205 protein-coding genes and 1 tRNA gene (2 of these 206 only partly in view) are annotated in these 222,090 nt (G+C 70.0%); 100 read left to right on the top strand and 106 right to left on the bottom strand.

The window, feature by feature from the left end:
* The 7 genes in view from AC07RV_RS04145 to AC07RV_RS04115 are tightly spaced (at most 49 nt apart) and all read left to right on the top strand, a layout consistent with a single transcriptional unit that may run on beyond the window.
* Positions 1 to 16, top strand: the final stretch of a protein-coding gene (locus AC07RV_RS04145) for a branched-chain amino acid ABC transporter permease (RefSeq protein ID WP_296784869.1). The gene continues 989 nt to the left of window position 1, outside the view; 16 of the gene's 1,005 nt are visible here — the last part of the coding sequence; its start codon lies off the left edge, out of view; it ends in the stop codon at positions 14 to 16.
* Positions 13 to 1,176, top strand: a complete 1,164-nt coding sequence (locus tag AC07RV_RS04140; protein ID WP_209539686.1) for an acyl-CoA dehydrogenase family protein — start codon at positions 13 to 15, stop codon at positions 1,174 to 1,176. Before AC07RV_RS04145 ends, AC07RV_RS04140 begins: the two co-directional genes overlap by 4 nt.
* Before the next feature lie 24 nt (positions 1,177 to 1,200).
* Entirely contained in the window at positions 1,201 to 1,884 is a 684-nt protein-coding gene (locus AC07RV_RS04135) for a TetR/AcrR family transcriptional regulator (RefSeq protein ID WP_093352379.1), read from the top strand.
* Positions 1,838 to 3,172: a phenylacetate--CoA ligase family protein gene (locus AC07RV_RS04130; RefSeq protein ID WP_296784863.1), complete on the top strand. Its 1,335-nt coding sequence runs from the start codon at positions 1,838 to 1,840 to the stop codon at positions 3,170 to 3,172. Before AC07RV_RS04135 ends, AC07RV_RS04130 begins: the two co-directional genes overlap by 47 nt.
* Positions 3,165 to 4,262 carry a CoA transferase gene (locus AC07RV_RS04125; protein ID WP_296784860.1) on the top strand — a complete coding sequence of 366 codons (1,098 nt, stop codon included), beginning with the start codon at positions 3,165 to 3,167 and terminating at the stop codon, positions 4,260 to 4,262. The genes AC07RV_RS04130 and AC07RV_RS04125 overlap by 8 nt, the downstream gene beginning before the upstream one ends.
* Before the next feature lie 49 nt (positions 4,263 to 4,311).
* Positions 4,312 to 5,130, top strand: a complete 819-nt coding sequence (locus AC07RV_RS04120; RefSeq protein WP_296784858.1) for an SDR family NAD(P)-dependent oxidoreductase — start codon at positions 4,312 to 4,314, stop codon at positions 5,128 to 5,130.
* Positions 5,131 to 5,134: 4 nt separating this feature from the next.
* On the top strand, positions 5,135 to 6,358 hold the full coding sequence (locus tag AC07RV_RS04115; protein WP_296784855.1) for a CaiB/BaiF CoA transferase family protein: 1,224 nt from the start codon (positions 5,135 to 5,137) through the stop codon (positions 6,356 to 6,358).
* 6 nt (positions 6,359 to 6,364) lie between these two features.
* Here the strand turns inward: AC07RV_RS04115 and AC07RV_RS04110 are convergent, their stop codons facing one another.
* Complete coding sequence (locus tag AC07RV_RS04110) at positions 6,365 to 7,300, bottom strand: LysR family transcriptional regulator (protein WP_296784853.1); 936 nt, start codon at positions 7,298 to 7,300, stop codon at positions 6,365 to 6,367.
* Between the two features lie 251 nt (positions 7,301 to 7,551).
* Here AC07RV_RS04110 and AC07RV_RS04105 point away from each other — a divergent pair, with 251 nt between their 5' ends.
* The 3 genes from AC07RV_RS04105 to AC07RV_RS04095 all read left to right on the top strand — a co-directional run bounded on the left by AC07RV_RS04105 (position 7,552) and on the right by AC07RV_RS04095 (position 10,971).
* Positions 7,552 to 9,012, top strand: a complete 1,461-nt coding sequence (locus tag AC07RV_RS04105; protein ID WP_296784850.1) for an aldehyde dehydrogenase — start codon at positions 7,552 to 7,554, stop codon at positions 9,010 to 9,012.
* A gap of 1 nt (position 9,013) precedes the next feature.
* A complete protein-coding gene (locus AC07RV_RS04100) occupies positions 9,014 to 9,919 on the top strand; it encodes an NAD(P)-dependent oxidoreductase (RefSeq protein WP_296784848.1) in 906 nt (301 codons plus the stop codon).
* A 62-nt stretch (positions 9,920 to 9,981) separates the two neighbouring features.
* Entirely contained in the window at positions 9,982 to 10,971 is a 990-nt protein-coding gene (locus AC07RV_RS04095; protein WP_208510040.1) for a Bug family tripartite tricarboxylate transporter substrate binding protein, read from the top strand.
* A gap of 33 nt (positions 10,972 to 11,004) precedes the next feature.
* On the opposite strand, the gene AC07RV_RS04090 is transcribed toward AC07RV_RS04095, so the two are convergent.
* From AC07RV_RS04090 to AC07RV_RS04075, 4 genes are read right to left on the bottom strand one after another with little or no spacing between them, the layout of a single operon-like run.
* Positions 11,005 to 11,391, bottom strand: coding sequence for a type II toxin-antitoxin system RelE/ParE family toxin (locus tag AC07RV_RS04090; protein ID WP_296784846.1), 387 nt, complete (start codon positions 11,389 to 11,391; stop codon positions 11,005 to 11,007).
* Positions 11,392 to 11,407: 16 nt separating this feature from the next.
* Positions 11,408 to 11,710, bottom strand: coding sequence for a type II toxin-antitoxin system Phd/YefM family antitoxin (locus tag AC07RV_RS04085; protein ID WP_296784843.1), 303 nt, complete (start codon positions 11,708 to 11,710; stop codon positions 11,408 to 11,410).
* A gap of 56 nt (positions 11,711 to 11,766) precedes the next feature.
* Positions 11,767 to 12,726, bottom strand: a complete 960-nt coding sequence (gene pip, locus AC07RV_RS04080) for a prolyl aminopeptidase (protein ID WP_296784841.1) — start codon at positions 12,724 to 12,726, stop codon at positions 11,767 to 11,769.
* Positions 12,727 to 12,745: 19 nt separating this feature from the next.
* A complete protein-coding gene (locus AC07RV_RS04075; protein WP_296784839.1) occupies positions 12,746 to 13,564 on the bottom strand; it encodes an IclR family transcriptional regulator in 819 nt (272 codons plus the stop codon).
* Positions 13,565 to 13,707: 143 nt separating this feature from the next.
* Here AC07RV_RS04075 and AC07RV_RS04070 point away from each other — a divergent pair, with 143 nt between their 5' ends.
* The 4 genes from AC07RV_RS04070 to AC07RV_RS04055 are packed head-to-tail and all read left to right on the top strand — an operon-like array spanning position 13,708 to position 18,120.
* Positions 13,708 to 14,703: a tripartite tricarboxylate transporter substrate binding protein gene (locus AC07RV_RS04070; RefSeq protein ID WP_444852437.1), complete on the top strand. Its 996-nt coding sequence runs from the start codon at positions 13,708 to 13,710 to the stop codon at positions 14,701 to 14,703.
* A gap of 35 nt (positions 14,704 to 14,738) precedes the next feature.
* A complete protein-coding gene (locus tag AC07RV_RS04065; RefSeq protein ID WP_296784836.1) occupies positions 14,739 to 15,548 on the top strand; it encodes an enoyl-CoA hydratase/isomerase family protein in 810 nt (269 codons plus the stop codon).
* The gene (locus tag AC07RV_RS04060; protein WP_296784833.1) at positions 15,545 to 17,647 is read left to right on the top strand and encodes an acetate--CoA ligase family protein; all 2,103 of its coding nucleotides are present in this window, start codon (positions 15,545 to 15,547) and stop codon (positions 17,645 to 17,647) included. Before AC07RV_RS04065 ends, AC07RV_RS04060 begins: the two co-directional genes overlap by 4 nt.
* Before the next feature lie 41 nt (positions 17,648 to 17,688).
* Positions 17,689 to 18,120 (top strand): GNAT family N-acetyltransferase, encoded by a 432-nt coding sequence (locus AC07RV_RS04055; protein WP_296784830.1) that lies wholly within the window; start codon positions 17,689 to 17,691, stop codon positions 18,118 to 18,120.
* A gap of 50 nt (positions 18,121 to 18,170) precedes the next feature.
* Here the strand turns inward: AC07RV_RS04055 and AC07RV_RS04050 are convergent, their stop codons facing one another.
* The 6 genes from AC07RV_RS04050 to AC07RV_RS04025 all read right to left on the bottom strand — a co-directional run bounded on the left by AC07RV_RS04050 (position 18,171) and on the right by AC07RV_RS04025 (position 21,866).
* Positions 18,171 to 18,695, bottom strand: coding sequence for a hypothetical protein (locus AC07RV_RS04050; protein WP_296784827.1), 525 nt, complete (start codon positions 18,693 to 18,695; stop codon positions 18,171 to 18,173).
* Positions 18,685 to 19,059: a hypothetical protein gene (locus AC07RV_RS04045; protein WP_296784824.1), complete on the bottom strand. Its 375-nt coding sequence runs from the start codon at positions 19,057 to 19,059 to the stop codon at positions 18,685 to 18,687. Before AC07RV_RS04045 ends, AC07RV_RS04050 begins: the two co-directional genes overlap by 11 nt.
* Before the next feature lie 241 nt (positions 19,060 to 19,300).
* Positions 19,301 to 20,191, bottom strand: a complete 891-nt coding sequence (locus AC07RV_RS04040; RefSeq protein WP_093352337.1) for an SDR family NAD(P)-dependent oxidoreductase — start codon at positions 20,189 to 20,191, stop codon at positions 19,301 to 19,303.
* A 246-nt stretch (positions 20,192 to 20,437) separates the two neighbouring features.
* Positions 20,438 to 20,623, bottom strand: coding sequence for a hypothetical protein (locus tag AC07RV_RS04035; protein ID WP_296784818.1), 186 nt, complete (start codon positions 20,621 to 20,623; stop codon positions 20,438 to 20,440).
* Positions 20,624 to 20,716: 93 nt separating this feature from the next.
* Positions 20,717 to 21,277 carry a peroxiredoxin family protein gene (locus AC07RV_RS04030; protein ID WP_296784816.1) on the bottom strand — a complete coding sequence of 187 codons (561 nt, stop codon included), beginning with the start codon at positions 21,275 to 21,277 and terminating at the stop codon, positions 20,717 to 20,719.
* Positions 21,278 to 21,320: 43 nt separating this feature from the next.
* The gene (locus AC07RV_RS04025) at positions 21,321 to 21,866 is read right to left on the bottom strand and encodes a carboxymuconolactone decarboxylase family protein (RefSeq protein WP_296784812.1); all 546 of its coding nucleotides are present in this window, start codon (positions 21,864 to 21,866) and stop codon (positions 21,321 to 21,323) included.
* Between the two features lie 98 nt (positions 21,867 to 21,964).
* Here AC07RV_RS04025 and AC07RV_RS04020 point away from each other — a divergent pair, with 98 nt between their 5' ends.
* Complete coding sequence (locus tag AC07RV_RS04020; RefSeq protein ID WP_296784808.1) at positions 21,965 to 22,828, top strand: AraC family transcriptional regulator; 864 nt, start codon at positions 21,965 to 21,967, stop codon at positions 22,826 to 22,828.
* Between the two features lie 10 nt (positions 22,829 to 22,838).
* On the opposite strand, the gene AC07RV_RS04015 is transcribed toward AC07RV_RS04020, so the two are convergent.
* Entirely contained in the window at positions 22,839 to 24,023 is a 1,185-nt protein-coding gene (locus tag AC07RV_RS04015; RefSeq protein WP_296784805.1) for an MFS transporter, read from the bottom strand.
* Complete coding sequence (locus AC07RV_RS04010; protein ID WP_296784802.1) at positions 24,020 to 24,703, bottom strand: class I SAM-dependent methyltransferase; 684 nt, start codon at positions 24,701 to 24,703, stop codon at positions 24,020 to 24,022. Before AC07RV_RS04010 ends, AC07RV_RS04015 begins: the two co-directional genes overlap by 4 nt.
* 95 nt (positions 24,704 to 24,798) lie before the next feature.
* Here AC07RV_RS04010 and AC07RV_RS04005 point away from each other — a divergent pair, with 95 nt between their 5' ends.
* Positions 24,799 to 25,422, top strand: coding sequence for a TetR/AcrR family transcriptional regulator (locus AC07RV_RS04005; RefSeq protein ID WP_296784799.1), 624 nt, complete (start codon positions 24,799 to 24,801; stop codon positions 25,420 to 25,422).
* On the opposite strand, the gene AC07RV_RS04000 is transcribed toward AC07RV_RS04005, so the two are convergent.
* The 7 genes from AC07RV_RS04000 to AC07RV_RS03970 form a co-directional block, all read right to left on the bottom strand.
* Complete coding sequence (locus tag AC07RV_RS04000; RefSeq protein ID WP_296784796.1) at positions 25,406 to 25,909, bottom strand: hypothetical protein; 504 nt, start codon at positions 25,907 to 25,909, stop codon at positions 25,406 to 25,408. The genes AC07RV_RS04005 and AC07RV_RS04000 overlap by 17 nt on opposite strands.
* A gap of 67 nt (positions 25,910 to 25,976) precedes the next feature.
* A complete protein-coding gene (locus AC07RV_RS03995; RefSeq protein WP_444852436.1) occupies positions 25,977 to 26,963 on the bottom strand; it encodes a Bug family tripartite tricarboxylate transporter substrate binding protein in 987 nt (328 codons plus the stop codon).
* Positions 26,964 to 26,996: 33 nt separating this feature from the next.
* Complete coding sequence (locus AC07RV_RS03990; protein ID WP_296784794.1) at positions 26,997 to 28,031, bottom strand: alpha/beta hydrolase; 1,035 nt, start codon at positions 28,029 to 28,031, stop codon at positions 26,997 to 26,999.
* A gap of 36 nt (positions 28,032 to 28,067) precedes the next feature.
* The gene (locus AC07RV_RS03985) at positions 28,068 to 28,934 is read right to left on the bottom strand and encodes an isocitrate lyase/PEP mutase family protein (RefSeq protein WP_296784791.1); all 867 of its coding nucleotides are present in this window, start codon (positions 28,932 to 28,934) and stop codon (positions 28,068 to 28,070) included.
* A gap of 2 nt (positions 28,935 to 28,936) precedes the next feature.
* A complete protein-coding gene (locus AC07RV_RS03980; RefSeq protein ID WP_296784788.1) occupies positions 28,937 to 29,929 on the bottom strand; it encodes a tripartite tricarboxylate transporter substrate binding protein in 993 nt (330 codons plus the stop codon).
* The gene (locus AC07RV_RS03975) at positions 29,926 to 30,870 is read right to left on the bottom strand and encodes a hydroxymethylglutaryl-CoA lyase (RefSeq protein ID WP_296784785.1); all 945 of its coding nucleotides are present in this window, start codon (positions 30,868 to 30,870) and stop codon (positions 29,926 to 29,928) included. The genes AC07RV_RS03980 and AC07RV_RS03975 overlap by 4 nt, the downstream gene beginning before the upstream one ends.
* Positions 30,871 to 30,878: 8 nt before the next feature.
* Positions 30,879 to 32,075: a CaiB/BaiF CoA transferase family protein gene (locus tag AC07RV_RS03970; protein ID WP_296784782.1), complete on the bottom strand. Its 1,197-nt coding sequence runs from the start codon at positions 32,073 to 32,075 to the stop codon at positions 30,879 to 30,881.
* 163 nt (positions 32,076 to 32,238) lie between these two features.
* Between AC07RV_RS03970 and prpR the strand changes: the two genes are divergently transcribed.
* Positions 32,239 to 34,203, top strand: coding sequence for a propionate catabolism operon regulatory protein PrpR (gene prpR, locus AC07RV_RS03965; RefSeq protein ID WP_444852435.1), 1,965 nt, complete (start codon positions 32,239 to 32,241; stop codon positions 34,201 to 34,203).
* An 18-nt stretch (positions 34,204 to 34,221) separates the two neighbouring features.
* Here the strand turns inward: prpR and AC07RV_RS03960 are convergent, their stop codons facing one another.
* Positions 34,222 to 34,962: a cobalt ABC transporter substrate-binding protein gene (locus AC07RV_RS03960; protein WP_296784776.1), complete on the bottom strand. Its 741-nt coding sequence runs from the start codon at positions 34,960 to 34,962 to the stop codon at positions 34,222 to 34,224.
* A 23-nt stretch (positions 34,963 to 34,985) separates the two neighbouring features.
* Positions 34,986 to 37,169 carry a TonB-dependent receptor gene (locus AC07RV_RS03955; protein WP_296784774.1) on the bottom strand — a complete coding sequence of 728 codons (2,184 nt, stop codon included), beginning with the start codon at positions 37,167 to 37,169 and terminating at the stop codon, positions 34,986 to 34,988.
* A 338-nt stretch (positions 37,170 to 37,507) separates the two neighbouring features.
* On the opposite strand from AC07RV_RS03955, the gene AC07RV_RS03950 reads away from it, so the two are divergent.
* Positions 37,508 to 38,440: a DUF4434 domain-containing protein gene (locus AC07RV_RS03950; RefSeq protein ID WP_296784771.1), complete on the top strand. Its 933-nt coding sequence runs from the start codon at positions 37,508 to 37,510 to the stop codon at positions 38,438 to 38,440.
* A 3-nt stretch (positions 38,441 to 38,443) separates the two neighbouring features.
* Here AC07RV_RS03950 and AC07RV_RS03945 read toward each other — a convergent pair whose 3' ends face one another.
* Complete coding sequence (locus tag AC07RV_RS03945) at positions 38,444 to 39,133, bottom strand: NBR1-Ig-like domain-containing protein (protein ID WP_296784767.1); 690 nt, start codon at positions 39,131 to 39,133, stop codon at positions 38,444 to 38,446.
* A 161-nt stretch (positions 39,134 to 39,294) separates the two neighbouring features.
* Between AC07RV_RS03945 and AC07RV_RS03940 the strand changes: the two genes are divergently transcribed.
* Positions 39,295 to 40,194, top strand: coding sequence for a DMT family transporter (locus tag AC07RV_RS03940; RefSeq protein WP_296784764.1), 900 nt, complete (start codon positions 39,295 to 39,297; stop codon positions 40,192 to 40,194).
* Positions 40,195 to 40,228: 34 nt separating this feature from the next.
* Here AC07RV_RS03940 and AC07RV_RS03935 read toward each other — a convergent pair whose 3' ends face one another.
* The 6 genes from AC07RV_RS03935 to AC07RV_RS03910 form a co-directional block, all read right to left on the bottom strand.
* Positions 40,229 to 43,012, bottom strand: coding sequence for an NfrA family protein (locus AC07RV_RS03935; protein WP_296784761.1), 2,784 nt, complete (start codon positions 43,010 to 43,012; stop codon positions 40,229 to 40,231).
* Positions 43,009 to 44,706, bottom strand: coding sequence for a glycosyl transferase family protein (locus AC07RV_RS03930; RefSeq protein ID WP_296784757.1), 1,698 nt, complete (start codon positions 44,704 to 44,706; stop codon positions 43,009 to 43,011). Before AC07RV_RS03930 ends, AC07RV_RS03935 begins: the two co-directional genes overlap by 4 nt.
* Before the next feature lie 18 nt (positions 44,707 to 44,724).
* Positions 44,725 to 46,944 carry a cellulose biosynthesis cyclic di-GMP-binding regulatory protein BcsB gene (locus AC07RV_RS03925; protein ID WP_296784754.1) on the bottom strand — a complete coding sequence of 740 codons (2,220 nt, stop codon included), beginning with the start codon at positions 46,942 to 46,944 and terminating at the stop codon, positions 44,725 to 44,727.
* A gap of 49 nt (positions 46,945 to 46,993) precedes the next feature.
* Positions 46,994 to 48,127, bottom strand: coding sequence for a non-hydrolyzing UDP-N-acetylglucosamine 2-epimerase (gene wecB, locus AC07RV_RS03920; RefSeq protein WP_296784751.1), 1,134 nt, complete (start codon positions 48,125 to 48,127; stop codon positions 46,994 to 46,996).
* A gap of 244 nt (positions 48,128 to 48,371) precedes the next feature.
* Positions 48,372 to 49,409 (bottom strand): alpha/beta fold hydrolase, encoded by a 1,038-nt coding sequence (locus AC07RV_RS03915; protein ID WP_296784747.1) that lies wholly within the window; start codon positions 49,407 to 49,409, stop codon positions 48,372 to 48,374.
* A gap of 186 nt (positions 49,410 to 49,595) precedes the next feature.
* Entirely contained in the window at positions 49,596 to 50,492 is an 897-nt protein-coding gene (locus AC07RV_RS03910) for a LysR family transcriptional regulator (protein ID WP_296784745.1), read from the bottom strand.
* A 93-nt stretch (positions 50,493 to 50,585) separates the two neighbouring features.
* On the opposite strand from AC07RV_RS03910, the gene AC07RV_RS03905 reads away from it, so the two are divergent.
* The 3 genes from AC07RV_RS03905 to AC07RV_RS03895 all read left to right on the top strand — a co-directional run bounded on the left by AC07RV_RS03905 (position 50,586) and on the right by AC07RV_RS03895 (position 54,244).
* Positions 50,586 to 51,374 (top strand): SDR family NAD(P)-dependent oxidoreductase, encoded by a 789-nt coding sequence (locus AC07RV_RS03905; protein WP_296784742.1) that lies wholly within the window; start codon positions 50,586 to 50,588, stop codon positions 51,372 to 51,374.
* 105 nt (positions 51,375 to 51,479) lie between these two features.
* Positions 51,480 to 52,103 carry a nitroreductase family protein gene (locus AC07RV_RS03900; RefSeq protein WP_296784739.1) on the top strand — a complete coding sequence of 208 codons (624 nt, stop codon included), beginning with the start codon at positions 51,480 to 51,482 and terminating at the stop codon, positions 52,101 to 52,103.
* Positions 52,104 to 52,219: 116 nt separating this feature from the next.
* On the top strand, positions 52,220 to 54,244 hold the full coding sequence (locus AC07RV_RS03895; RefSeq protein ID WP_296784735.1) for a putative bifunctional diguanylate cyclase/phosphodiesterase: 2,025 nt from the start codon (positions 52,220 to 52,222) through the stop codon (positions 54,242 to 54,244).
* On the opposite strand, the gene AC07RV_RS03890 is transcribed toward AC07RV_RS03895, so the two are convergent.
* A complete protein-coding gene (locus tag AC07RV_RS03890) occupies positions 54,222 to 55,184 on the bottom strand; it encodes a LysR substrate-binding domain-containing protein (protein WP_296784732.1) in 963 nt (320 codons plus the stop codon). The two genes, AC07RV_RS03895 and AC07RV_RS03890, sit on opposite strands and share 23 nt — an antisense overlap.
* Positions 55,185 to 55,334: 150 nt before the next feature.
* On the opposite strand from AC07RV_RS03890, the gene hutU reads away from it, so the two are divergent.
* The 8 genes from hutU (at position 55,335) to AC07RV_RS03850 (ending at position 66,410) form a co-directional block, all read left to right on the top strand.
* Entirely contained in the window at positions 55,335 to 57,071 is a 1,737-nt protein-coding gene (gene hutU / locus AC07RV_RS03885; RefSeq protein WP_444813546.1) for a urocanate hydratase, read from the top strand.
* Positions 57,072 to 57,088: 17 nt separating this feature from the next.
* Positions 57,089 to 58,045, top strand: coding sequence for an ABC transporter substrate-binding protein (locus tag AC07RV_RS03880; RefSeq protein ID WP_093352266.1), 957 nt, complete (start codon positions 57,089 to 57,091; stop codon positions 58,043 to 58,045).
* Positions 58,046 to 58,055: 10 nt separating this feature from the next.
* A complete protein-coding gene (locus tag AC07RV_RS03875) occupies positions 58,056 to 58,949 on the top strand; it encodes an ABC transporter permease (protein ID WP_093352263.1) in 894 nt (297 codons plus the stop codon).
* Positions 58,946 to 59,740 carry an ABC transporter ATP-binding protein gene (locus AC07RV_RS03870; protein ID WP_296784716.1) on the top strand — a complete coding sequence of 265 codons (795 nt, stop codon included), beginning with the start codon at positions 58,946 to 58,948 and terminating at the stop codon, positions 59,738 to 59,740. Before AC07RV_RS03875 ends, AC07RV_RS03870 begins: the two co-directional genes overlap by 4 nt.
* A gap of 7 nt (positions 59,741 to 59,747) precedes the next feature.
* A complete protein-coding gene (locus AC07RV_RS03865) occupies positions 59,748 to 60,935 on the top strand; it encodes a CaiB/BaiF CoA transferase family protein (protein WP_296784713.1) in 1,188 nt (395 codons plus the stop codon).
* 47 nt (positions 60,936 to 60,982) lie between these two features.
* Entirely contained in the window at positions 60,983 to 61,903 is a 921-nt protein-coding gene (locus AC07RV_RS03860) for an NADPH:quinone oxidoreductase family protein (protein ID WP_177239514.1), read from the top strand.
* Positions 61,904 to 62,142: 239 nt separating this feature from the next.
* Positions 62,143 to 63,744 (top strand): hypothetical protein, encoded by a 1,602-nt coding sequence (locus AC07RV_RS03855; protein ID WP_296784708.1) that lies wholly within the window; start codon positions 62,143 to 62,145, stop codon positions 63,742 to 63,744.
* 119 nt (positions 63,745 to 63,863) lie between these two features.
* Positions 63,864 to 66,410 carry a PAS domain S-box protein gene (locus AC07RV_RS03850; RefSeq protein WP_296784705.1) on the top strand — a complete coding sequence of 849 codons (2,547 nt, stop codon included), beginning with the start codon at positions 63,864 to 63,866 and terminating at the stop codon, positions 66,408 to 66,410.
* A gap of 10 nt (positions 66,411 to 66,420) precedes the next feature.
* On the opposite strand, the gene AC07RV_RS03845 is transcribed toward AC07RV_RS03850, so the two are convergent.
* Positions 66,421 to 67,290 carry a LysR family transcriptional regulator gene (locus AC07RV_RS03845; protein WP_093352247.1) on the bottom strand — a complete coding sequence of 290 codons (870 nt, stop codon included), beginning with the start codon at positions 67,288 to 67,290 and terminating at the stop codon, positions 66,421 to 66,423.
* A 112-nt stretch (positions 67,291 to 67,402) separates the two neighbouring features.
* Between AC07RV_RS03845 and AC07RV_RS03840 the strand changes: the two genes are divergently transcribed.
* The gene (locus AC07RV_RS03840) at positions 67,403 to 68,773 is read left to right on the top strand and encodes an MFS transporter (RefSeq protein ID WP_296784700.1); all 1,371 of its coding nucleotides are present in this window, start codon (positions 67,403 to 67,405) and stop codon (positions 68,771 to 68,773) included.
* A gap of 19 nt (positions 68,774 to 68,792) precedes the next feature.
* Here the strand turns inward: AC07RV_RS03840 and AC07RV_RS03835 are convergent, their stop codons facing one another.
* The 7 genes from AC07RV_RS03835 to AC07RV_RS03805 all read right to left on the bottom strand — a co-directional run bounded on the left by AC07RV_RS03835 (position 68,793) and on the right by AC07RV_RS03805 (position 75,474).
* Positions 68,793 to 70,916 (bottom strand): putative bifunctional diguanylate cyclase/phosphodiesterase, encoded by a 2,124-nt coding sequence (locus AC07RV_RS03835; protein ID WP_296784697.1) that lies wholly within the window; start codon positions 70,914 to 70,916, stop codon positions 68,793 to 68,795.
* Between the two features lie 91 nt (positions 70,917 to 71,007).
* Positions 71,008 to 71,421 carry a ferric uptake regulation protein gene (locus AC07RV_RS03830; protein ID WP_093352239.1) on the bottom strand — a complete coding sequence of 138 codons (414 nt, stop codon included), beginning with the start codon at positions 71,419 to 71,421 and terminating at the stop codon, positions 71,008 to 71,010.
* Positions 71,422 to 71,550: 129 nt separating this feature from the next.
* Entirely contained in the window at positions 71,551 to 71,703 is a 153-nt protein-coding gene (gene hemP, locus AC07RV_RS03825; RefSeq protein WP_444813562.1) for a hemin uptake protein HemP, read from the bottom strand.
* A gap of 271 nt (positions 71,704 to 71,974) precedes the next feature.
* The gene (locus AC07RV_RS03820; RefSeq protein ID WP_296784691.1) at positions 71,975 to 72,793 is read right to left on the bottom strand and encodes an isocitrate lyase/PEP mutase family protein; all 819 of its coding nucleotides are present in this window, start codon (positions 72,791 to 72,793) and stop codon (positions 71,975 to 71,977) included.
* Positions 72,794 to 72,878: 85 nt separating this feature from the next.
* Positions 72,879 to 73,631, bottom strand: a complete 753-nt coding sequence (locus tag AC07RV_RS03815; protein WP_444813547.1) for a hydroxypyruvate isomerase family protein — start codon at positions 73,629 to 73,631, stop codon at positions 72,879 to 72,881.
* 35 nt (positions 73,632 to 73,666) lie between these two features.
* Positions 73,667 to 74,470, bottom strand: a complete 804-nt coding sequence (locus AC07RV_RS03810) for an aldolase (protein ID WP_296784685.1) — start codon at positions 74,468 to 74,470, stop codon at positions 73,667 to 73,669.
* A gap of 32 nt (positions 74,471 to 74,502) precedes the next feature.
* A complete protein-coding gene (locus tag AC07RV_RS03805) occupies positions 74,503 to 75,474 on the bottom strand; it encodes a Bug family tripartite tricarboxylate transporter substrate binding protein (protein WP_296784682.1) in 972 nt (323 codons plus the stop codon).
* A gap of 196 nt (positions 75,475 to 75,670) precedes the next feature.
* On the opposite strand from AC07RV_RS03805, the gene AC07RV_RS03800 reads away from it, so the two are divergent.
* Positions 75,671 to 76,459: an SDR family oxidoreductase gene (locus AC07RV_RS03800; protein ID WP_296784679.1), complete on the top strand. Its 789-nt coding sequence runs from the start codon at positions 75,671 to 75,673 to the stop codon at positions 76,457 to 76,459.
* A 29-nt stretch (positions 76,460 to 76,488) separates the two neighbouring features.
* Here AC07RV_RS03800 and AC07RV_RS03795 read toward each other — a convergent pair whose 3' ends face one another.
* A complete protein-coding gene (locus AC07RV_RS03795; RefSeq protein WP_208513093.1) occupies positions 76,489 to 77,112 on the bottom strand; it encodes a helix-turn-helix domain-containing protein in 624 nt (207 codons plus the stop codon).
* 106 nt (positions 77,113 to 77,218) lie between these two features.
* Here AC07RV_RS03795 and AC07RV_RS03790 point away from each other — a divergent pair, with 106 nt between their 5' ends.
* The 5 genes from AC07RV_RS03790 to AC07RV_RS03770 all read left to right on the top strand — a co-directional run bounded on the left by AC07RV_RS03790 (position 77,219) and on the right by AC07RV_RS03770 (position 81,482).
* A complete protein-coding gene (locus AC07RV_RS03790) occupies positions 77,219 to 78,121 on the top strand; it encodes a LysR substrate-binding domain-containing protein (RefSeq protein ID WP_296784673.1) in 903 nt (300 codons plus the stop codon).
* A gap of 137 nt (positions 78,122 to 78,258) precedes the next feature.
* Complete coding sequence (locus AC07RV_RS03785; protein ID WP_296784670.1) at positions 78,259 to 79,341, top strand: ABC transporter substrate-binding protein; 1,083 nt, start codon at positions 78,259 to 78,261, stop codon at positions 79,339 to 79,341.
* A complete protein-coding gene (locus AC07RV_RS03780; protein ID WP_296784667.1) occupies positions 79,338 to 80,147 on the top strand; it encodes an ABC transporter ATP-binding protein in 810 nt (269 codons plus the stop codon). The genes AC07RV_RS03785 and AC07RV_RS03780 overlap by 4 nt, the downstream gene beginning before the upstream one ends.
* Positions 80,137 to 81,039 (top strand): ABC transporter permease, encoded by a 903-nt coding sequence (locus tag AC07RV_RS03775; protein WP_296784664.1) that lies wholly within the window; start codon positions 80,137 to 80,139, stop codon positions 81,037 to 81,039. The genes AC07RV_RS03780 and AC07RV_RS03775 overlap by 11 nt, the downstream gene beginning before the upstream one ends.
* A 44-nt stretch (positions 81,040 to 81,083) precedes the next feature.
* Positions 81,084 to 81,482, top strand: a complete 399-nt coding sequence (locus tag AC07RV_RS03770; protein WP_208513098.1) for a cupin domain-containing protein — start codon at positions 81,084 to 81,086, stop codon at positions 81,480 to 81,482.
* 27 nt (positions 81,483 to 81,509) lie between these two features.
* Here the strand turns inward: AC07RV_RS03770 and AC07RV_RS03765 are convergent, their stop codons facing one another.
* Entirely contained in the window at positions 81,510 to 82,463 is a 954-nt protein-coding gene (locus tag AC07RV_RS03765) for a LysR family transcriptional regulator (protein WP_296784659.1), read from the bottom strand.
* Positions 82,464 to 82,609: 146 nt separating this feature from the next.
* Between AC07RV_RS03765 and AC07RV_RS03760 the strand changes: the two genes are divergently transcribed.
* The 11 genes from AC07RV_RS03760 to AC07RV_RS03710 all read left to right on the top strand — a co-directional run bounded on the left by AC07RV_RS03760 (position 82,610) and on the right by AC07RV_RS03710 (position 93,989).
* On the top strand, positions 82,610 to 84,034 hold the full coding sequence (locus AC07RV_RS03760; RefSeq protein ID WP_296784925.1) for an aldehyde dehydrogenase family protein: 1,425 nt from the start codon (positions 82,610 to 82,612) through the stop codon (positions 84,032 to 84,034).
* Positions 84,030 to 84,974, top strand: a complete 945-nt coding sequence (locus AC07RV_RS03755; RefSeq protein ID WP_366929025.1) for an NAD(P)-dependent oxidoreductase — start codon at positions 84,030 to 84,032, stop codon at positions 84,972 to 84,974. The genes AC07RV_RS03760 and AC07RV_RS03755 overlap by 5 nt, the downstream gene beginning before the upstream one ends.
* A 107-nt stretch (positions 84,975 to 85,081) precedes the next feature.
* The gene (locus tag AC07RV_RS03750) at positions 85,082 to 86,287 is read left to right on the top strand and encodes an ABC transporter substrate-binding protein (protein ID WP_093352225.1); all 1,206 of its coding nucleotides are present in this window, start codon (positions 85,082 to 85,084) and stop codon (positions 86,285 to 86,287) included.
* 82 nt (positions 86,288 to 86,369) lie between these two features.
* Positions 86,370 to 87,149: an ABC transporter ATP-binding protein gene (locus AC07RV_RS03745; RefSeq protein WP_444813548.1), complete on the top strand. Its 780-nt coding sequence runs from the start codon at positions 86,370 to 86,372 to the stop codon at positions 87,147 to 87,149.
* Positions 87,149 to 87,856 (top strand): ABC transporter ATP-binding protein, encoded by a 708-nt coding sequence (locus AC07RV_RS03740; RefSeq protein ID WP_093349313.1) that lies wholly within the window; start codon positions 87,149 to 87,151, stop codon positions 87,854 to 87,856. Before AC07RV_RS03745 ends, AC07RV_RS03740 begins: the two co-directional genes overlap by 1 nt.
* A 4-nt stretch (positions 87,857 to 87,860) precedes the next feature.
* Positions 87,861 to 88,748: a branched-chain amino acid ABC transporter permease gene (locus AC07RV_RS03735; RefSeq protein ID WP_057595750.1), complete on the top strand. Its 888-nt coding sequence runs from the start codon at positions 87,861 to 87,863 to the stop codon at positions 88,746 to 88,748.
* A gap of 10 nt (positions 88,749 to 88,758) precedes the next feature.
* Entirely contained in the window at positions 88,759 to 89,736 is a 978-nt protein-coding gene (locus AC07RV_RS03730; protein WP_296782511.1) for a branched-chain amino acid ABC transporter permease, read from the top strand.
* A gap of 105 nt (positions 89,737 to 89,841) precedes the next feature.
* Complete coding sequence (locus AC07RV_RS03725; RefSeq protein ID WP_296782508.1) at positions 89,842 to 90,648, top strand: enoyl-CoA hydratase-related protein; 807 nt, start codon at positions 89,842 to 89,844, stop codon at positions 90,646 to 90,648.
* A gap of 46 nt (positions 90,649 to 90,694) precedes the next feature.
* A complete protein-coding gene (locus tag AC07RV_RS03720; protein WP_296782506.1) occupies positions 90,695 to 91,906 on the top strand; it encodes a CaiB/BaiF CoA transferase family protein in 1,212 nt (403 codons plus the stop codon).
* A gap of 66 nt (positions 91,907 to 91,972) precedes the next feature.
* Entirely contained in the window at positions 91,973 to 92,908 is a 936-nt protein-coding gene (locus tag AC07RV_RS03715; RefSeq protein ID WP_208513108.1) for a LysR substrate-binding domain-containing protein, read from the top strand.
* A 109-nt stretch (positions 92,909 to 93,017) separates the two neighbouring features.
* The gene (locus AC07RV_RS03710; protein WP_208513109.1) at positions 93,018 to 93,989 is read left to right on the top strand and encodes a tripartite tricarboxylate transporter substrate binding protein; all 972 of its coding nucleotides are present in this window, start codon (positions 93,018 to 93,020) and stop codon (positions 93,987 to 93,989) included.
* Between the two features lie 24 nt (positions 93,990 to 94,013).
* Here AC07RV_RS03710 and AC07RV_RS03705 read toward each other — a convergent pair whose 3' ends face one another.
* The 3 genes from AC07RV_RS03705 to AC07RV_RS03695 all read right to left on the bottom strand — a co-directional run bounded on the left by AC07RV_RS03705 (position 94,014) and on the right by AC07RV_RS03695 (position 95,775).
* Positions 94,014 to 94,454, bottom strand: a complete 441-nt coding sequence (locus AC07RV_RS03705; protein WP_296782503.1) for a hypothetical protein — start codon at positions 94,452 to 94,454, stop codon at positions 94,014 to 94,016.
* 4 nt (positions 94,455 to 94,458) lie between these two features.
* Positions 94,459 to 94,731 carry a hypothetical protein gene (locus AC07RV_RS03700; RefSeq protein ID WP_296782501.1) on the bottom strand — a complete coding sequence of 91 codons (273 nt, stop codon included), beginning with the start codon at positions 94,729 to 94,731 and terminating at the stop codon, positions 94,459 to 94,461.
* Between the two features lie 111 nt (positions 94,732 to 94,842).
* A complete protein-coding gene (locus tag AC07RV_RS03695; RefSeq protein ID WP_296782500.1) occupies positions 94,843 to 95,775 on the bottom strand; it encodes a LysR family transcriptional regulator in 933 nt (310 codons plus the stop codon).
* Positions 95,776 to 95,864: 89 nt separating this feature from the next.
* Here AC07RV_RS03695 and AC07RV_RS03690 point away from each other — a divergent pair, with 89 nt between their 5' ends.
* Genes AC07RV_RS03690 through AC07RV_RS03680 form a run of 3 tightly spaced genes read left to right on the top strand, consistent with a single transcriptional unit; the run spans position 95,865 to position 98,709 of the window.
* The gene (locus AC07RV_RS03690; RefSeq protein WP_296782499.1) at positions 95,865 to 97,175 is read left to right on the top strand and encodes an MFS transporter; all 1,311 of its coding nucleotides are present in this window, start codon (positions 95,865 to 95,867) and stop codon (positions 97,173 to 97,175) included.
* Complete coding sequence (locus tag AC07RV_RS03685; protein WP_296782498.1) at positions 97,172 to 98,077, top strand: polysaccharide deacetylase family protein; 906 nt, start codon at positions 97,172 to 97,174, stop codon at positions 98,075 to 98,077. Before AC07RV_RS03690 ends, AC07RV_RS03685 begins: the two co-directional genes overlap by 4 nt.
* The gene (locus AC07RV_RS03680) at positions 98,074 to 98,709 is read left to right on the top strand and encodes an aspartate/glutamate racemase family protein (RefSeq protein ID WP_296782497.1); all 636 of its coding nucleotides are present in this window, start codon (positions 98,074 to 98,076) and stop codon (positions 98,707 to 98,709) included. The genes AC07RV_RS03685 and AC07RV_RS03680 overlap by 4 nt, the downstream gene beginning before the upstream one ends.
* Before the next feature lie 16 nt (positions 98,710 to 98,725).
* Here AC07RV_RS03680 and AC07RV_RS03675 read toward each other — a convergent pair whose 3' ends face one another.
* From AC07RV_RS03675 to AC07RV_RS03635, 9 genes are read right to left on the bottom strand one after another with little or no spacing between them, the layout of a single operon-like run.
* Positions 98,726 to 99,835, bottom strand: coding sequence for a CaiB/BaiF CoA transferase family protein (locus AC07RV_RS03675; RefSeq protein ID WP_296782496.1), 1,110 nt, complete (start codon positions 99,833 to 99,835; stop codon positions 98,726 to 98,728).
* Complete coding sequence (locus AC07RV_RS03670) at positions 99,832 to 101,580, bottom strand: FAD-binding protein (protein ID WP_296782495.1); 1,749 nt, start codon at positions 101,578 to 101,580, stop codon at positions 99,832 to 99,834. Before AC07RV_RS03670 ends, AC07RV_RS03675 begins: the two co-directional genes overlap by 4 nt.
* Complete coding sequence (locus tag AC07RV_RS03665; protein WP_296782493.1) at positions 101,573 to 102,028, bottom strand: Zn-ribbon domain-containing OB-fold protein; 456 nt, start codon at positions 102,026 to 102,028, stop codon at positions 101,573 to 101,575. The genes AC07RV_RS03670 and AC07RV_RS03665 overlap by 8 nt, the downstream gene beginning before the upstream one ends.
* A complete protein-coding gene (locus AC07RV_RS03660) occupies positions 102,025 to 103,206 on the bottom strand; it encodes a thiolase C-terminal domain-containing protein (RefSeq protein WP_296782492.1) in 1,182 nt (393 codons plus the stop codon). The genes AC07RV_RS03665 and AC07RV_RS03660 overlap by 4 nt, the downstream gene beginning before the upstream one ends.
* Complete coding sequence (locus tag AC07RV_RS03655) at positions 103,203 to 104,495, bottom strand: CaiB/BaiF CoA transferase family protein (RefSeq protein ID WP_296782491.1); 1,293 nt, start codon at positions 104,493 to 104,495, stop codon at positions 103,203 to 103,205. The genes AC07RV_RS03660 and AC07RV_RS03655 overlap by 4 nt, the downstream gene beginning before the upstream one ends.
* An 11-nt stretch (positions 104,496 to 104,506) precedes the next feature.
* Positions 104,507 to 105,487 (bottom strand): Bug family tripartite tricarboxylate transporter substrate binding protein, encoded by a 981-nt coding sequence (locus AC07RV_RS03650; RefSeq protein WP_296782490.1) that lies wholly within the window; start codon positions 105,485 to 105,487, stop codon positions 104,507 to 104,509.
* A 31-nt stretch (positions 105,488 to 105,518) separates the two neighbouring features.
* A complete protein-coding gene (locus AC07RV_RS03645; RefSeq protein ID WP_296782488.1) occupies positions 105,519 to 106,268 on the bottom strand; it encodes a FadR/GntR family transcriptional regulator in 750 nt (249 codons plus the stop codon).
* Between the two features lie 15 nt (positions 106,269 to 106,283).
* On the bottom strand, positions 106,284 to 107,255 hold the full coding sequence (locus tag AC07RV_RS03640; RefSeq protein WP_296782486.1) for a PDR/VanB family oxidoreductase: 972 nt from the start codon (positions 107,253 to 107,255) through the stop codon (positions 106,284 to 106,286).
* On the bottom strand, positions 107,252 to 108,571 hold the full coding sequence (locus AC07RV_RS03635) for a Rieske 2Fe-2S domain-containing protein (RefSeq protein WP_296782484.1): 1,320 nt from the start codon (positions 108,569 to 108,571) through the stop codon (positions 107,252 to 107,254). Before AC07RV_RS03635 ends, AC07RV_RS03640 begins: the two co-directional genes overlap by 4 nt.
* A 252-nt stretch (positions 108,572 to 108,823) precedes the next feature.
* Here AC07RV_RS03635 and AC07RV_RS03630 point away from each other — a divergent pair, with 252 nt between their 5' ends.
* Entirely contained in the window at positions 108,824 to 109,525 is a 702-nt protein-coding gene (locus AC07RV_RS03630) for a nitroreductase (protein ID WP_296782482.1), read from the top strand.
* Between the two features lie 24 nt (positions 109,526 to 109,549).
* Here the strand turns inward: AC07RV_RS03630 and AC07RV_RS03625 are convergent, their stop codons facing one another.
* From AC07RV_RS03625 to AC07RV_RS03615, 3 genes are all read right to left on the bottom strand, one after another.
* A complete protein-coding gene (locus AC07RV_RS03625; protein ID WP_296782480.1) occupies positions 109,550 to 111,157 on the bottom strand; it encodes an MFS transporter in 1,608 nt (535 codons plus the stop codon).
* A gap of 159 nt (positions 111,158 to 111,316) precedes the next feature.
* Complete coding sequence (locus tag AC07RV_RS03620; protein ID WP_296782478.1) at positions 111,317 to 112,492, bottom strand: PDDEXK nuclease domain-containing protein; 1,176 nt, start codon at positions 112,490 to 112,492, stop codon at positions 111,317 to 111,319.
* Positions 112,493 to 112,537: 45 nt separating this feature from the next.
* Positions 112,538 to 113,521: a Bug family tripartite tricarboxylate transporter substrate binding protein gene (locus tag AC07RV_RS03615; RefSeq protein WP_296782476.1), complete on the bottom strand. Its 984-nt coding sequence runs from the start codon at positions 113,519 to 113,521 to the stop codon at positions 112,538 to 112,540.
* 160 nt (positions 113,522 to 113,681) lie between these two features.
* Here AC07RV_RS03615 and AC07RV_RS03610 point away from each other — a divergent pair, with 160 nt between their 5' ends.
* Positions 113,682 to 114,410, top strand: a complete 729-nt coding sequence (locus AC07RV_RS03610) for a FadR/GntR family transcriptional regulator (RefSeq protein WP_296782475.1) — start codon at positions 113,682 to 113,684, stop codon at positions 114,408 to 114,410.
* Positions 114,411 to 114,432: 22 nt separating this feature from the next.
* On the opposite strand, the gene AC07RV_RS03605 is transcribed toward AC07RV_RS03610, so the two are convergent.
* Positions 114,433 to 116,682 (bottom strand): acyl-CoA dehydrogenase family protein, encoded by a 2,250-nt coding sequence (locus AC07RV_RS03605; RefSeq protein ID WP_296782474.1) that lies wholly within the window; start codon positions 116,680 to 116,682, stop codon positions 114,433 to 114,435.
* A 167-nt stretch (positions 116,683 to 116,849) separates the two neighbouring features.
* Between AC07RV_RS03605 and AC07RV_RS03600 the strand changes: the two genes are divergently transcribed.
* The 5 genes from AC07RV_RS03600 (at position 116,850) to AC07RV_RS03580 (ending at position 121,864) form a co-directional block, all read left to right on the top strand.
* Positions 116,850 to 117,728, top strand: a complete 879-nt coding sequence (locus tag AC07RV_RS03600) for a FadR/GntR family transcriptional regulator (protein WP_296782473.1) — start codon at positions 116,850 to 116,852, stop codon at positions 117,726 to 117,728.
* A gap of 138 nt (positions 117,729 to 117,866) precedes the next feature.
* A complete protein-coding gene (locus AC07RV_RS03595; RefSeq protein WP_296782472.1) occupies positions 117,867 to 118,688 on the top strand; it encodes a CoA-transferase subunit beta in 822 nt (273 codons plus the stop codon).
* Between the two features lie 11 nt (positions 118,689 to 118,699).
* Positions 118,700 to 119,593: a CoA transferase subunit A gene (locus tag AC07RV_RS03590; protein ID WP_296782470.1), complete on the top strand. Its 894-nt coding sequence runs from the start codon at positions 118,700 to 118,702 to the stop codon at positions 119,591 to 119,593.
* On the top strand, positions 119,586 to 120,797 hold the full coding sequence (locus AC07RV_RS03585) for a CaiB/BaiF CoA transferase family protein (protein ID WP_296782469.1): 1,212 nt from the start codon (positions 119,586 to 119,588) through the stop codon (positions 120,795 to 120,797). Before AC07RV_RS03590 ends, AC07RV_RS03585 begins: the two co-directional genes overlap by 8 nt.
* Positions 120,798 to 120,820: 23 nt before the next feature.
* Complete coding sequence (locus tag AC07RV_RS03580) at positions 120,821 to 121,864, top strand: Bug family tripartite tricarboxylate transporter substrate binding protein (RefSeq protein WP_296782468.1); 1,044 nt, start codon at positions 120,821 to 120,823, stop codon at positions 121,862 to 121,864.
* A 42-nt stretch (positions 121,865 to 121,906) separates the two neighbouring features.
* On the opposite strand, the gene AC07RV_RS03575 is transcribed toward AC07RV_RS03580, so the two are convergent.
* Complete coding sequence (locus AC07RV_RS03575; RefSeq protein WP_296782466.1) at positions 121,907 to 122,305, bottom strand: Zn-ribbon domain-containing OB-fold protein; 399 nt, start codon at positions 122,303 to 122,305, stop codon at positions 121,907 to 121,909.
* 2 nt (positions 122,306 to 122,307) lie between these two features.
* Positions 122,308 to 123,477, bottom strand: coding sequence for a thiolase family protein (locus tag AC07RV_RS03570; protein ID WP_296782464.1), 1,170 nt, complete (start codon positions 123,475 to 123,477; stop codon positions 122,308 to 122,310).
* 191 nt (positions 123,478 to 123,668) lie between these two features.
* On the opposite strand from AC07RV_RS03570, the gene AC07RV_RS03565 reads away from it, so the two are divergent.
* From AC07RV_RS03565 to AC07RV_RS03535, 7 genes are read left to right on the top strand one after another with little or no spacing between them, the layout of a single operon-like run.
* Positions 123,669 to 125,336 carry a long-chain-fatty-acid--CoA ligase gene (locus AC07RV_RS03565; protein WP_296782462.1) on the top strand — a complete coding sequence of 556 codons (1,668 nt, stop codon included), beginning with the start codon at positions 123,669 to 123,671 and terminating at the stop codon, positions 125,334 to 125,336.
* 59 nt (positions 125,337 to 125,395) lie between these two features.
* On the top strand, positions 125,396 to 126,169 hold the full coding sequence (locus AC07RV_RS03560) for an SDR family NAD(P)-dependent oxidoreductase (protein WP_296782460.1): 774 nt from the start codon (positions 125,396 to 125,398) through the stop codon (positions 126,167 to 126,169).
* Positions 126,170 to 126,183: 14 nt separating this feature from the next.
* Complete coding sequence (locus tag AC07RV_RS03555; protein WP_296782458.1) at positions 126,184 to 127,221, top strand: DUF7064 domain-containing protein; 1,038 nt, start codon at positions 126,184 to 126,186, stop codon at positions 127,219 to 127,221.
* On the top strand, positions 127,218 to 128,012 hold the full coding sequence (locus AC07RV_RS03550; RefSeq protein ID WP_296782456.1) for an enoyl-CoA hydratase/isomerase family protein: 795 nt from the start codon (positions 127,218 to 127,220) through the stop codon (positions 128,010 to 128,012). The genes AC07RV_RS03555 and AC07RV_RS03550 overlap by 4 nt, the downstream gene beginning before the upstream one ends.
* A gap of 46 nt (positions 128,013 to 128,058) precedes the next feature.
* On the top strand, positions 128,059 to 128,925 hold the full coding sequence (locus tag AC07RV_RS03545; RefSeq protein WP_296782454.1) for a MaoC/PaaZ C-terminal domain-containing protein: 867 nt from the start codon (positions 128,059 to 128,061) through the stop codon (positions 128,923 to 128,925).
* Positions 128,922 to 129,920, top strand: coding sequence for an NADPH:quinone oxidoreductase family protein (locus AC07RV_RS03540; protein ID WP_296782452.1), 999 nt, complete (start codon positions 128,922 to 128,924; stop codon positions 129,918 to 129,920). The genes AC07RV_RS03545 and AC07RV_RS03540 overlap by 4 nt, the downstream gene beginning before the upstream one ends.
* Positions 129,921 to 129,948: 28 nt before the next feature.
* The gene (locus AC07RV_RS03535) at positions 129,949 to 131,085 is read left to right on the top strand and encodes an acyl-CoA dehydrogenase family protein (RefSeq protein WP_296782450.1); all 1,137 of its coding nucleotides are present in this window, start codon (positions 129,949 to 129,951) and stop codon (positions 131,083 to 131,085) included.
* 37 nt (positions 131,086 to 131,122) lie between these two features.
* Here AC07RV_RS03535 and AC07RV_RS03530 read toward each other — a convergent pair whose 3' ends face one another.
* The 10 genes from AC07RV_RS03530 to AC07RV_RS03485 form a co-directional block, all read right to left on the bottom strand.
* Positions 131,123 to 132,262, bottom strand: a complete 1,140-nt coding sequence (locus AC07RV_RS03530) for an acyl-CoA dehydrogenase family protein (protein WP_296782448.1) — start codon at positions 132,260 to 132,262, stop codon at positions 131,123 to 131,125.
* Complete coding sequence (locus AC07RV_RS03525; protein WP_296782446.1) at positions 132,259 to 132,627, bottom strand: DUF6285 domain-containing protein; 369 nt, start codon at positions 132,625 to 132,627, stop codon at positions 132,259 to 132,261. Before AC07RV_RS03525 ends, AC07RV_RS03530 begins: the two co-directional genes overlap by 4 nt.
* Before the next feature lie 17 nt (positions 132,628 to 132,644).
* Positions 132,645 to 133,649 (bottom strand): phosphotransferase family protein, encoded by a 1,005-nt coding sequence (locus AC07RV_RS03520; RefSeq protein WP_296782444.1) that lies wholly within the window; start codon positions 133,647 to 133,649, stop codon positions 132,645 to 132,647.
* Between the two features lies 1 nt (position 133,650).
* Positions 133,651 to 135,174, bottom strand: coding sequence for an acyl-CoA synthetase (locus AC07RV_RS03515; RefSeq protein WP_296782443.1), 1,524 nt, complete (start codon positions 135,172 to 135,174; stop codon positions 133,651 to 133,653).
* Positions 135,171 to 136,067 (bottom strand): enoyl-CoA hydratase-related protein, encoded by an 897-nt coding sequence (locus AC07RV_RS03510; RefSeq protein ID WP_296782442.1) that lies wholly within the window; start codon positions 136,065 to 136,067, stop codon positions 135,171 to 135,173. The genes AC07RV_RS03515 and AC07RV_RS03510 overlap by 4 nt, the downstream gene beginning before the upstream one ends.
* Positions 136,064 to 137,197, bottom strand: a complete 1,134-nt coding sequence (locus tag AC07RV_RS03505; RefSeq protein ID WP_296782441.1) for an acyl-CoA dehydrogenase family protein — start codon at positions 137,195 to 137,197, stop codon at positions 136,064 to 136,066. The genes AC07RV_RS03510 and AC07RV_RS03505 overlap by 4 nt, the downstream gene beginning before the upstream one ends.
* A gap of 6 nt (positions 137,198 to 137,203) precedes the next feature.
* Complete coding sequence (locus AC07RV_RS03500; protein ID WP_296782440.1) at positions 137,204 to 138,388, bottom strand: acyl-CoA dehydrogenase family protein; 1,185 nt, start codon at positions 138,386 to 138,388, stop codon at positions 137,204 to 137,206.
* Positions 138,389 to 138,572: 184 nt separating this feature from the next.
* On the bottom strand, positions 138,573 to 140,288 hold the full coding sequence (locus AC07RV_RS03495; RefSeq protein WP_296782438.1) for a site-specific integrase: 1,716 nt from the start codon (positions 140,286 to 140,288) through the stop codon (positions 138,573 to 138,575).
* A gap of 44 nt (positions 140,289 to 140,332) precedes the next feature.
* Complete coding sequence (locus AC07RV_RS03490; RefSeq protein ID WP_296782528.1) at positions 140,333 to 141,340, bottom strand: SDR family NAD(P)-dependent oxidoreductase; 1,008 nt, start codon at positions 141,338 to 141,340, stop codon at positions 140,333 to 140,335.
* Positions 141,341 to 141,394: 54 nt separating this feature from the next.
* The gene (locus AC07RV_RS03485) at positions 141,395 to 142,153 is read right to left on the bottom strand and encodes an SDR family NAD(P)-dependent oxidoreductase (RefSeq protein WP_296782437.1); all 759 of its coding nucleotides are present in this window, start codon (positions 142,151 to 142,153) and stop codon (positions 141,395 to 141,397) included.
* 149 nt (positions 142,154 to 142,302) lie between these two features.
* On the opposite strand from AC07RV_RS03485, the gene AC07RV_RS03480 reads away from it, so the two are divergent.
* A complete protein-coding gene (locus AC07RV_RS03480; protein ID WP_296782436.1) occupies positions 142,303 to 142,905 on the top strand; it encodes a TetR/AcrR family transcriptional regulator in 603 nt (200 codons plus the stop codon).
* Positions 142,906 to 143,029: 124 nt separating this feature from the next.
* Positions 143,030 to 143,106: transfer RNA gene (locus AC07RV_RS03475), tRNA-Arg, on the top strand.
* A gap of 74 nt (positions 143,107 to 143,180) precedes the next feature.
* On the opposite strand, the gene AC07RV_RS03470 is transcribed toward AC07RV_RS03475, so the two are convergent.
* A complete protein-coding gene (locus tag AC07RV_RS03470; RefSeq protein WP_296782435.1) occupies positions 143,181 to 143,624 on the bottom strand; it encodes a VOC family protein in 444 nt (147 codons plus the stop codon).
* A 154-nt stretch (positions 143,625 to 143,778) separates the two neighbouring features.
* On the opposite strand from AC07RV_RS03470, the gene AC07RV_RS03465 reads away from it, so the two are divergent.
* Positions 143,779 to 144,663 (top strand): LysR family transcriptional regulator, encoded by an 885-nt coding sequence (locus tag AC07RV_RS03465; protein ID WP_296782526.1) that lies wholly within the window; start codon positions 143,779 to 143,781, stop codon positions 144,661 to 144,663.
* A 39-nt stretch (positions 144,664 to 144,702) separates the two neighbouring features.
* Here the strand turns inward: AC07RV_RS03465 and AC07RV_RS03460 are convergent, their stop codons facing one another.
* Positions 144,703 to 145,101: a GlcG/HbpS family heme-binding protein gene (locus tag AC07RV_RS03460; RefSeq protein ID WP_296782434.1), complete on the bottom strand. Its 399-nt coding sequence runs from the start codon at positions 145,099 to 145,101 to the stop codon at positions 144,703 to 144,705.
* On the bottom strand, positions 145,094 to 145,870 hold the full coding sequence (locus AC07RV_RS03455) for an SDR family oxidoreductase (protein ID WP_093349521.1): 777 nt from the start codon (positions 145,868 to 145,870) through the stop codon (positions 145,094 to 145,096). Before AC07RV_RS03455 ends, AC07RV_RS03460 begins: the two co-directional genes overlap by 8 nt.
* Before the next feature lie 85 nt (positions 145,871 to 145,955).
* On the opposite strand from AC07RV_RS03455, the gene AC07RV_RS03450 reads away from it, so the two are divergent.
* Together AC07RV_RS03450 and AC07RV_RS03445 are read left to right on the top strand one after the other, a co-directional pair.
* The gene (locus AC07RV_RS03450; RefSeq protein ID WP_296782433.1) at positions 145,956 to 146,867 is read left to right on the top strand and encodes a LysR family transcriptional regulator; all 912 of its coding nucleotides are present in this window, start codon (positions 145,956 to 145,958) and stop codon (positions 146,865 to 146,867) included.
* Positions 146,868 to 147,022: 155 nt separating this feature from the next.
* Complete coding sequence (locus AC07RV_RS03445) at positions 147,023 to 151,396, top strand: DEAD/DEAH box helicase (protein WP_296782432.1); 4,374 nt, start codon at positions 147,023 to 147,025, stop codon at positions 151,394 to 151,396.
* A 15-nt stretch (positions 151,397 to 151,411) separates the two neighbouring features.
* Here the strand turns inward: AC07RV_RS03445 and AC07RV_RS03440 are convergent, their stop codons facing one another.
* A complete protein-coding gene (locus AC07RV_RS03440) occupies positions 151,412 to 152,134 on the bottom strand; it encodes an MgtC/SapB family protein (protein WP_371268843.1) in 723 nt (240 codons plus the stop codon).
* A gap of 14 nt (positions 152,135 to 152,148) precedes the next feature.
* Positions 152,149 to 153,867, bottom strand: a complete 1,719-nt coding sequence (locus AC07RV_RS03435) for a thiamine pyrophosphate-dependent enzyme (RefSeq protein ID WP_296782431.1) — start codon at positions 153,865 to 153,867, stop codon at positions 152,149 to 152,151.
* 171 nt (positions 153,868 to 154,038) lie between these two features.
* On the opposite strand from AC07RV_RS03435, the gene AC07RV_RS03430 reads away from it, so the two are divergent.
* The gene (locus tag AC07RV_RS03430; RefSeq protein WP_296782430.1) at positions 154,039 to 154,956 is read left to right on the top strand and encodes a DMT family transporter; all 918 of its coding nucleotides are present in this window, start codon (positions 154,039 to 154,041) and stop codon (positions 154,954 to 154,956) included.
* Here AC07RV_RS03430 and AC07RV_RS03425 read toward each other — a convergent pair.
* Both AC07RV_RS03425 and AC07RV_RS03420 read right to left on the bottom strand, forming a co-directional pair.
* A complete protein-coding gene (locus AC07RV_RS03425; protein ID WP_296782429.1) occupies positions 154,951 to 156,135 on the bottom strand; it encodes an MFS transporter in 1,185 nt (394 codons plus the stop codon). The two genes, AC07RV_RS03430 and AC07RV_RS03425, sit on opposite strands and share 6 nt — an antisense overlap.
* 10 nt (positions 156,136 to 156,145) lie before the next feature.
* Positions 156,146 to 156,979, bottom strand: a complete 834-nt coding sequence (locus AC07RV_RS03420; protein WP_296782428.1) for an isocitrate lyase/PEP mutase family protein — start codon at positions 156,977 to 156,979, stop codon at positions 156,146 to 156,148.
* Between the two features lie 136 nt (positions 156,980 to 157,115).
* Here AC07RV_RS03420 and AC07RV_RS03415 point away from each other — a divergent pair, with 136 nt between their 5' ends.
* A complete protein-coding gene (locus AC07RV_RS03415) occupies positions 157,116 to 158,063 on the top strand; it encodes a GlxA family transcriptional regulator (protein WP_208513440.1) in 948 nt (315 codons plus the stop codon).
* A 21-nt stretch (positions 158,064 to 158,084) separates the two neighbouring features.
* Here AC07RV_RS03415 and AC07RV_RS03410 read toward each other — a convergent pair whose 3' ends face one another.
* Positions 158,085 to 158,459 carry a nuclear transport factor 2 family protein gene (locus AC07RV_RS03410; RefSeq protein WP_093349545.1) on the bottom strand — a complete coding sequence of 125 codons (375 nt, stop codon included), beginning with the start codon at positions 158,457 to 158,459 and terminating at the stop codon, positions 158,085 to 158,087.
* 103 nt (positions 158,460 to 158,562) lie between these two features.
* On the opposite strand from AC07RV_RS03410, the gene AC07RV_RS03405 reads away from it, so the two are divergent.
* From AC07RV_RS03405 to AC07RV_RS03395, 3 genes are all read left to right on the top strand, one after another.
* Complete coding sequence (locus tag AC07RV_RS03405; protein ID WP_296782427.1) at positions 158,563 to 159,513, top strand: LysR family transcriptional regulator; 951 nt, start codon at positions 158,563 to 158,565, stop codon at positions 159,511 to 159,513.
* A gap of 131 nt (positions 159,514 to 159,644) precedes the next feature.
* Entirely contained in the window at positions 159,645 to 160,409 is a 765-nt protein-coding gene (gene budC, locus AC07RV_RS03400; RefSeq protein WP_093349551.1) for a meso-2,3-butanediol dehydrogenase, read from the top strand.
* 117 nt (positions 160,410 to 160,526) lie between these two features.
* Positions 160,527 to 161,015: a hemerythrin domain-containing protein gene (locus AC07RV_RS03395; protein ID WP_296782426.1), complete on the top strand. Its 489-nt coding sequence runs from the start codon at positions 160,527 to 160,529 to the stop codon at positions 161,013 to 161,015.
* 37 nt (positions 161,016 to 161,052) lie between these two features.
* Here AC07RV_RS03395 and AC07RV_RS03390 read toward each other — a convergent pair whose 3' ends face one another.
* Together AC07RV_RS03390 and AC07RV_RS03385 are read right to left on the bottom strand one after the other, a co-directional pair.
* Complete coding sequence (locus tag AC07RV_RS03390; protein WP_296782425.1) at positions 161,053 to 161,271, bottom strand: hypothetical protein; 219 nt, start codon at positions 161,269 to 161,271, stop codon at positions 161,053 to 161,055.
* 54 nt (positions 161,272 to 161,325) lie between these two features.
* Positions 161,326 to 161,703: a hypothetical protein gene (locus AC07RV_RS03385; RefSeq protein WP_296782424.1), complete on the bottom strand. Its 378-nt coding sequence runs from the start codon at positions 161,701 to 161,703 to the stop codon at positions 161,326 to 161,328.
* Positions 161,704 to 161,939: 236 nt separating this feature from the next.
* Between AC07RV_RS03385 and AC07RV_RS03380 the strand changes: the two genes are divergently transcribed.
* From AC07RV_RS03380 to AC07RV_RS03365, 4 genes are all read left to right on the top strand, one after another.
* A complete protein-coding gene (locus AC07RV_RS03380; RefSeq protein WP_093349562.1) occupies positions 161,940 to 162,407 on the top strand; it encodes a ferritin-like domain-containing protein in 468 nt (155 codons plus the stop codon).
* 2 nt (positions 162,408 to 162,409) lie between these two features.
* Entirely contained in the window at positions 162,410 to 162,616 is a 207-nt protein-coding gene (locus AC07RV_RS03375) for a hypothetical protein (protein ID WP_296782423.1), read from the top strand.
* A 52-nt stretch (positions 162,617 to 162,668) separates the two neighbouring features.
* Complete coding sequence (locus tag AC07RV_RS03370) at positions 162,669 to 162,851, top strand: DUF3606 domain-containing protein (RefSeq protein WP_093349567.1); 183 nt, start codon at positions 162,669 to 162,671, stop codon at positions 162,849 to 162,851.
* A gap of 67 nt (positions 162,852 to 162,918) precedes the next feature.
* The gene (locus AC07RV_RS03365; protein WP_296782422.1) at positions 162,919 to 165,213 is read left to right on the top strand and encodes an FdhF/YdeP family oxidoreductase; all 2,295 of its coding nucleotides are present in this window, start codon (positions 162,919 to 162,921) and stop codon (positions 165,211 to 165,213) included.
* 33 nt (positions 165,214 to 165,246) lie between these two features.
* Here the strand turns inward: AC07RV_RS03365 and AC07RV_RS03360 are convergent, their stop codons facing one another.
* Both AC07RV_RS03360 and AC07RV_RS03355 read right to left on the bottom strand, forming a co-directional pair.
* Positions 165,247 to 165,456 carry a DUF3606 domain-containing protein gene (locus AC07RV_RS03360; protein WP_296782420.1) on the bottom strand — a complete coding sequence of 70 codons (210 nt, stop codon included), beginning with the start codon at positions 165,454 to 165,456 and terminating at the stop codon, positions 165,247 to 165,249.
* A 90-nt stretch (positions 165,457 to 165,546) separates the two neighbouring features.
* The gene (locus AC07RV_RS03355) at positions 165,547 to 165,804 is read right to left on the bottom strand and encodes a DUF2934 domain-containing protein (protein WP_296782418.1); all 258 of its coding nucleotides are present in this window, start codon (positions 165,802 to 165,804) and stop codon (positions 165,547 to 165,549) included.
* Between the two features lie 307 nt (positions 165,805 to 166,111).
* On the opposite strand from AC07RV_RS03355, the gene AC07RV_RS03350 reads away from it, so the two are divergent.
* Together AC07RV_RS03350 and AC07RV_RS03345 are read left to right on the top strand one after the other, a co-directional pair.
* On the top strand, positions 166,112 to 166,606 hold the full coding sequence (locus tag AC07RV_RS03350; protein WP_296782416.1) for a low affinity iron permease family protein: 495 nt from the start codon (positions 166,112 to 166,114) through the stop codon (positions 166,604 to 166,606).
* 45 nt (positions 166,607 to 166,651) lie between these two features.
* Complete coding sequence (locus AC07RV_RS03345) at positions 166,652 to 167,524, top strand: SDR family oxidoreductase (RefSeq protein WP_296782415.1); 873 nt, start codon at positions 166,652 to 166,654, stop codon at positions 167,522 to 167,524.
* A gap of 3 nt (positions 167,525 to 167,527) precedes the next feature.
* Here AC07RV_RS03345 and AC07RV_RS03340 read toward each other — a convergent pair whose 3' ends face one another.
* From AC07RV_RS03340 to AC07RV_RS03320, 5 genes are all read right to left on the bottom strand, one after another.
* Positions 167,528 to 168,076, bottom strand: coding sequence for an RNA polymerase sigma factor (locus tag AC07RV_RS03340; protein WP_296782413.1), 549 nt, complete (start codon positions 168,074 to 168,076; stop codon positions 167,528 to 167,530).
* A 14-nt stretch (positions 168,077 to 168,090) separates the two neighbouring features.
* A complete protein-coding gene (locus AC07RV_RS03335; protein WP_296782410.1) occupies positions 168,091 to 180,672 on the bottom strand; it encodes a filamentous hemagglutinin family protein in 12,582 nt (4,193 codons plus the stop codon).
* Between the two features lie 139 nt (positions 180,673 to 180,811).
* The gene (locus AC07RV_RS03330) at positions 180,812 to 181,825 is read right to left on the bottom strand and encodes a FecR family protein (RefSeq protein WP_296782409.1); all 1,014 of its coding nucleotides are present in this window, start codon (positions 181,823 to 181,825) and stop codon (positions 180,812 to 180,814) included.
* Between the two features lie 36 nt (positions 181,826 to 181,861).
* The gene (locus tag AC07RV_RS03325; protein WP_296782407.1) at positions 181,862 to 182,404 is read right to left on the bottom strand and encodes an RNA polymerase sigma factor; all 543 of its coding nucleotides are present in this window, start codon (positions 182,402 to 182,404) and stop codon (positions 181,862 to 181,864) included.
* Complete coding sequence (locus AC07RV_RS03320; RefSeq protein ID WP_296782405.1) at positions 182,401 to 183,048, bottom strand: TonB C-terminal domain-containing protein; 648 nt, start codon at positions 183,046 to 183,048, stop codon at positions 182,401 to 182,403. Before AC07RV_RS03320 ends, AC07RV_RS03325 begins: the two co-directional genes overlap by 4 nt.
* A gap of 281 nt (positions 183,049 to 183,329) precedes the next feature.
* Between AC07RV_RS03320 and AC07RV_RS03315 the strand changes: the two genes are divergently transcribed.
* Entirely contained in the window at positions 183,330 to 184,589 is a 1,260-nt protein-coding gene (locus AC07RV_RS03315; RefSeq protein WP_296782402.1) for a putative Na+/H+ antiporter, read from the top strand.
* Between the two features lie 4 nt (positions 184,590 to 184,593).
* Here AC07RV_RS03315 and AC07RV_RS03310 read toward each other — a convergent pair whose 3' ends face one another.
* The 3 genes from AC07RV_RS03310 to AC07RV_RS03300 are packed head-to-tail and all read right to left on the bottom strand — an operon-like array spanning position 184,594 to position 187,215.
* A complete protein-coding gene (locus AC07RV_RS03310) occupies positions 184,594 to 186,072 on the bottom strand; it encodes an aldehyde dehydrogenase (protein WP_296782400.1) in 1,479 nt (492 codons plus the stop codon).
* A gap of 10 nt (positions 186,073 to 186,082) precedes the next feature.
* Complete coding sequence (locus AC07RV_RS03305; protein WP_296782398.1) at positions 186,083 to 186,679, bottom strand: thiamine pyrophosphate-dependent enzyme; 597 nt, start codon at positions 186,677 to 186,679, stop codon at positions 186,083 to 186,085.
* Positions 186,679 to 187,215 carry a thiamine pyrophosphate-binding protein gene (locus tag AC07RV_RS03300; RefSeq protein ID WP_057593044.1) on the bottom strand — a complete coding sequence of 179 codons (537 nt, stop codon included), beginning with the start codon at positions 187,213 to 187,215 and terminating at the stop codon, positions 186,679 to 186,681. The genes AC07RV_RS03305 and AC07RV_RS03300 overlap by 1 nt, the downstream gene beginning before the upstream one ends.
* 108 nt (positions 187,216 to 187,323) lie before the next feature.
* On the opposite strand from AC07RV_RS03300, the gene AC07RV_RS03295 reads away from it, so the two are divergent.
* Complete coding sequence (locus AC07RV_RS03295) at positions 187,324 to 188,256, top strand: LysR family transcriptional regulator (protein WP_296782396.1); 933 nt, start codon at positions 187,324 to 187,326, stop codon at positions 188,254 to 188,256.
* Between the two features lie 6 nt (positions 188,257 to 188,262).
* Here AC07RV_RS03295 and AC07RV_RS03290 read toward each other — a convergent pair whose 3' ends face one another.
* The 14 genes from AC07RV_RS03290 to AC07RV_RS03225 form a co-directional block, all read right to left on the bottom strand.
* The gene (locus AC07RV_RS03290; RefSeq protein WP_296782394.1) at positions 188,263 to 189,267 is read right to left on the bottom strand and encodes a 5-oxoprolinase subunit C family protein; all 1,005 of its coding nucleotides are present in this window, start codon (positions 189,265 to 189,267) and stop codon (positions 188,263 to 188,265) included.
* Positions 189,260 to 189,961 (bottom strand): 5-oxoprolinase subunit B family protein, encoded by a 702-nt coding sequence (locus AC07RV_RS03285; RefSeq protein ID WP_296782392.1) that lies wholly within the window; start codon positions 189,959 to 189,961, stop codon positions 189,260 to 189,262. Before AC07RV_RS03285 ends, AC07RV_RS03290 begins: the two co-directional genes overlap by 8 nt.
* An 8-nt stretch (positions 189,962 to 189,969) precedes the next feature.
* Positions 189,970 to 190,734, bottom strand: a complete 765-nt coding sequence (locus AC07RV_RS03280; protein WP_296782390.1) for a LamB/YcsF family protein — start codon at positions 190,732 to 190,734, stop codon at positions 189,970 to 189,972.
* A gap of 21 nt (positions 190,735 to 190,755) precedes the next feature.
* Complete coding sequence (locus AC07RV_RS03275) at positions 190,756 to 191,208, bottom strand: VOC family protein (RefSeq protein WP_296782388.1); 453 nt, start codon at positions 191,206 to 191,208, stop codon at positions 190,756 to 190,758.
* Between the two features lie 3 nt (positions 191,209 to 191,211).
* The gene (locus tag AC07RV_RS03270; RefSeq protein ID WP_203207251.1) at positions 191,212 to 191,985 is read right to left on the bottom strand and encodes an SDR family NAD(P)-dependent oxidoreductase; all 774 of its coding nucleotides are present in this window, start codon (positions 191,983 to 191,985) and stop codon (positions 191,212 to 191,214) included.
* A 13-nt stretch (positions 191,986 to 191,998) separates the two neighbouring features.
* A complete protein-coding gene (locus tag AC07RV_RS03265) occupies positions 191,999 to 193,174 on the bottom strand; it encodes an NAD(P)/FAD-dependent oxidoreductase (RefSeq protein WP_296782385.1) in 1,176 nt (391 codons plus the stop codon).
* A 22-nt stretch (positions 193,175 to 193,196) separates the two neighbouring features.
* Positions 193,197 to 193,979, bottom strand: a complete 783-nt coding sequence (locus AC07RV_RS03260; protein WP_296782383.1) for an NAD(P)H-dependent oxidoreductase — start codon at positions 193,977 to 193,979, stop codon at positions 193,197 to 193,199.
* A gap of 33 nt (positions 193,980 to 194,012) precedes the next feature.
* The gene (locus AC07RV_RS03255; RefSeq protein WP_296782381.1) at positions 194,013 to 194,783 is read right to left on the bottom strand and encodes an AraC family transcriptional regulator; all 771 of its coding nucleotides are present in this window, start codon (positions 194,781 to 194,783) and stop codon (positions 194,013 to 194,015) included.
* A gap of 23 nt (positions 194,784 to 194,806) precedes the next feature.
* The gene (hutC, locus tag AC07RV_RS03250; protein WP_296782525.1) at positions 194,807 to 195,526 is read right to left on the bottom strand and encodes a histidine utilization transcriptional repressor HutC; all 720 of its coding nucleotides are present in this window, start codon (positions 195,524 to 195,526) and stop codon (positions 194,807 to 194,809) included.
* 66 nt (positions 195,527 to 195,592) lie between these two features.
* Positions 195,593 to 196,336, bottom strand: a complete 744-nt coding sequence (locus tag AC07RV_RS03245; RefSeq protein ID WP_296782379.1) for an amino acid ABC transporter ATP-binding protein — start codon at positions 196,334 to 196,336, stop codon at positions 195,593 to 195,595.
* 15 nt (positions 196,337 to 196,351) lie between these two features.
* Positions 196,352 to 197,491 carry an amino acid ABC transporter permease gene (locus AC07RV_RS03240; protein ID WP_296782377.1) on the bottom strand — a complete coding sequence of 380 codons (1,140 nt, stop codon included), beginning with the start codon at positions 197,489 to 197,491 and terminating at the stop codon, positions 196,352 to 196,354.
* Between the two features lie 15 nt (positions 197,492 to 197,506).
* Positions 197,507 to 198,382, bottom strand: a complete 876-nt coding sequence (locus tag AC07RV_RS03235; protein ID WP_208507623.1) for an ABC transporter substrate-binding protein — start codon at positions 198,380 to 198,382, stop codon at positions 197,507 to 197,509.
* 70 nt (positions 198,383 to 198,452) lie between these two features.
* Positions 198,453 to 199,412 carry a Bug family tripartite tricarboxylate transporter substrate binding protein gene (locus AC07RV_RS03230; protein ID WP_296782374.1) on the bottom strand — a complete coding sequence of 320 codons (960 nt, stop codon included), beginning with the start codon at positions 199,410 to 199,412 and terminating at the stop codon, positions 198,453 to 198,455.
* 133 nt (positions 199,413 to 199,545) lie between these two features.
* Complete coding sequence (locus AC07RV_RS03225; protein WP_281077003.1) at positions 199,546 to 200,496, bottom strand: TauD/TfdA family dioxygenase; 951 nt, start codon at positions 200,494 to 200,496, stop codon at positions 199,546 to 199,548.
* Between the two features lie 499 nt (positions 200,497 to 200,995).
* Here AC07RV_RS03225 and AC07RV_RS03220 point away from each other — a divergent pair, with 499 nt between their 5' ends.
* From AC07RV_RS03220 to cuyB, 10 genes are all read left to right on the top strand, one after another.
* Positions 200,996 to 201,637, top strand: a complete 642-nt coding sequence (locus AC07RV_RS03220; RefSeq protein WP_093349641.1) for a GntR family transcriptional regulator — start codon at positions 200,996 to 200,998, stop codon at positions 201,635 to 201,637.
* Positions 201,638 to 201,692: 55 nt separating this feature from the next.
* Entirely contained in the window at positions 201,693 to 202,607 is a 915-nt protein-coding gene (locus tag AC07RV_RS03215; RefSeq protein WP_093349644.1) for a LysR family transcriptional regulator, read from the top strand.
* 266 nt (positions 202,608 to 202,873) lie between these two features.
* The gene (locus tag AC07RV_RS03210; RefSeq protein ID WP_296782369.1) at positions 202,874 to 203,725 is read left to right on the top strand and encodes a transporter substrate-binding domain-containing protein; all 852 of its coding nucleotides are present in this window, start codon (positions 202,874 to 202,876) and stop codon (positions 203,723 to 203,725) included.
* Positions 203,726 to 203,777: 52 nt separating this feature from the next.
* Entirely contained in the window at positions 203,778 to 204,527 is a 750-nt protein-coding gene (locus AC07RV_RS03205) for an amino acid ABC transporter ATP-binding protein (protein ID WP_296782367.1), read from the top strand.
* 21 nt (positions 204,528 to 204,548) lie between these two features.
* Positions 204,549 to 205,229: an amino acid ABC transporter permease gene (locus tag AC07RV_RS03200; RefSeq protein ID WP_093349652.1), complete on the top strand. Its 681-nt coding sequence runs from the start codon at positions 204,549 to 204,551 to the stop codon at positions 205,227 to 205,229.
* Between the two features lie 21 nt (positions 205,230 to 205,250).
* Positions 205,251 to 205,937, top strand: coding sequence for an amino acid ABC transporter permease (locus AC07RV_RS03195; RefSeq protein ID WP_057593062.1), 687 nt, complete (start codon positions 205,251 to 205,253; stop codon positions 205,935 to 205,937).
* A gap of 45 nt (positions 205,938 to 205,982) precedes the next feature.
* Positions 205,983 to 206,918 (top strand): N-carbamoyl-D-amino-acid hydrolase, encoded by a 936-nt coding sequence (locus tag AC07RV_RS03190; protein ID WP_296782365.1) that lies wholly within the window; start codon positions 205,983 to 205,985, stop codon positions 206,916 to 206,918.
* Positions 206,919 to 206,938: 20 nt separating this feature from the next.
* Entirely contained in the window at positions 206,939 to 208,450 is a 1,512-nt protein-coding gene (gene hydA, locus AC07RV_RS03185) for a dihydropyrimidinase (protein ID WP_296782363.1), read from the top strand.
* Complete coding sequence (locus AC07RV_RS03180; protein ID WP_296782361.1) at positions 208,447 to 209,136, top strand: aspartate/glutamate racemase family protein; 690 nt, start codon at positions 208,447 to 208,449, stop codon at positions 209,134 to 209,136. Before hydA ends, AC07RV_RS03180 begins: the two co-directional genes overlap by 4 nt.
* Positions 209,133 to 209,882: a cysteate racemase gene (cuyB, locus tag AC07RV_RS03175; protein WP_296782359.1), complete on the top strand. Its 750-nt coding sequence runs from the start codon at positions 209,133 to 209,135 to the stop codon at positions 209,880 to 209,882. Before AC07RV_RS03180 ends, cuyB begins: the two co-directional genes overlap by 4 nt.
* A 42-nt stretch (positions 209,883 to 209,924) precedes the next feature.
* Here the strand turns inward: cuyB and msrA are convergent, their stop codons facing one another.
* Positions 209,925 to 210,677 carry a peptide-methionine (S)-S-oxide reductase MsrA gene (msrA, locus tag AC07RV_RS03170; RefSeq protein ID WP_296782357.1) on the bottom strand — a complete coding sequence of 251 codons (753 nt, stop codon included), beginning with the start codon at positions 210,675 to 210,677 and terminating at the stop codon, positions 209,925 to 209,927.
* A 344-nt stretch (positions 210,678 to 211,021) separates the two neighbouring features.
* Between msrA and AC07RV_RS03165 the strand changes: the two genes are divergently transcribed.
* The 6 genes from AC07RV_RS03165 to AC07RV_RS03140 all read left to right on the top strand — a co-directional run bounded on the left by AC07RV_RS03165 (position 211,022) and on the right by AC07RV_RS03140 (position 216,870).
* Positions 211,022 to 211,357: a DUF305 domain-containing protein gene (locus tag AC07RV_RS03165; protein ID WP_296782524.1), complete on the top strand. Its 336-nt coding sequence runs from the start codon at positions 211,022 to 211,024 to the stop codon at positions 211,355 to 211,357.
* Positions 211,358 to 211,402: 45 nt separating this feature from the next.
* Complete coding sequence (locus AC07RV_RS03160) at positions 211,403 to 212,899, top strand: YncE family protein (RefSeq protein ID WP_296782355.1); 1,497 nt, start codon at positions 211,403 to 211,405, stop codon at positions 212,897 to 212,899.
* A gap of 43 nt (positions 212,900 to 212,942) precedes the next feature.
* Positions 212,943 to 213,506 (top strand): RNA polymerase sigma factor, encoded by a 564-nt coding sequence (locus AC07RV_RS03155; protein ID WP_296782353.1) that lies wholly within the window; start codon positions 212,943 to 212,945, stop codon positions 213,504 to 213,506.
* The gene (locus tag AC07RV_RS03150) at positions 213,503 to 214,327 is read left to right on the top strand and encodes an anti-sigma factor family protein (protein ID WP_296782351.1); all 825 of its coding nucleotides are present in this window, start codon (positions 213,503 to 213,505) and stop codon (positions 214,325 to 214,327) included. The genes AC07RV_RS03155 and AC07RV_RS03150 overlap by 4 nt, the downstream gene beginning before the upstream one ends.
* Before the next feature lie 179 nt (positions 214,328 to 214,506).
* Entirely contained in the window at positions 214,507 to 215,019 is a 513-nt protein-coding gene (gene msrB, locus AC07RV_RS03145; protein WP_296782349.1) for a peptide-methionine (R)-S-oxide reductase MsrB, read from the top strand.
* A gap of 30 nt (positions 215,020 to 215,049) precedes the next feature.
* Entirely contained in the window at positions 215,050 to 216,870 is a 1,821-nt protein-coding gene (locus tag AC07RV_RS03140; protein ID WP_296782347.1) for a cytochrome c biogenesis protein DipZ, read from the top strand.
* Between the two features lie 7 nt (positions 216,871 to 216,877).
* Here the strand turns inward: AC07RV_RS03140 and AC07RV_RS03135 are convergent, their stop codons facing one another.
* The 3 genes from AC07RV_RS03135 to AC07RV_RS03125 form a co-directional block, all read right to left on the bottom strand.
* Positions 216,878 to 217,378, bottom strand: coding sequence for a guanylate cyclase (locus AC07RV_RS03135; protein WP_296782345.1), 501 nt, complete (start codon positions 217,376 to 217,378; stop codon positions 216,878 to 216,880).
* A gap of 13 nt (positions 217,379 to 217,391) precedes the next feature.
* Positions 217,392 to 218,063 (bottom strand): M24 family metallopeptidase, encoded by a 672-nt coding sequence (locus AC07RV_RS03130; protein ID WP_492713610.1) that lies wholly within the window; start codon positions 218,061 to 218,063, stop codon positions 217,392 to 217,394.
* 101 nt (positions 218,064 to 218,164) lie between these two features.
* Entirely contained in the window at positions 218,165 to 219,046 is an 882-nt protein-coding gene (locus tag AC07RV_RS03125; protein ID WP_296782341.1) for a substrate-binding domain-containing protein, read from the bottom strand.
* Positions 219,047 to 219,282: 236 nt separating this feature from the next.
* Here AC07RV_RS03125 and AC07RV_RS03120 point away from each other — a divergent pair, with 236 nt between their 5' ends.
* Positions 219,283 to 222,090: the 5' portion of a GLUG motif-containing protein gene (locus AC07RV_RS03120; protein ID WP_296782340.1), read on the top strand. 399 nt of this gene lie beyond the right edge of the window; the window shows 2,808 of its 3,207 coding nt (coding positions 1-2,808); it begins with the start codon at positions 219,283 to 219,285; its stop codon lies off the right edge, out of view.

Genomic DNA, 222,090 nt, shown 5'->3' with positions numbered 1-222,090 from the left:
GGAGACTCCCAAGTGACCGTGATCTGGACCCCATCGCTCGACGACGCCGCCACCCGCTGGCAACAACTGGCCGACCGCCTCGGGCGCGAACGCTTCGCGCCGCTGGCGCCCGAGCTCGACCGCGACCAGCGCTATCCCTGGGAGACCATCGAGGCGCTGGTGGCGCACCGCTTCACCGGCCTGTTCCTGCCCACGCAGTGGGGCGGCGAGGGCCAGAGCCTGACCGCCACCGTGGCCGCGGTCGAGACGCTGGGCATGCATTGCGCGTCGACCGCCGCGATCATGTGCGCCTACCAGCTCGGCGCCTTCCCGATCCTGCTGGCCGGCACCGACGCGCAGAAGGACTTCTACCTGCGCGAGATGACGCAGGGCCGCGCCACCAGCTTCGCGCTGTCGGAGCGCGTGGCGGGCTCGGATGCCGCGGCCATCGAGGCCACGGCGGTGCGCGAGGGCGAGGGCTGGCGCCTGCGCGGCGAGAAGTACTGGATCGGTAACGGCGGCGCCTCGCGCTACTACGTGGTGTTCGCCAAGACCGACCCGGCCGCGGGCGGGCGCGGCATCTCGGCCTTCATGGTCGACAAGGAGAAGCCCGGCGCGGTGGTCGACGAGCTGTCCGACAAGATGGGCATCCGCGGCACCCAGACCTCGAACCTGCGCGTCGACGTGGTGGTGCCCGACAGCGCGCGCATCGGCGAGCTCAACCGCGCGCTGCGGCTGGCGCTGCAGACGCTCAACGTGGGCCGCATCATGGTGTCGGCGCAGTCGATGGGGCTGGCGCTCGCGGCCTTCCGCGAGGCCTCGCAGCGCGCCGTCGAGCGCCGCACCTTCGGCCAGCCGATCGGCGAGAACCAGGGCATCGGCTTCAAGCTGGCCGACATGGCGACCGAGATCTCGGCCGCCCGCATGATGCTGTACGAGGCCGCGCGCGCCTACGACGCCGGCGCCGACGTCTCGAACCTCGGCGCCATGGCCAAGCTCTTCACTTCCGAGGTGGCCCACCGGGCGGCGGACAATGCGGTCCAGATCTGGGGCGGCATGGGCTACTGCAAGCCGACGGTCGCGGAACGGCTGTACCGCGACCAGCGCATCCTCGAGATCTACGAGGGATCGTCCGAAATCCAGCGGCTGGTGTTGTCACGCGCCGTGCGCAAGGAGGCGGAAGATCGGGTGAAGTGAATCACGAAAGAGAAGAGGTTGGCGATGGCGAGTGCACAACAGGCAGTGGTGGATCCGGGCGGCAACGAGTCGCGCAACGAGATCCTGCAGGCGGCGGCGGAACTTTTCATGGAGCTGGGCTATGCGGCGACGTCGATCGACGCGGTGGCGCAGCGCCTGGGCGCCACCAAGGGCCGCATCTACCACCACTATCGCAGCAAGGCCGACCTCTTCTTTGACGTGCAGATCGCCGCGATGAACCGGCTCAACGAGCAGGTCGAGCCGATCGCGCGCGGCGCGGGCGACCCGCTCGAGCGCCTGTCCGCGATGGCGCTGCGCCACACCCAGATCCTGCTGACCGAGCTGCCGATGCAGAAGGTGGCGGTGCAGGGGCTGGAGCGGCACCTGCTGGGCGCCTCCTCGGGCGCCAAGCGGCTGCGCTCGGTGGTCAAGATGCGCGACGACTACGAACAGATGTTCGTCGAGGTGATCGACGACGGGGTGCGCGCGGGCCTGTTCGTCGACCAGCCGGCGAAGCTCATCACCAAGCCCTTCTTCGGCGCGCTCAACTGGGCCACCGTCTGGTACAGCCAGCGGCGGCTGCAGAGCGCCGAGGCGGTGGACGACATCGCACATGCCCTGGCAGCCTTCGCGCTGCGCGGGCTTCTCAAGGATCCAAACCATGAAGCAGCAAGAAAGACAGCCCTTTTCCGAGACCATCTGGGATGAGAGGGAGACCTGGTCGCGCGACCGCATCGAGGCCTCCCAGCTCGATGCCCTGCGCCGCCAGCTCGAGCGCGTGGGGCGCACCAGCAGCCACTACCGCAAGGTGTTCGCCGAGGTCGGCTTCGAGCCCGGCGACCTGAAGAGCTTCGCCGACCTGCGCCGGCTGCCGTTCACGCGCAAGGCCGACTACGTCGCCGGCCTCGAGGCACAGCCCCCGTTCGGCGCCCTGGCCGCGGTCGAACCCGGCGAGGCCGTGCGGGTGCATTTCTCCTCCGGCACCACGGCCCGGCCCGCGCCGGTGCTCTGGACCCAGGCCGACATCGAACGCTGGGCCGACCTTTACGCGCGCTACCTCTATGCGCAGGGCTTGCGGCGCGGCGACATCTTCCAGTGCATGTTCAACTACGCGTGGTTCGTCGGCGGCCTCGGCGCCACGCTCGCGGCCCAGCACCTGGGCGCGCTGGTGATCCCGGCCTCCTCGGGCGACACCGAGCGCCAGATCGAGACCATCTTCCAGTACGGCAGCCAGTGCGTGATCGGCACGCCCTCGTTCATGGCCCACATGGCCGAGGCGGCCGAGAAGCTGGGGCGCGACCTGACCACCTCGCGCGTGAAGATGGTCTGCGTGGGCGGCGAGCCCGGCGCCAGCATCCCCGGCACGCGCGAGCGCATCGAGCGCCAGTGGGGCGCGAAGATGTTCGACTGCTACGGCGCGCTCGAATGCCAGCCGATCGGCTGGGACACCGCCGCGCAGCTCGGCCCGACGCTGGCCGAGGACTTCATCTACGTCGAGGTGCTGCATCCCGACACCAGGGAGCCGGTGGCCGACGGCGAGCGCGGCGTGCTGGTGCTGACCCATCTCGACAAGGAGGCCTGCCCGCTGGTGCGCTGGTGGACCGGCGACATGGTGGTGCGCGACAGCCGCACCGCGCCCGACGGCCGCACCCATGCGCGCCTGGCCGGCGGCGTGCTGGGCCGTGCCGACGACATGCTGATCATCCGCGGCGTGAACCTGTTCCCCTCGGCAGTCGAGGACATCGTGCGCGCCTTCCCGGGCCTGAGCAACGAGTACCTGCTGGTGCTCGACGACAGCGTGAAGGACCCGCACACCGGCTTCCTCACGGGCGTGAAGCTGCGCGTGGAGCGCGCGGCAGGCGCGCCGGCCGACCTCGGCGAGCGGCTGTCGCAACGGCTGCGCGAGAAGCTGCAGGTGCGCTTCCACGTCGAGGTGGTCGAGTCCGGCACCCTGCCGCGCACCATCCACAAGGCCACGCGGGTGGTGCATGCCTGAGGCGCGGGCCCAGGGCCTGCCGCGCCCGCTGGCCGGCCGGCGCGTGGTCGACCTGTCGCAGTTCATCGCCGGGCCCACGGCGGCCCAGTACCTCGCGGACTTCGGCGCCGAGGTCACGAAGGTCGAGTCGCCGCAGGGCGACGGCGTGCGCACCCTGCCGGGCAACGGCTTCGGCAGCTACTACGCGCGCAGCTTCAACACCGGCAAGACGAGCCGGGTGCTGAACCTGCGCGAGGCCGCCGACCGCGCCGCGCTCGATGCCATGCTCGAGGAAGCCGACGCCTTCGTCTGCAACCTCGCGCCCGCGTCGCTGAGCGGCCTGGGCCTCGACGGGCCGACGCTGCGCGAACGCTTCCCGCGGCTGGTGATCGTGCTGATCTCGGGCTACGGCCAGCAGGATGAGCGCATCTGCATGGACACCATCGCGCAGTGCGAGTCGGGCTTCGCGCTGCTCAACGGCGACGAGGACGGCTCGCCGCGCCTGTCGACCAGCTGGCCGATCGACATGTTCTGCGGCATGTACGCCGGCATGAGCTGCGCCATGGCCATGCTCGACCCCGCGCGGCAGGGCTGCCTGGTCGACCTGTCGATGATGGAGGTCGCGGCCAGCATGCTGATCGGGCCGGCGATGCTCGCGGTCAGCGAGGGCGACGCGCTCGATCCGCCGATGGGCAACCGCGACCGCGCCTCCGCGCCCTCGAGCATCTACCGCTGCGCCGACGGCCACGTCTACATCCTCGGCGGGCTCGACGCCTATTGGCGCCGGCTGCGGCCGTTGGTGGGCGCCGACGACGCGCCGATCAAGGAGCGCATCGCGCGCGCCGCGCATTTCGACGCCCAGGTCGAGGCCTGGACGCTGCCGCGCCGGCGCGACGAGGTGCTGGCGCAGATGCGGGCGCTGCAGATACCGGCCGGCAACGTGCGGCCGCCCGAGGAGGCGCTGGCCATGATCCGCGCGCTGCGTCCCGGCGCGGTCTCGCAGGCGCTGCCCTCGGGCGAGCACGTGCCCGCGTTCCCGGCGCTGTTCGACGGGCAGCGGCTGCCGCGCAGCGCGACCCCGCACGTGGGCGGCGGCCTGCGCTTCGCCTGAAGCCGCGTCCTTTCCCCTTCTTCCATCCTTCCGATCCGAGGAGCCTTCGATGGCCAGCACTTCTTCCCTTCCCGCCGCCGACGCGCTGCGGGTCATGCGGCCCGGCGTCCACCAGGGACGCTCGGCCTTCATCACCGGCGCCGGCTCCGGCATCGGCCGCGCGATCGCGCTGCGGCTGATGGCGCTGGGCATGGACGTCTTCGGCACCGGCCGCCGCGCCGAGGCGCTCGAGGAAACCGGCCAGCTGGCCGAGGGCCTCGCGGGCCGCTTCGGCTTCGAGACCTGCAATGTGCGCGACACCGAGGCGATCGAGGCGCTGGTCGCGCGCGTCGGCCAGCGCCAGGGCATCGACCTGCTGGTGAACAACGCGGGCGGCCAGTTCTTCGCGCCCGCCACCGGCATCAGCCGCAAGGGCTGGGATGCCGTGATCGACGTCAACCTGTCGGCCATCTTCGTCGTGACCAAGGCCGCCCATCCCTTCCTCAAGGCGCGCAAGGGCTCGGTGGTCAACATCTCGCTGTCGGGCGTGGACCGCGGCTCGATGGGCATCGCGCACTCGATCGCCGCGCGCGCCGGCGTGCTGGGCCTGATGCGCACGCTGGCGCTCGAATGGGCCAAGGACGACATCGCGCTCAACTGCATCGGCCCCGGCGCGGTGCTGACCGAGGGCCTGGCCGGCGAGGCCGCGAAGGCGATGCTCGACCGGCTGGTCGACGCCACGCCGATGGGCCGCGCCACCAGCGTGGAGGAGGTGGCCGAGCTGGTCGCCTTCCTCGCCACGCCGGCCGCGCACCTCATGACCGGCCAGCTGATCCAGATCGACGGCGCGGCCCACCTGGGTGCGGGCCTGCACATGCTGGCGGCCTGAAGCGATGGACGGCGCTCTCTCGCATGTGAAGGTGCTCGACCTGTCGCGCGTGCTGGCCGGCCCCTGGGCCTCGCAGATGCTCGCCGACCTCGGCGCCGACGTGATCAAGGTCGAGCGGCCCGGCAGCGGCGACGACACGCGCAACTGGGGCCCGCCCTTCCTGCACGACCGCGACGGCCAGCCCACGCGCGACGCGGCCTACTACCTGTGCGCCAACCGCAACAAGCGCTCGGTCACCATCGACATCACCACGGCCGAGGGCCAGCAACTGGTGCGCGAACTCGCGGCGCGCTGCGACGTGCTGGTGGAGAACTACAAGGTCGGCGGCCTCGCGCAGTACGGCCTCGACTACGCCACGCTGCATGCCGAGTTCCCGCGGCTGGTCTATTGCTCGATCACCGGCTTCGGCCAGACCGGCCCCTACGCGCCGCGCGCGGGCTACGACTTCCTGGTGCAGGCCATGGGCGGGCTCATGAGCGTCACCGGTCGCGCGGAATCGGAGCAGGGCGCCGGCCCGCTCAAGGTCGGTGTCGCGGTGGCGGACCTGTTCACCGGCCTGTACGCCTCGAACGCGATCCTGGCCGCGCTGGCCTACCGCGAGCGCAGCGGCACCGGCCAGCACATCGACCTCGCGCTGCTCGACGTGCAAGTGGCCTGCATGGCGAACCAGGGCATGAACTTCCTCTACGGCGGCCGATCGCCGGGCCGGCTCGGCAATGCGCATCCCAACGTGGTGCCGTACCAGGACTTTCCGACCGCCGACGGCGACGTGATCATCGCGGTCGGCAACGACGGCCAGTTCGCGCGGCTGTGCACGGCCATCGGCCGGCCGGCGCTGGCCACCGACGAGCGCTTCGCGACCAACCTCGCGCGCATCGCGCACCGCGTCGAGCTGATCCGGCTGCTGCGCGAATGCACGCTGACGCGCTCCACCGACGAATGGGTGGCGGCGCTCGAGGCGGCCGAGGTGCCCTGCGGCCCCATCAACGACCTCGCGCGCGTGTTCGAGGACGCGCAGGTGATCGCGCGCGGCATGAAGATCGAGGTCGAGCACGCCACGGCCGGCGCCATTCCACTGGTGGCCAATCCGATCCGGATGTCGGCCTCGCCGGTGGCCTACCGGCGCGCGCCGCCGACCCTGGGCCAGCACACGCGCGAGGTACTGGCCGACGAGCTCGGCTGCGATGCCGGGCGGATCGACCGGCTCGCGGCGAGCCGCGTCATCTGAGCGGCTTCAGGCCAGGCGCAGCTCGGGCGGCGGCACCGCCGAGGCCGCGGGCAGCTCCGCACGCAGGAAGTCGATCAGCGCGCGCAGCTTCGCGGGCACGCGGCGCCGGTCGGGGTAGTAGAGCGTGAGGCCCGGCAGCACCGGGCTCCAGTCCGCCAGCAGCCGCACCAGCAGGCCCTGTTCGATCAGCGGCTCGATGTAGCCGTTGATCATGTAGGCGACACCGATGCCGTCGAGCGCCGCGCGCACCAGCGCGGCCGAATCGTTGAGCACGAGCCGCCCATCGATCGCGAGCTGCAGCGTCTCGTCGCCGCGCGCGAACTGCCAGCGCTCGACCTGGCCGGTGCTGACGTGGCGAAAGCCGATGCAGTCGTGCGCCAGCAGTTCGGTGGGATGCACGGGCGTGCCGTGGCGTGCGAGGTAGTCGGGCGAGGCGATCACGTGCGCCTCGATGCGCGGCCCGATCCTGACCGCGATCATGTCCTTCTCGACCAGGTCGCCGAAGCGGATGCCGGCATCGAAGCCCTGCGCCACGATGTCCACCAGCTGGTTCTCGATCCGCAGCTCGAGCTTGATGTCGGGGAAGCGATCGAGAAAGCGCCGCAGCACCGGCTGCAGGCCGATGGTGTAGCCAGCGCGCGGCACGTTGAGCCGCAGCAGGCCGCTCGGATGGTCGGCCTCGCGGCCCAGCTCCTCCGAGACCGCGGCGAGCTCCGACACCACCGGCCGCACCTTCTCGAGATAGCGCTCGCCGACCTCGGTGAGGCTCACGCTGCGCGTGGTGCGGTTGAACAGCGCGATGCCCAGGCGCCGCTCGAGGCTGCGGATCGACTGGCTCACGGCCGAGGGCGTGACGCCCAGGCGCACCGCGGCGGCCGAGAAGCCGCGCTCTTCCGCCGCCACGATGAAGGCGACGAGTCCATCCAGCAGGTCCTGGCGCATGCGGCGCTCTCCATTGCGATATCGAAGCGCCGAGTCTAGTGGCGGCTTTGCGATCTGTTAGTTGGCCTTGAAAGCCCATGCAGCGTCGGCGCCTTGTCGCCGCGCGCTCTGCTGCGTAGCCTGCGCCGGTCCTCTCACGCCATTCCACTGCTTGGAATCGAACGGTGTCGCGAGCCGCGCGCCCTTCCTACCATGCATCCATTCTTCCTATCCACCGAGACAGCGGCCAGCACGGCCCCAAGGAGACTTCCATGAGCGCGAGCACGCAAAGCGCGGGCGTCAGGCCCTTCCTGATCGGCGCCACCTGGACAACAGGCCAGGGCACGCCCTTCGAATCGATCAATCCCGCCACCGGCGCGCTCAACGGCCTGATCGGCAGCGCGAGCCGCGAGGACGTGGACCTCGCGGTGCGCACCGCCAAGGCCGCGCAGGCCCGGCCCGAGTGGCGCGCCATGCTGCCGCACCGGCGCGCGGCGATCCTGCACCGCATCGCCGACCTGATCGAGGCCAATGCAGAGGAACTGGCCGAGCGCCAGATGCGCGAGAACGGCAAGCTGCGCGCCGAATGCGTGGCGCAGGCGGCCGGCGGCGCGGCGGCGTACCGCTACTTCGCGTCGATCTGCGAGACCATGCCGGCCGAAGTGGCGCCCTCGCGCGGCGACCACCTGTCGATGGTGCTCTACGAGCCCTTCGGCGTGGTGGCCGCGATCACGCCCTGGAATTCGCCGCTCACGCTCGAGTCGCAGAAGGTGGCGGCGGCGCTCGCGGCCGGCAACGCGGTGGTGCTCAAGCCCTCGGAGTTCACGCCCACCATCGCGCTGCGCGTGGCCGAGCTCGCGCTCGAAGCCGGCCTGCCGCCGGGCATCCTCAACGTCGTGACCGGCCTCGGCGCCGAGACCGGCTCGGCGCTGGTCGCGCACCCCGAGGTGCGGCTGATCTCGTTCACCGGCGGCACCGCCACCGGCAAGGCGATCGCGCGCGAGGCCGCGGGCCGCATGGCCGCGGTGGCGCTCGAGCTCGGCGGCAAGTCGCCGCACATCGTGTTCGCCGATGCCGACCTCGACAAGGCGCTGCAGGGCGTGCTGCACGGCGTGTTCTCGTCCAGCGGCCAGTCGTGCATCGCGGGCACGCGGCTGTTCGTCGAGCGCGGCATCCACGACGCTTTCGTCGCGCGGCTGGTGCAGGCCGCCAAGGCGCTGCGCGTGGGGCCGCCCGACGATGCGCGCTCGCAGGTGGCGCCGCTGTCGTCCTTCGTGCACCGCGACAAGGTCGAGGCCATGGTCAACATGGCGCGCGAGGACGGCGCCGAGGTGCTGGCCGGCGGCAGCCGTCCGGCCGACCCCGCGCTGGCCAACGGCGCCTATTACCTGCCCACCCTCATCGGCGGCGTGACGAACGATGCACGTATCTGCCAGCAGGAGGTGTTCGGCCCGGTGCTGTGCGTGATGCCCTTCGACAACGAGGAGGACCTGGTCGCGCAGGCCAACGACAGCTTGTTCGGCCTGGCCGCGGGCGTGTGGACGCGCGACTTTCCCAAGGCCTGGCGCGTGGCGCGCGCGGTCGAGGCCGGCACGGTCTGGATCAACACCTACAAGACGCTCAGCGTGTCGGTGCCCTTCGGCGGCTTCAAGGAAAGCGGCTCGGGCCGCGAGAAGGGCTTCTTCGGCATCCGCACCTATCAGGAAGCCAAGACCGTGATGGTGGGGCTCTGAGATGACGCAACGGACCCTGGGTTTCATCGGCCTCGGCGTGATGGGCGAGCCCATGTGCGCCAACCTCGCGGCGAAGAGCGGCGCGCGCGTGCTGTGCCATGACCTCGATGCCGCGCCGATGCGGCGACTGGCTGAGCGCGGCGCCGTGCCGGCGGACTCGCTGCGCGCCTTGGCGCACGAGGCCTCGGTGGTGTTCCTCTGCCTCGCGAGCGCGCAGGCGGCGGAGTCGGTGGTCGAGGCACTGGCCGAGGCCTGGCAGGGCAGCGAGGGCGGCCGCACGGTGGTCGACATGGGCACCACCTCCGTGCTGGCCACGCGCCGCATGGCCGAGCGGCTCGCGCAGGCCGGCCATCGCTTCGTCGACGCACCGGTGGCGCGCATGCCCGCGGCCGCCATCGCGGGCACGCTGAGCATCATGGCCGGCGGCACGGCCGAGGACGTGAGCGCGCTGATGCCCCACTTCCGCTGCATGGGCAGCGACATCACGCACTGCGGCGGCACCGGCGCGGGCCAGGTGGTGAAGATCCTGCACAACACCGTGCTGTTCGAAGCCGTGCAGGCCCTGGCCGAGGCGATGGCCGTGGCGCGTGCGCATGGCGTGGACGGCGCGGTGCTGCTCGATGCCATCGAACTGGGCTCGGCCGACAGCCGCGCCGCGCGCGTGCAGGGACGCGAGGCGCTGCTGCCGCGCCACTATCCCGAGGGCCGCTTCGCGACGCGCTATGCGCTCAAGGACGTGAGCCTCGCGCTCGAGCTCGCGCAGGCCGTGGGGCTCGAGGCCGCGATGGCGCGCGAGACCGCGGCTACGCTGCGGCGCACGATCGACGCGGGCTGGGGCGACCGCTACTACCCGGCGCTCTACGAGCTCGTGTCGGGCGCGCCGCCGCGCGACGCCGCGAACGACTGAAGTCTTTCTCTTCTGCTACCGATTCATCACAACGCATGCCGCACCAGCGGCAGGAGACAGCCATGACCGCTTCCTTCCTTTCCCTGCTCTCACGGCGCGCCGCACTCGGCGGCCTGCTCGCGCTGGGCCTCGCCGCCTCCGCGGCCGCGGCCTTCCCCGAGAAGCCCATCACGCTCGTCGTGCCCTTTCCCGCGGGCGGCGCCACCGACGCGATGGCGCGCTTCACCGCGACCCGGCTCTCGAAGGAGCTGGGCCAGCCCGTGGTGGTCGACAACCGCGGCGGCGCCGGCGGCGCGATCGCGGCCGAGGTGGCGCTGGCCGCGCCGAAGGACGGCTACACGCTGTTCTTCACCACCACCGGTACGATGGCGATCAACCCCTTCATCTACCGCAAGCTCAAGTACAACCCGCTGACCGATTTCGAGCCCATCGGCAACGTGGCCTCGGCCTCGAACGTGCTGGTGGTGCATCCCTCGGTGAAGGCGAATACGGTGGCCGAACTGATCGCGCTGGCCAAGGCCAACCCCGGCAAGCTGACCTATGCCTCGGCCGGCATCGGCGCCTCGAGCCACCTGTCGGGGGCGCTGTTCGAGAGCATGACCGGCACGCAGATGCTGCACGTGCCCTACAAGGGCTCCGCACCCGCGCTGTCGGATTTCCTCGCGGGCCGCGTCGACATGATGTTCGACACCGCCTCGACCCATGCGCCCTACGTCAAGGCCGGCAAGATCCGTGCACTGGCCGTGACCAGCCCGCGCAAGTCGCCCGCCTTCCCCGGCGTGCCCTCGATCGCCGAAGCCGGCGTGCCGGGCTACGACGTCTCGATCTGGTTCGGCGTGGCCGCGCCCGCGGGCGTGCCCAGGCCCGCGATCGACCGCCTCTCGGCCGCGCTCGAGAAGGCCTGGCAGGCCCCCGACATCAAGGCCGCGCTGGCCGAGGTGGGGGCCGATCCGCAGTACCTGGGGCCGGCGGAGTACAAGCGATTCATCGCGGCGGAGCACCAGAAGTGGGGGCGGATCGTGAAGGCTGCGGGGGCCGAAGGCCAGGACTGACTCGTTGGCCCGGGGCCGCGTGGTCCGATGTACTCAGCGCCGCCACAAGGCCATGAAATCGAAGGAGAGCTGCCGCTGGTGGCGAATCGAGAGCAGATGGATCCGGCCATCGATTCGCGCATAGAGCAGCAGGTAGTGCGTCATCACGTACTCGCGCAGCTCGCCGTCCTTGGCGAGTGCGCCGAGCTGCTTGATCAGTCGTGCCGTGCCATTGGCGACTTCCACCGAGCGGGTCGGTCGCTCGAGTAACAGGCGCCCCATGCCTGGGAAGCTCTCGAGGTTGGGGATGACGGTGTCCGCCAGTTCCTCCAGCAGTGTGTCGAAAGCGTGCGAAGCCTCGGCGTCGATCAGGAAGGCTTCGATCTCTTCGAGGTTCCGCTCGAAGTTCGCTGTGAGCTTGACGGTGCTCTTCGCGGTCACGGTGCGGCGTCGTCGGTCACCCGGCGGCCTTGGCCGCGCGGCGACGCTGGATGGCGGACAGAGTGCTTCGCGCGTCCTTGACCTTGCCGGCAGCGACGTCGGCCAGGCCCCGGCTGGCATCCTCGATCAGCAGCAGGTGGATGCGTTCGCGCTCCAGCTGGTGGTAGTAGTCGAGCCGCTGCGCATCGATGATGGCCACATAGCTCTCGCCATTCTTGGTGATGATCTTCTCGGCTCCGGCCTTCACTTCGTCGACCAGTTCGGACAGGTTCGCCCTGGCCTGCGACAGCGGAATCACGTCAGCGGCTGAGATGGCCATGGCCGGCTCCTTGAGGTTGATTTGTACAAAATTCTGCACATTATAGAGATCCCGCCTCAACGACCGGCAAACCCATCCGTCGCCCGCAGCAGGCGATCGAGGATCCCGGGCTCCGAATACGCATGCCCGGCCCCCTCGATCAGGTGGAACTCCGCCTCGGGCCAAGCCTTGTGCAGGGCCCAGGCGTAGCGCGCGGGGCAGGGCATGTCGTAGCGGCCATGCACGATCACGCCCGGGATGCCGTGCAGCCGGTGCGCGTCGCGCAGCAGCTGGCCGTCATCGAGCCAGGCGTCGTGCACGAAGTAGTGGTTCTCCAGCCGCGCGAAGGCCAGCGCGAAATGGTCGTCGGCATGCGAGGCCGCGAGCGCGGGGCTCGGCAGCAGCGTGATGGTCTGGCCCTCCCAGACGCTCCAGGCGCGCGCGGCCTCGATCTGCGCCACCGGGTCGTCGCCGGTCAGTCGCTTGCGGTAGGCCACGATCATGTCGCCGCGCTCGGCCTCGGGGATCGGGGCCTGGAACTGCTCCCATCGGTCGGGGAACATCTCCGACACGCCGAACTGGTAGTACCAGTCGAGCTCGGCACGCGTGACGGTGTAGATGCCGCGCAGCACCAGCTCGCTGACGCGTTCGGGGTGCTTCTGCGCGTAGGCCAGAGCGAGGGTCGAACCCCACGAGCCGCCGAACACCAGCCAGCGCTCGGCGCCCACCAGCGCGCGCAAACGCTCGATGTCGGCCACCAGGTGCCAGGTGGTGTTGGCCTCGAGGCCCGCATGCGGCTCCGACAGGCCGCAGCCGCGCTGGTCGAACAGCAGCAGGTCGTAGCGCGCGGGATCGAACAGCCGCCGGTGCTCGGGCGAGATGCCGCCGCCGGGGCCGCCGTGCAGGAACACCGCGGGCTTGGCGCCGGGCGTGCCCACGCGCTCGTAGCGGATGCGGTGGCCGTCGTCGCCAACGTCGAGCATGCCGCTCTCGTAGGGTTCGATCGGGGGATAGAGCTGGCGCAGGGTATCGGTCATTCGATGTTTCCTTCGGGGGTCATGCAAAGCCGCGCGCGAGCGCGCGTTCCACGTCGGCCACCAGCGCGAGCAGCGCCGGCGAGAGTTCGCGCACCACGCTCGCGAGCGATTCGCTGCTGGAGACGCTGAGGTTGAGCACATGGCCCGAGGCGCCCGGCGCTTCGCCGGGCTGCGCGGCGGGCAGGCGGATCGGCGCGGCGAGCGCCACCACCTCGGGTTGCCAGGCGGCGGCGCAGAAGCCGCGCGCGTTCACGTTGGCGATGGCGGCCTCGATCTCCTCGCGCAGCGCCGGCCACTGCTCGCGTCGGCGCTGCTTGAACAGCGCATAGAGCGCCTTGCGCCGCGCCTCGCCGGCCGTGGCCAGCCAGGCGCGCCCGAGCGAGGTGAGCTCCATCGGCACGCGCTGGCCCGAGACCACGTTGCGCAGCGACACGCGGCGGTTGTAGCGGATCGACTCGAGATAGACCATCTCGTCGCGGTCGGGCGCGGCCAGGCCGACGTTGATGCGGCGCGACTCGGCCAGCGCGCGCATCTTCGGCGCGGCCAGCGACAGCACGCTGGAGCCCGAGCGCATCGCATGCGCGAGGCTCAGCACCGCGGGCGCGAGCCGGTAGGCGCGCTGGCCCGCATCGACCTGCAGCATGCCCGCGCCCACCAGCGTCTGCGTGAGGCGGCTCACGGTCGAGCGCGACAGGCCGGTGCGGTCGGCGAGCTCGGCATTGCCCAGCAGCTCGGAGCCTGGCCTGAAGGCGCGCAGGATTTCCACGCCGCGTTCCAGCGAACGGTTGGCCGGCGAGATGCCGGGCTTCTGCTCGAGCGAGGGGGTCATTCGGCTCATGCGGGCTCCATGTGGTCTCCATCCCGGCCTAGGTTTCGATTCCATTGCTTGGAATTGTGGGAGTGTATGCGCAGGCCCTCGTGCCTATGCTTTTCCCCTATGGCGCGGGGAGCTTTTTCCGCCCGCGCCGACAAGGAGACAGCATGCAATTTCGAATCGACGGGCACGCGCGACGCGTGCTCATGAGCCTGGCAACCGGCCTGGCCCTCGCCTTGGCGATGGGCGGCGCGGCCGCGCAGGCCTTCCCCACGAAGCAACCGATCCGCCTCGTCGTGCCGTTCGCGGCCGGTGGCGGCACCGACGTGATCGCGCGCGTGCTCGGCGCGGGCATCGGCGCCGAACTGAAGCAGTCGGTGATCGTCGAGAACAAGCCCGGCGCCGGCACCATCATCGGCAGCGACTACGTCGCCAAGAGCGCGCCCGACGGCTACACGCTGCTGATGGCGACCTTCGCGCACGCGGTCAACCCCAGCCTGCAGCCCAAACTACCCTACGACCAGGCCAAGGCCTTCGCGCCGCTGAGCCTGGTCGGCCGCTCGCCCAACGTGCTGGTGGTGCGCAGCGACCGCGACTTCCGCTCGGTGGCCGACCTGCTCGCGTTCGCGAAGGCGCATCCGGGCAAGCTCAGCTACGGTTCGTTCGGCAACGGCACCTCGGCGCACCTCGCGGGCGAGCTCTTCAAGCGGCTCGCGCAGGTCGACCTCACGCACGTGCCGTACCGCGGCTCGGCGCCGGCGCTGACCGACCTGCTCGGCGGCCAGATCGACCTGATGTTCACCACCGCCGCGAGTGTGGCGCCCTACATCGCGAGCGGCAAGCTGCGCGCGCTGGCCGTGACCTCGCCGCAGCGCTCGCCGGCCATGCCCTCGGTGCCCACGGTGGCCGAGAGCGGCGTGCCCGGCTACGTGGCCGAGAGCTGGTACGGGCTCTATGCGCCGGCCGGCACGCCCACCGAGGTGGTGGCGCGGCTCAACGCCGCGATCCGCAAGGCGGCGCACAGCGAGACCTTCAGCAAGCGCATCGCCGACGAGGGCATCGTGGTGATCGCGTCGCCGCCCGAGGAACTGACGCGCTACGTCGCCGCCGAGCAGGCCCGCTGGGGCCAGCTGGTGCGCGAGGCGCACATCCAGCTCGACTGAGCGAGCCCTCTTCCATTTTTCATCCCCTTGCCGACATGACCACTCCCACCTCTTCCATCCAGCTTCGCACCGAGGACGGCGTCGCCATCCTCACGCTCGACCGCCCCGAGGTGCGCAACGCCGTCGACGACGCCATGCGCGGCGAACTCATGGCCGCGCTCGAGCGCGTAAACCGCGACGACAGCGTGCGCGCGCTGGTGCTCACCGGCGCGGGCAAGGCCTTCTGCGCGGGCGGCGACATCCGCGCAATGCAGCAGCGCATGCAGGCACCGGCCGGCGAGATCGCCTACAACGGCTGGGCGCGGCAGCAGCGCACCCATCACGCACTGAGCGCGCTGCACGACCTGCCCAAGCCCACCATCGCCGCGGTGAACGGCGCCTCCACCGGCCTGGGCACCGACCTCGCAATGGCCTGCGACTTCGTGATCGCCTCCGAGCCGCATGCCAGCTTCGCCTGGAACTACGTGCTGCGCGGTCTGATTCCCGACGGCGGCGGCATGTACTTTCTGCCGCGCCGCGTGGGCCTGGCGCGCGCCAAGGCGCTGATCTTCACGGGCCGCACTGTGCGCGCCAACGAGGCGATCGAGCTCGGCATCGCCGACCGCCTGAGCACGCCCGAGGCGCTGCTGGCCGACGCGACGGGCTGGGCGCGCGAACTCGGCGCGGGCTCGCGCACCGCGGTCGCGCTGGCCAAGGGCATCCTGAACCAGAGCTTCGAGCTGCAGGCCGAACAGGTCTTCGGCCTCGGCAGCCAGGCGCAGGCGATCTGCTACACCTCGAACGAGCACCGCGCTTCGGTCGAGGCCTTCCTCGCGAAGTCGGCGGCCAAGGAGGGCGCGCGATGAGCGATGCCATCTCCCCGATCTCCCGCCTGATCCGTCCGCGCAGCGTGGCGGTGATCGGCGCTTCGGCCGATCTCGCGAAGACCTCGGGCCGGCCCGTCGCCTATCTGCAGAAGCATGGCTTCACGGGCGCGATCTATCCGGTGAACCCGAAGGCCGAGACCATCGCGGGCCTGCGCTGCTACCCCGACATCGGCGCGCTGCCCGAGGCGCCCGATGTCGCGATCGTGCTGCTGGGTGCCGAGCGTGCGCAGGCCGCGGTGCGCGAACTCGCGGCGCGCGGCTGCGCCGCGGCGATCGTGCTCGCGAGCGGCTATGCCGAGACCGGCGTACAGGGGCAGCAGCGCCAGCGCGAGCTGCTCGAGGCGGCCGGCGGCATGCGCCTGCTCGGGCCCAACACCATCGGGCTGGTGAACCTCACGGACGGCATCACGCTGTCGGCCAGCGGCGCGCTCGAGGCCGACGACCTCGTGGTCGGCGGCATCGCGGTGGTGTCGCAGAGCGGCGGCATCCTGGGCTCGCTGCTCTCGCGCGGCGCGGCGCGCGGCATCGGCTTCTCGAAACTGGTCTCGACCAGCAACGAGGCCGACCTCGACCTCGCGGATTTCGTCGACCACCTGGCCGACGACGAGGCCACGCGCGTGATCGCGCTCTACATGGAGGGCGTGCGCGATGTCGCGAAGTTCCGCGCCGCCGCCGCCAAGGCGCGGCGCGCGGGTAAGCCGCTGGTGGTGTTCAAGATCGGCCGCTCCGAATCGGGCGCGCAGGCTGCGGCCTCGCACACCGGCGCGCTGGCCGGTGCCGACCGCATGTACGACGCGCTGTTCCTCGAGGTGGGCGCGATCCGCGCGCGCGACTTCTCCGACCTGCTCGACCTGCCGGCCGCGCTGGCCACGGGCCGCCGCCTCGGCGGGCGCCGCGTGGCCATCCTCACCTCGACCGGCGGCGCCGGCACGCTGGTGGCCGACAGCCTCGGCGTGGCCGGCTTCGAGGCGCCGCCGCCCGACGCGGCCACCGCCGAGGTCCTGCGCACGCTGCAGGCCGACGGGCCCTCGGTGCTCGACCGCAATCCCATCGACGTGACCCTGGCCGGCCTGCAGCCGCAACTGCTGCGCCGCGCGCTCGGCGCGCTGCTCGACAGCCCGGGCTACGACGCGGTGGTGGTCATCGTCGGCTCCTCGGCGCTGGCCATGCCCGACCTCGTCGCCGATGCGATCCGCGACTGCCTGCCGGGCACGAGCAAGCCGGTACTGGCCTACGTGAGCCCGCATGCGCCGGCCGTGGCCGCCTTGCTCAACGGGCGCGGCGTGCCGGCCTTCAGCGCGCCCGAGAGCTGCACCGTGGCACTGCAGGGCATGCTGATGCAAGGCGCCGCCGCGCCGCTGGATTCCGCGTCGATCGGCGCCATCGTCGACCTCGCGGGCCTGCCCGCGCAAGGCTCGTTCGACGAGGCCGAGGCCAAGTCGCTGTTCGCGCGCTTCGGCGTGCCGGGCGTGCGCGAGGTCGCGGTGCGCGATGCGCGGCAGGCGGCCGAGGCCGCGCCCGCCCTGGGCGAGAAGGTGGTGCTCAAGATCCTCTCGCGCCGCATCACCCACAAGACCGAGGTCGGCGGCGTGGCCGTGGCCGTGCCCGCATCGCAGGTGGCCGCGCGCGTGACGCGCATGCACGACGACGTGGCGGCCGCCACCGGCCAGGCGCCCGAGGGCTACCTGGTGCAGGAGATGGTCACGGGCGGCACCGAGATGATCCTCGGCCTGCACCGCGATGCGCTCGGCACCGCGCTGCTGATCGGCATGGGCGGCGTGACCGCCGAGCTCGTCGGCGACACCGTGCTGCGCATGGTGCCACCGGGCGGCGCGCTGGCGCGCGAGGAGGCGGCCGCGATGCTGCGCGAACTGAAGACCTGGCCGCTGCTCGACGGCTACCGTGGCCGGGCGCCGGCCGACGTCGACGCACTGGTCGACGCGATCGTCGCGTTCTCGCGCATGGCGGGGCAACTGGGCGCGCGGCTCGAGACGGCCGAGATCAATCCGCTGTTCGTGCTCGCGAAGGGGCAGGGGGTGAAGGCGGCGGATGGGGTGGTGGTGCTGGCGGGGGGCTGAAGAGCGTTCGATCAGCAGGCCTGCGCTATCCTCGATCGACCATGACCGAACTGCGCATCACCACCGACAAAGCGGCGATCGACGTCGCCCTGGTTCACCGCTTCCTCAGCGAGAGTTCGACCTGGGGCCGAGGCATTCCGCTGGCCACCATGCAGCGCTCGATCGAGCACTCTCTGTGCTTCAGCGGCTTCATCGGTGCCGACCAGGTGGCCTTCGCCCGCGTGATCTCCGACCACGCGACCTTCGCGAACCTGGTCGACGTGTTCGTGCTGCCCGAGTATCGGGGGCGTGGATACAGCAAGGCACTCATGCAGGCGGTGATGGACTTTCCCGCGCTGCAGGGGCTGCGTCGCTTCACGCTGGCGACGAGCGATGCGCATGGGCTGTACGAGCAGTTCGGGTTCACGGCGCCGCTGAGGCCACAGTCGTTGATGGAGCGGTATTTCCCGAATCTCTACGCTTCGCAGACTTGAGGCCGAACGGATGCCGGCGTGCAAGAGAGGCGTGCGCCTTTGCGTTCGAATCAGGCCGCTTGGCTTCGCATGAGCCGCTGGGTTCCGTCGGCCGCGATTTTCTCGAACAGCGAATCCAGCGTTTCGAAGACCTCCCAGCGGTCGACGCCAAGACCTGAAGCCACCTGATCGATGACCAGCAGTTCCAGGTCTTCCTCGCGTTTTCCTTTCCAGAGCTTGTCGGCGAGCGCCACCGAGCGTTCTTCGAGAGACAGCCCCTGCGTTCTCCATGCCGCATGCGAAATGCAGCAGTCCGCGATCCTCGGCTGAACGCCGTTATGCAGCATCAACGCCTTGCCTGCGGGCTCATGCAGTGACCCTGGCCCCGCAAGTTCCTCGGGATGCTCGATCTTCCCGGCGTCGTGGACGGCCACACCCAATTCGATCCATTGCGCATCGAAGTCGAGACCGAGTTCCGCATATCCCCGAATCAGGAGGTCGGCCGCTTCGCCCACCAACCGAAGATGTGTCAGCAGATGCCGGGAAGCGCCCAGCTTCGCGAGCAGCTCGTAGGCATCGTCCCGGCTATTCAGCATCGGGCGGTCCAGCTTTCCGGTGCGTTCCGGGACCGTTGAGCCATGCGGCGATGCGATCGCACGCCGCCTGTACCTCCGCGCCATGACGGGACTCGATCTCGCTCGCTTCGGCATCGCAGGCCGCGAGCCATTGCACCGAGCAAAGGCCTCGCATCGAGGACGAGGGCAGATGATCGGCCTGCCCGGCGATCGCGGCCAGTCGCGCGAAGTCCGGGTGCTGCTCCCAGGCCAGGAGTTCGAATCGAAGCCGGGCCAGCTCGCGGACGCCATCGATGAGCGGCATCCGCTTCGACGCCAGCGCCTGTGCCGTGGCTACGGCGTGTCGGCGAAGTGCAAGGACTGCCGGCTCATCGAGAGGATTCATGGTGGCGAGCGCGCAGGCTTTCCGTGTGAAAGGTCATCGAGGACGAATGATGCCTCGACCTTGCTTCTGGAGGTGAGGAGCCCACGAGTCCGTCAATCGCCTGGGATGCATGCGGTAGTGCCTCCAGGCTCGTCCGTGGAATCGAGACTCTCAACATTGTTGAGAGAGGTTCCATGGTCCTCGTGCCTGCGCATCTTCTGCCTGGTTAAGGCACCGATCTCCTGCAGAGCTCCGGCAACGCTCAAGCCGCCTTCAGCCCCTCTTGCCCATAAGTCCCCGCCGCCCGCACATCCGCCGGATCGAAGCTCGCCCCCGCCCCCTGCTGCTCGCGCTGCGTCGCGAGCCGTGCGCCTTCCTGCGCGGCCATGTCGAACAGGCGGTTGGGATCGTGCCGGCGCAGTTGCAGCGCGGCCGCTTCCAGCCCCGCGGCGATCTCGATCTCGCGCTGGCCCGAAGCCATGCCGTCGAGCAGCAGGCCGGCTGCGACCTGGGGCTCCATGCCCTGGTCGATGTTCGCGTCGGAACGGCCGCGGGCGTTGCCGTCGGCGCCCAGCGCATTGATCGACACCGCGGTACGCACCGAGCCCGGCAGCGCGACGCTCACGCGGATGCCGTAGGCCTGCTCGACCTCGGCGCGCAGGGCATCGAAGTAGCCCTGCACCGCATGCTTGGCACCGCTGTAGCCGGTGCGCAGCGGTGCGCCGACCTTGCCGGCCACCGAGCCGATCACGGCGATGTGGCCGCTGCGGCGCTCGGCCATGCGCGGCAGCACGAGCTGGGTGAGGGCGACGGGTGCGAGATAGTCGACCTCGATCAGCCGGCGATAGACGGCGAGATCGGTGTCGATGGCGAGGCTGCGCTGGGCGATGCCGGCGTTGTTGATCAGCACGTCGATCTGGCCCTGCCAGCCGGCGGCGCGTTCGACGATGGCCGGCAGGGCGTCGTAGTCGGTGGCCTCGAAGGGCAGTACCAGCACGCGCTCGGGGGCGCGCGCCGCGAGGGCGGCCAGCGGCTCGGGGCGGCGGCCGGAGGCGATCACGCGCGCGCCGCGCTCGAGCAGCGCGAGTGCGAGGGCCTCGCCGATGCCGGAGGAAGCGCCGGTCACCCATGCGGTCTTGTTCTCGAAGTACATCTGAAAGCTTTCCTTGACGTGGAGCGGTGTGGGATCCCGCGGCGCGTGTCGGTGTGTTGGATTCGGATGTTCTGCTCCGACGAGGCCGCGGGCGTGGCGTGCGCCTCGGTCATTGTGGGGGCACCGCGAGGGCCTGACCATCGGCCAATGGGGGTAATGCAAGAGTGTGCAGTGGCCTCGCGAGGGGCGGCGGAAGGTGGTCGGTGGGCGCGAGCCTTCGGCGCCCCTGGCCGCCAGCGCGGTCCGCTACTTGCCCTTGGCCGGCGCGGTGGCGACGGGCGCGCCCTGCGTCGCGGGCGCGGGCTTGTCCCGCTCGCTGCTCACCCACGTCAGTGCGTAGACGACCAGCACGACGGCGACCGCGGCGATCACGCTCCACATCACGATGCCGGGCTTCTGGTGGTTCTGTCCCTGGTTGGTTCCGGTCGGCATGGTGTCTCTCTCTGTCTGTGTACCGCGATGCGGGGAGTCCCAAGCTAACAGGCCACACGGGCGCGGCTGTCGGACGCGCGCCAGTGCGCGACGTCAGCCAACCGGACAGCCTGTGTCGCCGCAGCCTTCGCCCGCGGCCGTTTCTTCTTCGCGAGCCGCATCGGCGATCAACGGGGCGGTGACGTCCTCGGCCGCGAGCTGGCCGATGGCCGCGCCCAGCGACATGTCGTCGAGCAGGCCGAAGTGGCTCAGTCGCAGCCGCCCCTGCCTGTCGATCAGCACCACGCTCGGCGTGCCCTGGAACTGGTAGGCGCGCATGGTCTGCGGAATGCTGCTGTCGGGCGAGGGCCGGTCGATGCCGATCGGGAACACGTAGCGGTACTCGCGCACGAAGGCCTCGAGCGCCGCGGGCGTCATGACCTCGTGGTGCTCGAACACCGTGTGCAGCCCGATCACCGCGACGTCCTTCGCGGCGAACAGCTGCCGGGTCTTCTTCGCCTGCGGCAGGCCGTGCGTGGCGCAGGCCGGGCACAGCATCTGGAAGGCATGCAGCACCACGACCTTGCCGCGCAGCGATTCGAGCGTGACGGGGGCCTCGGTGTTGAGCCAGCGCTCGACCTGCAGTTCGGGCGCCGGGGGATGGATTCTCGACATGGTTGATGGCTCCAATGCAATGGCAAGGCCCCGGCGCTCGCGCTCAGGCGGCCGCGCGCAGCTTCACGCCCGGGAAGTCGACGGGCACGTCGAAGGCGACATTCACATAGTTCGTGAACAGGTTCAAGGCCACGTGCGCGAGGAGCTCGACGATCTGCCGGTCGTCGAAGCCCGCGTCGCGCAGCGCCTGCACCTCGGCGGCGTCGATCTGGCCGCGCTGCTCGACCACCGCGAGCGCGAAGCGCAGCGCCGCGGCGGTCCGCGGATCGGCGGACTCGCCGTGCTGCGCGGCCGTCATCTCTGCCGACGAGGCGCCGGCCTTGCGGCCCAGCGCCGTGTGCGCGGCCAGGCAGTAGTGGCAGGCATTGCGGTCGGCGATCGCCACCGCGATCTTCTCGCCGAGCTGCGCGGGAATCACGCCGCCGCCGAGCGCGCCGAACGATCCCCACAGGCTCCGGAGCGCGGCCGGCGAGTTGGCGACGGCGCGGAACATGTTGGGCGTAGCACCGAAGGCGCCATGGATCTGCGAGAGCAGGACCTGGGTGTCGCCGGTGGCTTCGGCGGGGGAGACGAGGGGGATGCGGGACATGGTGCTTTCCTTCAGGGGTTGTGTCGGTGAAGGAAGTTTGCTGGCAGTCCTCGTATGATTCGGATCGTTTTATCCATCAAACATATCTTTTCGTCCGAATGGCCGCACCACCTCCCATCGACAGGCTGTCCTCGCTGCTCGAGCGCTTCCGCGTGCGCGCGCACCTGTTCCACAACGGCCCGCTGTGCGGCACCACCAGCTTCGCGGCCGAGCCGGGGCGCGGCTTCCTGCATGTGCTGCGCCGTGGCGAGATGGTGGTCACGCATGCCGCGCGCAGCGGCGCACCGCGCAAGCTGGTCGTGAAGGAACCAAGCCTGCTGTTCTATCCGCGCCCGCTGTCCCACCACTTCCACAATGCGCCCGTTGAAGGCTCGGACTTCGTCTGCGCGACGCTGGACTTCGATGGCGGCGAGACCCATCCGCTGGCGCGCGCGCTGCCGCCGCTGATCCGCCTGCCGCTGCGCGAGGTCGAGGGGCTCGAGCAGTCGCTCGCGCTGCTGTTCTCCGAGACCACGCGCGTGCAGTGCGGTCACCGGCTGCTGGCCGACCGCCTGTTCGAGGTGGTGCTGATCCAGCTGCTGCGCTGGCTGCTCGATCATCCGGAGCACAGCGAACTGCCGCCGGGCCTGCTGACGGGGCTCGGCGATCCTCGGCTCGCGCGCGTGCTGGTCGGCCTGCACGAGCGGCCCGGCGAGCCCTGGCCGCTCGAGCAGATGGCGCGCGAGGCGGGCCTGTCGCGCAGCGCCTTCGCACAGCGCTTCCGCGAGGTGGTGGGCACCACGCCCGCCGACTACCTCGCGCTCTGGCGGCTCAGCATCGCGCAGGCGCAACTGCGTGGCGGCGCCTCGGTGAAGACCATCGCCGACGAGCTCGGCTATGCCAATGCATCGGCGCTGTCGCGGGTGTTCGCGCAGAAGCTGGGCGTGTCGCCGCGCGAGTGGCTGGCCACGGTGCGCGGCTGAGGCCGCCGCGTCACTCGCGCGCCGTTGCCAGCGTGGGCAGCGCGAACAGCACCGCGAGCGCGCACAGCAGCGCCGCGAGCACCGCGAACGGCAGCATGCGGTCGAGCGCGTAGAGCGCGGTGCTCGCGGCCGGTGCCGCGATCAGCGCCAGGCCCTGGGTCGCGGCGATCAGTCCGGCGACCGCGCCCTGCCGGTCGGTGGGTACCGCGAGCGAGGCGCCGGCCATCGACCCGGCCATCATGAAACCCGCGCCGGCCCCGAGTACCGCGAAGGCCGCCACGTAGGCCGCGAGCGAGAAGGTGCCCAGCAGCACCAGCAGTCCCACGATCCAGGCCGCGCTGCCGGCGATCACCATGCGTTGTGCCGGCCAGCGCAGCACGCGGGCCTGCAGCAGCTGGCTCGCGATCAGCGCTAGGCCCGTCACCGTGAGGGCCGCGGCCAGCCGAGGACCGACCTGCGCGGTCTCGAGGCCGAGCCGGTCCTGGAAGTAGAAGCCCGCGATGATCTGGATCGTGACGATCGCGGTCCACGACATCAGGCTCGCCGCCAGCCAGCGCCGCAGCTCGGGCCTCCAGGGCGAGACCGGCGGCGATGCGACCGCCGCGCGCACATGCGTGCCGCGCGGCACCGTGGCCCACACGACGAAGAAGGCCAGCAGGCACAGCGCGCCCGACAGCATCAGCGGCCAGAGGATGCCGCGCAGCGCGAGCAGCCCGCCGAGCGCCGGGCCGACCACGAGGCCGACGCCGTTGGCCGCGCCGATCAGCGCCATGCCCGCGGCGCGTTCACCCGCCTCGGTGTGATCGGCCATCAGCGCCTGCGCCGCGGACGGCACGGCGGGCAGGAAGGCGACCAGCAGGGCGCGCGCGCCGGTGACCAGTGCCAGCAGGCCGGTGCCGGCGAACAGGCCCGACAAGCCCTGCCGCACCACCGCCGCGAACAGCACATAGGCCACGAACATGCCCGCGAAGCCGATCAGCAGCACGCGGCGGCGCCCCCAGCGGTCGCTCGCCAGGCCCCAGGGCGCCGCCATCGCGGCCATGGCCAGCGAGCTGATCGACAACATCCATCCGCCCTGCTGCACCGTCAGGTGCAGCGAGCGCACCAGCGGCGCGAGGATCGGCAGGATCACCGCGCTGGTCAGCGTGGCCAGCGCCACGCTCGCGAACACCACGGGCTTGATGGAGGTCGTCATGCCCGGTCCTTCGGCGCGCGGGAACGCACGCCGCGGTAGAGCGAGATCGACCCCGTCGGCGTCGGGATCACGGCGGTCTCCTCGACCTCGGCGAAGCCCGCTTCCTGCATCAGCCGCGGCACGATGCCGTCGGCATTGGGCTGGGTGTCGGCGAAGCCGTCGACGCACTGCACCAGCTTGAACAGCGTTCGCATGGCCCGGGTGCGCTGCAGGCCGTAGTCGGCGATGTGCAGCTCGCCGCCCGGCACCAGCGCCGCGTGGATGGCGGCGAGGCCCGCGCGCTTTTCGGCCAGCGGCACCTGGTGCAGCACCAGGCTGGTCACGATCTTGGTCGGCTGCAGCGGCCACAGCAGCGCGACCGCGTCGCGCAGGTAGCCGCGGTGCAACTCGCAGCGCACGCCGGTGGCGGCGAGCTTGGCGCGGGCGCGCTCGAGGATGCGCTCGTCGGGGTCGATGCCGATCAGCCTCGGCGTCGCCGCCGAGCGGCCGAGCAGGGCCAGGAAGGAGCCGGTGCCGCAGCCCACGTCGGCGATCACGTCCGAGGGCCGCGGCGCGAGCTGCGCCAGCAGGGCCGAGCGCCAGTGCCGCTCGCGCGTGAACAGCGACACGATGGGGTCGTAGGCGCCGAGCACCGGCACCGCGGGGGTGAAGTCGCGCGCCGGGCGCAGTGTCTTGTTCATGGCCATCTCCTGATTTCTGGGTGTTTTGCTTCGCTGCGTTGCGATCGATAATCCGAGCAATTGCTCACAATGTCTACTCGCATTCGAGGAACCCCATGGCCCGCGCACCCGTCGTCCACCCGAGAAAGAAGGCCTCGCAGGAGCGTTCGCGCGCGACCGTCGATGCGCTGATCGAGGCCACTGCTCGCGTTCTGGTGCGCGAGGGCTTCGAGCGCGCGAGCACCAACCGCATCGCGGCCGAGGCCGGCGCGAGCATCGGCTCGCTTTACCAGTACTTCCCGACCAAGGAGGCGCTGGTGGCCGCGGTCATCGAGCGGCACAAGAACGACATGATGGAAGTGCTGCGCCGCGCGCTGGTGCGGGTCGCGGGCATGCCGCTCCAGCAGGGCGTGCGCGAACTGGTCGCGCTGATGATCGACGCGCACCGTGTCGACCCCGAACTGCACCGCGTGCTGGTCGAACAGATTCCGCGCATCGGCCGGCTGGCGGAGGTGGAGGGCTTCGACCGCGAGGTGCGCGAACTGGTGCGGGCCTACCTAGAGGCCCATCGCGGCGAGCTGCGCGCGCTCGACCTCGATCTCGCGGCTTTCGTCTGCGTCTCTTCGGTCGAGACGCTCGCGCACGAGGCCGTGCTGCACAACCCCGAGCTGCTCGCGAACCGCAAGGTGAAGGCCTTCACCGACGAGGTGACCTTGCTCGTGATCAGGTATCTGACCTAGCCGCGACGCGCTTCGCCGCGGCGCGCAGCAGCACGCGCGAGTAGAGCTTGTGGAAGCCCGTCAGCGCATCGATCGTCCAGCCAAGGCCGCCCTGCGCGCGCGGCAGGACGGCCGAACCGAAGAACAGCGTGGTCTGCGGTGCCGCACCGTCCGCGCGCGGCGCCACCATGAGCCAGCTGCGCGTGCGCCCGGTCGCCAGCACGATCTGGTCGGCCGCGCGCGCCTCGACGCGCCAGGCCGAGAAGGTCTCGACATGGCCCGCGGCCAGCGCGGCCGCATCGGCATCGTTCGCGCGCCGCCCGAGCACCACGCCGAGCAGCCAGCGCTCGGGCTTGAAGACCGGCGAGGTGTAGAAGGCCTCGATGTAGCTGGCCAGCGGCACGCGGCCATCGACGGCGAGCGCGTGGCAGTCGGTGTAGGCGCCCGTGCCCTCGTAGCGGGCGAGCAGGGCATGCGCGGGCAGGGCGCGGATCTCGATCGGGTTCATGGGGCGGCGGCGGTCGCACGAGGATGCGTGCCCGTGCATTGTGCGGTGCCGTGCCCCGCGCCCGGCGTCAATCGACCCGGACCTTGGCCGCCTTCACGATCTGGTCGTACTTCGCGAGGTCGGCGCGGATCTGCTGGCCGAACTCCGCGGGCGTGTTGCCCAGCGCCGAGATGCCCAGCGACGCGAGCCGCTCGCGCACCTCGGGCGACTGCACCACCGCATGCAGCTCGCGCTGCAGCCGGTCGACGATGGGCTGCGGCGTCTTCGCGGGCGCGAGGATGCCGATCCACGAGCTCGACTCGAAGCCCGGCACGCCCGATTCGGCGACCGTGGGCACCTCGGGCAGCGAGGCCAGCCGCTGCGCGCTCGACACGGCGATCGGCCGGATCTGGCCCTTCTGCACGAAGGGATAGGCACCGGCCACCGCGGTGTAGAGCATCGGCAGCGAGCCGCCGACGAGGTCGGTCATCGACTGGCCGCCGCCCTTGTAGGGCACGTGCACGAAGTTCGCGCCGGTGCGGGCCTTGAGCAGTTCGCCGGCCAGGTGCGGCGTGCTGCCGGTGCCCGCGCTGCCGTAGGACACGCCGCCCGGGTTGGTCTTCGAATACGCCACCAGCTCGGACAGCGTCTTCGCGGGCACTGAAGGATGCACGACGATGATCAGCACCGCGTCGCCGATCTTGCTGACCGGCACGAAGTCCTTGAGGGTGTCGAACGGCACCTTGGCATAGACATGCGGATTGATGACCAGCGTGCCGTCGAAGCCCAGCAGCAGCGTGTAGCCGTCGGGCGCCGCGGTGGCCACCATCTGCGTGCCGATGTTGCCCGAGGCGCCGGGCCGGTTGTCGACCACCACGCTCTGGCCCAGGCGCGCGCCGAGCTTGTCGGCCACCACGCGCGCGCCGGTGTCGGTCACGCCGCCGGGCGTGAAGGGCACGATCAGGCGGATCGGCTTGTTGGGGTAGTCCTGCTGCGCGGCCGCGGGGCCCATGGCCAGCGCGAGCGGCAGCGCGGCCGCGAGCAGGCGCGCCAGCGTGTTCTTCCATGCATTCATCGCTTGTCTCCTTCGTTCGTTCTTCGTTGTCGTTCAGCGCTTCAGGCCCTGCTTCGCGAGCCACTGGTCGACGCGCTCGGCAATCGCATCGGAGTTGCGGTCCATCATCAGCATGTGCGAATTGCCGCGCCAGCCGAGCTCGGGCAGCAGCAGGCGGTCGCCGGTGCCGCCGGCCGCGATCAGCCGCTGGCGGAAGTTCTCCTGCTGCGCCGTGATGCGCGCCCAGAACGGATAGCGCTCGAGGTTGTCGCCCCACACCCACAGCATGGGCACGCCCTTGAGGCGCGCGAAGTCGGTGGTCTCGGGATTCGGTGAGCCCGAGGTTTCGACGGCGACGATGGCCTTGACCTTGTCGGGGTACCTGAGCGCCGAATTGAAGGCGAAGTTGCCGCCCTGGCTGTGGACCACGATCACGCAGGGGCAGGCCTTCCGCACATAGGCATCGTAGGCCGCCTGCGTGGCCGCGTCGTTGGTGCTCCAGCGCGGTATCGACTGCTTCGCGAACTGGTCGAAGCTGGCCACCGGGAACTGCGTGCCCGGCAGCGCGCGGCGCTTCGCGGGATCGGTGTCGTACGAACCGGTCTCGCCGATGCGGAACAGCTCCCAGCCTTCCTTCTTCGGCCGGAAGAAGGGCTCGCTCTTGAAGATCTCGGGATAGCGCGCCCACGAGGCGCGGCCGCGTTCCACCGCGTCGCTCACGTACACGTCCCAGCCGGCGCGCAGGAAGTGGTTCTCCCAGCCCGGCTGGCCATCGGGCTTGGTCTCCCAGGTCACGCCCGAGAGGCCGCCGCCATGCCACAGCAGCAGCGGATAGCGGCCCGCGGGATTCGCCAGGCGCGTATAGCGTGCATAGAGCCCCTCGACCTCGAAGTCGCCGTTGGGGTCGAACTTCAACGGCGGGGCGCCGGGCGTGAACACCAGTTCCTTCTCGGGCAGGCCCGAGAGCGTGACGGCGCGTCCGCCCACGTGGTAGCTGCCGACGTCGGCCACCTGCAGCGCGCCCGTCGAGCAGCCCGCCAGAGCCGCGGCCGCGATGCCGAGCAGCGCGAGCTTCCATGCATGTCTCATCTCTTGTCTCCGTTGTTGTTGGTGTGGGTGAGCGCGCTATCGCGCCCAGCGTTTCTCGAAGTCCCAAACCTCCTCGAAGCCGATGCGCCGGCAGAACTCGTTGAAGTCGAACAGATCGTCGCCCGGTGCCACGCTGCCGCCGCTCGCCTTCAGGTGGCGCAGCGCGCGCTCCATCGCGGCCGCGGCCACGAGGCTGGTCATCGACGGATAGATGGCGAGCGAGAAGCCGATCTCTTGCAGCGTCTGCGCGCCCAGCATCGGCGTCTTCCCGCCATCGGACATGTTGGCCATCATCGGCAGCTCGAAGGCCTCGCAGGCGCGGCGCATCTCGTCCTCGGACTGCGGCGCCTCGAAGAACAGGATGTCGGCGCCCGCGCGTGCATAGGCCTCGAGCCGGCGCAGCGCCTCGTCGACGCCGAGCTCGGCGCGCGCATCGGTGCGCGCGATGATCAGGAAGTTCTTCCTGTCCTCGCGCGCCTCGGCGGCCACGCGGATCTTGTCGACCATGTCCTGCACCGGCACGCAGCGCTTGAACGGCGTGTGGCCGCACTTCTTCGGGAACTCCTGGTCCTCGAGCTGGATGGCCGTGACGCCGGCCGCCTCGTAGCCGCGCACCGTGTGGTGCACGTTGAGCAGGCCGCCGTAGCCGGTGTCGGCATCGGCGATGACGGCCGCGCCGCCGCTGCTGCGCACCAGCGTCGCCATGCGGTCGAGCATCTGGGTGTAGGTGGCGATGCCCGCATCGGGCAGCCCGAGGCTCGAGGCCGTGAGCCAGAAGCCCGAGCCGTAGACGATGTCGAAGCCGACCTTGGCCGCCATGGTGGCGGCGATCATGTCCTGCAGGCCGGGGATGACGATGAACTCGCGGCGCTCGAGCTTCTCGCGCAAGAGGGGGCTGGCCATCGTCACTCGGCCCGGATGCCGCCGCGTTGCGCGACCAGCGTCCACTTCTTCGTCTCGGCCGCGAGGAAGCTGCGGAACTCGGCCGGCGGCGTGAGCGTGATGTGCGCGCCCTGGTCCTCCATCTGCTTGAGCACGGCCGGGTCGGCCGCCACCTTCTTCAGGTCCTGGTTGATCTGCGCGACGATGGGCGCGGGCAGGCCGGCCGGGCCGAACAGGCCATACCAGCTCAGCGATTCCACGCCGTCGAGGCCGGCCTCCTTGAAGGTCATCGCATCGGGGAACAGCGCCATGCGCTGCGTGTCGGCCACGCCGACCACGCGCAGCGCGCCCGAGCGCACATGGGGCAGGGCAGTCAGCACGCTGGTCACGCCCATCGGCAGGTGGCCGCCGATGATGTCGACCATGATCGGCGCGCCGCCCTTGTAGGGCACGCCGGTCGATTGCAGCTTGCCGGCCTGGCGGATCATCTCGCCGGTCAGCCGGGTCTGGCCCTCGGAGTAGCCCACGCCCAGCGGCTCCTTGCGCGCCGCCTCGATCACGTCGCGCAGCGTCTTGTAAGGGCCATTGGCCTGCACCACCAGCACCGAGGGCGAGTTCGCGATATTGGTGATCGGCGTGAAGGCCTTGTCGGTGTCGTAGGGCAGGCTTTTCATCAGCACCGGGTTGACCGCGTGCGAACCCACCACCAGCAGCAGCGTGTGGCCGTCGGCCGGCGCGCGCGCGACGAAGTTCGAGCCGATCACGCCGTTGGCGCCGGTGCGGTTGTCCACCACCACCGACTGGCCCCACAGGTCCGACAGGCGCTGCGCCATCAGCCGGCCCACGATGTCGGTGCCGCCGCCCGCCGAGTAGGGCACGACCAGCGTGACGGGCTTGGTCGGGAACTTGGCCGCCGGTGCCTGGGCCCAGGCGCCGGCCGAGGCCATGGCGGCCAGCGCGGCGAGTGCCGTGCGGCGGGTGGGATGCGCGGTGAAGGGGGTCGATGGGTTGGTCATGTGTTGGCTGTCTCCGGGGATGTGTTGTTGGATGAATTCGTCTTCTCGCGCTGGCGCCGCAGCCAGGCGATCGCGCGGCCGCCGAGCGGGCGCTGCAGCCGTTCCTGCGCGAAGTCGATCGCCTCGAGCAGGCCGTCGAGCGAGATGCCGGTGGAAAAACCGCTGCGCTCGGCCATCAGCACCAGGTCTTCGGTGGCGAGGTTGCCGGCGGCACCGGGCGCGAACGGGCAGCCGCCGATGCCGCCCACGCTGGCGTCGAAGCGCCGGATGCCGGCCTCGAGCGCGGCCCAGGCATTGGCGACCGCCATGCCGCGCGTGTCGTGCAGGTGGATCGCGAGCCGTTCGGGCGCGATCGCTTCGGCGAGCACGCGCATGCGTTGCTTCACCATGCCCGGCGAGGCCGAGCCGATGGTGTCGGCGATCACGATCTCGCCGGCGCCCGCGGCCTGCATGCGCCGCGCGAGGCGCAGCACCTCGGCCAGCGGCGTCTCGCCCTCGAACGGGCAGTCGAAGGCCACGGCCACGTAGGCGCGGGTGCGCAGGCCCAGCGCGTGCGCCGCGGCCAGCGTGCGTTCGCCGACCTCGGTGGCTTCGTTCAAGCCCATGTTGATGTTGCGCTGGTTCATGGTCTCGGTGGCCGAGAGCACGACCGCGATCTCGGCCGCACCGGCCGCATGCGCGCGCTCCAGTCCCTTGAGGTTGGGCACCAGCACCGAGCAGCGCAGCTCGGGCAGCGCCGCGTGCACCAGCGGCAGCAGCTCGGCCGCATCTGCCATCTGCGGCACGGCCCTGGGCGACACGAAGCTGGTGGCCTCGACGCTGCGCACGCCGGCGGCCGCGAGCAGTTGCACCAGGCGCAGCTTGTCGTTGGCGCCCAGGTGCACCGGCTGGTTCTGCAGGCCGTCGCGCGGCGCGACGTCGGTGATGTGAATGGCTTCCATCGGCATCTTCAGGCGATAGTGCCGGCCTGGCGCAGCGCGTCCAGCTTCGCGTCGGAATAGCCGACCCAGTCGCCGAGCACGCGGCGCGTGTGCTCGCCGAGCGAGGGCGGGCTGCCGTAGGCCTGGGGCGCGGCGGCCGAGAGCTTGATCGGGTTGCCCGGCATGCGCACGGTCTCGCCGGTGTGCAGCGGCACCTCGACCACCATGTCGCGCGCGAGCACCTGCGTGTCGCTCAGCGCCTGCGCGAAGTCGTTGACCGGTCCGCATGGAATGCGCGCCTCGCGCAGCCGTTCGAGCCAATGGGCGGTCGGCTGCTTGCGCAACTCGCCGGCGATCAGCGCGTCGATCTCGGCCTTGGCCGCGAAGCGCACTGGCTGCTGCCGGTAGGCCGGGTCGCGCAACGCCGGCAGGTCGATGAACTCGACGAAGCGCTCGAAGAAGGGATCGCCGATGCAGGCGATGATGATGTGGCCGTCGGCCGTGGGATAGCTGTTGTAGGGCACGTGCACGAAGTGGCCGTTGCCGATGCCCGCGGGCACGTGGCCCGACATCAGGTGCATGGTCGCCATGTAGTTGAGCAGCGAGATCTGCGCGTCGAGCATCGAGATGTCGACGTGCTGCCCGCGCCCGGTGCGCTCGCGCTCGGCCAGCGCTGCCAGCACGCCCATCGCGCCGAACATGCCGCCGCCGAGGTCGCCGATCGGGATGCCGCTGCGCGTGGGGCCGCTCTCGGGCGTGCCGGTGATCGACATGCCGCCACCCATCGCCTGCACGACCTGGTCGAAGGCCGGGCGCTGCGTCTCGGGGCCGGTCTGGCCGAAGCCCGTGACCGAGCAGGTCACGATGCGCGGGTTGACCTGCGACAGCGATTCGAAGTCGATGCCCAGGCGCTGCGTGACCCCGACGCTGAAGTTGTCGAACACCACGTCGGCCCGGCGCACCAGGTCGAGGAACACGGCCTTGCCCTCGGGGCTCTTGAGGTCCACGCAGACGCTCTCCTTGTTGCGGTTCAGCGTGAGGTAGTAGGCGCCCATGCCGCCGCGCGCGTAGTCGGGATCGTTCTCCAGCAGGCGCCGGGTGCCTTCGCCGCTGACGGGCGGCTCGACCTTGATGGTGCGCGCGCCGAGGTCGGCCAGCAGCATGGTGCCGTAGGGGCCCGACAGCATGTGCGTCAGGTCGAGCACCGTGATGTGTTCGAGTGCCAAGTCGTGTGTCTCCTGAAAGACCTTCGTGTTGCACGGCATGTGCCAGCGCGTGGGTCTGCAGGCAAGTCCTTGATGTGAAAGGAGATTTTTCAAGAGGCTCGGGTTTTTACTGTGTCTTGTGCGACATCGATGAAACGCGGTGCGTGTTTCAATGCGACGCATGATGGAACGCCAGCTCCCCGCCGACCCGGCCTCCCCCGCGCGCCGCGGCCTGCCGCGCCTGTGCTTCCTGAGCTACCGCCAGATCCGCGAATTCGCGCTGCCCGTGGTGGCCGAGTACGTCGGCCGCGCCGAGATCGAGGTGGTCGACGGCACCTTCGGCGACGCGCTCGCGATCGCGCGCGACCGCCTCGAGCGCGGCCTGGTCGATGCCTTCGTGAGCGCGGGCTCGAACGCGAGCATCCTGCGCGCCGGCCTCGAGGCGCCGGTGGCGACGATCCAGCTCGGCGGCTTCGACCTGATGCAGGCGCTGATCAAGGCGCGGCGCATCGCCAAGCGCGTGGGCGTGGTGATGTACGGCCAGACCATTCCCGAGCTCGACGAGGTCAAGGACCTGCTCAACATCGAGGTCAGCCAGTACGCCTACCGCACGCCCGACGACGCACGCCAGCGCTTCGAGTCATTGCGCCGCGAGGGCTTCGACGTGATCGTGGGCTCGAGCCTGGTGGTCGAGCTGGCGCAGCAGGCGGGGCTGCACGGCCTGCTGGCCTATTCGCTCGCAAGCGTCCGCAAGGGCTTCGAGGATGCGATGGAGCTCGCGCGCGTGGCGCGGCTCGAGGCCGGGCGCTACGAGCAGCTCAATGGCGTGCTGCACAACCTGCAGGAGGCGGTGCTCGCGGTCGACCGCGACAACCGCATCATCGCGGTCAACCCGCCCATGCAGCTGCTGCTGGGCCATGCGCCCGCGCGCCTGCTGGGCCGCTCGCTCGAGGTGATGCAGCCCGAGCTGTCGCTGCGGGCCACGCTCGACCAGGGCCTGGAGGAGCGTGCCCTCGTGCAGCGCTTCGCGCAGCGCGACTGGGTGGTCAACCGCACGCCGATCCGCGAGCACGGCGAGATCGTCGGCGCCGCGCTCACGCTCTACGACGCACGCGCGATCCAGGAGGCCGACACCAGCCTGCGCATGCAGCACGGCCGCCGCCAGAGCGCGGCGCGGCACCGCTTCGCGAGCCTGGTGGGCCACAGCCCGGCTTTCGCGCGCGCCGTGCAGACCGCGCAGCGCTTCGCGCGCAACGACCTCACGGTGCTGATCGCGGGCGAGAGCGGCGTGGGCAAGGAGCTGTTCGCGCAGTCGATCCACAACGAGAGCACGCGCGCGGGCCGCCCCTTCGTGGCGGTGAACTGCGCGGCCTTTCCTGAGGCGCTGCTCGAGAGCGAGCTGTTCGGCTACGAGGAGGGCGCCTTCACCGGCTCGCGCCGCGGCGGCAAGCGTGGCCTGTTCGAGACCGCGCACACCGGCACCCTGTTCCTCGACGAGATCGGCGACATGCCGCTGCACCTGCAGACGCGCCTGCTGCGCGTGCTGCAGGAGCGCGAGATCACGCGGCTGGGCGCGACCGCGCCGATCCCCGTCGACGTGCGCGTGATCGCCGCCACGCACCAGCCGCTGCAGCAGATGATCGCCGAGCGGCGCTTTCGCCAGGACCTCTACTACCGCATCAACACCCTGCGCCTGGTGCTGCCGCCGCTGCGCGAGCGGCGCGAGGACGTCGCGCTGCTGGCCCAGGTGCTGGTGGAGCGCTGCCTGCAGCGGCAGGGCCATGGCGTGCTCGATGCGCGGCGTGCGCTGGCGCCCTTGATGCCGCGCCTGCTGGCCTACGGCTGGCCCGGCAATGTGCGCGAGCTCGAGAACGTGGGCGAGCGCATCGCCGTGTTCCTCATGCAGTTCGAGCGGGTCGAGGAGATTCGCTGGGAGGAGCTGCGGCACGAGTGTCCGGAGCTGTTCGCGGACGAGAACGCCGCGCCGGTCGAGGTGAGCGGTGTGCCCGCGAAATCGCAATGGCGCGAACTGTTGGTCGCGAACGGCGGCAACCGGCAGCAGACCGCGCGGCAGCTTGGCGTGAGTCGGTCGACCTTGTGGCGGTGGGTGCGGGAGATGGAGGGCGCGACCGACGAACCGCCCGCGTAGAACGCGGGCGGCAATCGATCACTTGTTCGGCGCCGCCGCAGGCCCCGCCGGCAGCGCTGCGATGCCGTCCGCCTTCACGTAGGTCAGCGTCGTCACATAGCTCACGCTGTCGAACTTCTCGGGCCCGTTGGCACCGGGCCGCTCGCCGGCCACGGCATCGCTGACGCTGACCTCGGCCACGTAGGTGCCCTGCCATGGCAGGTCGAACTTCACCAGGCCCTGTTCGTCGGTGTGGCCTTCCTTGGTCCAGCCCGATTGCGTGACCAGCGCGACCTTGGTCTTGGCCTTGGGCTGGCCCTTGAAGAACAGATTGAATTCGCCGGCATGGCCCGCGGGCACGAGGTCGAGCACCAGCTTCGGCTGCAGTGGCGCGAAGCCGGTGACCAGGCGCGCGGCCGGGTGGTAGCGGCCGACGGTCTGCTTGTCGCCCTGCTTGCGGTTGAACAGCGGATAGCCCGCGTCCTCGGCCACGATGCTCTCGCCGGCAGCAGCGCCGAAGGGCAGCGCGAAGCCGCTGGCGGTCTTCTGCGCGTCGACGCTCTGCTCGCCCTTGGCCGACACCAGGGTGGCGGTGGGCTTGCCGAACTTGTCGAGCAGGCCCGGCGAGACCTCGCGCAGGTTCTCGCCGAATTCGCCGAAGCGCACGACGGCGGTCTTCTCGCCGGCCGGCTGCTCGATCCAGATCTGGTGCGCCTGCGCGGCACCGGCGAAGCCCAGCAGGGCGAAGGCGGCGGTGGCGATGGCGTTGATGCGGTTCATGCGTAAAGCTCCTTGGTTCAGGTTCAGAAATCGACGGTGGCCGACAGCATCAGCGTGCGCGGCGCACCCACGGTGACGTAGGTGCTGGTCACCCAGTAGTTCTTGTCGAACACGTTCTCGAGGTTGGCGCGGAAGGTCACGGGCTTGCCGCCCATCTTCGTGGCGTAGCGCGCGCCGATGTCGAGTCGCGTCCAGCCCGGCACGCGCAGGATGTTGGCGGCGTCGCCATACACGGAAGACGTGTGGATCACGCGGCCGTTCAGGCTCAGGCCCGCCACCCACGGCGTGTCCCAGTCCAGGCCCAGGTTGAAGGTGCGGTCGGGCACGCCGGCCGCGTCCTTGCCCTGGTTGGTGCCACCGGCGGTGCGCGTGAGCTTGGCGTCGTTGAAGGCCGCGCTCGCCATCACGCGCAGGCCCTGCTGGAGCTCGCCGTAGGCGGTGAGCTCGAGGCCGCGGTTGCGCTGCTCGCCGCCGAAGCTGTAGACCAGCGTGGCCGGGTCGGTGAGGGCATTGGGCCGCGTGATCTGGTAGACGGCGGCCTGCGTCGTGAGGCGGCCCCAGTCGACCTTCACGCCGGCTTCGTACTGCTTCGACTTCTGCGGTGCGAAGGTCTCGCCGACGTTGGCCGTGCCCGGGCCCGCCGTGCCGCCGCGCGTGAGGCCGGCCGTGTAGTTGGCATACACCGAGACGTTCTGCATCGGCTTGAACACCAGGCCCACCAGCGGCGAGGTCGCGCTGGCCTTGTAGCGGCTGGTCGATGCGCCCGAGGTCTGCGAGAAGCTCTCCTGCTCGATGGTCTGGTCGCGCAGGCCCAGCGTCGCGAGGAAGCGGCCGTCGGCGAAGGACATGGTGTCGGCCAGCACCACGCTCGACTGCTTGAGCTCGGCCGACTTCACCGCGGGCGTGCGCGGCGTGGTCACCAGCGGCAGCGGCGCGGGGAAGTACAGGCTCGACGGGTTCGTGGCGCGCGAGGTCGCGTAGAAGAAGCCCGACTCCTGATCGAGCAGGTTCACGCCGAGCGCCACCGTGTGGCCCACGCCGCCGGTCTTGAACTTCGTGCGCACGCCGGCGTCGGCCGCGGTGGTCTTGCTGTAGAAGTCGTAGTAGGCGTTCGAGACGTTGAAGTTGCCCAGCGAATTGGGCCGGCCGCTCGGGAACACCTGCTGGTAGTCGAGGTCGGTGTAGCCCACGCTGCCGTAGACCATGGTGCTGTCGCTGATGTCGTACTCGATGCGCGAGATGGCCGTCTTGACGTTGTCGTCGAGCTCGGTGCCCGGGTAGAAGTTCAGGCGCGCCGACGGCGGTTCGGGAATGCGCGTGATGCCGGCCGCGAAGCTGGTCTGCGGGCGGAACTCGCGCGTCTCGCCCTTGCTCGCGAAGGCGTCGAGCGACCAGCGCAGGCGCGTGCCGAGGTAGTCGAGGCCCAGCGAACCGAGGCCGAGCTTCTGCTTGCCGTTGTCGATGTTGCCTTCGCCGTTGCGGAACACGCCGTTGACGCGCACGCCCCACTGGTTCTCGTCGCCGAAGCGGCGGCCCACGTCGAGGTGCGTGCCGAGCTGGCCCTTGCTCATGTAGGTGGTGGTCAGGCGCGTGAGCGGCGCATCGGCCGCGCGCTTGGTCACCACGTTGATGCTGCCGCCCACGCTGCCGCTGGGGCCGACGCCGTTGGCCAGCGCGCCCGGGCCCTTGAGCACCTCGACGCGCTCGATCATCTCGAGCGGCACGCGCGTGGTGGGCGTGAGGCCGAACAGGCCGTTGAGCCCGATGTCGGCGTTGGGCACGGTGAAGCCGCGGATCTGGAAGTCGTCGCCGAAGCCGCCGCGCGAGGTCAGCGGGCGCACCGAGGCGTCGTTCATCACCACGTCGGCCACGCTCAGCGCCTGCTGGTTCTGAATCAGCTCGGCCGTGTAGTTGGTGGTACTGAACGGCACGTTCATCAGGTCGGTGATGCCCAGGATGCCGAGGCTGCCGCCGCGCGCGAACTGGCCGCCGGCGTAGGTCTTCTGCAGGCCGCCGATGGCTTCGGCTTCGCCCGAGACGACGACCTCGCCGAGCTGGCCCTGCGCGGGCGCGGTGGCGGTCTGGGCCGCGGCGCTTGCGGCGGCGAAGGCCAGGCAGGCGGCCAGGCAATGGCGCGCCAGCGGGCGGAGGGAGGAGGGCGGAAAGGAGGAAGCGGTGCGGGACGAGGGGGCGGCGGACGAGGGCATCGGTCAGGAATCGGCGAGAAAAAGGCAGGCACCGGCGAGCCGGTGCGGGGTCGGGGCGAGGTCGGAATCGGGACGGCACGACGCGGGTGGGCCAGCGTGGCCGGGCTCGGGCGAGCTTGTTATGAATGAAAACGATTCTCATCATAGGTTGGGGTCGCTGCAAACCTTCCTATGCCTTTTGACTTTTGTGGACAAATGTGTCCTGAAGACCACAGCCGCCCGCGGCCCGCCGCCGCGGCGCGGAGCCTCGCGCGGAGACGCGCCGATACTGTGGGCCGATGCCTCCCATCCCCGTGCCTCCGTTGTCGCCTCCGCTGCTTCGCCGACGCAGTTGCCTGATGCTGGCGGCGGCCGCCCTGCTGAGCGCCTGCACCGCGCCGACCCCCAGATTCCAGGGCAGCTTCCTGCAACCCTGGAAGAGCCACGAATCGCTCTCCATCGATGAATGGCGGCGCCGGCTGCGCATCACGCGCGCGCTGGGCTGCGACGAGATCGTGTTGCAGTGGAGCGCTCTGTACGGCGGTGCGTTCGACTGGGCGCCGCCCGACGGCCTGCTCGCCATGCTGTTCGAGGAGGCCGCGCGCGAAGGCATGGGCATCCGCATGGGCCTGCCCTACGACGAAGGCTGGTGGAAGGCCATGGGGTCGAAGGACCCGGCGGTGCTGCAGTCACTGCTCGCCACCGCGCGCGATCGCTGCCTGCCGTTCATGGAATCGGCCCGCTGGCCGAAGCTGTCGGGCTTTCGCGGCTGGTACCTGCCTTACGAGATCGATCAGTACAACTGGGCGACGGCCGAGCGACGCGGGCAACTGGTGGACTGGCTCGACGGCATCGCAACTGTCGCCCGCCGCACGGGCGGCCAGCCGCTCGCGGTGTCGACCTTCTTCAGCCGGCTGCCGACCGAGGGCTCGCTCGCGGAACTCTGGTCGCAGATCCTCGACCGCGTGCCGCTGCGGCCCATGTTGCAGGACGGCGTGGGCGTGGCCGGCATGGACAACCTCGCGGGGCTCGAGCCGCTGCGCGCGCTGTTGCGGCGGCGCGGCGTGGCCTTCGATCTGGTGGTCGAGCTGTTCGAGCAGCTGCCTGCGGCGCCGGGGGGCGAGGAGGGCTTCAAGGCGCGAGCCGCGACGCCCGAGCGCGTGCGACGGCAGATGGAGATCGCGCGCGGCTATGGCGCCGAGCGCGTGATCGCGTTCGCGATCGATCCATGGATGGTGGGGGATACGCCGGAGGCGAAGCGCTTGCTCGAGGCGTGGGGCGTCGCTTTCTAGGTCTTACTGCGCCATCACCGTCACGACGACGTGGAAGAAGAACTTGGGACCGAAGCAAGGGACGCCTTCCGCATTCGTCATGCGCCAGATCGATGCCACGGTGCAGGTGTCTTTCGGTGCCGCGAAGTCCACGCCGACGTGCACGGGCTGCCCCGGCAAGGTGTCGGGCACTTCCACTTCGCGATAGAGGCTCGCCAGATAGGCCTCCTGAATCGCCTCGAGACTGCCGTCCGCCAATCGTCTCGCGATCGCGTACTCGCCGTCGACGCGGACCAGGCGACGCCCGCGCCAGGGGCGCGTGCCGAGGTTCTGGATTTCCCAGATCTTTCTGAATGTCTCGCCGGGCGAGACCACCGCATGGTCGGGTGTCGTGACGTCGGCGTTGAAGGCCGCGATGTCGTTCGGATCGCGAGGATTGTGCGAACGATTGGTCGGCGGAGGGAAGGCGCCGAAGGCTGTCGAACCCTCGAGGGCCGCGTAGTAGCGAAAGAGGAGCAGGGGCGAAACCTGCAGTGCCCCCGCCAACTTGATCAGCGTGCGCACGGACGGGTCGCGCTTGTTGCCATTGGCGAGTTCGTAGAGATAGGTACGGGCAAGGCCCGCGTCAGCCGCGATGGCGGTGAGTGACCTCCCGAGCTCCCTGCTTCGGCGCGCCAACAAGGCGCGAAGCGGCTCCGTCGTCTTCGATGGCATGCGTCCTGGTCGCGAGGACCACTCCCTTTCAGTCGCATGCAGCGTACACCAAAACTGACACTCGGTTCGCCACTTCTTACGGGTGGGTTTTGATAATTCGCGCCGAGGAATAACGGCGCGCGAATCGGACGTTCCCCTGTTTTGGAAATCCGGAAGTCATGATGAATTCAATCGAACAGACACATCATCGAAGGCGGCAATGGGAGGCCGCTTTGATATTCATCACGGCGCTGTGGGGATGGTCATTCGTCGCCATTCACGATGCATTGAATGGCATGAGTGACTCGGCCTTCAATGCCTGCAGATTTCTCGTGGCAGCGGTTGCGATGTTGCTGGTGGCCGCCGCGCGTCGGCGGCGTATCTCGAAGATCGATCTCGTGCAGGGAGGCATGGCGGGGATGGCTCTCTACCTCGCCTTTCTCTTTCAAACCAAGGGACTGAAGTTCACCTCGGCCTCGAATGCCGCCTTCATCACGGGCTTGGCGGTGATCTTCACGCCGCTGCTACTGTTCTTCTGGCGCCATGTGAAGCCCGAAAGACGGCAGGTCGTTGGCATTTTCCTGGCGACGATCGGATTGGCCTTGCTGACACTGAAAGGTCTGAGCGTTCGATGGGGCGATCTGTTGGTGTTGATGTGCGCGGCTTCATTTGCGCTGCATATCATTCTTCTATCTCGTGCCAGCAAGATGGCAGATGCCTTCAATATCGCGCTGATTCAGATATCCGTCGTCGGACTTCTGTCTTTGGCCCAATCCGTCGTGTTGGGGGAATGGGCCATTCCTCCAGCCGGGGCGGCGGTCAACGCGATACTCGTGATCGGAGTCCTTGGCACAGCGCTTGGCTTCTATGTGCAAACCAAAGCGCAGGTCGCCTCGTCACCCAACAGGATTGCGCTGATCATCGTTCTGGAACCGGTGTTCGGCGGCCTGTTCGGCTACTTTCTCGCCGGCGATCGACTGACGCTTCAGAACTGGATCGGTGCCGCGTTGATCGTGGCCGGGATGCTGATCACGGAGATCCGTCTAACCAGAGACCGATCCGAACCGAGCACGCATCCTTGATGTGCCTGAGGTCGTCGACCGGGCCCGCATGGGCCTAGTACGACAACGTCAAATTCAGGAACACCCCCTTCGCCCGCCCCGCCATCCCTCCCAGCGTGGTCCGGTACTGCAAGCTCGCATCCACATGCGAGCGCTGCGCGTTGTAGCGGTCCTCGTTGAACCAGTAGCGCAGGTTGATGCCCACGCCCGCGCCGGCCGACCAGCTCGATCCGCGGTCGGACAGGGCGACGCTGTCGAAGCCCGCGATCGGCACGCCGCTCGCGCGGTTGCGGTTGGAGAACCAGTCCGCGGCGAGCGTGACGTGGGGGAAGAACACGAGGCGGTCGTTGTAGTCGGTGACGAAGCTGCGCCCGATGCGCACCTCGCCCGCAGCGAAGCCCTGGCCGCGCTTGAGGCGGCCGCTGCCGTCGGCGAGCACGTTGCCGGCGGTGTCGCGCACGGTGTAGGCGGCTGGCATGTCGAGCAGGGTGTAGCCGGCCTGCAGGTAGCCTTCCATGGTGAACCAGCTGCGCGTGTCGAGCCGCCGGCCGGTACCCTCGTAGAAGCCGTAGAGCAGGTAGGCCTGCCAGCCGCCCGAGCCGGTGTCGGCGCGGTAGTCGAGGGCCGCGGAGCGGTTGTTGAGCTGGCAGCGCAGGCTCGCGGGCGCGGGATCGATGGCGCCGGAACGCGTGGCGCTGCCCAGCATGAACTGCCGCTCGAGGCCGAAGGTGAGGCCGGTGGCGGTGTCGGGCGTGTAGCGCACGCCGAGGGCGCCGCTGGTCGAGGGCAGCCCCGCGATGCCGCGGGTGCGCTGCTCGGGTGTGATGCCGATGCCGCCGCAGGGGTTCTGCACGAGCTGCGCTGCGGTCACGTCGGTGCCGGCGTGCAGGGTGGTCGAGAGGCGGCCGTAGACGTCGAAGATGCTGCGGTTGGTGTTGAGCATGCCGCTCGGGCGCCAGAACACCTCGGTGGTGTTGAAGCTCGCGTTGCCGGGCACGGCCACCGGCTGACCGGGCAGTCCGAAGGAGGCGGCGTGCGCCCCGCGGTAGCCGACGGTGCTGTTCACGCCCCATTCGCGCGAATAGCTGGCGATGGTGCCGCGCAGGTCGTGGAGCTGCTGACGGTCGAGCGAGAGCCAGCCCACGTCCTCGTCGTCGACGGCCTGGCGCAGCGTGGCGGCCGCACCGGCGCGGTCGCCGGTGCCGGCGGCCGCCTGGGCCTCGTCGAGCAGATTGCTGCGCGGGGCCTGGCCGGTGTGGCGGGCCGCGACGAAGTCCTGCAGCGCGAGCGCCGGGTCCTTGTTCGCGATGTGCAGGTAGCCGCGCTGACGCAACAGGGTGGCGTCGGCGGGCTGCGCGGCGATCGCGGTGTCGAGCCGCTGCAGCGCCTGCTGGCGTTCCGCGGTCGTGCCCGCGGCGAGCGTGGTGGTCAGCAGCTTCTGGCGCGATGCGTCGTCGGGCCGTTCGGCCGCGGCCTGCTTCGCCAATGCGATGGCCTCGGGATAGCGCTTCTGCGCATAGGCTGCGTAGGCGCGCGTGGCGGCATCGCCGGCCTTCGGCGAGTCCCAGGGCGCGAGCGCACAGGCCGGGCCCTCGGGCGTGTCGTTGCAGAGCTTCACGGGCGCATAAGCGGTGACCGGTGGCGTGGCGGGCGAGCCCCAACCGCTCGCGGCGTCCTCGGCCCGCTGGCGGCGCGAGCGTACCTGCGTGTCGTCGGGCGGCAGCGGCGCGAGCAGCGTGCGCGCGCGTTCGCCGTCGCGCGCGGCCAGCGCGAGATCGGCGCCGATCAGGCGTGCGTCGCGGCGCTGTGCTTCATCGACCTGTGCGTCGGTGACCACGGCATCGACATCCTGTTGCGCCTCGCCGCCGCGCGACAGCTGCTGGCGCAGGTAGGCGCGCTGCAGCCGCAATGCCGCGCTGTCTTCCTGCGTTGCCATTGCGTCGGTGGTTGCCTGTTCGGCGCCTTCGATGTCGGGCACGGCCTGCAGCGCATCGATCAGCAACTGGCGATGGCTCGCGACATCGGGCGCGATGCGCACCGCCTCGCGGGCCTCGTCGACGGCCGCGCGCGGCTGCTTGCGCGACAGGGCGTCGTAGGCCTTCTGCGCATGCTGCAGCGCGATCGAGCGGCCGGCCTGCCGCACGCGCGCGGCGATCTCGGCAGCGTTCGGCGCGCCCAGGTCCAGCGCGGTGGCCGCGGCCTGCACGAGTTCGTCGTGGCGCTGTTGCCGCGCGAGCGCGTCGAGCCACAGCAGTGCCCAGGGGCCCTGGCTCGGATCGGCGCGCACCGCTTGTTCGGCCGACTTCGCCGCCTCGGCATCGCGGCCCTCGGCGTAGTCGCGGTAGGCCTGCGCCGCGAGCGGGAAGCCCGCGCGGTAGGCCTCGGTGCCGGGCGTGCCGTCGGCGGGCGTGGCGCGCAGGTTGGCCAGTGCCGTGCGCAGCGCCGCGTTGCCATGGCCCTGGTCGATGGCATGCTCGGCCGCGCGCGCGGCCTCGTCGGCCCGCCCCAGCTTCTGCAGCGCATACACGCGCAGCAGGTGCACGCGCTGCGCCGCGGGTTGCAGCCGCAAGGCCGCATCGGCGCGCGCGAGCGCGGTCTCGAAGTCGCCGCGGCCATAGGCCTTGAAGGCCTGGTCGGCCAGTTGCCAGGCACGGCCGTGCGACGAGCGCTTGCGCGGCGTGGTGCGCGTCGGCACCGGCGCGGCGCCGGGCGCGGAAGCGGTCGAAGTCGAGGGCGAAGGCGCGGCCGGCAGCGAATGCACGGCAGCGAACGCGGGCACGGCGGGCCAGGCCGCGGCCAGCGCGACCGCCAGCAGCGTGCGGTTGTCGAGCCCCTTCATGCCGGCACTCCCTGCGCGCCCTGCGGCGCGAGCGGCGCCAGCACCGAATCGCCGCGCTGGAACGAGATCGCCTCCTCGAGCGTGCCCGCGTCGAGCCAGCCCTGCTCGAGCAGGATGCTGCCGAGCTTGCGGCCCGTGCCGCGCTGGATCGTGAGCGCGTTGTCGAGCTGCGCCTCGTCGATCGCGCGCCACGACAGCAGCACCTCGCCCAGCCGCTGGCGCTGCTGCACCAGCTGGTCGGCCGAGGGGAAGTCGTGCATGGTCTTGTCCCACACCAGCCGCTTGCCGAACAGCTTGTGCGAGAGAAACAGCTTCCATGCGCGCGCCGCGGCCATGGCGTTGATGAAGTTGCCGATCACCATGCGCGGGATCGACAGCAGCCCGTGCTCCCAGCCATAGAGCGCCGACACGAAATGGAAGCGCTGCGCGAAGCGCAGCAGCAGCGCCACGGCATTGAGCTCCATCACCGTCATGAGCCAGCCGCCCGACTGGAAGATCGACGGGTAGTAGACGGTCCACCAGCCCATGGCGTCGGCGAAGAAGAAGACCAGGAAATTGAGCATCAGCAGGTAGCCGAGGATGGCCACGAAGGCGGTGAACAGGCCCTTGCGGTCGCGGAACAGCAGGTACTTGGTGGCCAGCGAGCCGGCCCAGCCCATCTGCTCCCAGCCCTGCAGGCCGATGCCCAGGGTCCAGCGCGCCTTCTGCCGGTAGGCGGTGCGGAAGGTGTCGGGGAAGTACTCGCGCACGCCCAGCGGCATGCGCAGCGAGCCGAGCTTCTCGCGGCCCGCGCCGAACCAGGCGGTGCGCCGCGTCACGTACTCGACGTCGAACTTGCCGAAGATCTGCTTCATGCCGAGCCGGCCCAGCCGCGCGCCGATGTCGTAGTCCTCGGTCAGGCTGGCGGTGTTGAAGGGCTGGTTGTCGAGCTCCGCGGCCAGCGTCTGCAGCGCGCGGTGCGAGAAGCAGGTGCCGACGCCGGCCGAGGGCACCATGCGCGACAGGCTCTCGCGCACCACGAGGTCCTTGCTGTGCCACTCGGCGAACTCGTCCATGTAGGTGCCGGCCACCAGCTCGAACCAGTGGCGCTCGAGCGAGGTCACGGGCAGCTGGATGAAGTCCATGCGCGGCAGCAGGTAGTTGAAGTACTTGAGCTCGAGCGGATGCAGCACGTCCTCGCTGTCGTGCAGCACGACGCCCGCGAAGGGCTCGCCCATGGTGCGCTCGTGCTGGAACAGCGCCTGCACCACCCAGTTGAGGCAGTCGGCCTTGCAGGTCGGGCCGTCGTGCGGCACCTCCACGCGCACCAACTGGCGGTAGCGCCGGCGCATGCGCTCCACCTCGGCGATGGTGCGCGCGTCGTTGCGGTAGGTGCCGACGAAGATGGCGTAGTTCTTGTACTCGAGCGTCGACACCATGTTGGCGAGCATCGGCGCGATCACGTCGTACTCGAGCCAGGCCGGCACCATGATGGCCATCGGCTGCTCGCGCGCCGCGCGCAGTTGCGCGGCGGTCAGGCGCCGGTAGCGGCGGCGCACGGTCAGCGAGCGGTAGATCTCGCGCACCCAGTACCAGGCATCGACGAACAGGTCGTCGATGCTCGACAGCAGGATCACCACGCCGACGACCGCGGTCACGATCTCCAGACCGCGGTAGTAGTCGGCCAGCAGGAAGGGTCCGTAGAGCTCGAACATGCGGCTTCGGTCGGGTCCTCAGTGCTGCGACTTGGCCGCATGGCGGCGCCGCGCGCGCCAGGCCAGCAGGATCAGCAGCAGCAGCGCGAACACGGCCACGCCGATCACCGGCATGCCCCAGGCGGCGTACGAGCGCCATTCGAAGAACGCGCCTTCGCCGCCGCGGCGCGCGCTCGCGTCCGCGGGATTGCCGCTGTCGAGCCAGCTCACGGGGCCTTCGGCGCCGAGCATCGCGATGTCGCCGCGGTTCAGCACGAAGGGCTTGGCCGGCACCACGGGGCGCGCGCCGATCGGCTGCCACTGCATGCCGTCCTGGCCATGGGCGCGGCTCACCTCGATGGCGCTCAGCTGCGACAGGTCGTCGACCTCGAGCCACGGCGCCTTGCGGCCGTGAATGCGCAGGCTCGCGTCCTTGACCTCGACCTTCGAGGCGGCGCCGTCGACCGCCACCTGCAGTGCGAGGAAGGGCTTGCTCGGCGAGAAGGCGCCGGACTGGGTCACCACCAGCTCGGCGCGCACCGGCGTCACGCCGGCGGCCACGGCCATGCGCACCAGGCGCGCGAGGCTCGCGGGCGCGTCGGCCAGCCAGGCCTGCGGCACGGCGACCTGCGGGTTGCCCGACATCAGCGGCAGCAGGCCGACGAAGCTGCCGTCGGGCTGCGCATCACCCGCGCGCACGAAGCTGGTGGGCAGCACGTTGACCGGGAAGCCCTGCGGCATCTCCTGGCAGTCGTTCGAATAGGGCTGGCGCTGGAAGGACACGCGCACCACGTTGCTCAGGCCCAGCGCATAGCCGGGGATGCGCGCATCGAGGCGCTCGGGTCGGCCATCGGCCTCCAGGCGCTTGGCCGACAGCAGCACGTCGTTCCAGAACACCGAGGCCACGGGACGCGTGGACGAAGCGCCGGGCGCGGCCGCCACGTCGATCACCAGCTCGGAAGGCATGCGGCCGTTGGCCGCGACCACGCCCAGCGGCAGGGTGGCGGTCCACTCGCCGCGCGACACCACGTCGAAGCCGGCCTCGCTGGCGCCGAGGCTGTTGAGGCGGATCGCCGGACGTTCGCTCGCATCGGGCGCGTCGGCCGTGCGCACGCCGGCCTGGCGCGACACCAGCAGGTTGCGCCAGGTCTCGGCGAAGACGCCGGCCGCCTGCGCGCCCGCGTTCTCTGGCACCACGATCACCGGATGCGCGCCGAGCGTGGCGAGCCGCACCTGGCCGGCGCTGGCGGCATCCGCGGCGAGCGCGGTCTGCTGCTCGCGCCACAGTGCGAAGGCGCGCAGCGCGTCGGTGTCGCCTGCGAACTGCACGGCCAGCGCCTCGAGCGCCTTGGCGATCTGCTGGCGCAGCGCCGCATCGGCCACCAGCACATCGCCGCTGGCCGCGGTGGCGCCGAGCACCAGCAGCGCGCCGACCTCGGCCTCGTTCTTGAGCTCGTAGCGCGCATTGCCGCTGGCGAGACCGGCGAAGGCCGGCAGCGCGGCGAGCCCCGCGGGCACCTGCCAGCCCGAGGTGTCGACGATGTCGCCGGCCACCGGGAAGGCCTGGATCTGCACGCGGCGGTTGGCCTGCTCGAGCGCGACGCCGAGGCGCCAGGCGCTGTCGTAGCTGGTCTTCGAGAGATTGCGCGAAGCCACCAGCAGGACCGGGCGCGCGGGCAGCGTGGCCCAGGCATCGGCGAGGCTGGTCAGCGCGCCGCTGTTGAAGCGGTAGTTGAAGCGCGTCTCGGGCGAGATCGCGAGCACGTTGCCGGTCGAGCGCTCGAGTTCGCAGACGCGGCGCGCCACGTTGTTGGACCACTGGACGCCGAGGCGCACGAAGTTCGCGCTGCGCGCGACGCCGGTGTCGACCTTGAGGCTCTGGCTCGCGTCGCCTTCGGCCGCCTCGATGCGGCGCGCCTGCACCGGCCGGCCGTTGACCGTCAGCAGCATCGAGGTGCTGCCGCCTTCGGCCTTGTGATAGCGGCCGCTGAAGTCGATGCTGGCCTCGGCCAGCGCGAGGCCGCGCGGCACCGGAAGGTAGAACTCCTGGCGGCTGTCGAAGCCGTTGAGCAGCACGGTGTCGCCGATGCCCAGGTCCGACAGCGCGAAGCTGCGGTTGACCCAGGTCTCGCCCTGCAGGCGCTGCAGCGCGTCGCTCGCGGGGCTGGCGTGCGCGAGGAAGGAGGTGCTCAGGCCACCGAGGGCGAGCAGGGCCGTGGGTGCGAGGAGGGCGATCCGTCGTGAGAACAGAGAAGGCATGGAGAGACTCGGCAGGAAAACTTGAAAAAAGAGGGGCGGCATTCGGCGCTCAGGGCACGAACTCGGCGGTGTGCCGTTCGCACAGCACGTCCACGATGCGCCGGCTCGCGCGCGCGTCGCCGTAGGGATTGCCGCGGCGGCAGAACTCGGCGTGCACGGCGGGGTCGTCGAGCAGGCGGCGTGCCTCGCCGACGATGCGCTCGGGCGAGGTGCCCACCAGCCGCACGGTGCCGGCGGCCACGGCCTCGGGGCGCTCGGTCACGTCGCGCATCACCAGCACCGGCTTGCCCAGCGAGGGCGCCTCTTCCTGCACGCCGCCCGAGTCGGTCAGGATCAGGTAGGCGCGCTGCATGAACCAGACGAAGTCGAGGTAGCCCAGCGGCGCGATCAGGTGCACGTTGGGCAGGCCCGACAGCTGGGCCTTGACCACGTCGTGCACGTTGGGGTTCAGGTGCACCGGGTAGACGATCTGCACGTCGTCGCGCAGCGCCAGTTCGCGCAGCGCGGCGCAGATGTTGCGAAAGCCCTCGCCGAAGTTCTCGCGGCGGTGGCCGGTGACCAGCACCAGCCGGCGCCTGGCATCGACCCAGCCGTGGCGCTTCTCGAGCGTGGCGGCCAGCGGGCGGTCGGACTCGAGCCGCTCGACCGTGGCCGCTAGCGCGTCGATCACCGTGTTGCCCGTGACCCAGATGCGCCCCGGCGGCTTCTCGGCGAGCAGCGCGTCGCGCGAGGAGGGCGTGGGCGCGAACATCCAACTGCTGACCGAATCGACGAAGCGGCGGTTGAGTTCCTCGGGGAAGGGCGAGCGGATGTCGCCGCTGCGCAGGCCGGCCTCGACATGGCCGACCGGAATGCGGCGATGGAAGGCGGCCATGGCACAGGCCGCGGCGGTGGTGGTGTCGCCATGCACCAGCACGCAGTCGGGCTGCTCGGCCTCGAGCACCGCGTCGGCGCCCGCGATCAGGCGGCCGTAGAGCCCGTTGAGCGACTGGTTGGGTCGCATCACGTCGAGGTCGTGGTCGGCCTCGAGGTCGAACAGCGACATCACCTGGGTCAGCATCTCGCGGTGCTGGCCGGTCACGCACACGGTGCTGCGCACGCGCGGCTCGCGGCGCAGGGCGGCGACGAGGGGGGCCATCTTGATGGCCTCGGGACGGGTCCCGAAGATCGACAGTACGTGCATTTCGAGGAGTCAGTGGCTGGTGCCGACGCACAGCCTCCCCGCGTGTGGACGCAAGGCGGCGGCAAGCCGGACACGAACAAATGAATAAAGGGGTACTTGCGTACCCCCTCAGGGCGGGACCGGTCTGCGCCGTCTGACCCTCGAAGCGGACAGTGTAACTAAAGATTTAACAAATCATCAACAAATGAAAACGGAAGTGTCTACTTTTTGGCACTTTGGGCCGCCGAGTCGGTGGCCCGCCCGCTCAGCCCGCGCGCCGCGCCACGTCCACCACCGCGGCCGCGAAGGCCTGCGGCGCTTCCTGCGGCAGGTTGTGGCCGATGCCGCCGTCGACCTGCCGGTGCTCGTAGAAGCCCGAGAACTTCTTCGCGTAGCTGGCGGGCTCGGGGTGCGGCGCGCCGTTGGCATCGCCTTCGAGCGTGATGGTCGGCACGGTGATCACGGGCGCCTTGGCGAGCCGGTCCTCGAGCGGCTGGTACCTGGCCTCGCCCTCGGCCAGGCCGAGGCGCCAGCGGTAGTTGTGGATCACGATCGCGACGTGGTCGGGGTTGTCGAAGGCGCGCGCGCTGCGTTCGAAGGTCGCGGCATCGAAGTTCCACCTGGGCGAGGCGAGTTGCCAGATCAGCTTCGAGAACGCGTTGCGGTTCTTGTCGTAGCCCAGGCGGCCGCGCTCGGTCGCGAAGTAGTACTGGTACCACCACTGGAACTCGGCCTCGGGCGGCAGCGGGTTCTTGCCGGCCTCCTGGCTGCCGATCAGGTAGCCGCTGACCGACACCAGCGCCTTCACGCGCTCGGGCTGCAGCGCGGCCATGATGCAGGCCGTGCGCGCGCCCCAGTCGCAGCCCGCGACCGTCGCGCTGCGGATCTGCAGCGCGTCCATCAGCGCGAAGATGTCGGCCGCCACCACCGACTGCTGGCCGTTGCGCGGCGTGTCGGCCGAGAGGAAGCGCGTGGCGCCGTAGCCGCGCAGGTAGGGCACGATCACGCGGAAGCCCGCGGCCGCGAGCAGCGGCGCGACGTCGACGAACATGTGGATGTCGTAGGGCCAGCCATGCAGCAGGATCACCGGCGCGCCGTTGGCGGGGCCGGCCTCGAAATAGGCGACGTTGAGCACGCCCGCATCGATGTGCTTGAGCGGCTCGAGGCGCCGCGGCGTGCCGCCGGCGGACGGCGTGTTCGACTGCGCGAACGCGGGAACGACCGCCGCGAACTGGGCCGTGGCGAGGCCGATGGCGGCCTTGGTGAGGAACGAGCGGCGCTCGAGCGGGGAGGAAAGCGTCATGGGAACTCCTTGCGAATGGTGGTGGATGGCATCGGGCCGAAGGCCTGTCGCGCCGCGATCGTTCGCGGTGCCTGGCGATCGATGGCGCGGATGTTCATTCGCGGGAGTGGCCGGGGGCGGGGGCTGCGTATCGCTGTGTATCCCGGGGTGGTTCGCAGACAGTAAATTTCGTTGTGGCCCGCGCGCTCAGGCGCCCGACGCCGGCGTTCCCAACGCCGCCGCAAGAAAATCCACCAGCGCCGCCACGCGCCGGCTCGGCGCACCGCCCGGAAAGACCGCGAACAGGTCGATAGGCCCCGCCACGTAGCCGCCCAGCACCCCCTCCAGCACGCCGGCCTCGAGTTCGTGCCGGATGTCCTGCCGGTTCTTGAAGATCACCCCCGCGCCGTTCACGGCCCATTCGCGCAGCACCGAGCCGTCGCTGGCCTCGCGGTCGCCCGATACCTTGACGTTGAAAGGCCGACCGCCGTCGCGAAAGGTCCAGGCCGCGAGCGGCGCGCCGGGCCGCGCGAGCACCAGGCAGTTGTGCTGCGCCAGTTCACTGGGATGCGCCGGCCGGCCGCGCGCGTTCCAGTAGGCCGGCGCGGCGCAGACCAGACGCTCGCCGGGCACCAGCAGGCGGGCCTGCAGGTTCGAGTCGGGCAGGGGACCGAAGCGGATCGCGAGGTCCATGTGGGTCTCGATCAGGTCGATGGTGCTGTCGCTGAGATGCAGCCCGATGCGCACGCGCGGATGGCGCTGCTGGAAGGCGTCGAGCAGCGGCCGCAGCTGCGAGCGGCCGAAGTCGTTGGTGGCGGTGACGCGCACCGGGCCCGACAGCTCGCCCTGCTGGCGCAGGCCGCCCAGCGCCGCATCCCATTCCGAGACGATGCGGCGCGCATCCGCCACCAGCGCCTCGCCCTCGTGGGTGAAGGCCAGCCGTCGCGTCGAGCGCTGCATGAGCCGCGCGCCCACCTCCTGCTCGAGCTGGTTGATGGCCAGGGTCACGGTCGAGGTGGCGACGGCGCGCTGGCGCGCGACCCCCGAGAAGCTGCCCCATTCGGCGACGTCGATCAGCAGGCGCAGGGCGTCGATGCGGTCCATTGTTCGAGGATGTCGAAAGGTGATTTGGAGATGCGCCAGATTATCAATGGATCGATGCAGAAATACGATCGCGACCATCGACCAAGGAACCCCATGAACATCCACTTCAACCACCGCCGCGTGCTGGTCACCGGCTCCACCAACGGCATCGGCTTCGCCACTGCCCAGGGCTTCCTGGCCGCGGGCGCCGAGGTCGTGATCAACGGCCGCAGCGAGGCCGGCGTGGCGGCCGCGCTGGCGCGGCTGGGCGACGCGGCCTCGCGCGCCCACGGCTTCGCGGGCGATCTCTCGACGCCCGAGGCCTGCGCCGCGCTGCAGGCGCGCCATCCCGAGTTGGACATCGTCGTGAACAACCTCGGCGTCTTCGGGCCGCAGGACTTCTTCGACACGCCCGATGCGGAATGGGAGCGCTTCTTCCAGACCAACGTGATGTCGGGCGTGCGCTGCGCGCGCGCCTATGCGCCGGGCATGGTCGCGCGCGGCTGGGGCCGCATCGTGTTCGTGTCCTCGGAGTCGGCGCTCAACATCCCGGCCGACATGGTCCATTACGGCTTCTCGAAGACCGCGCAGCTCGCCGTCTCGCGCGGCCTCGCGAAGCGGCTGGCCGGCACCGGCGTGACGGTCAATGCCGTGCTGCCCGGACCCACGCTGTCCGAAGGCGTGGCCGACATGCTGCAGGCCGAGGTGGAAGCCTCGGGCCGCGGCCTGGCGGCGGTCGCGGCGGACTTCGTCACCACGCACCGGGGCTCGTCGATCATCCGCCGCGCCGCGCGCGTGGAGGAGGTCGCGAACATGATCCTCTACGCCAGCTCCGAGCAGGCCTCGGCCACCACCGGCGCCGCGCTGCGCGTCGATGGCGGCGTGGTCGACAGCATCGTCTAGCGCCGCCTCTTTTCCCGATTCCCTTCGTCCCGTTCCAGCCGCCCGCGCCGCCGCGCGCGGGCGGAGGACGGGGCTCGTCTGCAAGCATCATCCAAGGAGATGTCCATGTCCCATCCGATCCCGATCATCCAGGCCATCGAAGAGCGCCGCACCACCAACCTGTTCGATCCCGCGCGCGGCATCAGCGACGAGCGCATCCAGGAACTGGTGCGCCTGGCCACGACCGCGCCGACCTCGTTCAACCTGCAGAACTGGCGCTTCGTCGCCGTGCGCACGCCCGAACAGAAGGCGCGGCTGCGCGCGCTGGCCTGGGACCAGGCCAAGGTCAGCGAAGCCGCCGTGACCTTCATCGTCTGCGGCCAGCTCGCCGACCACCGCACGCTGCCCGATCGCCTCGCGGGCGCCGTCGAGGCCGGCTTCATGCCGGCGGAGATGGTCCCGGGCTGGGAAGGCGCGGCCAAGAGCCTCTACTTCGAGCAGCCGCAGCGCCAGCGCGACGAGGCGGTGCGCAGCGCGACCTTCGGCGCCGGCGCGCTCATCTACGCGGCGCAGGCGTTGGGGCTGGGCTCCGCGCCGATGATCGGCTTCGACGCGCCCGCGGTCGCCGAGGCCTTCGCGCTGGCGGCCGACGAGATTCCGGTGCTGCTGCTGGCCATCGGCTACGCCACGCCCCAGAACTGGCCGCGCAAGCCGCGCCGGCCGCTGGCGCAGGTGCTGCAGCTGGTCTGAGCCGCCCCTGTCGGCGCAGGCCGACGCCCCGAAGGGCAAAAGGACGAAGGGCGACGCCTGGCTTCCGGTGCGCAATGGGTTAAGGGGGTGAGGACTCCCGCCACCAGTTGCCCACCATGGTCGATCTCCCATCAGGTCACGACCCCTCGAGCGGCCCGTCTTCCGACGAACTCTCGCGGCGGGTGCGGAGCGATCAGCTGCTGTCGGTGCAGCGCAGCGTGCGTGCCGTCGTGCCCTCGGGCATGGCCGTGGGCTGCGTGACCGCCGGCGTCGCGCTCTATGCCTCGGTGCACTGGGCCGGGCCGTCCGCCTGGCTGCTGCTGGTCGTTCTGTCCAATGCCTACCGAGCCCATGTCTGCCGGTCGCTGCGCGCGGTCGAGCAGGCCGTGGCCGGCATGGACGAGCGCGAACTCGCGAGGCGCTTTCGCCGCATCACCTTGTCGTCCCTGCTGTCGGGCTGCGTGTGGGCGCTGCTGCCGCTGTTCTGCGACAGCGAGAACCCGTCGGAAACGCTGTTCTTCCTGACCATCGTCTGCGGCGTCTGCGCCGGCTCCGTGATCTTCAGCGCGGCCTATGCGCCGGTGCCGATCGTCTTCGTGACGCCCGCGCTGGCCGCGGTCACCGCATGGCTGCTCCATGCCGGCGGCTTTCATCACAACGCGCTGGCGGCGATGGTCTTCGTCTACCTGTGCACGCTGGTCTACGCCTCGCGGCGCGGCGAGCGCGCGTTCCGTGCCAGCAGCCGGCTGAAGAACGAGGCGCTGTTCATGGCGGCCGAGCTGCAGCGCACCCATGCCGAGTCCACGCGTGCGACGCGCGAACTGGACTTCCGCGCCAATCACGATTCGCTGACCGGCCTGCTCAACCGCGAGGGCTTCGCGAAGGCGGCCGCGCGCTTCGAGGCCGCGCAGGCGGACGTGGCGCCGCATGCCGCGCTGATGCTGGACCTCGACGGCTTCAAGGCCATCAACGATGCCTTCGGCCACAAGACCGGCGACCGCGTGCTGCAGGACGTCGGCCGGTGGCTGCAGCAACGGCTGGCGCAACATGACGCGGTGGTCGGCCGCTGGGGCGGCGACGAGTTCGCGGTCTTCTATCGCCCGCAAGGCGCGGCCGATGCGCCCGAGCATGTGGCGCAGGGGCTCATCGATTCGATCGGCCATGCCACCTCGCACTACGGCGGCCAGCTCGGCGTGAGCGTGGGCATCTGCACCAGCCTCGACCGCTCGGCCGAGGAGATGCTGAGCTTCTCCGACGAGGCGCTCTACGAAGCCAAGCGGCGCGGGCGCAACCGCTGCCACCGCTTCGACGAGGTGCTGCACGGCCGCCTGCTGCGCCGGCGCGACATCGAGCGCGACATGGTCGAGGCCATGGCGACGCGCGCCATCTGCGCCTGGTACCAGCCGATCCTCGCCGACCGCGGGCGGCGCCTGCACAGCCTCGAGGCCGTGCTGCGCTGGCGGCATCCGAAGCACGGCTGGGTCGCGCCCGGCGAAGTGATCTTCGCGGCCGCGAGCACCGGGCTGGCCGAGCGCCTGCTGCGCCACATCCTCGAGGAGGTCTGCCACGGCCTGGTGCAACTCGGTGGCATCGGCGGCGCCTTCGCCGAGTTGCCGGTGGCGATGAACGTGTCGCCGCGCGAGATGTCGCAGCTGCCGGTCGATGTCATCACCGCGCAGGTGCTCGCGGCCCACGACCTGCCGCCGCGCCGCCTGCAGATCGAGATCACCGAGGAGGTCGCGCTCGACACCTCGACCGCGCGCGCCCGGCTGCGTGCGCTGGCCGAGTCCGGCGTCGCGGTCGCGATCGACGATTTCGGCGTCGGCTATTCCTCGCTGGCCTCGCTGCGCGGCGAGCACGTGCACCAGGTGAAGATCGACCGCAGCTTCGTGTTCGGCCTCGATTCCTCGCCGGCCAGTTGCCTGATGGTGGAGGCGGTGGTGCGGCTGGGGCGCTCGATGGACATCGAGGTGGTGGCCGAGGGCGTCGAGAGCCAGGAGGAGTTCGAGACGCTCACGCGGCTTGGCTGTCCGCTGCTGCAGGGGTTCTATTTCATGCGGCCGGCGCCGTTGGGGCAGGTGGTGGAGTGGGCGGAGCGGCGCCGGGACTCCCTTCCCGTCACGATGGCGTCGAGGTCCTGAGCGATGGATGCGGGCAGCTTGCGCGGAAGCCGTCGATCGACCCCTGCGTCGCCACCAGCTCCTGCGCCAGCCAAACCCTGAACGCGCGCAGCGGCGGATAGTCCTTCTTCTCGCCGGGATAGACCAGGTAATAGGCCAGGTCCTCGCTGGCCAAGTGGCGATAGGGCACGGCCAGCCGACCTTGCTCGATGTCGTCGGCCACGAGGAAGTAGGGCGCGAGCCCGATGCCGAGGCTGGCGGTGACCACCTGCACGATCATCAGGTAGTGCTCGAACACCGGTCCCGGCGGCGTGTGTCCCATCTCCACGCCCAGGCTGCCGAGCCAGAAATTCCACGAGTCCATGCGCGAGGCCAGGTGCACGAGCGTGTAGTCCAGCAGTCGGCGCGGCTCATCGAACGGGCCGTAGCGGCGCAGGAAATCCGGGCTGCAGATCGGCACCACCGCGTCTTGCAGCAGGAACTCCATCTCGGCGCCGCTCCATGAGGACTTGGCGCCGAAATGAATGGCCGCATCGATGTCCTCGATGTGGAAGTTGAACGGCGACAGGTGGGTGGTGAGGTTCAGGATGACGTCGGGATGGCGCGCCGAGAAATCGGAGTAGCGCGGCATCAGCCACCGGGCCGCGATGCTGGGCAGCACCGCGAGGTTGAAACGGCCGCTGCTGCGGCCCCCGGCCTTGAGCTCGACCGACGCGGCCTCGAGCTTGTGCAGCAGCGGCTGGATGCGCCGCAGGTACGCATCGGCCGCCGGCGTGAGCGTCAATCGCTTGCCTTCACGCGCGAACAGCAGCGTGCCGAGTTCGTCCTCCAGGGCCTTGATGAGCTTGCTGATCGCGCCCTGCGTCACGCACAACTCGTCGGCCGCGCGGGTGAAGCTGTGGTGCCGGGCACTGGCCTCGAACGCCAGCAGGCACGAAAGGGAAGGCGTGTGGGTTCGCATTCAATGCATGAGCGTTGGTCATCCACCAAGGAGGAAAAATCGCTTTCGGCCATGCAACGCAATTTTCATAATCGTCGCGGACACGCCGCATTCTAGGGAGAACAGGCGTAATTCCTATCGTTTTCAGGCACGCCATCTTTCTCCGGATCCATGAGCAATGGAATTGGTGGCGACGCTGAATCGGCCGCCTTGGCATGGACCGCACAGGAGAAGAAATTGCCTCACGAGACATCGTTGCCCCGGGTCGTTCGCGCCGCCCGCGGGACCGAACTTCGAGCCCGCAGCTGGCGCACGGAAGGGCCGTTGCGCATGCTGATGAACAACCTCGATCCGGACGTTGCGGAGAATCCCGCGCAACTGATCGTCTATGGCGGCGTGGGGCGCGCGGCGCGCAATTGGGACGCCTTCGATCGAATCGTCGAAACGCTCGAGCGGCTGGACGACGACCACACCCTGCTGGTGCAGTCCGGCAAACCCGTGGGCGTGTTCCGTACCCATGCGATGGCGCCGCGCGTACTGATCGCCAATTCCAACCTCGTGCCCAAATGGGCCACGCAGGACCACTTCAACGAGCTCGAGCGCAAGGGCCTGATGATGTTCGGCCAGATGACGGCCGGCTCCTGGTTCTACATCGGCAGCCAGGGCACGGTGCAGGGCACCTACGAGACCTATGCGGAGGTCGGGCGCCGGCATTTCGGCGGCTCGATGGAGGGCCGATGGATGCTCACCGCGGGGCTCGGCGGCATGGGCGGCTCGCAACCCCTGGCCGGGCGGATGACGGGCGCCGCGATCCTCGTGGTGGAGTGCCAGCAGAGCCGCATCGACATGCGCCTGCGCACCGGCTACCTCGACGTGCAGGCGCGCGATCTCGCGCATGCGCTCGAACTCGTCGACGAGGCGCGTGCGCAGCGCCGCGGGTTGTCGATCGCGCTGTGCGGCAATGCCGCCGAGGTCCTGCCCGAGATCGTTCGCCGCGGCCTGTGTCCCGACGTGGTGACCGACCAGACCGCCGCGCACGACCTGCTGCACGGCTACCTGCCCGCCGGCTGGGACGTGGCGCACTGGGAGGCGGCGCGCGCGAGCGACCCCCGCGCGGTCGAGCAGGCGGCGCGCGCATCGATCGCGCTGCATGTGCGCGCGATGCTGGACTTCAAGGCGCGCGGCGCCGTGGTGTTCGACTACGGCAACAACATCCGCCAGGTCGCGCTCGATGAGGGCGTGACGCAGGCCTTCGACTTTCCGTCGTTCGTGGTGGCCTATGTCCGGCCGCTGTTCTGCGAGGGCAAGGGGCCTTTCCGCTGGGTCGCGCTGTCGGGCGATCCGCAGGACATCTACAAGACGGACGAGCGCCTGCGCGCCTTGTTCCCGCAGGACCAGGCGCTGGGCCGCTGGCTCACGATGGCACGCGAGTGCGTCAGGTTCCAGGGCCTGCCCGCGCGCATCTGCTGGCTCGGCCTGGGCGAGCGGCATCTCGCGGGGCTCGCGATCAACGAGATGGTGCGCAACGGCGAGCTCAGCGGGCCGATCGCCATCAGCCGCGATCACATGGACTCGGGCTCGGTGGCCAGCCCGAACCGCGAGACCGAAGGCATGCTCGACGGCTCCGACGCCGTGGCCGACTGGCCGCTTCTGAACGCCCTGCTCAACACGGCCTGCGGTGCCGACTGGGTCAGCATCCATCATGGCGGCGGCGTGGGCATGGGCTACTCGATCCACGCGGGCATGGCGCTGGTGGCCGATGGCACGCAAGGCACCGACGAGCGCATCGCGCGGCTGCTCTGGAACGATCCCGCCACCGGCGTGATGCGCCACGCCGACGCGGGCTACGAGATCGCCGCGCGCACCGCGCGCGAGCGCCAACTGGACCTGCCTTCGCTGGCAGCCTGACTCTGAAGGAGCACGTCATGAAATGGACAAGGTACTTCCTGGCCCTCGGGCTCGTCGTCGGCGCGTCGATGGCCTCGGCGCAGACCAGGCACGTGGCGATCGCGAACATGGTCGACATTCCCCAGCTGATCCAGGTCAAGACCGGGCTCGTGGACGCGTTGCGCGGCGCGGGCTACGTCGAAGGCCAGAACCTCAGGCTCGACTACCTGTCGGCCCAGGGCAACGCGGGCATCGCCACGCAGATCCTGCGCAAGTTCGTCGGCGATGCGCCCGACGTGATCGTCACCATCACCACGCCGATGGCGCAGGCCGCCTTGTCGGCCACGAGGACGGTGCCCGTGGTCTTCACCGTGGTGACCGATCCGCTCGGCGCCAAGGTGGTCCCGTCGCTGAAGCGTCCGGGCGGCAATGCCACCGGCATCTCCGACCTCGCGCCGATCGAGCGGCAGTTGCGCCTGATCAAGGCCTTCATGCCGCAGGCCAGGCGCCTGGGGGTGATCTACAACACCGGGCTCGATGGCTCGCGCTACCAGATCGAAGTGCTCAAGCCGCTGCTCAAGGCCCATGGCATGACGCTGGTCGAGGCGAATGCGCCCACCTCCAACGAGGTCGGTTCGGCCATGCGTTCGCTCGTGGGCAAGACGGACGTGGTCTGGATTCCCAACGATCCGACCGTGTACGCGGCGCTCGAATCGGCGGTGCGCATTGGCCAGGAACAGAAGATTCCCGTGTTCACGGCCGAGACCCGCACCGTGGAGCGCGGCGCGGTGGCCTCGATCGGCTTCGACTACAACGCCGTCGGTGAAGAGGCGGCCCGCCAGGTCGTCAAGATCCTCAAGGGCGCGAAGCCCGGCGATATCGACGTGGAAACGCCGCAGGTGTTTCGCACGGTCGTGAACCAGCGCGCTGCGCAGGCCGCGGGCCTGAGCATTCCGGACGACGTGGCCCGCCAGGCCAACATCGTCAATCGCTGAGGAGGGCGGGATGAATTTCTACGCCTTGCTGGGCGCGCTCGAGACGGGGCTGATCTTCGGCTTCGTCGCGCTCGGAACCTACATCACCTTTCGCCTGCTGAAGTTCCCCGACATCACGGTGGAGGGCAGCTTCCCGCTCGGCGGTGCCGTGGCGGCCGCATCGATCGTCGCGGGCGCCAACCCCTACCTGGCCACCTTGCTGGCCTTCGTCGCCGGCATGCTCGCGGGCTCGCTCACGGCCTTCCTCAACGTCCGGCTGCGCATCCTGCACATCCTCAGCGGCATCCTGGCCTCGGTCGCGATGTATTCGGTGAACATGCGCATCATGGGGCGGCCCAACACGCCCTTGCTGGGCACCGACACGGTGTTCACGGGGCTGGGCGCGCACTTCGTCGGCAGTGCCTATGCGGTACCGCTCGTGCTCATCCTGCTGTGCGCGGCGATCGTCCTGCTGCTCAACCGCTTCCTCGCTTCCGAAACCGGACTGGCCTTGCGGGCGACCGGCGCCAATCCGCGGATGGCGGCCGCCTACGGCATCCACACCGGCCGCATGACCTGGCTGGGGCTCGCCATGGCGAACGGGCTGTCCGCTCTCGGCGGTGCGCTTTTCGCGCAGACGCAGGGTTCGGCCGACGTCAACATGGGCGGCGGCGTGGTGGTCGTCGGCTTTGCCGCCGTGATCGGCGGCGGGGTGCTGATCAGGAACACGACCATCGTGCGTGCGACCTTGTCCGCGCTGGTGGGCGCCGTGCTCTATCGCATCGCGGTGGCGCTGGCCCTGGACGTCGACAGCATCGGGCTCACGCCCTCCGACTTGAACATGGTGACCGCGGCGCTCGTGGCACTGGCACTGGTTGCGCCCGGCGTGGGCCTGGCCGGTGCGCTGCGCGGGAGAAAAGCATGATCAGGGTCGAGAAGCTCGATGTGGTCTTCAATCCCGGCTCCGCGCTCGAGAACCACGTGCTGCGCGGCCTGTCGCTGGACATCCCCCAGCAGCAGTTCATCACGGTGATCGGTTCCAACGGTGCCGGCAAGTCGACCTTGCTCAATGTGCTCGCGGGAGAGACGACCCCCACCGGCGGGGCCGTCACGATCGATGGCGAAGCCATCGCCGGCTGGCCGGTCGCGCGTCGCGCCGGTGCCATCGCCCGTGTCTTCCAAGACCCGCTGGCGGGCACCTGCGAGGAACTGACGATCGAGGAGAACATGGCCATCGCCCTGGCGCGCGGCCATGCGCGCGGACTGGGGCATGCGGTGACGGCGCCTCGGCGCGAGCGCATCCGCGCGGCGCTGGCCCGGCTCGGCCTCGGGCTGGAGAACCGGCTGCACGACCGCATGGGCCTGCTCTCGGGCGGGCAGCGCCAGGCGATCAGCCTGCTGATGGCGTCGCTCAACGCGTCGAGCCTGCTGCTGCTCGACGAGCACACGGCCGCGCTCGATCCGCGCACCTCGGAGTTCGTGATGACGCTCACCGACGATCTCGTGCGCGAGCTCAAGCTCACGGTGCTGATGGTCACGCACAGCATGCGCCAGGCACTCGATCACGGCGACCGGACCATCATGCTGCACCAGGGGCGCATCGTCTTCGACATCGCCGGCAGCGAACGCGAGCGGCTCGATGTTCCGGACCTGCTGGCGCTGTTCTCCCAGCGCAGCGGCAAGGAACTCAGCGACGACAGCCTTCTTCTGGGATGACCCTCTCATGACCCAACAACAACTTCTGAACGGCCTGCGCATCGTCGACCTGTCGCGCGTGATGTCGGGGCCTTACTGCACCGCGCTGCTGGCCGACGTGGGGGCCGAGGTGATCAAGATCGAGACGCCCGTGACCGGCGACGACTCGCGCCACTTCGGCCCCTTCGTCGACGGCCGCAGCGTCTACTTCTCCTTGCTGAACCGCAACAAGAAGAGCGTCACGCTCAATCTCAAGGACGAGCGCGCGCGCGAGATGCTGTATGCGCTGATCGATACCGCCGATGCGGTGGTCGAGAACTTCCGCCCCGGCGTCGCGCAGCGGCTGGGGGTGGACTACGAGACGCTGAAGGCGCGCAATCCCTCGCTGGTCTACCTGAGCATCTCCGGCTTCGGGCAGCAGGGCGAATTCAAGGGGCGGCCGGCCTATGACCTGATCATCCAGGCCATGTCCGGGCTCATGAGCACCACGGGCCGTCCCGGGCAGGAGCCCACCTGCGTGGGCGACTCGGTGGCGGACCTCGTGACGGGCCTGTTCGGTGCCTGGTCGCTGATGACGGCGCTGTTCGCTCGCGAGCGGGATGGCCAGGGGCGCCAGATCGACCTGTCGATGTTCGATGCGATGCTGGCCCTGCAGCTCACCAGCGCGAGCCGCCTGTTCGCCAGCGGCACGGCGCCGCAGCGCGTGGGCAACCGCCATCCCGTGACCTCGCCGGTGGACTGCTTCGAGGCCCGCGACGGCTGGGCGGTGATCGTGGTCAGCAACGACGGGTTCTTCCGCCGCTTCGCGCCGTTGATCGGCAAGCCCGAATGGGTCGAGGATCCGCGCTTCGTCGACAACCTGCAGCGCGCGCGCAACGAGCCGGCGCTGAAGGCGGCGATCACGGCATGGTCGCGCGAGCGGACCGTGGACGAGGTGGTCCAGGCCTGCCTGGAGGCCGACGTGCCGGCGGGCCCGGTCTGGGATCTGCAGCAGGCCCATGCGCAGTCCGCGCGGCAGGATCGTGGGCGGGTCGCCCAGGCGCAGGATGCCGAGCGCCCCTGGCCGTTCGTGCTGCAGCCGGCCGTGTTCTCTTCGGGGGATCCGGCGAAGGTCCAGGCCGACCCCTTGTTGGGCGCGCACACCGACGAGGTGTTGCAGGGCATCGGCATCGCGCCGGCGGATCTTGCGCAACTGCGCGCGCGGGGGGCCGTATGAAGTCGTGGATCGTCAGGGACGTCACGCAGCCTCCGGAGCTCATGGAGATGCCGCTGCCGCATCCCAAGCCGGGCCAGGTGCTGGTGCGGGTGGCCGCTGCCGGGCTCAACTTCTCGGACGTGCTGATGACGCGCGGCGCCTACCAGATCCGGCCGCCGCTGCCCTTCACCCCGGGCCAGGAGATCAGCGGCATCGTCGAAAGCGTTTCGGGCGGTGGCGCCTTCAGCCCCGGCGACCGGGTCGCCACCAAGGTCATGTGGGGCGGCTTCGCGCAGTTCGCCGTGGCCGAGGCCTCGTGGCTGGTGCGTGTGCCCGAGGAAGTCCCGCTGGCCGAGGCCGCCGTGCTGCCGGTGGTCTGGCCGACCGCGTGGATCGCCTTGTTCGCACGGGCCCGGTTGCAGGCGGGCGAGACGGTGCTGGTGCACGCGGCCGCCGGCGGGGTCGGGCTGGCGGCCACCCAGCTCGCGGTTCGGGCCGGTGCGCGCGTCATCGCCACCGCGGGCGGCCAGGACAAGCTCGCGCATTGCAGGGAGCGCGGGGCTTCGGTCTGCATCGACTACCGCGAGGACGACTGGGTCGAGCAGGTGATGCAGGCCACCGGTGGCAAGGGCGTGGATGTGGTCATCGATCCGGTGGGGGGCGATATCACGGACCGCAGCGTCAAGTGCCTGGCCCATGGCGCGCGCCTCTGTCTCGTGGGTTTCTCGAGCGGACGCATTCCCGAGATCCGCGCCAACCGTCTTCTGCTCAAGAGCGCGTCGGCGCTGGGCATCTACTGGAGCCACGAGCGCGACCTGCCGCTGATCGGGCAGGCGCTGGACGACGTGCTGGCGGGTTTCAGGCACCAGCAGCTGCACGCGGACGTGGGCGGTCGCTACGCTTTCAGCGAGTTGCCTCGCGCGTTGGCCGATCTGCAGGAGCGGCGCACCTTCGGCAAGCTGGTGCTGCTGCCCGACGGCAACCCCTGACCCGGCGTTCGGCGGCCTGGGCAAGCCCAGGTGCCCGCGCGCATCCTCCGACGCCTCGACCCGGCGCGAGCGCCGGCCGTCGCCTCGCTCGTATACATTCGCTACGAAAGCGGAACACGAGGGGCGAGGATGACGGTCGGCAAGGAACGGGGCATCGCCAGCAGCCGGATGGCGGCATGCCAGGCGCAGGGATCCGGGGACGCGGCGCGCCCGTGTTCCTTTGACGGGCGTGCCCGGCCATGAACGCGCAGGTGCTCGCGGCCCTGCAGTCGCTCGGCCTTTCGGAAGACACGGACGGCAAGGCGGTACGCCGCGCCTATGCCGCGCAACTCAAGCAGATCGACGTCGCCGCGGAGCCCGCACGGTTCCAGGCGCTGCGCGAGCGCTATGAGCTCGTGCTGGCCTGGCTCGCGCACCGCGATGCCGCCGCGCGCGATGCGCCGGACCCGACACCTGCTTCGCCGGAGGAGGTTGCGCCGACCCCGGCGGCACCTGCGAGCGGCCCCGTCGACGACGCCGCTGCGCCGTCCCGGATGCAGCGGTCCGACGACTACGCCCGCGCCGTGTTCGATGCCCTCATGGCCCGCCTCGCCGCGGCCGGGACACCGGACCGGCACGAAGCGCGGGCGGCGCTCGATGCCGCGCTCGAGGACCCGCGGCTGCTGGATGTGGATGCACGGTTCCTGTTCGAGCTGGGCGTGGCCTCGTGGCTGGCCAACGGTTGGCGCCCCGGGCACGAGAAGGTGTTCGCCCCGGCCGTCGGTGCCTTCCGCTGGCGCGAGGAAGCGGCGTCGCTCTCGAGGCTGGGCCGTTCCGGCGTCATCATCGACCACGCAATCCAGGAGCTGGATGCGTACGACAGCTTGCCCGAGGCCACGCGCGAGCGCCTGCGCGAACCGATCCGGCAGCTGCGCTCGCCGGACAAGCCGGGCGTGCGCCGGCTCGCGAAGTCGCTGCCGCTGGCCGAGCAGGCCGTGCGCAACTTCCCCCACTGGCTGCACATCGTCACCAACCCCTCGAACATCGAGCGCTGGCGCGCATGGGAAGCGGCCATTCCGGGGTGGCGGCGCTTCGTGGCGTTCGCGCCCGCGCGGCCCAAGGCGCGGCCGGTGCCTACGGGCAACGCGGCGTCCGCCAGCAATCCGTGGGTGGTGGTGATGTGCCTGGTCGGCATGATGGGGCTCGCGTCGACGCTGTCGAGGCTCTCGACGCCGCCCGCCCCGGCTCCGGCGCCGCATGGCACGCTGGCACCCTTGCCGCGCGCGCCGAGCGCACCGGCGGCTTCGTTCCCGGCGCTTGCACCTTCGCCGCCGTTGCCCCTGGCCGCGGCGCCGGCGCGACCTCCGGCGTCGACGGCACCGACGGCACCGGCCATCGCACCGGCGGCGCTGGTGCAGCAGCCCTACGCCACGCTGCCGGAGGCAAGGAAGCTGGCCGCCTCGCTCGGCAAGGGCAAGGCCGACGTGCTCAAGTGCAACGACGCGATCCGCATCCTCGAGCTTCATGCCAAGGAATTCGAGAAGGGATCGTTCGGTCGCTCCTTCGACAGCCTGATGATCAACTGCCTCATGGGCAAGCTCGCGATGTTTCCCTATCCGCTGATCGACCGGGCGATCAAGCGTGAGTTCGGGCGGCGGGCGGGCGATGCGACCGCGGGGCTGTCGGAGATCCGGGGCCTGTCGCCCCTGCCCGTGATGCCCCGGCCGGCACCGGTCCGTCCGGTGATGGCTTCGCCGCCGGGCATGACGATGCCGTCCTCCGATCCTTCCGCGCCGTCCGTGCTGAGACCACCGGGATCCGCGAACCCGTGGGCGGTGCCGCCGCCGACGTCCGGTCCTTAGATTGCCCCGGACCGGTCGCGAGACGGCCTGCCCGCCGACGCGGCACAGCCCGCGGCGCCCCTACGATACCGACCCTGGACAGGCGCACCAAGGGATACGCCCAGCACGCGGACGCACTCATGAAGAACGGCGAGACACACGGCGGGCCCGGCACCGCACTGCAGCACGAGGGACATTTCCGGCCCGACGGCACGCTCGCCGCCGCCTTCCTGCGCGAGCACGACTGGGCGCGCTCGGCGCTCGGTCCGCCGCAGGGCTGGTCCGGCGCGCTGCGCCACGCGGTGTCGCTGATGCTCGATTCGGCCCTGCCGATGTGGCTGGCTTGGGGCGACGGCCTGGGCATGGTCTACAACGAGCCGTACGCCCGGGTCCTCGGCGGCAAGCATCCCGCAGCTCTGGGCGCTCCGCTGGCCGAGGTCTGGGCGGAGATCTGGCCCGAGGTCGGGCCGCTGGTCGAGACGGCGCTGGCCGGCAGCCCGGTCCATCGCGAGGACCTGCCGCTCATCGTGAACCGCGACGGGCTGGAGGAACAGACCTGGTTCACCTTCTCCTATGCGCCGCTGCGCGACGAACAGGGCGCCGTGCGCGGCCTGCTGTGCACCGTCTGGGAGACCACCGCCCAGGTGCTGGCCCGGCGCCAGCTGGCCGACAAGGAGGACGAGGCGACGCGGCGCCAGGCCCAGCGCACGGAGACCGAGGAGCGCTACCGGCTCGCGGTGCTGGCCACCAACGACGCGGTCTGGGACTGGCGCCTGTCCGACGGCCACGTGGTCTGGAACCAGGCGCTGACCACGCTGTTCGGCCACACGGAGGAAGAGACCAGCGCCGACTGGTGGCTCGACCACATCCATCCCGAGGACCGCGCGCGCGTCGAGACCGGCATCCATGCGGTGATCGACGGCGGCGGGACGGCCTGGACGCAGGAGTACCGCTTCCTGCGCAAGGACGGCAGCCATGCCGAGGTGTTCGACCGCGGCACCGTGCTGCGCGATGCGCAGGGCCGGCCGCTGCGCATGATCGGCGCCATGCTCGACCTGAGCGAGCGCAAGGCCACCGAGCTCGCGCTGCGCGAGAGCCACCGGCAGTTCCGTACCCTGTTCGAGACCATCGACGAGGGCTTCTGCGTCATCGAATTCCTCGACGGCCCGCATGGCCCGATGAGCGACTACGTCCACGTCACGGCCAACCCCGCCTACCTGGCCAATGCCGGCATCGCCGACGTGGTGGGCCAGCGGGTGCGCGAGATGGTGCCCGACGAGGCCGACGGCTGGGTCGACATCTACCGCCGTGTGCTGCTCACGGGCGAGCCGGTGCGCTTCGAGCGCGAGCTGGTGCGCACCGGCCGCTTCCTCGAGCTGGCCGCCTTCCGCGTCGAGCCGCCCGAGCGCCGCCAGGTCGCGGTGCTGTTCCAGGACGTGACCCAGCGCCACCGCGCCGAGCGCGCGCTGCTCGAGCTCAACGACTCGCTCGAGCACCGCGTGGCCGAGGAGGTTGCGCAGCGGCTCAAGACCGAGGAGGCGCTGCGCCAGGCGCAGAAGATGGAGGCGGTGGGACAGCTCACCGGCGGCATCGCGCACGACTTCAACAACATGCTCGCGGTGGTGATCGGTTCGCTCGACCTGCTGGGGCGCCAGCTCGCGGCCGATGACGTTCGCGCCCGGCGCTACGTCGAGGCCGCGCGCGACGGCGCGAAGCGCGCCGCGCTGCTGACGCAACGGCTGCTCGCCTTCTCGCGCCAGCAGCCGCTGCGCCCCGAGTCGCTCGATGCCAACCGGCTGGTGGCGGGCATGTCGGACCTGCTGCGCCGCTCGCTCAGCGGCGCGATCCAGCTCGAGACCGTGCTGGCCGGCGGGCTGTGGCGCACGCACGCCGACCCCAACCAGCTCGAGAACGTGATCCTCAACCTCGCGGTCAACGGGCGCGACGCCATGCCCGACGGCGGGCGGCTCACGATCGAGACCGCCAACACCCACCTCGACGAGCGCTATGCGGTCGAGCACCTCGGCCTCTCGTCCGGGCAGTACGTGATGATCGCCGTCAGCGACACCGGCTCGGGCATGCCTGCCAAGGTGGTCGCCAAGGCCTTCGACCCCTTCTTCACCACCAAGGAGGTGGGCCGCGGCACGGGACTGGGCCTGAGCCAGGTCTACGGCTTCGTCAAGCAGTCGGGCGGCCACGTGAAGATCTATTCGGAGGTCGGCGAGGGCACGGCCGTGAAGGTCTACCTGCCGCGCCTGCTCGGCGCGCCCGCCGAGGACGAGAAGGCCGAGGCCGCCCCGGACACGCCGCTGGGCGGCACCGAGGAGCTGATCCTCGTGGTGGAGGACGAGCCCGCGGTTCGGCAGCTCACGGTCGCGGCGCTCACCGAGCTCGGCTACCGCGTGCTGCAGGCCGACGGCGCCGTGGCGGCGCTGAAGCTGATCGATGCCCATCCCGAGATCCAGCTGCTGTTCACCGACGTGGTGATGCCCGAGACCAATGGTCGCAAGCTGGCCGACGAGGCGCTGCGGCGACGGCCGGAGCTCAAGGTGCTGTTCACCACCGGCTACACGCGCAATGCGGTGGTGCACAACGGCGTGCTCGACGCGGGCGTGCACCTGATCGGCAAGCCCTTCACGATCGAGGAACTGGCGGTGCGCGTGCGCGAGGTGCTCGACGCGTCCTAGGACGCGGCGATCAGGGCAGCCGCAGCGCCTCGCTGTCGGCGAAGGCCCGGGCGAGATAGTCCATCACCGCGCGCACCGTGGCCGAGCGCTTGAGCTCACGGTGCGTGACCAGCCAGATCGCATGCTCGAAGGGCTCGCCGCCGGGCTCGAGCTTCACCAGAGCGGGCTCCGCGTCGCCGAGGAAGCAGGGCAGGCCCGCGACGCCGGCGCCGGCACGCGCGGCGACGAGCTGGCTGCTGATGTCGCCGAGCTCGCAGCCCACCGGGCGCTCGCCCGCGTTGCCGAGCAGCCAGCGCTGCTGGGGCATGTCGGCGAAGCGGTCGTCGTAGGCGATGAAGGTCCAGCGCGCGGGCTCCGCGAGGGCGGGGTAGTCGCGGCCCGCATAGAGCGCGAAGGGGATGCGGCCGACGCGGCGCGCGATGTTGTTCGGTTCGCTGGGCCGCACATGGCGCAGCGCGAGGTCCGCCTCGCCGCGGCTCAGCGAGACCTGCTGGGCCTCGGAGCGCACCGACAGCTGGATGTCGGGATAGACCGCATGGAAGTCCGCCATGCGCGCGGCGAGGAAGTGCGTGGCCAGCACCGGCGAGGCGCTCAAGGTCACCTTGCCGCGCAGCGACACCTGCCGTGCCTGGCTGCGCCGCGCGATGGCGAAGGAGGCGCTCTCCATCGCCTTGGCCTGCTCGAAGACCTCGAGGCCCGCGGCCGTCAGGCGGCAGGCGCGCGGCAGCCGCTCCACCAGCGGCAATCCCAGTTCGGCCTCGAGCGCCGCCAGCCGGCGGCTCACCGTCGCATGGTCGACGCGCAGCGAACGCGCGGCACCCGACAGCGTGCCGGCGCGGCCGACGGCCAGGAAATGGCGCAGGTTCTCCCAGTCGAACATGGTGTTGTTTATCTGTGCGTTTTCTCGCAGTGAGTCCGCGATTTTAAGGAATTCACGCACAGAGCGCCGCGGCCCACCATCGCCTCCTCTTCATGGATGCAAAGGGTGGAACATGCGAACCGGATCGTCTTCGCGCCGGGGCACGCTGGTGGCCGCGTCGCTGGGCTTCGTCGTGGTGCTGCTCGACGTGAGCGTGGTCAATGTCGCGCTCGATGCGCTGCTGCGCGAGTTCCGCACCGACGTGGCCGGGCTGCAATGGGTGGTCAATGCCTACACGCTGGTGTTCGCGGCCCTGCTGCTGAGCAGCGGCGCGCTCGGCGACCGCTTGGGGCCGCGCCGCATCTACCTCGGCGGCCTCGCGCTGTTCACCGTGGCCTCGGTCGCCTGCGGCGCGGCGCCCGGGCTCGGCATGCTGGTGGCGGCGCGGCTGCTGCAGGGCGTCGGCGCGGCGCTGCTGGTGCCCAACTCGCTGCTGATGCTGCAGCGGGCCTTCGCGGACCCGGTCGAGCGCAGCCGTGCGATCGGCTGGTGGGGCGCGATCGGCGGCATCGCGATGGCGGCCGGTCCGGTGCTCGGCGGCGTGCTGGTCGCGCATGGAGGCTGGCGCAGCATCTTCCTGATCAACCTGCCGATCGGCCTGCTGGCCGGGGCCCTGACCGTGCGCCACGTGGCCGCCGACGGGCCGGGCCATGCACGGCGCCTCGACGGGCCCGGGCAACTGGCCGCCGTGCTCGCGCTCGCCGCGCTGACGGCGACGCTGGTCGAGGCCGGGCGGCTGGGCTGGACCAGCGCCTGGGTCGCGGGCGGGCTGCTGCTGGCGCTCGCGGCGGGCGGGGCCTTCGTCCGGATCGAGGCACGCAGCGCCGCGCCGATGCTGCCGCTGGGCCTGCTGCGCATCCGCGCCTTCGCGATCGCCTCCCTGTGCGGCGTGGTCGTCAACTTCGGCTACTACGGGCTGGTCTTCGTCTTCAGCCTGTTCTTCCAGGTCCAGCAGCACCTGTCGCCGCAGCAGACCGGCCTGGCCTTCCTGCCGATGACGCTGGTGCTGATGGGCGCCAGCGTGCTCGCGGGCCGGCTCGTCACGCGCATCGGCGCGCGGCGGCTGATGGTGATGGGGCTGGGCCTGGCGGCCTGCGGCTATGCGCTGCTGCTGCCGGTGCGCATCGAGGGCGCCTATGCCTGGCTGGTGCTGCCGATGCTGCTGGCCGCGAGCGGCACGGCGCTGTGCGTGCCGACGATGACCAACCTCGCGCTGTCCTCGGTCGAGGCCTCGCGCGCGGGCATCGCCTCGGGCGTGCTGAATGCCTCGCGCCAGGTCGGCGGGCTGCTCGGGGTCGCCGTGTTCGGCCACCTGGTGCGCCACACCGCGCCGCAGGCATTCCTGCGCGGCATGCAGCTGTCGACGGGCATCGCTGCCGTGCTGCTGCTGCTGGGCTGCGCGCTGTGCTGGTGGCGGCTCGAGCCGCTGCCGCGCGGCCGATGAAGGCGGTGGCGGGCCGCGCTCAGGCCGCGGCGCGCACCGCGAGCCAGTCGAACAGCTGCGAGGCCGGCAGCGCGCGCGAGTACAGGAAGCCCTGCAGCTCGTCGCAGCCCATCGTCAGCAGGATGTCGCGCTGGATCTCGTTCTCGACCCCCTCGGCCACCACGCTCAGGCCCAGCGCATGCGCGAGCCGGATCACGGCGTCGACCACGGCGCGCGAATCCTCCTTGGATTCGAGGTCCTGCACGAAGCTGCGGTCGATCTTGACCTGGCGCGCCGGCAGCCGGCGCAACTGGCTCAGGCTCGAGTAGCCGGTGCCGAAATCGTCGATCGACAGGAACACGCCCACGGCCGCGAGGCCCTCGAAGGTGCGGTGCGTGGCGCGGATGTCCTCCATCGCCACCGATTCGGTGATCTCGCACAGCAGCAGCGAGGCCGGCACCGCATGCCGGGCCAGCGCGCGCTCGACGCGCTCGACGAAATCCACCTCGCGCAGCTGCATGACCGACAGGTTCACCGCCACCGGCATCGACAGGCCCTGCGTGCGCCACTGGGCGATCTGCCGGCAGGCCTCGTCGAGGATCCAGTCGCCCAGGCGCACGATCATGCCGAAGCGCTCGGCCAGGCCGATGAACTGCGCCGGCCCGATCAGGCCGAGCTCGGGGTGGTTCCAGCGCACCAGCGCCTCCACGCCGCTGAGCGAGCCGTCGCGGCCGTCCATCTTCGGCTGATAGTGCAGCTCGAACTGGTTCAGGTCGACGGCCCGGCGCAGGTCGCTCTGCAGCCGCAGCTGCGCCGCCACGTCGGAGCCCATGTGCGATTCGAACATCACGTAGTTCGCGCCGCCGGCGCGCTTGGCGATGTACATCGCGGCGTCGGCATTGGCCACGAGCTTGTCGGGCTCGCCCTGGCCGGGGTAGACCACGATGCCGATCGAGCAGGCGATCTGCAGCGGCTTGTCCTGCAGCGAGAAAGGCTCGGCCAGCTTGCGCAGCGCGCGGTTGGCCACCTGGGCGGCCTCGGCCGCATCGCTCACGCCCTCGAGCAGCAGCAGGAACTCGTCGCCGCCGATGCGCGCCACCGTGTCGCTGTCGCCCGCGACATCCATCAGCCGCCTGGCCGCGGCACGCAGGATCTCGTCGCCGGCCGCGTGGCCGAAGGAGTCGTTGATCGGCTTGAAGCCGTCGAGGTCGACGAACAGGATCGCCACGCGTTCCTTCACCAGCGGCTGGTTGACGCGCGCCATGCGCGCCAGCGCGTGTTCCAGCCGGTCCTCGAACAGCACGCGGTTGGGCAGGCCGGTCAGCGCGTCAGTGAAGGCATGGCGCTGCAGCTCGCGGTTGGCGTGGGTGAGCTCGGCGTTGGCGTCCTCGAGCGACAGCGCCAGGCGCTGCGTGACCATCTGCATGCGCGCCTCGAGGATCGAGCCGAGCAGCGTGCCCAGCAGCAGCACGCACGAAGCCAGCACCACGATGACCGTCAGCCCCGTGCCGTGCAGCTCGCCGGCGCTCAGGCAGACCGAATCGGGCGCGAAATTGGCCGCCGCCATGCCCGTGTAGTGCATGCCGCAGATCGCCACGCCCATCACCAGCGCGGCCAGCAGCTGCACGGCCGGGCGCCGGGCGGCGCTCACGCGGACCAGGTTGCGCATGATCAGCAGCGCCACCGCCGAGGCGCCGATGCCGATCAGCGCGGACAGCCCCACGATCACCGGCTGCCACAGGATGCCGGGCGCCATCTGCAGCGCCGCCATGCCGATGTAGTGCATGCCGCAGATGCCGCCGCCCATGACCAGCGAGGCCACGCCCAGCCGCCCGAGGCTGTAGTTGGGCCGGCTCGCGACCCACAGCGCCACCCCGGAGGCCGCGACGGCCGCGACCCACGACAGGAAGGTGTACCAGCCCGAGAAGCCCAGCTCGATCGGCAGCGTGAAGCCCAGCATGCCCACGAAATGCATCGACCAGATGCCCGTGCCCAGCACCACCGAGCCGACGCTCCACCACAGTGGCTGGAAATTGCCGCCGGGCCCGCGCATGCGCCGCGACAGGTCGAGCGCGACGAAGGAGGCCAGGGTGGCGATCAGCAGCGAGGCCGCGACGATCAGCGGGTCGTGGTGGGACGGGAGAAAAAGGGACGGGGCGTTCACCTCCCGAGTATCTCGCGAGCATGTAACAAGGGGTTGATGCGGGGGTACGACCCGCTGGGGCGTGGTCGCCTCATGTCGGGAGGGACGGCCGCTAGCGCCGCGCGCCGAAGGCCGTGACCACGTAGTCGGAGAGCTCGAAGCCCAGTTCCGCCGCGATGACCTTGAGGCGGTTCTCGATCTCGGGGTCGAAGAACTCGAGCACGTCGCCGGTCTTGGTGCACACCAGGTGGCCGTGGTGGCGCTCGCGGTCGTTGAGTTCGTAGACGGCCTTGTTGTTGCCGAGCTGGCTCTTCTTGAGCAGGCCGGTCTGCTCGAACTGGGCCAGCACGCGGTAGACGGTGGCCAGGCCCAGGTCGGTCTGTTCGGCCAGCAGCTGGCGGTAGACGTCTTCCGCCGCCATGTGCCGCTGCTTGCTGGTGCGGAACAGGTCCAGCACCTTCAGGCGCGGCAGGGTGGCCTTGAGCCCGGTCTGCTTCAGGTCGGGAGCGGCGGCGTGCTCGTCCATGCGCGTGCGTCCGGTCGATGTTCGTCGGCGTGGGAAAAAAATGCATGGCTGGCCGGTGAACCGATGGCTAGCAAAAAACGACCCTTGGAGACCGTTGAGTCTCGGAGTCGCCCCACGATGAAACTGAAACTACTTGGTCAGGATGAGCTTGCCCAGCTTGGTGGCCTGCAGCCTGTACACGAATCCGTTGTGCGAGATCTCGACCACCTTCTGGCCGCGCAGCAGCGCGGCGCTGTCGAGGCTCGCCGTCACCAGCGCGGCGTCGTCGAAGTGGCGAACCACCTCCGGCGCGGCGGCGTCGCGGGCGACTTCGTCCGCGAGCACCGGCTCGTGCACGAAGGCCTCCACCGTCAGGGCGACGGGCTGCGGCGTCGCGGCGCGGCGCACGCGCAGGGTCGGGCGGTGGCTGGTCAGCCCCGACGGGGACGGTTGGCTTCCTTGAGAGAGGAGAGCTTGCATGGTGGCGGTGGTCGCTTCGGGATGAAGCTGGTTGGTGACTTGGCTCGACTATAGCACTAAATGAGAGTGATTCGCATTAATAAAAACTGAATTTTCATGCGGCGGTTGAAAAGAGCGCGTTGAGCTCGCCGACCGACAGCATGCGTTCGTCCATCGCATCGAAGCGGCCGCGCGCGAAGGCCTCGCTCGCGAGCCGGCCCACCAAGCCCAGCGCCGCCTGCAGCGGGCCGCAGCCGAGGCTGATGCGGCGTGCGCCGGCCCGCGCAAGACTCTCGGCCGTGGGCGCGCCCGCATAGCCCGCGTACACGTTCACCGGCAGGGCGACCGCGCGCGACAGGCCTTCGATCTCCTCGGGGCTCGACAGGCCGGGCACGAAGATGCCGTCCGCGCCCGCCGCCGCGCAGAGCGTGGCGCGGCGCAGCGTTTCCTCGAAGCGTGCCGCCGGGTCGGCCCAGGGGACGATGTGGGTGTCGGTGCGCGCATTGATGAAGAAGCGCGCATCGAGCGCGCGGATCGCGGCGATGCGCTCGCACAGCACTTCGGGCGGCGCCAGCTCGCGCGTGCCGGGCCGTGTGCCGTCCTCGATGTTGATGCCGGCCACGCCCAGGTCGATGAGCGCGGCCGCCACGTCGCGCACCGCCTGCGTGCTGTCGCCGTAGCCGCGTTCGAGGTCCACGCTGACCGGCACGCGCGCCACGCGGCAGATGCGCGCGCAGGCCGCGATCAGTTCGTCGGCGGGCATCCGTTCGCCGTCCGAGTAACCCAATGACCAGGCAATGCCCGCGCTGGTGGTGGCGATGGCGCTCGCGCCCGCGCGCTCGATGACGCGGGCGCTGGCGGCGTCCCAGGCGTTCACGAGGATCAGGGGCGCGGGGCCCGTGTGCAGGCGATGGAAGACGTCGTTGCGTTGCATGGTCACTGGCTCCGTGAGGAGGAGGTTGGAAGTGACCGCAGCGTAGAAGCGACGCGCCGTCGCGGCTTGGAAAAAACTGCTGTTCTCAGCGCGCCCGCAGTTCGATGCCGTGCGCTTCCAGCCACCCGAAGCTGGCCAGGGTGCCGTCGCTGGGAAAGTATTCGCAGCCGATCCAGCCCGTCCATCCGAGCTGCTTCAAGGCCCGGAACACCATCGCGAAGTTGATCTCGCCACTGCCCGGCTCGTGCCGACCGGGCACGTCCGCGATCTGGACATGCGCCGCATGCGGCAGGCTCTGGCGCATGCGCTCGATGAGGTTCCCTTCGCCGCGCTGCAGGTGGAACAGGTCCAGCATGATCTTGAGGTTGTCGCGGCCTAGCTGTTCGATCAGCGCGATGGCCTGGGCCTGCCGCGTGAGCAGGAAGTTCGGCCGGTCGATCGCGTTGAGCGGCTCGATCATCAGGCTGAGACCGTGGCGCGCGGCGATGACGCAGGCGTCGTCGATGTTCCTTGCGAAGACCTCCCACGATGCCTCGCGGGTCAGGCCCGGCGGCACGCTGCCCGACATCGCATGGATCCTCGGGCAGCCGATCTCGGCCGCATACGCGGCGGCGATCTTCACCGACGCGAGGAACTCGGCTCGGCGCGTCGCATCGACGGCCAGTCCCCAATCGCCCCGGTCGACGTTGCCGGGCTGCGTGTTCATCGTCACGCACTGCACCTCGTGGCGCGCGAGCTCCGCGCGCAGCACCTTCGCGTCCACCTCGTAGGGAAACCAGATCTCGACCCCCTCGAAGCCGAGGGACGCGGCCGCCCCGACGCGCGCCAGCAGCGGCAACTCGGCGAACAGCGTCGACAGGTTGGCCGCGAATTTCATGCGGGCTGCCGATCCGCCGCGAGGCAATCGGGATCGTCGCGCAGCACGCGCCGCGCGAAGTACAGGAAGGCCATGTCGATGACCTGGGGCTTGAGCAGGAAGTCGCGCGCTTCGCTCGCCAGGTGGTCCGGCACCGGACGGATGGTCCCCGCCGCCGAGGCGTGCAACTGGTTCGCCGCCTGCTGCTCCATCCAGATGGCCAGCGTGGCCGCCTCGGCGATGCTCGTGCCCGCGGTCAGCAGTCCGTGGTGGGCCAGCAGCAGCGCCTTGCGGCCCGCCAGTGCCTGCGAAATGATGCGCCCCTCCTCATCGGCGATGGGAAGGCCGGGCCACTCCTCCAGGTAGCTGCAGTTGTCGTGGAACACGCAGGCGTCCATGTTCGCGACGATCAGCGGCTGCCCGATCATGGCCAGCGTCTGCACGGCCGGCGGATGGGTGTGGATGATGCATTTCACCTCGGGGTTGGCGCGATAGACCCAGGTGTGGAAGCGCGTGGCCGGATTGGGCAGGGAGCGGCCGTCGAGCGCCTGCAGCGCGTCGTTGGTCACCATGAAGCCGTCGGGCGTGGCCTCGTCGGCACCGATGCCGAACTTGAGCGTGTAGTAGGTGCCCGGCGCTTCGGCGCGCGCGGTGATCTGCCCCGCGATGCCGTTGGCCCAATGGCCCTCGGCGGCCAGCATGCGCGCGGCCAGGACCAGCTGCTCGAGCTCGCTGTAGGCGATGCCCGGCGCCTTGGCGCGCAGTTCGCGGTAATAGGCTTCCTTGATGTCCTGTTCCGAGCGTTGTGTCTCTGGGTTCATTGCTTCTTTCGGGAGTGGGGAGGGCGCATCGATCAATCGATGCGGATGTTGAATTGCCGGATGACCTCGCCCCAGCGCGCGTAGTCGGCGCGGAAGTAGTCCCTGAACTCGCTGCTCGAACCGCCACCCGGTTGCAGTCCGAGGTCGGCCAGCCGGCTCTTGATCTCGTTGGTCTGGAGCACGCGGTTCATCTCCGTGTTCACGAGCTGGATCACGGTGTCGGGCGTGCCGCGCGGCGCGAACAGGCCGTGCCAGTTGTCGCCCTCGAAGCCCGGGAAGAACTCCGACAGCGTGGGCACGTCCGGAAGCTGCGGATTCCTGGCCTTGCTGCCGATGGCCAGCGCGCGCACCTTGCCGCTGCGGATCAGGGGAATCGCGGTCGTGGTCGGCTCGAAGCCGATCGCTACCTGGCCGCCCATGAGATCCGACAGGAACGGCGACTTGTAGGGAATGTGCGTGAGCTTCACATCGGCCAGGCTGGCGAACATCTCCATCAGGATGTGCGGCGCGGTGCCGACGCCGACCGAGGCGTAGTCGATGGAGGTCGGCTTCGCCTTCGCCTGCTGGATCAGCTCGGGCAGCGTCTTGTAGGGCTGGGCCATTCCGGCCAGCAGCACGAAAGCGAAGTTCGCCGTCCTGACGATGGGCGTGAAGTCCTGCAATGCCTGGTAGGGCATCTTCGTGTAGACGTGCGGGCTCATGCTCATCACGGAGGTCACGCCCGCGAGCAGCGTGTAGCCGTCGGGCGCGCTGCGCGCGGCATCGGCCGTGCCGATCAGGCCCGCGGCCCCGGGCTTGTTGTCGACGATCACCGTCTGCCCGAGCGACTTGCCGAGCCCGTCGCCGAGCAACCGCGCGAGTGCGTCGATCGACATGCCGGCGCCGAAGGGCACCACCATGCGGATCGGCCTGGACGGCCATGCGTTCTGCGCGAACGCGAGTCGGGGGGCCGCGCCCGCTGCTGCGGCAAGCAGGGTGAACCTGCGGCGATCGATGTCGAACATGCCTTCTCTCCGGTTGCTGGCGAAATTGCCTTCACGAATGCGGGCGGCGTGCGAGCGGATGTGCGCGGGCCGAATTGGGCGCGAGTATTAAACACAGGGTGTCTACTAGTCAACACGTTGACCAAAACGGATATTCTTTGCCGCGACGAAGGTCCTCCGGTCGGAGGACGGTTTGGCCCACGGAAGGAGAACGGCTTTGACGGCATTGGACGAATCGCGCAACGAGACGGAAGGCAACCCGCCCAAGGTGGCGGTGGTGACGGGCGCCGGCAGCGGCATCGGCAAGGCGGTGGCGCTCGCCATGCTGAAGGCCGGCTACAGGGTGGCGCTCGTGGGGCGTCGCGAACAGGTGCTCGCCGAGGTGGCGGCCCGCTCGGCGGCGCCGGACCGCGCGCTGGTCGTGCCGGCCGACGTGACGGACGCCGATGCGGTCGGCGAGATGTTCGAGCGGGTCAGGTCACGCTGGGGCCGCGTCGACGTGCTCTTCAACAACGCCGGCATCTCCGCGCCGCCGGTCGAGTGGCACGCGCTGAGTGCAACGCAGTGGCGCGAGGTCGTCGACGTGAACCTGAACGGCATGTTCTTCTGCCTGCAGCAGGCATTCCGGACGATGAAGGACCAGCGCCCGATGGGCGGTCGCATCATCAACAACGGCTCGATCGCGGCCCATGCGCCGCGGCCCAACGCGATCGCCTACACGGCGACCAAGCATGCGGTGAGCGGCATGACCAAGGCCGTCTCGCTCGACGGGCGGGCCTACGACATCGCCTGCGGGCAGATCGACATCGGCAACGCGGCTACCGACATGGCGGACCAGTTCGCGCGCGGCATCCTGCAGGCCAACGGCCAGCTCGCGAGCGAGCCGCTGATGGACGTGAACCTCGTCGCCGACGCCGTGCTGCACATGGCCGGCCTGCCGCTGGAGGCCAACATCCTGTTCCAGACTCTCCTCGCCACCAAGATGCCGTACATCGGCCGGGGCTAGTCCGCAGCCCGCCGCGAACGGCGAGATGGTCAGGTGGCGGACATCACGAGCAGCGCGCTGGCCTTGGCGCGGCCGACGCGGACGATCCGGTGCGTGAGGTAGCCCGGGAAATGGATGCAGTCCCCGGCGCGAAGCCGCTCGACGCGATCCTGGAAATGGATGTCCACGCTGCCCGTGAGCACGTACAGCAGCTCATGGCCTTCGTGCTGGGCCTGTATCGGTCCGTCGGAGGTGCCGGGGTAGAGGATGAAGGCGCCGAAGCTGCTCGAGCGCGCATCCTGCAGCAGGGCCGCGAACTGGTGCTGCTCGTCGGCCATGAAGCGCGGATGCAGCTCCTCCCCGCGGCTCACGACGATCGCCTCCTCGTGGATCACCTCGCCCACCAGGTGGCCGATGCCGCAGCCCAGCGCATTGGCCAACTTGGAGATCATGGTCAGCGAAGGCGCCTTGAGGCCCCGCTCGATGCGCGACAGGTGCGTCTTGTGCACGCCGACCAGTTCGCCGAGGGCTTCCACGGTCAGTTGCTTGCTCTTGCGCAGCGCGCGGATGCGCAGTCCCAGCGCCGCGGGCGACAGTGGCGCGCTGTCGCCCTTGCTTTTCTTCGATGGGCGGGCTGCGCCGGCAGACGGCGGTTTCGACGATTCCAGGTCCATGGCCCGATCTTGTCATAGACGAAGCAGCCCCCGGTCCGCACGAGGAGGGCGGCCGCGTTCGGCGCGCTTCTTGCATTGTTTGATCGATATCCCGGAGCGCCTTCACATGGATGTTCGACAGTTGCGCTATTTCGTGGCGGTCGCCGACGAGCTGAGCTTTCGCCGGGCCGCCGACCGGCTGCACGTGGCCCAGCCGGCGCTGAGCCGGCAGATCCAGCAGCTCGAGGACCGGCTCGGCGTGCTGCTCGTCGAGCGCGACAAGCGGCATGTCGCGCTGACGCCCGCGGGAGACGCCGTGCTCAAGCAGGCGCGCACCGTGCTCGGGCTGATGCAGCAACTGCCGGGGCTCGCGCAACGCGCGGCCGCCGGCTGCAGCGCGCACCTGCGGGTGGGATTCATCAGCCTGGTGGCCAGCGAATTCCTGCCGATGCTCGTGCGCGGCTTCCGCAGCGAGTTCCCGAACGTCGACGTGAAGCTCAACGAGTTCCAGGTGCTGCAGCAGTTCGAGCCGCTGCTGCGCGAAGACATCGACGTCGCGATCCTGCGGCTGCTGAAGCCCGATGCCGCCATCGCGAGCTATGTCATCCAGCGGCAGCGCTTCGTGGTCGCGCTGCCCGAGGGGCACCCGCTGTGCCGCAGCGAGTCGCTCGCGGTCGGCGACCTCGCGTGCGAAGACTTCGTCTCGCTGCCCGCCGGCCCGGGCAAGAGCTTCGGCGGCCTCACCTTGCGCTTCTGCCGGGACGCCGGTTTCGAGCCCCGCGCGATGCACGACGTGGGCGATTCGCAGGCCATGCTGGGCATGGTGGGCGCGGGCGTGGGTGTCGCCATCGTGCCGGAGGCCGCGCGGCACCTGCACACCGACGGCGTCGAATACCGGCCGCTGAACGACCTCGAGGAACGCGCCGAGATCGCCATCGCCTGGCGGGCGCAGGACACGAACCCGCTTGTCGGCGGGTTCGTCGATGCCGCGCGGCGCAGCTTTCCCGCGCAGTTCGCCATGTCGCCCTGATGCGCCCTGATGCCGCCGCGGCATCACGCCCGTCGCCATAAGTATTGGCCCGCGAACGCACCGCCTCGCACACTGAATGCACGTCGCGCGGCATGCCGCCAGACGGTTCCCGTCCACCCGCCAGCAGGAGCACCCCGATGCCATCTTCCCGCCATGCCCGCAGCCCTTCGTCGAGGAGCCGCCGCCGTTTTCTCGGCGGCATCGCCGGCGCGTCGATCGCGCCCGCGTTCTCGTCGTTCCTCATGCCGGGGGTGGCCCTCGCGCAGTCGGCGAAGCTGGGCACCGCGGACTACGGCGTGGCGAGCATCGATCCGCTCTATGCGATGGCCTATGTCGCCGCGAAGAAGGGCTACTTCGCGCAGGCCGGCCTCGACGTGCGGCCGCTGAACGCGCAAAGCGGGCCGCGCGCGAAGCAGATGCTCGCGGCGGGGCAATTGTTCGCCGCGACCTCCGGCGTGAACGATCCGGTCTCGCTGACCATCGCGGGCAAGCAGGCGGTGCTGGTCGCGGGCTTCGACAACCGGATCGCGTTCGCCAACATCCTCACCACGAAGAAGCTCTACGAGGGCGGCCTCAAGGACATCAGGTCGCTGGCCGGCCGCTCGATCGGCGTGACCCAGCCCCAGTCGGCGACCTGGCTCATGGCCGTGTACTTGGCGGATCGCGCGGGGATCAAGGACAAGCTGCAGGTCCGGGCGCTGGGCGATTTCTCGACCATGCTCGGCGCGGTGAAGAGCGGGTCGGTCGACTGCTGCACGGCCACCTACTCGATGCTCAACAAGGCGAAGGAGGAGGGCTGGGGCGTCCCGCTGTTCGAAGTGACCGACGACGCCAGCTGGAACGCCAACTTCGGCGGCGACGTGCCGGGCGTCGGCCTCTACGTGATGCAGGACAGCATCGACAAGCGCCCCGAGGCCGTGCAGGCGCTGGTCACGGGCATCGTCAAGGCCTCCGACTTCATCCGCCAGACGACGCCGGGCGACATCGTGTCGCTGATCGAGGAGGAGTACCTGCCGGGCTACGGCCGGCAGCTTTCCATCGACTCGGTGTCGGTGTTCAAGAAGATCTGGAGCGGCGACAACCTCATCACGCCGCAACACTACGCGCGCCTGATGGACGTGATGGGCGGGCGGCAGATCACGCCGCAGGAGATGAAGCAGGTGCCCTACGAGAAGATGGTGAACATGAGCTTCGTCAAGCGCGCGCGGGGCCTCGCATGATCGAGCTGCAGCACGTGAGCAAGGCCTACCTGAGTTCCACGCGCGAGACCTGGGCGATCGGCGACGTCTCGTTCCGCGTGGCCAAGGGCGAGTTCGTGGCGGTCGTGGGCCCGAGCGGCTGCGGCAAGAGCACGCTGCTCAACATGATGGGCAGCTTCATGGCGCCGAGCGCGGGCCGCATCGAGATCGGCGGGCGTGCCGTGCGGCACGGAACGATTCCCGACCGGCTGGGCTACATCTTCCAGAAGGACACCGTGCTGCCCTGGCACACCGTGGGCCGCAACATCGGGCTGGGCCTGAAGTTCCGCGGCGTGCCGAACCACGAGATCCGCGCGACGGTGCGCAGGCTGCTGGAGCTCGCGAACCTCTCGGGCTGCGAGGACATGCTGCCGCACCAGCTGTCGGGCGGCATGCGCCAGCGCGTCGCGCTGCTGATGACGCTCGCCTGCGAGCCCGAGGTGCTGCTGCTCGACGAGCCCTTTGGCGCGCTCGACAGCAACACCAAGATGACGCTGCACCGGGAACTGCTCGAGATCTGGCAGAAGCTGGGCCAGACGGTCGTGATGGTGACGCACGACCTCGACGAGGCCGTGAGCCTGTCCGATCGCGTGATCGTGCTGTCGGCGCCGCCCAGCCAGGTGGTGCTCGACCACCGTGTCGACCTGCCGCGGCCGCGCGACGTGTTCGGGCTCCGCGACTCGGACGACTTCAGCCATCACGTGCGCGCGATCTGGGCCGTGCTCGGGCGCGAGTTCCAGGCCGCGCAGGGGCGCGCCAAGGGGCAGGGGGTGGCACATGTCGCCTGAACACGATGCCGCTCGCGCGCTGCAAGGCGCGCAGGACGACGCGGCGGCCCTGCGCAGCCGGGACTTCGCGGCTGCCGCGCGCAAGGCCGCGCGCCAGGAGGCCCTCGGCGTGCTCGCCTGGCAGTGCGCGATCTTCGCGGGCTTCCTCGCGCTGTGGGAAGGGCTGACCCGCGTGCCCTGGTTCGTGAGCAACACCTTCATGGACCCCTTCTTCATCAGCCGGCCCTCGCTGGTCGCGCAGCGCATCTACGAATGGACGCTCGGGAGCAAGGCGGGCTTCATCTGGCCGCACCTGGCATCGACGGTGCTGGCCACGGCCATCGGCCTGGTCGTCTCGGTGGTCACGGGCTTCATCGCCGGGCTGGGGCTGTCGCAGAGCCCGAGGCTGGCCCGCATCCTGGCGCCGTTCATCACCGGCGCCAACTCGCTGCCGCGCATCGCCTTCGTGCCGCTGATCACCATGATCTTCGGCCTCGGGCTGGCGTCGAAGGTGGTGACGGCCTGGTTCATCGTCTTCTTCCTGGTGTTCTTCAACACCTTCAAGGGCGGCCAGAGCATCGAGCCGCACGTGATCAACTTCTGCCGCACCCTGGGCGCCTCGCGCTCGAACCTGCTGTGGAGCGTGCGCATTCCCTTCGTCTCGGGCTGGATGTTCGCCGCCTTGCCCAACGCGGTCGCGTTCTCGCTGATCGGCGTCGTGATCTCGGAGTTCGTGGGCTCGGACCGCGGCATGGGCTACCTGATCATCACCTCGCTGTCGACGCTCAACGCCACCGACATGTTCGCCACCATCACGGTGCTGTCCGTGCTGGGCATCGTGCTCGTTTCCGCCATTCGCCATGTCGAGCAGCGAACGATGAAGTGGTCGCCCGAGTTCCGCGACGCGCACTGAGCGCCGCCCCATCCATTCATTCATTCATTCGAAGGAGAGACACCATGAACACCATTGCCGGCAAGCCGCACAAGCAGGAACCCACGATCGGGGGATCGATCTACGTCCAGCCCGAGCGCATCGAGTGGAAGCCCACGCGCTTCGACAAGGTCATGATCAAGGTCCTGTACGAGAACCCCGAGCAGGGCGAGATGACCTGCCTGCTCAAGCTCGACCCGGGCGCCTACATCCCGTTCCACAAGCACCCGGAGCTCGAGCAGACCCTGGTGCTGTCGGGCTCGGTGGAAGACCATGACGGCCTCGCGCAGGCGGGGGACTACATCTGGCGCAAGCCCGGTTCGTTCCACGACAACAGCTCGAAGACCGGTGCCGTGGTGTTCGCGGTCTATCGCAAGCCGAACATCTTCTTCCACGCCGCGTCGGGGGAGACGAAGGGCTTCTGAGCATGAGGCCCCGCACGGCGGGCGCGACTAGGTCCGTCCGTGCTCGCCCGATGAGCGGATCCATTTCGCCCCGGTCCACTCGCCGCTCTCGACCGCGGCCTCCATGCAGCGCTTGAGTTCGCCGACCACGCATTGGCCCGCGGTGGAGGTGCGGCGCGTCGTGGGCAGCGCCAGGTAGATGCTGCGCGCGAATTCGGGCGCCGCGATCGGGGCGGCCGACAGCAGGCCGCGTTCGAGTTCGCTGCGGATCGCGACCGCCGGCAGCACCGAGAAGCCCACGCCCTGAACGACGAGGTCGCGCTGGACCGACAGCGCATTCGTCTCGGCCGCGATCCGAAACGGCACGTCGGCGACCGCGCACGCATGCTCCACGAGCCCGCGCAGGTTGTGCGGCCGGCTCGGCAGCACCAGCGGTGCCTGGCCCAGCGCGCGGACCTTTACGGGCTTCTTCAGCGAGAGTCCGTGCGCCGCCGGCGCGGTGAGGCACAGCACCTCCTTGAGCAAGGGCTCGAGACTCACGCTCGGCCGTTGCGGGGCGTCGTACAGCAGCGCCATGTCGAGCTCGCCCGTCTCGAGCCAGCGCGCGAGATGGTCCGTGTAGCCGACCGACAGCGACACCTGCACGCCGGGGTAGCGCTCCTTGAGCGCCAGCACCAGCGGCGCGGCCAGCAGCTCGCAGCTGCTCGGCAGCAATCCCACGTGGACGATGCCCGCGATCGACGGGCCCGAGGGCTGGATCTCCGACCTCGCGTTGTCGAGCTCGCGCAGCGCGCGCCGTGAGTACTCCACGAGCGTGCGGCCCGCATCCGTCAGCACCATGCCGCCGCGGCTGCGCTCGAAGAGCAGCGCGCCGAGGTCGTCCTCCAGCAGCTTGAGCTGCCGCGAGATCGCGGGCTGCACCACATGAAGAAGCTCGGCGGCGCGCGTCACGCTGCCGGTGTCCGCGATCGCCAGAAAGGCCCGAATCTGCCGCGTATCCATCGCGTTTCCTGCCAGCAAAAAAAGTGATTTATCGATCAGAAATGGTAATTCGACGGCATGTGAAATGCAAATTTATGATCCGACCACTTCGCACCGACACCCGCATCCGCGAGTGACCCGGCAGACCAGGAGACAGGACCATGGACATTCAGAAGAACCTCATCGGCGGCGAATGGATCGCCGGCCAGGAATCGATCGCCAGCATCAATCCGTCGGATACCCACGACGTGGTGGGCCAGTTCGCGCTCGCCGACGCGGCACAGGTCCGCCAGGCCGTGGCGGCCGCGCGCGCCGCCCAGCCGGCCTGGGCGGCAACGACCACGCAGGTCCGCAGCGACCTGCTGCAACGCACGGCGCACGAGCTCTTCGCGCGCCGCGAGCAGATCGGCGAGCTGGTCTCGCGGGAAGCCGGCAAGACGCGCGCCGAAGGCATCGGCGAAGTCACGCGGGCCAGCCAGATCTTCGGCTTCTTCGCCGGCGAGGCCGTGCGCTACGGCGGCGAGAACCTCCCGTCGGTGCGGCCGAACATCGGCGTGCAGACCAGCCGCGAGCCGATCGGCGTGGTCGGCCTGATCACGCCGTGGAACTTCCCCATCGCCATCGCCGCATGGAAGATCGCGCCCGCGCTCGCCTTCGGCAACACGCTGCTGCTCAAGCCCTCCGAAGAGACGCCCGCGGTGGCGAGCGAGCTCTTCCGCGTGCTCGAGCGCAACGGCCTGCCCGCGGGCGTCGCCAACCTGGTGAATGGCCATGGTGCGGTCGCGGGCGCGGCCATCGTCGACGGCGTCGACGCGCTGAGCTTCACGGGCAGCGTCGCCACCGGCCGAAAGCTGGCCCAGGCCGCGGTCGCGAAGATGGTGCGCGTGCAGCTCGAGATGGGCGGGAAGAACCCGCTCGTCGTGCTCGATGACGCCGACCTGCCGCAGGCGGTGGAGTGCGCGCTGAACGGCGCCTTCTTCTCGGCCGGCCAGCGCTGCACCGCGTCCAGCCGGCTGATCGTCACCGACGGCATCCACGACCGCTTCGTCGAGGCCCTGCGCGCACGCATGCGCGAGGTGCAGGTGGGCCACGCCCTGGCGGCGGGCACCGACATCGGTCCGGTGATCAACCAGCGCCAGCTCGACATGGTCCAGCGCTACATCGCGGTCGGCAAGGACGAGGGCGCCCGGCTCATCGAAGGCGGCACCGTGCTCGAGCGTTCGACACCCGGGTTCTTCATGGCGCCCGCGCTGTTCGTCGACACCCGCAACGACATGCGCATCAACCGCGAGGAGGTGTTCGGGCCGTTCGCCACGGTGATCCGCGCGCGCGACTACGAGGAAGCGCTCGCGCTGGCCAACGACACCGAATACGGCCTCTCGGCCGGGATCTGCACCCAGTCCCACAAGCACGCGACCCACTTCCGCCTGAACGTGAAGAGCGGACTGGCCATGGTCAACCTGCCGACCGCGGGCCTCGACTACCACGTGCCCTTCGGCGGCACCAAGGGCTCGAGCTTCGGACCGCGCGAACAGGGGAGCTACGCCGCCGATTTCTACACGCTGACCAAGACCGCCTACATCGGGCATTGATACCAGGAACCACCGGAGACATCGAATGGAAAAAATCGGCTTCATCGGGCTCGGGCGCATGGGCAAGTCCATGGCCCTGAACCTGCGAAAACAGGGCTACCCGCTGGTGGTCCACGACCTGAACGCCGCGGCGGTCAACGAGCTGGTCGATGCCGGCGCGGCGAGCGCGCAGAGCATCGCGCAGATCGCGCGCGAGTGTTCGATCGTCGCGACGATGCTGCCCAGCTCGACCGAAGTGGAGCAGGTGGCCCTGGGCGCCGAGGGCATCTTCGCCAACGCACACAAGGGCAACATCTTGCTCGACATGAGCACCATCGATCCGCTGGCCACCGACCGGCTGGCCGTGGCCGCGCGCGCGGCTGGGCAGTCCGTGGTCGACGCGCCCGTCGGCCGCCTGGCCGAACACGCGGACCGCGGCGAATCACTGTTCATGGTCGGCGCGACCGACGAGGACTTCGCCCGCGTGCGGCCGCTGCTCGATGTCATGGGCTCGACCGTCTACCACTGCGGCGACGTCGGCACGGGCGGCCGGACCAAGCTGGTCAACAACTACGTCGCGGTCACGCTGTGCCAGGTCAACGCCGAGGCGCTCGCGCTGTCGCAGCGTTTCGGGCTCGACATCACCCGCACCCTGCAGGTGCTCTACGGCACCTCGGCGACCAACGGGCAGTTGCGCCTGAACTTCCCGAACAAGGTGCTGGTGGGCGACACCACGCCGGGCTTCACGATCGACCTCGCCCACAAGGACATGGCGCTGGTGATGGGCGCGGCCCACGCGGCCAGGGTGCCGATGCCGGTGGCCGCCGCGGTCTTCGAGTCCTTCAGCCTGGCGCGCGCGAGCGAGTACGGAAAGATCGATTTCTCGGGCATCGCCGATGCGGTCTGCGACCTCGCGCGGATCGAGCGCGCACGGGTGCCCGCGGGCTGGAAGGCCGCCTGAAGACGGCCAGCGCTTTCGAACGGAACGAGTCCGGCAAGAGGCTCGATCCCTAGCCTCCCGATCCACATAAAGCGCAGCCGAAGCATCGGCTGCCAAGGAGACAAACAATGAGAATGCATGCCATCGCCCTGGCCGTCCTCGCGGGACTGCCCTGGATCCAGAACGCCAGCGCGCAAGCCGCGCCCGATCGCTTCAAGATCGGCTTCGTCACCGACATGTCGGGGCCGTACTCCGACTTCGACGGCGCCGGCGGTCTCGACGCGGTCCGCATGGCCATCGCGGATTTCGGCGGCAAGGTGCTGGGCCGGCCGATCGAGGTGCTGTCCGCCGATCACCAGAACAAGGCCGACATCGCGGCCAACAAGGCGCGCCAGTGGTGGGACCAGGACAAGGTCGAGCTGGTCATCGCGGGGTCCAACTCCTCGGCGTCGCTGGCGATCAGCAACATCTCGAAGGAAAAGAAGAAGGTCTTCATCTCCGCCGGCGCGGGCGCCGACAGCCTGACGGAAGAGGCCTGCCAGCCCTACCTCGTGCGCTACACCTACAGCACCTCGGCCCAGGCGCGCGGCACGGCGACGGCCATGGTGGAGCAGGGCGGCAAGAGCTGGTACTTCGTGACCGCGGACTATGCCTTCGGCTATTCGCTCGAGAAGGCCAGCATCGACGTGGTGCAGGCCAGCGGCGGCACCGTCAAGGGCAGCGTGCGCCATCCGCTGAACGCGAGCGACTTCTCGTCCTACCTGACACAGGCGCAGGCATCGGGCGCGCAGGTGGTCGGCCTGGCCAACGGCGGCAGCGACCTCATCACCTCGATCAAGACGGCCAAGGAGTTCGGCATCAGCAGCAAGATGCGACTCGCCGGCCTCATGGTGTTCATCACCGACGTGCACAGCCTCGGCCTCGACACCACCAGCGGCATGTACCTGACCGATGGCTGGTACTGGGACCTCAACGACAAGTCGCGCGCCTTCGCGACCCGCTTCTACGAGAAGCACAAGAAGATGCCGACCACCTTCCAGGCCGGCGACTACTCGGCCACGCTGAGCTACCTCAAGGCGGTGGAAGCGGCGCAGAGCACCGACGCCGACAAGGTGATGGCCGCGCTCAAGTCGCTCAAGATCGACGACATGTTCGCGCAGGGCTACATCCGCGCGGATGGCGCGATGGTGCACGACATGTACCTGATGCAGGTCAAGAAGCGCAGCGAATCGAAGCAGCCGTGGGACTACTACAAGGTGGTCTCGAAAATCCCGGGCGAGCAGGCCTATGCGCCGACGAAGCCCGGCGCCTGCCACCTGATGCCCAAGAGCTGATCCGCTCCGAAGCCGTGCCGCCGCCGCGTTTCGCGCGGCGCGCGGCCGCACGGCTTTTTTTCCTTGCCCCACTCTCTTTTCCATGTCGTATCGCACGGACATCATTCTCGAAACACGCCAGCTCACCAAGGAATTCAAGGGTTTCACCGCGGTCAGCAAGGTCAACCTCTCGGTCGTGCGCGGTTCGATCCACGCGCTCATCGGACCCAACGGCGCAGGCAAGACGACCTGCTTCAACCTGCTCACGAAGTTCCTCGAACCCACCAGCGGCACGATCCTGTTCAACGGCCAGGACATCACGGGCGAGCGCCCCGCGCAGATCGCGCGGCGCGGCATCATCCGCTCGTTCCAGATATCGGCCGTGTTCCCGCACCTCACGTTGCTGGAGAACGTGCGCCTGGGGCTGCAGCGCCGCCTGGGCACCTCGTACCACTTCTGGAAGAGCGAGAAGTCGCTCGAGCCGTTGAATGCCCGGGCGCGCGAGCTGCTCGCCGAGGTGGGCCTGGAAGAACTCGCCGAAGAGCAGACCGTGAACCTGCCCTATGGCCGCAAGCGCGCGCTCGAGATCGCGACCACGCTCGCGATGGAGCCCGAGCTGATGCTGCTGGACGAACCCACGCAGGGCATGGGCCATGAGGACGTGCATCGCGTGGCCGAGCTGATCAAGCGCGTGTCGGCGGGCCGCACCATCCTGATGGTGGAGCACAACATGAGCGTGGTGTCGACCATTGCCGACACCATCACCGTGCTGCAGCGGGGCGCGGTGCTGGCCGAGGGGCCCTACGCCGAGGTCTCGAAGAACCCGCAGGTCATGGAGGCCTACATGGGCACGACCGACGGCCAATTGCAGGGAGCGCACTGATGACCGCCGCACTCGAGATCAAGGGCCTGCAGGCCTGGTATGGCGAATCGCATGTGCTGCATGGCGTCGACATGGTCGTGCAGCCCGGCGAGGTCGTGACGCTGCTGGGCCGCAATGGCGCGGGCCGCACGACGACGCTGCGCGCGATCATGGGCCTGACCGGCGCGCGCAAGGGCAGCATCGAGGTCAATGGCCGCGAGACGATCGCGATGCCCACGCACCGCATCGCGCACCTGGGCATCGGCTACTGCCCCGAGGAACGCGGCATCTTCGCGAGCCTGTCGTGCGAGGAGAACCTGATGCTGCCGCCCGAGCTCAAGGGCGCGGGGCAGGGCATGTCGGTCGACGAGATCTACGCGATGTTCCCGAACCTGGCGGAGCGGCGCCACAGCCAGGGCACGCGGCTGTCGGGTGGCGAGCAGCAGATGCTGGCGGTGGCGCGCATCCTGCGCACGGGCGCCAAGCTGCTGCTGCTCGACGAGATTTCCGAAGGCCTGGCGCCGGTGATCGTGCAGGCGCTGGCGCGAATGATCACGACCTTGCGTTCCAAGGGCTACACCATCGTGATGGTGGAGCAGAACTTCCGCTTCGCGGCGCCGCTGGCCGATCGCTTCTACGTGATGGAGCACGGCCGCATCGTCGAAAAGTTCGGCGCCGCGGAACTCGAAGCCAGGATGCCGGTGCTCAACGAATTGCTGGGAGTCTGAGGCGATGACGACTGTCTTTGGTTTTCCCGTGCAGGCCTTGCTGAGCCAACTGCTGCTGGGGCTGGTCAACGGGTCGTTCTATGCGATCCTGAGCCTCGGGCTCGCGGTGATCTTCGGGCTGCTCAACGTCATCAACTTCGCGCATGGCGCGCTGTTCATGGTGGGCGCGGTGTTCAGCTGGATGGCGATGAGCTACCTCGGCATCGGCTACTGGGCGATGCTCGCCGTGGCGCCGCTGGTCGTCGGCCTGCTCGGCGTGCTGATCGAGCGCCTGTTCCTGCGCTGGATCTACAAGCTCGACCACCTCTACGGTCTGTTGCTCACCCTGGGCCTCACGCTGCTGATCGAAGGCGCATTCCGCTCGGTCTACGGCGTCTCGGGCCTGAGCTACGACACGCCCGCGGCACTGGCCAGCGCCAGCGACCTGGGCTTCATGGTGCTGCCCAACTACCGCGCCTGGGTGGTCGTGGCCTCGCTCGCCGTGTGCTTCGCCACCTGGTATGCGATCGAGAAGACGCGGCTGGGCGCCTACCTGCGCGCGGGCACCGAGAACCCGCGGCTGGTGGAGGCCTTCGGCGTCAACGTGCCGCTGATGATCACGCTGACCTATGCCTTCGGCTGCGGCCTGGCCGCCTTCGCCGGCGTGCTGGCCGCGCCGGTGATGCAGGTCTCGCCGCTGATGGGGCAGAACCTCATCATCGTGGTGTTCGCCGTCGTCGTGATCGGCGGCATGGGCTCGATCATGGGGGCCATCCTCACCGGCCTGGGCCTGGGCGTGATCGAAGGGCTCACCAAGGTGTTCTATCCGGAGGCCTCATCCTCGGTCGTGTTCGTGATCATGGTCATCGTGCTGCTGGTGCGACCGGCCGGCCTGTTCGGCAAAGAAAAGTGAATCCGCGGTCATGAAGAAACTCTCCCTCGTCCTCTATCCGCTGCTGCTCGCCGGGCTGCTGCTCGCGCCTTTCCTCGGCGCCTATCCGGTGTTCGTGATGAAGCTGTTGTGCTTCGCGCTGTTCGCGGCCGCCTTCAACCTGTTGCTGGGCTTCGCCGGCCTGCTGTCCTTCGGGCACGCGGCGTTCCTCGGCTGCTCGGCCTATGTCGCGGGCCAGGCCATGAAGGCCTGGGGCCTGACGCCCGAGCTCGGTCTGGTCGCGGGCACGCTCACCGGGGCCTTGCTAGGCTGGGTCTTCGGTTCGCTGGCGATCCGCCGCCAAGGCATCTACTTCGCGATGATCACGCTGGCGCTCGCGCAGATGATGTTCTTCGTCGCGCTGCAGGCGAGGTTTACCGGCGGCGAGGACGGTCTGCAGGGCGTGCCGCGCGGCAAGCTGTTCGGGCTCGTCGACCTCAGCGACGACCTCTCGATGTACTACGTCGCGCTCGCCGTGTGCGTGCTGGCCTTCCTGCTGATCGTGCGCACCGTGCATTCGCCGTTCGGTCAGGTGCTCAAGGGCATCAAGGAGAACGAGCCGCGCGCGCTCTCGCTGGGCTACGACGTCAGCCGTTTCAAGCTGCTGGCCTTCGTGATCTCGGCGGCGCTCTCGGGCCTCGCGGGTTCGCTCAAGACGCTGGTGCTGGGCTTCGCCACCTTGTCCGACGTGCACTGGACCGCGTCGGGCCAGGTCGTGCTGATGACGCTGGTGGGCGGACTCGGCACCCTGTCGGGCCCGCTGGTGGGATCGGCCGTGGTCGTGCTGCTGGAGAACAAGCTCGGCGAGTTCGGCAGCCTGCTCGCGCGCCTCACCAGCATCGAGTGGTTCAACACGCTGGGCGAGTCGGTGACCATGGTCACGGGCCTGATCTTCGTGGTGTGCGTGCTGGCCTTCCGCAAGGGAATCATGGGCGAGGTGGTGGCGTTCATGGCGCGCCGCCGCCCGTAGCCGGCCCGAGCGCGCGCCCAGCGACGATGCCATCAGAAAAACCTATGGTGGTATCAATACGTTGTAGTTTTCGGCGCCGCGAGCGGATCCTAGGATCCGTGCCACATGAATGAAGAACAAGGCCTTCGCGCCCCTGGCCGCATCGGGCTGTCGCAATCGGGCTTCATCGCCACGGTCACCATCGAGAACCCCGGCCGGCGCAATGCGCTGACGGTGGCGATGTGGGAGGCGCTGCAGGCGGTGTTCGCCGACCTGCGGCAAAGCGAGACGCTGCGCTGCGTGGTGCTGCGCGGTGCGGCGGGCAACTTCGCGGCCGGCGCCGACATCTCGGAGTTCGAGCAGGTGCGCGCCACGCGCGAGCAGGTGACGGAGTTTCACGAGCAGTGCGTGTCCGGTGCCCTGCGCGCCATCCATGACCTGCCCGTGCCGGTGATCGCGTTGATCGAGGGCGCCTGCGCGGGCGGCGGCCTGGAGATCGCCTCGGTCTGCGACCTGCGCATCGCGGGCCGCGGCGCCCGCCTCGGGATCCCGATCCGGCTGCTGGGCTTTCCGCTCGCGCTCGGCGAGATGGAGTGGCTCTACCGGCTCGCCGGTCCCGCGCTCACGGCCGAGCTGCTGTTCGAGGGCCGCATGCTCGATGCGCAGACCGCGTGGGCCAAGGGCCTGCTGACCGACGTGGTCGACGATGCGGATGTCGAGCGGCGCGTCCAGGCGACCGCAGACGCCATCGCGCAGAGTGCGCCGCTGGCGGTTCGCGCGCTCAAGCGGCAGCTGCGCCGGCTGATGGAAGACCCGAGTCCCGTGACGCGGGAAGAACGCCTGGCGAGCTATGCGTTCGCGGACACGCAGGACTACCGCACGGGACTGCGCGCCTTTCGCGAGAAGACCCGTCCCGAATTCATCGGCCGCTAGCAACCCTGGCCGGCACCGTGCCCATCGCCCCTCAAGAAAGCTGCTCATGACCCAAGCGCTGCCCCTCGCGGGCCTCCGCGTGCTCGACCTCTCGCGCGCGCTGTCCGGCCCGTTCTGCTCGATGATCCTCGGCGACTTCGGCGCCGAGGTCGTGAAGATCGAGCCGGCGCCGCACGGCGACATGGTGCGCCAGTGGGGTCCTTTCGCCGAGGACACCAGCGTCTACTACCTCTCGGGCAACCGCAACAAGAAGAGCGTGGCGCTGGACTTCCGCCACCCCGAAGGCCTGGCGATCGTACGCGAGATGGCAGCGAAGGCCGACATCCTGGTGGAGAACTTCCGCGCCGGCGTGATGGCGCAGATGGGCATGGGCCAGGCCGAGCTCATGGCGCTGAACCCCGGGCTGATCCACGGCAGCATCACCGGCTTCGGCAGCGACGGCCCCAAGGGCCACTGGCCGGGCTTCGACCAGATCGCGCAGGGCTTCTCGGGCTTCATGAGCTTCACGGGCACGCCCGAGTCCGGCCCGCAGCGCGTGGGCGTGGCGATCGGCGATCTCACCTCAGGCATGTGGACCGCCATGGGCATCCTGGCGGCGGTGATCCAGCGCCAGGCCAGCGGCCGGGGGCAGAAGGTCGAGACCTCGCTGCTGGCGAGCCTGGTCGGCTTGCTCAGCGTGCAGGGGCAGCGCTACCTGTCGCTCGGCGAGGTGCCGGCGCCGGTGGGCAACGTGCATCCGGTGATCGCGCCGTACGGCGTGTTCGAGGCGCAGGACGGGCCGCTGAACATCGGCGGCGCCACGCAGGAGCAATGGGTGAAGATCGCGCGGCTGCTCGGCCTGGAGGCGCTGCTGTCGGATCCGCGTTTCGTCAACAACGCGGCGCGCATGCAGCACCGCATCGCGCTCAAGGAACTGCTCGAGGAACGACTGCGCACGCAGCCGCGCGCGGCCTGGACCGCGCAGATGGTCGCGCTGGGCATTCCGGCGGGGCCGATCAACGACATCGCCGACGTGTTCGCCGATCCGCAGGTGCAGCACTGCGGGCTGGTCGAGGAGTTCACCCATCCCGTCATCGGGCCCATGCGGCAGGTCGGCAACCCGGTGCGCATCGACGGCTTGCGCGAGGGCAGCGTGCGCCTGCCGCCACCGCTGCTCGGGGAACACACAGTCGAAGTGCTGCGGGATTTCGGCTATGGTCGCGAGCGCATCGACGCCTGGCTCGCCGACGGTGTCGTGAGCCAACACGGGCTCGGCTGAGTTCGGCCCCCTCCTTTCCACCATCGGCCTGCCCTCGCGCCGGGGCGGCCATCACCCCTTCTCGCCATGGAAATACGCCAGCTGCGCTACTTCGTCGCGATCGTCGACAGCGGCTCGCTCTCGCGCGCGGCGGCGCTGGTCCATATCGTCCAGCCCGCGCTGAGCCAGCAGATGACCCAGCTCGAGGAAGAGCTCGGCACCCAGCTGCTGCAGCGCAGCGTCAAGGGCGTCACGCCGACCGATGCGGGACAGGCGCTGTACCGCCATGCACAGCAGATCCTCAAGCTCGCGGGCGACACGAAGAACGTGGTGAAGGCGTCGGATGCGGGCCTGAGCGGACGCGTGCGGCTCGGGCTGCCGTCGAGCATCGCGATGGTGCTGGTCGGCCCGCTGATCGCCGCGCTCGAGGAGCGCCATCCGCAGATCGTGCTCGAGGTCTACGAGAGCCCCAGCACCTTCCTCGCGGCGCACCTGATCAACGAGCGCGTCGAGCTCAGCGTGCTGGTCGACGACGTGGCGCTGCCCGGCATCGAGGCGGTGCCGCTGGTGGACGAACCGCTGTACTTCGTGCAGCCGCGCCGCAAGCCGCTGGTGCGCGCGGGCCGCAGCATCGACCTGCCGACGGTGGCCAGCGTGCCGCTGATGCTCACGACGCAGGTCACCACCTTGCGCGACCTGGTCGACCGCGCCTTCGCCGAGGCGGGCGTGGCGCCGCAGATCAAGGCCGAGGCGAGCTCGATCCACACCGTGCTGGCCATGGTCGCGCAGGGCGGCGCGGGCACCGTGATCCCGCATTCGGCGCTGGCCTGGCATGCCGCCGCGCAGTTGCTGCGACAGACTCCGATCGAGCCGCAGATCGTGCGCCGCGCGACGCTCGCGCATTCGCGCCTGAACCGGTTGCAGCCCGCCGCCGCCTGCGTGCACGCACTGATCGTGAGCGTGGTGCGCGAGCTGGTGCGCTCCCGCCGCTGGGACGGGGCGCGGCTGGTGGCCGGCAGCTGAGCGCGCGCGTGCGGCGCCATCGGTCGGCGCTATACCGGTAGCAGGATTTCGTAGTGTTCAGTTCGGGAGGCCGTCCCTACAGTCGACTGCACAAATCGACGGAGACACCATGAACATCCTCAGGGCCACACGGCTCGTATCCTGGGCGCTGATCGCCATGCCACTGCTGGCGGGCGCGCAGCCCGACTATCCCGCGCGCCAACCCGTGCGCCTGATCGTGACCTTCGCGCCAGGTGGCGGCTCCGACACCATCGCGCGCTCGCTCAACGCCAAGATGAGCGAGAAGCTCGGCCAGACGGTCATCGTGGAGAACAAGCCCGGCGCCGGCGGATCGATCGCCACCGACTACGTCGCGAAGGCCGCGCCCGACGGCTACACGGTGCTGTTCACCGTCTCCTCGCACAGCATCAACCAGGCCCTGTACCCCTCGCTGCCCTTCAACACCGAGCGCGACCTGCGCGGCGTCACGCTGATCGGTGCGCTGCCGCAGGTGCTCGCGGTCCATCCGTCGGTGCCGGCCAACAATCTCAAGGAGTGGATCGCGCTGGGCCAGCGCGATCCGCGGTACCGCCAGTACGCGACAGGCGGCATCGGCTCGCCGGGCCACTTCGCGGGCGGGCTGCTGCAGTCGATGGCCAAGCTCTCGCTGCAGCACATTCCCTACCGCGGCGCGGGACCCGCGATCGCGGACGTGGTGGGCAACCAGGTGCCCGCGGTGTTCGGCACCCTGAGCGGCGCGCTGCCGCACATCCGCAGCGGCAAACTCAAGGCGATCGCCGTGACCTCGAAGGAGCGCTCGCCGCTGCTGCCCGAGGTGCAGACCATCGCGGAATCGGTGCCCGGCTACGAATCCGACACCTGGATCGGCACCTTCGTGCCGCACGGCACGCCGCAGGCCGTGGTCGACAAGCTGCACCAGGCCACGCTCGCGGCCCTGGCCGACAACGAGGTCAAGGCACGCATGGAAACCCAGGCCGGGCGCGTGATCGGCGGGTCGCCCGAGGCGCTCGACAAGCTGGTCTCGCAGGAGATCGTGCAGTTCACGCGCGTGGTGCGCGAGCAGGGGATCAAGCCCGAGTAGGCGCTCGATCGGGCGAGCTTGCGGTTACCGCGTTGCGCCCTTGGCGGGGCATGGGTAGAGCTCGCGCATGTGCAGCCGGAACGCCTGCTCCATCGGCATCGTCCGCTGCTCGGGCGGCAGCCGCAGCAGGAAGGGGATCAGCGTGTCGGTGGTGATCTTCGCGGACTTGCCGGGGCAGCTGTCGATCGTGGTGCCCGCGGCCCTGGCCTTGAGCACATCGGTACGGTAGTTGTCCCCGATCAGCGCCAGCCCGCGGATCGCCGCCACGTAGTCGGCGTTCTGCTCGGCGCGCTCGGGACCGAGCTCGCCGAGCACCTGCGCGCCGCGCAGGAAGTCTTCCACCGTCAGCGATGCGCTGTGGTCGGGCTCAATGGACGGCGGGAGATCGCGCGAAGGTGTCTGCGCCAGCGCTGGCGGGCAGGCGAACATCGCGAGCAGAAGGGCGGCACCGGCAAGGCGTCGCACCGGTTCAGAGACTGTTGGCTTCACCACCGGGCAGGTTGTAGGTATCGGAACCGGGGAATGCCGCGGAAGGCTTGGGGATCGCGCGCCTGTGGATGGCCGCGAAGCTCAGGCAGCAGGCGGCGCCGACGATGGGGATGAGCCATACCAGGGCCAGCTGCCATGCGCGCTGCGGCCCCGAGTAGAAATCGCTGCGCAGCACCACGACCGTTGCGGCCAGGTCGCCCGCGAGGACCGCGATGGCGATGGCTGCGAGGACGTAGGGGAGGGGGCCGTGCAATGGGTGTGCTCCGGGGAGGGGTCGAACGAATGTAGCGACGGGGTCGCGCGGGCGTCAACGGCCTGGAACAGATTGACACAGCGGAAACGTCTTTCGCTCCTCGATGCGGCTTCAATGCGCGGCGGCTTCGGCCGCCTCGTCCGGCAGGCTCCCCTTCGATTTCACGAACGCCTGCATGTGCTTCAGGAAGGCATTCGCCGCCGGCGTCAGCTCCGCGTCGCTGCGCGAATAGACGCCCATGTTCCGCTTGACCGTCGGCCGCACCAGCATCCGCGTCTGCACGCCGGTGCGGCGCGAGAGCTGGCGCACGTTGACCGGCAGCGCGGCCACGCCCATGCCCGCGGCCACCATGCTGATCAGCGTGGAGGAGAAGGTCGCGACATGCGCGGGCACCGGCCGCAGGCCGACGGAATCGAAGGCCGCGTCGGCCAGCGCGCGCGACGGGCTCTGGTCGGACAGGCTGATCAGCGGATGCTTGGCCAGCTCGCGCCAGGTGACGGCGCCGCGCTCCGCGAGCGGATGGCCATCGGGCACCAGCGCCACCAGATGGTCCTGGTAGAGCGTGACCTCCGTCAGCCCCGGCTCGCCTTCGACCAGCGTGCCGACGCCGAGGTCGACCTCGCCGCGGCGCACCTGGTCGCGGATGGTCTCCTCGAAGCCGTCCTTGAGGATGCACTGGATACCCGGATGGCGCTGCTGGAACGACTGGATCACCCAGGGCAGCAGCGTGGCGGCGATCACGATGGAGGCGGCCACCGTGACCCGGCCGCGCTTGACCTCGGCCAGCGCGCGCGATCCGGCGACCGCGGCCTCGAGGTCCTCGAGCGCCTTGCGCGCCAGCGGCAGGAACTCGGCGCCGGCCTCGGTCAGCTGGACCACGCGCGTGCTGCGGTAGAACAGCCGCAGCCCGATCTGTTCCTCGAGTTCCTTGACCAGCGTGGACAGCGCGGAGGGCGAGAGGTGCATGCGCTCGGCCGCGCGCGCGAAGGCACCGGCCTCGGCCACCGCGAGGAAGGCACGGATCTGGCGCAACGTAATATTCATCTTTGGCGAATAATCGTTCGAATTATTCTGATTGTCCAAGCATTGAGCCGGTGCTGCAATGGCGCCGTCCATCGATCAGGAGCATCCCCATGACGACATCCGCCACGGCGAACACGGCCCCGCGCGCCGAAGACCGGCCCGCATCCTCGACCAGTCCGCGGCGCGTCGCCGCCGCGAGCCTGGTCGGCACCACGCTGGAGTTCTACGACCACTTCGTCTTCGGCACGGCGGCGGCGCTGGTGTTTCCGAAGCTGTTCTTCCCGCAGACCGATCCCTTCGTCGCGACCATCCTGTCGCTGCTGTCGTACGGCATCGCCTTCGTCGCGCGGCCGGTGGGGGCCGCGATCTTCGGCTCGCTGGGCGACAAGCTCGGCCGGCGCTTCGTGCTGGTCTCGACCCTGTTGGTCATGGGCCTGTCGACCTTCCTGATCGGGCTGCTGCCGACCTACGAGCATGTCGGGCTGCTCGCGCCGCTGCTGCTGGCGGTGTTGCGCTTCGCCCAAGGGCTCGCGCTGGGCGGCGAATGGGGCGGGGCGGCGCTGATGGTTAACGAGTTCGATGCCAGCGGGCGCCGCCGCGGCTTCTACGGCAGCCTGGTGCAGGTCGCGAGCCCGATCGGCGTGCTGATCGCCAATGCGATGTTCGGCTTCATGAACACGGTCACCACCGACGCGCAGTTCATGGACTGGGGCTGGCGCGTGCCCTTCCTCGCGAGCATCCTGCTCGTGGGCATCGGCTACTTCATCCGCCGCACGATCGAGGAATCCCCGGTCTTCAAGAGCCTCGAGAAGAGCGACCACAAGGCCGAGGCGCCGCTGGCCGAGACACTGCGCAAGCACTGGCGCCAGGTGCTGCTGGCGATTGGGGTGCGGGCCGGCGAGGGCGTCATCTGGTACGTGTTCTCGCTGCTGCTGCTGATCTACGTGCCGAACCGGCTCGGCCTGCCGCGGCAGGTGGCCTTGAATGCCGTGCTGTGGGGCGCGGCGGTCGGCGTGGTCGCGATCCCGCTGTTCGGTGCGCTGTCTGACCGCTTCGGTCGCAAGCCCATGCTGCTGCTCGGCGTGGCCGCCTCGATCGTCTGGTCGTTCGCCTACTTTCCGCTGCTGGAGACGCGCAATCCCTCGCTGGTGGTGCTCGCCTCGGTGATCGGCATGGTCTGCCAGGCCTCGCTGTGGGCGCCGCTCGCGGCCTTCATTCCCGACATGTTCGAGTCCAGGGTGCGGTGCACGGGTGCATCGCTGGGCTTCCAGCTCGCGGGCGTGTTCGGCGGCGCGCTCGCACCCAGCATCTGCGTCTGGCTGCTCGACCGTTTCGACAGCCCGCTGTCGATCTCGATCTACTGCACCCTCGGCCTGCTGCTGATCGGGGTCTGCGTGGCGAAGGCGAAGGTGCAGCGATGAGCGAGGCGGTCCGCGACTTCATCGGTTACGGGCGCGCGCGTCCCGACTTCGAATGGCCGGGCGGGCGTCGCGTCGCGCTCAGCGTGGTCGTCAACTACGAGGAGGGCGCGGAGAACTGCGTGCTCGAGGGCGATACCTTTTCGGAGGTGCTCAACAGCGACGTGTCGGGCGCGACGGCGCGCGCCGGGCGCCGCAACCTGGTGGTGGAGTCGCACTACGAATACGGCAGCCGGGCCGGCCATTGGCGCATCCTCGACCTGCTCGCCGAGTGTCGGGTACCAGCCACCTACTTCGCGGTGTCGGGCGCGCTCGAGAAGCATCCCGAGGCCGCGCGATCGATCGTCGAGGCCGGGCACGAGGTGGTCTCGCACGGCGCGCGATGGATCGACTACGACGAGGTGCCCGAGGCGACCGAGCGCGCGCACATGGCCCGTTCGCTCGACGTGCTCGAACGCCTGTGCGGCGAACGCCCGGTCGGCTGGTACACCGGCCGCGTCAGCCCGCGCACGCGCATGCTGGCCGTCGAGCAGGGACTGCAGTACGACTCGGACGCCTACAACGACGACCTGCCGTACTGGACGCGGGTCGGCGACAAGCCGCATCTGGTTCTGCCCTACAGCTTCGACTGCAACGACATGCGCTTCGCCTCGGCGCCGGGTTTCGACACGCCCGACGACTTCACCGACCACCTGCGGCGCACGCTCGCCTGCCTGCGGCGCGAAGGCCGCCGGCAGGCGTCGATGATGTCGATCGGCCTGCACTTGCGCCTGGCCGGGCGGCCCGGGCGCGCGGAGGCGCTGCGCGAGTTCCTGCTCGCGGCCTCCGAATTCCCCGATGTCTGGTTCTGCCGCCGGCGCGACATCGCGCAGTTCTGGCGGCATCGCTTTCCGGCCACGCCATGACGGCGAGGACGCTGTTCCTCAATCCGAACTCGAGCCGCGAGATCACGGCCACGCTGCGGCGCCACATCGCGCGTGGCGGCTGGCCGTCCGGGTCCTGGGCCGCCGCCGAGGTCGAGGCGGCGCCACGGATCATCGGCTCAGCCGCCGACAACGTGCGGGCCGAGGCGGCGCTGGCGCGTGCATTGCCGGGCCTGAGCGAAGGCTTCGACCGGGTGGTGGCCATGTCGTCGGTCGACACGGGCTACGAGATCGTGCGCGAGCGCTTCGGCGATGCGGCCCATGGTTTCACGCGCAGCGTGCTGGCGCTGCACCGGAAGCTCGGGCATCGGCTCGACATCGTGACCTTCGACCGCGGAATGACGGCGCTCTATGAGGCAGCCTTCGAGGCGACCGGCCATGCGTGCGTGATCGACGGCTGGCAGGTGATCGATCTCGCGCCGGCCGTCATCGCCGCGCAGCCCGAGATCGCGCTGGATGCGTTGCGCGAACGCTGCGAGGGCTTCGGCGGGCGGCAGCCGGTTTTCGTGGTCGGCGTGGTCGGTATCGGGCTCGCCGCGGGCCTGCGCGATGCCGGCATGCGGCAGGTGATCGATCCGGTGGCGGACCTGCTTGCCTGGCTTGGCGAGGGTTGAAGCGCCGCGGGTCCGCTCAGCCCCAGCGCGCCAGCACGTCCGCGGCCGGCGTCGCCTCGCACGCGGCCGGACCCTGAACGCGCGACGGCGTGCGCGAGAAACGCGGCGCTGGTGCCGGCTGCCGCACCCCTTCGACATCGACGAAGGCCTCGCGCGCACTGTTGTGCGGATGCGCGGGCGCCTCGCTCAGCGCGAGCACGGGCGCGACGCAGGCATCGCTGCCGTCGAACAGCGCGGTCCATTCGTCGCGGCCGCGGGTGCGGAACAGCTGCTCGAACTCGGCGCGCAGCGCGGGCCAGCACGCGCGGTCGTGCTGCGCGTCGCGCAGCGCGGGATCGACGCCCAGGCGCTCGCACAGCTCGGCGAAGAACTGCGGCTCGATCGGCCCGATGCAGACATGGCGGCCGTCGCCGGTGGCGTAGCTGCCGTAGTAGGGAGCGCCGCCGTCGAGCGCATTGGTGCCGCGTTCCTCGGAGAAGGTGCCGCGCATCGCGCTGGTGGCGAACAGGCTCATCAGCGAGTTCACGCCGTCGACGATGGCCGCGTCGACCACCTGGCCCTGCCCCGAGCGCCGGCTTTCGAGCAGCGCGGCCAGGAGGCCGACGACGAGGTAGAGGCTGCCGCCGCCGTAGTCGCCCACGAGGTTCAGCGGCGGCATCGGCGCGCCGCCGGCCGGGCCGATGGCATGCAGCGCGCCGGTCAGCGCGATGTAGTTGATGTCGTGGCCCGCGGCCTGCGCGAGCGGGCCGTGCTGGCCCCAGCCCGTCATGCGGCCGTAGACCAGCCGTGGATTGCGCCGCAGCGCCTCGTCGGGGCCCAGGCCCAGGCGTTCCATCACGCCGGGCCGGAAGCCCTCGACCAGCACGTCGGCGCGTGCCAGCAGGCCCAGCACCTCCTCGCGCGAGCCGGGGTCCTTGAGGTCGGCCAGCACCACGGTGCGGCCGCGGCCCGTGATGTCGCTGCGGTCGCCGAGGCGGCGCGCGGGGCGGTCGATGGTGATCACGTCGGCGCCCATGTCCGACAGCAGCATGCAGGCGAAGGGCGCGGGCCCGAGGCCGGCGAATTCGACCACGCGCAGGCCGGCGAGCGGGCCGCTGGCCTCGTGGGGAGTGGAGGTGGGATTCATCGTGGGGAGGAAGGTGTGTGGGGGTTGCGTCGTGCCACATGCCGCGCGATGCGCCAGCCGAACACGATCGCGGGCCCGAGCGTGATGCCCGGCCCCGGATAGGCGCCGCGCATGATCGAGGCCATGTCGTTGCCGCAGGCGTAGAGGCCCGCGATGGGCTGCCCGTTCGTGTCGAGCACGGCCCCGTCGGTATCGGTGGCCAGGCCCGCGCTCGATGCGGCTTCACCGGGCCAGACCGCCAGCGCGCAGAACGGCGCTTGCGCGATCGGGCCGAGGCAGGGGTTGGGCGCATGCGCCGCATCGCCGTTGAAGCGGCCGAGCTCGGTGCTGCCCTTGCCGAAGTCCGGGTCCTCGCCGGCTTCGGCATGGCGGTTGTGGCGCGCGATGGTGGCTGCCAGCGTGCGCGCATCGATGCCCAGCCGTGTGGCCAGTGCGTCGATGTCGTGAGCGAGCACGAGATAGCCCGATGCCTCGTGCCGCCGCAGCGCGCTCGCGCGCGTGCCGGGCGGGATCATGCCGAGGCCGTAGGCGCGCACGAAGGCCGCATCGCAGACCAGCCAGGCCGGTGGCGTCGATGCACCGGGGCGCACGCGCGCGAGCAGGGCCTCGACGAAGTGGTGGTACGAGGCGCTCTCGTCGACGAAGCGGTGCCCGTCGGCATCGACCGCGATCAGCCCGGGCTTGGCGCGGTCGAGGTACAGGTGTGGAAAGAGCCCGGGTTCGCCACCGGGGCGCGGCGCCAGCGAGACGGGTTGCCAGAAGAAGTCGCCCCGATGGCGTTCGAGCCGCGCCCCGGCCCGCAGCGCGGCATCGAGGCCCTCGCCGCGGTTGCCTTCGAAGGACTGCGGCCGCAGCGTGCGCGGCGACACGCCGGCCGGCGCGAGCTGGGCCCGCAACGCCGCATGATGGCCGACGCCGCCGGTGGCGAGCACCACGCCGAGGCGGCTCGCGATGCGCCGCGTCGATCCCTCGTGGTCGAACACGCCGCCCGTGACGCGGCCCGCCGAGATATCGAGTTGCCGCAGCCGCATGCTGAAGCGCACCGGCACACCGGCCTGGCGCAGGCTGAAGTACAGCCGCGCGACGAGCGCATTGCCCAGCACTAGGCGCGTGCCGCGCGCATGCGTGAGCCGGTCGCGCGCATGGCGCAGCACCAGCCACGCGGCATGGCGGAAGTTCGCGACGCTGCGCCAGCGGTAGGCCAGGGCCTGCACGTCGGCCTTGTTGGCCATCATCCCGCCGAGCACCATGAACTCCGGCATCGGTGCGCGGATGCGCTCGAAGTCGCGGCCCAGGCGCCGGCCGTCGAAGGGCAGCGGCGAAAGCGCGCGTCCCGCCACGGCTGCGCCGGGCAGTTCGAGATAGTCGGGATGGCGGCCGGCCGAGGCGAAGCGCAGTTCCGAATGCGCTTCGAGGAAGGCGATCGCCTCGGGAGCGCTCGAGAGATAGGCGGCGCGCAGCCCGCGCGGATCGTCGGCGCCGAGGATCGCATCGAGATAGCGCGCGGCCTCGGCGGCCGAGTCGGCGAAGCCCGCGGCCGCGCCCTGCGCATTGCCGGGCACCCACAGCGTGCCGGCCGAGGTGGCGGTGGTGCCGCCGACCTGCTCACCGGCTTCGCACAGCACCACGTCGAGGCCCATGAGCGCGCCCGCGAGCGCGGCGCTCATGCCGCCCGCGCCGGCGCCGATCACGAGCAGGTCGCAGGTATAGCCTTCCAGGCCTTCGGTGCGCGCGGACTCAGGCACGCCGCCACTGCAGCAGCGCGTACGGCGGCTGCGCATCCGGATGGTGTTCGAACACGCCCTCGACCTCGGCGCCGATCTCCACCGCCTGCATCGGATCGCCGAGCAGGTTGCCGACCATGCGCACGTTGCCGGCTCCGGGCAGCTCGACCAGCACCACGAGGTAGGCGCCATGGTCCTTGAGCGCCGCATGCGCCGGATGCCACACGCGCTCCCAGCTGTAGATGCGGCCGCGCGGCGCGACTTCGACCCAGGCGGGATCGAAGACATGGCAGCGGTGGCAGATCCACTCGGGGCCGAACTGCCAGGTGCCGCAGTGCGTGCAGCGCTGCACGCGCAAGACGCTCTCGCGCAGGCCTTGCCAATAGGGTTCGGACAATCCATCGGGCTCCGACACGGGGATCGGCAGGCCCGCGGGCAGGTAGCGTTTCTCGTCGTTCGTGTCGTTCACAGCACGTTCTCCGATGCCAGCAGCAGGTCGCTCGCGGGCGTGACCATGGGGCCGCCGATCACCAGCGCCACATCGCTGCGCGCCGCCTGGCTGGTCGAGCTGCCGCGCACCTGGCGCACCGCCTCGAGCACCAGCTCGAAGCCATGCATGTAGCACTCGGCGAGGTTGCCGCCGCTGGTGTTCAGCGGCAGCCGGCCCGTGGGGGCGACGAGGTTCTCTAGCGTGAGGAAGTCGTTGGCCTCGCCGGGCTGGAAGAAGCCGTGCTCGGCCAGCGCCATCGCCACGCCGCCGGTGAAGTTCTCGTAGCTCTGCACCACGCCCACGTCGGCCGGCGCGATGCCGGCCATGGCATAGAGATCGGGCGCCACGGTGTCGAAGCCCGCGCTCGCATAGCGCGGCGCGTTGTGCGGATGGGCGCCGGCGCGAAAGCCCGAGCCCGAGGCCGCGCCGAGCAGGTAGGCGGGCTTGTGCGCGAAGTCCTTCGCGCGCTCGGCCGCCACCAGCACGATCGCGGCGGCGCCGTCGTTCTCCATGCAGCAGTCGTACAGGTGGAAGGGCTCGGCGATCCAGCGCGAGGCGTCGTACTTCGCGGCGTCGAGCGGCTTGCCGTGCATCACGGCGCGCGGATTGGCCTGCGCATGGTGGTAGGAGGCGAGCGCGATGGCGCGCAGCGCCTCCTGCCGCACGCCGTGCTCGTGCATGAAGCGCCGCACGCGCATCGCGAAGCGTTGCGGCGGAGAGAGCACGCCATGGGGCATGAGGTAGGCCTTCTCGCCGGAGATGGTGTCGATACCGCCGACCTGGCCGAAGCGCCCGTGCTGCCCTTGCGCGAGTGCGCGGAACACGACCACGCAGTCGGCCAGCCCGGCCGCGATGGCGGCCGCGCCGTTGGCCACGGCCGCCGCGCAGCCGCCACCACCGCCGCCCCACTGCATGGTGGCCGAGCGCAGGCGATGGATGCCCAGCGCGGCCGCCAGCCGCGAGGCCTCGCTGCGGTCGTCGCTGTACGAGGCGAAGCCGTCGATCTCGCGCGGATCGAGGCCCGCGTCGGCGCAGGCGGCGAGGATGGCCTTGAGCGCGAGCTTGAACTCCGCGTCGGGCGACTGGCCGTGGCGGTAGTAGGCGGTCTCGCCGATGCCGACCACGGCGACCCGGCCGCGCAGCGTGCGGCTGGTCATGCCGGCGTGCCGGCGGGTTCGTGCCGCTCGGCGGGCGGACCGAAGGCTCCGGCGCGCGCGAGCGCCGCGAAGCGCTGCTCGTCGTAGCCCAGCGCCTCGCGCAGCACTTCCTGCGTGTGCTGGCCGACGGTGGGCGCGGCCACCGGGTCGGCGATCGGCGTGCGCGAGTAGCGGATCGGCAGCGCCATGTTCGGCACCCAGCCCACCTGCGGATGCGGGATGCGCGTCACCAGTCGGCGTTCGCGCGCCTCGGGCGAGCGGATGGCCTCGCCGACCGAGCGCACCTGGCCGCAGGGCACGCCGGCCGCGCGCATGCGCGACTGCCAATGCGACCAGGGCTGCTTCGCGAAGGCCTCGCCGAGCAGCGCGAACAGCACCTCGCGCCGCTGCGAGCGCTCGCGGCCGCTGGCGTAGGCCGGGTCGGCGGCCACGTCGGGCCGTTCGAGCACCTGCGTCATCAGGCGCTGGAAGATCTTGTTGTTGCCGCAGTTGATGTAGAACGAGCCGTCCTGGGCCTCGAACACGCCCGAGGGGCAGGTGTCGGGGCTGGTGTTGCCGTGGCGCTGCGGCTCGGCGCCGCTGAACACGTGCTGCAGCGTCGCATAGCCGGTCATCAGCACCGCGTTGTCGAACAGCGCCACTTCCACCGCCTGCCCGCGGCCCGTGCGCTCGCGCGCCACCAGCGCGCCGAGGATCGCGTTGGCCGCCATCATCGCGGTGCTGATGTCCATCACCGGCGACAGCGCGCGCACGCCCTGTCGGTCGGCATAGCCGTTCATCGAGACGAAGCCGCTCTCGGCCTGCGCGATCGGATCGAAGCCCAGGCGGTCGGCGAAGGCGCCCTCGCGGCCGTAGGCCGACACCGAGCAGTAGACGAGCTCGGGGTTGGCCTTGCGGCAGCTCTCGTAGTCGAGTCCGAAGCGCTCCATCACGCCGGTGGAGAAGTTCTCGACCACGACGTCGGCGCTCGCGATCAGTGCGCGCGCCACCTCCAGGCCCTCGGGCGTCTTCAGGTCCAGCGCTACGCTGCGCTTGTTGCGGTTCGACCAGAGGAAGGGCGCGCCCTGCGCGAGCTCGGGGTGCACCGGCGGGTATTGGCGGAAGTCGTCGCCGCGCCCGGGCGCCTCGATCTTGATCACGTCGGCGCCCATGTCGGCCAGGATCATGGTGGCGAAGGGGCCGGCGATGAAGTGGGTGAAGTCCACCACCTTGATGCCGGCCAGCGCCTGCGGCGCGCCCGCGGGGCGCGGTTGGTGCTCGGGGAAATCGGATTCCAGGTTTTCAAGCATGGAGGCGGTTCTCACATCTGGATGTTGGCCTTGCGCACGACCGGGCCCCACTGGCCCATCTCGTCGCGGATGAGCTTCTCGAGCTCCTGCGGCGTGCTGCTGCGCGCCTCGACGTTGCGCGCCGAGAACATTTTGCGCACCTCGGGCCGCGCCACCGCGGTCACGATCGCGTCGTGCAGCTTCGTGACGATCTCGTCGGGCGTGTCCTTCGGTGCGAGCACGCCGAACCAGGCCGAGCTGCGGAAGCCCGGCACCTCGTCGGCGATGGCCTGCAGGCCCGGCACGGTCTCGGTGGCCTTGGGCGTGCCCACGGCCAGGTAGCGCACCCGGCCCGAGCTCACCAGCGTGGCGCCGTCCAGGCCGGTCACGAAGGCGGCCTGCAGCTGGCCGCCGGCGAAGGCGGTCATCATCGGCGCGCCGCCGTTGTAGGGGATGTGCTGCATGCGCAGGCCCGCGGCCTCGTTGAAGTACTCGGCCGTCAGGTGCGACAGCGAGCCGTTGCCGACCGAGCCGACGTTGAGCGCGTTGCCGTTCTTCTTCGCATAGGCGAGAAAGTCCTTCAGCGTCTTCGCCGGGCTGTCGGCGGGCACGGCCAGGATCATCGGCGTGATCGCGACGGTGGAGATCGGGCGCAGGTCCTTGAGCTCGTCGTAGGGCACCTTGCGCATCAGCGAGACCACCGCGTTCGGGCCGGTGTTGCCGAACACCAGCGTGTAGCCGTCGGGCGCGGCCTTGGCCACGTAGTCGGTGCCGATGGTGCCGCCCGCGCCGGGCTTGTTCTCGACGATCACGGTCTGGCCCAGCGTCTCGCTCATCGACTGCTGGATGGCGCGCGCGAGCTGGTCGGTGCTGCCGCCGGCCGCATAGGGCACGATCATGCGGATCGGCTTGTTCGGGTAGCCGCCCTGTGCCCAGGCGGGCAGGGCGCCGAGCGCGAGCGCGGCGCAGGCCGCGCCCAGCAGCGCGCGGCGGTGGAGGGAAGTGGTCGTCATCGGGGGTCTCCTTGGGTTCGTGGGTGTCGTGTCAATCCGTGGCGCCGAGCACGCTCGACCAGTAGCTGCGCGCGCGGTCCATGTGGCGCAGGATCAGCAGCTGCGCCTTGGCCGCGTCGCGCGCGCGGATGTGGCCGAGCAGGCGGCGGTGGTCGAGCAGCGAGGCGCGGCCCTGCACCGTGTCGGCGAACATCGCCTCGCGGCGCCGGCCGGTGAAGCGGTAGAAGGCATGCAGCACGCGCACCAGCACCGAGTTGTGGGTGGCATCGACCAGCGCGACGTGGAACTCGGTGTCGGCCGCGGCGATGTTGCCGCCCTCGGCCAGCACCTGCTCGGTGCGCTGCAGCACGGCTTCCATGCGCGCCAGGTCGGCCTCGGTGCGGCGCTGGCAGGCCAGGCCCGCGGCCAGCACCTCGAGGTGGCCGCGCACCTCCATCGTCTCGGCCACTTCCACCGGCGTGGGCACGGCGCCCATGTCGGTGAGCATCACCAGCGCCTCGAAGCTGCCTTCGCGCTCGACGTGCCGCAGGTAGATGCCCGAGTTGGGCCGCGACTCGACGATGCGCAGCGTGACCAGCGTGGCCAGCGCCTCGCGCACCGCGTTGCGGCCGACGCCGAGGCGCTCGGCGAGGTCGCGCTCGGAGGGCAGCCGGTCGCCCGGTTGCAGCCGCCGGTCGCGCAGGTAGGCGAGGATGCCGGCGATGGCGCCATGGCCCGCGCCCGCCGCGTTGGAGGCACTGGCCTCCTGCGGTTCCGCCGTGGTGTCGAGCCGGGTCGTCATGGACTGCTCCCGTGCTCAGAGGTCCAGGACCAGCGTCTTCGAGCGCGAGCCCGAGCAGCAGATCATGATCGCCTCGTTCGACTGCTTCTCCTGCGCATCCAGGTAGTCGTCGCGATGGTCGGGCTCGCCCGCGATCACGCGCGTGCGGCAGGTGCCGCACACGCCCGCGCTGCAGGCATAGGGCACGTCGATGGCGTTGTCGAGCAGCGTGTCGAGGATGGTCTTGCCCGGCGCCACCGCGAGGCGCTGGCCGCTGCGCTCGAGCACCACCTCGTAGCCGCCCTCGGTGGCGGCAGCGCTGCCGGCGGCGAAGCGCTCGAAGTGCACCGTGTGCGCGGGCCGGCCGGCGCAGGCCTCGACGAAGGCATCGATCATGCGCGACGGGCCGCAGCAGTACAGGTGCGCGCCGGCCGGCGCGTTGCGCACGATGGCCGCGATGTCCAGCCGCTCGGCACGCGAGGAACCGAAGCAGAACTCCACCTCTCCGTGGCCGCGTCCGCCCTGCATGGCGCGCAGCGTGTCGGCGAAGGCGGTTTCCTCGGGCGAGCGGCCCGCGTAGTGCAGCTGCCAGCGCCGGCCCAGTTCCTCGAGCCGGTGCAGCATCGACAGGATCGGCGTGATGCCGATGCCGCCGGCGATGAAGACCGAGTGCGCGGCCTCCTCGGCCAGCGCGAAGTCGTTGCCGGGCAGGCTGGCGCGCAAGCGATCGCCCACGCGCGGATGCGCATGCATCCAGGCCGAGCCGCCGCGGCCCTGCGCGTCGCGCTGCACCGCCACCACGTAGCGCGCGGCGTCCGAGGGCGCGTTGAGCAGCGAATAGCTGCGGATCATCTCGCGCGGCAGGTGCAGGTCGATGTGCGCGCCGGCCGTGAACGGCGGCAGCGGCCGGCCGTCGGCCGACACGAACTCGTACGACGCGATGCCGCGTGCCTCCAGCCGGATCTGGCGCAGGCACAGGTCCAGCGGCGCGGGGTTGCCCAGGCTCATGGCGTGTAGCCGAAGTCGGCGCCCAGGCGCGCGGTCATCAGCTCGCGGCCCGATTCGCTCCAGGCCTCGCCGGCCGGCAGCGTGAGCGACACCGCGCGCACCATCGGCAGGTCGGGGTCCTCGATGCGCGGCGGGCGCTGCTGGCGCACCGACAGGTTGCGCACCGTCTCGAGCAGCAGGCGCCGCGTCATCGCGATGCCGGTGTCGCTCATGCCCAGGTGCTCCTTCGAGCGGTCGTAGATCGGCGCCACGCCCGACTGGCAGGCCGCGTCCTGCACCCACAGGCCGGGCAGGCCCGAGAACCAGGTCTTGGTCTGCGCGTCGTAGTTGAAGAGGAAGGCGCTCTGCAGGTTGAACCGGGTCCAGTACTTCGCGAAGGGCTCGGTGGCCGGGCGCGGCGCATAGGCGTTGATGCTCGGGTGGCCGGTCTCGCGGCCGCCGTGGCCGTTGTCGAACAGCTTGCGCGTCTTCTCGTAGAACTTCTGCGCCGGCGTGTACGAGAACATGATGCACAGCGTGTGGTGGTCGTCCAGCGGCACCCAGGCGTGGCCGCTGAGCTCGGGGTAGTTCGACTGCGGCGGCACCAGCGTGTAGAAGGGCAGCAGGAACTGGTTGACGCGCCAGTAGTGCGTGTTCTCGTCGAGCACGCGCTTGGAGGCCACGCTCATGCCGAAGTCCTGGCGCTTGCATTCGAAGGTGGGACGCAGGTCCTTCTTCGCGGTCCAGTCGCTGATCGCGCCCTGCTGGTCGATGCGCCCGTGCAGGATCGGCGCGTGGGCCGAGTCGATCTCGCCTTCCACGGCCTGCAGCCAATTGCATTCCTGCACGCGGAAGCTCACGTACACGTTCTCCTCGGGCACGAGGTTCCACTCGAGGTTCGGCAGCGGCGGCGGGTTCTCGCGATCGGGCCCCATGTAGGTCCAGACGATGCCGTTGCGCTCGCGGCAGGGGTAGTTCTTGATCGTGACCGTGTCCTTGAGCCGGCTCTGTGCGGGCTCGGCCGGCGTGTCCTGCACGCGGCCGTCGACGCCGAACTTCCAGCCGTGGTAGATGCAGCGCACGCCGCAGTCCTCGTTGCGGCCGAACACCAGCGGCGCGCCGCGGTGCGGGCAGGCATGGTCGATCAGGCCGACGCGGCCCTCGCTGTCGCGGAACGCGATCAGTTCCTCGCCGAGCAGGCGCACGCGCTGCGGCTGGCCGTCGGTCTCGAGGTCGCGGCTGGGCAGGAAGGGGATCCAGTAGAGGCGCATCAGCTCGCCCATGGGCGAGCCGGCGCCGACGCGCACGAGGGTTTCGTTGTCTTCTTGCGAGAGCATGGCTGCGGTTTTCCTTGTGGGGCAGGGCCATCCGGCGTGGTGGACCACCTTGGATGACCAGATTGGTAGGACCAATGCTAAATTCGAGCCCGCGCGATGCAAAGCTTTTGTCTCAATAACCTTGTGAATGGATCAACCATATATCGCTGGCGCGAACTAGGTGGCCGCCGTCGCGCATGTCTTTCGCCGCGTCGCCAGCGCGAGCGCGCCGGCACGGTTAGGCTCCCTCGTCCTCATCCCGTTGCCCGAGCCATGACCACTTCCCCGCCCGTTCCCGCGCCGGATCTCGCCGCGGCCCTCGACACCGTGCTCGACGCGCGCTACAGCTGCCGCGGCTATCTCGCCGACCCGGTGCCGCGCGACGTCATCGACGCGATCCTGCGCGCCGCCCAGCGCACGGCCTCGTGGTGCAACTCGCAGCCCTGGCAGGTGGTCGTGACCGGCGCGGCCGCCACCGAGCGCCTGCGCGCGGCGATGGCCACGCCCGAGGCGCTGGTCGACCAGGGTTTCGAGATCGCGCCGCCCGCCGAATACCGCGGCGTCTACCGCGAGCGCCGCCGCGAATGCGGCTTCCAGCTCTACGACAGCGTGGGCATCGCCCACGGCGACCGCGAGGCCTCGGCGCGCCAGGGGCTTCAGAACTTCTCGTTCTTCGGCGCGCCGCACGTGGCGCTGATCCACACCGATGCCGCGCTCGGCGCCTATGGCGCGCTGGACTGCGGCGCCTACGTGTCGAACTTCATGCTGGCCGCGCGCAGCCGCGGCGTGGCGAGCATCGCGCAGGCCGCGCTGGCCTCGCGCGCGAAGTTCCTGCACCGCTGGTTCGACATCCCGGACGACCGCCAGGTGGTCTGCGGGATCTCCTTCGGCTACGAGGACCCGGCGCACCCGGCCAACGGTTTCCGCACCTCGCGCGCTACCGTCGGCGACGCCGCGCGCTGGGTCGAGGACTGATCTGGATGGTGGCGCGGCCCGCGCTCAGGGGCTGCGTTCGGCCAGGTAGTGGCGCGTGAGCACCGGCTCCTCCGGCACCTGGAAGCTGCGCGCGAGCGCCTCCAGCTCGTGGCGCGCGACGGTGGCCCGCGCGCGCTGGCGCAGGTAGTCGGCCCACGAGGTGACGATGAAGCGTTCGACGTAGCGGCTCGGGTCGTCGAGGTCGCGGTAGACGCGCCAGAAGGTGGCGCCGTCGCGCTTGCGCGGCACCGCGAGCTGCTGCACCGCGTCGAGGAAGCGTCGCGCATCGGCATCGCGGATGCGGTAGACCACCTCGACGGCGACCGGCCCGGCCTCGAACTCGGGCTCGTGCTGCACCGAGAACTCCTCGTGCAGCGGCGCCAGCGTGACCTCGTCGTCCGCGCCCATGCGCAGCGGATACGGCCGCGCCAGCGCGATGCTCGCGAGCATGCCCGCGGCCGACAGGCACAGCGCCGCGCTCAGCCCGATCAGCGAGGACATCGCGCCCCACAGCGCGGAGCCGAGCGCGAAGGCGCCGAGCGAGCACAGCGTGTGCATCGACGCGGCGCGTGCGCGTACCCAGGCCGGCGCGCTGGTCTGGGTGGCGGCGTTGAAGGTCGACATCATCGTCATCCAGGCCGCGCCGCCGAGCACGAAGCTGGCGCACACAAGCGGCCGCCAGGTCGAGAGCGCGCCCACCAGCATCGCGCCCGAGAACACGAGGCAGCAGCCGGCGGCCAGCGCATCGAGCGAGAAGCGCGAACGGATGCGCCCGACGAAGAAGCCGGCGGCGACGGCGCCCGTGCCGAGGCAGGCCATCAGCAGGCCGTAGCCCGCCGCGCCCAGCCCGAGCCGCTGCTGCGCGATCACCGGCAACAGGGCCCACAGGGCCGAGCCGAGCCCGCTGAAGCCGGCCGTGCGCACCAGCTGCGCGAAGATCGCGGGCGAATGGCGCGCATAGCGCAGCGCGCTGAGCATGCCGCCCCACAGCCGCTCGGCCGGCAGGCGCCCGGGCGAGGGCGGCCGCGGCGGCCAGCGCCGCGTGGCCCAGCTCATGCCGAAGGCGGTCAGCACCGCGACCGCGAACACGGCGGCGCCGCCGGTCAGCGCGAACAGCACGCCCGCGAGCCCGGGGCCGACGGCGCGCGCGCCGTTGAAGGTCATCGACACCAGCGTGATGGCCAGCGGCAGCTCGGTGCGCGCCACCGTGTCGCTGACGGCGGAGTTCCACGAGGGCGACTGCAGCGCCGTGCACACGCCGAGCAGGAAGGTGAAGAACAGCAGCCCGCCCGGGCCGATCCAGCCGGCCAGCGCGAGCAGCGTGAGCGTCAGCGCGGCGAGTCCGTAGACGCCCTGGATGCGCAGCATCAGTCGCCGGCGGTCGATGGTGTCGGCCAGCACCCCGGCGGGCAGCGACAGCAGGAACATCGGCAGGAAGGAAGCGGTCTGGACCAGCGCCGAGAGGAAGGACGAGGCCGTGAGCTCGATCATCAGCCACGAGGCCGCCATGTTCTGCATCGCATTGCCGACGAAGAACAGGCTGCCGGCACCCCAGAGCCCGCGGAAGGCGGGCTGGGCGAGCGGACTCCAGAGCGAGGCTGCGTTCGGGGCGGTGGGATTGCTGGGATTCAAGCGCGGGGCGATCGGCGGCGGGCGAGGCAAATCATATAGATGCATGTGCCGGCCCGCTCGCGGCGCGCCCGGCCAACGGTTTCCGCACCTCGCGCGCGGCCGTCGGCGACGCCGCGCGCTGGGTCGAGGAGTGACCTCGTAGCGAACTGGCGGGGGCGCTCAGTCTTTGCCGCGTCGCTTCTGTGTCGCGACCGGAGGCGGCAGCGCACCGCGCACCACCTGTTGGAGCTGGCGCACCGAAGGCAGCTTGCCGCGCAATTCCGCCGGCAGGGCGGCCTGCAACTGGTACTCCGCCACGCCGATAGGATTGGTCTTGCTGCGCAAGGCGAACTCGACCTCCAGGTTGTCCTTCTCGGCGCACAGGATGATGCCGATCGACGGAGCGTCGCCGGGCGCGCGCTCCCTGTCGTTGAGCAGGTTGAGATAGAAGTCCATCTTGCCCGCGTACTCGGGTTCGAAGGAGCCGACCTTCAGTTCCACGGCGACCAGGGCCTTGAGGAAGCGGTGGTAGAAGAGCAGGTCGATGAAGTATTCCTTGCGTCCCAGCACGAGGCGGTGCTGGCGGCCGATGAAGCAGAAGCCGTAGCCCAGTTCGAGGATGAAGTCGCGCAGCCTGTCGAGGAGCCGGGTTTCCAGCTCGCGTTCCTTCACCGCCTGGCGGATGCCCAGGAACTCGAGGCTGTAGCTGCTCTTGAGGACCTCCTCGGCCTGCTCGGCCATGGCGGGCGGCAGCACCCGCGGGAAATTGTGGCTCTTGCCCTCCGCGCGCGAGCGTTCCCAGGCGCCGGCCTTGATCTGGTTGAGCAGGACGTTGCGGCTCCAGCCCAGCGCGGCGCTGGCGCGCAGGTAGTAGAGGCGCTGTGCCGGGTCGGCGGTCTTGCCCAGAATCTGCAGGTGATGACCCCAGGGGATTTCTGCGACGAGCTGTCGCAGAGAGTCGTTGCCGCCGAACAGCATGGCTTTTCGTGCGGCGCTGAGTCGGTGGGTATTGCGTCCCGAGTTCGTGCTCTTGGAACTTTCTGCGACAAGCTGTCGCAGAAATCCGGGCTCGCTGTAGGCCTCGACCATGCGCCGCATGTCCCAGACATTGCGCGCCGAGAAGCCTTGGGTGCCGGGGAAGGCCGCGCGCAAGTCCCGGGCGATGCGTTCCACCACGGCCTCGCCCCAGGCTTGCGCCTGCTGCTTGTGGAGGATGGCTTCGCCGATGTCCCAGTACAAGGCGATCAGGCCGTGATTGACCGCTCGGGCCGCGGACTGGCGGGCCGCCGCGACACGCTCCTTGAGCGCCTCGATGAAGGATGCGTAGTCGGCAGCTTCGCCGCTGGGCAAGGTCATGCGTGCACTATAGGCCAGGCCCGCTGCGCCGCATGCGGCGCCCGCTCAGACCTTGATGCGCCCGGTCGCGACCAGCTTCTGCGTCAGCGCCAGCTGCTCGGCCAGGAAGCTCGAGAGCTTCTGCGGGCCCCAGCCGGCGGGCTCGAAGCCCAGCTCGAGCAGCTTGGGCGCCACGTCGGGCAGCTTCACGATGCGCGCCATCTCGGCATCGAGCTTGTCGATGATGGCCTTGGGCGTGGAGGCCGGCGCGAACAGCGCGCCGAAGCCCGGCATGTTCACGTCGGGGAAGCCGGCCTCGGCGAAGGTGGGCACGTCGGGATAGAGCGGAAAGCGCGTCGGGCTCGCGACCGCCAGCGCGCAGATCTTGCCCGGGTAGCGCGATACCCCGCCCAGCGACACCACCGCGGTATCGATCTGGCCGCCGATCAGGTCCTGCAGCGCCGGCGCCTCGCCCTTGTAGGGCACGTGCACGGTGTCGATGCCCGCGGCCATGTTCAGCAGCTCTCCCACGAAGTTGCCGCCCGAGCCGGGGCCGTAGGAACCGTACGAGACCTTGCCGGGCCTGGACTTGGCGAGTGCCACCAGCTGGTCGAGCGTCCTGACGTTGAGCGACTCGCGCACGCCGATGGCGATGGGCGTGAGCGCGAGCATGCTGATGGGCGCGAGGTCGGCGAGCTTGTAGGGCTGCTGAGCGGGCTGCAGCACGAGGTTGCTGATCAGCGCGCTGTAGCCGACGCCGAGCGTGTAGCCGTCGGGCGTGGCGCGCGCCACCGCGGAGGCCGCGATCGCGCCGCTCGCGCCGGCCCTCGACTCGACGATGCAGGGCTGGCCCCAGGACTCGGTGAGCTTCTGGCCGATGACCCGCATCATCGTGTCGTGCCCGCCGCCGGCCGGCGTGGGAATGATGAACTTGATGACGTTGTCGGGATAGCCCGGCGCGGCGCGCGCGGCCAGGGGAAAGGCGGGCAGCGCCGAGGCGCCCAGCAGGCCGAGGCCGGTGGCCAGCGCGTGGCGGCGGGAGTGGGTCATGAGGCTTGTCTCCTGGTCGGATGGTTTGTGATGTAATTGGTTGAACCATAGCGAAACCAGGGATGATGGTCAATTGGAGCCTGTGCCAGGGCAGGCACGGGCACACTATCGGCTCGGCATCCAGCCATCGACGTTCGAGATCCAGAGGAGGAAAGGAGCCATGTCGGAATCCGCACCAGTCTTCGCGCCCGTGCGCATGCGCCGCGCCTTCGAGGCGATTTGCGACCAGATCCGCCAGCAGGTGGTGGAGGGCGCGCTGAGCGCCGGCGACCGCCTGCCCAGCGAGCGCGAGCTGTCCGAGCAGTTCGGCGTGAGCCGCAGCGGCGTGCGCGAGGCGCTGCGCAGCCTCGAGATGGCCGGCATGGTCGAGGCCGTGACCGGCATCAACGGCGGCTTCTACATCAAGCAGTCGCATCCCGAGGGCATCACGCAGGCGGTGCGCGACATGGTGGCGCTCAAGCAGGTGCCGGTGTCGGACCTGACCGAGGCCCGCATCCTGCTGTGCGGGCTGGCGATCCGGCTGGCCTGCGAGCGCGCGACCGAAGAGGATTTCGCCGCCATCGAGGCCGACATCGAGCGCTTCGCCGAGCTGGTGAAGCAGGGCCGGCCGGTGCGCGACAGCGGCCAGATCACGGAGTTCTATCGCCTGATCGGCCGCGCCACCCACAACGAGGTGATCGTGATGCTGATCGACGCCCTGTCGGAAATCCTGCGCGGCCTCATCGCGCAGCTGCAGACGCCGCACAGCAACGTGGTGCAGGTGCGCCGCAAGGTGCTGCGCCTGATGCGCGAGCGCGATGCGGACAAGGCCGGCGCCGCGCTGGCCAAGCACCTCAACGCCCTGAACGTGCTGCTGCTCGAGATGGAGCGCAAGAAGCCGGCGCGCTGAGCCGCGCCGGCCCGAGGCACGTTCAGCGCGGCAGCCCGAGCCCGCGCTGCGCGATCAGGCTGCGCTGGATCTCGTTGGTGCCGATGCTGATCACCCACATCAGCGCATGGCGCAGGTTCTGCTCGATGCGCCCGCGCAGTACCGCACCGGGGCTGCCCTCGCCGAGCGTGCCTTCCATGCCGAGCAGGTCGAGCGCCACCTCGCCGAAGCGCTCCATCAGCTCGCCCGAATAGACCTTGCTCGCGGCCGCGTCGTGCAGCGGCGTCTCGCCCGCGTCGACACGCTCGGCGCAGTGCATCATCATGCGGCGCCCGGCCTCGATCTGCCCCGCCAGGTCGGCGATGCGCTCGCGCACCAGCGGATCGAGGCGCATCGGCCGGCCGTCGGCACCCGTCGCGCCGCGCAGGTGCTCGCACAGCTGCTCGAAGGCATGCGCCACCTTCATCACGATGCCGCCGCCGATGAAGCCGCGCTCGGTGGCCAGTGCCCCGACCAGCACCTTCCAGCCGCCGTGGAGCTCGCCCACCATCGCCTCGGCCGGCACGCGCACGCCGTCGTAGAAGACATTGGCGAAGCTGCCGCCGTACATCGTGGTCGAGGTGCGGATGGTGATGCCGGGCGTGTCCATCGGCACGATGAACAGGCTCAGGCCGGCATGCGGCGGGCTCGCCTCGGGGTCGGTGCGGGTGGCCAGCAGCATGTAGTCGCCCCAGTAGGTGGTGGTCCAGATCTTCTGGCCGTCGATCACGTAGTGGTCGCCGTCGCGTACCGCGCGGGTGCGCATCGACGCGAGGTCGGAGCCCGCGTCGGGCTCGCTGTAGCCCATGCCGTAGATCGCCTCGCCGCGCAGGATCTCGGGCAGGTAGCGCGCCTGTTGCGCGGCGCTGCCGTGCACCTGCAGCATCGCGGCCTGCACCGGCGCGCCCACGCGCGGCGCCTCGGCGCGTTCCATCTCCTCGACGAAGGCCAGTTGCTCGAAGGCGCCGCGCGCCTGGCCGCCGAAGCGCTGCGGCCACGAGAGGCCGATCCAGCCGGTGCGCCCGAGCGCGCGCGCGAACTCGCGGTCGTACTCACGCGCCTTGAAGTCCAGCGCCTCGTGCGCGGCCTTGCGTTCGCCCGACCAGTGCGTCCGCAGCCAGGCGCGCACCTCCTCGCGGAAGGCGTTGCCGGCCGGGCCCAGGTCGTATTCGGGCAGCGTGCGCGGCATCTCGCCGAGGAAGTGATCGGCCAGCGCCTCGCGCGCACGGCGTCCACCGCCGTGGCGCAGCACGTCGAGGTGCACCTGCTTGAAATGGCGCGGCGCCTCGTGCTCCTCGCTGTAGCCGATGGCGCCGAAGGTGTGCTGCGTTTCCAGCGACACCCGCCGCAGCGTCGCCGCGGCCAGCGCGCAGGCTGCTTCGGCGAACACGCGCCAGTTGTCGGCGCCGAGGTCGTGCTGGCGCGCGGCGCCGGCCTGCGTGAGCCGCGCGCCCAGCAACGCGATGTGGCCGTCGGCGAGCTTGTGCTGGATCGCCTGGAAGCTGCCGATCGGGCGGCCGAACTGCCGGCGCTCGCCTGCATAGGCCACGGCGAGTTCGAAGGCGCGTTCGGCGGCGCCGGTGGCGCGCGCGCACAGCGCGAGGCGGGCCATCGCGTGCAGCGCGCCGAGCTTGTCTTCGGAAAAGGGCAGGACGGTGGCGGCGATCCCGTCCAGCGCGACGCGGAACAGCCCCTGCGTTCCCATCGCGGGCGTGGCCTCGATGCGCACGCCCACCGCGCGCAGGTCGACTAGCGCGAGCGCGGGGCCGTCCACGACTACCGCGAGATGGGTGGCGCTGTCGGCATGCTCGACGAAGGCGAGTTCGCCATGGAGCCTGCCGTCGTCGTCGATGCGCGCCTGGCCCGCGCCGCGGTCGCCGTCGAAGGCCCCGAAGCACAGCACCACGCGCGCCTCGCCGGCGCGTTGCAGCGCGAGCAGCGCGGGCTCTTCGCCCTGCGGCGTGCGCGGCGCCGCGAGGTTCAGCAGCGCGCCGTGATGCAGCGGCAGCGTGCAACCCGCGCGGCCCAGTTCCTCCATGACCAGCGCGATCTCGCGCAGGCCGCCCTCGGAGGGATCCGATCCCAAGGCGGCAAGGCCCTGGGCCGCGAGCTGCTGCCACAGCGCCTGCACGCGCGCGGGTTCGCGTGCCCATGGCACGGCGGTGGCGGGCGGCCAGTGGCGCTCGAGGAAGCCGCGCACCGAGTCGCGCAGCAGGGCGCGCTCTTCGTCGCCGGGAAGGGGGGTCGGGGGCATGGGCGTATCTCTCCTGGATCTCAGAAAAAATTGAATGGTAGAACCATTAATGAGATCCGGCAACATGCACCACCGCGAGGGCTTGGCCCGCAGCGGCCTGCGCAACGCCGCCCCTTATCATTTGGCTCAAAGGTCCAACTTTTAGTTTTTCCAACGGAGGATTCCCCATGGACGCCAAAGAACCGTCGCCGCCCGCGGCCGACGCACGGAGCGCCAAGTTCCAGCCCATCCGTTCCGCGCGTGCCTTCGAGGAGATCGCCCAGCAGATCCGCGGCGAGCTGTCGCAGGGCCGGCTCAAGGTCGGTACGCGGCTGCCTTCGGAGCGCGCGCTGTCCGAGCAGTTCGGCGTGTCGCGCAACACCCTGCGCGAGGCGCTGCGCTCGCTCGAGCATGCGGGCCTGATCCGGCTGCAGAAGGGCGCCAGCGGCGGCGCTTTCATCAGCGGGCGCAGCGGCGATGCGATCGCCACCGGCCTGATGGACATGTACCACATGGGCGCGATCCAGCCGGCGCAGCTTACCGAGGCGCGCATCTGGCTCGAGTCGATCCTGGTGCGCGAGGCCTGCGCGCGCGCCACGCCCGCCGACCTCGAGGCGCTGGCCGCCAACATCGACGCGGCCGAGGAGGCGCTGCGGCGCGACGACTTCCCCGCGCGCGCGGCGACCAACCTCGAGTTCCACCGCATCCTCGCGCGCATGACCGGCAATCCGATCATGGTGATCGTGATGAACGGCGTGCTCAACGTGCTGGCCGAGTTCATCGGCCAGATCGGCCACGAGGAGAACGCCTACGTGCTGCCTTCGCGCCGCCGCTTCCTCAAGCACCTCGCGGCCAAGGACGCCGACGCGGCCGCCGCGGAGATGGAGTCCAGCCTCAAGCGGCTGCAGCGCAGCTACCTGTCGAAGGTGGGGGAGGACGCCGCGCAGGAAGCTCCGGCCGCCGCGCCGGCCGCGCCGCGCAAGGCCGCGGCCAAGGCGCCGGCCGAGAAACCGGCCGGGAGGGCCGTGGCCAAGTCCGCCACCCGCGCGGCGAAAACCACGCGCTGAGGCCACGCGGCGCGCGCCGCCGCCCTTTGCCCGATCCGCCAGGGACCGCCCGCCGCAAGGCGCGCGGTCCTTCGTTCTTGCGCGCCCGGCAGGTGAATCCCGCTTGACAGTGCCATGGTTGATTCCTAGGATCAATGAATGGTTGAACCAAATATCAAGCAAAGAACACCGGTCGACGACGAGCCGTCGACCGGCGAGCTGCTCGCCGTGCTGCTGGCACGCGACTTCGCCGATGGCGAGAAGGTCATCATCGGCACCAACTCCGACATCCAGCTGGCCGCCTGCAACCTCGCGCGCGAGATGCAGGCGCCGCGGCTGTGGTGGATCTCGGGGCCCGGCGGCATGGTGAACCCGGTGCGCGACCACCTGCTGTCTACGGCCGACTCGGAGAACATCGAGTCCTCCGAGGCCTGGATGGACCTGCCGAACATGATCGATTTCATCGACTGGAAGATCCACTTCTTCGACTTCGCGATCCTGTCGGCGCTGCAGGTCGACCGCTTCGGCAACATCAACACGGTGGTGGTCGGCGACCAGGCCCGGCCCAAGGTGCGCGGCCCCGGCACGGTGGGCATCAGCGCGCTGTGCGGGCTGGCCAAGCGCTTCTACGTCGCGCTCACGCGCCACGATCCCGGTGCCTTCGTGCCGCGCGTCGACTTCCTCTGCGGGCCCGGCCACATGGAAGGCGGCAACTCGCGCGAGGAGGCCGGCCTGCCGCCGGGCGGGCCGCGCCTGGTGGTGTCGCCGCTGGGCGTGTTCGACTTCGAGCCCGTGAGCAAGGCCATGCGCGTGCGCTCGATCCATCCGGGCGTGACGCTCGAGCAGATCCGCAAGGCCACCGGCTTCGAGCTGGTGGTCGAGGGCACGCCGCCCGTCACGCGCATGCCCGAGCCCGAGGAGCTGCGCCTGCTGCGCACCCGCGTCGACACGCGCGGCACCCTGCGCCGCAAGTTCCCCTGAAGAGACGAGCCATGAGTTCCAACAAAAGCAAGCTGACCACCCTCGACGAGGCCGTGTCGGTCATCCAGGACGGCCACCGCGTCGGCCTGGGCGGCTGGATCTTCAATGCCCAGCCGATGGCGCTGGTGCGCGCGCTGATCCGCAAGGGCGCGCGCGATCTCGACCTGGTGCCCGCGCCCGGCTCGATCGCGCCGGACATGCTGATCGGCGCCGGCTGCGCGCGCAGCACCGCCTGCGTGTTCATCAGCTTCGAGCAGTTCGGCCTCGCGCCGCACTTCCGCCGCCGCGCCGAGGCCGGCACGCTGAAGGTCTACGAACTCGACGGGCCCGGCATCGCCGGAGGCTTGCGCGCCGGCATCTGCGACATGCCCTGGACCGCGATCCCCGACCTGGGCACCGACCTGCCGCGCCACACGCCCGAGCACTACTGGCCGCTGCCCTCGAAGCCCGGCGAGCGCAAGATGCTCGCCGCCGCCGCGATCAAGCCCGACGTGTGCCTGCTCCATGCGCAGCAGGCCGACGAGCACGGCAATGTGCAGTACCTCGCCACGCCGTTCTTCGACGCGATGCTCGCGCAGGCCTCGCGCCACGTGATCGTCTCGGTGGACCGTATCGTATCGTCCGACACCATCCGCCGCTCGAACCACCTGACCAAGCTGCCGAGCGTGATGGTCGACGCGGTGGTGGAGGCGCCCTACGGTGCCCATCCGAGCGCCTCGCCCACGCTGTACCGCGCCGACGAACGCCACCTGCGCGAGTACGTGAAGGCGAGCGTCGACGACGCGGCCTTCGAGGCCTACCTCGCGCGCTATGCGCGCGGTGCCGCGGCGCACGCCGACTACCTCGACGCGCTCGGCGGCTCGCGCCTCGCCGGCCTCGCCGTGACGGAGAGCAACCTTGGCTGAGCCGACCGCCAACCCCACCGCCGCGAAGCCCGGCGTGCTCGACGGCGTGCGCGTGCTCGACTTCACCGCGATGATGTCGGGTCCCTACTGCACGCGGCTGATGGCCGACCTCGGCGCCGAGGTCATCAAGGTGGAGCCGCCCGAGGGCGACCACATCCGGCTGCGGCCGCCGCGGCGCCAGGGCCGCAGCACCTACTTCGCGCAGCTCAACGCCGGCAAGAAGAGCCTTGCGCTCGACCTCAAGAAGCCCGAGGCGGTCGCGTTGGTGCGCGAGCTCGTCGGCCAGTGCGACGTGCTGGTGGAGAACTACCGCCCCGGCGTGATGCAGCGCCTGGGCCTCGACTACGCGACGCTCGCGGCGCTGAATCCGCGGCTGGTGTACTGCTCGATCTCGGGCTTCGGCCAGGAGGGTTCCTGGTCGGGACGCAGCGCCTACGCGCCGGTGCTGCACGCGGCCAGCGGCTACGACATGGCCAACCTCGACTACCAGGAGGGCGACGTCGAGCGGCCGCTGAAGAACGGCATCTTCGTGGCCGACGTGCTCGGCGGCTCGCTGGCCTTCGGCGCGATCCAGAGCGCGCTGTTCCGCGCCGCGCGCACCGGCGAGGGTGACCACATCGACCTCGCGCTGATGGACGCGATGCTGGGCCTGCTCGTCTACGAGTGCCAGGAGGCGCAGTTCCCGGCCGAGCGGCGCCGCCCGCTCTATCGCCCGACCAAGGCGAAGGACGGCTTCCTGCTGATCGCGCCCGTGAGCCAGAACAATTTCGAGGCGCTGGCGCGCGGCACCGGCCATCCCGAATGGATCACCGACGCGCGCTTCGCGACCAGCCAGGAGCGCGAGCACCACTGGGGCGCGTTGATGCAGCTGCTCGACGACTGGGCCGCCGATCGCAGCGCCGCGCAGTGCGAGGCCGAGATGAATGCCGCGGGCGTGCCGTGTTCGCGCTACTTCACCGTGCGCGAGGCGATGAAGCTGCCGCCGCTGGTGGAGCGCCAGGCCTTCCAGACCATCGACGACGGCGCCGGCGCGTTCCAGGTGCCCAACCCCGCCTTCCGCTTCGCCCGCACCGCGGCGCATGCGCGCGGCAGCGTGTCCGAGCTCGGTGCCGACGGCCCCGCGCTGCTGGGCAGTCTGCTCGGACTCGGCGAGGAGCGGATCGCGGCGCTGCGCGAGAGCCGCGCGCTGCACGTGCGCGGCTGAGACACACAACGAAGGAGACAGACATGATGAACAGCTGGATGCGCCTGCCGGGAGTCGCCGGCAAGGCGAAGGGCCCGATGCGCGCCGCGGCCCGGGGCTTCTGGGCGGCGTTGCTCGCGGCCGGCGCGCTCGCGCTGCCGCAGGCCGGCATCGCGCAGTCCGCGTCGTCGGATTTCCCGAACCGCCCGATCACCATCGTCGTGCCCTATCCGCCGGGCGGCACCACCGACGTGCTCGCGCGCGTGCTGCAGGAGCCGATGCAGCGCTTCCTCAAGCAGCCCGTGATCATCGAGAACAAGGCCGGCGCCTCGGCCGTGCTGGGCACCAAGTTCGTCGCCAAGGCGCCGGCCAACGGCTACACCCTGCTGTTCCCCAACAACGGCCTGGTGATCTCGCCGCAGGTCTCGAAGGAGGCCGACTATGCGCCGCTGAAGGACTTCGCGCCCGTGTCGCTGGTGTCGCTGCAGCCGATGATCCTCGCGATCAATCCCTCGGTGCCCGCGAAGTCGGTGCAGGAGCTGATCGACTACGCGAAGGCCAACCCGCGCAAGCTCGACTTCGCGACCGCCGGGCCGGCCTCCTTCGGCCACCTGGCCACCGAGCTCTTCAGCCGGCGCGCCGGCGTCGAGATGACCCACATCCCCTACAAGGGCCAGGCCCCGACCACCCAGGCCATCCTGACCGGCGAGTCGAAGGTGCTGCTGAGCACGAGCTCGTCGCAGATGAATGCCTTCATCAAGGAGGGCAGGGTGCGCCTGCTCGGCGTGTCGTCGCTGCAGGCTTCGCCGCTCGCGCCCGGCGCGCCGCCGATCGCCAACACCTTGCCGGGCTTCAATCCCGAGGTCTGGTTCGGCCTGTTCGCCCCGGCGGGCACGCCGCGCGAGGTGGTGGCGCGGCTCAACGACGCGATCGTGAAGTCGCTGGCGCTGCCCGAGGTGAAGGAGAAGTTCGAGACCGCCGGGGCGGCGGCTACCGGCAGCACGCCCGAGCAGCTCGGGGCGCGGATCGCGGAGGAGTATGCGACGTGGACCTCGGTGATCCGCGAAGCCAATATCCGGACCGACTAGGCCGCGGCGATACCCGCGCGCGGCCCGATCGGGCCGCGCCTGTCAGGCCGGCGCAAACATCGGCACCGCGAACCCACCCTCCGCCGGCTTGAAACACACCTTCACGCGATCGCCGATGCGCAGCGCATCGAGATCGGCATCGACGATGTTGGTGAGCATCGTCACCCCTTCGTCGAGCGTGACGTAGGCGATCGCATAGGGGATCGGGCCGGCGCGGCGGGTCACGCTCACGCTGTAGATCGTGCCGAGACCGCCGGCGTCTTCCCAGGCGGTGTCGCCCAGGCAGTAGGGGCACAGCGCGCGCGGATACCAGTGGACCTTGGCGCAGGCGGTGCAGCGCCTGATGCGCAGCACGCCTTCGCGCGCGGCGTTCCAGTAGGCCTCGGTGGCGGCGTCGACGATCGGCGCGGCCAGCGCGCGTTCCTGGTAGGGGGTGCTCATCTTCAATTCCTTTCGAGGATCAGGGTGGCGCTGCCGTGGCGCGAGCCGAGCAGGCCGCCCGTGCCCTGCGCGAGCGCGAGGCCGCAGCCGGGGACCTGCACCTTCGGATGCGCCTCGCCGCGCAACTGGCGCACCGCCTCGATGACCTTGGTGATGCCGCCGCGGTTGGCGGGATGGTTGTTGCACAGGCCGCCGCCGTCGGTGTTGAACGGCAGCTTGCCGACGCCCGAGATCAGGTTGCCGTCGGCCACGAAGCGGCCGCCTTCGCCCTTGCGGCAGAAGCCCAGGTCCTCGAGCTGCATCAGCACGGTGATGGTGAAGCTGTCGTAGATCGACGCGTACTGGATGTCGGCCGGCGTCACGCCGGCTTCGGCGAACGCGATCGGGCCCGAGACGGCGGCGCCCGAGTAGGTGAGGTCGAGCTGGCCATTGGCCTGGCCCTTCACGGTCTCGCCGGCGCCGAGCACGCTGACCACGGGCCGCGCGAGCGAGCGCGCGATCTCGGGGCGCACCACCAGCAGCGCGCCGCCGCCGTCGCTCACGACGCAGCAGTCGAGCTTGTGCAGCGGGTCGGAGATCATCGGCGAGGCCAGCACCTCCTCCACCGTGACGGGATCGCGCAGCATCGCGTTCGGGTTGTGCTGCGCATGCGCGGCGGCGGCGACCTTGATCCAGGCGAGCTGTTCGCTGGTGGTGCCGAACTCGTGCATGTGGCGCGCCGCGGCCAGCGCGTACATGTTGACCGTGACCGGCGCATAGGGCATTTCCCAGGCCACGTCGGGCGTGGCCGCGGTCACGTTGCGCGGGCCGGTGCCCACGCCGCTGGCCTCGGTGCGCGGGCGTCCCGCGAGCGTGATCAGCGCCACGTTGCACTTGCCCGCGGCGATGGCCTGCGCGGCATGCGAGACCTGCACCAGGTAGGCGGAACCGCCGGTGTCGGTGCTGTCGACGTGGCGCACCTTGAGGCCGAGGTAGTCGACCATGCTCAGCGGGCCCAGGCCCGGCGCGTCGCCCGCGCAGAAGTAGCCGTCGACGTCCTGCAGCGACAGGCCGGCGTCGGCCAGCGCGCCGCGCGCGCACTCCGCATGCAGCTGCGGCACCGTCTTGTCGGGCGCCTTGCGCGTGGGGTGTTCGAAAGCGCCCGCGATGCAGGCCTGTCGCTTGATGCTCATTCCAATGGCTCCGTGTGATCGCCCGGTGCGGGCTCGGGGTGCGTCGCGCCGGCCGGATCGTTGCCGCTCTGCCTTGACGCTGCGTCGTCGGCCTGATTATCATTGGTTCAACCAAAATAAATCAACAGGCAAATCGGCGGCGCTGTCTCTCGCGCGATGCCGCGGCCCGGCGAAGACCAAGGACGACAGCCATGACCCCGCACGACTCCAAGCACTGGCCGCGCACCCTGCCGCGCGACATCGACGTTCCACCCACCAACCTGTGCGCGAACCTGCTGGTGTCGGCCGTGCGTTCTCCGCAGCGCGCGGTGGTGGTCGACGATTTCGGCAGCCTGTCGTACGCGGCGCTGGTCGAGCAGATGGAACGCATCGCGGCCTTCCTGCAGCACGAGCTGGCGGTGCGCCCGGGCGACCGCGTGCTGCTCTACCTGCCCAACGGCCGCGGCTGGATCGCGGCCTACTTCGCGATCCTGCGGATCAATGCGGTGGTGGTGCCCGTCAACCCGATGAACAAGCGCGACGAGCTGCCGCACTACCTCGAGGACAGCGAGGCGGTGGTGGCCTTCTGCGGCGCCGACAACGTGGCGGAGCTGCTGGCGGTGCCGGGCGCGCACCGGCTGCGCCGCGTGGTGATCGTCGGCAGCCCGGGGCCGGTGGAGGATCTGGTGGAAGCCGCCGAGCCGTCGTCGGATGCGGCATCCGGCGCATCGCGCACCATCGGCCTGCGCCGGGTGCTGGCGGCCGCCGGCGCGCCCGCCGCGCCGCTCGAGCACCTGCCCGACGCGCTCGCGCTGATCCTCTACAGCTCGGGCTCCACCGGCGTGCCCAAGGGCTGCATGCACACGCACCGCACGCTCAATGCCAGCACGGTCGCGGTCGCGCATTGGATGGGCATGGTCCCGCACTCGGTGCAGCTGGTGGCGCTGCCGTACTTCCACATCACCGGCATGCAGAACCTGCTGAACGCGCCCATCTACGGCGGCGGCACGCTGGTGCTGATGAAGCGCTGGGACCGCGACCAGGCCGCGGCGCTGATCGCGCGGCACCGGGTCAGCCACTGGACGGCGATGCCGACCATGGTGATCGACTTCCTCGCGAGCCCGCGGCTGGCCGAGTACGACCTGAGTTCGGTGCGCCGCATCGGCGGTGGCGGCGCGGGCATGCCCGAGGCCGTGTGCGAGCGCCTGAAGCAGTTGACCGGGCTCGACTTCCTCGAGGGCTACGGGCTGTCGGAAACGGCGCATGTCTCGGGCAACCCCGCGCATGCCTTCAAGCGCCAGTGCCTGGGCATGCCGCTGTTCGGCACCGACCTGCGCGTCGTCGACCCCGAGACCCTGCGCGAGCTGCCGCCCGGCGAGGTGGGCGAGATCGTGATGTCGGGGCCGCAGGTGTTCGCGGGCTACTGGCGCAACGAGCAGGCCACGCGCGCGGCGCTGCTGGAGATCGACGGGCGGCGCTTCGTGCGCAGCGGCGACCTCGGGCGGCGCGACGAGGACGGCTATTTCTTCATCGTCGACCGGCTCAAGCGCATGGTCAATGCCTCGGGCTACAAGGTCTGGCCGGCCGAGGTCGAGGCGATGCTGCACGAGCACCCGGCCATCGCCGAGGCCTGCGTGATCGCCGCGCACGATCCCTATCGCGGCGAGACCGTGAAGGCGGTGGTGGTGCTGCGCGAGGCGCATGCGGGCCATGTGCGCGAGGCCGACGTCATCGAATGGGCGAAGCAGAAGATGGCTGCCTACAAGTACCCGCGGCTGGTCGAGTTCGTGCGCGAGCTGCCCAAGTCGCCGACCGGAAAGATCGCCTGGCGCCAGCTGCAGGACGCCGAGCGCGCGAAGGCCGCGATGGCGTCCGCCTGAGCGAGCCGCAGCGCCGCATACCCCCAGTTCAACCTCTATCCATCATCCAACGGAGACCTATGCAGAACCTCGTCAATCTCGAAGGCCGCACCATCGTCGTGACCGGCGCCGGGCAGGGCATCGGCAAGGCGATCGCGACGCTCGCCGTGGAGCTCGGCGGCAACGTCGTCGCGCTCGACCTCAACCCCGACACGCTGGGCACGGCGATGTCCGCGCTGCCCGCCGGCCGCGTGCAACAGGTGGTGGGCAGCGTGACCGACGCGGAGCTCGCCGCGCGCGCCGTCGCCGAGGCCGTGGAGCGCTTCGGCGGCGTGCACGGCCTGGTGAACAACGCCGGCATCACGCGCCCGGCCATGATCGAGAAGATGACGCCGCAGCAATGGCAGGAGGTGATCGACGTGCACCTCACCGGCACCTTCTACTGGCTGCAGGCCGTGGGCCGCCACATGGTGGCGCGCGCGAAGGCGGGCGACAGCAGCGGCGGCGCCATCGTCAACATCTCCTCCGACGCCGGCCGCAAGGGCTCGATCGGCCAGGTGAACTACGCGGCCGCCAAGGCCGGCATGCTGGGCGTCACGATGACGGCGGCGCGCGAATGGGGCCGCTACAACATCCGCACCAACTCGATCTGCTTCGGCGTGGTCGAGACCCCGATGACCGAGGTGGTGCGCGGCGAGAAATTCCGCGACGGCATGCTCGCGCAGATTCCGCTGGGCCGCTGGTCCACGCCCGAGGAGGTGGTGAAGACGGTGTGCTTCCTGATGTCGGACGCGGCCTCCTACATCACCGGCCAGCACCTGGGGGTCAACGGCGGCTTCCACATCAGCCTGTAAGTACGGGGCGAACCATGTACATGCCGCCCCACAGCAAGCTGCGGCTCGATCCGCAGGACGAGTACAACCACGTGCCCGAGGCCGTGTCCAACTACAACGAGAGCGCGTACTTCAATGCCTTCGACAGCGCGCGCGGCATCGGGGCCTGGATGCGTCTGGGCAACCGGCTGCACGAGGGGCATGCCGAGCTCAGCTGCTGCGTCTACCTGCCCGACGGGCGCGTGGGCTTCATGCACCAGCGGCCGAAGATCGAGCACAACGAGACCCTGGACGCGGGCGGCATGCGCTTCGAGGTGGTCGAGCCCTTCAGGCACCTGCGCGTGCGCTACGAGGGCGAGCTGCTGCTGATGGACGACCCGCATGCGATGGCCGACCCGAGCAGCGCCTTCAAGCGCTATCCGAAGCGGCCCGCCTCGATCGCGCTCGACTTCCGCGGCGTCTCCCCGATGCACGGCGGCGAGATCGTCGCGCTCGACGGCAGCCCGATCGTGCTGGACCCCGAGCGTGCGGTGTACCGCGGCCACATCGAGCAGAACATGGCGGTGGCCGGCCACATCGCGGTGGACGGCCTGCGCTTCGAGATCGCGGGGCACGGCTACCGCGACAAGTCCTGGGGCCCGCGCCACTGGCACAGCTTCTACTGGTACAAATGGCTGCCCGTGACCTTCGGCGACGACTTCGGCGTGCTGCTGTCGATCAAGGGCCGCAAGGGGCAGCCCCACCACGTGAGCGGCAACGTGCTGCGCGACGGCCGCTACGAGCCGGTGATCGACGGGCGCATCGAGACCGATTACGACGCGCAGCACTATCCGCGCGCCTTCACCGCGCAGGTTCGCACGGCCGAGCGCAGCTACACCCTGACCGGCAAGGTCGGCGCGCTGGTGCCGCTGCGGCATCGCAGCGTGGCCGGCGGTGCCGGTGACTACACGCGCATCACCGAGGGCATCACCGAATACCGTTGCGAAGGGCGTAGCGCGCTGGGCATGTCGGAGTACTGCGACCTGATGGTGGACGGCGTGCCGATCTCGGTGCGCGAGGCGGTGGCGCGATGAAGACCCTCGACTACCGGCTCGACGATGGCGTGGCGACGCTCACGCTCAATCGTCCCGAGGCGAAGAACGCACTCGATCGGACGATGGCCGACGAGCTCGGCGAATGCCTCGCCGCGATCCGCGCCGACGAGTCGGTGCGGGTGCTGGTGCTCGCCGGCGCCGGCGGCGCGTTCTGCGCGGGCGGCGACGTCAAGGCCATGGGGCAGGGCGGGCCGCGCACGCCCGAGCAGCGGCGCGCCGGAATGGCGCGCTACACGCGCATCTGCACCGAACTGATGGCGCTCGATCGCCCCGTGATCGCCGCCGTCGACGGCGTGGCCTACGGCGCGGGTTTCAGCCTGGCGCTGATGTGCGACATCGTGCTGCTCTCGGAACGCGCGCGCCTGTGCATGGTGTTCCAGCGCATCGGCCTGGTGCCCGACATGGGCGCCTTCTACACGCTGCCGCGCGTGGTGGGCCTGCAGCGCGCGAAGGAGCTGATCTTCTCGGCGCGCGAGATCGATGCCGCCGAGGCGCTGCGCCTGGGCCTGGCGATGGAGGTCGTGCCCGCCGAGGCGCTGGCCGCGCGCGCGCAGGCGATCGCGCGCAGCTTCGCGGGCGCTTCGCCGGTGGCGATGAGCATCGCCAAGCGCGCCTTGCAGGCCTCGCTCGGCAGCGATCTCCAGACGCTGCTCGAGATCGAGTCGTCCGGCCAGGCGCTGGCCTCGAACAGCGACTACGCGAAGGAGGCGGTGCGGCGCTTCGCGGCGCGCGAGCCCGCGCAGTTCCGCTGGCCGCCCGCCGCGGCGTGAAGCGCGGCGACCTCGACAGATTCACGACACGACAAGGCAAGCGACGATGCTCGACTATCAGAAGGCCCGCGACTGGCAATCCGGCGAGGTTCGCCACGACTACGCACCGAGGGACACCATGCTCTATGCGCTCGGCCTCGGCCTGGGCGCCGACCCGCTCGACGAAAGGCAGCTGCGCTTCGTCTACGAGAAGGAGCTCGCGGCGCTGCCGACCATGGCGGCGGTGCTGGCTTCGCCGGGTTTCTGGATGCGTGAGCGGCGCGAGATCGGCATCGACTTCATGAAGCTGGTGCACGGGGAACAGGCGCTGCGCCTGCATGCGCCGCTGCCGCCGTCGGGCACGGTGCTCGGGCGCACGCGCGTGACGCGCGTGGTCGACAAGGGCGAGGGCAAGGGCGCGGTGCTGCATGTGGAGAAGGAACTGGCAGATGCCGAGGGCCAGGCGCTCGCCATCGTCGAGAGCGTGTATTTCCTGCGCGGCGACGGCGGCTTCTCCCAGGCCGACGGCCGCAGCGACGAAGCCGCCGCGCCGGCGCCGGCCACGCCCGAGGGCGCGCCCGAGCATGTGCTGGACCTGCCCACGCGGCCCGACCAGGCGCTGCTCTACCGGCTCTCGGGCGACCTCAACCCCTTGCATGCAGAGCCGGCTTTCGCGGCCAAGGTGGGCTTCGCGAAACCGATCCTGCACGGCCTCGCGACCTGGGGCATCGCGGGCCGGGGCCTGCTCGAGGCGCATGCCGGCCTCGATCCGGCGCGGCTGGTGGCGATGCGCGCGCGCCTGTCGGCGCCGGTCTATCCGGGCGAGACGATCCGCCTCGAGAGCTGGCGCAACGGCAACGAGGTGGCGTTTCGCGCACGCGCGCTCGAGCGCGACGTGCTGGTGCTGACGCACGGCCGCGCCGAGCTGCGATGAAGGCTTGGCGCGTCGAGGCGATCGGCGATCCGGCCGGCCTGCGCCTCGCCGACGTGCCCACGCCAATACCGGCCGCCGACGAGTACCTCGTGAAGGTCGAGGCGGCGGGCCTCAACTTCCTCGACACCCTGCTGGTCGAGGGCCGCTACCAGGTGCGGCCCGCGCTGCCGTTCACGCCCGGCATGGAGGTGGTCGGCACCGTGGCCGGCGGGGCCGATGCGGGGCTGCGCGTGGCGGCCGCGACGCCGTCCGGGCGCTTCGGCGGCTTCGCGGAATACGCGCTGGTGCCGCGCGCCGAGGCGGTGGTGCTCGAGGCTGACGTGCCGCCCGGCGTGGCGCTCGCGCTGCGCGGCAACTATCCCACCGCGCTGTATGCGCTGCGCCATGCGGGCCGCCTGGCCGCCGGCGAGACCCTGCTGGTGCATGCGGGCGCGGGCGGCGTGGGCAGCGCGGCCGTGCAACTGGGCAAGGCCATGGGCGCGCGCGTGATCGCCACGGCGGGCAGCGATTCCAAGCGCGAGCTCTGCCGCGCGCTGGGCGCGGATGCGGTGGTCGACTACGGCGATGCGGCCTGGGTCGATGCGGTGCGCGCGCTCGCGCCGCGGGGCGTGGACCTCGTCTTCGATCCGGTGGGCGGCGAGGTCGGTGCGCAAAGCGCGCGCTGCCTCGGGTTCTGCGCGCGGCTGCTGGTGGTCGGCTTCGCGGGCGGTTCGCTCACGCAACTGCCGGCCAATCGCCTGCTGCTGGCGAATGCCTCGGCCATCGGCGTGCTGTGGGGCGAGGTGCGCAAGCGCGAGCCGGCCCTGGCGAGCCAGCTGGCGCAGGAGATCCGCGACTGGTGGCGCGAAGGGCGATTGCATCCACTCGAGGCCACGGCCTTCGACTTCGCGCGGCTGCCCGAGGCGCTGGCCGCCCTGGCGCAGCGGCGCACCTGCGGCAAGGCGATCCTCACGCTGTCGCCGACGGAACGTGCAGGATCGAGTTCGCTTGCGTAGAATCAATGGTTCTACCAAAGGAGACATGATGGACTTCAACCTGCCCGCCGACGCCGAGGAGATGCGCGTCGCCACGCGAGACGCCGTCGACGCGCTGCTCAAGCTCGAACCGCGCTACCACGAGACCGGGGAAGTGCCCGAGCAGGTCGAGAGCACCCTGCGCGAGATGGGCTTCTACGGCATGGCGATCCCCGAGGCCTACGGCGGCATGCCGGTGGACCACCTCACGAGCGTGGCGGTGCAGCTCGAGCTCGCGCGGCTGCCGCCGCAGTTCTGGCCCTTCGTGCGCTCGGCCATCGGGCCGGGCGTGCACATCATCGTGGACCACGGCAGCGAGGCCCTCAAGAAGAAGTGGCTGCCCGAGATCGCCTCGGGCCGCTCGCGCAACTGCATCGCGATCACCGAGCCGCATGCGGGCTCCGACGCGGCGCGGATGCTGACCTCCGCCAAGCGCGAGGGCGACCACTACGTGCTCAACGGCACGAAGACCTTCATCTCGAACGCCAACCATGCGCACTCGATCACCGTGCTGGCCTCGACCGACCGCGCGGCCGGCAAGCATGGCATCTCGGCCTTCCTGCTCGACACCACCACGCCGGGCTTCGAGGTGGCGCGCACCATGCCGACCATGGGCTGGATGGACGACAGCCTCTGCGAGATCACCTTCACCGACTGCCGCATCCCGGTGGAGAACCTGCTGGGCGAGGAGGGCCGCGGCCTCTCGTACGCGATGTCGGGGCTCAACGAGGGCCGCCTCAACGTGGGCTGCCAGGCACTGGGCCCGGCGCAGATCGCGCTCGACGAGACCATCGAGCATGCGCGCACGCGCGTCACCTTCGGGCAGGCGCTGGCCGAGCACCAGGCGATCCAGCACATGATCGCCGACATGGCGATGGACCTGCATGCCGCGCGCATGGTGCTGTTCGAGGCCGTGTGGCGCGCCACGCGCGGCGAGGATGCACGCATGAAGGCCTCGATGGTGAAGGTGATCTGCACCGAGGCGGCCTGCCGCATCGCCGACAAGGCGCTGCAGATCTTCGGCGGCTCGGGCTATTGCCGCGGCACCATCGTCGAGCGCGTGTACCGCGACCTGCGCGTGCTGCGCATCTACGAGGGGGCCTCGGAGATCCACCGCAACATGATCGCGCGGCAGTTGCTGGCCTGAGGCGAGGCCGGGGCGGGCGCGGCGCCCGCGCCCGGCTTCACCGCATGAGTTCGCGCGCGATCACCACGCGCTGGATCTGGTTGGTGCCTTCGAAGATCTGGTTGAGCTTGGCGTCGCGCATCATCTTCTCGACCGGATAGTCCTTCACGTAGCCGTAGCCGCCGAAGACCTGCACCGCATCGGTCGTGACCTTCATCGCGACGTCGCTCGCGAAGCACTTGGCCATGCTCGCGAACTTGGGCAGCGCGGCCCAGTCGCCGGCGTCGGCCAGGCGCGCGGTCTCGTAGACCAGGCAGCGCGCGGCCTCGATCTGCATCGCCATGTCGGCCAGCATGAACTGGATGCCCTGGAACTCGATGATGGCGCGCTTGAACTGGCGCCGCTGCTTGGCGTAGGCCAGCGCCGCGTCGAGCGCGCCCTGCGCCAGACCGACCGAGGCCGCGGCGATGGCGGGGCGGTTGAGGTCGAGCGCGCGCATCGCCGAGCGGAAGCCCTTGCCCTCCTCGCCGAGGCGGTTCTCGGCCGGCACGCGCACGTTGTCGAGGTAGATCGGCACGTTGATCGTGCCCTTCATGCCCATCTTGCGCTCGTTGCGCCCGAAGCTCAGGCCCTGGCTGTTCTTCGCGTCGACGATGAAGGGGCTGATGTCGTCGCCGCCGCCGCCTTCGCCGGTCTTGGCGAAGACCAGGATGTAGTCGGCGCGGCTGCCGAAGGTGCACCACTGCTTCTGGCCGTTGAGCACGTAGCTGTCGCCGTCGGCCACCGCGCGCGTGCGCATGCCGCCCACGTCGCTGCCGCAGTCGGGTTCCGACAGCGCGATCGCCGTCACCGTGCGGCCCTCGGCCAGCAGCGGCAGGAAGCGCTGCTTCTGTTCCTCGGTGCCGAAGTGCATCAGCGGCAGCGCGAACATGGTGTTCATGCCGGCCATCAGCGCGCACGACTCCGACACGCGCGAGATCTCCTCGCGCGCGATGCACACCATCGTGAGGTTGGCGCCGGGGCCGCCGTAGGCCTCGGGCACCCACAGTTGCAGCAGTCCCATGTCGCCGTAGATCGGGATCAGCTCCTCGGGAAAGCGGTCGTTCTCGTCGATCTCGGCGGCGATGGGCGCGACATGGCGCTCGACCATGCGGCGCACGCTGTCGCGAAAGGCGATCTGTTCTTCGGTGAAGTTCATGGGGGGAGGTCCTTGGTGATCCAGCGAGGGTTGTTGATGGCCAGCGCTTCGGCCAGCGCGGCGCGCAGGTGCGCCGCGACGCCGGGCGCGTCGGGGTCGAGCCGGCCTTCGCGCAGCGCATCGGCCAGCGCGAGGGAAGGGGAGGCGGGGAAGCTATCGCCCTGCAGCAATGCGAGCAGGCGCTCACGCGCTGCCGCGTCGTGCGCGGCGCCGAGCCGCAGCTCGCGCTCGACGATGCGCAGCACGTTGATCGCGATGCGGGTCTGGAAGCGGTGGTAGCCCTCGAGCGAGGGCATCAGCTCGTCCTCGAGATAGCGCGCGGTCGCCGCGAGCAGGGTGGGGGCGGGCGGTACGCTGTCGGACATGGCCGCGGCTCCTTTCTTCAACGATCGACGAGCTGGAAGAAGTCCCACAGCGGCTCTTCCATGCGCCGGCCCACGGCGCACAGCTCGAGGCTCGCGGGCGTGCCGTCGTCGCGGGTGGCGAGGCCGCGGCGCACGCAGCCGATGGCCCACTTGAGGTTGGAGAAGGCCTCCCAGAAGCGCACGCGCGCGGGATCGACCGGCGCACCGCCGGCGCGTTCATACGCTGCGTAGAGCGCCTCGCGCGCGCCGAAGCCGCCGACCTCGGGCGCGGCGCCGAAGCGCCAGGTCCGCATGCACAGCACGCCGAGGTCCTGCATCGGATCGCCGCGGCGCGCGATCTCCCAGTCGAGCACGCAGCGGATGCCCTCGGGCCCGACGATCAGGTTGCCGGTGCGGAAGTCCGCGTGCACCAGCGCGTCGGTATCGTCCGCGGGCAGATGGCGGCGCACCCATTGCAGCGCGAAGTCGAGCGCGGGATGACGGAAGCCCGTGGCATCGAGCAGGCCCGCGTAGACCGCGAGTTCCTGCGCGGGCGAGAGCCGCTGCAGGAAATCCAGCCCGGTGGTGGGCATGCGATGGATTGCAGCGAGGATCCGCCCGGCCTGCTCGGCCATCGCGGCGCGCGCACCGGCATGCGCGGGATCGGCGACCAGCTTGCGTCCCAGCGTCTCGCCTTCCACATGCTCGGTGACGTAGCCGCGGCCGAGGCCGTCGTGCAGGTCGAGGATGGCGCGCACCCTGGGCGCCGGCACGCCATGGCCGCGCGCGGCGATCATCAGCCGCGCATCGTCGGCGGCATCGAGCTTCGGTGCCGACGATTCCCTTCTTTCGGATGTGGCCGCGGGCGCCTGCTGCAGGATCAGCGCGACAGGGCCGTCGGCGGTCGCGAGCTCGAAGGACCAGGTGGTCTTGGTCGCGCCGCCCGTGAGGCGGCGCAGCGCCTCGACGCGGCCGTGCAGTCCCGCATGACGGCTCAGCGCGGCGGCGAGCCGTTGCGCCATCGCTTCCGTGGCGGGCGCCATCTCAGATCCTGCGGCCCGCGCCCTGCCAGAACGGGTCGCGCAGGCGGCGCTTGAAGATCTTGCCGCTGTCCTCGCGCGGCAGCGACGCGTGGAAGTCGATACGGCGCGGGACCTTGTACCGGGCCAGCCGCTCGGCGAGGAAGGCGCGGATCGCTTCCGCGTCGGGCGCGGCGCCGGGCATGCATTCGATGGCCGCGGCCAGTGACTCGCCCATCTCGTCGTCGGGAATGCCGAACACCGCGCAGTCGCGCACCGCGGGGCATTGCAGCAGCACGGCCTCGATCTCGGCCGGATAGATGTTCACGCCGGCCGAGATCACCATGTCGGCGCGGCGATCGCACAGGTAGAGGTGGTCGTCCTTGACGTAGCCCACGTCGCCGCAGCTGATCAGGCCGTCGCGCTCGACCTCGCGGCGCTTCTCGGGATGGTTGTGGTACGTGAAGTCGGCATAGGCCGGCACGCGCACGAAGATCTCGCCGATCTCTCCCGGTGCGACCAGGCGGCCGTCCTCGCCATAGAGCGCCATGCGCGCGCCGGGCGTCAGCCGGCCCACGCTGCCGGGAAACGCCAGCCAGTCCTGCGGCGTGCTCAGCGTGGCGGTGCCGACCTCGGTGCCGCCATAGGTCTCGTACACCACCGGTCCCCACCAGTCCATGAGCGCGCGCTTGGTATCGGGCGCGCAGGGCGCGCCGGTGTGGGTGACCCAGCGCAGCGAGCCCAGGTCGTAGCGCCGGCGCACCGCCTCGGGCAGCTTGAGCATGCGCACGAACATCGTGGGCACGGCCACCATGTGGCTGATGCGGTGGCGTTCGATCGCGGCGAGCACGGCTTCAGGATCGAACTTGGTCTGCATCGCCAGCAGCTCGCAGGCGGGCAGCGCCTGGCGTGCGTAGGCATTGGGCGAGGCGTGGTACAGCGGCCCCGCGATCAGCGCGCGCACGCCGGGCTGCAGGCCGTACACGCTGCGCAGCAGTTCGACATAGGCGCGTGCCTGCTCGGGCGTGGCCGCCTCGCGCCGCACGCCCTTGGCGCGGCCGGTGGTGCCCGAGGTGTAGATCATGGTGGCGCGGCTGCGCATCGGCGGGCCGTCCCAGGGCGCGAAGCCCGCGAGCCAGGCGTTCCATTCGAGCGCATCGGTCGGCACCGTGGCGTCTTCTTCGGTCAACGAGAAGGCGCGCATTGCCTCGGGTGGCGTCGGTACTGTCACGACGATGATGTCCGCGGGGATGCGGTCGCGCACCGGTGCGAGCAGGTCGGCGTGGCCCACGAGCACGCGCGGGCGCGCGTCCTCGACGATGTAGAGCACCTCCTCGGGCTTGCCGTGCCAGTTGATGGGCACGGCGTAGGCGCCGAGCGCGGCCGCGGCCTGCTGCGCCTCGAGAAAGGCGAAGTCGTTGCGCAACAGCAGTGCCACCGCGTCGCCTTCGCGCACGCCGAGCGCATCGAGGCCGCGCGCGGCCTGCAGCGCGCGGCGGGTCAGCAGGTCGCGCTCCATGGCGCGTCCGTCGAGGATCACCTGGCTCATGTCGTCGTGTCTCCGGTGGGGGCGAACGGCGGCTCCGTCCACCAGGGGTAGGGCGCGGGCATGCCGGTGCTGACATCATCCGGAAAGCGCGCAGGTCGCTTCTCGCGGAACGAGGCCACGCCCTCGGCGGCGTCGGCCGAAGCGCCACGCGAGCGCAGCGCGGCGCTTTCGAGGCGATGGGCCTCCATCGGATGCGGCGCGCCGAGCATGCGCCACATCAGTTGCCGCGTGAGCGCCACCGACACCGGCGCCGCATGCGTGGCGATCTCCGCGGCCAGCGATTGCGCGCGCGCCAGCAGCTCGCCGGGCTCGCACAGCTCGCTCACGAGCCCGCCCGCGCGGGCCTCCTCGGCATCGAAGACATGGCCGCCCATGCTCCATTCCAATGCCTTCGAGATGCCCGCCACGCGTGGCAGGAACCAGCTCGCGCAGGCATCGGGCACGATGCCGCGGCGCGCGAAGACGAAACCGAAGCGCGCGTCGCGCGAGGCGATGCGGATGTCCATCGGCAGCAGCATCGACGCGCCGATGCCGACGGCCGCGCCATTCACGGCGGCGATCAGCGGCTTGGTGCTCGCGAACAGGCGCAGCGCGAGCACGCCGCCGCCGTCGCGACCCGCTTCCTCGCCCGATTCGGCGTCGCGCGCGGCCGCGGCCGGATCGAAGGCCTGCGCGCCTTCCGACAGGTCGAAGCCGGCGCAGAAGGCACGGCCCGCGCCGGTGATCACGATGGCGCGCACCACGTCCTGCGCATCCGCGAGGTCGAGCGCGCGGCACAGTTCGCGGCGCATCGCGCGCGTCATCGCGTTCATGCGCTCGGGGCGGTGCAGCGTCAGCGTGAGCACCGGGCCCGACAGGTCCCAGCGCAGGGTCTCGAAGACGGGTTCGCTCATGCCATCGCCGCCAGCCGCGCCGACTGCGCATCGACATCGCCGAAGAGCTGGTCGAGCAGCGCGAGGCGGCGCAGGCAATGGCCCACCGCGTACTCCTCGGTCATGCCGATGCCGCCGTGCAACTGGATCGCGGCGTGGCACAGGCTGCGGCCGTGGCGGCCGATCATGAGCTTGGCGCGCGCGAGGTCGGCGCGCGCGCCGGGTGCGTCGAGATCGTCGGCGGCGACCGCCGCCACCAGCGCCATGCTGCGACACATCTCGAGGCTCACGAGCATTTCCGCCGCGCGGTGGCGCAATGCCTGGTTCTCGCCGATCAGACGGCCGAACTGGCGGCGCGTCTTCAGGTAGTCGACGGAAAGCCGGTAGGCCGACTCCATGAGGCCGACGGCATCGGCGCAGACCGCGGCGGTGCCGGCGGCCAGGGTTCCCTCGAGCGCGCGCTGCGCGATGGCGGCATCGTGCGGATCGTGAAGGGGAAGTGCCGCGGCGGATTCGAAGCGCAGTTCGCCGGCCGGCGTGTCGTCGACCAGGCGATGGGCGCGGCACTGCACGCCCGGGCCCTCGGCATCGACCAGGAACAGGGCGAGGCCCTGCGCATCGTCGGGCGCGCCGGCCACGCGCGCGCTCACCACGACATGGTGAGTGGCCGTGGCATGCAGCACGTTGCATTTCGCACCGTCGAGCCGCCAGCGCTCGCCATCGTGGCGCGCGACGGTCTCGATCCACAGCGGGGCCTGGTGCCCGGCCGCTTCGTCGTGGGCCCAGGCCAGGCGGACTTCGCCGCTGGCCACGCCGGGCAGCAAGCGCGCCTGCAGGGCGTCGTCGCCCGCGAGCCGCAGCGCGGTGGCGCCGAGCACGACCGAGGCAAGGAAGGGCTCGAGCGACAGCGCGCGGCCGAGTTCCTGCATCACCGGCAGCAGGTCGACGGCGCCGCCGCCGAAACCGCCGTGGGCCTGCGGCAAGGGCAGGGCGGTCAGGCCCAGCTCGGCCAGTTGGCGCCACACCGCTTCGCTCCAGCCCGCGGGCGTGGCGGCGATCGCGCGGCGCTGCTCGAAGCCGTAGACATCGCCGAGCAGGCGCGAGAGGCTGGCCTGCAGCGCCTGCTGCTCTTCATTCAGTTCGAAGTTCATGCGGGCCTATCCCAGGATCGTCTTGGAAAGAATGTCCTTCTGGACCTCGCTCGTGCCGCCGTAGATGCTGGCGGCACGGCTGTAGAAGTAGCGCATCGCCAGCGGTCCGGCCCAGTGCTCGGCGCCGGGCCCGTCGTGCGCGCGGCGCTCCATCGCCGCGGGGCCGGCGATGCGCTGCAGCAGCTGCGCGATCTCCTGCTGCAGCTCGGTGCCCTTGAGCTTGAGCACGGAGGCGAAGCCCGGGTTCTTCCGCGCCGTGTCGTTCGACAGCAGGAAGCGCCAGTTCGTGACCTCGAGCGCGCGGATCTCGGCGTCGAGCACGGCCATCTCGGCGCGCAGCCGCGGGCTGTCGACCAGCGGCCGGCCGGCCTGCGTGAGGCGGCCCGCCAGTTCGCGCGCATAGTCCAGCCGCTCGCGGCACAGGCCCACGTTGGCGATGCCGGTGCGCTCGTTCATCAACAGGTACTTGGCGCAGTCCCAGCCGCGGCTTTCCTCGCCGACGAGGTTGTCGACCGGCACGCGCACCGCGTCGAAGAAGACCTCGTTGAGATGGTGCTGGCCGTCGATCGAAGTGATCGGGCGGATCGTGATGCCGGGGCTGCGCAGGTCGATCAGCAGGAAGGAGATGCCGTGCTGCTTGCTGCCCGTGCCATCGGTGCGCACCAGCGCGAACACCCAGTCGGCCAGGTGCGCGGTGGTGGTCCAGATCTTCTGGCCGTCGACGACGTAGTGTTCGTCCTCGCCTTCGCCTTCCCGCCTGGCCGAGGTGCGCAGCGAGGCCAGGTCCGAGCCCGAGCCCGGCTCGGAGAAGCCCTGGCAGAACCAGAGGTCGAGGTTCGCGAGCTTGGGCATGAAGAAGCGCTTCTGCGCCTCGGTGCCGAACTTCAGCAGCACCGGCCCGAGCATGCCCACGTTGAACACCTGCGGCAGCGGCGCGGGCGCGCGAAACAGCTCGTCGAGCAGGATCAGCCGCTCGGCCTGGCCGAGCTCGGCGCCGCCGTACTCACGCGGCCAGTGCGGCGCCGCCCAGCCGTTCTCATTGAGGATGCGCTGCCAAGTGACGGTGTCCTGCTTGCGCGGCGGATGGCCCAGGCGCAGGCGTTCGCGGATGTCGGCGGGCAGCCGGTCCCTGATGAATCGACGGACCTCGTTGCGGAAAGTGGCTTGATCGGGGGGCGTGTCTAGATTCATCGGGCGAAGCAGCGGTGGCTGAGAGTGGGCTCGGGCCATCATATGCCGGACTTCTTATTGGATCAACCATTGCGTTTCGGGTCGATGTCTCCGTGACGCCGAATTCATCCAATGAGTGTTATGTAAAATCAATGGTTCTGTTGTTGGGTGTGCTTCTGGCCCGTTTGGCCATGAAGCTCAGCAATCAGTCCCGAGACGGAAATGCTTCGTCGATCTGCCGTGAACGCGCGACTTCATCGGCGTGCAGGTAGATGGACGTGGTCTGCAGGGAGGCGTGCCGCAGGTTGTCGCGAACGATGGTGAGCTCTGCCCCCCGCGCCAGCGCGTGGGTCGCGTGTGTGTGACGCATCCAGTGCGGACTGGCGAGGCGGAGCTTTTCGGCGAGCGCAGGGTTGTCCTTCGCCACCATTTCACCCGTAAGCAGGAAGAATCGGCGCAGGATGCTCCAGAGCCTGGCCGAGGTGATCCCCTCGGTGCTATCGAGATCGATGCTGCCGATCAACGGCAAGGCCGGATTCCAGCGCGCACGGGTGGTCGGAATGCTGCGCTGGAGCAGGTAGCGATCGAGTGCCGCGCGGGCCAGCGAGGGCAAGGCCACCTTGGCCGTCTTTGCGCCCTTGCCCACGAGATGCAGCCATTGGTCGCCGCGGCTGTCGATCTCGATCTGCCCCAGCTTCGCCCCCACCAGCTCGCTCACGCGCAGTCCCGTCGCATAGGCGAAATCGAGGACGAAACGCAGCCTTTGCGCGGCGAGAAGCGTCCACCCTCTCCCCCACTCCAGTCCGTCGGCGATCGTGCGGATGAGCCTCCACTCCCCCTCGCTGAAGAAGCGAGCGGCGGCCAGGGGCCGAGCCGGTGCGCCGCCTCGAACCTTGATGCCGGCGAAAGGGTTGGCCAGGGTGTATCGCTGCTGCATGAGCCAGCGGAACATGGCGCCGACGACCGACAGCGCATAGGCGGTGGAGCGCGCGGACAGGTCTCCCGCGAACGGTCGCCAATCACTCGCGCCGCGCGGGCGCGCAGGGCCGACCCAGCGACCTCGGGGTGACGGACGGCGCAAGAAGGCTCGATAGGCGACCGCATCCTCGGTGGTCAACGAAGAAAGGGCCCGTCCCCTCTCGAGGATCGACCAGAGGATGAGCCGCTCCGCTTCCTTGCGATAGGCCCGTTGTGTCGCAGGCGATTCCTGAAGAGCCAGCCAGGTCTGGATGGCCTGGTAGTCGTTGCTTGCCCCGAGTGCGCAGGTGGCCGGCGGCGCGCGAAAGGTGCCGCGGGATCCGTCGACATCGTTCGGGAGATGAAGCCGTTCCCACGGCACCACGTCATTCGGCGCGTCGGAAACGACGAGCGCGCGTGCGCGCTCCGTCAGTTCGGGATGCGCCATGAAGAGATCCTCGACCTGGCGCGCACCCGCCGCTCCGAGTCCCGGGACCGCAACCCACCAACGCCGCCGCCGCGGCACTCGCACGGTGAGCTCCGCGAGCGTGCGGATGCCATGGCCGTGCAATGTCTTCGCGATGCGTGGCGGCAGCCAGGCTCCGACCTCGTCCGTCACCAAGGGCGCGGGCGGTGGCAGCTTGCGCAGGATTTCGATGGCATTGCGCACCGCTTCTGCCCGTGCCACGCGCTCCGTGGAGGGATGCGTGAGCAGCGCGGCGATGTCGGCACGACGACGTGTTTCGGCGAGCACGACCAGTTGGCGCCGAATGGCGCCCAGGACCGCGCGGGAAGACTGTCCGTCGGTGCTCGCGTGCCCGAGGTACTGAACCACGCTGGCACGTGCACTCATTCCCGCATACCAGGCGCGCAATGCCGCCAAGGCGGCCTGGCCGGGGAAGCCCTCCTCGCCTCGGTCACGAGGCCTTGCGGCTGCTTCGGAGGTGGGTGGGCTACTTTTCATGGGGAGAGATTCTCTCCCCAATCAAGCTGTTGTGATAAGAAGAGTTATCGAAGTAGCACGGATTGACTGATGGGCACAGCGCCTGCAATCCGATCGACCTGAAGTGCCTGTGTCCTGGCCCAAAGTTGCTCGGCGCGTCCAGCGTCGAGTGCATAAGATCTGACACCGTCGGCAAACGGATTGGGCGAATCGTTCACCGGAGCGACGGCACAGTCCTCGAGATAGCGGCCTCCTATCTCGTCCGCGTCGGCAACGACTGCCGCCCAGACCGAAGTCGCCGCTGCCTGTCCGACATCTTTCAGTTGCCCTGGAGGAAGACCTGCGTCGGCACGCGCCTTGCCCACGGTTTCGAACAGGCCTTGCAATTGCTCTGCCGAGAAGTTGCGCGGCAGTTCGGTCAGGCTGTTGCCCGGCATGACCGCCGCCGCCCGGACGCCACGATGGCGATGACGCTTGTCGAACGCCACCGCAAACAGGGTCTCCGCCGTCTTCGATCGACCGTACGCGACGAACGGGTCGTAGGGCTGTTCCGAGAAGTTCGGATCGTCGAGGTCCACATCGGCAACGCGGTGCGCCTGGGACGACAGCATGACCAGGCGACCGTTGTCGACGAGAAGCGGTTCGATCCGATGGATCAGAACGAAGTGGCCCAGGTAGTTGGTCGCGAACTGGATCTCGAAGCCGTCGTCCGTCAGACCGAAGGGCGTGGCCATCACGCCGGCGTTGGCGATGATGGCGTCGAAGGGACGACCGTCGGCGAGCAGTCTGTCGGCGCTGGCGTGCACGCTTCGCAGGGATGCGAGATCGAGTTCGCCCAGCTCGAAGCTGCCTCCGGCCTGCGCCGCCGCATCGCGCACCGATGCCGCTGCCGCCTGGGCCTTGGCCAGGTCCCTGACCAGTCCCACAACGCTGGCACCACGCGAGACGAGCGCACGCGCGGTCTCGACACCGATCCCCGCCGATGTTCCCGTGACGAGGAAGCGCTTGCCCTTCAGATCGACATCCGCCAGCACGTCTTGGGCGGTCGATTTCGCATCAAATTTCTTGCTCATGTGTTTGTCTTGCACGTTGTTCAGTTCGAATTTCATTGGCCGAGCCGCTGAAGCTCAGACGGCCAAACCGCCGGCCACGTCGATCACGCTGCCAGTCATGTAGGCGCCGTTCGGTCCGACCAGGAAGCAGACCAGGGCCGCGACTTCCTCGAGCGTCGCAATGCGGCGTATCGGATGCAGATTCAGAAGCGCCTCCGGCACTCCATCGCCGAGGACCTCGGCCGCCATGTCGGTCGGCATGACGCCCGGCTGCACGACGTTGACGGTGATGTTGCGACTGCCGAGATCGCGCGCCACACCCTTCGCATAGCCGACCAGGGCCGCCTTGCTTCCCGCGTAGTCGGCGGCCCCGGCGAACGGAACATGGGTGCCCAGCAGGGAGCCGATGAAGACGATGCGCCCGCCATCGGAAAGCACCGGTGCCGCCGCGCGCGTGGTGGCCACCGTTCCCATCACGTTGACCTGCCACTGCCGGTCGAGGTTGACCGTGTCGAGTGCGGGATCGTCGACGGTCTTGCCTTGCACGGCGATGCCGGCGTTGTTGACGAGGATGTCGATCCGGCCGAAGTGCGACAGCACCTGGTCGACCATGGGCTTTGCCGCGGTCGTGTCGGCCTGGTCGCTTTGGATGGCCAGGGCCCGAACGCCCTTGGCTTTCAATTTCGCCACCACCGCATTCGCCTTTTCTTCAGAGGCAACGTAGGTGATCGCGATGTCGGCACCAAGGTCGGCCAACGCTTCCGCGGTCGCGGCGCCCAGCCCCCGCGAACCGCCAGTGATGAGGGCAAGCTTGCCCTTCAAGAATTGCTGCATGACATGCTCTTTCGAAGACAACCGGGCGCCGTGTCCCGGGCATCGGGAATTCATAACGATCGGTATCGTAACGAACGATACGAAAATGGACGAAGAGCGTCAAGCGGTTTAATATCGATCGTTACGAAAAAACCAAGGTGGTGCGACTCATGGGACGTCAGCGCGAATTCGATGTGGAGCAGGCATTGGAAGCCGCGCTGACCATGTTCTGGCGCAAGGGCTACGAGGGCACCTCGTACACCGATCTGACGCAAGCCATCGGCGTCGAACGCCCGGCGCTCTATTCGGCGTTCGGCAACAAGGAAGCCCTGTTCCGGCAGGCGCTGGAGCGCTACTACGCCCACTATCTCGCGTTCTTCCCCGCCGCGCTCGAGTTGCCGACCTCGCGCGAGGTTGCCGCGCACATCCTCTACAACACGGCGGAACTGAACACCCGCGACCCCGAACGCGCGGGTTGCCTGGCGATACACGGCGTGCTGGCCGGGTCGGACGACGCGGAGCCGGTGCGTCGAGCACTGGTCGAGGCCCGTGCCGCAGCTCAAGCGACGTTGCAAGAGCGCTTCGAGCGCGCCAAGCGCGAGGGTGACCTGCCCTCCGATGCGAAGTGCGATGCGCTGGCGGCCTATGTCTGCGCCGTGTGTCACGGCATGGCGGTGCAGGCCAAGGCGGGCTTCAGCCGCGACGTGCTGGAGGCCGTCGCCGATCAAGCGCTTGCCACCTGGCCAGGCAGCGGCCGGTCCTCGGGCAGATAGCCGCAGGGGTGACGGCGAATCCTCGCTGGGCGAGCGCTGGACGCCAGCCACCAGATCGTCGGCGTGGTGCACTGGCCGGCCCGCAAGGGTAGGTGCCGATTTCCGGGCTATAATCGAAGGCTTCGCGGCTGTAGCTCAGCTGGATAGAGTACTTGGCTACGAACCAAGGGGTCGTGGGTTCGATTCCTGCCAGCCGCACCAGAATTTCGGTTCTAGATCTACGGGTTAGACGCTCAGGCGTCTAACCCGTTTTTCTTTGTGCGCGACCTTTGCGATTACCTGGCGAACAGCATCTCGATGTTCGCGAAGGCCTTGATCTCGATCGCGTTGCCCGATGGGTCGAGGAAGAACATCGTCGCCTGCTCGCCCGCTTCGCCCTTGAAGCGGATGTAGGGCTCGATGATGAACGTGATGCCGGCCGCCTTCAGCCGATCCGCCATCGCGTCCCAATCGGCGCGCGGAAGCACGATGCCCATGTGGCGCACCGGAACGCCCTTGCCGTCGACATCGTTCTTCTGCGCGACTCCGGCCTCTTCGGGCGAGAGATGGGCAACGATCTGGTGACCGTAGAAATTGAAGTCGATCCAGTCCGGAGAACTGCGGCCCTCGGGGCAGCCGAGGGTCTCGCCATAGAACCGGCGCGCGAGCGCGAGGTCATGCACGGGAAACGCGACATGGAACGGCGACAGCATCGCGGGGTTGGTGCGGGGGGCAAGCATCGGGGGTCCTCGGTGTGGTTGTACAGGCCCGAACGATAGGCATGCCGATGCAATAAAAAAAGCAATTAATATTGCGGTTTTAGACAAATAATTTTTGTATGAAGCCGAGGGGCCAGGGCTCGTCCCCGGCGCTCGAGAACAGCAGATCGCTTCCATGATCCGAGAACTGAAGACCCTTCTGGCGGTCGCGAGCGAGGGCACCTTCTCGGCCGCTGGCGACAAGATCGGACTCACCCAGTCGGCCATCAGCGCCCAGATGCAGCGCCTGGAGGCCGAGGTGGGCCACGACCTCTTCGACCGCGCCGGCCGCACCGCCCGCCTCAACGATCGCGGGCACCAGATGGTCGGCCAGGCCGAGCAGCTCATCCGCATGTATTCGGACCTGTGCGCCGGCAACATCGGAACGCCGACCTCGTTCCGGTTCAGCATCGGCTCGATCGCTTCGGCGCAATCGCACCTGCTGCCCGAGGCGATCGCGCGCTTCCATCGGCAGTTTCCGGAGGTCCGGACCCGGCTGGTGCCGGGCCTCTCGATGGACCTGGCCCAGCTCGTCGATGCCGGCGAACTCGAGATGGCGATCGTCATCCGGCCGCCCTTCTCCCTGCACAGCGACCTGCGATGGACCACGCTGGCGCAGGAGCCCTTCCGGCTCATCGTTCCGAGGGATGCGCCGGACATCGGCTGGCGGGAGCTGCTCATGACGCTCCCCTTCATCCGCTACGACCGCGCATCGCTGGCCGGCCGGCAGGTGGACCGTTTTCTGCGACGCGAACATATTGCAGTGAGGGACGTCTGCGAGGCGGACGAACTGGAGGCGCTGATCCGTCTGGTCGCCCTGGGGCTGGGCGCGTCGCTGGTGCCGCAGACGATGCGCAACCGCCGCTGGCCCGCGGCGGTCCGTGTCATCGACCTCGAGGAAGACACCTTCCATCGGGACATCGGCCTGGTTCATCGCAGCAAGCGCAACATGAACGAAGCCTCGCGCGCGCTCGCGCACCTGATCACCGATGCCTATGGCGCGGTGCCGCCCGAGGCTTGAACGCGAGGGCATCGACGCCCGCATGCCTTCCCGCGCCAATCAAGCAATGGCTGCACGTGCGAGTGCCGCATCCTGATCGGGTGTTCCGCCGGACACCCCCAGCGCACCGATCAGCACACCGTCGCCATCGAACAGCGGCAAGCCGCCGCCCATCAGCAGCAGACCGCCCGCGTGGATGTGGTCGAAGTGCGGCGCCGGTACCCCCACCTGCAGCGGCGCATTCAGCGCTTCGCTCGGCATCCTGAACATCACGGAGGCGCGGGCCTTGGCGATGGCCAGTTCGCTCGAGGCGAGCCACGCATCGTCCATGCGCGAAAAGGTGACCAGGTTCGCACCGCGGTCGAGGACCGCGAACACCGCGTTCACGCCGGCCTCTTGTGCAGCCTGCCGGCCCCGGGCCACCACGTGGTGGGCATGGTCGATGGCGATGTCAGGCATTCTGCGACCACTCCGTCGCCTGCCACTGCCTGGCGGCATCGATCGTCGCCAGCGGACGCATCGTGCGGTAGAGGTGCTCGTCGGCGGGAATGATCTCGACCATGGCGTCGATCATTTCCTGCGGATCGGCCTGATCGAGCAGGCTCCCGCTGAAGTCGGGCATCGGCACGACCGCCTTGTCGGCGTCGTACCACTGCACGAAGCTCTCGGCCCCGGTGTCGTTGAAGCCGGTGCCGAAGACGCCGGGGTTGACGGTCGCGACCTTGATGCCGAAGGGCGCGAGCTCCGCTTTCATCGATCCGGCAATGGCTTCGATCGCGTGCTTGGTCGCGCAGTAGATGCCGAGGAAAGGCACCACCAGGATGCCGCCCATCGACGAGGTCCACACCACCTTGCCCGAGCGGCGCGCCACCATCCTGGGCAGGATGGCCTGCACCAGCTGCAGATGCCCGAACACGTTGATGTCGAACGACTCGCGCACGCGCTGCATCGGGATGTCGGCGATCGAGCCGCCCTCCATGACGCCGGCGTTGAGCACCAGCACGTCGGGATCGAAGGAGCCCGCGTGCGCGATGTCGATGCCGTCGAGCAGGTTGAGCTTGATCACCTCCATCTCGACCCCGGCGGCGGCGGCATCCGCGCGCAGGCCGCGGACCTGCGGCCAGGTTTCGGCGGCGGCCACCACCTGGTGGCCTTGCCGGGCCAGTTCGATGGCAGAGCCGCGGCCGAAGCCCGAGCTCGCACCCGTGATCAAGATCTTCTGGGACATGGTTCGAATACCTTTCGTGTGACTGTGCGAGCCAGTCTAGGAAGGCCATACCATTCGGACAATCCCACCAACACTTGTTGCTCCGATGAATCCCGTTCATCAATTCAAAGGCTGCGATCTGTTCGCGCTGAATGTCTTTCTTTCGGTCGCGGCGCACCGCAGCTTTCGTGCCGCGGGCCGGGAGCTGGACATCACGGCATCGGCCGTCAGCCACTCCATCAAGACGCTCGAGCAGCGCCTGGCCGTGAGACTGCTGAACCGGACCACGCGCAGCATGTCCTTGACCGATGCCGGGGAGCGGCTGGCGGTCAAGTTGCGGCCCAGCTTGTCGTCGCTCACGCAGGCATTGCAGGAGGTCGACGAGTTTCAGCACACCCCCAGCGGCACGATACGCATCAATTCCAGCGAAGGCGCGGTTCGCCTGGTGCTGCGGCCCCTGCTCGCGCGCTTCGTGCGCATGTATCCGCAGGTCCATCTCGACATCGTCTGCGACGGGAGGCTCGGCGACGTCGTCGCCGACGGCTTCGACGCGGGCATTCGCCTGTTCGAAGCCGTGCCGCAGGACATGATTTCGGTGCGCGTGGGCGGGCCGGTGCGTTTTGCCGCCGTTGCCTCGCCGAGCTACCTGGCGGCGCGCGGTCGGCCCGCCGTGCCGCAGGACCTGCACCAGCACGACTGCATCCGGTTCCGTTTCGAGAGCGGCGCCCTCTATCGCTGGGAGTTCGCCCGCCATGGCGTCGAGGAGAGCATCGACGTCAAGGGGCCGATCACCCTCACCGACCAGCCGCTGATGGTCGATGCCGCGATCGAGGGCATCGGCATCGCCTTCGTGCCCGATCACCTCGCCCTGGAGGCATTGCGCGACGGCAGGCTCGAACGCGTGCTGGATGAATGGTGTCCCGCCTATCCAGGCCTGTGTCTCTACTATCCGGGACACCGCCACGTCTCCGGTGCCTTGCGTGCACTGATCGACATGGTGCGCGACGGGGCCTCGTGAGGACGCTTCCTCGCTCGGGAATTTCGCGAGAGCGCACCAGGCCTCGCAACCGGCCGCGTCCGAACCCTCTTGAGTTGCCCCGCAACGTCCCGACCTGCAGGGTCTACGGCGCGCGCGTTGCGCCCCCGCGACCGTTGTCGTAGCCTGCACTTCCCGTGGACCTGCACTCGTTTCACCCCTCCGTCGCCCGCTGGTTCCTGCGAACCTTTCCCGGCCCCACCTCGGCCCAGGCCCAGGCGTGGCCGGCGATCCGTGCCGGGCGCGACACGCTGGTGGCCGCGCCCACCGGCTCGGGCAAGACGCTCACGGCCTTCCTCGCGGCGCTCGACGACCTGGTGCGCCGCGGCCTCGATCCCGCCGGCCTGCCCGACGAGACCGCCGTCGTCTACGTCTCGCCGCTGAAGGCGCTGTCCAACGACATCCGCCTGAACCTCGACGCGCCGCTCGCGGGCATCCGCGCCGAGCTGGCGGCGCTGGGCCTGCCCGAGATCGACATCCGCACCGCCGTGCGCACCGGCGACACGCCGCAGCGCGAGCGCCAGCAGAGCCTGCGCCGGCCGCCGCACGTGCTGGTGACCACGCCCGAGTCGCTCTACGTGCTGCTGGGCTCCGCCTCGGGCCGCAAGATGCTGTCGACGGTGCGCAGCGTGATCGTCGACGAGATCCACGCCATCGCCGCGAGCAAGCGCGGCAGCCACCTGGCGCTGTCGCTGGAGCGATTGCAGGAGCTCTGCACGGCGCAAGGCGGCGCGCGGCCGGTGCGCATCGGCCTGTCGGCCACGCAGAAGCCCATCGACGAGGTGGCGCGCTTCCTGGTCGGCGCGGGCGCGCTGCGCGCCGACGGCACGGCCGACTGCGAGATCGTCGACATCGGCTATGCCAAGCAGCGCGACCTCGCGCTCGAGCTGCCGCCCACGCCGCTCGAGGCCGTGATGTCGGGCGACCAGTGGACGCAGGTCTATGCGCGCGTGGCCGAGCTCGTGTGGCTGCACAAGACCACGCTGGTGTTCGTCAACACGCGCCGCATGGCCGAGCGCGCAGCGCGGCACCTGGGCGACATCCTCGGCAAGGAGGCGGTGGCCGCGCACCATGGCAGTCTGTCGAAGGAGACGCGGCTGGCCGCCGAGCAGCGCCTCAAGCGCGGCGAGCTCAAGGTGCTCGTCGCCACGGCCTCGCTCGAGCTGGGCCTGGACATCGGCGACGTCGACCTCGTGTGCCAGCTCGGCTCGCCGCGCGCCATCGCCACCTTTCTGCAGCGCGCCGGGCGCTCGGGCCATGCGGTGGGCGGCGTGCCGAAGGCGCGGCTGTTCGCGCAGTCGCGCGACGAGCTGGTCGAATGCGCCGCCCTGCTCGACTGCATCCGCCGCGGCGAGCTCGACGCGCTGCGCGTGCTGCCGGCGCCGCTGGACGTGCTGGCGCAGCAGATCGTGGCCGAGACCGCCTGCCGCGAATGGAACGAGGACCAGCTGTTCGCCCTGGTACGTCGCGCCTGGCCCTATGCGCAGCTGTCGCAGGCGCGCTTCATGGAGGTGGTGCGCATGGTGTCCGAGGGCTTCGCCACGCGGCAGGGCCAGCGCGCGGGCTATGTGCACCGCGATGCCGTGCACCACCTGCTGCGCGAACGCAAGGGCGCGCGCATGACCGCGCTGACCTCCGGCGGCACCATCCCCGAGACCGGCGACTACACGGTCGTGCTGGAACCGCAGGCCGACAAGATCGGCACCGTCAACGAGGACTTCGCGGTCGAGAGCCTCGCGGGCGACGTGTTCCAGCTCGGCAACACCAGCTACCGCATCCTCAAGATCGAGCCGGGCCGCGTGCGGGTGGAGGACGCGCAGGGCGCGGCGCCCAACATCCCGTTCTGGCTCGGTGAGGCGCCGGGGCGCAGCGACGAGCTGTCGTTCGGCGTGTCGCGGCTGCGCGAGGAGGTGTCACAGGCGCTCGCATCGGGCGGCAACGACGCGGCGATGGCGCTGCTGACGCAGGCCATCGGCCTCGACGACGAGGCCGCGCGCCAGATCGTCGCGCATCTCGCGCAGGCGCGCGCCGTGCTCGGCGACCTGCCCACGCAGCACACGCTCGTGATGGAGCGCTTCTTCGATGCCTCGGGCGGCATGCAGCTGGTGATCCACGCGCCCTTCGGCAGCCGGCTCAACCGCGCCTGGGGCCTGGCGCTGCGCAAGCGCTTCTGCCGCACCTTCAACTTCGAGCTGCAGGCCGCGGCGACCGAGGACGCGATCGTGCTGTCGCTCTCGACCAGCCACAGCTTCCCGCTCGACGAGGTGGCGCGCTACCTGCATTCGGCCTCAGCGCTGCATGTGCTGGTGCAGGCGCTGCTCGACGCGCCCCTGTTCGGCGTGCGCTGGCGCTGGAACGCCACCACCGCGCTCGCGCTGCCGCGCTTCACCGGCGGGCGCAAGGTGGCGCCGCAGCTGCAGCGCATGCGTTCCGAGGATCTGCTCGCGGCCGTCTTTCCCGACCAGGTCGCATGCGCGGAGAACATCGTCGGCGAGCGCGAGATCCCCGAGCATCCGCTGGTCGCGCAGACGCTGGACGACTGCCTGCACGACGCGATGGATGCCGATGGCTGGCTCGCGCTGCTGCGGCGCATGGAGGCCGGCGCGGTGCGCGTGCTGGCGCGCGACCTGCCCGCGCCCTCGCCGCTCGCGCTCGAGGCCCTGAACGCGCGGCCCTATGCCTTCCTCGACGACGCGCCGCTGGAGGAGCGCCGCACGCAGGCCGTGCAGAACCGGCGCTACACCGATCCGCAGAGCGCCGACGACGTCGGCCAGCTCGACGCGCAGGCCATCGCGAGCGTGCGCGAGGAGGCATGGCCGCAACCGCGCGGCGCCGACGAGATGCACGAGGCGCTCGGCATGCTCGGCGCCCTGAACGACGACGAGGTGGCCAGGCAGGCGGATTGGAAGAAATGGCTGACGGCCCTCGCCAAGGCCGGCCGCGCGACGCGCCTGCTGTTCGAGGGCAAGGGGCGTTCCGCGCGCGGCCTCTGGGTGACTGCCGAGCGGCTCGGCCTGCTGCGCGCCGTGGCACCCGATGCGCCGATGCAGCCCGCCATCGCCGCGCCCGACGACGCCGAGCAACCCGCCGATCGCGACACCGCACTGCGCGAACTGCTGCGCTCGCGCCTGGGCGGGCTCGGCCCCGTGACGGTCGCGCAGCTTGCCACGCCGCTCTTCCTGTCGGCCGCGGACGTCGAAGGCGCCCTGCTCGCGCTGCAGGCCGAAGGCAGCGTGCTGCAGGGCCGTTTCACGCCCGGCGGCACCGAGCCCGAATGGTGCGAGCGCCATCTGCTGGCACGCATCCACCGCTACACGCTCGGCCGCTTGCGCCGCGAGATCGAACCGGTCGAGCCGCGCGACTTCGTGCGCTTCCTCTTCGAATGGCAGCACATCGGCGCGGGCTCGCGCGTGAGCGGCCCGGAAGCACTGTCGGGCATCCTCTCGCAGCTCGAAGGCTACGAAGCGCCCGCGCCGCTGTGGGAGGCCGAGCTGCTGCCCGCGCGCGTGAGCGACTACGCGGGCGCCTGGCTCGACGACCTGTGCACCGCCGGGCGCGTGCTGTGGACGCGGCTGCGGCCGACGGCCACCGAGGGGCGCAAGGGCGCGGGCAGCCTGTCGTTGCGCGCCACGCCGGTGGTGCTGCTGCCGCGCCGCAGTTCGGCGCTGTGGACCACGCTCGCACCGGCTCCCGCCGATGATGACAACCTGGGCTCGCGCGCTTCACGCGTCGCCACGCACCTGGCCCAGCACGGCGCCTGCTTCTTCGACGAGATCGCGCACGGCACCCGGCTGCTGCCGGTCGAGATCGAGGAGGCGCTGACCGAACTGGTCGCCAAGGGCCGCGCGCGCTGCGACAGCTACGCGGGCCTGCGCGCCCTGCTGGTGCCGGCCGCCAAGCGCGCCTCGGCCGACCTGCGGCGCCGGCGGCGCGCGCCCCTCTTCAGCATCGAGGACGCCGGGCGCTGGACTTTGGTGCGGCCCCCCGCCGCCGCCGAAGCGCTGGCCGCCAGCTCCGCCGAAGCGATCGAACAGGTGGTGCACGTGCTGCTGCGCCGCTACGGCGTCGTCTGCTGGCGGCTGCTCGAGCGCGAGGCCGCGTGGCTGCCGTCCTGGCGCGAGCTGGTGCGCGTGTGCCGCCGGCTCGAGGCGCGCGGCGAGATCCGTGGCGGCCGCTTCATCGCCGGCGTGTCGGGCGAGCAGTTCGCCTTGCCCGAGGCGGTGGCGTCGATGCGGCGCGTGCGCCGCGAGCCGGGCGACGGTGCGCTGATCGCGCTCGCGGCCAGCGACCCGGCCAATCTGCTCGGCACGGTCGTGAATGGTCCCAAGGTGCCGCGGGTCGCGGGCTCGCGCGTGCTGTACTGCGACGGCGTGCCGATCGCGACCAGCGTGGCGGGAGAGATCAGCCTGCTGGTCGAGCTCGATGCCGCGCGGGCGCAGGCTGCGAGGCGTGCGCTCTCGCTCGAGCCCTCGCTGCGCAGCCACGAACTCGCCGCGCAACCGTCGGCTTGAGTTCGCGCGACTGCCTCAACTGGCCTCGGCGCCGTGCCCGCCGCCGCGCGTCACGACCTCGACCGACTGCACGCCTTCCAGCGTCTCGAGCCGCCGCACGAAATTGCCGATGTCGGCCGAGGACACGCGCACCAGCTGCACCGTGATGTCGTCGAGCTCACCGCCCGGTCGCACCGCGACCAGGAAGCGCCGCAGCCGCGCGGGTTGCAGGTCGAGACCCTGCTCGAGCGACTCCGGGCTCACCGCGCCGTGCGTCGCGACCACGCGCAGCCGGCAGCTCTGGCTGCGCGCGCGGTAGGCCTCTTCGAGCGGCTTGATGCCCGCGAGGATCACCAGGATGATCACGGTGGAGGCGGCCGCCGGAAAATAGAGCCCGCCGCCGACCGCGAGCCCGATCGCGGCCACGGTCCAGATGCTCGCGGCGGTCGTGAGCCCGCGCACGATCTCCCCGCGCGCGAGGATCGCGCCGGCACCGAGGAAGCCGATGCCCGACACCACCTGCGCGGCCGCGCGCGACGGGTCGAGCACCACGTGCTCGCCGCGCAGGCTGTCCGCGAAGCCATAGGCCGACACCAGCATGAACAGGCAGGCGCCCACGCTCACCAGCATGTGCGTGCGGATGCCCGCGGCCCACAGCAGGCGCTCGCGCTCCAGGCCGACGAGGCTGCCGAGCGCGGCGGCGACGAACAGGCGCAGCAGCGTCTCGCCATGGGACAGAAGAACGTTGCCGTGCAGCATGGACAGGGCCGGCGTCATTCGGTGAAGTTGTCCTTGATCAGGTCCACCACGTCCGACGAGCGCCCGCCGAGCACCGCCTTGGCGGAATACAGCATCGTGCCCGCGACCTGGCTGAACTCCACCTTCGGCGGCATCACCAGCTCCGTGCGGTTGACCTTCACGTCGAGCAGCGCCGGCCCGGGATGCGCGAGGAAGGCGCGCACGGCATCGGGCAGTTGCTCGGCGCGCTCCACCTTCTGCCCGTAGAAGCCGATCACCTCCGCCAGCCGCGCGAAGTCGGGGTTCAGCAGGTCGGTGTAGTTGTCGAGCAGCCCCTCGACCTTCTGCTCGAGCTCCACGAAGTTCAGGCTCGCGTTGTTGTAGACCACGACCTTGATCGGCAGCTTCTCCTGCACGGCCGTCATCAGGTCGCCCAGCAGCATCGCGATGCCGCCGTCGCCCGACAGCGAGATCACCTGCCGGCCCGGGAAGGCCTTCTGCGCGCCCAGCGCCTGCGGCATGGCGTTGGCCATGGTCCCGTGCAGCAGGCTCACGAGCGTGCGACGGCGGCCGTTCATCGTGAGGTGGCGCAGCGACCACACCATCGGGCTGCCGCCATCGGCCGTGAAGACGGCATCGTCGGCCGCCAGTTCGTCGATCACGCGCGTGAGGTGCTGCGGATGGATCAGCCCCGCCTTGCCGGGCCGCTCGTCGCGGCGCAGCGTCTCCAGCGAGGCCTGGCGGTGGCGCAGGCAGTCGTCGAGAAAACTTCGGTCGGCACGCTCCTCGAGCAGGGGGATCAGCGCCTCGATGGTGTGCGCGATGTCGCCCACCAGCCCCAGCGCCACCGGATGGCGGCGCCCGAGATGGCTGCCGTCGACGTCGATCTGCAGGATGGTCGCCTTGGCCGGATAGAACTGGCTCCACGCGAAGTCGGCGCCCAGCAGCAGCAGCGTGTCGCACTCCTGCAGCGCGCGGTAGCCCGATTCCACGCCGAAGATGCCGGTCATGCCCATGTTGAAGGGGTTGTCGTACTCCACGAAGTCCTTGGCGCGCGAGGTGTGGGCGATCGGCGCCTTCAGGCACTGGCCGAGCGCCAGCAGCATCTCGTGCGCGCCCTCGCAGCCATGGCCCGCATAGATCGCGATCTTCTTTCCCTTGCCGAGCAGGTCCGCCAGCTGCGCGAGTTCGGCATCGTTGGGCCGGATCACCGGCGCGGCGCGGTGCACCGAGAAGCCCAGGCCCTCCTTCACCTCGGTCTGCGCGATGTCGCTCGGCAAAATGACGACGGCCACGCCGCGCCGCGACAGCGCCGCCTGCGCCGCGAGCGCCACCACGCGCTGCGCCTGTTCGGCCGACTGCACTTGTTCGCAGAAGACGCTGCAGCCCGCATAGAGCGACTTGAAGTCCACCTCCTGCGGAAACTCCATGCCGAGCTCGGCCGTCACGATCTGGCTCGCGATCAGCACCACCGGTGCGCGGTTGCGGTTCGCCTCGAAGACGCCGTTGATGAAGTGCAGCCCGCCCGGCCCGCACGAGCCCGCGCAGAGGCTCAACTCGCCCGTCAGGTACGACTCCGCGCCGGCGGCGAAGGCGGCCGCTTCCTCGTGGCGCACATGCACCCATTCGATCTCGCTGCGGCGGATCGCGTCGGTCACGTGGTTCAGCGTGTCGCCGACGATCCCGTAGCAACGTCTGGCGCCGGCCTTCTGCAGGGTTTCGATGACGAGGTCGGCGACTTTCTTGTGGGCCATGCGGGGCTTCCTTTGCGACAAAGAAAAGAGGCTACGCATGCGCCCCGCGCGGCCCGTGGGCAGCCGTCGGAATCGTGGGTAGGATTTCGCCGCACAGGCAGAATGCGCCAAACATCCCGCAAAAGCCCGACGGCGGCAACGACCCCGCCCCGTCGCGAGACAACCGACCCGATGCAATCGACCGGAACCCTGCGCGGCATCGCCGCGATGCTGCTGGCCTGCGCCTTCTTCGCCTGCATGGACGCGCTGCTCAAGACCCTGGCCGCGCACTATCCGCCGGCGCAGGTGATGGCACTGCGCGGCCTCACGGCCCTGCCCCTGGTCTGCCTCTACGTCGCCTGGCGCCGCGAGGCGGCCGGCGTCTTCAACCGCCGGTTGCGCTGGCGGCTGCACCTGCTGCGCGCCGTGCTGAACATGGCGATGCTCGTGCTCTTCGTCCATGGCCTCAAGACCCTGGGGCTGGCCGAGGCCTACACGCTCACCTTCATCGCGCCGCTGCTGATGGTGCTGATCGCCGTGCCGATGCTCGGCGAGTCGATCCACGCGCGGCACTGGATCGCCATCGGGCTGGGCTTCGCGGGCGTGGTGATCGCGCTGCGGCCCGAGCAAGGCGCCTTCCTCTCGACGGGCGCCATCGCGATCCTGGTGGCCGCGGTCTGCTATGCGCTGTCGAACATGCTGGGCCGGCTCATCAGCCGTACCGAGCCGAGCGCCGCGCTGGTGTTCTGGACCACCGTCGGCATGGCCCTGGGCGGCAGCCTGCTGGCGGCGCCGCAATGGGTGCCGATCCGCGCCGAGCACGCATGGATGCTCGCGGGCCTGGCCCTCAGCGGCTTCCTCGGGCAACTGGCCATCGCCGAGGCTTTCCGCCATGGCCAGGCCGCTGCCATCGCGCCCTTCGAGTACAGCGCGCTGGCCTGGGCCATCCTGCTCGACTGGCTGTTCTGGCAGGCCGTGCCCGATGCCTGGACCCTGGGCGGCGGCGCGCTGATCGTCGCGAGCGGCCTGTGGCTGGCGCGCAGCGAAGCCTCGCGATCGGCCCGCAACAAGCAGCAGCCGGCGGCCTCGGCGACGCGCCCCTCGTCATGAGCGCGCCGGCAGCGCGGCGCTCGCAATCCCCTCGGCACGGTGCCCGGCGATCCGGCGGCCGGCCATGTGCGAGGTGAAGATCGCGAGCATGAACACACCGACGCTGATCAGGCTCAGGTGGTGGGCGCCGAGGACGTGGATGCCGATGGCGCCCAGGATGCCGGCCGTCGTCACGCCGAGGTAGGTCGCCGCGGTATTGAGGCCGAGCAGCACCGGCGCAATGGGCGGCGCGATATTGACCAGCCGATACTGCTGCGGCCCCTGGATGCCCCACCCTGTCGCCCCCCAGATCGCGACGGCCACGACGGCGGGCCATAGCGAGGCGCTGGTCCAGGGCAGGAAGGCCATGTCCACCGCCTGGGCCGCCAGCACCACGAACATGACCCTCGTCGGACTGGTCCTGTCGAGCACGCGCGCCAGTGCGATGTTGGTGAGCGTTCCGCTGGCGCCCCAGACCACCAGCAGCGCACCGAACACCAGCGCGTTGACCAGCACGCGATCGAACACGACCGAGAAGTAGACGTAGACCAGGAAGTTGCCCGCCATGCCCAGGTAGGTGGTCAGCAGGGTCCAGCCGATGCGCGAATCCTTCAGCGGCGCCAGGCGCGCCCTGAGACCGATCCTCGGCGGCAGCGGCACCTGCCTGAGCAGCACCAGGATGCCGAGGCCCGCCGCCAGCCCCACGGCCGAGACGAAGTACATCGTCCAGCGCCAGTCGCCGAGTCCTCCGAGCACCGTGCCGATCGGCGAGCCCAGCGCCGTGGCCGCCGTCAGGCCCGCGACGATCACGGCGATCGCCTGGCCGCGGCGGTTCGGCGCCACGATGCTCGCGCCCGTCCCGGTCGCCGTCGGGGAGTACATGGCCGCGCCCAGTCCGGCGAACACGCGCGACGCCAGCGCGACCGCGAAGCTGGGCGCGAGCGCCGTGGCGAGGTTCGCGAGCACGAAGATGCCGAGCCCCGCCAGCATCAGCTGCTTGCGCGGAACGTTGCCCGCGACGGCGGCGATCGTCGGCGCCAGCAGCGCATAGGCGATCGCATAGAGCGTCGTCAACTGGCCGGCCACTGCGATGTCGACGTCGAAGCTGTGCGCCAGCTGCGGCAGGATGCCGGCCATCACGAAGGTGTCCGTGCCGAGCGCGAACATCCCGAGGGCCAGCACCAGCAATCGCTTGTCCATGGCTTTTCCTTCAGCGCGACGCGGCGAAAAGCTGCTGCACCTCGGCGAACGGCTTGGCGTCGGCCGAGAGCGGATCGGAGTGGCCGGTCTCGAGGAAGCCCCGGGCGGCGCGCTCGGCCTGCCCCCACACCAGCTGCGGGATCGCGGAGCCCGCGCTGAGGCGCCGCACGCCGAGCTTGTAGAGCGCGGCCGCACCGGGCAGGCCACCCCAGGCCATGACGTTCAGCGGCAGCCGCGTGGCGAGGGCGACGTCCTCGATCTCCGTCGGCTCGCGCAGGCCCGGCACGAACAGGCCGTCGGCGCCCGCGGCCGAGTACAGCGTCGCGCGCCGGATCGTTTCCTCCACGCGCTCCGAGGGCTCCGCGAGCCCGGCGAGGACGACGTCGGTGCGCGCGTTCACGAACAGGTCGGCGTTCGTCCGGTGCAGGAAGGCCCGGATCGCCTCGATCTTGGCCGTCAGGATCGCCGGGGCGTCCCGTCCGTCCTCGATGTTGATGCCCATCACGCCGAGGTCGAGCAGCCGCTGCACGAGTTCGACGACGGCCTTCGGGTCGTCCGAATAGCCGTTCTCGATGTCGACCGACAGCGGCACCGTGAGCACCCTGGCGATCCTCGCGACCGCACCGACGGCTTCGTCGACCGGCAGCGCCCGGCCGTCCGCATGGCCCAGCGACCAGGCGAGCCCCGCGCTGGTGGTGGCGATGGCCGCGGCACCGGCGTGCTCGAACAGCCGGGCCGAGGCCGCGTCCCAGGCATTGGGCAACACCAGCGGCATGGCGGCGCGGTGAAGCTGGCGGAAATGCGCGACCGTGTTTCTCGCCGGGTCGAGGTGGGGGGAAGTCAATGCGTGCTCCTGAAGTGGGCCCCTCGCGGGGTGACAGGCGTTGATCTTCGGTCTAAACTTCGATGGCGTTAAGGTCAGGTTTCCGTCTTTTTGCGCCATGGGCTCGCCCCGTGCGCACCATGGAACGAGGTGTCGGATGATTCGTGTCGGCGTGGTGATCTATCCCGGTTTTCAGCTGCTCACCCTGGCGGTGGTCTCGGTGTTCGAGTACGCCAACATGTCGCTGGCCGAGCCGCTGTATGTCCACACCCTGCTGTCCGAGCACGGCGGGCCCGTCCGGTCCTCGTGCGGCGTGGAGGTCGGCACGGTGCCGTTCGGCAACGCGCGCTACGACACCGTGCTGGTGGTCGGCGATACCGTCGTGACCGAGGGCTCCCCCGCCATGCTGGCCTTCCTGCGCAAGTCGGCGCGCCGCGCGCGGCGCATGGGCGCGGCCTGCACCGGCGCCTTCAACCTCGCGCAGGCCGGGCTGCTCGACGGCAAGCGCGCGACCACCCACTGGGCCCACGTGGTCAAGATGCGGCGCCATCACCCGGAGGTGCTGCTCGAGGAGGACAGCATCTTCGTGCAGGACGGCAGCGTCTGGACCTCGGCCGGCGCCACCGCCTGCATCGACCTCGGCCTGGCCCTGGTCGAGGAGGACTGCGGTGCCGACGTCGCCAAGCTGGTGGCGAAGCGCATGGTCGTGTACCACCGGCGCACCGGCGGCCAGTCGCAGCATTCCGCGCTGCTCGAGCTGCGCCCGCGCACCGACCGCATCCAGAAGGCGCTCACCTATGCGAAGAGCCATCTGACGAACGAGCTCTCGCTCGAGGAGCTCGCCGAGGCCGCCAGCCTCAGCCCGCGCCAGTTCGGCCGCGTGTTCAGGGAGGAGACGGGCCAGACGCCCGCCAAGGCGATCGAGCGGCTGCGCACCGAGACGGCGCGGCTGATGATCGAGTCGCAGCTGCTGCCGATCGAGACCGTGGCGCGCGACACCGGCTTCGGCGATCCCGACCGCATGCGCCGGGCCTTCCTGCGGGCCTATGGGCAGCCGCCGCAGGTCATTCGCCGGGCCAATCGGTCGGAGGCGCGGCGCGCCTGAGCAGGCATGCCGCCGCGCGTCTCAGTCGAAGGTCCGTGCCACGAACGACGACTTGTTCGTGATCGACCAGCGGCCCTCGACCTCGTGCATCACGAAGTGATCGTTGAACAGCTTCTGGCCAATCCGCACCTTCACGGTGGCCGTCGAGAGGCTGTCCGAGATGTGCGCCATCGACAGGATCGCCTCCTCGCGCGGCGAATCCGTCGAACCGGGGCTCGGCCTTCCGTGGATGAGCGCCGCATAGTCGGTCGACGACAGGGTCTGCAGCTCGCCGTCCTGAAGCCATTGGACGAGGCAGCTCGGGTGGAAGACCTGGTGGAAGTCGCGGCTCTTCGGCTCGTAGGCGAGATGGAAATAGTCGTCGATCAGGGCGGCGACGGCTTGGGTCTGGGTCATTGCGAAATCTCTTCAAGGGATAGAAGCTTCGTATGGTGAAAGCTCCTCCCCTTCCCCGCTACCGCGAATCGGGCATCGCTGCCATTACAGGAACACATGGATCATGGAAGACCTCGATGGAGGACTCATAGGCGGGTTGCTGGTGCTGGCCGCGGTCGCCGACTGCAAGAGCTTCAGTGGTGCCGCCTCGCGCCTGGGCCGGACGCAGCCCGCGGTGAGCCGCGCCATCCAGCGGCTGGAAGACCGGCTGCGCGCGAAGCTCGTGCATCGCACCAGCCGGCAGGTCGAAGTGACGGATGCGGGGCACGCGTTGCTGGCGAAGGTGCTGCCCTTGCTCCAGGGCATCGAGGAGGCGACGGTCGGCGCGTCGGCACAGACCTCGGTCGTCGACGGAACGCTGCGCGTGGCCTGCGATGCGGTGTTCGCCCGCCTCGTGCTGGCGCCGGAGCTGGCCGAGTTTCTCCGGCGCCACCCCGCGCTCCAACTGAAGCTGGAGACGCGCAACGATCTCCCGGACCTGGTGAGCGACGGATTCGATCTCGCCATCCGGTTCGGAGCGCCGTCGGTGTCGACGCTGGTCTGCCGCAGGCTCTACAGCCCGCGGATCCTGACCGTGGCCGCGCCCGCCTACCTCGCGCAACGCGGCCGGCCGGCGTCGCCGCAGGACCTGGTCGATGGCGGTCATGAATGCATCCAGGCCATCGACCCGTCCACCGGCCGGCTCTTCGACTGGGAGTTCTGGCGCGGCGGCGAGAAGCTGAAGGTGGCCGTGCGCGGCAGCCTGACGGTCACCGATGCGGGCACCAAGATCGGCGCCTGCCTCGCGGGCTACGGCATCGCGCAGGTGATCGACCTCGGCATCGAAACGCACCTGCGCGCCGGCACGCTGGTGCCGGTGCTGACGGACTGGCCCGACGAGACCTTCCCGCTCTATGTCTACTACCCGGGCAGGGAGCACGTTCCGGCCAAGGTCAGGGCGTTCATCGACTTCGTCGCGCGCATGATGCCCGGGCCGCAATCCGAGGGACACGCAGCCTGCCGGCAACGCGCCTGAGCAGGCACCGCGCGGCCCTTGCCGGCCACCGCCCCGCAGGCGCGCGTCCGACAATGCAATCGCCGCGCACCGACACCACGCGCCGCTTCGCCTGCCCAAGCTGCGGCGCTTCAATGTCAAGGAGCAGCAGCATGCAACGTTTCATCGATCGCGTCGTCATCGTCACGGGCGCCGGTTCCGGCATCGGCGAGGCCACGGCCCGCCGTTTCTCGCAGGAGGGCGCCAGCGTCGTGCTCGCCGGCGACACCAAGGCCAAGCTCGAGCGCGTCGCCGCCGACCTGCCGCCGGAGCGCACGCTGGTCAAGCTCACCGACGTCTCGAACTACAAGCAGGTGCAGGCCCTGGTGGCCGCCACCATCAAGCGCTTCGGCGCGCTGCACGTGCTGTTCAACAACGCCGGCATCGCGGTCGAGGGCAGCGTGACCGAGGCGCCTTTCGACGGCTGGGCGAAGACCATGGCGACCAATGTCGGCGGCGTGTTCCACGGCTGCCGCGCGGCCATGCCGCACCTGATCGCGAGCCGCGGCTGCATCGTCAACACCGGCTCGGTCTCGGGGCTCGGCGGCGACTGGGCGCTCGGCTTCTACAACGCCTCGAAGGGCGCGATCGTCAACTTCACCAAGGCCCTCGCGCTCGACCATGGCAAGGACGGCGTGCGCGTCAACGCCGTCTGCCCGAGCCTGACCTTCACGCCGATGACCGAGGACATGAAGGGCGACCGCAAGCTGATGGCGAAATTCCGCGAGCGCATTCCGCTGGGGCGCGGGGCCGAGCCTTCGGAGATCGCGGCGGTCGTGGCCTTCCTGGCGAGCGACGATGCGAGCTTCGTCTCGGGCGTGGCGCTGCCGGTGGACGGCGGGCTCATGGCCTCGAACGGGCAGCCCAACATGGCATGAGGCGGCGCGGCCGCAGGATGCGTCATTCCTGCGTGGCGATGCGCTGCAGGCCTACGCGATGCGGGCAACCCCGAACCGAGTGTCATGGCTTCCACGAAACCCAATCAGGAGCCCCACATGACCACCAAACGCGCCGAACCCGACGCCTGCAGCCTGCTCGACACCGACCACAAGAACGTGAAGAAGCTGTTCACGGCCTACGACGAACTCGTCGGCTCGAAGGCCGCGAGCGCGACCGCGAAGAAGCGCCAGCTGGCGCAGCAGATCTGCGCCGAACTCACGGTGCACACCCAGATCGAGGAAGAGATCTTCTATCCGGCGGTGCGCGAAGCGATCAAGGAAACCGACCTGCTCGACGAGGCCGAGGTCGAGCATGCCAGCGCCAAGGACCTGATCGCCCAGATCCAGGACGCCGGGGAGATCGACGAGATGTTCGATGCCAAGGTCAAGGTGCTGGGCGAATACATCGACCACCACGTCAAGGAAGAGCGCAACGAGATGTTCCCCAAGGCACGCGCGGCCAAGGGCCTGGACCTCGTGACGATGCGCGAGCTGATGGCGGCGCGCAAGGAAGAGCTGATGGCCGAATTGACGGCGGCGGCTTGAGTCGTCGCGCCCCGTATCGAGCCCGCCGCGTGCGGGCTTAATCCGTGCGCTCGGCCTTCGAGAGGGCCGCCCTGCCCTCCGGCGTCACCCGAAAGATGATCGAGAGGCCCTGGGTCAATGGCACACCCGGCGGCGGAAGCCGGGCCTCGATCAGGCCCGCGGCCTCGAGAACGATGGCGTTGCGGATGTCGGCCTCTTCATGAAGGGCGAGCGGAAACTGCGAATCCTTGATGCGGCGTAGAAAATCCATCGGCATGGGTGACCTCCGACGGGCGCGGATGATAGCCAAGACAGCGGGGGTTGCGCCATGTCATTTCACTACCGAATGCCCGGGAATGGGGTCCGCGCCCGCTCCGGCCTTGCGCGCCCGGCTCGACCGCGCGGGCCGACGGCTGGGCATTTCCCCGAGGATGCCCGGCTGCTGGCGCTGCGCGCGCGTCAACGCCGAGAGCCCTTCGACGGTCACTTCGAGAACGATGGCGCGCGGAATGTAGAACTCGCCCGTTCGCTCCCGCAACGGCCGATCGAAGGTCGCGCGCACCAGGCCCGCGGCCTCCAGCGAGAGCAGCTGTTCGATCTCGTCGCGCGAGGTGGACTCGGCCGGCAGCCGCCGCTGCCAGAAGGTGGCCAGCAGCTTCATGCTGACGAGCACCCGCTGTTGCCGTTCGCTGAGCATCTTCGAACGCATTCCTGCCACCTCCCGGTCGAAACCGAATCCTTGCCCCCTGCACCGGGTTATCGGCCACGGACCGCGCGGCAGGCGTAGGCGCGTTTCCGGTTCCCGCGACGTCCAGGCGCCCTGCGCATTCCGGGGCCGTCGGTGCGCCACGACGAGCTGGCGCGGCGGGCACCTACACGGCGCCCCGTGTCCGAGCCCCACCGTGAGGCATCGATCAGTCAACCAACCCACCCAGGAGCTACACCATGACCACCGCATCCATCACCAGCGACGAAGTCCTCTCGATCCTCAACGACCTGCTCGAGAACTCGCGCGACGGCGAATACGGATTCCGCGCCTGCGCCGACGAAGTCGAAGACACGCAGGTCAAGCAGGTCTTCGAGAACCGCGCGGTCCAATGCGCCGCGGCCGCCGAAGAGTTAGCCACCCTGATCCGTGCGCTCGGCGGCAAGGCGGACCAGGGCGGCAGCGTCAGCGGCGCGCTGCATCGCGGCTGGGTCCATGTGAAGGGCACGCTGGGTGCCGACAGCGCCCTGTCGATGCTCGAGGAGTGCGAGCGCGGCGAGGACTCGGCCGTCGCGCGCTACCGCAAGGCGCTGAAGAACGACCTGCCCGCCGAAGTGCTCGCCGTCGTGCAGCGGCAGGCCGACGGTGCCCAGCGCAACCACGACCAGATCCGCGACCTGCGCGACCAGTACAAGGCCAAGGGCTGAGCATGGCCACGCGCAAGCCCATGTCGCCCGTGAACATCGAGCAGAACCGCGAGGTCGGCATCGACACGCCGCTGGACGGCAGCCGCATGGGCCGCGAGGCCGGCAAGCCTTCGGGCGATCCGGGCGAGCGCGGCCACGATGCGCCTCCGCCCGGCACCGAGGGCACCAAGCCGCCCGCGCAGACCCGGCGCAACGGCGAGAAGGCCTAGCCGGCCGGCGGGCCTTGTCGCTGCTCATCGAGTCAATCCCTCAGGAGGTCCCGTGACAGACGATCCCAAGAAGACCGCGCTCGATCGCAAGCTCATCGCGCTGCACGAACCCCATGAAGTCCGTTCGTGGACCCAGAGCCTGGGCTGCACCGAGACCCAGCTTCGCGACGCGGTGAAGGCCGTCGGCAATTCGGCCGACGAGGTCCGCCAGTACCTGGCCGAGAAACTCAAATGAAGCGTCTTCGGCGGCGCGAGGACCTCGCGCGGCAGCCCCATCCCGGTCCTGGCCAGCGCTCGACGCAGTGAACGACGCGGCGAGCTTCGAGCCCTACGAACATCCGGCCGGCGGCTGGGGTTCGCTGAAGGCGGTGGGCAGCATCCTGCTGCGCGAACACATTCCCATCTTGGGCGCGCGGGCCCTGCTCCAGCAGAACAAGCCCGATGGCTTCGCCTGCGTGAGCTGTGCCTGGGCCAAGCCCGGCCATCCGCGCACGGCCGAGTTCTGCGAGAACGGCGCCAAGGCCACGGCCTGGGAGCTCACGGCCAAGCGCATGCCGCCGGCCTTCTTCGAGCAGCACACGGTCACGCAACTGCTCGGCTGGAGCGACCACGAACTCGAAGCCGGCGGCCGTCTCACGCGGCCGATGCGCTGGGACGCCGCGAGCGACCGCTACCTCGAAATCTCATGGGATGACGCCTTCGCGGAGATCGGCGCCGAGCTGCGCGCGCTGCGCCGCGAGGATCCGGCCTCGGTGGTGTTCTATGCCTCGGGCCGCGCCTCGCTCGAGACCAGCTACCTCTACCAGCTGCTGGCGCGCCTGTACGGCAACAACAACCTGCCCGACAGTTCGAACATGTGCCACGAGACCACCTCGGTGGCGCTGCCCGAGACCATCGGCGTGCCCGTGGGCACGGTGCGGCTCGACGACTTCGAGCAGTGCGACGCGATCTTCATCTTCGGCCACAACACCGGCGTGAGCAGTCCGCGCATGCTGCACCAGCTGCAGGAGGCCCGCCAGCGCGGCGCGAAGATCGTCACCTTCAACCCGCTGCGCGAACCCGGGCTGGTGCACTTCGCGAACCCGCAGTCGCCCCTGCAGATGCTCACGCCCGCAGAGACGCAGCTCAGCACCCAGTATCTGCAGGTGCGCAACGGCGGCGATCTCGCGGCGCTCGCGGGCCTGTGCAAGGCGCTGGTGGCTGCCGACGATGCGGCGCTCGCGGCCGGCGCACCTCGCGTGCTCGATGCCGGCTTTCTCGCCGCGCACACCGAGGGCTTCGAGGATTTCGCCACCTGGCTGCGCGAAGTCTCGTGGACCGTCATCGCCGCGGAATCGGGCCTGACGCGCGAGGCGCTCGAACAGGCCGCCGCCACCTTCGCCGAGTCGCGTGCCGTGATCGGCATCTACGGCATGGGCCTGACCCAGCATGTGGAGGGCGTCGCGAACGTGCAGATGGTGTCGAACCTGCTGCTGCTCGGCGGCCACATCGGGCGCCCTGGCGCCGGCATCTGCCCGGTGCGCGGCCATTCGAACGTGCAGGGCCAGCGCACCGTGGGCATCACCGAGAAGCCCGAGCTCGCGCCGCTCGAGGCGATGGCGAAGCTCTACCGCTTCGAGCCGCCGCGCGAGAAGGGCCTCAACACGGTGGAGGCCTGCCGCGGCGTGCTCGACGGCTCGGTGCGCGCCTTCATCGCGCTCGGCGGCAACTTCACGCGCGCCGTGCCCGACACCGACCGCATCGAGCCCGCATGGAAGAAGCTGCGGCTCACCGTCAACATCGCCACCAAGCTCAACCGCAGCCATCTGGTGCATGGGGAGGTGTCGTACCTGCTGCCCTGCCTGGGCCGCATCGAGATCGACCGCCAGGCGGGCGGCGAGCAGTCGGTGTCGGTCGAGGACTCCACCGGCGTGATGCATGCGTCGCGCGGCGTGGCCGAGCCCACCGCCGACACGCTGCGTTCCGAGGTCGCGATCGTTGCGGGCATCGCGCTCGCCACCTTGCCGCCGAACCCGGCCGTGCCCTGGGAGGCCTGGGCCGAGAACTATGCGCGCATCCGCGAGCACATCGCGCAGGTGCTGCCCGAGGTGTTCCACGACTTCAATGCGCGGCTGGGAGATCCGGCGGGCTTTCCTCGGCCGCTGCCCGCGCGCGAGCGCGTGTGGAAGACGAAGAATGGCAAGGCCAACTTCAAGGGCTACGGCCTGTTGCGCGAGGGCGCGGCGCCATCGCAGCAGGCGCTGCGGCTCATGACCCTGCGCAGCGACGACCAGTTCAACACCTCCATCTACAGCCTCGACGACCGCTTCCGCGGCATCCATGGCACGCGCCGCGTGCTGCTGATGAACGTGCTCGACATGGCGCGGCTGGCGCTGGCCGAGGGCGACATGGTCGATGTGAACGCCGAAGGGTTCGAGGACGCCGAGCGCCGGGTGACGGGCCTGCGCGTCACGCCCTACGACCTGCCCGAGGGCTGCGTGGGCGGCTACTACCCCGAGTGCAATCCGCTGATTCCGCTCGAGCACTTCGCGCGCCAGAGCATGGTGCCGGCGGCGAAGGCGATTCCCGTGCGCGTGGCGCGCTGCCCGGTCGCCTGAACGGGCGCCGGGACGCCGCGTCCGGCAACACGGTCAGTCATTGCCGGTGGCGTCGGTGCGCTCCGCATTGGTGGTGCTGCGCGAACCCTTGAGATGGAGTTCGATGTCCGAGGCATTCGGGCCGACGGCACGAATGGCCTCCTCGACCTGCTCGACGGTGGCGTCCAGCTTGCGGGCGAGTTGCGCGACGTCCGCGGCGGACTTGGCATCGATCTTCGGCGAGGCATCGTTGTGAAGGGTCATGAAAGTGCTCCGGAAATCGGGTTGTAAACAAAGGCGCGGGCCAGCGCCGCAAGGCTGAGACGGTCGCGGCGACCGCGCGGCCGCCGGTCTTCAGGACCCGGATCGGGCCTTCACCTCGGCCTCCGCGTCCAGCCAGTCCTGCTCGGCGTTGCCCTCGGTCTTTCCGCGGCGCTCGTAGGCGGCATAGGCGGCTTCGCGGATCGCCTGTTCCCGGTCGGTCTCGCCGGTTTCCTTTGGCGCGGCCACCGCGGCGTCGTCCAGACCTTCGGTGAGCGAATCGACCGGTGGGTTCGCGCCACCCGCCGGCGCGACCAGGGGCTGGTCGCCGCCATTCTTCGAACTTGCCATCTGAGGCTCCTTGCAGTGTTGGGTTCGATGGACGGTAAGCCGGCCAGCCGGCGGCTCCGTCTCTTCTTTGCGAACAATCTCGTAGGAGCAGGTCGCCCCGCGCCGACATGCCGTCGGCGGCGCGCGCGCCACGGGCGCAGGCGCACTCCTGCAAGAGGATGCGCGCGAGGATGTCGCGGGCAGGCCGCCTGCGCACGCACGCTGCGACGGATCGCAGGAGATCGCAGGAGCACTTGCCCATATGTCAGACATCCAGCCTTTCCCACGCCCCCACCCTCGAGAGGACGACGATGGCCCCGTGGGCGGCATGCCCAACACCGCCACCGTCGCCTATGCCGGCAGGTCGCTCTGGCTCGCGCGCTTCGATCGCTTCGCCAGCCGCGTCACGCGCTGGGCCGGCACGCCGACCGCCTTCTGTGTCGCCCTGATGGCGGTGGCCGCCTGGGCGCTGTGCGGGCCGCTGTTCAAGTTCTCGGAGAACTGGCAGCTGGTGATCAACACCGGCACGACGATCGTGACCTTCCTCATGGTGTTCCTGATCCAGCAGAGCCAGAACAAGGACAGCGTGGCCGTGCACCTCAAGCTCGACGAACTGCTCGCCACCAGCCAGCGCGCGAGCAACCGCATGATCGGCATCGAGGCGCTGGACGAGCAGGAGCTGCAGCGCGTGGCCGCCTTCTATGCCCGTCTCGCGGAACGCGCCAAGGCCGGCAACCTGACGTCCGAGGCCGCGCAGAAGGTGGCGATGGGCAGGGACATGGCCAAGTGCGCGGAACGGTCGGAGTCCGCGGCGCTCTTCTGAGAACTTCCCCCCCTTTCTTCCCTTGACATGCACAGAAGACCCGCCATGACCGATCCCCGCGAAGCAGGCCCCAGGCCGCCTTTCTCGACCCCCCAGCAACAGCCGCCCGGCCTCGAATCCGAGATGTCGCCGCGTCCCGACTTCGGCGAGAACTCCTACGTGGGCGCCGGCAAGCTGCTTGGCAAGGCCGCCCTGATCACGGGCGGCGACAGCGGCATCGGCCGCGCCGTCGCATTGGCCTTCGCGCGCGAAGGCGCGGACGTGGTGATCTCGTACCTGGCCGAAGAGGAGTCCGATGCGCAGCTCACCCGCGGGCTGGTCGAGGGCGCCGGACGCCGGTGCGTGCTCGCGCCCGGCGACATCCGCGAGGAGGCGCAATGCCAGGCCCTCGTGGCCACCACGCTCGAGCACTTCGGGCGCATCGACGTGCTGGTGAACAACGCGGCATTCCAGATGTCGCACAAGTCGCTCGAGCAGATCAGCGCCGAGGAGTTCGACCGCACCTTCCGCACCAACGTCTACGCGAACTTCTACCTCTGCAAGGCCGCGGTGCCCCATATGAAGCCCGGCAGCTCGATCATCAGCACCGCCTCGGTCAATGCCGACAAGCCCAATGCCACGCTGGTGGCCTACGCCGCGACCAAGGGCGCGATTCAGAACCTCTCGGGCGGCATGGCGCAGCTGCTCGCCGACAAGGGCATCCGCGTGAACTGCGTGGCGCCGGGGCCGTTCTGGACCCCGCTGATCCCCTCGACCCTGCCGGCCGGCAATGTCAGGGAGTTCGGCACGCAGACGCCGATGAAGCGCCCGGGCCAGCCGCGCGAGCTGCAGGCGGTCTACGTGCTGCTGGCCTCCGACGAAGGCAGCTACATCTCGGGCGCGACGATTCCCGTGACCGGCGGCGTGCCCTTCCTCTGAGGCCTAGGCCGCGCAGCGCGCGAGCGGCAGGTGCAGCAGCGCCTGGCGCAGCGTGGTGTCGACCCGCCGCAGCGACAGGCCGTGGCGCACCGCCACTTCCTCGCGCGTGAGCTCGTGCACCCGCAGCGCCACCAGGATGTGCTGGTGACGCAGCGGCAGCACCCGCATCGCGCGCTCCACGGCCTGGAGGTCGGAGCGCGCCTCGGCGATCAGCTCCGGCCCGGGCGACTGGTCCGCCAGGTGCTCGAGCGTTTCCTGCGCGCCGTCCGCCGACTGCCACGGCCGCTCCGCGCGCAGCCGGTCCATGGCCGCATTGCAGGCGACGCGATACACATAGGCCAGCGGGCTTTGCACGCCCGCGAAGGCCGTGCCGGCCAGCCGCAGCCAGGCATCGTGCAGGCTCTCGCTGGCCGCGTCGGCACTGCCCAGGTGGCGTGCGAGCCGGCGGTGCAGCTGCGCGTAGTTCGCCACCAGCAACGCCTGGAAGTCCGGCGACGGCGCACGGTCGATCCCTGCGGCATCGCCGCAGGGCACGGACATCGGCGAGTTCATGGCGGGTGGCCGGGCTAGCGTCCGCGCGGCAGGCCGCGGCGTTCGTTCTCGGTCAGCCGCGCGATCTGCGCGTCGGTCAGCGCGCCATGTCCCAGCATCTGGATGAAGCCCGAGGGGTCGTAGCTGGCCTGCTCCGCCGGCTTGCGCGGCACCGGCCCGCCGCCCTCCCCGCCCGGCGTGCCGCCTCCACCGCCCGGGCCGGCCGCGGGCTCGTTGCCGAAGCCGAGCACGCGCACCGTGAACACCGAGGGCAAGGCCTGGCGTGCGGACTTGCGTTCGCGCTGCACCGTGTCCTGCGCCGCCATCGCGGCTTGCGAGGCGGCCGCGCTCGCGTTGGTGAGCGCGCCCACGTTGACCGACGCCACTACCGGCAGCCCGGCCGATTCGCCCTTGACCTGGATGTTGGCCGCGTTGACCACCTGCAAGGCCGCGAGGTTCACGTTGCCCGAGACGCGGATACCGGCCTCGCCCGCGTCGATGGTGCCCAAGGGCGCGATCAGGTCGACGTCGCCCGGCGGCACTTCCGGAATCGGATCGAGCGTCGCGATGCCCGCGCCGGTGCTCGGCACGTTGGGCGAGAGCTTCACGTTGCCCAGCGTGTCGTACTCGCGCTTGGGCGGCGTGTAGACCACGGTGGTCTTCGAGCCCCGGCCGGCATTGATGTCGCCCGTGGCCGACCACGCGAGGATGTCGCCGCCGAAGGTGGTCATGATGCGCGACAGGCCCAGCAGGATGCTGCCCTGGCTGTACATCTGGATGCTGCCCTCGCCCTGGGTCAGCAGGCCCGCGGGCACCGCGTCCTCCTTGATCGAGGGCGTCACGCCCTCCACGCCGACGACGGTCTGGCCGCCCGGCGCCAGGGTCTGGATGCCGCCGCCCACGACCGTGCGGATGCCCGCGTTGCTGTCCACGCCCTGGTAGAGCGTGATGTCGCCCGCGCGCCGGATCGGCTGGCCGGCCGCATCGGTGTCGGGGAACAGCGTGGCGATGGCATCGCGCCCGCGCAGGTAGCTGCCGTAGCGCGGGCTGTCGGCGTCGTTGTACTCGCGCCCGCCGGCCGTGAGCTCGGCGAAATAGACCTGCCGCACGAAGATGCGCTGCTGCTCGGCGGGCAAGGCCAGGAAGTAGGCCAGGGCATCGGCCCCGCCCGGGCCCGCATAGCCGTAGCGCTGGCCCAGCCACTGGGCCAGCTCGGCCTCGTAGGTGCGCGCGACCTTGCCGGGCTGGTCGGCCAGCGGCTGGCCGGTGGCGGCGAGCCGGGTTGCGTCGAGGTAGCGCCGCGCGAAGCCGGTGTAGTCGACCGTGCCCTCGCCCGGCGCGCCCGCGCCCAGGCCCGCCTGCAGCGTGATGCCCGCGCCCGGCCGCGTGTCGCCGGGGACCAGCGGGCCCAGGCTGGTCAGGCTGGCCTGGCTGCCCTGGTAGATCTGCCCGCCCGCCGAGACCTCGAGCGAGCCGGGGCCGGCGATCGTCCAGCCGGTGAACAGCACGCTGCCTTGTGCCGCGATCATCGACACGTCGTTGGCGCCGTTCTGCACGATCAGGCCGCGGGTGTCGACGATGTCGCGGCCGGCCACCATGCGCAGCGGGCCGGCGGATTGGTAGTACGGCATCGAGAGGCCGCCCGTGGCGAGCGCGTCGGTCATGTAGATGCGTCCCGACTGGATGCCGACGATGTCGCCTTTCAGCGCATAGATGCGCGTGCCCTGGCCGCCGAGCGTGCTGTCGTCGACGACGCTGTTGGGCCCGAACATGAACATCGTGCCTTCGATGGCCACGCGGTCGAGCGGTGTATCGGCGTTGCCCCAGTAGTTGGAGTCGAGCACCTTGCGGCCGCGGCTGTCGAGCTCCCCGCCCAGGCGCCAGGCCGGATTCAGCGGGGTGGCGATGCTGTTCGCCGAGGCGCCCAGGATGGCGATCGGCGAGGAGCCGTTGGAGACGTTGTTGGCGGCATCGCCGCTGATCAGGTCGCGCGCCAGCAGCTCGAGCGCGCTGTGCGAGGACGGCATCAGCAGCACCTCGCCGCCGGTCGCGTAGTAGATGCTGCCGCCCAGCGCCGCCGCGCGCAGCACCGAGGGCACGACATTGCCGCTTTTGACGATGGGCGTGAGGTTGCCGCCGGCCGACACCAGGTCGATCTGCGTGGCCGGCGTCCACAGGGTGAACCAGGTCGATCCGAAGCCGGTGATGCCGTCCGCGTTGGTGCCCGCGGTTTCGCTGACGGGCGTGTCGCGGCCGGGATCGGTGAAGGTGTTCACCGCCAGGTCGCCCAGCGTGCGCACGCGCACCGCGCCGTCGCCAGGCGCGAAGCTGGCCTCGCCGCTGGAGCGGCTGGCATAGGGGGTGTAGGGGTCGAGCGGGCGCTGGTCGCGCAGGCGATAGCCGTAGCCCAGCAGCCGCTCGCTGCCCACGCTGCCAGCCGTCACGGTGGTATCGCCGCGCAGGCCCACGAACATCCCGCCGTTGATCTGGCCGCCCGCGCTCACGTCGAGCGCGCCGCCGCCGGTCTGCAGCAGCTGCCCGTCCACCACGCGGCCGCTGCCGGCCGCCGCCACCACGAGGCTGCGGTTGCCTTCGCCCAACGTCGCTCCGTCGGGCAGGCCGATGTTGCCGCCCGCGCGCACCGTGACGTTGCCGCCGCCCAGCGTGCCCACGCCCGTGAAGGCGGGCAGCTCCAGCAACTGGGGAAAGGGCGCGGCGCTGTTGAACGAGTAGGTGCCGAAGTTGATGCCCCAGGCGGTCGGCTGGTCCAGGCCCGCGCCGCCCTGGCGCCACAGCCAGGTGCCGATCGACTGGCTGTCCCGGGCCTGGAAGCCCAGGATGTCGCCTTGCGCGGCCAGCGTGAAGTCGCCGCCCTGCGTGGGCATCCATAGGCGCGTGCTGTTGAGCGTGGGCTCGTAGGCGCCGTTGGCCGCGCCGAGCACGGTGCCGTCGGTCTGCAGCCCGCGGTCCAGGTTGAACGGCGCGCTCGCCGCGCCGTCGATGGCGGTGCCGGCGGTGTAGACGCCGAACGGCGACTTCTGCACGTAGTTGCCGCCGGCCAGCAGCTCGAGGTCGCCGGTGCCGGTGCGGATCACGCTGCTGCCGATCGAGACCACGGGCGATGCCAGGCCGATCAGGTGCGCGTCCTCCAGCGTGATGTTGCCCATGCCCGCCAGTTGGCTCGCCGTGTGCAGCGCGCGCGTGTCCGCGCTGCCCAGGTCGGCCCCCGCCACCAGCCGCATCGACCACGACTGCATGCCCGGTGCCAGCATCGGCGCCATCGCCCATTGCCGGCCCTGGGTGCCGTCCGGCCCCACCGGACGCGTCGGCGCGATGGCGCCGCCCACGTAGCCCTGCACGACGGTGTTGACGGGAAGAATGGAGCCGGCCGGCAGCGTGTAGTCCTCCGTCAGCAAGGCGCCGTTGGTCAGGAAGCCCAGCGGCGTGCCCGCCGGGATGGTGATGGCCGACAGCACGACCGATCCCATGCCCACGTTGAAGCCGGCGCCGAAGGTCTGGCCCTGGTTGAGCACGGTCTGCGCGGGGATGACCTCGCCCTTGCGGTACAGCACCGAGCCGTCGGCGTTGTACACATTGGCGGTCGCCACCGTGTCGTAGGAGAAGAAGGCCTCGAGCACCTGGGCCTCCGCCGGCAGGGTCGCGTTGGGGTTGACGGCGATGCTGTAGAAGAAGCCCGGATCGGTGATCGTGATCGCGAAATTCAAGGTGGCATCGGACGGGAACAAGGTGAAGGCCTGCACCGTCACGGGGGTGGGAATGTTCACCGCGCTGGTCAGGGTGCCGACCGGCAGTTGCACGCCCCAGCCGTTGTCGTCGGGCGAGGCACCGGGCGGCGCGAAGCCGTCGCTGATGCTGCCGTTGATCTTCAGGTCGCCCGTGGCGCGCAGCACCAGCACGCCCGGTTCGCCCGAGCCGCGCAGGGCCGGGTCGGCGCCGGGGCCGTAGCGGTAGCCCGAGAGGTCGATGTCGCCCTCGGTCGACAGGCTGCCCGTGCCGTCGAGCTCGACGCCGGGGCGCAGGTGATAGGCCGCGCCATAGGCGCGCAGTCCGGCCAGGCGGCCCTGCAGGCCGTCGTTGGCCCATGCCGCGTCGATGAAGCGGCGGCTGTCGACGTCGATGCCGTCGAGCAGCTGCTGGTCGATGACCGTGCCGTCCGCCAGCGTGTAGGTGCGGAAGCCCACCACGGCGATGGAGGCGGCGCCGCGGATGTTCAGGGGACCGGCCGCCTGGATCGCGATGTCGTTGTCGCGGGACGCATCGGCGGCGTCCGGGCCGCGGCGCGGCGCGGCGATCTCCACCTGGCCGCGCGCGATGCCGTCGGGCGTGCTCAGGTCCAGCGTGGCGCCGGGCTGCAGCGTGACGCTGCCGCGCGTCGAGCTCAGCGCGATGTGCGCGCGGTTGGAGGCGTCGATCGGCTGGCCGTTGCTGTCGACGGCCAGCTGCGTGGCATGTACGTCCAGCACCGACGAGGCACTCAGGGTCAGGTCGCCGCTGGCGGTCAGCGCGATGCTGCCCGGCCCGCGGCCCGATGCATCGAGCCTGCCATTCACCGTCAGGCTGCCATCGTCGAGCACGATCGCGATCCTGTTCGCGCGCACGCCGTCGCCGACCGCCAGGTCGCCATGCGCGATGCGGAAGCCGCGCAGCGCGGTGAAGCCGGTGTCGTTGAGCTGCGTGTTCAGGGCGGCGAAGCCGGCGTTGTCGAGCGCGCCCACCTGCTCGATGAAGCTGCCCTGCGCAAAGCCCTGCCCGCCGCTGCCGCGCAGCGTGCCGTTCCATTGCACGGTGGCGCCGTCGGCCAGCGCGCTCGCCTGGATCGAGCCCGCGTCGCTCGCGGCGGCGGAGACGTCGATGGTCGATCCGGCCTGCTGCGCGATGCTGCCGCCCGTGCTGGTCGCGGTCAGCGCGCCGCCCCAGGAATCGCGCGACACGTCGTAGAACGTGACGTGGCGCCCGCTCAGGTCGATGGCGGCGTTCGCGCCGAAGACGATGTCGCCCGTGCCTTGCACGTCGAGCTTGCCGGTGGGCAAGGCGATGGCGGTGTCCAGCGTCACTTTGCGGCCGCTGAAGGCCAGCGAGGCGCCCAGGTCCTGCACCTCGTTCGTGCGGCCCGCCGTCGCACCCTCGGGCAGCGCGACATGGATGTCGCCACCGGCCGCATAGCGCATGGTCGAGCCGCTGGCGCCGGTCAGCAGCGGCGTGCGGATGTCGAGCGCGCCGCCTTGCAGCGTGCCCGAGGCATCGCGCGTCAGGCCCACCGACAGCGAGCCCTTATTGTTGGCGGTCACCGCTTGAGCCGCATCGATGGTGACGTCGGCGAAGCCCAGCGCCACGCGGTCGAGCGCGGTCTGGCTCTGCGCGCGGGCATGGGCGTCGTAGCCGAAGATCATCGTGTTGACGTCCAGCACCAGGTGGCCCGTGCCGGAGCCCGGACCGCCGGGCACGGTCGCCACCGGGTCCGCACTCGCGTACGGCGAGTCGTTCGTTCCCAGGCCCGAGCGCACGCCGTTCCACACCAGCGTGTCGGTGACCAGGCGCACCTCGTCGCCCGCGTTGCCCCAGCCGTAGAAGGCCGGCGTGTTGATGGCCAGCTGCGCCTTCGATTCCCCGGTGTCGAGCGTGACCGTCCCGTAGAAGTTGAGGGTGTCGGCGGTCAGCGCCAGCCGTTCCAGCGCGGGCAGGCCGCTGTCGGTGGCGGGCCGCAGCAGGCGCGCGAGCACGTCCTGCGTCAGCCGCCAGCCCGTGGGCAGCACGCCGGCGGCATCGGCCTGCGCCAGGGCCGCGTCGTTGCCGATGTTGATCTGGTGCTGCGCCACCGTGACGAAGCGCGCGCCCAGGTTGACGTTGCCCAGGCTCAGGTCGCCCGGCGCCAGGAAGGCGACCGTGCCGGTGGTCAGCAGGCTGGCCCCATCGGCCACGCGGATGCGGCCCGTGCCCTGCGCGGGCAGGAAGTCGAGGAAGCCGTTGGCGACCGCCAGCACCGCGGGCCCGCTGGCCGTGGGGGCCAGGAAGTTGGCATAGAGGTAGCCGAGGCTGGAGTCGGCCGCCGGGTCGGCGAAGCCGCGGGTGTCGAGCACGGCCGAGGTGTCGACCGACAGGTCGTTGCCGATCAGGAAGATCTGGCCGGCCTTGAGCGCCGCGCCCTCGCCCACGTGGACCGTGCCCGCGCCCCCCATCGTGAAGTAGACGCGCGGGCTGTCGCTCTGGTTGGTGTTGCCGTCGAAATAGCTGGTCCAGCCGCCGATGGAGATCGACGCGGCATTCATCGCATTGAGGTCGCTCGCCGCGAGCGTGATGCGCCCCGGCACGGGCGTGGCGCCATCGGCCGTGACGTCGATGGCCGCGTTGCCGGTCACGATCACGCGGCCGGCCCCGCCGCCCGGCGCGCCGCCCATCAGTGCCTGGCCCTCGAAGCTGAGGGCGTCGCCGCCCGCGTCCGAGCGCATCAGGTCGAAGCGCAGGATCTTGCCGTCGGCCGGCAGCAGGGGCCGCACGCGGCCGAAGCGGGCCGCCTGCTGGATGGCGAAGTCCGAGTAGCTGGTCTCGTTGTACTGCGAGAACCGGCGCACCGCGGCGCCCGGCGTCACCAGCACGGCGGTGGGCAGGCTGTCGCGAATGCCGGTGCCGGCCAGCGACAGCACGCCGCTGGTCTGCCACGAACCGTTGGGCACGGCCACGGCGGGTTGCCGCGCCAGCCCCGGCGTCGCGGACGGGCCGGTGGCGACCTCGACGCGGAAGGCGCCCGGCAGCAGCGCATAGCTCGAGGGCAGCAGCGTGTAGGTGCCGGCGGGCAGGCCGGGCACGCCGGCGCCGATCTGGATCTGCCGCCCGATGGCCGGATCGCCGGCCCCCTTGTCGGCGATGACGGGCGCATAGGCCGAGGCGTAGCCGGGCAGCACCGCGTAGACCTGGTTCGAGGCCGCGCTGTAGCGGTTGCCCGCGGGATTGGCGTTGTACAGCGGCGTGGCCAGCACATCGACCGAACCGCCGCGCCCGGTGACGAAGCCCTGGCCGCGCAGGTCGCCGCCGCCCGACACGTCGAGCGTCGCGCCCGCCTCGACCACGACGTGCTGGCCGCCCAGGCTGATGCCCGAGAGCAGCTCGCCGCCGTCCTTGACGCCGCCGGGCAGGCCCGTGAAGGCGGGGGCACCGCGGTAGTCCAGGCCGTCGGTGGTGCCGCCGTAGGGCATGACCAGGCCCGCCGCGCTGACGGAGGTCACGCTGCCCGGCCGCAGCACCACCGTGGTGTCGTCCGTGGCCTTCTCGTTCAGCGGCGCCCCCAGTGGCGACGGACTGTCGTTGATGGTGATGGTGCCCAGCGGCGCGCGCAGCGTGCCGCCCTGGTCCACCGTGCCGGCGCGCAGCAGCAGCTTGCCGAACACCGAGGCCGGCATCGGCGCATCCTGGCCGCTGGAGCGAAGGGTCAGCGTGCGCTGCGAATCGAGTTGCTCGATCGGGTTGCCGAATGCGTTCGGCACGGTGATGCGCCCCGCGAGGATGGTCGCGCTGGCCCCGCTCATCGGATAGAGCTGCGCCGACTCGATGGCGATGTCGCCGCTCGCGTACAGCCGGGTGTTGCCCAGCCGCACGTCGCCCGATGCCTTCAGGTTGAGGCTGGCGAAACCCGGGAGGTCCACGAGTCGAGACGGCACGTTCAGCAGGCCCCCGCCGTCGCCCTGGATCCCGCCCGTGCCCGAGAGCAGGGTGTCGTAGAGGTCGATCAGCGAGGCCTCGATGGTCAGCGCGCTGCTGCCGCTGACGCTCGACGCCATGAGCGCGCCGTCCTTGTTGATCAGCCCGGGCGAATAGAAGCCGACCGAGCCGGCCCATGGCTGGTCGTCGGGACGGATCGGATAGCCGCCGTCCAGGCGCACATAGGGCGCGCGCAGGTTCACGCGGGCGTCGGGCGTGGCGGCGTCCACGGTGTAGACGCCGCCCTTGAGATTCAGGCTGCGGCCCAGCGACAGGTCGATGTCGCCCTGGAACACGAACAGGTCCTGCGTCCCCAGCGTCAGGGCGTCGAAGCCGCCGGCGACGACCTGGTCCATGCCCAGCCGCGTGTCGCCCACCGCGAGGCTGCGGTCGGCCTGGCCCGGTGCCAGGTCGGCGGGCAGGCGGCTGCCGGGGCGGACCTGCGTCAGCGTGATGTTGTGCATGTGCTGCACCGCCTCGGGCAAGGTGCCGGTGGCGTCGTAGTCGGCGCCGCTGTAGGCGCGGCCATCCATGAGGAGCGTCAGCGCGCCGCCGGCCGCGCCGGCGCCGCCGGCCCGGGCGCGCAGATCGCCGTCGATGTAGATGCCCGTGTTCGACTCCAGCGCGATGCTGCCGCCCGCGCCGGCCAGCACGGTCGGCTGCGCGATCGCGCCGGGGCCGCTGCCCGCGGCCAGGTCGACCGTCGCCTGCGCGCCGGAGGCATCGAGCAGCGCCCCGGCACGGATGACGACGAAGTCGTCGGTGGGCCCGAGCGTGATCGAACCGCCATCGGGCGCGACGCCGTAGGCGCGGCCTTCGCTGTCGTGCGCCACGTAGGCGCGCGCCGCGGCATCGAGTACCGCATGCTCGCCGACCCAGATCGACCGGCCATCGACGAAGCTGCTGGCCGCGCCGTGGAAGAACGGGTAGCGCGTGTTCACCGCGATCGCGCCGCCCCAGGCGTTCACGCGGCCCTCGAGCGTGACCTGGCCGCCGCTGCTCAGGAGCGAGATGGACTGGCCGGGATCGACCGACAGCGTGGAGCCCTCGCCCAGCACGATCGGCGAACTCGCGTCGTACGCGGAGCCGGCGAGCAGCACCAGGTCGGCGCCGAGGCGCTGCGCGAGCCGTGCGCTGTCGGGATGTTCCTCGTACAGCGGCGGGGTCCAGCGCTGCAGGGCCTGCGCGGGGTCGGTGCCGGTGGCCGGCGCCTGCCGGCTGCCGTCCCAGCGGTAGACCGGCATGGCCACCTCCAGCGTCGCGCCGGCGGGCAGCGTCACGCCGTCATGGCCGTGGATCTCGTAGTGGGAGAAGCCGCTCTCGAACAGCGCGCCGCGCAGCGTCAGCACCGGCTTGACCGCCACGTCGACCGGCAGCGTCGTGCCGGGCTGCAGCAGCGTGCCGGCCGCGATCACCAGCGGCTGCGCGACGATGGCGCCGGCTGCGTACACCGTCGTCACGGGCTTGACCGGGATGCCGTCGGGGAAGGCATCGGCCGCCACCGTGACCGTGGCGCTGCCCGCGAGGTTGAGGGCCGTCATGACCGCACCCTTGGGCACGCGCGTGCCCGGTCCCGCGAAGAAAGGCGCGGTGCTGAACTGCGCCGAAGCCACGCCCGGCGGAACCACCCAGTCCGCGGCCAGCGTCAGCGGTTTCTGTGCCGAAATGATCGGCACCAGGGGGCCGCCGATCTTCTGCCCCGGCGCGACCCGGGTCACGGTCGCGGAGAAGCCGAACGGGATCGCGCTGCCCGCCTCGACCAGGTAGTCGTTGGCCAGCCGCAGTCCCGCCGACGACGACTGGCCCGCCGCCAGCGTTCCATCGCTGCCCACGGGCGCGAGGCCCAGGCCGATCGCCTGCGCGGCCTCGATGGTCAGCGTGCCGCCGCCGTTCACGCCATAGGCGCGCACCTCGCCGTCCACGCGCAGCAGGCCGCCCGGCCCGGCCGCGGCCGCGTTCACCACATAGCCTGCGGCCAGCGTGACGTCGCCGCCCGTGCCGCCTTGCAGGCTGCCGTCGGCGCGCAGGATCGCGCCCGACGAGACGTCGATGACGCCGCCGGCCTGCAGCGTCACGTCGCCCGTGTTGCGCACGGCCACCGTGCCGCCGTCGAGGTAAGGCAGGTAGCGCCGGTCGTCCGCGTCCTGCTGCAGGTTGCTCCAGATGCCGCGCGCGTCCAGCGTGACGCCGCCGCCGATGACGACACTGGGCGTGGTGCCCGCGGGCGCGCCCAGCTGGGCATCGCTCGAGATGCCGTTCTCCGGCGACACCATGGGCACCACGTCGCCCAGGAGGATGCGGCCCGAGCGCGCCGTCAGGCCGGCGTCGACCTTGACGGTGGGCGCGTACAGCGCGATCTGTCCGCCGGGCGTCACGGCGAGCGCGGCCTGCACCGCGATGTCTTCCTTCGCGCTGCCCACGATGGCGCCGAGGCCCATGCGCGTCAGTCCGTCCGCGTCCAGCCGCAGCGTGCCCTGCGGGTCGGCGGCCGCGCCGTCCGGCGCCGCGTCGAACACGATGTGCGCCAGCGTCGGCGTGAGGTTGTGGAACAGGCCGACGGGGCCGTTCTTCGCATCGGTGTTGAGCGCCGAGTCGTAGCGGCCCAGGATCAGCTGGCCGGCATGCGCCACCGCGTTGTGCGACTGGTCGTAGCCGTCCTCCAGCCCCGCATCGGCCTTCTGCGCCTGGCGCGGGCCCTGGAAGGCATCGGCCGTGATGTCGCCGCCGAGCGTCGCGGCGCTGGTGGCGATCACCAGCCGGCCCGCGTCGCGACCGACCGTGTAGCCGCTCTCGAGCCGCTGCTGCGGCCCGATCAGCGGGTTGTAGAAGAAGCCCGTGGCCTTGTCGCCCCAGCGCTTGTGCTCGTCCTCGAAGCCCTTGTACAGGCCCGTGTAGCTCAGGTCCGCCGGCGCTTTCGACACCTCGTACAGGCGCCCGTCCGCGCCCTTGAGCCAACTCTGGCGGATCGTGCCGGTCTGCACGTCGAGCGTGCCGCCCGACAGGTTGATGTTCGAGCCGCGCTGCGTGGCCACCTCGCCGCCCGTGAAGCTCACGCTGCCGCCCTGCGCGGACCATTCGCCGATGCCGTGGCCCTGCAGGCCCAGGTAGCCGCCGACCTCGAGCAGGCCGCCCGCCGTGTACCAGCGCTCCTTGTCGTAGCCGCCCGTGCCGGCGGCCACGTGAACCAGCTGGCGGCGGTCGATCCACACATTGGCGTTGTTGAGCCAGGTGGTGTCGCGGTTGAGCGGCGCATCGCGCTGCTCGTTGCCCTGGATGTTGATCTCGATGTTGTTCGAGGCCATCGCCACCTGCACGCCGACCGCGCCCGAGACGTCGAGCCGCGCGCCGTCGGCCACCGTGCTGCGGCCACCCGCCGCCCCGCTGCTCACCGCGAGCTGGCCGCCGGTGGCCAGCGTGGTGGAGCCGCCCTCGAACAGCACGCCGCCGCCCGAGACGATCTCGATGCGCGACTGGTCGCGGCGGTCGTCCTGCAGCGACAGGTTGTCGAACACGCCCTGCGCGGTGGTCCGGCGCGCGAAGTCCAGCTTGGCCGATTCGGCGATCAGGGCATCGCGCTGGCTGTCGAGCGCGGTGCGGCCGTTCTGGTCGTCGAGCAGGATCGCGTTGAGCGCCTTCTGCGTGACGGTGATGCTGCTGTCCTTGTCCGAGGCCGAGGCCAGCAGATGGATGGTGCCGCGCGTGTCGACCGTGGTGGTGGCCACCGCCACGCCGTCCTGCACCACCTTGCGGCCCGTCAGCGTGATGTCGCCCTCGCTCGCCCGCAGCAGGCCGCGGTTGGTGACGGTGCCGGCCGTGCTGCCGGCATCGAACAGCGGCGCCACTTCGTTGCCGCGCGTGGTCGAGGACTGGTTGGCGTCGGTGCCTTGCCCCGCGCGAACCACGAAGGCATCGCCCGCGGCGAGCTGCACCTGTCCGCGCGGCGTGGTGATGGTGCCGGCGTTGTCGACCTCGGCGCCCAGCAGCAAGGCATAGCCGCCGCCGCGCGTGACCGAGGCGGGCGTGTGGGTCGTGAGCTGCGCGCCCGCTTCCACCTTCACGGCCCCCAGTGCTTCGGTGAAGCTCGGCGTGTAGGCGCCGCTGGCCTGTTCGCTGTAGATGCCGCGTGCCTTGAACTGCTCATCGCCGATCTTCGCGGCCGCCGCCACGAGGTTGCGCGTGTCGGTCTGGCTCGAGCCGCTGAACACGATGCCGTTGCGGTTCGCGATCAGCACCGTGCCGTCGCCCTTGATCTGCCCCTGGATCTGCGAAGGCCGCGCCTGCGGATCGTTGATGCGGTTGAGCACCGCCCAATCGGCTTGCTGCTTGAAATCGACCGTGGTGCGCTTGCCGACGTTGAAGCTCTCCCAGTTGAGGATCGCGCGGTCGCCGGTCTGCTGGATGGTGACCGTGGTGCGGCCATCGCCGCCTTGCGATTGCACGGGCGCCTGGGCATTGAGCCAGCCCGCGGTCAGCGAATTGGTGTCGACCTTCAAGCCGCCATCGGCCAGGCCATCGGGCACCGACGAAGGATCGTCCAGTGCCGCCTGCCGCGCGGCCGCCTGCGCGGCCTGCTGCGCCGCGATCGCCTGCGCCGCGAGGTTCAGGTTGCCGATCGAGCGCTGCAGCTGCTCGCTGGCGCGCTGCTGTTGCGCCTGCGGACTCGTGAGGTTCGATGCCGGCGTACCGTTGGGCAGGCGGCCGGTCGCGATGGCGATGTTCTGCGCCATGTTCTTCTGCGCCATCCAGCCCGCGCTGAAGGCGCGCTGCGCATGGGCCGGCGGCGCGACCGCGGAGGCGGCACCCGCCAGCGCGAGGGCCATGGCCTGCGCCAGCGGCGAAATGCGGAAGTTCCTCGTTCGCACCACGGCCGGCTGGCGGCTGCGGTGTCCCTCGTGTGTGTTCATCTGGCGCCCGGTAAGAAATGCAATGCACTGGCATGGCAGGAATCCATGCCTCTCACAGGACAGACCGGGCAACGCAAACAAAACCGCTAACTTTCTCAAACCTGATCGGACGCGGGGGCCAATCAAGCTGTCACACGACTCAGCTAAGCAGCAGCACGCCACCCGGCAGGGCCCGTGCGCGCAGGTCGTACGAACGCTGGATCTGCACCAGCACGGTGTCGAGCGCGGCGATGGCGAAACGCCCGTTCACGGCGCGCTCCGAGAGGCCGCGCGCCAGCAGCAGCACGCGGCCCGGCCGGTAGCGGTTGATCTCGGCGATCACGCGCGACAGCGGCGTCTGGCGGAACACCAGCACGCCGGTGCGCCAGGCCGAGGCGTCGGCATCGCGGATCGCCTCGGGCGCGCCGATCGAGCCCGCGTCGTACACCAGCTGCTGGCGCGGCTGCAGCAGCTGCGTTCCCATCGCATGCGCGACGCGCACGCTGCCCTCGACGCAGCTGACGCAGGCGCTGCCGTCGAGGTAGCGCACCTCGAAGCGTCCCGCCTGCGCCTCGACGCGGCCCGCGCCGGCCGTGACGCTGAAGCCCGGCCCGGCCGCGGTGGACGCTGCGGACAGGTCCACCGCCGTCTCGCCCTCGATCAGCGCGATGCCCACCGTGCGGCCGTCACGCACGCGGCGCTGCACGCTGGTCTGCGTGTTGAGCACCAGGTCGACGCCCTCGGACAGCGCCACCGTGCGCTGCTCGCCGGTGGCGGTGCGGAAGTCGGCATTCCATTCGCCCAGCGCGGGCCACAGCCCGAGCGGCGGGTACACGGCCAGCGCCACACCCGCCGCGCCGGCGGCACCGACGGCCGCGCCCAGGAAGGCGCGGCGCGGCAGCGCGGGACTGCGCGCGGGCTGGCCCGAGGCCTGGCGGTGCGCGGCCAGCAAGGCGGGATGCTCCGACATCATCTGGCCGATGGCGGGGTCGAGCGCCTTCCACAGGCGGCGCGCCTCCGCGAAGGCCTGCGCATGCACGGGGCTCGCCGCCTGCCAGCGGCGCAAGCCCTCGAGGTCGCGCTGCGTGGCCGCGCCGGAGGTGAGCCGGCGCAGCCAGGCCTGCGCTTCGCGCTGCGGCTGATCGGCGGGGCCGGACTCGGCGGGAATGTTCATATCCATAAGACGGCCAGGCGCGCGGCGAACCGCGTTTTATTTTTCATGCGAAGCCCTCTGTGCGAGCGCGCGCCCCATGCGGGCGGCGCAGAAGTCGTGCGCATCCTTGAGTTCCTTCTCGACCGTGCGCAGCGAAATGCCCAGCCGCGCCGCGACCTCGCGCTGCGGCAGGTGTTCCCAGCGCACCATCACCAGCACCTGGCGCCGGCGTGCCGGCATGCGCGCGATGAGCGCCGCGAGCGCCGCCATCTCGGAGCGGTCCTCCGCGATCTGCGCCGGGCCGGGCGCCGGGTCGGGCGCCTCGTCGAGCAGCGCCTCGATCTCCTCGGCGCTGGCCAGCCGGCCCTGCCGGCCGAGCTGGTCGTAGGCCAGGTTGACCGCCACGCGCAGCAGGTAGGAGGCCGGGTCGCGCACGCCGTCGATGTCGTCGCGGCTTTCGAGGCGCAGCCAGGTGTCCTGCAGCGCGTCGCCGGCCTGCTCGGCATTGCCGAGCCGCCGCGCGAGCCGCTGCTTGAGCTCGTCGTAGCGCGACACCAGGAAGTTGCGCAGCGCCGGCAGCGCGTTCTCGGGCACGCTCATCGATCGGGCCCTCCGTGCCGCCCGGGGCACTCGAGCCCGGGTGTCTGCGCGCGCGGCAGGATCAGCATCGTCAATGGCTGCGCCATCTCGGGCGGCGGCGCGCGGTCGATGCGCACCTGGCGCAGCGTCTCCAGGATCGCGCCGTCGCGCGCGCGGTCGCCGCTCGTGTGCAGCAGGAAGGCATTGGCGATGCGCCCACTGCCATCGACCACGAAGCGCATCGCCGCGCGGTAGCCGCCGGGCAAGGTGCGTGGATTGCCGCAGAAGGCCTCCCAGATGCGCGTCTGCACCAGGCCGTCGTAGCCGGGCTGCGGGTCCGCCGGCGCCGCGCGGGACGCCACCGCGCGCTCGCGCGAGGCCGCCTCGTCGGGCAGCGGCTTGAGCACGAAGGCGGCGCCGGGCCCGGTGCCCGCGTAGTCGGCGACCAGGCCCGTGCCCTGCAGCAGCAAGGCGAGCGCCTCGGCCGGCGTGAGCACGGCCTGCACCGGCGAGGCGTCGCGGCCCGCCACCAGTTCGGCATCGAAGAACACCGGCAGGCCGGTGCGCAGGCCGTACTGCTCCAGCGCCGCGGTCAGCGGCTGCCGCGCGATGTCGAAGCGCATCGCCTCGGCCTGCGCGCGCGCACTCACGGCCGCAAAGGCCATGCACGCCGCGAGCACGCAGCTTGCCAGGGAGGAAGGAAGAGGAGGTGCATGCCGCATGAAGTCGATACGCCCGGCGAAGGCCGCCGCCCGGGGGGCATGTCGAGGCGGATGCTAGGAATGCTTCGTGACGTTCAGATGACGGCGCGCGTCGCGGCCGGCCCTTCGCGGCCGGGGTTTTGAGGCTCTCGGGTAAAATCCGCCCTGGGTGGCATGCCGTTTCGGGCATTCCAGGATTTGCGCAGGTCGGGCCGCCTCGCGGTTTCGCCTCGTCGAGGAATCCCATGTCCCACACCCCGATCCAGTGGATCGCCGCGGCCATCTTTGCCGTCGCCCTGCTCCACACCTTCAGCGCCAAGCAGTTCGAGCGCCTCTCCCACCGCCATCCACGCCATGCCGGCCTGTTTCACCTGCTCGGTGAAGTCGAGGTCGTGTTCGGCTTCTGGGCCATCGTGCTGGTGGTGTCGATGGCGCTGTTTGCCGGCGGCGGCACCGCGCTCGACTATGCCGAGTCGCGCAACTACACCGAGCCGCTGTTCGTCTTCGTGGTGATGGTGATCGCGGCCTCGCGTCCCGTGCTGCGCACGGCGATGTCGCTGGTCGACACGCTCGCGCGCATCGCGCCCGTGCCCACGCCGGTTGCGCGCGCATGGCTGGGCCTCGCGGCGGTGCCGCTGCTCGGCTCGCTGATCACCGAGCCCGCCGCCATGACCATCGCCGCGCTGATGCTCGCGCCGCAGATCTTCCGCCCGCGCGTGCCGGAGGCCGTGAAGTACCTGGCGCTGGGCGTGCTGTTCGTCAACATCTCGATCGGCGGCACGCTGACCTCCTATGCCGCGCCGCCGGTGCTGATGGTGGCGACCACCTGGCAATGGGACAGCGCCTTCATGCTCGCCACCTTCGGCTGGAAGGCCGCGATCGCGGTGCTGCTGAACGCCACCGTCGCCACCTGGGTGCTGCGCAAGCATCTGCAGTCCGCGGCGGTCGACGAGGGCGCGGCGCCCGAAGCGCGCGTTCCGCTGCCGGTGGTCGCGGTGCACCTGGGCCTGCTCGCGGGCGTGGTGCTGTTCGCCCACCATCCGGTGGTGTTCCTCGGCCTGTTCCTGATGTTCCTCGGCTTCACCCAGGCCTACGAGCGCCACCAGAGCCCGCCGATCCTCAAGGAGGCGCTGCTCGTGGGCTTCTTCCTCGCGGGCCTGGTGGTGCTGGGCGGCATGCAGCAGTGGTGGCTGCAGCCCATCGTCTCGGCGCTCGCGCCCGTCGCGCTGTTCCTCGGCGCCCTGGGCCTCACCGCCATCACCGACAACGCCGCCCTCACCTACCTGGGCTCGCTGATCGTCGGCATCTCCGACGAATCGAAGTACATGCTGGTGGCGGGCGCCGTGGCCGGGGGCGGCCTGACGGTGATCGCCAATGCGCCCAATCCCGCGGGCGTGGCGTTGCTCAAGCGCGGTTTCGCCGACGAGACCATCGGCGCGGGCGGGCTGCTGCTCGGTGCGCTGGGGCCGACCGCCGTCGCGGCGGCGGCGTTCCTGTTCCTGTGAGGCCTCAGCGCATCACGAAGGGATTGCCCGTCGCCGCGCCGCTGTTGATCCACACCGACTTGGTCTGCAGGTACTCGCGGACCGCGTCGATGCCGTTCTCGCGACCCAGGCCCGAGTCCTTGTAGCCGCCGAACGGGGCCATGAAGCTCACGGCGCGGTAGGTGTTGATCCACACCGTGCCGGCCTGCAGCTTCTCCGACATGCGCATCGCGCGGCCGATGTCCTGCGTCCACACCGCCGCGGCCAGGCCGAAGCGCACGTCGTTGGCGATGCGTAGCGCATCGGCCTCGTCCTCGAAGCGGATCACCGACAGCACGGGGCCGAACACCTCCTCCTGGGCGATGCGCATGTCGTTGCGCACGCCCGTGAAGATGGTGGGCTGCACGAACCAGCCCGTGCCGCATTCGGGGGCCGTGCCCTTGGCGCCGCCCAGCACGGCGGTCGCGCCCTCGGCGCGCGCGATGTCGATGTACTCGAGCACCTTGCGGTACTGCGGCGGCGTGGTGATCGGGCCGACCTGCGTCTCGGTGCTCATCGGGTCGCCCATGCGCGCGGTGCGCGCCACCGCGAGCAGGCGTTCGACGAAGGCATCGTGGATGCTGTCCTGCACCAGCAGGCGCGAGCCGGCGATGCAGGTCTGGCCGGTGGCGGCGAAGATGCCCGAGATCGCGCCGAACGCGGCCTGCTCGAGGTCGGCGTCCTCGAACACCACGTTGGGCGACTTGCCGCCCAGCTCCATGGCCGTGTGCTTCAAGAGGCGCCCGGCCCGCTCGTTGATCAGGCGGCCGGTCGAATCCGAGCCCGTGAAGCTGATCTTGGCCACCAGCGGATGCTCGACCAGCGGCGTGCCGACCTCGGCGCCGAAGCCCGTCACCACGTTGAACACGCCCGCGGGAAAGCCCGCTTCCTCGAACAGCTGCGCGAACTCGAGCGTCGAGGCCGAGGTGAATTCGGAGGGCTTGGCCACCACGGTGCAGCCCGCGGCCAGCGCCGGCGCCAGCTTCCAGGCCAGCAACAGCAGCGGCGAGTTCCACGGCGTGATGGCGGCCACCACGCCCACGGGCTCGTGGCGCGTGAACGCGAAGTAGCCCTTCTTGTCGAGCGGCAGCGTGCTGCCCTGCACCTTGTCGGCCAGGCCGCCGTAGTAGTAGAACCACTGCGGGAGGTAGTCGAGCTGCCCGCGCATCTCCGCGAGCAGCTTGCCGTTGTCGCGGACCTCGGTGGCGGCCAGCCGGGCCGCGTCGCGCGCGATCAGGTCGCCGAGCCTGCGCATCAGCGCGCCGCGCTGCGTCGCGGTCAGCTCCGACCAGGGCCCGTTGGTCAGCGCCTGGTGCGCGGCGCGCACGGCCCGGTCGACGTCCTGCGCGTCGCCGCGCGGGATCTGCGCCCAGCTCTCGCCGGTGAAGGGGTTCTGGGTCTCGAACCAGGTGCCGCCGTGGGGCTCGCAAGCTTCGCCCCCGATGTGCAATGAATAGCGTTGCATGGCGTGCCCGTCAGAAGGGCTGGAAACCCAGCGCGGCGCGGAAGCGGTTCTTGATGTAAGAGCCGTCGCGCGGCGGCAGCGCGCGCGGCGGCTCGTTGGCATCGATGAACACCTGCGCGAAGGTGGTCTGCCGGCGCGCGTTGATGCGCTCGGCCAGGTCCTCGCACGCATCGATGCTGCTCACCGAGAACGCATCGGCGATGCCGAAACCCCTGGCCACCGCCACCAGGTCGGCGCCCAGGCTCGAGTGGCTGCGCTGCATGCCGGTCTCGCCGAAATGGCCGTTGTCGAGCATCACGATGCTGAGGTTCTTCGGCTGCTTGACGCCGATGGTGCCGAGGCTGCCGATGCCCATCAGCTGCTCGCCGTCGCCGGTGATGACGACCACCGACTTGTCGCGCTGCGCGAGCGCCAGGCCCAGGCCCAGCGAGGCGGCGCCGCCCATGGCGCCCCACAGGTAGTAGTTGCGCTCGCGGTCGCCGCTGGCGAACACATCGTAGGAGGCCGAGCCCAGGCCCGTGACGATCAGGGCATCGGGAATGGCGGCGATCAGCCTGGCCACGAATTCGCGGCGGTCGGCGCGCTGCGCCGGGGTCTTCGTGTTCATCACTTGCGCTCCCACTTCTTGCGGCCGATCAGTTCCTGTCCCAGCAGCACGGCGACCTTCTCGCCGGCCTCGAAGGCGGCATCGAAGCCCGCGCTGACGATCTCCTCGACCTCCTCGGGCTTCGAGGCGCGCAGCACGTGGATGCCCATGAGCTCGAGCGCGGCCTGCGTGGCCTTGCCCATCGGGCCCTGCCAGGGATTGAACTCGGCGTATTCGCCGCGCATGGTCACGAGCGTGAAGAACGGGAAGTCCGCGGCCTGCAGCAGCGAGAACATGTTCACGCAGTTGCCCACGCCGCTGCTCTGCATCAGCAGCACGGCGCGCTGGCCGCCGAGCCAGGCGCCGCTCACCAGCGCCACGCCCTCCTCCTCGGTGGTCAGCACCACGTCCTCGATGTCGGGGTCGGCGATGGCGCTGCGGATCACGTGCGAATGGCCGGCGTCGGGCACGTAGGCGATCTGCCTGACGCCGCCCGCCTTGAGCACGCGGAAGGCGGCCTGCTGCCAGTCGGGCGCGGCCTGGGTGGTCTGGTTCATGGGTTGTCTTCGGGTGTAAAAGTGCCAGAAATCATAGAATTTGATGCCTGGGAATGTGAAATAGAAATTCGAGATTCCACGATCACGTTTGTGCATGGAGGCAGCCACATGGACCTGAAGCAACTGCGCGCCTTTCTCACGGTGGCCGAGACCGGCAACGTCACGCGCGCGGCCGAGGTGCTGCACCTCGTGCAGCCCGCGGTGTCGCGGCAGATCCGCCTGCTCGAGGAAGACATCGGCGCGCCCCTGTTCGAGCGCGAGCGCCATGGCATGGTGCTGACCGATGCGGGGCTGGCGCTCGTCGGCTATGCGCGCCGCGCCCTGCTCGAGCTGGACCGGGCCCGGGCCGAGATCGGCACCGTCGACAACAGCATCGGCGGGCTGGTCACCTTGGGGCTGCTGCCGAGCACCATCGACATCCTCTCGAGCCCGCTGGTGACGGCGCTGGCAAGCGAATACCCGGGCGTTCGCGTGCGCATCGCGATGGGCTACGCGGGCACGCTGCTGCGCTGGCTCGAGTCGGGCGAGGTCGATGCCGCGCTGCTCTATGGCGCGGAACGTTCGCCCAACATCCAGACCACGCCGCTGATCGAGGAGGCGCTGTGGGTCATCGGCCCGAAGAGCAGCAAGCTGCGGCCCGACCGGCCGGTGGCGTTGGCCGAGCTCGCGGGCCACAAGCTGGTGCTGCCGAGCGCGCCGCACGGCATCCGCACGCTGGTCGAGCATGCCTGCGCGGTGGCCCAGGTGACGCTCGACCTGTCGGCCGAGACCAACGCGCTGAGCGTGCAGAGAAGCCTGGTGCTCGGCGGCCATGGCATGACCATCCTGCCGCCGATCGCGGTCGCGGAGGACCTGCGCACGCAGAAGCTCAGGGGCGCGCCGCTGGCCGATCCGGGCATCCGCCGGACCATCGTGCTGGCCCTGCCCGTCAACCGGCCGATCGCGCGGCATGTGCGCTGCGCCGTCGACGTGCTCACGCGGGAGGCGCGGCGCGCGATCGATGCCGGCGCCTGGCCCGAAGGACGCTGGCTCGGTGCCTGAGGCGCGCTATGCCAGCACGACGCCGCTGATCAGGTTCTCGGTCATCAAGCGGCTCGGCAGGCTGCCCGGCGGCTGGGCCATCTCCTGCAGGAACCGGCTTCTCGGCGGCGCTTCCAGGCGCACCAGCCGGATCGCCTCCGCCGGGTCCACGGCCTGGAAGCGCAGCCCGTCGCCGGGCCGGAGCTGCGACAGGCCATCGAGGTCGCAGGACAGGACGGTGGCGATCTTCGGATAGCCGCCCGTGGTCTGGTGGTCGGCCAGCAGCACCGAGGCCACGCCGTCACCACCGACCTGGATCGAGCCGCGCACGATCGGTTCGGAAGGAATGGACAAGGCATCCCTCAAGGCCAGCGTCGGCCCCGCGAGGCGCATGCCCATGCGGTCGCGGGCGGGCGTGACCGAGAAGCCCGCGTCGAGGAACGCGGACACGGAGGCCGCCTCGAAGCTGTCGGTCTGCGGCCCGAGCACGACGCGCACGAGCTGGCGCGGACCGGCCAATACGGGCGCCGTGCGGTCTCCCTCGCGTTCCTGCACGACCCGCGTGTCGCGCAGCACGATCTCGGCACCGGGCACCAGGCTGCCGCCGCCGAGGCCCGAGGCCGAATGCGTGGCGCTGTGCCCGGCCCAATGCCCGCACATGGGCTCGCCGCAGAACGCGAGGTAGGCCCAACTGCCCCAGCGGCCCGGGCGGATCGACAGCGTGTCGCCCGCGCGCAGCGTTCGCACGCACCACGAACCCGTCGCCGCGCCCGAATGGCGGACCTGGAACTCGCCACCGGCGATGCCGCAGCTCACCTCGCCCGCCTCGCACAGCAGCTCCAGCCCGCCCAGGGAGATCTCGATCGCGGTGGCATCCGGCGGGTTGCCGAGCGCGACATGGGCCGCGGCATGCGCGAGCCGGTCCATCGGGCCCGAGGCAGGCACGCCGAAGCGCAGCATGCCCGGTCGGCCGCCGTCCTGGTACGTGACCAGCGGGCCGCAGGCGCGCACGCGCAGCCTGGCTTCAGCCATGGCTTTCGTTCTCCAGTTTTGCTTCGTATTGCGCGCGGTCGATGCGCTTGAAGCGCACGCGGTCGCCCACGCCGAAGAGAAAGGGCGCGCTGTCGTCGCGCGTCAGGATGCGCGTGGGCGAGCGGCCGACGATCGACCAGCCCGTGGGCATCCGCAGCGTGGTGACGAGGCACTGCGGCCCCGCGATCAGCACGCTGCCCGCGGCGATGTCGCGCAGGGCCGATGGCTTGCGCGGCACCTGGATCTCCGGCGGCACGCCCGACATGTAGGCATAGCCCGGCGCGAAGCCGTACATGCGCACCCGGTAGTCGCCCCGAAGGTGGAGGTCGATCACCGCGTCGATGCCCAGGCCCGAAGCCCGTGCCACCGCTTCGAGGTCGGGCGCGAAGCCGTCGTCGTAGCAGACCTCGACCTCGCGCGCTTCTCCCGCCGGCAGGCCGGCCGGCGGATCGCGCTGCAGCGTCTCGGCCGCCTCCCGGATCCGCGCGTGATCGGTGACCAGCGGATCGAAGACGACCAGCAGGCTGACGAAGGCCGGGATGCATTCGAGCAGGCCCTCGGGCGGCGCATGGGCCAGGGCCCGGTCGAGCGCGAGCACCGCGGCGCTGGCCGGGTCGGCGATCGCGTCGCCGAAGGACACCAGCAGCGAGTGGTCCGCGACCGGCGTGTAGCGCGGCCATTCGGGGTTCGGCATCGGCGTGCCTACGGCTGGTCGAGGAACGAGGCCAGCACGATCCCTTCGGCCGCCAGCCGCTTGCGGATGTGCCGCGCCATCTCGACCGATTCGGCGTTGTCGCCATGGACGCAGACCGAGTCGGCCTTCAACGCGATCGGCGCCGCGCCCTGCACCGGCATCTTCCCGGTTCGCACGAAGCCGATCAGCCGGTCCGCGGCTGCCTCGGCATCGTGCAGGACCGCGCCCGGCTGTCCGCGCGGCACCAGCTGGCCAGTGGGCAGGTAGGCGCGGTCTGCGAAGATCTCCGAGAAGGCGCGCAGCCCCTGTGCGCGCGCGGCCTGCTCGAGGCAGGTGCCCGAGATGGCGAGGACCGCGAGCGCGGGGTCGACCTTCTCGAGCGCGGCGACGATGGCCTGGGCCACGCCCATGTCCGCGGCCGCGAGATTGCCGAGCGCGCCATGCGGCTTGACGTAGCGCACCTCGGTGCCCGCGAGCCGGGCCATCGCCACGAGCGCGCCGACCTGCGCCGCGACCATGCGGCCGATCTCGGCGGGCGGCATCGGGATCACGCGCCGCCCGAAGCCCTCGCGGTCGTTGTAGCCCGGATGGGCGCCGACGTTCACGCCGCGCTCCGCCGCCAGACGCAGGGTGCGGTACATGGTTTCCGCATCGCCCGCATGGCCGCCGCAGGCGATGTTCGCGCTGGTCACGCAGTCGAGGATCCGCGCGTCGTCGCCCATCGTCCACGGGCCATAGCCCTCGCCCAGGTCGGAGTTCAAGTCGATCCGCATGGCCGGCTCCTCGTTCAGTGCTTACTTGCCCGGAAGATTCGTCGCCCGCGTGAGCAGCGTGACGCCCGCGCCGTCGGCGCTGTCGTAGTAGGTGAAGCCCGTGCGGTTCGCGCGGCGCCCGCGCATCAGCACCGGCAAGCCCAGCGCCGTGGCCTGCGCCTGCGCGGCATCGGCGTCGGGCACCTCGAAGCCGACGTGGAACACGCCCTCGCCCTTGCTGTCCAGGTGCAGCCGCTGCGGCGTCGGCTCGTCGCCGGGCTGGCACAGCTGGAGCTGCACGGTCGGCAGGTTGCACACGCGGTACTTGAGCGCGAGGAATCCGGGCTTGCTGGGCGCATCGAGCTCCTCGTATTCGGCCAGCGGCGGGTATTCGGTCCAGGGGCCGATGCCGATCGACTCGTAGTAGGCCTGCGTCCGGTCGATGTCGTGCACCACGATGCAGAGGTGGTGCAGCTTGGCGAAGGGATGCGTCATCGCTCAGCCCTTGACCGGGACCACGTAGTTCAGCACGCGCCGGCCGCCGTCCACGTACATGGTCTCGCCGGTGATGTACGAGGCATCGTCGCTCGCCAGGAAGGCGACGACCGAGGCGATCTCGGAGGGCTGGCCGTAGCGGCCCAGCGGCGTGCGCGAGAGGATGGCATGGTTGCCCGCGCTCTGCACGAAGGCGCCGGCCACCATGTCGGTCATGATGGTCCCGGGCCCGACGCCGACCACGCGGATGCCGTGCGGCGCGAAGGCCACGGCCGCGGTCGAGGTCACCTGGTTCATGCCGCCCTTGGAGATCGCGTACGGCGCGACGTTGGGATTGGCCAGCCCCGAGTTGATCGAGGACATGTTGATGATCACGCCGCCCTTGCCGCGCGCGACCATCTCGCGGCCCGCCGCCTGGGTGCCGTAGAAGGCGCCCTTGAGATTGACGTCGAGCACGCGGTCGAGCATCTCCTCGGTGACATCGAGGAACTCCACCACCGGCGCGATGCCGGCGTTGTTCACCATGATGTCGAGGGTGCCGAAATGCCGGACCGCCGCCTCGACCAGGCCGACCACCTCGCTCTTCTTCGAGACGTCGGCGCGTACCGCGAAGACGTTGGCGGCCGGGCCGATCTCGGCGGCCGTCTTCTCGAGGGTCTGGGCATCGATGTCCGACACGACCACCTTCGCGCCCTCGGCCAGAAGCCGCTCCGCCGTCGCGCGCCCGATGCCGCGCGCGGCGCCCGTCACCACTGCCACCTTGCCTGCCAGTCTCATGGCGATCTCCTTTTCAGTAAACGATGGATTCGAACAAGGGCGTGGCGCTGCGGATGCGCGCCCAGCCCAGGGGACTCATGTCGATGCTGCGGAACGCGCCCGTCGTGATCAGCTCGGCCACGCCGCGGCCGACCGCCGGCGCGTGCATCACGCCATGGCCCGAGAAGCCGGTCGCGAAGATCAGGTTGCCGAGCTCGTCATGCGGGCCGACGACGCCGTTGTGGTCGAGCGTGTTGACCTCGTAGTGCCCGGCCCAGGCGCGTTGCAGCCGCAGTTCCTCCATGGCCGGGATGCGCTTGGCGAGCAGGGGCCAGAACAGCGACTCCATCAGGTCGTGGTGCGGCTCGAAGTCGCCGTCGGCGTCCCCGTCGATCTCGGCCGGGGGCTGGATACCGCCGATGAAGCCCTCCCCTTCGGGCCGGACCCAGATGCCGCTCGAATCGAACAGCATCGGAAGCTCGCTCGCCTTGAACGGCGTCTTGAACGAGAACACGGTGCGCTTCTTCGGCACCACCGGCAGCGCGATGTCGAGCAAGGCGGCCAGCCGCCCCGACAGCGCGCCCGCGGCCAGCACGCAGAAGTCGCAGGCCAGCAGCTCGCCGTTCGACAGTTCGACACCTGTCACGCGCATGCCGTCGGTGCGGAAGCCGCTGGCCGTCGCCTCCACGTAGTCCACGCCGAGCCGCCGCGCCGCGCGGCGCACCTCCGACAGCAGGCTCCAGGCATCGAACCAGCCTTCGTGCTGCACGCCCAGCGTTCCGATGCCGACGTCGCCGAAGTCCACGCCCGGATAGCGCGCGGCCAGCTCGTCGGGATCGAGCACCCGGATGTCCGCGCCATGGCTGCGCTGCATGCGCACGGCCTCCATGCGTTGCGCGACCTGGTCGTGGCCGCCGAGGATCAGGTAGCCGCGCTCGCGGTAGCCGATGTCGGCCTGGTCGCCGAACACGGTCTTGATGTCGCGGAACATCTGGGCGCCGTAGAGGCTCATCCGAATGTTCGCGGCCGTGCCGAACTGGGTGCGTATCGAGGCCGCGGACAGCGCCGTCGACGAGAACTGGTACGAGACGTCCTTCTCGACCACGGTGATCGGGCCCGCGAAGCCGGCCTGGCGCAGCGACCAGGCGCAGAAGCTGCCGATGATGGCGCCGCCGACGATGACGATGCGGGGTGAATGGGTGGAAGACATGCGGGGTTCCTGCACAGTACGCTCAGGCATTGGCCGACGCCGAGTCCTCGAAACTCTGCCCGGCGCGCGGATTCCACTGCACGCCCGAGCGCGCCACCACGCCCGGCTTGAGCCGCTGCGACTCGTCGTAGTCGCTCCAGGGATGGAAGAACAGCGGCTCGATGCGCTCGATGCCGCGCAGGCGCTCGGCATGGGCGTCGAGGCAGGCCCGGCGCTCCTGCGGCGACAGTCGCGCGGGCATCCAGGCGGCGCTGGGCGGCAGCACCGTGAAGCCCGTATAGGCCAGGATGCCGTTGTGGATCGGCCAGAGCACGTGGTGGAGGTCGCCGTCGATGCCGTTCGGCTCGTAGAGCGTGGAGGCCGTGCCCGTCGTGATGCTGAGCATCGCGCGCTTGCCCTTGAAATGCCCGGTCTCGTATTTGCGCCCCGCCGAGTAGGCGAAGCCGCGGCTCAGCACACGGTCGACCCAGCCCTTGAGGATGGCGGGCATCGAGAACCACCAGAGCGGGAACTGCAGCAGCACGAAATCGGCCGCCGCCAGCCTGGCCTGCTCGGCCGCCACCGCGGGGTGCTGCGTGCCGGCCGCGAAGGCATGCTCCTGCTCCCGCGAAAGATCGAGGTAGTCGGCGTTGGCGCGCCCGCCCTCGAAATCGCCGGGGCCCAGCGCCGGGTTCCAGCCCATGCGGTAGAGATCGCTGACGACCACTGAATGGCCCATGCGCTCGAGCTCGCGGACCGCGGCGTCCTTCAGTGCGCCGTTGAACGATGCGGGTTCGGGGTGGGCATAAACGATCAGGCAGTTCATGCCGCGAATTCTGAGCGCCGGGCTCAGGCGCAGCTAGAACGTACGGCGCACCGGGTTGCGGTTTTCTGCATAGTCGCGGCGCGTGGCGCGGTACTGCGCCGGCGTCATGTTCGTTGCCACCTTGAACTGGCGCGAGAAGGCGCTGTGGTCGGCATAGCCGCAGGCGGCCGACACCTCCGTGATCGAGGCCGGCGCCTCCTCGAGCAGCTGGCAGGCCTTGTCGATGCGCTTCTTCATCAGCAACTGCTTGGGCGTCACGTGGAAGACCTCGAGCACCAGGCGCGCCAGCGTGTCCATCGACACCGAGGCATGGGCGGCCGCCTCGGCGATCAGCACCGGTCCGTCGAGGCCCGCGTCGATGAAATCGAGGAAGCGCCGCAGCCGCCGGTAGCTGTGATGGCGCTCGTTGGGGCGCGGCAGGTCGCGCGACAGCCCGGCCAGGCCGACGATGCGGCCATCGGCGTCGAGCAGCGGGAACTTGGAGCTCAGGCACCAGTAGCGGTCGCCGCGCCAGGTCTGGTACATGCGCAGCAGCTCGCGCATCGGACGGCCGCTGTCGATGACCTCGAGGTCCTGCGCCACCGTGCTCAGCCCACTGGCCGGGAACAGCTGGTCCGCGGTCTTGCCCACCACGCTCTCGCCGTCCTGCAGGCCGGCGCGGTCGATCAGCGTCTGGTTGGCCCAGAGGTAGCGGCCCTGCTGGTCCTTGACGTAGAACAGCACGTCGGGCAGCCGGTCGAACAGGGTCTCGATCAGCCCGGGCGTGCGCGTGAGCCACGCCTGCACCTGTTCGTCGAGTCGCATCGTGTGTCCCGGTTCGGCGCGGTTCAGGGCGAGGGCCGGAACCGGCTGCCCAGGCTGTAGCGCGAGGCCGGGTTCAGGCAGCGCACCCAGGTCACGGGCACCTCGCGCAGCCAGGTGCGCCGCGTCAGCTGCAGGCAGGGCTCGGTGGCTTTCATCTCGAGGATGCGCGCCTGCTCCGCCGTCGGCATGACGGCATCGACCACGTGCTCGACGAGATCGGCCTGCACCAGCGAGAGCAGGTATTCGCCCGGCGTGATGTCCGAGAAATCCTGGTCGAGGAAGGCCGGCGCCATCTTCGGGTTGACGTAGCGGTCCTCGAGCTGCACCGGCACGCCGTTCTCGAGGTGCACGCTCTGCAGCCGGAAGATCGACTGCCCCGGCAGCATGTTGAGCCAGGCCGCGATGTCGGGCGCGGCCGCCACGCGCTCGCGCGACAGGCCGCGCCACCGGTGCTCGTGGCCGCGGGCCCGGATCTCGCTCGCGATGTTGGCGATCTGCAGCAGGGTGGACTGCGGTTTCTTCTCCGCCACGAAGGTGCCGACCCCCGCCACGCGCACGATCCGGCCCGCGTTCGCGAGCTCGCGCAGCGCCTTGTTGACGGTCATGCGCGAGACGCCGAACTGCGTGACCAGCTCCAGCTCCGAAGGCAGCCGCTGGCCCGGCTGCCAGGTGCCGTCGAGGATGCCCTGCGTCACATGGGCCTTGATTCGCTCGTGCAGGGTCGTCGTCATTCCCTCGAGCATGCCACGGCCGCCCTCGTCGCCCGGAGCGTCGGAACGCGGCCGGCGGCCGGCACCACGATCGCTCATCTAGATGCGCTTCGCCTCTCGGATGCTGCGCAGGAAGGAACGGGTCCGGTCCTGCTGCGGCTCGGCGAAGATCTGCTCCGGCGGTCCCTCCTCGCAGACGACGCCGTCGCACAGGAAGCAGACCTTGGACGAGACCTCGCGCGCGAAGCCCATCTCGTGCGTGGCCAGCAGCATGGTCATGCCTTCGTTGGCGAGGTCGCGCACGATGTTGAGCACCTCCGACACCAGCTCGGGGTCGAGCGCCGAGGTGATCTCGTCGAGCAGCAGCACCATCGGGTCCATGGCCAGCGCGCGCACGATCGCCACGCGCTGCTGCTGGCCGCCCGACATGCGGTCGGGATACTCCTTCGCCTTGTGCGCGAGGCTGAAGCGCTTGAGCAGCGCCATCGCGCGGTCCTCGGCCTCCTCCCTCGACTGCTTGAGCACCTGGATCGGCGCCAGCGTCACGTTCTGCAGCACGGTCATGTGCGGGAACAGGTTGTAACCCTGGAACACGATGCCGATGTCGCGGCGCAGCGAGTTGACGTCGACGCCCGGCCCGGTGATGCGGTCGCCGTGCACGCGGATCTCGCCCGCGTCGATGGGCTCCAGCCCGTTGATGCAGCGCAGCAGCGTCGACTTGCCGGAGCCCGAGGGACCGATCAGGCTCACCACCTGGTGCTCCTCGACCGCCATCGCCAGCCGGTTGAGCACCGGCAGCTCGCCGTAGGACTTCGAAATTTCCCTGATCTCGATGAAGGACATGTGTGGGGACTCGGTTTATGCGTTGCCAGCGCGCATGCGGGCGCGATCGCGGCGGGCCATGCGCTCCACGAAGCGCGTCTGCGGGATGGAGATGACGATGAAGAGCAGCGCGACGGTGGTCGCGGCCGACAGGTTGTAGTAGTTGGAGGCCACGATCATCGATTGGTTGAAGGAGTCGACCACCCCGACCACGTTGACCAGCGCGGTGTCCTTCTGCAGCGCGATGAAGGCATTGAGCAGCGGCGGAATGATCTGGCGCACGCCCTGGGGCACGACCACGAAGCGCAGCGTCTGCATGTGCGACAGCCCCAGCGACCGCGAAGCGGCCGTCTGGCTCCAGTGCACGCTCTGGATGCCCGCGCGGTAGATCTCGGCCACGTAGGCGCCGACCGTCAGGGTCAGCGCGATCACCACATAGGTCGTGAGCGACAGGTCCTTGAGGATAGGCACGCCCGTCAACGGCAGGCCGAAGCCGACCAGGTAGATCACCAGCACCGCGGGGATCGAGCGGAACACGTCGACGTAGGCGGTGGCGATGAAGCGCAGCGGCTTGCCGGCGGCCCCGGGCGCGAACATGGCGAGCGCCACGATCAGGCCCCAGACCAGCACCAGCACCTCGGCGATCAGGAAGATCTTCACGTTGACCCAGAACGCATCGAGGACCAGCGGGAAGGTCTTCACGATCAGCGGCACCAGGAAGAAGGTCTTGGCGACCGCCTGGTTGTTGGCCAGCAGGAACTGGAAGCCCAGCACCACGATGAACTGCGCCAGCGTGTGGCCGAGCGCGATCCAGCTCTGCACGCAGGCGTCGGAGCGCTCGATGCGCGCCGCCACGATGTCCATGCGGCTCGCCGCCGCGCGCACGCCGCGGCAGCGCTGGAAGGCGCGCCACAGCGGCCGGACCACGGCCAGCGACGCGAGCGCGAGGACCCCGGCCCCGGCCGTGATCCACCAGCCGTCCCAGGCGCTGCCCCGCAGGGCCTCGCGCAGGGACTGCAGGGTGTACCAGCTGGCCGCGACGACCAGGATCACGCCCGCCAGCGCGAAGAGGAAGAGCATCAGCGGCACCTTCGGCATGCCTCCGATGTTCAGGCGGCGCTCCTGCCCCGCGACGGGCGAAGGCAGGCCGGCGGACTGCTGCGTTGCACTGTTCATGGTCGGATCTCGGTCTCAGGGATTGAAGACGGGCACTTTGGTGGGATCGGCGCCGAGGCTGGGCGTCAGGTACTGGTTCGCCAGGCGCGCGAAGGTGCCGTCGCGCTTCATCTCGTCGATCAGCTTGTTGAAGGTCGCCATGTTCTGCGAGTCCTTGTTGACGAGGCCGCCCCAGCGCTCGCCCGTGTCGTAGCGGCCGACCACCTCGAACAGGCCGTTCGACTGCTTGGCGCGCGCCAGCAGGTTGGGCGTGTCGTAGAGCACGGCATCGACCTGGCCGGCCGCCAGCGCCGCGTACATCGCGGCCGCCTCGGCGAAGACCTTGGGCTGTTCCACCGGCTTGACGTTGTCGGCGAGGTAGCCAAGGATGGTCGTACCCTGCTTCACGCCGAGGCGCAGCTTCTTGATGCTCTCCTTGTCGACCTTGACGCCGGCCTTCACCAGGATGCCCTGGTCCGAGCTGAAGTAGGGCTCGGTGAAGTTCACCACCTTCTTGCGCTCGTCGGTGATGGTGATCTGGCTCAGCGCGATGTCGAAGCCCTGCGCCTGGCCCGTGAGGATCTGCGCGAACGAGCGGTTCACCACCACCACCTTGTCGAGGCCGGCGCGGTAGGCCATGTTGGCGGCCATGCAATATTCGAAGCCGTCCTTGATGGTGTCGATCGAGTCGCCGTTCCACCAGCCCGGCGAGGGCAGCACGGGCCGCACGGACAGCGCGCCCGGCACCACGGTCTCGAGCTTCACCGAGCCGCGCTGGCCCGTGACTTCGCACTTGCCGTAGTCCGGTGCCGCGGAAGCCGCGAACGAGGCGGCGCTCACGAGGAGGGCTGCGAGTGCCGAGGCGAGCGGCCTGGCGTGGGAAGTGGTTCGCTGGCGCTGGGGGGATGTCATGTCGGGGCTCCGTTGGGTTGGTTGGAATCGAGGGGAAAAAGCGGTCCGGGTGGCGAGAGATGCGTGGTGTTCAGGGCGTGACTTCGATGCGGTGGTCTTGGATGATCCGGGCCCAGCGGGCGGTCTCCTTGTCGATGCCGGCCTGGAACTCGGCCGAGGACATCGGCAGGTAGATCAGGCCCTGCGCGGCCAGCAGCTTCTGGATCTCCGGGGTCTGCGCGGCATCGCCATAGGCCTTGTACAGCTTCGCGACGATTGCGGCCGGCGTGCGCGCCGGCGCGATCAGCGCATACCAGGACAGCACGGGGTCATCGAGCAGGCCGAGCTCCTTGAGCGTCGGCACCTCGGGAAACTGCGCGACGCGCTCGGCCGTGGTGACGGCCAGCGGTCGCAGCTTGCCGGCCTTGATGAAGGGCTGCAGGCTCGACAGCGTGTCGAAGGTGGCGTGCACGTCGCCCGCGATGACCGCGGGCAGCGCTTCGTTGGTGCCCTTGTAGGGCACGTGGACGATCTGGATGCCGGCCTTGGCGTTCACCAGCTCGAAGGTCAGGTGCGCGGGGCTGCCGAGTCCCACCGAGGCGAAGTTGTAGGCGCCGGGCTTCGCGCGCGCCGCCTCGACCAGTTCGCGCGCCGATTTGAACTGCGAGGTGGCCGGCACCACCAGCACCAGCGGCGAGGCGGCGAACATCGCGATCGGCAGCAGGTCCTTCTTCACGTCGTAGGGCATCTGCTTGTAGAGCACCGGATGGATCGTCAGCGGCCCGAGGTTGCCCATGCCGACGGTGTAGCCGTCGGGCGCCGAGCGCGCCACGTCCGACACGCCGATGCGGCCCGCGGCACCGGGCTTGAAGTCCAGCACCACCGGCTGCCCCAGCGCCTGCCCGACGCGGTCGTTGAACGCGCGGGCGATGGTGTCGTTGAGTCCGCCGGGCGGCCAGGGCACGACAAAGCGGATCGGCCTGCTCGGCCAGTCCTGCGCCGAAGCCGCGCCGGCCGTGCAGACCAGGAACGCCACGGCCAGCCATCGCATCCATCGATTCATAGAAACCTCTCGAGAACTCATGCAGGTTGCAGAAGGCAGCACTCCTTGGCGAAGGAGTCCTGCAGCGAAGAGAAAGACCGAGAGCCCGGGCCCGCGCGGGCATCGGGCGGCGCGGTGCGCTTCAGACCGGCAGCGCCGCCGCGGGCTGCGCGATGCCCCCGTGCGGCTTGCCCGAACCGACATCGCCCCACAGCACCGCATGGTCGGGCGGCAGCGCGCGCGAATTGGGCACCGACAGCCACAGCCGCATGAGCATGCGGTCCTCGCCGGTCTGCACGTTGTCCTTGAAGGCCGTGCGGCCGTGGTAGATCACGTGGTTGTTGAGCAGCTGGATGTCGCCGGGCGCGAAGCGCATCTCGAAGCACTCCTCCTCGGCCACCGCCATCAACAGCTGGATGGCTTCGTGCTCGGCCTCGCCGAGCTTGCGCACGTCGGGCAGCATCTGCGCGTTCTCGATGTAGGTCAGCGAGAAATGGCTGGTGAGCTTGCCGTCGCGCACGCCGAAGATCGGCAGGTCGTAGGCCACGTGCTCGCCGCCGGCCTCCTCGCCAAAGCGGCTGCGCGGAATCGGCCTGCACAGCAGCGCATGCAGATCGGGCCGGCGCTCGAGGATGCGGTTGTAGACGGTGGCGCTGCTCGCGAGCTTGCTGACGCCGCCTTCGGAGGCCTGGCGCACGCACAGCAGCCCGACCACGTCGCAGCGGTCGGTGTGGAAGCGCAGCTGTCCCGGCGACAGCGTGCGCGCGCCCGACGAGAGGAACTGCTTGCCGTGCTCGTCGACGGTCGCGCCGTAGAGCTTGGCGCCGACGCCCATCCCCTCGTCCTTGATCTCGCGCATCACCTCGCCACGGTAGTTCTGGTACATCGGCGTGCCCAGGTGTGCGCCCAGCGCGTACCAGATCCGGCGCAGCTGCTCCTGCTGGTAGCGCCCCACCTCGAGGCCGCGGATCTTGACCATGCCCGAGCCGTTCTCGAGCTCCTCGCGCACCTCGTCGAAGAAGGCCTTGGCATCGGGCAGCGGGAAGTTCTGGCGGTCGATCCTGCGCCAGTCGAGGCCCTCGGTCTTTTGCAACGCAGTATCGATTTGATCCAGAACGACGGCGGGAAACTGTTTGACCCACCGATGGTTTTGGCCCATCTCGGCACCCGACCAAACGCAGGCGCCGCTCAGATAACTCGACTCGGACATGAACTCTCCAGAAAGATGATTGGGCTTTGTCTACTGATGTATAGACAGGTACAGATGTTAGGCAGCCATTCGCTTCCACCGCAACGGGCACGAGGGCAAATCAAGGGGAAATACCTACAAATGGCTCCATGATTGAATTCAGGATTGGATCCAATGTGGGGCGCAACGCACACATTCGACGCCTGGCAGGCCCCCTCCGGACTTCGGGAAAACGACGAGCAAGAAGCGTTCCAGATTGGATCCAATCCAGGATCTAGGTTTTAACCGCTGCGGCCGCCGCCGGCTATACAGGATGTCCCGGGCACCCTTGCCCAAGGGATCCGAAATGGGATCTTCCGTAGAATCCCCCGCAGTTCATGGCGACGACAACAAGGGAGTTCGAATGGTGGCCCAGGCACCGACCGGCGAGCAGATCCTCTCGGCCGATTCCGTCACGGAATCCTTGCGCCAACTGATCCTGAGCGGCGAACTGGGGATCGGCGTGCAGCTCAAGCAGCAGGCGCTGGCCGAGCGCTTCGGCGTCAGCCGCATTCCCGTGCGCGAGGCCCTCAAGCGGCTGGAGGCCGAAGGCCTGATCGAGCACCGCGCCCACGCGGGCTCGACCGTGGCGTCGCAGTCGATCAAGGACCTGGTCGAGGCGCTCGACATCCGCATCGCGCTCGAGACCCGCGCGCTCAAGCTCGCGATCCCGCACCTGCGTCCCGCGCACCACCGCGCCGCGCGCGAGATCATCGCGCGCTACGACGGCAGCGAATCGCCGCAGGAATGGGCCGACCTGAACCTCGAGTTCCACCTGACGCTCTACCGACCCTGCGGGCGCGACAAGCTGCTCAAGATGATCGAGGAGAGCGTGCGCGGCATCGCGCGCCACCTGCGGGCCCTGCAGTCGCACAAGGTGGGGCGCAAGTCCTCGCAGTCCGAGCATTCGCAGATCCTCAAGGCCTGCATCGCCAAGAACATCCCGCTGGCGGTGGAACTGCTCGAGAAGCACATCGAGCACACGCAGGCGGCGCTGCAGGAATAGGCGCCCGCGGCGCGGTCCCGGTGGCCGGCGCGATGTAGCGCTAAAGTTCCGCGCCATGAATCTGCGTCAAATCGAAGTGTTCCGGGCCATCATGGCCACCGGCTCCGTGAGCGATGCCGCCCGCCTGCTGCATGTGTCCGTTCCCGCCGTGAGCCGGGTGCTCTCGCACACCGAGACCCAGCTCAACTTTCCGCTCTTCATGCGCATCAAGGGCCGGCTGTCGCCCACGGCCGAGGCGCGGCGCCTCTACCACGAGGTCGAGGACGTCTACCAGGGCGTGCAGCGCATCAGCGACCTCTCGCACGAACTCATGGCGCGCCGCTCGGGCCTGATCAGCGTGGTGTCGAGCCCGGGCATCGGCCACATGCTGGTGCCGATGGCGATCGCGCACTACCACCAGGCCAACCCCGAGACGCGCGTGCATTTCAAGTGCCTCAACCAGGACCTGCTGCGCGAGCGCCTGCTGAGCCGGCACTTCGACCTCGGCATCTCGCTCGAGGCGGTGGACCATCCGAACCTCATCACGATGCCGGTCGCGCGCTGCCGCATCGTGTGCATCTGCCCGCACACGCATCCGCTGGCCGCGCGCAACGCGGTCGGCGCGCAGGACCTGCTGCCCTACGACCTGATGTCGTACCCGCGCGGCACGCCCTTCGGCGAGCTGGTGCGCCACTTCTTCGCGTCGCTCGACGAGGCCCCGCGCACCATGCTCGAGGTGGGCTCGCCGCAGAACGCCTGCGCGCTCACGCACCTGGGCGCGGGCATCGCGCTGGTCGACGAGTTCTCGCTGCAGGCCTGGCCCGACGCGCGCTTTCGCATCCTGCCGGTGGAGGGCATCGAGCCGCTGGTCGCGCACCTCGTGCACCTGCGCACCGACCCGCTCTCGCCGGCCGCCGAAGCCTTCGTGCGAACGCTGCGCAGCGTGCTGATGCAGCGCGGCCTCGCCGCGCCGCAAGCGCAGGAAGACTGAACGCCGCCTCGGTCCGGCCCGGCGCTCGAGATCAGGGAATGCCCCAATAGCATGCGCTTCGCACCGCATATAGGCGCGCCAAAACACGGTGCACCAGCCCGGGGCCAGGTGTTAACCAACGCGTAAGGACGCCGCACAAAGCATCAATCGACGCCGCTTTTCTCGCTCGAAATAATTCGTCGCATCGTCACCGCACACCACCGCGGTGCAGTTCGCTCCCCGCGAACCCCGCCGTTTTGGCCGCGAATTTTTCTGGAGAAAAGCCCATGTTCCGTCACCTCAAGTCCCTGCTGGCGCCGCTGGCCTTCGCCCTCATCGCGGGTGCCGCCGGCACCGCCGCCGCCCAGCCCGCGCCGCTGCGCACCGGCGTCGATCCCAACTTCCCGCCGCATGCCTTTCCCAAGCTCAGCGGCGGCTACCAGGGCTTCAACGTCGAGCTCGGAGAAGAGATCGCCAAGCGCCTCGGCCGCCGCATCGAGATCGAGGGCGCGCAGTACTCGGCGCTGATCCCGGCGCTCAACGCGGGCAAGTTCGACTTCCTGATGGCGCCGACCACGGTCTCGCCCGAGCGTGCGAAGTCGGTGCTTTTCACCGAGGGCTACCTCGAAAACAACTTCACGCTGGTCGTGAAGAAGGAGCGCAACGACATCCAGCGCCTCGAAGACCTCAAGGGCAAGACCATCGCCGTGAACAAGGGATCGGGCCCCGAGGAATGGGCGCGCAACAACCAGGCGCAGTACGGCTACGAGATCGCCGTCTACGGCACCAACGCCGACGCGGTGCAGGCCGTGATCTCGGGCCGCGGCGACGCCAACCTCGCGGGCGTCACGCCCTCGGCCTGGGCCGTGAAGAGCGCGCCGGCGATCAAGACCACCTTCGTCATCAAGACCGGCTCGGTCTGGGCCATTCCGTTCCGCATCGACGACAAGGCCGGGCGCGACCAGGTGAGCAACGTGCTCAAGTGCATGAAGCTCGACGGCTCGCTGCAGAAGCTGCACACGAAGTGGTTCGGCGCCGAGCCCGCGGCCGACTCGGCCACGGTGGTCTCGCCGGCCGGCCACGGCATCCCGGGCCTGTTCGGCTACGAGGCCACGAGCGCCAAGCCGGTCTGCAAGTAAGCGCGCCCCTGCCCTCCCCGTCCACCCCGTCCCCCATCAGCCGAGCATCGCCGTGACGTCTTCCCCGCTCCTGCAAGTCCGCAACCTGCAAAAATCCTTTGGCAGCGTTCCCGTGCTCAACGGCATCGACCTCGACGTGCAGGCGGGCGAGCTGGTCTCGGTGATCGGTCCCTCGGGCTCGGGCAAGAGCACGCTGCTGCGCTGCTGCAACCGCATGGAGGACGCGAGCCACGGCGAGGTGCGCGTGGAGGGCCACGACATCTATGCGCGCGGCGCCAACCTGAACCGGCTGCGCGAGCGCGTGGGCATGGTGTTCCAGGCCTTCAACCTCTACCCGCACCTCGACGTGCTGGGCAACGTGACGCTGGCGCTGCGCAAGGTCAAGAAGATGGCGCGCGACGCGGCCGAGCACAGCGCCATGGAGGCGCTCGCGCGCGTCGGCATGGAGCACAAGGCGCGCGTGCGCCCCACCCAGCTGTCGGGCGGCCAGCAGCAGCGCGTGGGCATCGCGCGCTCGATCGCGCTGAAGCCCGCGCTGGTGCTGTTCGACGAGCCGACCAGCGCGCTCGACCCCGAGATGGTCGGCGGCGTGCTGCAGGTGATGCGCGAGCTGCGCGCCGACGGCATGACCATGGTGGTGGTGACGCACGAGATGGGCTTCGCGAAGGCGGCCTCCGACCGCGTGGTGTTCATGGACGGCGGTGCCATCGTCGAGCAGGGCTCGCCCGCGCAGGTGTTCGAGGCGCCGGTGCATGCGCGCACCGCGGCCTTCATCGCCAGCATCGGCAGCCGCGCGCTCTGAGCGACCGACCGGAAGCGCCGCATGCAGTTCGACAAGCTCGTCTTCACCTTCTTCAACGGCGACATCGCCGCGCGCTACCTGCCCCAGGTGCTGGACGGCGCGCGCGTGACGATCGAGCTGGGCCTGGCCGTGATCGCCGCCGGCCTGGCGCTGGGCATCGTGCTGGCCTACCTGCGCAGCCTGCCGGTGCGCGGGCTGCCGCTGCTGGTGTCGACGCTGGTCGACATCCTGCGCGCGCTGCCGCCGCTGGTGCTGATCATCCTGTTCTATTACGCGCTGCCCTTCCTGGGCCTGTCGCTCGGCGCCTTCGCCTCGACCTGGCTGGCCCTGACGCTGGTGCTCGCGGCCTTCTCCGAGGAGGTGTTCTGGGCCGGCATCGAGTCGCAGCCGCGCGGCGTGATGGAGGCCGCGCGCTCCACCGGCCTGAGCCACACGCAGGCCATGGTGCACGTGCTGCTGCCGCAGTCGTGCCGGCTGATGGTGGCGCCGCTGACCAACCGCGTGATCGCCATCACCAAGGGCACGGCCTACGGCTCGGTGGCCGCGCTCAACGAGATCCTGAACCAGGCCACCTCGGCCACCAGCTTCGCGGGCAATCCCACGCCGCTGATGATGGGCGCGCTGGGCTACCTCGTGATCTTCCTGCCCGTGGTGGTCGCCGGGCGCTACATCGAGCGGCGCCACGGCGCGGGCCGCCACTGACGCCGCCGAACGGATCCCTCCATGGAACTCATCCTCCAGTACTTCTTCAACCTCGGCGTGGTGCGCGAGGTCGGTCCCTACATCCTGCAGGGCCTGCTCAACACGCTGCTGCTGTCGGCCTGGGTGATCCCGCTCGGGCTGGCGGCCGGCATGGTGCTGGCGCTGGCCGGCTTCGTGATCCGCAACCGGCTGGTGCGCGCGCTGCTCGTGGTCTACATCGACTTCTTCCGCGCCTTCCCGCCGCTGGTGCTGCTGATCTTCCTCTACACCGGCCTGCCCTACCTCGGCATGGAGCTCTCGCCCATGGCCTGCGTGGCGCTGGGCTTCATGCTCAACAACTCGAGCTACTTCGGCGAGATCCTGCGCGCGGGCCTGGAGTCGGTGCCGCGCGGCCAGCGCGAGGCCGCGCTGTCCACCGGCATGGGCCGCCCGGCCAGCCTGCTGTTCGTGGAGATCCCGCAGGCGGTGCGCAACGTGTTCCCCGACCTCGTGAGCAACATGATCGAGGTGGTGAAGCTCACCACCATCGCCAGCGTGGTGTCGGTGCCCGAGATGCTGTATGCCGCGCGCTCCGCGCAATCGATGCTCTACAACCCCACGCCCATCGTGCTGGCCGCGCTGATCTATCTCGCGCTGCTGTGGCCGCTGGTCGTGCTGCTGGGGCGGCTGGAGAAACGCCAGCGCCGCCCGAATCCCAAGGCCGCCTGAGGCGCCTGACCCCTACAACCACCAACGCTGATTGAGGAAGCAATGATGACAAGCAAACGTACCCTGGGCCTGGCCGTCGCCCAGATGGGCCCGGTACATCTGGCGGACACCCGCGAGGCGGTCGTGCGCCGCATGGTCGAGCTGATGCGCGACGCCAAGGGCCGCGGTGCAGAGATGGTCGTGTTCCCCGAGCTCGCGCTCACCACCTTCTTTCCGCGCTACTGGATGGACGAGGCCGAGGCCGAGGCCCGCTTCTTCGAGCCGGCCATGCCCAATGCGCAGGTGCAGCCGCTGTTCGACGAGGCGAAGGCGCTCGGCCTGGGCTTCTACCTCGGCTATGCCGAACTGACGCCCGAGGGCACGCGCTACAACACCGCGATCATCGTGGACCGCGCGGGCGCCATCGTCGGCAAGTACCGCAAGATCCACCTGCCCGGCCATTCCGAGCACAAGCCCGAGGCGCCGTTCCAGCACCTTGAGAAGAAGTTCTTCGAGGTCGGCGACCTGGGCTTCCGCGTCTTCGACACCATGGGCACGCGCTTCGGCATGTGCCTGTGCAACGACCGGCGCTGGCCCGAAACCTACCGCGTGATGGCGCTGCAGAGCGCCGAGGTGGTGGTGCTGGGCTACAACACGCCCTCGCTCAACATCCACTGGAACGAGCCGGTGCACCTGCGCACCACCACGCACCTGGTGTCGCTGCAGGCCAATGCCTACCAGAACGGCATCTGGGTGGCGGCGGCCGCCAAGTGCGGCTCGGAGGACGGCCACCACATGATCGGCAGCTCGGCCATCGTCGCGCCCACGGGCGAGATCGTGGCGCGCTCGCTCACGGAAGAGGACGAGGTGATCTGCGTGAAGGCCGACATGTCGCTGGGCGAGTACTTTCGCCAGCACGTGTTCAACTTCGCCAAGCACCGCCGCCCCGAGCACTACCGCCTGATCGTCGAGCGCACGGGCGCGGGCGAGCCGCTGGTCTGAACGCGCGCACGGAACCCCTCATGGACACCACCATCGCTTCGCTGATCGGCGAAGAACCCTTCGACCTCACGATCCGCGGCGGGCGCATCGTCACCGACGGCCGCGTGGTCGAGGGCGACCTCGGCGTGCGCGACGGCCGCATCGCCGCCATCGGCGGCTCGTTGCCGCCGGGCCGGCGCGACGTGGACGCCACCGGCCGCTGGGTGCTGCCGGGCGGCATCGACAGCCACTGCCACGTCGAGCAGCGCTCGGGCATGGGCATGATGTGCGCCGACGATTTCTACTCGGCCACCGTGTCGGCCGCCTTCGGCGGCACCACCACCATCCTGCCCTTCGCGGCGCAGCACCGCGAGATGTCGGTGCCCGAGGTACTGGCCGATTACAGCCAGCGCGCGGCCGAGAAGGCGGTGATCGACTACGGCTTCCACCTGATCCTGGCCAACCCCGACGACGCCACGCTCTCGACCGACCTGCCCGCGGCCATCCGCGACGGCATCACCTCGCTCAAGGTCTACATGACCTACGACCGCATGAAGCTCGAGGACTACCAGTTGCTCGAGGTGCTCGCGCTGGCGCGGGCCGAGGGCGCGCTGGTGATGGTGCATGCCGAGAACAACGACATGATCCGCTGGATCGCGCAGCGCCTGATCGACCGCGGCCACACCGCGCCCAAGTTCCACGGCGTGGCGCACGATCCGCTGGCCGAGACCGAGGCCACTTACCGCGCCATCGCACTGGCGCGGCTGGTCGACGTGCCGCTGCTGCTGGTGCACGTGGCCGGCGGCGACACCGTGGAAGTGATCCGCCAGGCCCAGACCCTGGGCGCCAACGTGCTGGCCGAGAGCTGCCCGCAGTACCTGTTCCTGACGGCGGACGACATGGATCGGCCGGGGCTGGAGGGCGCGATGTTCTGCTGCTCGCCGCCCGCGCGCGATGCCGATGCGCAGGAGGCCATCTGGCGCGGCCTGATCGACGGCACCCTGGCCACCTATTCGTCGGACCATGCGCCCTACCGCTTCGACGAGACCGGCAAGCTGCCCAAGGGCGACGCCACCACCTTCAAGGAAATGGCCAACGGCGTGCCCGGCATCGAGCTGCGCCTGCCGCTGCTGTTCAGCGAAGGCTTCCTCAAGGGGCGCATCGACATCCACCAGTTCGTGGCGCTCACCGCCACCAACCATGCCCGGCTCTATGGCCTGGCGCCGCGCAAGGGCGCGATCGCGCTGGGCGCCGACGCCGACATCGCGGTGTGGAACGCCGAGCGCGAGACCACCATCAGCGCCGCCATGCTGCACGACAACGCCGGCTACACGCCCTACGAGGGCCGGACCATCCAGGGCTGGCCCGAGGTGGTCGTGAGCCGCGGCCGCGTGGTGATCGAGGACGGCGCGCTGCATGCCGAGCGCGGCAGCGGCCAGTACCTGCGCCGCGGTGCACCGGACCTCAGGCGCCGCGCACCGGTGGCGCCCGTACAGCGCCCGCATGGCCATGTGCTGAAGGCGCTGATCGGCCTCGGGGAGGAGAAGGCATGAACACCACCGCCAATCCGCCGCGCGTGCGCGTGCTGAACCCGAACAGCAGCGTCTCGGTGACCGAGGCCGTGGCACGCGCCTTCCGCGCCACCGTGCCGCCCGCGCAATGCGACTTCGATTGCGTCACCGCGCACGACGGCCCGCCGGGCATCGTCACGCAGGACGACTTCGAGCGGGGCGCGCGCCTCGCGGCCGACGACGTGACCGCGCATGCCGCCGAGGCCGATGCCTTCGTGCTGGCCTGCTTCAGCGACCCCGGCATCGCCGCCGCGCGCACGCACAGCGAGCGCCCGGTCGTCGGCCTGGGCGAAGCCGGCATGCGCGCCGCCATGGCGCGCGGCGAGCGCGTGGGCGTGATCGCCATTGCCAGTGCCGCCATCCCGCGCCACCTGCGCTACTGGGAAGCACTGGGCGTGCGCGAGCGCGTCGTGGCCGAACGGCCGCTCGACCTGCCGGTGCACCTGTCGGGCGATGCCGCCCATGCGCTGGCGCCGATGATCGCGGCGGCGCGCCTGCTGGTCGACGAGGACGGCGCCGACGTCGTGCTGCTCGGCTGCGCCGGCATGGCCGAGCTGCGCGCCCCGCTCGAAGCCGCGGTGGGCGTGCCCGTGATCGACCCTTGCGAGGCGGCGGCCGAACTCTCGGCCCGGCTCGCGCGGGCCTGGCGCGACGGAGCCGCCACGTGAACGACGCCGCACCGCGGCGGCTGGGCGTGCTCGGCGGCATGGGCCCGCTGGCCGGCGCCGCCTTCGCGCTGCGCATGGTGCAGCTCACGCCGGCCGACAACGACCAGCAGCACATCCCCGTGCTGCTGTGCAACGACCCCGCCATTCCCGACCGCTCCTCGGCCTTCCTCGGCCAGGGACCGAGCCCGCTGCCCGGCATGCTGCGCGGCATCGATACCCTGGTGGCCGGTGGCGCCGACTGCATCGCCATCCCCTGCAACACCGCCCACCTGTGGTTCGACGAACTGCAGGCCGCCAGTCCGACACGGCTGCTGCACATCGTCGAGGCCGTGGTGGCGGACCTGCGCCGCCAGGGCGTGACCGAGGGCAAGGTCGGCATCCTCGGCACACCCGCGACCATCGCGATGGGGCTGTACCAGCGCCACCTGCGTGCCGCCGGCTACCAGACCATCGAGCCGTCGCCCGAGGAGGTACAGCGCCTGTGCGTGCCCGCGATCGCGGCCGTGAAGGCCAACCGCATCGACGAGGCTTTCGCGCCCGCGGCCGAAGGCATTCGCGCGCTGGCGCGGCAAGGCGCGCGTGCCGTGGTGCTCGGCTGCACCGAGCTGCCGCTGGCCGTGCCGGCGGCGCGGCGCGGTGAATTCGATGTGGTGCTGACCGATTCAATCGATGCGCTGGCGCGCGAGGCCATCGGGCTGATGCGGCCTGCCGAAGCGTCGGCGCACGCGTCCATGTCGCGCAGGTAGACCGGCAGATCGATCACGGGCGGCCGGCGCGGACCGGGCCGGTCAGCCGGCCGCGCGACTGCCCACCAGCACGGGCGCTGCGCGATAGCGATCCGGGAACACCTTCTTGAGGTTCTCGATCTTGGGCAGGTCGTTGAAGACGATGTACGGCTGCGAGGGATTGCGCGTCAGGTAGTCCTGGTGATAGGCCTCCGCCGGGAAGAAGCGCTTCTGCATCTCGATGGTCGTGACGATCGGCTGGCCGAAGCTCTTGAGCTGTCCGAGCTGTTCGATGTAGGCCTTGGCGACACGGGCCTGCTCCGCGTTCTGCGCGAAGATGGTCGAGCGGTACTGGGTCCCGCGATCGGGGCCCTGCCGGTTCAGCTCGGTCGGGTCGTGGGCCACCGAGAAATAGATCTGCAGGATGCGTCCGTAGCTGATCTGCCGGGGGTCGTAGGTGATGGCGACCGCTTCGGCATGGCCGGTTCTTCCGGTGCCGACCATCTCGTACTGCGCGGATTTCTCGTCGCCGCCGGCGTAGCCGGACACCGCGCTGACGACGCCCTTCACATGCTGGTACACGCCCTGGACGCCCCAGAAGCAGCCGCCGGCGATGACCGCGACCTCGGTGGCCGCGGTCGGGGCGGCGGCATCGACCATGGGCACGGGAATCACGATGGCGTTTTCGGCGGCCAGGCTCGGCACCAGCCTGAAGGCGGCCACGCCGGCCAGCCCGGCGGCGGCCCACAACGCGGCACGGCGCGACAGGGAGCGACCGGTGGACGCGGGCTCGATGGGTGTCGGGGAATCGTTCATGGGACGGGACCTTTCGTGGATGGGCGTGCGGCCGTGCGGCGCGAGCCGGGCCGGCGCGCCTGTTCCTAGTTCGAACGCATCGCGCCGTCGGTTACACCGCGTCGCGAACGAACCGGCGAACCTGCGCAAACGAAAAGTCCCATCGCATGGAATAAGCGGTCCGCGGCGGCGTCTACGTCCGCAACAACCCTCTCTTTCGAGGACTTTCGATGCTGATGACGCTTCCCTCCCGCTTGCGGCGCCCTCGCGCCCTGCTCCTCGGCGCCGCGGCGCTGGCCTGCGCGGCCGTGGCCTTCGGCGCATGGCATGCGCCGCCGTCTGGCATGGGCGGCGATGCCGGCCTGATGGCCCGGCTGATGGACGTCTGCACCTCCCGCGACCCCGCGCAGGCGGGCTTCGCCGCCGAGAACGACGCGGCCATGGCCCGGATGATGGCCGGCATGGCCATCAAGTCCTCCGGCGACGTGGACCGCGACTTCGCCGAGATGATGACCGCCCACCACCAGGGCGCCATCGACATGGCGCTGGCCGAGCTGCGCCACGGCAGCAACGAGCAGCTGCGCCGCATCGCGCAGGAAATCATCGTCGAGCAGCAGCAGGAGATCGCCGCGATGCGCCTGGCGCTCGACCAGCCGCTGCCGCCCTCCACGCCCGCGCCCACGCAGCCTGCTCGCCCGTAAGCGCCGCCAGGTCCACCTTCACTTCCCTTCGAGCACCAGAACACCATGAAGAACCGCCCTTCTCCCCTCTTCCCCTTCTCCCTCCGCTGGCTGACGGCCACGGCGCTGCTGGCCTCGGCCGCCTGCGCGCAGGCCGGCCAGGCGCCGCGTGCCGCCGCCGAAGCCGACATCGCCATGAGCCACCGCGACCGCGTGTACGCGGCCGAGCAGTTCTCCAACACGGTGTCGGTGACCGATCCGGTCGACAACAAGCTGCTGGGCGTGATCCGCCTCGGCGATCCCGCGCCCGGCAACTTCAGCCCGCTGTACCGCGGCCAGGTGCTGGTGCACGGCATGGGCTTCTCGCCCGACCACCGCACGCTCGCGGTGGTGTCGATCGGCTCGAACTCGGTGAGCTTCATCGACACCGCGACCAACGCGGTGAAGCACACCACCTACGTGGGCCGCTCGCCGCACGAGGCCTTCTACACGCCCGACGGCAAGGAGGTGTGGGTCACCGTGCGCGGCGAAAGCCATGTGGCCGTGCTCGACGCCGCCACCTTCGAGGAGAAGACGCGCATCGCCACGCCCAACGGCCCGGGCATGCAGATCTTCTCGCCCGACGGGAAGTACGGCTACATCTGCTCCTCGTTCAATCCCGAGACCGTGGTGATCGACACGGCCAGCAAGCAGGTCGTGGGCCGCGTGAAGCAGGACAGCCCGTTCTGCCCCAACATCGCCGCCACGCCCGACGGCAAGCAGGTCTGGTTCACGCTCAAGGACATCGGCCGCACGATGGTGTTCGACGCGAAGCCGCCGTTCGCGCCGATCAAGGCCTTCGACACCGGGCCGATCACCAACCACGTCAACTTCGCCACCACCGCCAAGGGAAGCTTCGCCTACGTGACCGTGGGCGGCCTCAACCAGGTGAAGGTGTTCCGCACCGACGACTTCTCGCAGGTGGCGACCATTCCCGTGGGCAAGCTGCCGCACGGCGTGTGGCCCTCGGGTGACGGCAAGCGCGTCTACGTGGGACTCGAGAACGCCGATGCGCTGGCCGCGATCGACACGGCCACCAATACCGTGGTCGCGAACGTACCCATCGGCCAGGCGCCGCAGGCGATTGCCTATGTGCCGAATGCGGTGCCGGCCGATGCGGGCGACGGCATGCAGGGCCTGCAGCCGGCCGGGCTGGCCGGGCAGGTCGCGCACCTCTCGCTGGTGCCGGCCGGACCGCGCAAGGAAGCAACCGCGGCTGGTGCGCCGACCAGCGTCGCGCTCTTCGACCAGGGCCTGCTGCAGGTGCTGCAGGCCTCGGCAACGGGACTGGAGCCGAAGCAGCCCTATGTGCTCGCGCTGGCCGACAAGCCCGACGGCAGCGGCACGCGGCAGCCGCTCGCCAACTTCATGACCAACCCGGCGGGCGCCGCCATCGTGAATGCCATCGGGCCGATCCGCCAGCAGGTGAAGGACGGCCCCGCGGGCGATACTCGGCGCTACCTGGTGATCGCGCCGCAGGTCGGCGGCAAGCCCTCGGCCCCGGTGCAGATCCAGGACCTCTGATGGCATCGGGCCTTCCCCCGACCCCGCAGCGCCTCACGCATCCATGAGCGACCTGATCCTGCTCGTCGAGCCGATGATTCCCGCCTTGCGGCGCTATGCGCGCGCGCTGCTGCGGGATCGCGAATCGGCCGACGAGCTGGTGCAGGACTGCCTCGAGCGCGTGATCGCGCGCTGGGCCCAGCGGCGCGAGGCCGAGGACACGCGTTCCTGGGTCTTCGCGATCCTGCACAACCTCGCGGTGCAGCGCATGCGCCAGCAATCGCGCCGGGGCCTGCACCTGGCCATCGACGATATCGACAAGATCGACGAAGGGGCGCTGGGCATGCCCGCGCAGCAGGAGCATCGCGTGCGGCACCACGAACTGATGCGCGCGCTCGACGGCCTGTCGGAAGACCAGCGCGCGGTGCTGCTGCTGGTCGCCGTCGAGGACCTGTCCTATGCCGAAGCCGCCGCGGCGCTCGGCATTCCGGTGGGCACCGTCATGTCGCGCCTGGCCCGCGCGCGCCAGCGGCTGCATCGCATGCTCGACGGTGTCGAGGCCATGCCACCGGCCGATCCGTCGCAGGCCGAGCCTGTGGCACGCCCTCACCTGCGGAGACTCAAATGAACGTCGATCCACCCGACGCCCGACCCATTCTCGAAGAAGACCTGCATGCCTACGTCGATGGCGTGCTCGACCCGCGCCGCCATGACCAGGTGCGGGCGTATTTGCGGCAGCATGCCGATGTCGCCCACGAGGTCGAGGCCCATGCGCGGCACCGGCGCGCGCTGCGCGAAGCGCTGGCCCCCATCGCCGAGGAACCGCTGCCGCCCGGGTTGAACCTCGCGCGCATGGTGGCCGAGCACGATCGACAGGAAGCGCAGGCACGGCGCGCGCCCGCGCGGCGATGGCCCTGGGGCATGGCGGCCGCGCTGGTGCTCGCGCTCGGCGTCGGTGGCGGCGCCGGATGGTCTCTGCGTGGCGTGCAGGCCCCCGAGGGAAGCGGCATCTTCGCGCTGGGGCGCGAGGCGGCGCGCGGCTACGACATCTATGCATCGGATGCCACGCGCCCGGTGGAGATGGGACCGTCGCAGCGCGCGGAGCTCGTCAGCTGGGTCTCGTCGCGGCTGGGACGGCAGGTCGCGATCCCCGATCTTTCGGCCGCGGGCTATGGCTTCGTGGGCGGTCGCCTGGTCATGACCGAGCATGGCCCGGCCGGCCTCTTCATCTACCAGGATGCGCAGGCCACGCGGCTTTCGCTGATGGTGCGGCCGATGGCCGTCGACCAGGACACGCCGACGATGAAGCGGATCGACGGCCCGCACACGGGCTATGCCTGGGCCGACCGCGGGCTGGGCTACGGCGTGGTGGGGGCGAACGAGGCGCGCGTGCTGCATCCGCTGGCCGACGAGATGCGGCGCCAGATCGGCGAGGAGCTCAAGGGGTAGGTCCACGGCAAGCGGCCGGCCCGTCGAGCCGGATGCCGGCGGCGTAACCTTTTGCCCCTGGCAGCCGAACTAGCCTTCGAAGCGGCGGCGCTGCGCCAAGCTGGCGTCTCGCGCGTACTTCGTTATATTCAACAGTACATATCGATGGCCGCCACCCGCCCCATCGTCCAGGAGTTGTCATGACCCATCGTTCGGATCGTCGTTTCTTCCTCGGTGCCTCGGCTTCGACGCTCGGGGCCGCGGTGGCCGCCGCCTGGGGCTGGCGCTCCGGTGCCGCGCAGGCCGCGGAGCCCGGCAAATTCGAGGTCACCCGGACCGACGCCGAATGGCGCAAGCTGCTCACGCCGAACCAGTACGCGGTGCTGCGGCAGGACGGCACCGAACGGCCCTACAGCAGCCCGCTCAACGACGAACATCGCGAGGGCCGCTTCGCCTGCGCGGGCTGTGCGCTCGATCTCTTCTCCTCGAAGACCAAGTTCGACAGCAAGACTGGCTGGCCCAGCTTCTGGCAGCCGTTGCCGAACGCCGTCGGCGAGACGAGCGACAGCTCCCACGGCATGACCCGCACGGCGGTGCATTGCCGCCGTTGCGGCGGGCACCTGGGCCATGTCTTCAACGACGGACCCCAGCCCACGGGCCTGCGCTACTGCATGAACGGCCTGGCCATGAAATTCGCGCCCGGCGCCGCCTGATTCCGCTCCCGCGCACCCGGGCCTTCCACCATGCTGCTGTTCGTCGTCGCCTATCTGGGCGGGGTCCTGACCATCCTGAGCCCCTGCATCCTGCCGGTGCTGCCCTTCGTGTTCGCGCGTGGCGACCGGCCCTTCATGAAGAACGGGCTGCCGCTGCTGATCGGCATGGCGCTGACCTTCGCGGCCGTGGCCTCGCTGGCCGCGGTCGGCGGTGGCTGGGCCGTGCAGGCGAACCAGTACGGGCGCGTCGTGGCGATCGTGCTGATGGCGCTGTTCGGCCTGGCGCTGCTGCTGCCGGGGCTGTCCGAGCGGCTCGCACGGCCGCTCGTGGGCTGGGGCGAGCGGCTGTCCGCCTCGGCCGAAACCACCGGTGCGGGCGGATCGCCGCGCTCCGCCTTCGGCACGTCGCTGCTGCTCGGCGTGGCCACGGGCCTGCTGTGGGCGCCTTGTGCCGGCCCCATCCTCGGACTGGTGCTGACCGGCGCGGCACTGGGTGGCGCCAGTGTCCGGACCTCGCTGCTGCTGCTGGCCTACGCGGCGGGCGCGGCCACCTCGTTGGCCGGTGCGCTGCTGGTGGGCGGACGGCTGTTCAAGGCCATGAAGCGGTCGCTGGGCGCGGGCGAATGGATCCGCCGCGGCATCGGCGCGGCCCTGCTGTGCGGCGTGGCGGCCATCGCGCTGGGGCTGGACACCGGTGTGCTGGCGCAGCTCTCGCTGGCGGGAACCGCCTCGGTCGAGCAGGCGCTGATCGACAAGGTACGGCCCAGGGATGAATCGACGCTGGTGACGACCGGCCCCGATTCCACCGTGATGATGGCGCCCGGCAACGCCATGATGGCCGCCAATACCGCGATGCGGGCCGAGGGCGGCGGCGTCGCGGCGCTGCCGGTCGAAGACCAGGCCCCCTCGCTCGACGGCGCCGTGCAATGGCTCAACTCGCCGCCCCTGCGCATGGATGCCCTGCGCGGCAAGGTGGTGCTGATCGACTTCTGGACCTACTCCTGCATCAACTGCCTGCGCGCCCTCCCCTACGTGCGCGCATGGGCCGAGAAGTACAAGGACAAGGGCTTGGTGGTGATCGGCGTGCACGCGCCGGAGTTCGCTTTCGAGAAGAAGCTCGACAACGTGCGCAAGGCCGTGAAGGACCTGCAGCTCGACTACCCGGTGGCGGTCGACAACGACTATGCGATCTGGCGCGCCTTCAGGAACGAGTACTGGCCCGCGCACTACTTCATCGACGCGCAGGGACGCATCCGCCATCACCACTTCGGCGAGGGCGCCTACGACGAGTCGGAGCAGGTCATCCGGCAGCTGCTGGCCGAAGCCGGGCAAGGCGCGATGCCCGCCGAGCTCGTCAAGGTCGAGGCGCAAGGCGCGCAGGTCGCGGCGGACGGCGCGAACCTGAGATCGCCCGAGACCTACATCGGCTACGAACGCGCCGAGAACTTCGTCTCGCCCGGCGGCCCGGTCCGCGGCAAGGTGCACGGCTACACGGCGCCGTCCCGGCTCGAGGCCAACCAGTGGGCGCTCGGCGGCAGCTGGACCGTGGGCGGGCAAAGCGCCGTGCTCGACAAGGCACGGGGCCGCATCGCCTACCGCTTCCATGCGCGCGACCTGCACCTCGTGCTCGGATCGACGACGCCGGGGCATCCCGTGCGCATCAAGGTGACCATCGACGGCAAGCCGCCCGGGGACGACCACGGCATCGACATCGATGCACAAGGCAACGGGGTGGTCGACGGCCAGCGTCTCTACCAGCTGGTGCGGCAGCGCGGCGCGGTGGCGGATCGGCGCTTCGAGATCGAGTTTCTCGATCCGGGCGTGGAGGCCTTCGCGTTCACCTTCGGTTGATCGCGCGCTAGTCCCAGATCGCCGCGTTCACCAGGTAGTCGGGCAGCGTCCGGGCGGCCAGCACGAGCAGGCCGAAATCCGCGTCGTCGAGTTTCTGCGGCGCGGTGTCGAAGTGGCTCAGCGTTCCGACGACCCGCGCATCGAGCAGCGTCAGAGCGACCGCGTGGTAGGCCCGGATCATTCCCTGGTAGGGACTGCCGTCGAGCAGCGCCTCCTGGGAGGAGTCCTCGACGTGAAGGAAGGCGTCGCGCAGCACGAACCGGCAGAAGCTGTCCGCCAGCGGAAACACGGCGAAGCGTTCGGGCCGTGGTTGTCCCAGCTTGTCGATCAGCAGTACGTTCCTGACCTGATCGCCGTCGACCTTGAAGATGGCGGTGAAGCGGTGCGGAACCGCCGCATTCAGGGCCCGCAGTGCGTGTTCGAAGGCCTGCGCCTGGATGAGCGACAGGACCGAATCCGCCGTGGCTTCGAGTCGCCGCCTCGGTGGCGTGGGCAAGGTGGACATCATCGGGTAGTGCGCGCTAGCAGATGGCTTCGTGCACCACTTCGTCCGCGATGAGCAGGTCCTTGTAGAACGCGCCGAACGGGCGTGTCGGATGCGCGATCTGGATCTCCAGCACCCAGAGTCCCGGACCGCGCCCGGCCGCGGGGATCGCAGGCGGGAAGCCGCCCACACGGTGCCCGTGGAGGCCCAGGTTGAGGCGCCATCCCCTCGCCTGCGCACGCTGCGTCGCATAGGCATACAGCGCCTCGCCGTCGAGGCCCTCGGTGCACAGGCGCGAACTCACTTCCTGCCAGATCGCGCGCACGGTTCTCGCGCAGTCTTCCATCTGGGGATCGCCGCCGACCACGAAGGTCTCGCCGGCGTCGCCTTCATGGCCTTCCCACACGGGGCCGATGTCGATGAAGAAGATGTCCTGCTCGCCGAGCACGCGAGCCGGGTCGGACGCGTCCCTGGCGGTCTTGAGCGTGTCCTCGCCGAAGCGGATCGCGACCGGATGCCAGTTGCGTTCCATCTCCAGCGCCTGCAGCGTCGCCGCCGCCAGGGCCGTGGCCTGCGCATGCGTCATGCCGGGCCGGATACCCGCAGCGATCTGTCGGACCGCGCGCTGCGACAGCGAGCGTGCGCGTCGCAGGGCCGCCAATGGCAACCCTGCCTCGGTGACGGCGGATCGGAGCAGTTCGGGAAGCATCATGGTCATCGGCGGTATCCATCTGCCTGGATCGAGGCAATCGCTGTATCTTACAAAATACAGCGATGCCCACTCCCGCCCCCGCCGGCGATGCCTCTGCCCTAGATGTAGCAGTTCTTCAGGATGATCGCGCGACCGGCCGTGCTGCCCACGTAGGCGATGAAGGCGTCGACCGCGGCGTTGGTCGAGCCGGCGCGGCCGCGGATCGCCACGGCGTCCTGCAGCAGGCGGTCATGCGGCGGGTTGCCGTTCACCGTGGCCGGCGTGTACTCGAAGTAGGTGCCGGTCAGCGGCGTGCGGATGGCGCCGGTGCTGCTGTCGCACAGCTGCGACTTGGCGACGAAGCCGACGTTGGGATAGGTCGTGGCGCTGGTGCTCGCGTTCACCGCCGTGTAGGTGGTGCCGATGGTCGTGTACTGCGCGAACTTGGCGTCGTAGGCACCGCCCGGGTAGGTGATGGCGTTGACCCGGCTCAGCACCTGCTGGGCCGCGGTGCCGTACGGCGCGGTGACCGGGTTGGCGATCGCGACCTGGCCGTTCGCATAGGCGTAGCTCGCGGGATTGGTGAAGCCGCTCGAACCGCTGGTGCTCACGTTCGGGCCGTACTTGGACCACAGGATCAGCTTGCCCTCGGCATAGCGGAACGGCACCTGCACCACGGTGGGATGGCCGGTGCGCAGGGCTGCCGGTGTGGTGTCGTCGGCCGCGAAGAACAGGTCATAGGGCGTGGTGCCGCCGGGCGCGGCCAGCGCGGTGTTGATCGCCGTCTGGAAATCGCCCGTCGCGCCATAGGTCACGGTGAAGCTGCTGCCCGAGAACGGCAGGCCCGAGGCCCCGAAGGCATTGACGAGCTGGACCATCGCGCCCTGGAAATTCGCGGCCACGGCCACGGTGATCGACTGCGCCCAGGTGGCGGACGAACCCAGCATCAGCACCGATGCCGAAACGCTCAGGGTAATTTTTCTGATCGAAAGCTTTTTCACGTTATCTCCTCGAAGAATTGGATGAATGACTGCGTGTGAATCTTTCGCGCTATATAGGCTTGCATATAGGTTGCATAGCATTCGGGTAATGCATAGGCATTGAATTGAAGGCTCTGGCGACTGGAAATCGTCCTATGGCGCGAAAAAAATCACGGACGCTATACTCTCAAAAATATAACGAGACAGGTGAACAAATGAAGAAGACCACGAAAAAATACACTGGCCATGTTCCCGAATTGAGTTCGAAAGTATGCGCGGCCATTTACGCGTTGCTTTGTTCTTATTCATCCATCGCCACGGCCGCGCCGCAGGGCGGCACGGTCACCAGCGGCAGCGCCACCATCGGCCAGGCGGGCAGCGTGACGCGCATCGACCAGAGCACGCAACGCGCGAGCATCAACTGGCAGGGCTTCGGCATCGCCGCCGGCGAAACCGTCAATTTCAACCAGCCCAATGCCTCGGCGATCACGCTCAATCGCGTGGTCGGCAACGAACGCAGCGTGATCGAGGGCGCGCTCAATGCCAATGGCAAGGTCTTCCTGATCAACTCCAACGGCGTGCTGTTCACCCGCGGCAGCAGCGTGAACACGGCCGGCCTCGTGGCCAGCACGCTGAACCTCAGCGACGCGGACTTCAATGCCGGGCGCTATGTGTTCAGCGGCAACGGCGGCAGCGGTTCGGTCATCAACATGGGCACGCTCACCGCGGCCCCGGGCGGCTACGTCGCGCTGCTCGGCCGCTCGGTGTCGAACCAGGGCGTGATCGTCGCCACCAAGGGCACGGTGGCGCTGGGCAGCGGCGAGAAGATCAGCCTCAACTTCAACGGCGATTCGCTGGTGAGCCTCAGCATCGACGAAGGCGCGCTCGGTGCGCTGGTCGAGAACAAGGGCGCCATCCAGGCCGACGGCGGCACGGTGATCCTCACCGCGAAGGCGGCCGACGAGCTGCTGGGCAGCCAGGTCAACAACACGGGCATCGTGCAGGCGCGCACGATGGACGATCTCAAGGGCCGCATCGTCTTGCGCGCCGACGGCGGCACGGCCAACGTGGGCGGAACGCTCGATGCCTCCTCGCCCGCGACCGGCGGCGGCGGAACCGTCGAGACCTCGGGCCGCAGCGTGCGCGTGTCGGACGACGCCGTGGTCACCACCAAGGCCGCGAACGGCGACACCGGCACGTGGACGCTGGCTTCCGATGCCTTCACCATCGGTGCTGGCGCGAACATCAGCGGTGCCCAGCTCGGCAGGCAGCTGGGCAGCAACAACGTGGTGATTTCATCGAGGGGCGGGAACGGCGCCGATGGCCACCTCTACGTCGGCCAAGGTGTGAACTGGTCGGCCAACACCGCGCTCACGCTGAGTGCCGCCAACGACGTGCGCATCGATGCGCCGATCACCGCGACGGGCGCGCGCGCGGGGCTGAAGCTCAACTACGGTGGCGACTACCGCATCGACATGAGCCAGGGCGCGTCGGTCACGCTGAGCGGTGCCAATGCGACGCTCGCGATGAATGGGCAGGCCTACACGCTGATCCACAGCATGAGCGACCTGGAGAAGATCGACGACGCGGGCGGTGACGCGGCGGGCCGCTATGCGCTCGCGGGCAATCTCGATGCCTCGGGCAAGACCTACGGCAGCGCGCTGGTGTCCTCGCTCTCGGGCACGCTGGCGGGCCTGGGCCACACCATCAGCAACTTGAGGATCCTGGAGCCGGTGCACAACGACTACCTGCAGACGCCGGTGGGCCTGATCGGAACGGCGCAGGTCGACAGCACGATCCGCGACATCGGCCTGATCGGCGTCGACGTCAGCGGCTACGGCCGGGTCGGCGGACTGGTCGGGGAAAACTTCGGCGGCGGCATCAGCCAGGCCTACGTCACGGGGTCGGTGCAGGGCGTCGTCAACGTGGGCGGCCTGGTGGGATACAACGGGACCAGCTTCAACCCCGACACCGGGGAGTTCATCGTCGGCAACGGCATCATCGCGGACTCCTTTTCGACCGCTGCCGTGAGCGCATCGACACGCTACACGGGCGGCTTCAGCTACATCGGCGGACTGGTGGGCAGGAACTTCGGCGCGACCTACAAGATTCTTCGCTCCAGCGCCACCGGCAACGTCTCGGTGGTCACCGACACCAGCTCCGGCCTGCTCAACGGAAACATCGGCGGGCTGGTCGGCGGCAACATCAACGGCACCATCGCCGACTCCCACGCCACTGGCAACGTGACGGTATCGGACAACACGAGCTCCGTCGGCGGCCTCGTCGGCATCAACAGCGGCGCCACCGCGTCCGTGACCAACAGCTACGCCACGGGCAACGTGACGGGCGGAGACTCCAACGTCGGCGGCCTGGCCGGACAAAACCTCGGGGGCGCCAGCATCGTCGACTCCTACGCCAGCGGCAACGTGAGAGGCGGCGCGAGCAACGCCTCCCAGAACGTCGGCGGCCTGGTCGGCTGGAACAACGGCAGCACCATCTCGGGCTCGCATGCGAGCGGCGTCGTCACGGCTTTCGGCGCTTCGGTGGGCGGACTGGTCGGCAGCAACGGAGGTCCCGACGCGAGAATCACCAACTCCTATGCCACCGGCGACGTGAACGGCGGACCGGTCAGCGCCGGCGTGGGCGGCCTGGTCGGCGGGAACAGCGGCACCATCTCCGGATCGCATGCCACGGGCAATGTCAGGGGCGAGATCGCGGGCGGTCTGGTCGGCGGCAACTCGGGCCTCATCACGGACTCCTTCTCGAGCGGCAACGTGTTCGGTTCCTACGCGGCCGGTGGCCTGGTGGGGCAGATGGACGGTGGCTCGATCCTCAACTCGCGCGCCAGCGGCAACGTGACGGGCGGCGCCGACTTCGACTTCACCGGCGGGCTGGTGGGCCGCATGCAGGATGGCAACGTCGACAACTCGCATGCCACCGGCTCGGTCATCCACGGTAACGACACCACGGGCCGCCTGATCGGAAACAACACGGGCTCGGGCACCATCACCAACAGCACCTACCGCGATGCGGCGGCCGAAGCAGCGGCGCAAGCAGCAGCCGAA

Source organism: Variovorax sp. GW821-FHT09B01 (genome assembly GCF_059418345.1).
This window is presented reverse-complemented; position numbering and strand designations above follow the sequence as displayed.

What these genes read in the sequence shown, in the direction of transcription:
- AC07RV_RS04135 (WP_093352379.1), top strand. Translation starts at nt 1,201, where the DNA reads ATGGCGAGTGCACAACAGGCAGTGGTGGATCCGGGCGGCAACGAGTCG.
- AC07RV_RS04130 (WP_296784863.1), top strand. Translation starts at nt 1,838, where the DNA reads ATGAAGCAGCAAGAAAGACAGCCCTTTTCCGAGACCATCTGGGATGAG.
- AC07RV_RS04125 (WP_296784860.1), top strand. Translation starts at nt 3,165, where the DNA reads ATGCCTGAGGCGCGGGCCCAGGGCCTGCCGCGCCCGCTGGCCGGCCGG.
- AC07RV_RS04120 (WP_296784858.1), top strand. Translation starts at nt 4,312, where the DNA reads ATGGCCAGCACTTCTTCCCTTCCCGCCGCCGACGCGCTGCGGGTCATG.
- AC07RV_RS04115 (WP_296784855.1), top strand. Translation starts at nt 5,135, where the DNA reads ATGGACGGCGCTCTCTCGCATGTGAAGGTGCTCGACCTGTCGCGCGTG.
- AC07RV_RS04110 (WP_296784853.1), bottom strand. Translation starts at nt 7,300, where the DNA reads ATGCGCCAGGACCTGCTGGATGGACTCGTCGCCTTCATCGTGGCGGCG.
- AC07RV_RS04105 (WP_296784850.1), top strand. Translation starts at nt 7,552, where the DNA reads ATGAGCGCGAGCACGCAAAGCGCGGGCGTCAGGCCCTTCCTGATCGGC.
- AC07RV_RS04100 (WP_296784848.1), top strand. Translation starts at nt 9,014, where the DNA reads ATGACGCAACGGACCCTGGGTTTCATCGGCCTCGGCGTGATGGGCGAG.
- AC07RV_RS04095 (WP_208510040.1), top strand. Translation starts at nt 9,982, where the DNA reads ATGACCGCTTCCTTCCTTTCCCTGCTCTCACGGCGCGCCGCACTCGGC.
- AC07RV_RS04085 (WP_296784843.1), bottom strand. Translation starts at nt 11,710, where the DNA reads ATGGCCATCTCAGCCGCTGACGTGATTCCGCTGTCGCAGGCCAGGGCG.
- pip (WP_296784841.1), bottom strand. Translation starts at nt 12,726, where the DNA reads ATGACCGATACCCTGCGCCAGCTCTATCCCCCGATCGAACCCTACGAG.
- AC07RV_RS04075 (WP_296784839.1), bottom strand. Translation starts at nt 13,564, where the DNA reads ATGAGCCGAATGACCCCCTCGCTCGAGCAGAAGCCCGGCATCTCGCCG.
- AC07RV_RS04070 (WP_444852437.1), top strand. Translation starts at nt 13,708, where the DNA reads ATGCAATTTCGAATCGACGGGCACGCGCGACGCGTGCTCATGAGCCTG.
- AC07RV_RS04065 (WP_296784836.1), top strand. Translation starts at nt 14,739, where the DNA reads ATGACCACTCCCACCTCTTCCATCCAGCTTCGCACCGAGGACGGCGTC.
- AC07RV_RS04060 (WP_296784833.1), top strand. Translation starts at nt 15,545, where the DNA reads ATGAGCGATGCCATCTCCCCGATCTCCCGCCTGATCCGTCCGCGCAGC.
- AC07RV_RS04055 (WP_296784830.1), top strand. Translation starts at nt 17,689, where the DNA reads ATGACCGAACTGCGCATCACCACCGACAAAGCGGCGATCGACGTCGCC.
- AC07RV_RS04050 (WP_296784827.1), bottom strand. Translation starts at nt 18,695, where the DNA reads ATGCTGAATAGCCGGGACGATGCCTACGAGCTGCTCGCGAAGCTGGGC.
- AC07RV_RS04045 (WP_296784824.1), bottom strand. Translation starts at nt 19,059, where the DNA reads ATGAATCCTCTCGATGAGCCGGCAGTCCTTGCACTTCGCCGACACGCC.
- AC07RV_RS04040 (WP_093352337.1), bottom strand. Translation starts at nt 20,191, where the DNA reads ATGTACTTCGAGAACAAGACCGCATGGGTGACCGGCGCTTCCTCCGGC.
- AC07RV_RS04035 (WP_296784818.1), bottom strand. Translation starts at nt 20,623, where the DNA reads ATGCCGACCGGAACCAACCAGGGACAGAACCACCAGAAGCCCGGCATC.
- AC07RV_RS04030 (WP_296784816.1), bottom strand. Translation starts at nt 21,277, where the DNA reads ATGTCGAGAATCCATCCCCCGGCGCCCGAACTGCAGGTCGAGCGCTGG.
- AC07RV_RS04025 (WP_296784812.1), bottom strand. Translation starts at nt 21,866, where the DNA reads ATGTCCCGCATCCCCCTCGTCTCCCCCGCCGAAGCCACCGGCGACACC.
- AC07RV_RS04020 (WP_296784808.1), top strand. Translation starts at nt 21,965, where the DNA reads ATGGCCGCACCACCTCCCATCGACAGGCTGTCCTCGCTGCTCGAGCGC.
- AC07RV_RS04015 (WP_296784805.1), bottom strand. Translation starts at nt 24,023, where the DNA reads ATGACGACCTCCATCAAGCCCGTGGTGTTCGCGAGCGTGGCGCTGGCC.
- AC07RV_RS04010 (WP_296784802.1), bottom strand. Translation starts at nt 24,703, where the DNA reads ATGAACAAGACACTGCGCCCGGCGCGCGACTTCACCCCCGCGGTGCCG.
- AC07RV_RS04005 (WP_296784799.1), top strand. Translation starts at nt 24,799, where the DNA reads ATGGCCCGCGCACCCGTCGTCCACCCGAGAAAGAAGGCCTCGCAGGAG.
- AC07RV_RS04000 (WP_296784796.1), bottom strand. Translation starts at nt 25,909, where the DNA reads ATGAACCCGATCGAGATCCGCGCCCTGCCCGCGCATGCCCTGCTCGCC.
- AC07RV_RS03995 (WP_444852436.1), bottom strand. Translation starts at nt 26,963, where the DNA reads ATGAATGCATGGAAGAACACGCTGGCGCGCCTGCTCGCGGCCGCGCTG.
- AC07RV_RS03990 (WP_296784794.1), bottom strand. Translation starts at nt 28,031, where the DNA reads ATGAGACATGCATGGAAGCTCGCGCTGCTCGGCATCGCGGCCGCGGCT.
- AC07RV_RS03985 (WP_296784791.1), bottom strand. Translation starts at nt 28,934, where the DNA reads ATGGCCAGCCCCCTCTTGCGCGAGAAGCTCGAGCGCCGCGAGTTCATC.
- AC07RV_RS03980 (WP_296784788.1), bottom strand. Translation starts at nt 29,929, where the DNA reads ATGACCAACCCATCGACCCCCTTCACCGCGCATCCCACCCGCCGCACG.
- AC07RV_RS03975 (WP_296784785.1), bottom strand. Translation starts at nt 30,870, where the DNA reads ATGGAAGCCATTCACATCACCGACGTCGCGCCGCGCGACGGCCTGCAG.
- prpR (WP_444852435.1), top strand. Translation starts at nt 32,239, where the DNA reads ATGGAACGCCAGCTCCCCGCCGACCCGGCCTCCCCCGCGCGCCGCGGC.
- AC07RV_RS03960 (WP_296784776.1), bottom strand. Translation starts at nt 34,962, where the DNA reads ATGAACCGCATCAACGCCATCGCCACCGCCGCCTTCGCCCTGCTGGGC.
- AC07RV_RS03955 (WP_296784774.1), bottom strand. Translation starts at nt 37,169, where the DNA reads ATGCCCTCGTCCGCCGCCCCCTCGTCCCGCACCGCTTCCTCCTTTCCG.
- AC07RV_RS03950 (WP_296784771.1), top strand. Translation starts at nt 37,508, where the DNA reads ATGCTGGCGGCGGCCGCCCTGCTGAGCGCCTGCACCGCGCCGACCCCC.
- AC07RV_RS03945 (WP_296784767.1), bottom strand. Translation starts at nt 39,133, where the DNA reads ATGCCATCGAAGACGACGGAGCCGCTTCGCGCCTTGTTGGCGCGCCGA.
- AC07RV_RS03940 (WP_296784764.1), top strand. Translation starts at nt 39,295, where the DNA reads ATGAATTCAATCGAACAGACACATCATCGAAGGCGGCAATGGGAGGCC.
- AC07RV_RS03935 (WP_296784761.1), bottom strand. Translation starts at nt 43,012, where the DNA reads ATGAAGGGGCTCGACAACCGCACGCTGCTGGCGGTCGCGCTGGCCGCG.
- AC07RV_RS03930 (WP_296784757.1), bottom strand. Translation starts at nt 44,706, where the DNA reads ATGTTCGAGCTCTACGGACCCTTCCTGCTGGCCGACTACTACCGCGGT.
- AC07RV_RS03925 (WP_296784754.1), bottom strand. Translation starts at nt 46,944, where the DNA reads ATGCCTTCTCTGTTCTCACGACGGATCGCCCTCCTCGCACCCACGGCC.
- wecB (WP_296784751.1), bottom strand. Translation starts at nt 48,127, where the DNA reads ATGCACGTACTGTCGATCTTCGGGACCCGTCCCGAGGCCATCAAGATG.
- AC07RV_RS03915 (WP_296784747.1), bottom strand. Translation starts at nt 49,409, where the DNA reads ATGACGCTTTCCTCCCCGCTCGAGCGCCGCTCGTTCCTCACCAAGGCC.
- AC07RV_RS03910 (WP_296784745.1), bottom strand. Translation starts at nt 50,492, where the DNA reads ATGGACCGCATCGACGCCCTGCGCCTGCTGATCGACGTCGCCGAATGG.
- AC07RV_RS03905 (WP_296784742.1), top strand. Translation starts at nt 50,586, where the DNA reads ATGAACATCCACTTCAACCACCGCCGCGTGCTGGTCACCGGCTCCACC.
- AC07RV_RS03900 (WP_296784739.1), top strand. Translation starts at nt 51,480, where the DNA reads ATGTCCCATCCGATCCCGATCATCCAGGCCATCGAAGAGCGCCGCACC.
- AC07RV_RS03895 (WP_296784735.1), top strand. Translation starts at nt 52,220, where the DNA reads ATGGTCGATCTCCCATCAGGTCACGACCCCTCGAGCGGCCCGTCTTCC.
- AC07RV_RS03890 (WP_296784732.1), bottom strand. Translation starts at nt 55,184, where the DNA reads ATGCGAACCCACACGCCTTCCCTTTCGTGCCTGCTGGCGTTCGAGGCC.
- hutU (WP_444813546.1), top strand. Translation starts at nt 55,335, where the DNA reads ATGAGCAATGGAATTGGTGGCGACGCTGAATCGGCCGCCTTGGCATGG.
- AC07RV_RS03880 (WP_093352266.1), top strand. Translation starts at nt 57,089, where the DNA reads ATGAAATGGACAAGGTACTTCCTGGCCCTCGGGCTCGTCGTCGGCGCG.
- AC07RV_RS03875 (WP_093352263.1), top strand. Translation starts at nt 58,056, where the DNA reads ATGAATTTCTACGCCTTGCTGGGCGCGCTCGAGACGGGGCTGATCTTC.
- AC07RV_RS03870 (WP_296784716.1), top strand. Translation starts at nt 58,946, where the DNA reads ATGATCAGGGTCGAGAAGCTCGATGTGGTCTTCAATCCCGGCTCCGCG.
- AC07RV_RS03865 (WP_296784713.1), top strand. Translation starts at nt 59,748, where the DNA reads ATGACCCAACAACAACTTCTGAACGGCCTGCGCATCGTCGACCTGTCG.
- AC07RV_RS03860 (WP_177239514.1), top strand. Translation starts at nt 60,983, where the DNA reads ATGCCGCTGCCGCATCCCAAGCCGGGCCAGGTGCTGGTGCGGGTGGCC.
- AC07RV_RS03855 (WP_296784708.1), top strand. Translation starts at nt 62,143, where the DNA reads ATGAACGCGCAGGTGCTCGCGGCCCTGCAGTCGCTCGGCCTTTCGGAA.
- AC07RV_RS03850 (WP_296784705.1), top strand. Translation starts at nt 63,864, where the DNA reads ATGAAGAACGGCGAGACACACGGCGGGCCCGGCACCGCACTGCAGCAC.
- AC07RV_RS03845 (WP_093352247.1), bottom strand. Translation starts at nt 67,290, where the DNA reads ATGTTCGACTGGGAGAACCTGCGCCATTTCCTGGCCGTCGGCCGCGCC.
- AC07RV_RS03840 (WP_296784700.1), top strand. Translation starts at nt 67,403, where the DNA reads ATGCGAACCGGATCGTCTTCGCGCCGGGGCACGCTGGTGGCCGCGTCG.
- AC07RV_RS03830 (WP_093352239.1), bottom strand. Translation starts at nt 71,421, where the DNA reads ATGGACGAGCACGCCGCCGCTCCCGACCTGAAGCAGACCGGGCTCAAG.
- AC07RV_RS03820 (WP_296784691.1), bottom strand. Translation starts at nt 72,793, where the DNA reads ATGCAACGCAACGACGTCTTCCATCGCCTGCACACGGGCCCCGCGCCC.
- AC07RV_RS03810 (WP_296784685.1), bottom strand. Translation starts at nt 74,470, where the DNA reads ATGAACCCAGAGACACAACGCTCGGAACAGGACATCAAGGAAGCCTAT.
- AC07RV_RS03805 (WP_296784682.1), bottom strand. Translation starts at nt 75,474, where the DNA reads ATGTTCGACATCGATCGCCGCAGGTTCACCCTGCTTGCCGCAGCAGCG.
- AC07RV_RS03795 (WP_208513093.1), bottom strand. Translation starts at nt 77,112, where the DNA reads ATGGACCTGGAATCGTCGAAACCGCCGTCTGCCGGCGCAGCCCGCCCA.
- AC07RV_RS03790 (WP_296784673.1), top strand. Translation starts at nt 77,219, where the DNA reads ATGGATGTTCGACAGTTGCGCTATTTCGTGGCGGTCGCCGACGAGCTG.
- AC07RV_RS03785 (WP_296784670.1), top strand. Translation starts at nt 78,259, where the DNA reads ATGCCATCTTCCCGCCATGCCCGCAGCCCTTCGTCGAGGAGCCGCCGC.
- AC07RV_RS03780 (WP_296784667.1), top strand. Translation starts at nt 79,338, where the DNA reads ATGATCGAGCTGCAGCACGTGAGCAAGGCCTACCTGAGTTCCACGCGC.
- AC07RV_RS03775 (WP_296784664.1), top strand. Translation starts at nt 80,137, where the DNA reads ATGTCGCCTGAACACGATGCCGCTCGCGCGCTGCAAGGCGCGCAGGAC.
- AC07RV_RS03770 (WP_208513098.1), top strand. Translation starts at nt 81,084, where the DNA reads ATGAACACCATTGCCGGCAAGCCGCACAAGCAGGAACCCACGATCGGG.
- AC07RV_RS03765 (WP_296784659.1), bottom strand. Translation starts at nt 82,463, where the DNA reads ATGGATACGCGGCAGATTCGGGCCTTTCTGGCGATCGCGGACACCGGC.
- AC07RV_RS03750 (WP_093352225.1), top strand. Translation starts at nt 85,082, where the DNA reads ATGAGAATGCATGCCATCGCCCTGGCCGTCCTCGCGGGACTGCCCTGG.
- AC07RV_RS03745 (WP_444813548.1), top strand. Translation starts at nt 86,370, where the DNA reads ATGTCGTATCGCACGGACATCATTCTCGAAACACGCCAGCTCACCAAG.
- AC07RV_RS03740 (WP_093349313.1), top strand. Translation starts at nt 87,149, where the DNA reads ATGACCGCCGCACTCGAGATCAAGGGCCTGCAGGCCTGGTATGGCGAA.
- AC07RV_RS03735 (WP_057595750.1), top strand. Translation starts at nt 87,861, where the DNA reads ATGACGACTGTCTTTGGTTTTCCCGTGCAGGCCTTGCTGAGCCAACTG.
- AC07RV_RS03730 (WP_296782511.1), top strand. Translation starts at nt 88,759, where the DNA reads ATGAAGAAACTCTCCCTCGTCCTCTATCCGCTGCTGCTCGCCGGGCTG.
- AC07RV_RS03725 (WP_296782508.1), top strand. Translation starts at nt 89,842, where the DNA reads ATGAATGAAGAACAAGGCCTTCGCGCCCCTGGCCGCATCGGGCTGTCG.
- AC07RV_RS03720 (WP_296782506.1), top strand. Translation starts at nt 90,695, where the DNA reads ATGACCCAAGCGCTGCCCCTCGCGGGCCTCCGCGTGCTCGACCTCTCG.
- AC07RV_RS03715 (WP_208513108.1), top strand. Translation starts at nt 91,973, where the DNA reads ATGGAAATACGCCAGCTGCGCTACTTCGTCGCGATCGTCGACAGCGGC.
- AC07RV_RS03710 (WP_208513109.1), top strand. Translation starts at nt 93,018, where the DNA reads ATGAACATCCTCAGGGCCACACGGCTCGTATCCTGGGCGCTGATCGCC.
- AC07RV_RS03695 (WP_296782500.1), bottom strand. Translation starts at nt 95,775, where the DNA reads ATGAATATTACGTTGCGCCAGATCCGTGCCTTCCTCGCGGTGGCCGAG.
- AC07RV_RS03690 (WP_296782499.1), top strand. Translation starts at nt 95,865, where the DNA reads ATGACGACATCCGCCACGGCGAACACGGCCCCGCGCGCCGAAGACCGG.
- AC07RV_RS03685 (WP_296782498.1), top strand. Translation starts at nt 97,172, where the DNA reads ATGAGCGAGGCGGTCCGCGACTTCATCGGTTACGGGCGCGCGCGTCCC.
- AC07RV_RS03680 (WP_296782497.1), top strand. Translation starts at nt 98,074, where the DNA reads ATGACGGCGAGGACGCTGTTCCTCAATCCGAACTCGAGCCGCGAGATC.
- AC07RV_RS03675 (WP_296782496.1), bottom strand. Translation starts at nt 99,835, where the DNA reads ATGAATCCCACCTCCACTCCCCACGAGGCCAGCGGCCCGCTCGCCGGC.
- AC07RV_RS03660 (WP_296782492.1), bottom strand. Translation starts at nt 103,206, where the DNA reads ATGACCAGCCGCACGCTGCGCGGCCGGGTCGCCGTGGTCGGCATCGGC.
- AC07RV_RS03655 (WP_296782491.1), bottom strand. Translation starts at nt 104,495, where the DNA reads ATGCTTGAAAACCTGGAATCCGATTTCCCCGAGCACCAACCGCGCCCC.
- AC07RV_RS03650 (WP_296782490.1), bottom strand. Translation starts at nt 105,487, where the DNA reads ATGACGACCACTTCCCTCCACCGCCGCGCGCTGCTGGGCGCGGCCTGC.
- AC07RV_RS03645 (WP_296782488.1), bottom strand. Translation starts at nt 106,268, where the DNA reads ATGACGACCCGGCTCGACACCACGGCGGAACCGCAGGAGGCCAGTGCC.
- AC07RV_RS03640 (WP_296782486.1), bottom strand. Translation starts at nt 107,255, where the DNA reads ATGAGCCTGGGCAACCCCGCGCCGCTGGACCTGTGCCTGCGCCAGATC.
- AC07RV_RS03635 (WP_296782484.1), bottom strand. Translation starts at nt 108,571, where the DNA reads ATGCTCTCGCAAGAAGACAACGAAACCCTCGTGCGCGTCGGCGCCGGC.
- AC07RV_RS03630 (WP_296782482.1), top strand. Translation starts at nt 108,824, where the DNA reads ATGACCACTTCCCCGCCCGTTCCCGCGCCGGATCTCGCCGCGGCCCTC.
- AC07RV_RS03620 (WP_296782478.1), bottom strand. Translation starts at nt 112,492, where the DNA reads ATGACCTTGCCCAGCGGCGAAGCTGCCGACTACGCATCCTTCATCGAG.
- AC07RV_RS03615 (WP_296782476.1), bottom strand. Translation starts at nt 113,521, where the DNA reads ATGACCCACTCCCGCCGCCACGCGCTGGCCACCGGCCTCGGCCTGCTG.
- AC07RV_RS03610 (WP_296782475.1), top strand. Translation starts at nt 113,682, where the DNA reads ATGTCGGAATCCGCACCAGTCTTCGCGCCCGTGCGCATGCGCCGCGCC.
- AC07RV_RS03605 (WP_296782474.1), bottom strand. Translation starts at nt 116,682, where the DNA reads ATGCCCCCGACCCCCCTTCCCGGCGACGAAGAGCGCGCCCTGCTGCGC.
- AC07RV_RS03600 (WP_296782473.1), top strand. Translation starts at nt 116,850, where the DNA reads ATGGACGCCAAAGAACCGTCGCCGCCCGCGGCCGACGCACGGAGCGCC.
- AC07RV_RS03595 (WP_296782472.1), top strand. Translation starts at nt 117,867, where the DNA reads ATGGTTGAACCAAATATCAAGCAAAGAACACCGGTCGACGACGAGCCG.
- AC07RV_RS03590 (WP_296782470.1), top strand. Translation starts at nt 118,700, where the DNA reads ATGAGTTCCAACAAAAGCAAGCTGACCACCCTCGACGAGGCCGTGTCG.
- AC07RV_RS03580 (WP_296782468.1), top strand. Translation starts at nt 120,821, where the DNA reads ATGATGAACAGCTGGATGCGCCTGCCGGGAGTCGCCGGCAAGGCGAAG.
- AC07RV_RS03575 (WP_296782466.1), bottom strand. Translation starts at nt 122,305, where the DNA reads ATGAGCACCCCCTACCAGGAACGCGCGCTGGCCGCGCCGATCGTCGAC.
- AC07RV_RS03570 (WP_296782464.1), bottom strand. Translation starts at nt 123,477, where the DNA reads ATGAGCATCAAGCGACAGGCCTGCATCGCGGGCGCTTTCGAACACCCC.
- AC07RV_RS03565 (WP_296782462.1), top strand. Translation starts at nt 123,669, where the DNA reads ATGACCCCGCACGACTCCAAGCACTGGCCGCGCACCCTGCCGCGCGAC.
- AC07RV_RS03560 (WP_296782460.1), top strand. Translation starts at nt 125,396, where the DNA reads ATGCAGAACCTCGTCAATCTCGAAGGCCGCACCATCGTCGTGACCGGC.
- AC07RV_RS03555 (WP_296782458.1), top strand. Translation starts at nt 126,184, where the DNA reads ATGTACATGCCGCCCCACAGCAAGCTGCGGCTCGATCCGCAGGACGAG.
- AC07RV_RS03550 (WP_296782456.1), top strand. Translation starts at nt 127,218, where the DNA reads ATGAAGACCCTCGACTACCGGCTCGACGATGGCGTGGCGACGCTCACG.
- AC07RV_RS03545 (WP_296782454.1), top strand. Translation starts at nt 128,059, where the DNA reads ATGCTCGACTATCAGAAGGCCCGCGACTGGCAATCCGGCGAGGTTCGC.
- AC07RV_RS03540 (WP_296782452.1), top strand. Translation starts at nt 128,922, where the DNA reads ATGAAGGCTTGGCGCGTCGAGGCGATCGGCGATCCGGCCGGCCTGCGC.
- AC07RV_RS03535 (WP_296782450.1), top strand. Translation starts at nt 129,949, where the DNA reads ATGGACTTCAACCTGCCCGCCGACGCCGAGGAGATGCGCGTCGCCACG.
- AC07RV_RS03530 (WP_296782448.1), bottom strand. Translation starts at nt 132,262, where the DNA reads ATGAACTTCACCGAAGAACAGATCGCCTTTCGCGACAGCGTGCGCCGC.
- AC07RV_RS03525 (WP_296782446.1), bottom strand. Translation starts at nt 132,627, where the DNA reads ATGTCCGACAGCGTACCGCCCGCCCCCACCCTGCTCGCGGCGACCGCG.
- AC07RV_RS03520 (WP_296782444.1), bottom strand. Translation starts at nt 133,649, where the DNA reads ATGGCGCCCGCCACGGAAGCGATGGCGCAACGGCTCGCCGCCGCGCTG.
- AC07RV_RS03515 (WP_296782443.1), bottom strand. Translation starts at nt 135,174, where the DNA reads ATGAGCCAGGTGATCCTCGACGGACGCGCCATGGAGCGCGACCTGCTG.
- AC07RV_RS03510 (WP_296782442.1), bottom strand. Translation starts at nt 136,067, where the DNA reads ATGAGCGAACCCGTCTTCGAGACCCTGCGCTGGGACCTGTCGGGCCCG.
- AC07RV_RS03505 (WP_296782441.1), bottom strand. Translation starts at nt 137,197, where the DNA reads ATGAACTTCGAACTGAATGAAGAGCAGCAGGCGCTGCAGGCCAGCCTC.
- AC07RV_RS03500 (WP_296782440.1), bottom strand. Translation starts at nt 138,388, where the DNA reads ATGAATCTAGACACGCCCCCCGATCAAGCCACTTTCCGCAACGAGGTC.
- AC07RV_RS03495 (WP_296782438.1), bottom strand. Translation starts at nt 140,288, where the DNA reads ATGAAAAGTAGCCCACCCACCTCCGAAGCAGCCGCAAGGCCTCGTGAC.
- AC07RV_RS03490 (WP_296782528.1), bottom strand. Translation starts at nt 141,340, where the DNA reads ATGAGCAAGAAATTTGATGCGAAATCGACCGCCCAAGACGTGCTGGCG.
- AC07RV_RS03485 (WP_296782437.1), bottom strand. Translation starts at nt 142,153, where the DNA reads ATGCAGCAATTCTTGAAGGGCAAGCTTGCCCTCATCACTGGCGGTTCG.
- AC07RV_RS03480 (WP_296782436.1), top strand. Translation starts at nt 142,303, where the DNA reads ATGGGACGTCAGCGCGAATTCGATGTGGAGCAGGCATTGGAAGCCGCG.
- AC07RV_RS03470 (WP_296782435.1), bottom strand. Translation starts at nt 143,624, where the DNA reads ATGCTTGCCCCCCGCACCAACCCCGCGATGCTGTCGCCGTTCCATGTC.
- AC07RV_RS03465 (WP_296782526.1), top strand. Translation starts at nt 143,779, where the DNA reads ATGATCCGAGAACTGAAGACCCTTCTGGCGGTCGCGAGCGAGGGCACC.
- AC07RV_RS03460 (WP_296782434.1), bottom strand. Translation starts at nt 145,101, where the DNA reads ATGCCTGACATCGCCATCGACCATGCCCACCACGTGGTGGCCCGGGGC.
- AC07RV_RS03455 (WP_093349521.1), bottom strand. Translation starts at nt 145,870, where the DNA reads ATGTCCCAGAAGATCTTGATCACGGGTGCGAGCTCGGGCTTCGGCCGC.
- AC07RV_RS03450 (WP_296782433.1), top strand. Translation starts at nt 145,956, where the DNA reads ATGAATCCCGTTCATCAATTCAAAGGCTGCGATCTGTTCGCGCTGAAT.
- AC07RV_RS03440 (WP_371268843.1), bottom strand. Translation starts at nt 152,134, where the DNA reads ATGCTGCACGGCAACGTTCTTCTGTCCCATGGCGAGACGCTGCTGCGC.
- AC07RV_RS03435 (WP_296782431.1), bottom strand. Translation starts at nt 153,867, where the DNA reads ATGGCCCACAAGAAAGTCGCCGACCTCGTCATCGAAACCCTGCAGAAG.
- AC07RV_RS03430 (WP_296782430.1), top strand. Translation starts at nt 154,039, where the DNA reads ATGCAATCGACCGGAACCCTGCGCGGCATCGCCGCGATGCTGCTGGCC.
- AC07RV_RS03425 (WP_296782429.1), bottom strand. Translation starts at nt 156,135, where the DNA reads ATGGACAAGCGATTGCTGGTGCTGGCCCTCGGGATGTTCGCGCTCGGC.
- AC07RV_RS03415 (WP_208513440.1), top strand. Translation starts at nt 157,116, where the DNA reads ATGATTCGTGTCGGCGTGGTGATCTATCCCGGTTTTCAGCTGCTCACC.
- AC07RV_RS03410 (WP_093349545.1), bottom strand. Translation starts at nt 158,459, where the DNA reads ATGACCCAGACCCAAGCCGTCGCCGCCCTGATCGACGACTATTTCCAT.
- AC07RV_RS03405 (WP_296782427.1), top strand. Translation starts at nt 158,563, where the DNA reads ATGGAAGACCTCGATGGAGGACTCATAGGCGGGTTGCTGGTGCTGGCC.
- budC (WP_093349551.1), top strand. Translation starts at nt 159,645, where the DNA reads ATGCAACGTTTCATCGATCGCGTCGTCATCGTCACGGGCGCCGGTTCC.
- AC07RV_RS03395 (WP_296782426.1), top strand. Translation starts at nt 160,527, where the DNA reads ATGACCACCAAACGCGCCGAACCCGACGCCTGCAGCCTGCTCGACACC.
- AC07RV_RS03390 (WP_296782425.1), bottom strand. Translation starts at nt 161,271, where the DNA reads ATGCCGATGGATTTTCTACGCCGCATCAAGGATTCGCAGTTTCCGCTC.
- AC07RV_RS03385 (WP_296782424.1), bottom strand. Translation starts at nt 161,703, where the DNA reads ATGCGTTCGAAGATGCTCAGCGAACGGCAACAGCGGGTGCTCGTCAGC.
- AC07RV_RS03380 (WP_093349562.1), top strand. Translation starts at nt 161,940, where the DNA reads ATGACCACCGCATCCATCACCAGCGACGAAGTCCTCTCGATCCTCAAC.
- AC07RV_RS03375 (WP_296782423.1), top strand. Translation starts at nt 162,410, where the DNA reads ATGGCCACGCGCAAGCCCATGTCGCCCGTGAACATCGAGCAGAACCGC.
- AC07RV_RS03360 (WP_296782420.1), bottom strand. Translation starts at nt 165,456, where the DNA reads ATGACCCTTCACAACGATGCCTCGCCGAAGATCGATGCCAAGTCCGCC.
- AC07RV_RS03355 (WP_296782418.1), bottom strand. Translation starts at nt 165,804, where the DNA reads ATGGCAAGTTCGAAGAATGGCGGCGACCAGCCCCTGGTCGCGCCGGCG.
- AC07RV_RS03350 (WP_296782416.1), top strand. Translation starts at nt 166,112, where the DNA reads ATGCCCAACACCGCCACCGTCGCCTATGCCGGCAGGTCGCTCTGGCTC.
- AC07RV_RS03345 (WP_296782415.1), top strand. Translation starts at nt 166,652, where the DNA reads ATGACCGATCCCCGCGAAGCAGGCCCCAGGCCGCCTTTCTCGACCCCC.
- AC07RV_RS03340 (WP_296782413.1), bottom strand. Translation starts at nt 168,076, where the DNA reads ATGAACTCGCCGATGTCCGTGCCCTGCGGCGATGCCGCAGGGATCGAC.
- AC07RV_RS03335 (WP_296782410.1), bottom strand. Translation starts at nt 180,672, where the DNA reads ATGAACACACACGAGGGACACCGCAGCCGCCAGCCGGCCGTGGTGCGA.
- AC07RV_RS03330 (WP_296782409.1), bottom strand. Translation starts at nt 181,825, where the DNA reads ATGAACATTCCCGCCGAGTCCGGCCCCGCCGATCAGCCGCAGCGCGAA.
- AC07RV_RS03325 (WP_296782407.1), bottom strand. Translation starts at nt 182,404, where the DNA reads ATGAGCGTGCCCGAGAACGCGCTGCCGGCGCTGCGCAACTTCCTGGTG.
- AC07RV_RS03320 (WP_296782405.1), bottom strand. Translation starts at nt 183,048, where the DNA reads ATGGCCTTTGCGGCCGTGAGTGCGCGCGCGCAGGCCGAGGCGATGCGC.
- AC07RV_RS03315 (WP_296782402.1), top strand. Translation starts at nt 183,330, where the DNA reads ATGTCCCACACCCCGATCCAGTGGATCGCCGCGGCCATCTTTGCCGTC.
- AC07RV_RS03310 (WP_296782400.1), bottom strand. Translation starts at nt 186,072, where the DNA reads ATGCAACGCTATTCATTGCACATCGGGGGCGAAGCTTGCGAGCCCCAC.
- AC07RV_RS03305 (WP_296782398.1), bottom strand. Translation starts at nt 186,679, where the DNA reads ATGAACACGAAGACCCCGGCGCAGCGCGCCGACCGCCGCGAATTCGTG.
- AC07RV_RS03300 (WP_057593044.1), bottom strand. Translation starts at nt 187,215, where the DNA reads ATGAACCAGACCACCCAGGCCGCGCCCGACTGGCAGCAGGCCGCCTTC.
- AC07RV_RS03295 (WP_296782396.1), top strand. Translation starts at nt 187,324, where the DNA reads ATGGACCTGAAGCAACTGCGCGCCTTTCTCACGGTGGCCGAGACCGGC.
- AC07RV_RS03290 (WP_296782394.1), bottom strand. Translation starts at nt 189,267, where the DNA reads ATGGCTGAAGCCAGGCTGCGCGTGCGCGCCTGCGGCCCGCTGGTCACG.
- AC07RV_RS03285 (WP_296782392.1), bottom strand. Translation starts at nt 189,961, where the DNA reads ATGCCGAACCCCGAATGGCCGCGCTACACGCCGGTCGCGGACCACTCG.
- AC07RV_RS03280 (WP_296782390.1), bottom strand. Translation starts at nt 190,734, where the DNA reads ATGCGGATCGACTTGAACTCCGACCTGGGCGAGGGCTATGGCCCGTGG.
- AC07RV_RS03275 (WP_296782388.1), bottom strand. Translation starts at nt 191,208, where the DNA reads ATGACGCATCCCTTCGCCAAGCTGCACCACCTCTGCATCGTGGTGCAC.
- AC07RV_RS03270 (WP_203207251.1), bottom strand. Translation starts at nt 191,985, where the DNA reads ATGAGACTGGCAGGCAAGGTGGCAGTGGTGACGGGCGCCGCGCGCGGC.
- AC07RV_RS03265 (WP_296782385.1), bottom strand. Translation starts at nt 193,174, where the DNA reads ATGTCTTCCACCCATTCACCCCGCATCGTCATCGTCGGCGGCGCCATC.
- AC07RV_RS03260 (WP_296782383.1), bottom strand. Translation starts at nt 193,979, where the DNA reads ATGAACTGCCTGATCGTTTATGCCCACCCCGAACCCGCATCGTTCAAC.
- AC07RV_RS03255 (WP_296782381.1), bottom strand. Translation starts at nt 194,783, where the DNA reads ATGCGACTCGACGAACAGGTGCAGGCGTGGCTCACGCGCACGCCCGGG.
- hutC (WP_296782525.1), bottom strand. Translation starts at nt 195,526, where the DNA reads ATGCTCGAGGGAATGACGACGACCCTGCACGAGCGAATCAAGGCCCAT.
- AC07RV_RS03245 (WP_296782379.1), bottom strand. Translation starts at nt 196,336, where the DNA reads ATGTCCTTCATCGAGATCAGGGAAATTTCGAAGTCCTACGGCGAGCTG.
- AC07RV_RS03240 (WP_296782377.1), bottom strand. Translation starts at nt 197,491, where the DNA reads ATGAACAGTGCAACGCAGCAGTCCGCCGGCCTGCCTTCGCCCGTCGCG.
- AC07RV_RS03235 (WP_208507623.1), bottom strand. Translation starts at nt 198,382, where the DNA reads ATGACATCCCCCCAGCGCCAGCGAACCACTTCCCACGCCAGGCCGCTC.
- AC07RV_RS03230 (WP_296782374.1), bottom strand. Translation starts at nt 199,412, where the DNA reads ATGCGATGGCTGGCCGTGGCGTTCCTGGTCTGCACGGCCGGCGCGGCT.
- AC07RV_RS03220 (WP_093349641.1), top strand. Translation starts at nt 200,996, where the DNA reads ATGGTGGCCCAGGCACCGACCGGCGAGCAGATCCTCTCGGCCGATTCC.
- AC07RV_RS03215 (WP_093349644.1), top strand. Translation starts at nt 201,693, where the DNA reads ATGAATCTGCGTCAAATCGAAGTGTTCCGGGCCATCATGGCCACCGGC.
- AC07RV_RS03210 (WP_296782369.1), top strand. Translation starts at nt 202,874, where the DNA reads ATGTTCCGTCACCTCAAGTCCCTGCTGGCGCCGCTGGCCTTCGCCCTC.
- AC07RV_RS03200 (WP_093349652.1), top strand. Translation starts at nt 204,549, where the DNA reads ATGCAGTTCGACAAGCTCGTCTTCACCTTCTTCAACGGCGACATCGCC.
- AC07RV_RS03195 (WP_057593062.1), top strand. Translation starts at nt 205,251, where the DNA reads ATGGAACTCATCCTCCAGTACTTCTTCAACCTCGGCGTGGTGCGCGAG.
- AC07RV_RS03190 (WP_296782365.1), top strand. Translation starts at nt 205,983, where the DNA reads ATGACAAGCAAACGTACCCTGGGCCTGGCCGTCGCCCAGATGGGCCCG.
- hydA (WP_296782363.1), top strand. Translation starts at nt 206,939, where the DNA reads ATGGACACCACCATCGCTTCGCTGATCGGCGAAGAACCCTTCGACCTC.
- AC07RV_RS03180 (WP_296782361.1), top strand. Translation starts at nt 208,447, where the DNA reads ATGAACACCACCGCCAATCCGCCGCGCGTGCGCGTGCTGAACCCGAAC.
- msrA (WP_296782357.1), bottom strand. Translation starts at nt 210,677, where the DNA reads ATGAACGATTCCCCGACACCCATCGAGCCCGCGTCCACCGGTCGCTCC.
- AC07RV_RS03165 (WP_296782524.1), top strand. Translation starts at nt 211,022, where the DNA reads ATGGCCCGGCTGATGGACGTCTGCACCTCCCGCGACCCCGCGCAGGCG.
- AC07RV_RS03160 (WP_296782355.1), top strand. Translation starts at nt 211,403, where the DNA reads ATGAAGAACCGCCCTTCTCCCCTCTTCCCCTTCTCCCTCCGCTGGCTG.
- AC07RV_RS03155 (WP_296782353.1), top strand. Translation starts at nt 212,943, where the DNA reads ATGAGCGACCTGATCCTGCTCGTCGAGCCGATGATTCCCGCCTTGCGG.
- AC07RV_RS03150 (WP_296782351.1), top strand. Translation starts at nt 213,503, where the DNA reads ATGAACGTCGATCCACCCGACGCCCGACCCATTCTCGAAGAAGACCTG.
- msrB (WP_296782349.1), top strand. Translation starts at nt 214,507, where the DNA reads ATGACCCATCGTTCGGATCGTCGTTTCTTCCTCGGTGCCTCGGCTTCG.
- AC07RV_RS03140 (WP_296782347.1), top strand. Translation starts at nt 215,050, where the DNA reads ATGCTGCTGTTCGTCGTCGCCTATCTGGGCGGGGTCCTGACCATCCTG.
- AC07RV_RS03135 (WP_296782345.1), bottom strand. Translation starts at nt 217,378, where the DNA reads ATGATGTCCACCTTGCCCACGCCACCGAGGCGGCGACTCGAAGCCACG.
- AC07RV_RS03130 (WP_492713610.1), bottom strand. Translation starts at nt 218,063, where the DNA reads ATGCTTCCCGAACTGCTCCGATCCGCCGTCACCGAGGCAGGGTTGCCA.